This window comes from Bradyrhizobium sp. Crot121, assembly GCF_059512385.1.
Genome location: NZ_JCAMOR010000003.1, coordinates 1 through 225867 on the forward strand (window position 1 = coordinate 1; position 225867 = coordinate 225867).

The following is a 225867-nucleotide window of genomic DNA, read 5'->3' on the forward strand; positions in this document are numbered from 1 at the left end:
GAGCAGAAGAACGGCGCGGTCGTCCGGCGACTCGTGGGATACGGTCGCTTCGATGGTGTCGAGACGACGCGCGTGCTGGAACGTTTGTATGCTGCATCCCGGCTGCACACCAACTTCTTCCAGCCGTCCTTCAAGCTGAAGGACAAGCGACGCGAGGGCGCGAAGGTGATCAAGCGCTATCATGTTCCAGCCACGCCCTATGAACGAGCACTGGCGCATCCGAAGTTGAGCAAAGGCGTCAAACGGCGTCTTCGAGAGCTTTATCGCACGCTCGATCCCGTGGCCCTGCTGGCCGAGATGAGGGACGCCCAGACGGAGCTCGGCACGCGCGTCGGCGCCCGCGCGGGCAAGCTCACGGCAGCAACCAGTCCGCCGGCATCGGCAACGAACGCGGCAGCGTTCGCGAAGAGGCTCGGCAATGAGGTGCATCTGGGGGAGCAGCGCATCATCCATCGGCGCATGCGCAAGCCATACAAAAAGCGCATGAGAATGCCATCGATGCTCGATCCGCACCTCGCCGACATCGAGCGCTGGTTCGCGGCCGAACCTCGTCTGACCGCGCTGGCCATCCTCGATCGTCTCGCCGAACACGCCCCCGAAAAGTTCGGGCCGCCGCAGCACACCATCGTGCAGCGCCTGTTGCGATTACTCAGACGCAACGCAACCGAGGTGATCATCCCGCGCACGGCCGGGGGTACGGCACCTGCCACCATTGGTGATCCCGGGACTGGGGCCGGCGCTGCGTGTGATGGGCACTCCGCGACGTCCCCAGTCCCTCCGATCCTGCGAGCAATGACGCAACCTCAGACCGGCCGACAGTCGGCGCTACGTCCGTCAAGCGAAAGTAACATCCTCAGATGAGGCAATACGGGGGGTCAATATTGCAGGCCGAATGACAGGCAAGATCGCCAACTGGATCGCTGACTACAATCTCCGGCGACCTCACTCATCGTTGAAATACCTAACCGCCGCGGCCTATGCCGCCAACCTCACCGCAACGGACGATCGGCTACGCAATCCCGACCAGCTCCGCCGATCGTCCGTTGCTCCACCCGCGCCACTTGGCGTACAAAACTCCGAGACTCTAACCGCCGCTGGATGAAAACGCAGTGGCAGGTCAACGAGACCAATGTTCGGGAAAGGCCTTCGCGCGCACTCAGGCTCGCTTTGTCCGAATTTGCCCGAACGAGACCACCAGAGCCGCCTATCGATAGGTCCGGCTTGGGCCAATGGCAGACGTTGATCCGCCCCTCAGTGAGCCTGCACTCGCCCAGCGAAGCAAGCAAACCGTACTCAGCGTTGCGTCCATCCATTTACGCAGCGGGGGCACTTGCCCATCATTGTTCAGGCAGAACCGTGAGCTTCCGAGACGCATCGATGCGCCAGAACGGATATGCAGCCATTTCTTTCGCATGCTGCCCGAACATCTCGATCCGTCTGCTTGTGAATTCCATAATGACGGCGAAAAAATCAATTGGCGACCTGATCGCCGTAAGCCTCAGGCCGAATTCAAAAGCAAATTGCCCGTTGGCCTGAGCTATCTCAAGAAGCTTCGCTTGATAAGCCTGCATGTTTGCCGTCGCTAAAGCGGAGCCTTTCGCTGGATCGCTATCCCTCATCCTCTGACTGAGGTCACCTGGTAACGCATCCACCCGGGTCTCAATGGTGGGAGCATCGTGTTTTGGATCGTCATGCAGTTTTAAAGGTGGTTCCATCGAGACCGTCGCAACAGAGCGCAGAAAATCGTCTTTCGGGCTTCTAACAATTGCCTGCTTGTTCCGTTGGGCTCGCGCGGCTACCTTTTTGGGATTGCGGACGCGCGTTGACGCTGTTCCCAACTTGCGCTTGCTCATCTGGCGCTCCAAGGAAATGGGGTCCGACCACAACGGTCATTTCTGAAAAGACAACAGGCTTTGCGATGTGGCGTTCCAAAGCCTCGGATTATGAATTGAGACCAATCGCACGGTCTGGAAGTCGATGATGATAGGTAGCAACTTCCAACCAACGAACGCCTAGCTGGAGATCCGACAGACCCATGTCCAACGGCAGCTGATTTTGCTGGAGCCAACGACTGCTCTGGGTCAAAATGCGAAAAACTCAGCGCGAGCAAATCTGGTCCGCTAATGCCTGCTAAATGGACCTCAACTAGAGGTCCCACCACTTCGCAGATGGGCCAATAGCGACATGACGTTCCGGCGTCGCGAGAAAGTAAATCGAGTTCGGTGCTGCGAACCGACTACCAGCATTCGCGAGCCCGAGCACGCCAAGTCGTATTAATGCAGCCCAAAGCACAGGCGTTTTCGATGGAATTGCAGGTATCGCGCTGGGCATGATGCTTGCTGACTTCTCCCGTGATTATGTTTTGAAGTCGATACTGCGCAAGATAATGCCTGGAGAAGTGCCTTCGAACTCCATAGCTAGGACTTTGCGAGCGGCACGCTCTTCAAACCGATCGCGGAGTTTCATGATTTGCGCCTCGCGCTGGTTGGACCCGGACCGCGCTACACCTTCCAGATCATCCATCGCGGAAGTCGAGATGGCGCACGGTATCTCCCTTTGGCCGTCAACCATCGAAAACAGCATGACCATCCTGTCGAACTCGTAGCCGAGAAATCGACCACGCGTGAGCGCCATTGGACCTACTCCTTTCCATCAGGTCGAAATCAACCGCCCGACGCTTGAAACCGCCCGATCGTTTACGCGACTTGCCATTGGAGCTTTGAAGGCCGGACGAGATCCGCGGCTATGTGTCCTATGACGTGGAGCGGCCAATCTCGCTCTCGTGCAGCACTGAGCACGTGCAACCGCTGGACGGACGCGGATCTATGGACAACGCGTTGGATGCCGCTAGCCATTTCTACTTCTTTTTGCCCTCAGCGAAGGTCGGCTGCCATCCCGCACCCTTTTGGCTTGGTGCTGCGGCGATGACTTTGATCTTCTTCTTTTTGGGTTTCTTAGCTTCCCGATTGCTTCTTTGTTGACCTTTGGCCATGTCGATCTCCTTGGGTTTGAGGATGACGCAAATTGAAATCCAGAATTGGCCAAATTCGTAGTCAGAAATTATCATCCGGTTCAGACAGGCGACCGTGTCATCGCGTCTGAGCAAAAATCGGGGGTCAGGCCCTCGCGCCGGAATCGCCATTCCGGTGCACCGGAGAGGGGAAACTCTTGCCGTGGATCAGGTTTTGCGCTTCCGGGCCGCCGCTTCGGCCTCGCGAGCCAGTCGTTCAGCCCTTAACCGCTCGCGGTTTGCATGAAACGCCGCCTGCGTGCGTTCATACTCGGACATCGCTACTTTGGCATCGGCTTCCTTGAAGGCCCTTCGCGCCTCACGTTGGGCGGCAGTGGGGGGCCTGCGTTCGTAATTATAAGCGGTCATTCCTCCTCCTTCGGCGATAGCCGTAATCGGACAGGTTTCTCGCTTCCAACCGGGGCTTGTTGGGGTGCTGCATGGTTATCCGACTCCCGGCTGCCGGACTTTGTTCCGCTCTCGGGCGAGACGTGGTGACGCGGCCGACCGGCCCGGACCCATATTGGTCTGATAGCGGGCCCCCCTGGGTATACTTTTAGACCTTGCGCATGCGCTCTTTGGGTATACGCTGCTAGCCATCACCGCTCTTCCTGGGCATCCATCGGTGACTGAGAGTGTTGCGCTCCCGCCACAAAGGGAGTGCCGCATGCCCGACGCGCAACTCACTAACAAGCTGCCGTCACGCCAACTCGTGCGGCCCAGGTGTCCCATGTGCCAAGCCCACATGGAAGTCCTGCATGTGGCGCCGGGGAGACCCGGTTTTGAGTACTGGACCTTAAGATGCAAGAAATGCGGGCTTATCCATGAAGCTCAGGCCGCTGCGGATCCGATCAACTCCGAAGCACTGGGCTGGTTCGACGGCGAACTGAAGCCGCCCCGATAAAGCTGTTGCCGGGCGAATGAGCGCCTGCCGGCGAGGCTCTCGACAAAAGGAAGCTCCCTCGTGAAATACGACCTATACAACAGTAAGGGGAGACTACGTCGACCTGGTCATCGGTCCCGCCATTTTCGACCTTACCGGCAAGTTGCTCTATGAGCTCAAAGGCACCAAAATTTACCGAGAATCCGGTGAATTGATTGGCCATCTGTATCGCGCGGGCGCGTCGGAAACGCTGCGCCTCGACAGAGCAGCCGACCGATTGTTCTCATCGCGCGAACGAGAGCGCCGCAGATAGAGGCTGTCACGGCGCATGGTCTTTACTCCTCCCAGGTACGCTCGCCGCCCTCGCATTCAAACATCATCGTTCGGACCAGAGTCGGACTACCTCCGCACTTGCACCGCGCGATGACCGCTACGGTCAAAATCCGTCGCCCGATCGGTCGAATTGGACCCAAGTACGTCTTCAATCGTCTGAAAGCCGACGTCATTTCAGAGGTCACCGGCTTGAGAATGGTCGACCTCATTAATTGAGGAGGTCACCATGATCGAAGTCTTAAGCACCATCGAGAAGGTCGCAAAGCACGTCCCGTGGAACAAGGGTAAGATCGTCGGTGCGAAGCCACCACTCCGTCCGAAGCACCTCTGGTCCATCCGGACAAAGCTCCAGGTCGAGGGCCGGCTCCGCGATCTGGTGCTGTTCAACGTGGCCATCGACAGTAAACTTCGTGGCTGCGATGTCGTGGCGCTGAAGGTGGATGACATCGCGCCAAGCGGCAACGCGGCTGATCGTGCAATCATCCGGCAGAAGAAGACGGGACGACCGGTCAAATTTGAACTCACCGAGTCGACGCGCCAAGCCGTCGACGACTATCTGAGAGCGACGGGCAAGAAGCCGGGAGAATACCTATTCACCGGCCGGCGGCGACCTAGTTGTCTAACCACTCGGCAGTACGCGCGGCTTCTGTCTGATTGGCTTACCCAGCGTCGGGCTTGATCCACACCTGTTCGGAACACTTTCACTTCGGCGAACAAAGGCGACTCTGATCTACCGGCGGACGTGCAACTTGCGAGCCGTGTAGCTTTTGTTGGGCCACACGAAAATCGAGAGCACCGTCCGATATCTGGGCATTGAGGGCGACGACGCGCTCGCCATAGCAGAACAGGTTGACGTCTGAACTACCGGGGCAGAGCGGACATGCTCTGCCCGTGCTTTATCAGCGGCTTCGCGCCAACAGCGGACACCAACGTGCGGCCCAGCGGGCCATCAGCCGAGGCCCTCCACGCCGACCAAACGCGCTGAGCTGCAAGAGTCTCTTATGCTTTTGAGTCCTTGGTACGTTGCGCCATTGTAAAAGGCCTCAAATGCCGCGATTGACGGGAATTCCAGCAAGACAATCCTGCGAGGTTCCCAATCTCCTTCGTAGACCTTGTGAGCTCCGCCTCGAGCCAGATATTTGCCTCCGGCCATCTCCAGCGCAGGCTTCACACCCGACATGAATTCCTGGTATTGCTTTGGGTCACGAATATCGACGTCAAAAATCATGTAAGCCGCCATTTGCGGTCTCCCGATCCAGTTGTATCGAACGCCGCTCCCCAGTGAGGCAGCATCGGGGGCTGCATCCACTCGCGTCAAATCAAATGTCCGCAAGGGGTCAACAGCCCCGATTAGCTGATCGGTCGGTCACTTCCGCTTTACCCCGATAAAGCGGACCATTTCGAAGCCAAGCCGAACTTCGCTCTTGGGCCATAAGCGGAAGTGCCTTCGAGGCAGCCCGCCGACGCTAGAAGCCCATCCTTTCACGTCTTCGATTTGCAGGTTCAAGACGCCGACTGACGCAACGCAGTTCACTCGCGGCGTCCTCCCTGGTCGCTGGTTGATCGCCGCAGCCGAATCTCTTCCCTTTCAAAGATCTGCTCAAAGATAGCTCAGCCACCAGTCGGAACGGCGTTGTTTGAGATCGGCGAACCAGCGGCAGAGTGGATAAAGAGCTGCGACCACCAAGAGCCAGATGACGTAGACGCCCGCAAGGCTTAGGCCATAAGTCGAGGGCCGCGCACCCTGGGCCATGCTGGATAAGGAAGGAGGCTGTGCCGCATTGAACCCACGCGAGGACGACCGCGGCTGCATGGATCAGGAAAATATGGACGACGTAATAGATGAAAGGCACGCGTCCATAAGTGATGATGAAGCCCGCGACTGTGCCGCGTGCGCGTTCGAACAGCGCGGGGACCAGGAAAGCGGGGCCTAGCGTCATCGCGCGATAAAGTAGCGACGGCGGATATTTTTCGCAATCCAGGAACGACAGCAAGGTCGGGAGCCACGAGCTCTGCATCAACCATGGCCGCGGATCGCCATGTAGATTGGAGGCCCGCAACGCGATGAAGCCCGCAAGCGTCACTATGCCGAGCGTCGCAAACCAGCGTCGCCGCGCGTCCTGTTCAAGCTCGAACAGGGGCCAGAGCGCATAACCGGCCGCCATCACGCCGATCCAGGGTACGAGCGGATAAAGCACGAACAGCCTCGCGGACGGCCCAACCTGCACAAATCCCGGTCGATGCAAAACGTGCCATATCCACTCCACCGCTCCCAACTGATCCCCGCTAATCGTCAGGGCTCACCCTGTTCCTCAACCTGCCACGGTAGTGCTAGCGGCCCAACGCGAGCTCCGCATCAGGCTGCAAAAGTTGCGGCGGTGAAAATGGGGGTCCTTGTCGGCCATGATATCGGCGAGGCCGGTGTCTTGGGTCATTTCCGGCCGGTGCTTGAGGCCGTCGTAAAACACCTGGAGAAGGTCCTCCGCGAATTGCGGCGGACGGGGATAGGCCGTCGCCACCGCCTCCCGCTGCGCGTCGGTGAATTCGTCATAGCCAAGGCTTACCAGATCCATCATCACGCCCTCCGCAGTAAGTGCGGCGACGGGATGCAGGTGCGCGGAGATTCCCGGCGTGGTGTGCAGCGCGATCGCAAGCCAGACCTTCTCGATATCACTTTCCGAGATGCCGTGGCTTCGCAGGAAGTCGCGCGCCGCATTCGCGCCGTCCACCTCGAAGCGCAGCCGACTTTCCCGGAAGCCGGAGGTCAGGCCGACATCATGGAACATGGTCGCCGTGTACAACAGCTCCGGATCGAAGGTCAGCCCCTTCCGCTTCCCGGCCAGGGCACCCCAGAAATAGACGCGCGTGGAGTGCTGAAACAGAAGGTCGCTCTCGGTGTCGCGAATGAACTGCGTTGCTTCGCGCGCCAATTGGCTGTCGGGAATCTTTACGCCGGAAATCTCGTTGACCATCATGATCCATCCTCCATCAGTATCAGGTAAGGCCCGAACTCACGCCTTTCAGGTCAGGGCCGTGGTGACCGGCATTACCGCTGGTTTCTGAACTGCCGTTAGTAAGCCCGCTTTAACCTGACGATGCCCCTTCAAGGAATGGAAGAACAACTCCACATTCAGCAACCCGCGAAGGGGAGTAGCCAGAAGGTGCCGATCGCCTCAGCGACGCATTTGTGGATGGTGCTTCTGTTCATGGGCTCCTCCCTTGGTTGATGTAACCGATCGGTTCAGGAGCGACGTCGACAAAGCGGTCGATCAAAAGCGGCTCGTCGGGAGCCTAGGTTCAACGCAGGACCTTTAACTTACGTCAATAGTATACGCCCCACTGCCCCGGCTGGAAAGCGGCGCTGGGCCGGCCCCCGCCAAAAACCGAGCCGAAGGTCCGGAAGGGGTCAAAAGCGCCGATTGGAAGGTCGACCAGTCACTTCCGATCTACCCCGATAAGCAGACGATTTCCGATCCCGTCCCGGACTTCGCATTCGGGCCAACAGCGGCCATCGGCGATGAGGCAAGCCCGCGATTTTGCGATCCGAGAAAGATCGAGATGGGGAGTTATCGGACGCCAGACATATCGAGGAAGGGCCGAAGCGCCTTCATCGCTTCGTCTGCCACGACTGCTCTAGCCCGGTAAGCTGGACCACAAATTCCGCGCGGATGGCCGGCATAAAAACCAGCGATTTGCTTTCGGGGGCGTCCTTCTCAAACGACCATTCTCAGCCGAACGGATTGGCGGTTTGACCTATTGTGTACTCTATACCTTTGATATTTCCTCAGGCGGCCTTCATGTCGTTTTCGGCGGGCGTAATTTGCTCTTGGTCTATGCTTGAAAATCCGGGACCTGCATTGGACCGATGTAAACGCACTTGATACACCGAAACTTACGATCGCCTGTGACGATCACGAAGTGCATCGGTCATTCCTGCCCTTGTTAGCCCAGCGAGGGCAGGCGGATCACAGGACTTGCGAGATGCCAAAAGCTGAATGACATAATCGCTACGACCGATCAGCGGCTATTTCTTCCTCCCTGGCGTCAAGCTCGGCTGCTGCCAGGTCGCAGCTTTCTGGCTAGGCGCTGCGGCGATGACCTTGATCTTTTCTTTCTTGGGCTTCTTGGCTTCGCGGTTGCCTCGTTGCTGGCCTTTGGCCATGGCGGTCTACTCCTGCTTTTCGAGATGGTTGAAGCGTCTGACAACAGGACCTGCCCGCGCGGGGTACAGATCCTCACGTCGATGCAGCCTTCTTGCACGAGCTGCCTCGCCTTCCTCAGCGCGGCCGCCACCGTGACGCGCCGAGATGTTCGCTGATACCTTCATGGTGGCCGCTGACCAGGTATTTCAGTTTAGGCATGGAAGACGGCCACCGCGATCACAATGATCCCGAGCAACCGCTGGACGATGGCCGGCGGTACGATCCACTCGGTCAGACGAAATTGCCGCAGGGGTACACGCCTGCGCTTTGCGGCGGGAGCGTGCGCGGCCCTCAGTCACCGATGGATGCCACGGTAAATGCGGTGATAGCCGACCCTACGCCTATGTTTTGGGAATAGCGAGCGCTAAAGCAATTTGCGTCAGCTGCGACAAGAGCACGCGCGAAGCGATGGAATACCTCTATTGGCCGCGCGGGCCAAGAAAGCGATGGCTATTGCAGCACAAGGAGCGCATGCTGCTCTCGGGGCCAGCGCAGACGCCGGCGTTTTGCGAAAGGCAGGCGCGCATGACCATCCGTTCCCGACGAGAAGTCGTCACCTTCAAGCACCCGTTCCGAATCAGGGGTATCGATCGCCTGTTGCCCGCCGGCGCCTATGAGGTCGTCACCGACGAGGAGACGATCGAAGGGCTATCGTTCGAGGCGTTCCGCCGCGTCGCCACCATGATCAAGGTGCCGGTGGAAGGCTCTCGCGGGTTGGCGATGGAGGTGGTCTCGATCGGCTCTGTCGATCTGGCCGACGCGCAACGCATTGACGCGAGCGCATCCGATGCCTGACGAACCGCTCGATCTCGACCGTCACCGCGGCATGGCGGCGCAAAAGGCAACCGACATCCGCCGTGCGCTCGCGGAGGTCGAGACCCGTGCACGGGAACTGCGCGAGCGCCGGGCCGAGGTGGAAGACCATCTGTTGTCGATTCCCGCCGCGTCGTGGCCGGAGGCGGCCGCCAAGGCGCGCTATGTGCTCAAGCTGTACGCCGCGGGCCTACCGCCGGAAGACACAAGGCATCGCGATCTCGTCGCGGCCATCCTCGTGGACTTTGCTCGGCTTAGCGAGCGGGGCTGAGGCATCAGTGGCTGCGCCGCTGTCAAGGAGTGGGTCATATGACGCTCATGCCAGGCCGCTTCATCGGCTATGAATACGACAGGATGGTCGTCCTGTTCTCGATGCTCGACGGCCAGAGGGAGGTCCCCTGCGCCATTTCAACTTCAGCCATGGATGAGTTGGAGGGTGTGGTGCGCGCGAGAGCGGGCCAGCGCGAGGCGCAATTCATGCGGTTGCGCGAGCGCATCGAGACCTGCGCCGCCGGCAAATATCAGGCGAGTGAGTTCGAAGGCACGCCGCCCAGCATTATTCTGCGCAGCATCGACTTCCGAAAAGACCGCACTTCGGCAAGTGAGTAAGCCAAACGCGCATAAGGAAAGTTATCTGACGAGATCGCGTTAGTGCTGAACTTCTTTCAGGCGGACGACAAGGCCCGTAGGCTCGGGCTGATGTGTCGTCAACTTCGTAAAGTCAGCGTCGGCCCAATCCGCCAGACTTATTACCTCTCCTTCCTCAGCCTCCATCCCAAAAACTTCGAGCAGTTCCAGCACGTGCAGCCCCTTGGGATCGAGAAAGAACGTATGCTGCCCAAACAGCTCGCGGAATTGTGCGGCTGCCGGATGATCCTCGGCAAGCACTTGTGCCTGAAACTGTGACAGCGTTTTCGTTATCTGGGCTTCATTCAACTTCATGACCTGTTCCTGATCTTCAGCCCCTGAGCCCTTCGTCTATTGCTCCGTCGTCGTAGCTCAGAGCTCGTTGTGGATGGCTGCGTTACGGAGCAGTTGCAAATACCAAGTCGGCGGGCGACTGGCCGATCCGTCTCACACGCCCATTAGATTTAGCGTATGCCGCTAGTGGTGACGGGCAGCGTTAGCATACGCTTGCTCACGACTCGTTCCCTTTTTTGTGGCGCGGCGATGAGCCCCTCGCGGATGGCCTGTTTCCGAGCAAGCTTACGGGCGCGGCGGATAGCGTCTGATTTCTCTCTGGTCTTTTTGCCGCTTTTCGTAGCAGCGACGGCGTTTCATTCCCTGAACACGCGCTCGCGCTGTATTTTCGTCTTGAGAACTCGAAGCGCCTGGTCGACGTTGTTGTCGCGAACAATTACCTGCAAAGTTGCTGCTCCCTCCGAGTTGCGGCGCCAGATCGGTTATAGTCGTGGCAACCTAAGCGTGGCGACCGACCCGGCCAATGATCCCAGATTGAAGGAACAGATTGCCCTTCACGTGCAAGAGCCCGCTCAATCCTGAGATCGAGCGGACCGCACCGTCATTCCAGTACATCCGTGAAATGACGAAAACTTTTATGCGAGGGAGGGTTCTCTGCGCTGTCTTTACCGCTCTTCCGGTCGGTCCTGACCTCGTAGTTCACCCGTTGGCCCTCGGCGAGGCCACAGAGGTCCGCACGCTCGACCGCGCTGATATGAACGAACACGTCCTTGTCGCCATCGTTGGGTTGAATAAACCCCAAGCCCTTCTGCCCCTTAAACCACTTCAATGTACCTGCAGCCACACCACTTCTCCAAAGCGCAACGCGCATCCTCTCGCGTGGACTCACGCGATTCCAAAATCCAATCCGACGATGTCTCTGGAAAAGGGCCGCTTGGACCACTCAACATGGCGCGACGGCTAATCGAACAATCAGTAAGGTAGTCACTTTCTTCGAGAATACAAGGCTGGTTTCCTGCGCTGCCCGAAGTCGCGGCGGCGAGCGAGAACCCGCCATCCCTCACAAACGTCCAGCGCGGAGCGGTGTGTCTGGAAGGGTCAGTATTACTCCCCCTGATCCACACAAAGGGTGGCTTGGACCGCTTAGGGTCACAAGCCGATGTCGGCGGTCTACTCTGCCTCCGGCCGCTCTCCCCCAAAGAAACGGCACATAACGAGCTGACGGGCCCAGGTGCTAGCACATACGATCGTAAACCCGCTAACTCCGCAGCGTTCGCGTATTGACAATTATGGAAGAAGTGGGCCGGGGGCATAGTGGCTGTTCGTCCTCATCGGCACTCCTTAAGCCTACGGAATACCCCATCGCTCTATCACTAGGTTTTCGAACCCTAAGTTCGCTCGACAAACCCGTCGGGAGGCCGCGCGCAGGCGAGAGCTGCTCTTCAGCCGAGTGGACTAATTTCGGAATGAAGCTGTCAACGTGGTCATTTTCAAAGTCGCCGTAGCCGAGTCGACAATCAGTAACGACCACCATCGCGCTTCTGTTGCGTGAGCCATTCCGATAAGGTCTTTGGTGTTGATGCTGGAGTCCTGCGATTTAATTGGCTCGGCGTTGCTTGGAGATTGTTCCGGATGCCTTTCGCCGGGCCTTTTCGCAGAAGCTCCGCTGAGCCCGCCTCGATGACAGCCTTTGGAGCAAGAGCTAGTTGCTCGGCAGCCTCCTTTTCGAGGCGCAACTTTTTTAAGCGCGCCATCTTGTCGCGCTCCGCTTCTGCCTCAGCGCTATGGGGTAAAAGCGTCTTTTGGTGAGCAATCTCGGCCGAGCCCAAGAGCCCGATGATGGTTTTTTCGCCAAGAGCCTTGCAGGCCTCCAACCTGTGCAGTCCCTCAACGAGGACGAAGCGGTCTTCATCGGGTCGAACGACAATGGGCGCTTGTTGCCCGATTTCCAGAATACTTTCCGCGATTTCTTGAACGAGCTCAGGCTTAAGAGCTTTCTTTCTCTTCACAGGAACATAAATCTTGTCGATGGGGAAGCGTTCCGGTGTAAGCATAGCCTGTACTCCGTAGTGACTGAGCCCATCCAAAACCACCCAGGGCCGGCGGCAGGATCTTAGGGATAAAGCCCTCTAGCGCCAAGGCCAAGGCAATCTCATCGAGCCTGCCAGCAAGGTGATGGGTCGGCGGCGATCTGGCGCGTGACGGGCGAGCAGCAGAGCAGAGGAGCCTGCGGCCGTGAATCCGCTGCTATCTCAGTGCATGAGGCCACCTATCGGCTGCGTCGGCTTTGCGCAAAAATAGCCGTTCGCAAATCCGATGTTATGGAAAAAGTCGGTCGATGGCCCATTTGCTAGCCGCAGTCGCGCACCTATGAAATAAGCGGCAGACCGCATTTTGAGAGGAAAGCTGCTGTTCCGTCGTAGTACGAAGGCGGACGAGTGGCGTCGATGACATCGCCAGCCGGGACGTAGATGACCATGCCCTGGCGGGCGCGCGTCAGCAGCACACGGTAGGCATTGACCAGGTAGATCTTGCGGTTCTCATCATTGACGTTCAGCCAGCGCGTCCCCGAAAACCGATAGCACTGCCATTTGCCATCGATCGAGCGAAGATCGGCGTCCCAGCAGACTCCCACCCAGTCGAGCTCAAGGCCCTGTATATCGAACTCGGTCGCAGGGTCTTCCATATAGTAGGACGAGCGAACGTCGTCTCTTCCGTTCAGGAACCAGGTTGGAGCATCAATCTTTTCGTGGACGTTGATCCCCTCCGGCTTTAGGCGGGATGCGCCTGATGACGCCACCAGGCCAACTCGTTCAGAACCTCGCGCGCGATCGCGAAGCCACTGCTTTGCCTGCGCTAGACTTCGCGTTATCGCGATCGGATATGACGCCTTGACCGCCTGATAGATTTTCTTGGCCTCATCAGCTTCACCCGCGACCAGTGCACCAACAAACTCCGACAGCTTTTCGGCACGAAACGACCGAACCGAGACAGCAAGGTGGAGCGCCGACAAGGATTGCCTGTCGAGCCCCTCGAGCTCGGCCAATGGTAGTCGCGGTGCGCCAACTTCGTAGACGTGTAGACTTTCCAGCCACGGAAACTCCGCTTGAGCGCCGAAAACCACTCGCTCAAGCCAGCTCACCGGCGTTGATCTCCTGCCCTCCGCCAACCAGGCAAATGATGACGCACCAGCCGTCATGCCGATCCATCACGCTGATAAGGAATTCGGGCTCCGACATCTGAAAATTCGGCTGACCTCTCTTCTGGCCCATAAACTTCGCTAAGTGGTTCATGTCCCAAGCGCGCTGCGCCTCGTCGAACACAGCAACACGCTCGATCGGCGGCTCGGAAGTCACGACATTACTGTCGCGAAAGTGCATGATGTTTTGAACAAAGCTGTTCACCTTCCGAGCAGCGTCCGATTTCTTGGTCTTTTGACCCTGCTCCTTCAGTCGACCGTACTCGTCCCGCGCGAGGGCCTCGCGTAGAACCTCCACCAAAGGGCCGTTTCCAGAAAGGAATACCGCATGCTCTTCTTTGTGCGCCTGGGTGCGCAGCGTCACCAAATTGAGTCCCGCCAATGTCTTTCCGGCACCGGGCACTCCAGTTACGAAGCAGATTGCCTTGCGTTGATGCGCCTTGGCGTCTTCGATGATGTCCGCAAGACGTGCCGCCGTCTCGCTGAGGTTCTTTGCGCCGGCGTCGGACCTCGTGATGTCTTCGACGCGGTGTCCTTGGTATAGCGCCTGCGCCGCCTCAATGATCGTTGGGGTCGGCTTGTACCCAGTCCGCGACCACTTTCCACCGTCAAGGAAAGCTTGTCCCGGCGTCTGTTTGACCATCTCGTCGACAATCCTACCGAGATTGCTGCCATTTGAGCCGATTGGGCTGGCCACCCCGTCTGATCCCCACGTCAACTCGAACGGAGATTCATCAGCCATCGTCGCAACAACGATCGGAACTATTCGGCGATCGTGGCTACCGGCATGAAAGTTCTTGAGGTCGAGGGCGTAATCCATCACCTGATCGAATGCCGCCGCATCGAATTGATGCGAACCCACCTTGAACTCGATAACAAAGACGAACCCCGCAGTGACCAACACCACGTCAGCCCGCTTGCCCATACGAGGGATGGCAAATTCAAAGGCGATCCAACCGTTGAGGCCCCGGAGTTGGCGTCGAACGATATCGATCTGGCCTAGCCACGCATTGCGCTGCAGCGCGTCCAATGCAAACGGGTTTCGCTTGGCGAGATGTCCCAGGATCGCTTCGGAGGGCTGATCGAAAACGTCCGCGATCGGGCTAGAATAATACGCGGTAACTAGAGCGGTCGGAGCCCGTGCTTCAACGGTTGATCCTATGTATTTAGAGAATATCAATCTCGCAAACTGGCCGAGATACTAGCCAAATCTTCCGATTATCGCGTTCCTCGCAGGCTTATCCCAAGAGATGAGTTTGCAATATGCAATGGGCAAGCTACGAGAACTGGCATTCTGCTCGACCTCGAGACTACTGGACTGAACACGGCGCAGGACGAAATCATCGAACTTGCCATGGTCAAGTTCACCTATCTGCCGGACGATAGAATAGCGGCCATTACGGAGGTCTTTTCTGCCTTCAACGAGCCGTCAATTCCGATACCGGAAGAGATTACCGAGCTCACGGGCATTACGGATGAGATGGTATCGGGCCATCGTATCGATCCCGATGTCGTTGCGTCCTTCGCATCCGACGCAGTTCTGCGTCATAGCCCACAATGCGAACTTCGACCGAAAGTTTGCGGAGCGATATTGGCCTCAGTTCGAGAGGAAGCCCTGGGCTTGTTCAGCGACGGAAGTCGAGTGGCGAAAGCACGGATTCCACGGGTCTCACCTAGGTTATCTATTGGCCAGCGTTGGTCTCTTCCATCAGGCGCATCGAGCCATCGACGACTGTAGAGCATTGATAGAGATCCTATCGTCGGACGTCCCGAAACTGAATCGATCCGCCTTCGCACTCCTGCTTGAGCGAGCTCGCCGCAAGACTATTCGTATTTGAGCAGAACAATCTCCGTTTGAGCTGAAGGACACGCTCAAGAAGCGGGGCTATCGCTGGCGCGACGGCTCCGACGGAAGGCCGCGGTCTTGGCATATTGACGTGGACGAGGCCAGTCAAACAGCTGAGATCGAGTTCTTACGAAAGACAATTTATCTGCGAGATGTGGATCCGCGAATCCAGATGAGCGCGATGAATAGGTTTTCGAACAGGGTTTGATCTCGCTGTGCTGTCGTGGAAACTCGGCTAGGCGCTGACCGCCAGTGGCTTTTGTATTTAATTCCGATTCCTTGCGTGCGAAGTAGGGTGGGATGCGCGAGTTCCCCCCACTGACAATTGGGGACTTCCGAATACCTAGCCCGCTGACACGCACCGGAAAATTTGATTGAATCGGGGCGCTCACCGCCCGCAGAGCGCCAATCTATACACGTTTGTTTCGCTGCGCGGTCCGGCGTAACAAGCTCGAATCTGGGATCGTGCGGAACGGAGATCGAGTTGCAGATTCTGTAGGCGAAGGAGAAATAATCGCAGCTAAACGCGGGTCAGGCGCGACTACGAAAATGGAAGGTAGCTAGTGACCTCCGCTGATCGCATAGCATCATTTGGTCCATTTCGCCTCTTTCCGGGGCAGATGCTGTTAATGGAGGATGAAACCCCGGTTCGTCTCGGCAGCCGGGCCTTGGAAATATTGATCGCGCTTACCGAGCGCTCCGGTGAACTGGTTAGCAAGAATGAATTGATGGACCGGGTCTGGCCTGACACGACGGTCGACGAAAATAGCCTTAAGTTTCATATCTGCTCCCTCAGAAGAGCGCTTGGTGACGGACAGCCAGGACGGCGCTATTTGGCCACTGTTCAGGGGCGCGGCTATACCTTCGTAGCACCAGTCGAATTTTCCTCTGCAGTAAAGCCGATAACACCACCGAGCGCCGCGGTTGATCGCAAGCACAATCTGCCAAGTCTACATACGCGAGCGCTGGGCCGAGGCGATACCATCAGTGCGCTGCTGGATCGGTTTCCGCGACAACGGTTAATCACCATTGTAGGGGAAGGCGGCGTTGGCAAAACAACGGTTGCCCTCGCCGTCGCAGAGGCAGTCATCGGGACGTATGAACACGGAATTTGGTTTGTTGATCTCGCACCGCTTAACGATGAGCATTTTGTTGCAGGTGCACTCGCTTCCGCACTGGGGCTTGAGACGCATTCAGAGAACCCGATCCCAGAGCTTGTCGCGCACCTGCGGATTAGACGGATGCTGATCGTGCTCGATACATGTGATCACGTGGTCGGAGCAGTAGCTGCATTGGCGGAGCAGATCTTGGCTGCCGCGCCGCAGGTGCATATCTTGGCGACCAGCCGGGAACCGCTGCGTGCGCAAGGCGAGCAATTGCACCGCTTACCGCCTCTCTGGGTTCCGCCCAATCCATCGAGGATAACAGCTTCGGACGCTCTTTCATTTCCTTCGATCCAATTGTTCGTCGAGCGAGCGGCAGCGATGCTTGAAGGTTTCGAGCTGGAAGAGGCTGAGGCGCCTGCCGTTGCCGAAATCTGTCGAAAGCTCGGAGGGCTGCCGCTCGCTATCGAGCTGGCTGCGAGTCGTGTTGAGGCCTTTGGTGTTCGACAATTGTCGTTGCTGCTAAGCAGTCAACTTAACCTCCTGAACTACGGTAAGCGTTCCGCGCGGCCACGACATCGAACGCTAACTTCTGCGCTTGACTGGAGTTACGAGTTTCTGCCCGAAGTCGAACGTGCACTGTTGCGCCGCCTGTCGGTCTTTCGCGGCGCCTTCACGTTGGAGTCTGCAAGCGCAGTGGCTTCGGTTGCAAATTCCGACGTGTCGAATGATCTGGCCAATTTGGTCGCGAAGTCGCTCGTGGCGGCAGACGTTGGTGGCGCTGTTGTGCAATATCGATTGTCGGACACGCTGCGCGTATACGCGGCGCAGAAGCTCGCCGAAAGTGGCGAGCTCGAGCAATATGTACGCCGTCATGCCGAGCATCAGAGGGATTTATTCGAGCAAGCGGGGGCAGAATGGACATCGCAGCGGACTGACGAGTGGCTGGCCACGCATGCTCGTCACATCGACGATCTACGTGCGGCCCTGGACTGGGCTTTTTCGCCGAAAGGCGACGCGGCGGTCGGCGTGGCTCTTACCGTCTCCGCAGTGCCTATGTGGTTTCGATTGTCGCTGATAAGCGAGTGTCGCGGACGCGTCGAACAGGCGCTCGCCGCTTTCCAGCCTGGATCGACCGAAGACGAACGCCGCAAGATGCAGCTATACGCCGCGCTGGATTGGTCGAGATTTTTTTTAACAGCATCTGTGCAGGATACTGGCTTCGCGTGGACCATTGCCCTCGAACTCGCCGAAAGGTTCGGTGATACCGACTACTCACTGCGCTCGCTCTGGGGTCTGTGGGCCGGACGCTTAAACAGCGGCGATTTCCCCGCGGCGCTCGAGCTTGCAACCAAGTTTCGTAACCTTGCCGCGACGGAGGCCGATCGCGCTGACCTGCCTGTCGGCGATCGAATGGTAGGCGCATCGTTACATTTCCTGGGGGACCAGATAGGTGCGCGGCAGCACATCGAGCCCATGCTCTCTCACTACATCACCCGTGATCACCACTCAGATGTGGTCCGCTTTCAGTTCGAGCAAAGCACAACGGCAAATATCACGATGGCCCGAGTTCTCTGGCTGCAGGGATTCGCCGATCAAGCGATGCGTACGGTCAAGGATAGCATCGAACACGCATTGTCCATCGATCACACGCTTTCCCTATGCAACGCTCTCGCCCAATCCGCGTGCCCGGTCGCCTTTTTGGCCGGCGATTTGCCGGCTGCGGAAAGGTACACGACAATGCTCATCGACCGCGCCGATCGGCACGCAGTGGAGGTTTGGCTTATCTACGGCAAGTGTTTTAGAGGCCAGCTGCTCATCCAGCGCGCCGATGTAGACGCTGGATTGCGGCTTCTCGGCGCCGCTGTTGATGACCTTCGCAAGGCGGGCTTTGCCCAGTACCTCACTGCATTTCTCGTGGCCTTCGCGGAAGGCTTAGCTCGTAGCGGGCAAGTCGCACAAGGACTTGCTGCAATCGAAGAGGCTCTCACGCGATCCCAGCGGAATCAGGAGCGATGGTGCTTTGCCGAAATTCTGCGCGTCAAGGGCGAGCTCATTCTTCGGACCCGCCACCCTGCGGCTGCCACAGAGGCTGAGGGGCACTTCTTGCAGTCAATCGATTCAGCGCGCCGGCAGCAAACGCCGTCTTGGCAATTGCGCACGGCGATGAGTTTAGCTGAGTTGTGGCGTGGTCGGGACAAGCCTGCCGCGGCGGAACAGCTTCTATCATCGGTCTACAACAAATTCAGTGAAGGTTTCGCGACCAATGATCTAAAGAGAGCACGCGCACTGATCGATCAGTTACGCAACACTTAGCCTCGGACGGGAGAGCTAAGGTCGGCATCGGGTAAGAAGCCAACACTAGGTCTATCCAGAGCTCGATCGCTTTGCATCTGACCGCGGACCTTGGTACTTCCAGTGTCGGTCGAACACCGGTCAAAGTGATCAGCTGTTGAGCGAGCACCAACCCGAAGCCACTCGTGCTCATTTCTGCCTCAGTGGAGAGAAACTACTGCAGTCCCATCCATGCCAAGCACACGGGCCGCTCCATTCGATAGGATCTATCCACCGTCCCTTCACAAATGGGCCTCGGTCATTTATTCGAACTGTAACACTTCGGCGGGTCGAACGTGAGGTGACCGTCACTTGAGAGCCGAACAGTCTGGAACGGTGCGCTGCGGTCATGTCGCTTGGATTCACGGCCGAACTAAAACGGTTTTTCCAACGATTTTTTTGGATCCTGCCGGACGTCCACTCCCGACAATGTGATCGGCAGGACAAGGCGGTTCGACAAGCGGCTTCTTTTTGACCGGGACGGCCGCTGAGTCACCACGCGTCGACCGAATGTACCGCCAGTTCGAATCCCTCTTCCTCCGCCACTTCAGTCCTGACATTTCGTACTTCGAAATGGAGAGGGGTCTCAAACGGTTTACGACGGTAAGTCCTTGAAGAACTTGGTGGGCGCACCAGGGCTCGACCTGGGACCCGCTGATTAAGAGTCCGCAAAATCGAGAACTAGCTTACAACCGGAACTAGGGCGGAATGCCTCGGCCAATAGCGCTCAGCCTCTCTGCGACCGCGACTGCGGTCAACGCATCCCTTTCGTACGATCTTCTACGTTCTCGCGCGATCTCGCTGCTGTCGCGGTTTCAAGCGTTGGGGCGGTCTGCATGATGCCCCGGCACACCACACGGCTGAAGCCGCCTCCACCAGCTCGCGCTTAGACCGATCGCAATGCCACGTTCTGCCATTATTCCTGCAGGCTCTTGGCCTCGTCGTATGCCAGCCGCAATCGCAGCCGGGTATTGCGGCGAAACAACTGTAGAAGCCTTTCTCAAACGAGTCGGTAAGGAGTATCCTCGACCACGTGTGAAAGAAGGGAGGCGTCAGCTGTGGTTGAGAGACGATTTGGACCGAGCTATTGCGCCGGACATCGTGCCGGGCGACCTCGCCGAGGATTTGTGACGTTGGAGCGCCCACTTCCACGCTTCGTGGAGGTACGGCGGCTTACCCGCGGGTCGACCGCATTCTACTTCCGCATCCCCACACATTACAGGAAACTCGGCTGCGAGATGGCGAATGAGCCACTTGGGACGAGCTACGCAACTGCATGCGGCGACGACGGAAAAGGCGGACGCGCCGCCACACTCAATGCTTTGTTCGATGAATGGAACAACCAGCGCAGAGGGCAGCCGGGCGAGCAGGGAAAGATCGCGCGCTATGGCACGATCGATTGGCTGTTCCGACAATACAAGACGGAGAAGGCGTATACTGAGAAGGTCTCAGCTCGGTCGCGCCCCGACTACGAACGGATCATGCAAATGATCTGCGACACCGTCGGTAAGAGCGGACGGCGGATCGGCGAGCGGCAGATCATGGAAGTTACGCCACGAGCCGCCGATAAGATCTACGACAAAATCATCAACGGCCCGAACGGCATCAGACTGCGGCAGGGAGAAAAGGTGGTCGGGCTCTGCCGAAAAGTATGGCGGATCATGCGTCGGCTGCACCCGGAGCTGTTCGATAAGAAGCACCCGAACCCCTGGGACGATTTCACCCTCAAGAGCCGCACCAAGACCAAGAAGCACGCGGTCACTCGAGAAGAGGTCTATAAATTTGCATGGGGCTGCATCAAAGAAGGGCGGCCTGAACCCGCGGCGGTCGCGGTGATCTGTTTTGAATGGCTGCAACGGCCGGAGAACGTGGTGGCCGGGTTTTTGACTTGGCCCGACTATCGCAGCAAAAACTGGCCACACGCTGTGCGCATTGAGCACCACAAGAACAAGGCGTTGGTCTGGCATCCGCTCGAAGAGACTCTCGACGGAGACACCGTCAAGTTTTACGCCGAAGCGGAAGACGTTTTGAGCCATCTGCCCAAGCTCGGCGTCCCGATGATCATGCGTCGGATCCAAAAGGGTGAACGCAAGGGCGATGCCAAAGTGTGGTCCTACCCCGGCATGGAAAAAGTGGTGCAGCAGATGCGCAAGAAGATCGACGGCGTGTCAAAGCTGTTCACGCTTGATGCCTGTCGACACGGCGGCATGACCGAACTCGAGGAAGCGGAGCTGACGGACGGCCAGGGTCGTGCGCTCTCGGGCCACAAGACCGCACAGGCCTATCGCGGCTATGCCAAGGAAACGATGATGCGAGCGTTGGCTGCGACCCGTAAGCGGCATGCACATCTCTTGGCGCAGAAGGAGTTGGATCAGCAGAACGCTGATGGAGCAGCATCACCTCGAGACGAAATGCAGACCTCCCCAATTTCGAAGACTAGCGTCCGATCTCAAAGATAGACTTCGCGTTTCGTTGAACGCTGCAATAGGCTGCGGGGTTCTGCAACTGTCGATCCCGCACGCGACGGCAGGGGTCGGAAGCTTGCAACGCGCAGACAGCATCATCCGCTCAATTCGCATTTCGATAAGTCTAGCGACGTTCAACGCGCGACGACTTTCATCAGCCTTCGACACAAAAACGAAGCCAGCACAGAATTTCCAAATGCGAGGGAAACGGAATTTCCAAATGCGCTGGAAATTCTGTCTTGAGCGAGGCCGTTTTCATAACAAAATCAGCGCGTTGGCATTGGCTGGGGCGGGAGGGATCGAACCTCCGAATGGCGGAATCAAAATCCGCTGCCTTACCGCTTGGCTACGCCCCAATGTCAGGTCCGGAAGGCGCGGAACATAGCCGCAGCCCCCTCGGTCTGGCAACGCCGGTCTACAGAGGGAGTCGGACCATTTCAACTGTTTCTCCCCCTCAATTCGGTTATCCGGACGGTTGAGGGAAGCATGGTTTCGTGGGAAGACGACGCCAATGTTCCCTCGGGGAGTAACGCCATGACCTACCGCGCGCCGATCGACGACATCCTGCTCGCCCTTAACCATGGTGCTGGACTGAAGGCCGCCCTCGCCGCCGGCCATTACGGCGATTTCGACGGCGACATCGCCCAGCCGGTGCTGGAGGAAGCCGGCAGGTTCGCAAGCGACGTGCTGGCGCCGCTCAACCGCATTGGCGACCAGAACGGCGTCAAGCTCGCGGACGGCAAGGTGACGACCGCGCCGGGCTGGCCCGACGCCTATCAGCGCTGGGCGGCCGCGGGCTGGAACGCGGTGTCGGGCCCGGAAGCCTTCGGCGGCCAAGGCTTGCCGCTCGTGATCAATGCCGCCTGCACCGAGATCTGGAGCGCGTCAAATTCGGCGTTCGGCCTTTGCCCGCTGCTCACGCTCTCCGCGATCGAGGCGCTGGACGCCCATGGCAGCGAAGAGTTGAAGGCTATATACCTTGCCAAGCTCGTCTCCGGCGAGTGGACCGGCACGATGCAGCTCACCGAGCCGCAGGCCGGCTCCGATGTCGGCGCCCTGCGCACCCGCGCCGAGCGCGCCGGTGACGGCACCTACCGCATCAAGGGCACCAAGATCTTCATTACCTATGGCGATCACGACATGACCGACAACATCGTGCATTTCGTGCTGGCCCGCCTGCCTGATGCGCCCGCGGGCACCAAGGGCATCTCGCTGTTCCTGATCCCGAAATTCCTGGTCAATCCCGACGGCTCGCTCGGCGCACGCAACGACATCTATCCCTCCGGCGTCGAGCACAAGCTCGGCATGCACGCCTCCCCGACCTGCACCATGACCATGGGCGACCATGGCGGCGCCATCGGCTATCTGATCGGCGAAGAGAACCAGGGCATGCGATGCATGTTCACGATGATGAATCAGGCCCGGCTCGCGGTCGGCCTCGAAGGCGTCGGCCTTGCCGACCGTGCCTACCAGCAGGCGCTCGCCTATGCCCAGGAACGCCGCCAGGGCCGCGCCGTCGGCAGCAAGAGCGAGAGCTCGGATCCGATCATCGCGCATCCCGATGTCAAGCGCATGCTGATGCAGATGCGCGCCATGACGGCCGCCGCCCGCGCGATCTGCTATGCGACTGCGGTCGCACTCGACATTTCCACGCGCGCGAAGGATCCGAAGGTGCGCAGCGATGCGGCCGCGCGCGGCGCGCTGCTGACGCCGATCGCGAAAGCCTTCTCCACCGACGTCGGCAACGAGGTCGCCTATCTCGGCGTGCAGGTGCATGGCGGCATGGGCTTCATCGAGGAGACCGGTGCGGCCCAGCATTATCGCGACGCGCGCATCACCGCGATCTATGAGGGCACCAACGGCATCCAGTCGATCGACCTCGTCACCCGCAAGCTCGCGGCCAATGGCGGCGCCTCGGTCTGGGCGCTGCTCGAAGAGCTCTCCGCGATCGTCAAGCAGGTGGAAGCTTCCAACGATCCCGCGTTCGGCACCACCGCCGCCAAATTGCGCGATGCGCTCGGCGCCCTCGAACGCAGCAGCCGCTGGTTGCTCGAGCGCCTCGCCTCGGCGCCAAACGATGCGCTTGCCGGCGCCACGCCTTACCTGCGCCTGTTCGGCGCGACGGTCGGCGGCTGCATGCTGGCCGGCGAAGCGCTCGCCGTGAAAAGCGGCGACGAGGCCGGCGATCCGCAGCGCTATATCGCGCTGGCCCGCTTCTTCGCCGAGAACGTCACGGTCCAGGCACCATCGCTCGAGAAGACGGTGACCGACAGCGCCGATGCCATCAACGGCGCAGACGCGGTGTTGCTGGGGTAAGCGGCGCATCCGCATTTCTGTCATTCCGGGGCGCGCGAAGCGTGAACCCGGAATCCATTTCTCCGCCTGTGCCTGTGGCCCGATGGATTCCGGGCCTGGGTGCTGCGCACCCATCCCGGAATGACGGGCGTGAGCACGGACGTCGCTTCCAATTGACCTGCTGGGGGGCGGACGCAGAACGCAGTATAATCGCGCTCGCATACGAGTCCTGCCAAGCGATGCCATCAAGTGAGGGAACAAACGTGCCCACCGGATTTGTTCAGACCTATCGCGCTTTCGCCTACAACAACGCGTGGGCCAATTATCGGCTGCTCACGGCCTGCAAAAATCTCAGCCAGGAGGATTTTGCGGCCGAGCGGACGGGTTTCTTTCCCAGCCTGCAGCGGACCTTGAACCACGTCTACGTCCTCGATCTGTTGTACGTTGACGCGCTCGAAGGCGGATGGCTCGGACCGCGGGCCTGGGAAAACGAAGTGCCATGTCGAACCGTTGCGGAGCTGAAGCGCGCTCAAGCGATCGTCGACAAGCGCTTGATTGCGATCTGTGACGGCCTGACGCCCGAGCTGCTCAACGAGATCGTGCGGGTCAATCGCGACACGTCCGTACAGACCGAACAGTGTGACCGCCTCCTCATGCATCTCTTCCAGCACCAGATCCACCATCGCGGCCAGGCGCACGCGATGCTGTCTGGAACGGCGATCAAGCCACCTCAGCTCGACGAGTTCTTTTCAGCCGGAGAAGCCCCCCTCAGGGCCGCCGAGTTTGCGAGCCTTGGTTGGACCGAGGATACCGTGTGGCGATCGTGATCGTCGGCTCCGGCCGCCCGATACATTCCGCGCCTGCGTGATCCTGACGCACCCCGGAATGACAAGGGCGTGGGAAAGCCGTGAGGGACATTGGGAGCCGGGCGGAGATCATGTAGGATAGCGAGGTGTTCGCCGGCGGCAATGGCGCCGCCTCCGCAAGGGACCGCTTGATGACCGGGCACCTCATCGTATCAGACGAAGCCGCAACGCGCGTGATCACGATGCGTCGGCCCGAGAAGAAGAACGCGATCACCGAGGAGATGTATCGCGCGATGAGCGATGCGATCGACACCGCGCAGAACAATCCGAATATCCGTTGCCTCATCATCACCGGCGGCTCCGGCGTGTTCACCGGGGGCCACGATGTCGAGGATTTCCTGAAGCAGGCCACTGCCAATCCCGACGCGGTGCGCACCGCCGCCGCGGTCAAGTTCCTCTACTCGCTGGCGCACAACGTGAAGCCGATCATCGCCGCCGTCGACGGAGTCGCGATCGGCATCGGCACCACCATGCTGTTCCACTGCGACTACGTGCTCGCCAGCAGCACGGCGACCTTCTCGACGCCGTTCATCCATCTGGGGCTGGTGCCCGAGGGCGCCTCGAGCCTGTTGATGCCGCGCACGATGGGACACCAGCGCGCCTTCGAGATGCTGGTGATGGGCCGCACCATGGACGCCCACGACGCCCGAATCGCCGGCTTCGTCAACGCGGTAGTGGCTCCGGGCCATACCGAAACGGAAGCGCGGAAAGTGGCGCGCGAGATCTGCGCGCTGCCGGCCGACGCGGTCGCAATCGCCCGCAAACTGATCAAACTCCCGCCGGAGGACATGACCCGGCGCATCGACCAGGAGGCTCATCTGTTCAGCGAGCGGATGCGCTCCAAGGAAGCAGTCTCTGCCTTCAAGGCATTCTTTGCGCGCAAGCAAAATTGAACCGGAACGTCGCAAAATCGTTGCCGCGCCTCTCCATATTCACCCCATGAGAACCCATCACATCCTTGCAGCGCTGGCGCTGATGGCTGGATTTGCCCTCGCACCTTGCCAGGCCCAAACCGCCTCGCCCGTCGATCTGCGCATCCTCGCGATCAACGATTTCCACGGCTATTTGCGGCCGCCGCCGGGCGGCATCCGGATCAGCGATCCCGACGACAAAGCGAAGAAGATCGTCGTGCCCGCCGGCGGCGCCGAGCACATGGCGACGTTGGTGCGGCAGCTCCGCGAGGGACACAAGAACACGATCTTCATCGCCGCCGGCGACCTGATCGGCGCGAGCCCGTTTTTGTCGGCGATGTTCCATGACGAGCCGACCATCGAGTCGCTGTCGATGATGGGGCTCGAGGTCGCCTCCGTCGGCAACCACGAATTCGACGAGGGCATGGACGAACTGCGGCGGATGCAGAACGGCGGCTGCCATCCGACCGAGAAGTGCCGCGGTCCTCATCCCTTCCCCGGCGCCAAATTCCACTATCTCGCCGCGAGCACCTTCGAGAAGGCCTCCGGCAAGACCGTGTTTCCGCCCTACGAGATCAGGCAATTCGAGGGCATCCCGGTCGCGTTCATCGGGCTGACGCTGAGGGGCACGCCGAACATCATCTCGCCGGCGAGCGCCGCCGGCCTCGAATTCCGCGATGAAGCCGAGACGGTGAATGCGCTCGTTCCGGAACTGAAGGCGCGCGGCGTCGAGGCGATCGTGGTCCTGATCCATGAAGGCGGCCTGCCGACCGGCGACTACAACGAATGCCCCTCCATCTCCGGCCCGATCGTCGACATCGTGAAGAGGTTTGATCGCGCGGTCGACGTCGTGATCTCCGGCCACACCCACCAGGCCTATGTCTGCGACATCGACGGCCGGCTCGTCACTTCCGGCGACAAATACGGCACGCTCGTCACCGCGATCGATCTCAAACTCGATCCCAAGACCCGCGACGTGATCAGCGCCAAGGCCGAGAACACCATCGTCCGCAGCCAGACGCTGGCCAAGGACGCGAGCCAGACCGCGCTGATCGAGGCCTATGACCGGCTGGCCGCACCGATTGCCAACCGTCCGGCAGGCTCGGTCACGGAAACGCTGTCGCGCGTGCCGAACCAGGCAGGCGAAAGCGCGCTCGGTGACATCATTGCTGACGCCCAGCTCGCCGCGACGACGGCGCCGGAAAAAGGCGGCGCCGTGATCGCCTTCACCAATCCGGGCGGCGTCCGCACCGATATTGCGCGGAGAGAGGACGGCGCCGTCACCTATGCCGACCTCTTCTCGAGCCAGCCGTTCCGCAACCAGCTCATCACGCTGACGCTCACCGGCAAGCAGATCAAGGACACGCTCGAGCAACAATGGCTTGACCCGAAGCGTCCGCGGATCCTGCAGGTGTCGAAGGGGTTCGCTTACGCCTGGGATGCGAACAAGAGTGACGGCGAGCGCATCATCGCCGAGAAGATGACGCTGAACGGCGTCCCGATCGACCCCGCCGCGACCTATCGGGTGACGGTCAACAATTTCCTGTCGCTCGGCGGCGATGGCTTCACGGTCCTGAAAGAAGGTCAGGCGCCGCTGACCGGCCCCTATGATGTCGATGCGCTCCAGGCCTATTTCCAGGCGAACAGCCCGGTTGGGCCCGCGCCCGGCAACCGGATCCAGCGGATCAACTGACCCACAGGCCCGTAGCCCGGGTGGAGCGAAGCGCAACCCGGGATCTTCGATCAGCACACGGCAAATCGCACGGGTTTCCCGGGTTGCGCTGCGCTCCACCCGGGCTACGAAAGCCACAGAGGGCTTTCGCGGTGGGCGCCAAGCGCCTAAATAGAGGCTTACTCGCAAGAACGCGCAGCGAATGCGCTGGAAACCTGCATGACCCTTCTTCTGACGCATTCCGCCTGCCTCGACCACCTGACACCATCAGGCCACCCCGAACGCCCCGACCGGTTGCGTGCGGTCGCCGAGGTGCTCGGTGAAGAGCGGTTCGCACCGCTCGCACGCGGTGAAGCGCCGGAAGGCGGCCTCGATTCCGTCATGCTCTGCCATGGCGAGCTTTATGTCGGCGAGCTCCGCCACATCGCTCCGACCTCCGGCCTGGTTTACATCGATGGCGACACCTCGATGTCGCCGGGCACCTGGGAAGCGGTGATGCGCGGCGTCGGCGGCGCCGTTGCGGCTACCGATGCGGTGATGTCGGGCGAGCATCCGAATGCTTTCGTCGCGGTTCGGCCGCCCGGCCACCACGCCGAAGCCAGCCGTCCCATGGGCTTCTGCTTCTTCGACAATGCCGCGATTGCCGCGCGCCACGCCCAGCGCAAGTTCGGCATCGGCCGCGTCGCCGTGGTTGATTTCGATGTTCATCATGGCAACGGCACCCAGGATATCTTCTGGGCCGATCCGACCGTGATGTATTGCTCGACGCACCAGATGCCGCTGTTTCCGGGCACCGGCGGTCGCGGCGAGCGGGGCGAGCACGACACCATCGTCAACGCACCGCTCGCGCCCGAAGATGGCGGTGCGCAATTCCGCTCGGCGTTCGACAATTTGATCCTGCCGCAATTGGAAAAATTCGGCCCCGAGCTCGTCATCATCTCCGCCGGCTTCGATGCGCATTACCGCGATCCGCTCGCCTCGCTCAACCTGAGGGCCGACGACTTCGGCTGGGTGACGCACAAGCTTCTGGATCTCGCCGATCGGCACGCCGGCGGACGGGTGGTTTCCGTGCTCGAAGGCGGCTATGATCTGCAGGGATTGAAAGAGTCGGTGGCCGCGCATGTCACCGCATTGATGGGCGTGTAAATCGGCGCCACATTACTTCCGCAGAGAATTGCTTTGATTCTGCACTGGGAACGGCGCAGCCGAAAAACGCGAATGGGAACGCGAGTAAATGGCAGAAAACACCACTCAAGTCGAAAACAACAAGGTCGACGTCAAGAAGCTCTCCTTCGAACGTGCGATGGAGGAACTTGAATCGATCGTCAAACGGCTTGAGGACGGCAAGGTGCCACTTGAGGAATCGGTCGCGATTTATGAACGCGGCGAGGCGCTGAAGCGCCGCTGCGAGGAACTGCTGCGGCAGGCCGAAGCGCGCGTCGACAAGATCACGACCGACGCCAGCGGCCAAGCCACGGCAACCGAGCCGCTCGACGTGCAATAGAGCATGATCCGAGAAACGGATCGATGCCGTCTGATCGGATCATGATCTAACCGCGACGTGGCGTCGCAACCGTGCAGCAGGTTCAGGCGAATCTGCCGGTCTTCCCCAGAGTCGGCCGAAATAGCTCTTGGCGCATCGCGCTGGCTGCTATAGTCCCGATCTCATCTGGGGACAGTAAGTGCGCGTTCGGCACCGCCATATCATTTATATCCAGGGATACGATCCGCGCGGCCTTGCGCAATACTACCGCATGTTCAGGACCGAACTGCGGAAATTCAGCCGTCTCTACCAGTTATCGGCCACCATGAGCCGGCCGAAGGTTGCCGACGACGACGAGATCGCGTCCTGGACCATCGAGACCAAGGCGGCCGACTGGCAGACCCGCACGTCCTACGATTTCCTGCGGTTCGAGGATTTCATCCAGCGCGACCTCGCCGCGCCGATCTGGCGTACCGTGTTTCATGCCCTCTGGATCTATTGGGGGCTGGTCTTCACCGGCACGATCGCCCGGTTCACGCGGGCGAACTGGCGTTTCACGGCGTTCATCACCTATCCGCACGTCGTGCTGCTGCTGGAAGCGTTGTGCGCTGCGGCAGTCGCGTTCGTGTTCGAAAAGGGGCTTAGTGCGATCCGCGTCCCCGATCTCTTCAGTGTTGCCGCGGCAACCGCGATCTTCGTGGCCGTGCTCGGCACCATGCTGAAATACACTGAGAACAACACTTACGTGCTCTATCTCCTGTCGGACACGATCTGGACCTGGGAGTTCTCGCATCGACGGCGTCCGGAGTGGGACGAGCGCATCGACCGTTTTGCACGGCACCTCGTCAACATCGCGCGCAGCAGCGATGCCGACGAGATCGTGCTGGTCGGCCACAGCTCGGGATCGTTCTTAGGGACCGAGATCCTGGCGCGGGCGCTGAGGCTCGACCCGTCATTGGGCCGCCACGGCCCTCGCGTGGTGCTGTTCACCATTGGCGGCAATCTTCCGATTGTCGGCTTTCACAAGGTATCGCAGGATTTTCGCGACCATTTGCGGCAATTGGCCCTGGAACCCTCGATTGAATGGATCGACTGCCAGGCCCGCAAGGACGTGATGAACTTCTACCAGTTCGATCCGATCTCGAGCCACGGCATCGAACTCGGCGAGACCAGGCGCAATCCGACCATTGTGCCGGTCCGCTTCCGCGACATCGTGAAGCCGGAGCACTATAATACCTTCCGCTGGCAGTTCTTCCGGGTGCATTTTCAGTTCGTGATGGCCAATCAACGCCCGCATCCTTACGATTTTTTCATGATCGTGTGCGGTCCGGTGCCGCTGAAGGAGCGGATGGCGTTTCCGGAGGCTGCCCTGGAGGTTGCGACCGGCAATCCGGCTGCCCGCGAGCAGGCCTGGCGCCAGATCGAGATGTGCGGCGCGGAGGCAACGCCTGGCGGGAATTTGCTTGCGCGGGAACCTTCCGCCCGCCGGCACGGTTAAAAACCCTAGACTTTTCAATTCCCCCGCTTGGGCTCCCCCGGGAACCCAGCCGCTGGGCGGCTTGGCTTTGCCGTCGGCTTTGGTGTAAAGCTTGCCGTTCTATGGCTGTTTGGGGGCAGCTTGCCGCAGATTTGGCGGCAGCGGATACCTCTTAAAGGGCTGAAAAAAATGACCGGGACGGGTGCAGTTACCAGCGTGATGCATATCACGTGGTTCGATCCGGAGTGCATCTAGGCTTTCAAATCAGGCGCCGGCCTGCCAAGGCGGCAACTGGCGTCTGGACTCTCACGGCGCAATCGATGCGCCCCCATCTCCGGTCGGGCCGCTGGCCCTGACCTCAAGAACTGGAATATCGCTGTGACCACATACAGTAAGACGCCGCTTCTCGACACAATCCGCACGCCCGACGACCTGCGCCGGCTCAAGGTGGAGCAGGTACGGCAGGTCGCCGATGAGCTTCGGCAGGAAACCATCGACGCGGTTTCCGTGACGGGCGGCCACTTCGGCGCCGGGCTCGGCGTGGTCGAGCTGACCACCGCGATCCACTATGTCTTCGACACCCCGCGCGACCGGCTGATCTGGGACGTGGGCCACCAGGCCTATCCGCACAAGATCCTGACCGGCCGGCGCGACCGCATCCGCACGCTCCGGACCGGCGGCGGCCTGTCCGGATTCACCAAGCGCAGCGAGAGCGACTACGATCCGTTCGGCGCCGCCCATTCCTCGACCTCGATCTCCGCGGGGCTCGGCATGGCGGTGGCGCGCGATCTCTCCGGCGGCACCAACAACGTGATCGCCGTGATCGGCGACGGCGCGATGTCGGCAGGCATGGCCTATGAGGCGATGAACAATGCCGGCGCCATGAATTCGCGCCTGATCGTGATCCTGAATGACAACGACATGTCGATCGCCCCGCCGGTCGGTGCGATGAGCGCCTATCTGTCGCGGCTCTATTCGGGCAAGACCTACCGCTCGCTGCGCGAGGCGGCAAAGCAGATCAACAAGCATCTGCCGAAGGTGCTGGCCAACCGCGCCAACCGCGTCGAAGAATATTCCCGCGGCTTCATGATGGACGGTGGCACGCTGTTCGAGGAACTCGGCTTCTATTATGTCGGTCCGATCGACGGCCATAACCTCGACCACCTGCTGCCGGTCCTGAAGAACGTCCGCGACATGGATACCGGCCCGATCCTGGTCCACGTCGTGACGCAGAAGGGTAAGGGCTACGGCCCGGCAGAAGCCTCCGCCGACAAGTATCATGCCGTGGTCAAGTTCGACGTCGCCACCGGCACCCAGACCAAGGCCAAGCCGAATGCGCCGGCCTACCAGAACGTGTTCGGTCAGAGCCTCGTCAAGGAAGCCCAGAAGGACGACAAGATCGTTGGCATCACCGCCGCGATGCCGTCCGGCACCGGCATCGACATCTTCAACAAGGCGTTCCCGAACCGCACGTTTGACGTCGGCATCGCCGAGCAGCATGCCGTGACCTTCGCGGCCGGCCTTGCCGCCGAGGGCTACAAGCCGTTCTGCGCGATCTACTCGACCTTCCTGCAGCGCGGCTATGACCAGGTGGTCCATGACGTCGCGATCCAGAGCCTGCCGGTCCGCTTCGCGATCGACCGCGCCGGCCTGGTCGGCGCCGACGGCGCCACCCATGCCGGCTCGTTCGACAACGCCTATCTCGGCTGCCTGCCGAACTTCGTCATCATGGCGGCCTCTGACGAAGCGGAGCTCGTGCACATGGTCGCAACGCAGGTGGCGATCAACGACCGCCCGAGCGCGGTGCGCTATCCGCGCGGCGAAGGCCGCGGCGTCGAGATGCCCGAAGTCGGCATCCCCCTTGAGATCGGCAAGGGCCGCATCATCCGCCAAGGCAAGAAGGTCGCCCTGCTCTCCTTCGGCACCCGCCTCGCCGAATGCGAGAAGGCCGCCGACGAGCTGGCGGCGCATGGCCTCTCCGCCACGATCGCAGATGCGCGCTTCATGAAGCCGCTCGACGAAGAGATGATCCTGAAGCTCGCGCGCGACCACGAAATCCTGATCGCCATCGAGGAAGGCTCGATCGGCGGTTTCGGCTCGCATGTGATGCAGCTCCTCGCCGAGCACGGCATGCTCGACGGCGGTCTGCGCATGCGTTCGATGGTGCTGCCCGACGTGTTCCTCGATCACGACACGCCGGCGGCGATGTATGCGCAGGCAGGCCTCGACGCCAAGAGCATCGTCGCCAAGGTGTTCGAGACCCTCGGCAAGGATTTCAAGACCGAGACCGTCAAGCTCGCCTGACCTCAGGCTTGCCTGCGGATTCCGCGATGAAGATCTATCTGGCAGGTCCCGACGTGTTCCTGCCGGATGCAATCGAGATCGGACGGCGCAAGGCCGAGCTTTGCGCGCGTCACGGCTTAAGTGGCCTCTATCCGCTCGACAACGCGGTCGATCTGTCGGCGCTAGACGCTTCCCTCATCATCTTCAAGGGCAACGAGGCGATGATGGAGGCAGCCGATGCCGTCATCGCCAATTTGACGGCGTTTCGTGGCCCCAGTGCCGACGCAGGCACCGTCTATGAGCTCGGCTACATGGCGGGGCGCGGCAAATTGTGCTTGGGCTATTCGAACGACCCCGCGTCATATGCAACTCGCGTTGCGCGCCTATATGAAGTGACGACGTTGCCCGACGGCCGCCTTGCCGATGGACACGGCCTCACTGTGGAAGAGTTTGGCTTGCCCGACAATCTGATGATGATGCACGCCCTCGACCTGCACGGCTGCCCGCTCGTGACGCCGAAGGCTGCACCTGCGGATATCTGGCACGACCTCGCCTGCTTCGAGGCCTGCGTCCGCCTTGCCGCAGACCACGGGCGAAAGACGGGTCGAAGCCGATGAAGAAAAGCGAAAGCGCGCATGCCCCGCGCAAGCGCGCGGATGTGCTGCTGGTTGAGCGCGGCCTGTTCGAGAGCCGGGCGCGGGCGCGCGCCGCGATCGAAGCCGGGCTCGTGATCGCCGATGGCAAACAGGTCGGTAAACCCTCCGATATGCTTGCGCCTGACGCGACGCTGTCGGCGGAACCCGCGCACCCCTATGTCTCGCGCGGCGGCGTGAAGCTGGCCGGCGCACTGGAACAATATCCTGTAGACATCGAAGGTCACGTCTGCCTCGACGTCGGCGCCTCGACCGGCGGCTTCACCGAGGTGCTGCTCGCCAATGGCGCCAGCCTGGTGTTTGCCATCGACGTCGGGCACGGCCAATTGCATCCTTCGCTGCAGGGCCATCCCAGGGTCGTGTCGATGGAAGAGACCGATATCCGCTCGTTCGAGGGCAAGCGCCTGCCGGCGCGGCCGGACGTCGTCGTCATCGACGTCAGCTTCATCTCGCTGAAGTTGGTGTTGCCGGTCGCGCTGTCGCTCGCGGCAGCGCCGATGCACCTGCTCGCGCTGATCAAGCCGCAATTCGAGGCGCAGCGAAAGCATTTGAAGCATGGCATCATCCGCAACGCGATGGTGCATCAGGAAATCTGCGACGACATCGCGGCCTTTGCCGCTGCCCAGGGCTGCACCGATATCCAGGTCTTTCCGTCCCCGATCACCGGCGGCGACGGCAACATCGAATTCTTCCTCGGCGCGCGCCGTGGCTGAACGGCTGATGATCGACCATGTCGGCCATCGCGGCGACGGCGTCGCGATGGAGAACGGCCAGACGATCTATGTGCCTTATGCGCTCGCCGGCGAGACGATCGAGGCGGCTAGCGTTCCCGGCCATCCCGACCGGCGCCGGCTGCTTCAGGTCGAGCGTGCCAGTCCCGAACGCATCGCGCCGTTCTGCCCGCATTTCGGCGTCTGCGGCGGCTGCGCGATCCAGCATTGGGATCATGAAAGCTACCAGGCCTGGAAGCGCGAGCTCGTCGTCGAGGCGCTGGCGCAGGCCAAGGTTGCGGCCGAGGTCGCCCCGCTGATCGACGCCCACGGCCTCGGGCGCCGCCGCATCACGCTTCACGCGCGGATGGGCACGCATGAGGTGCTCAAGGTCGGCTTCGCCGCAGCAAGTTCCCACGACATCATCCCCGTCGATCGTTGTCCGATCCTCGATCCGGGTCTCAGCGGCGCGCTCGACGCCGCGTGGGCGATCGCCGAGCCGTTGATAGCGATGGGCAAGCCGCTCGACATCCAGGTGACTGCAACCCTCAATGGCCTCGACGTCGACGTCCGCGGCTCGGGCGCCCTGCCCTCGGCGATGATTGCGGCCCTGTCGCGCATCGCCGAACAGCATCGCCTGGCGCGGCTGACGCGGCATGGCGAGTTGGTACTGGTGCGCGCGCCTCCCGCGGTGATGATCGGGACGGCCCAGGTGATCCTGCCGCCGGGCTCGTTCCTGCAAGCGACCATCGCCGGCGAAGAGACGCTGGCGCGGCTCGTCAGCGATCACTGCCAGCGCGCCAAGCACGTCGCCGATCTCTTCTGCGGCGTCGGCCCGTTCGCCCTGCGCCTCGCCATGAAATCGCGGGTCGCCGCCTTCGATAGCGACGCCGGCGCTGTCACGAGCCTGCAGAAGGCCGCGACCTCGACGGCGGGCTTGAAGCCGGTCAAAGCCGAGCCACGCGACCTGTTCCGCCGCCCGCTGGTGCCGCAGGAATTGCGCGACTACGACGCAGTCGTGTTCGATCCGCCACGCCAGGGCGCGCAGGCGCAGGCAACCCAGCTTGCCGCAAGCAAGGTGCCCACCGTCGTGGCGGTGTCCTGCAACGCAGCGACCTTCGCCCGCGATGCCAAGATCCTGATCGACGGTGGCTACAGGATCGAAGGCGTCACACCTGTCGACCAGTTCCGCCACACACCGCACGTCGAGCTGGTGGCGCGATTTACGCGCAAGCGCTGACCGCCGTAGCCAAATAGCATCACGCTTGGCGGTGCCAGTTGATGTGCCCTCGCCCCTTGTGGGAGAGGGCTGCTCAGTCGCCAGCAGCGAACTCACTAGGGTGAGGGGTTCTCTCCACGAGCACAGGAGTCCGTGGAGAGAACCCCTCATCCGTCGCGGACTTCGTCCGCGCCACCTTCTCCCACAAGGGGAGAAGGGAAGGATGCCGCGGCGTCTTCGAGCGCGTAGTAAGACGACAGGCTTTGACCTTGATCAACGGCTCCGGCTCCCGCTTGCGCTAACTGCTTCCGTGCAAAACTTGGTTGGAAGCGGTCGATGCTCATCGATAGACGACAGATGTTCGGAACCGCGCTTGGGCTTGGCGCGGCGGCGATCATAGGCTTGTCGTCGCAGGCAGGAGCAGCAGCAATGACGTATGAGGAGGCGGCCGGCATCGTCAGAGCGCCGTTGCGGTCCACGCCGCGAAACCGAGAACTGGTGCGCTTTGCCAGCCTCGCGGCCAACAGCCACAACACTCAGCCCTGGACCTTCACCGCGAGCGCCGACAGGATCGTCATCACGCCGGACTACACGCGCAGATGTCCCGCGGTCGATCCGGACGACCACCATCTCTTCGTCAGTCTGGGATGTGCCGCGGAAAACCTCGTGCTGGCAGCGTCGATGCTCGGGCTGAAGGCGAATGCGGTTGTCGAGGGCGACCGGATCGTGATTGATCTGGAAGCAGCCCGCTCCTTGAGCTCGCCGCTCGCCGAGGCGATCGCGGTTCGCCAGAGCACCCGCACGATCTATGACGGCAAGCCCGCTTCACCCGAGACGCTGCGCTTGCTGGAGAGCGCATGTCGGGAGCCTGGCGTCTCGGCCATCATGATAAGCGACCGGGCCGGGATCCTGGACGTCGCCGACTACGTTGTTCAGGCTAACTCGGCACAGATGCGCGACAAGGCGTTCATCGACGAACTGCGACGCTGGCTGCGCTTCAGCGAAGCCGACGCCATGGCGAAGATGGACGGATTGTTCTCGCGCTGCTCTGGAAATCCCGCGCTGCCCGCCTGGATTGCCCGGCCGCTTCTCAGCTTCTTCCTCACCGAAGAGGCAGAGAACAAGAAGTATCGCGAGCAGATCGCAAGCTCGGCGGGTGTCGTCGTCCTTGCATCTGATGCCGGCGACAAGGCCCACTGGATCGCAGTCGGCCGCGCCTGCCAGCGTTTCGGACTGCAGGCGACCGCGCTTGGACTGAAATATGCGTTCGTCAACCAACCGGTCGAGGTGCCCGCGATCCGCTCGCAATTCGCCTCGTTCCTGGATCTTGGCGGTCGGCGCCCGGACATCATCATGCGCTTCGGCACAGGGCCCGCTCTGCCGAACTCGCTGCGCCGGGCACCGGAACAGGTGATGCGCGAGGTGTCGTAGCGGACGCCTGCCGGTTTGGAGGTGCCGGTTGATGTGCCCTCGCCCCTTGTGGGAGAGGGCTCCTCCACTGCTGGCGACGAAATCGCTTGGGTGAGGGGTTGCCTCCACGAGGACGGTCGCTCGTGGAGAGAACCCCTCGGCGCGCATTGCATGCGCGCCACCTTCTCCCACAAGGGGAGAAGGAAAGGACGCTACCTTCCCCACCTGTCCTGCCAGATCTTTTCCCCGATCATGCAGCTCACGCGCGGCTCCTTTTCGGCCACCGGCACGATCTTGCGCTCCGGCGTGTGGCCCGCGACCTCCATCAGGAGCTTGGTGCGGATCGCTTCCTTGAACTTCTCGCGCTCCTTGATCGTCACCACGAAGGAGCCTGGACCGCCGATCACGCAGTCCTCGTAATACTGATCGAGATTGTCGATATCCATGGTGGAATAAGACGGCTCCTTCACCATGATCGGCAGGCCGTTGATGACGATGCCCTTCTCCAGCGCCGCGTCGCGCGCGGTCGAGACCGGTGCGCCGTTATTGTTGGGACCGTCGCCGGAAATGTCGATCACACGCCTGAGGCCGCGATAGGGATCTTCGTCGAACAGCGGCACCGCAAAATTGATCGCACCCGAGATCGAGGTCCGCGACGCCCGGCGGATCGGCGTCTTCATGATCTCGGCGGCAACAGCGTCGGCCGTTTCCGGGCCGTCGATCAGCCGCCAGGGAATGATGATCTTCTGATCAGAGGAAGCGGCCCATTCGAAATAGGTCACCGAGATCTTGCCGTTCGGACCGGCCTTGAGTGCCTGCAGGAACTCCTTCGATACGATTGCCTGCGCGTAGCCCTCGCGCTGGATCGCGAGTTCGTCCATGTCCATGGAATAGGAGACGTCGACGGCAAGTATCAGTTCGACATCGACGGTGGGGTTCGCGTCCTTCTCCACCACCTGGCGGGTGCCCTGGTTGCCCGGCCCCGGCGCGGCGATGCCGGCCCCGTCGCCGCCGACGAGCCAGCCGGCGACAAGCACAACCCCGATCGAGACATACCAGCGCATGAGCTGCCCTCCCGTCGAACGTCAACAATGGTGACACGCAAACTGCGCGGCGCAAAGGGCGAACATCATTTGTCCTTCACATTCAGGTTAGCCTTCCGTCCAGCTCTGCTAGTCTCGCCTTGTACTCGCCGCGATTTTGGCGAGGTTTTGTCGCTTGCCCGCGATTATCCCGCTCCTGCAAGGAGCCCGTGCAAAAACCCCCGGTTCCGGGATCGCCGGGAAGGCGATATTATTTCGGGTTCGCAGAGCAGCAGGAAGTGCCGCACCATGAGCGACACCGTCACCACCCCCAAAACCAAGGTCAAGACCAAGGTAGAACGGCCGCGCCTGCACAAGGTCATCCTGATCAACGACGATTACACGCCGCGCGAATTCGTCGTCACCGTGCTGAAGGCGGAATTCCGCATGACCGAGGACCAAGCCTATAAGGTGATGCTCACCGCACACCAGCGCGGCGTCTGCGTGGTTGCGGTCTTCACCAAGGACGTCGCCGAGACAAAGGCGACCCGCGCCACCGACGCCGGCCGCGCCAAGGGCTATCCGCTGCTGTTTACGACCGAGCCAGAGGAATAGGCCGCGACGATACCCGAAAGGTTCTGGTAACCGGATTTCCTGCCAATTTTAGCTGCCGGTGCGACCGACGGTTCAGTTTTTGCCGGCATGATCGCGTTCATGACGGCCGCATTCCGCAAGCAACGGCAGGCCTCCCTTCCGGACATCTCGTTCGGGCCGTATCGATTTGTTATTCTCGCGCTGCCATGGCTGATACTGGCCGCGGCGATGCGGGTCATTGCCTTCGGCGGCGGCGGAGTTGCTCTGCCTGCAATCATCATCGCCAACCTTGCCGTCATTCACGCCGTTCTCGTAGCAGCTCAACGCTGCATCGAGATGACCGGTGGCCAAAGCAGCCTCGGCGAGCTTGGGATCGCGGAGCAATTCAAATTGTCGCTCGCGATCGCGTGTCGGATCGCGCTGTTGATGATCGCGGCAGCAGCCGCGCTTGCGGCGGCCGGCTACGGATCCCTGGCGCCCCATATGCTGGCGGGAATCGACGGCATGGCCTTCGATCAGTTCACCGTCATAGGAAAATTCTGGAGCGCCGCAGTCGGCGCCGTGACACTTCTGATGGTTGTCGGTGCCGAGCAAAACGGCGGTCGGGTGGCATTCTTCGAAGCCGCTGGCGAGCTTGCAAGGCGGTGGTTCTGGCTGGGGGCCGCCGTGATAGCTCTTGGGGTGGTCAATCTAGGTCTGAGCTTTGGCCAGGGCTTGGTCCGCAGTGCGATTGTGGTTTTCTGGCAGACCTCCACGTCCAGTCAGTTCGTCAAGAATCTCGTCTATTTCGTATTCATCTTCAGCTTCGCAATGCTGCAGTTGTGGGTGACACTGTTGATCCTGACCTACGGCCTGAAGCAGTCCTATGTCCACGACTAGGGGTCGCCGCGGAATTCAGCTCGCAGACGCCTCGCCCATCAGGCCATAGACGCGCTGGGCCTTTGAAAAACCTGCGATCGGAAATTCGCCGAGATCATCCCAGCCGCCGCGGCAGATGCCGGCAAAGCCTTCGGAGGCCACGACCGTGCGGCCAAGTCGGCCGGCGATCTTCTCCAGTCGCGCGGCAAGATTCACCGCTCGGCCAATGCAGGTGAAGTCGAGCCGGTTGCCGCCGCCGATATTGCCATAGAGAATTGTTCCGACGTGCAGCGCAACGCCGAAACGGAAACGCTCGACGACGTCGCCGACCGGATACCGCAGCGCCTCGACGCTGGCCCGCATGTCCTGCGCGGCTTCCAACACGCGCGAACAGACCTGTTGCGCATCCCCGACATACTCATCGATCGGAAAAACCGCGAGCAGTCCATCGCCCATGTATTTCAGCACCTCGCCATCATGGGCACGGATCGAGGCGACCTGGCAGTCGAAATAGCGGTTGAGCATGTCGACGACGGTTTCGGCCGGAAGTCGATCCGATAGTGCGGTGAAGCCACGCAAGTCCGACAGCCAGATCGCCGCGTGCATGGTCTCGCCGTGCCCGCGCCGGATCTGACCATCGAGGATGCGCGTGCCCGCGCGATTGCCGACATAAGTGTCGAGCAAGGTCGCAGCGACGCGGCGAAGGCCGATCACCTCGATGAGACGCGTCAACGCCGGCAGCACCGATCGCAGTGCGGCGAGCTGCTCGTCGGTGAAACCGCCCGCCTGCTTGGTGGTCCAACTGGAGGCATGCGTGAAGCCATCGATGAAGCGTAGCGGTATGGCCACATAGTCGGTCACGCCTTCCGCGCGCATGTCGTCGAGGAAGGGAAATCGCCGGCTTTCGGGATCGTCGGTGCGGCACCGCACCTCCCTGACCTCGCCAAAAACGATCGCAAGCGGGCTTGCGATGAACTCCGGCGTTTGCTTGATGTCGTAGTCAACCGAGCCGACGACGACAGGCTCGCCGGGCTTCCAGATGAAATTGCGCCCATAGATTTCTGGGTGCAGCGTCCGGATGAAGAATCCGACCCGCCACAGCGGGATGCCGGCCGCAACCAGGCGCCCGCACAGTTCGGAGACCATGTCGGTGACAACAGGGGTCGACCTTGCGCCGTCGATCAGCCAGTCCGCGATCCCCCTGATGTCGATCTGCATCACGGCCTCTGTGCTGTCAGATTCTATCCAACCTGTCCCCGGTGCCGCAGGAAATGATCGGCGAGCACGCAGGCCATCATCGCCTCGCCCACCGGCACGGCGCGGATGCCGACGCAGGGGTCGTGGCGCCCCTTGGTCATGATATCGGTCTCGGCGCCGCTGCGGTCCACGGTCAGCCGCGGCGACAGGATCGAGGAGGTCGGCTTCACGGCGAAGCGCACCACCACCGGCTGGCCGGTGGAGATGCCGCCGAGGATGCCGCCGGCATTGTTGGACAGGAAACGCACGCCGTTATTGCCGGTGCGCATCTCGTCGGCGTTCTCCTCGCCCGACAATTCGGCCGCGCCGAACCCGGCGCCGATCTCGACGCCCTTCACCGCATTGATGGTCATCATCGCAGCCGCCAACTCGCTATCGAGCTTGGCGTAGATCGGCGCGCCGAGCCCGGGCGGCACGCCCTCGGCCACGACCTCGATCACCGCGCCGATCGAGGAGCCCTTCTTCCTGATGCCATCGAGATAATCTTCGAAGAACGCCGCCTTGTCCTGGTCCGGGCAGAAGAACGGATTGCGGCCAATCTCGTCCCAATCCCACTTATCGCGATCGATCTTGTGCGGGCCCATCTGCACCAGCGCGCCGCGGATCTTGATGTCCGGCAGGATTTTTCGCGCAATCGCGCCGGCGGCAACCCGGGTCGCGGTCTCACGCGCCGAGGAGCGGCCGCCACCGCGGTAATCGCGCAGGCCGTATTTGGCCTCATAGGTGAAGTCGGCATGGCCGGGGCGGAACTTGTCCTTGATCTCGGAATAGTCCTTCGAGCGCTGGTCGGTGTTCTCGATCAGGAGGCCGATCGGCGTGCCCGTCGTCACCTGCACGCCGGTCTCCGGATGCGCCATCACGCCGGACAGGATCTTCACCGCATCCGGTTCCTGGCGCTGGGTGGTGAAGCGGGACTGGCCCGGCCGGCGTCGGTCGAGATCGTGCTGGATCTCCTCGACCGTCAGCGGGATCAGCGGCGGACAGCCATCGACCACGCAGCCGATCGCCACCCCATGGCTCTCGCCGAAGGTCGTGACGCGGAACAAATGGCCGAAGGTGTTGTGAGACATCCGGTGATCGCCGCCTTGTGCGTTGTAATGCAATGTTGACTGTCAGCATGTCGTAACGCGCGCAGTCGACAGCGTCAAACTTCGGTCGTCATGCCCGGGCTTGTCCCGGGCATCCACGCGCTTCGTTCCGCGCCGCCAAGACGTGGATGGCCGGGACAAGCCCGGCCATGACGGCGGAGCGCGGTTCTTAACTATACTTCACCAGCCCGCCATCGCGAAACACATAGACGGCGCCCTGCTCGATGTAGAGGTCCGCGGCGCTATCAGGGGTTTCGATGCCGAGCGACACCATCAGGGCGCGGCAGGTGCCGCCATGGGCCACGGTGACGGTGTCGCCCAGGAGCGAGTCGTACCAGTCGCGCACCCGCAGCTGCACCGCGGCGTAGGTCTCGCCGCCCTCCGGCGCCATCGTCCATTTCGCGGTCTGGCGCTTGGCGTAGAGCTCGGGATCGGCGAGTTGCATCTGCGCCAGCGTCGAGCCTTCCCAGACGCCGTAGCCGATCTCGCGCAACCGGTCGTCGAGCGAATAGTCGCCAGGCGGCAATTCCAGCGCGCGACGCGCCAGCTCCATAGTCTGGCGCGCCCGTCCGAGCGGGCTCGAGACGTAGGGCAGCGTTGCCCTGTCATATCCGTCGCGCGTGAGAAGGTCGGCTAGCACATGGCCGGCATGGGACGCTTGGGCGCGCCCACGATCGTTCAGCGGAATATCCAGGGTGCCCTGCAGCCGGCCTTCCGCGTTCCATGCCGTCTCGCCATGGCGGATGTAGTAGATTGTTGGCATTGCTATCGATGCAGCAGCTATTCCTTGGCGAGCGAAATGTCGGGCGCATCGGGACGCTTCATGCCGACAATGTGATAGCCGGAATCGACGTGATGCACCTCGCCGGTGACACCGCGGGAAAGATCGGACAACAGATAAAGCGCGCTGTCGCCGACCTCCTCGATCGTGACCGTGCGCCGCATTGGAGCGTTGTACTCGTTCCACTTCAGAATGTAGCGGAAATCGCCGATGCCGGAGGCCGCGAGCGTCTTGATCGGACCTGCCGAGATCGCGTTGACGCGGATGTTCTTCTCGCCAAGATCGGCGGCCAGATAGCGCACGCTCGCTTCCAGCGCCGCTTTCGCGACCCCCATCACGTTGTAATGCGGCATCCACTTCTCGGCGCCATAATAGGTCAGCGTGATGATCGAGCCGCCGTCGGTCATCAGCTTCTCGGCCCGCTGCGCGATCGCGGTCAGCGAGTAGCAGCTGATCAGCATCGACTTGGAAAAATTCTCCGCTGTGGTCTCGATGTAGCGGCCGTCGAGCTGGTCCTTGTCGGAGAAGGCGATCGCATGCACGACGAAGTCGATCTTGCCCCACTTCTCCCTGATGACGTCGAACGCCGCGTCGATGGTCGCAGCGTCGGTGACGTCGCAATGGCCGAGCAGGAGCGCGTTCAATTCCTTCGCCAAGGGCTCGACCCGCTTCTTCAGGGCATCGCCCTGCCAGGTGAGCGCGATCTCGGCGCCGGCATCGTGGCAGGCTTTGGCGATCCCCCAGGCGATCGAGCGGTTATTGGCGACGCCAAGGATCACGCCGCGCTTGCCCTGCATCAGACCCGATTTCTGTGCCATCCGCTGTCCATTCTCGCGTTGCATTTGGTATTCGCAGGTACACCAGCGCTCCACCGCGGTACAGTCCAAATCCGCCTCCTGTTAACGCTGATTTGGCCCCGTCGCGATCGACGGAATAGCCACGTCATTCGGGTGTTATGTTAGGCAAGGCGTCCGAGCTGAAGCAGGATGAAGATCCGGTGTCATGACCGCGTTCCGGCAGAGTGTTGAAGCCATGATCCCGGCGCTGCGCCGTTACGCGCGGGCGCTGGCGCGCGATGCCGATATCGCCGACGATTTGGTGCAGGACACCTTGGTGCGGGCGCTGCGTTCCGAGCGGCTGTTCCTCGGCGGCGACGTGCGGAGCTGGCTCTATACGATCCTGACCAACCTCAACAAGAACCGCCGCCGCTCGCTGGCGCGGCGGCCGCAATTCATGCCGCTGCTGGACAACAATCCGGACGCCAGCGGCACCGAGGCCGAAGGCCGCGACATTGCGCGCGCGCTGGCGACGCTGGTGGAAGAGCAGCGCGCGGCGCTGCTTCTGGTGATGCTGGAAGGATTGAGTTACCGCGAAGTCGCCGACATCCAGGGCGTGCCGATCGGCACCGTGATGTCCCGGCTTGCGCGCGCTCGCGCCCACGTTAAAGCCTTCCTCGAAGGCGAACGGGCGACGACGCTGAGGCGGGTGAAATGATGGCAGGCGTTGTGCATAGCCATGACATCAGGTTGAGGCGATTTGGATTGTTGAGAATTAGACAGAGACGACTGCGATGACCAACCCCAGGATTCCCGTCACCGAGGACGAGCTGCACGCCTATGTCGACAACGAATTGCCGGCGGAGCGCCGCGGCGACGTCGCGGCGTGGCTGGCAGCGCACCCCGATGACGCCGAACGGGTGCGGTCGTGGCTCGCCATGGCCGACGTGCTGCACGCGCGCTACGATTCGGTCGCAGACGAGGCGGTGCCGAAGCGGCTCGAGATCGAGCAATTGGTGCGCCAGCCGCGCAAGTTGGTCTATGGCGCCATTGCGGCGGCGCTGGTGGCATTCATCGCCGGCGGCGGCGTCGGCTGGATCGCGCATGGCGCGGCGGCCAAGCCCTCGCCGCTGCAGAGCTTCACGCTCGATGCGATGGACGCGCACCGGCTCTATGTGGTCGAGGTCCGCCATCCGGTCGAGGTGCCCGGCGATGAGCGCGCCCATCTGCAGGCCTGGCTGACCAAGCGCTGCGGCTGGGACGTGCGCGCGCCGGAGCTGTCGGCGGCGGGATTGAAGCTGGTTGGCGGCCGGCTGCTGCCTGGCCCGACCGGGCGGCCGGCTTCTTTCCTGATGTATGAAAGCGCCTCCGGCGAGCGCTTCACGGTCTACGCCTCCAAGGCGCAGGCGGAGACCACGCAAATGCGGTACGCCACGCACGGCAATGAGGGCGCGCTGTTCTGGGCCGACCGCGGCGTCGGCTACGTCGTCTCAGGCGGCAGCGATCGCAACCGCCTGACCCAGATCGCGCAAGCCGTCTACGACCAGATGGAAAAGACCGGCGGTTGAGTCGGCACGATCATCCCCGGCCACCGCTGAGAAAAAAGGGCCACCTGCGACAGCAAGCGGCCCAAGTCTAGGGAGGAAACGCCCAAGGAGGGCTACGACAGCGCGAGGCGCCGTCGCACGAGGTTATGTAGTTCGCGCACAGCGATTCGAAAGACCGGGCAATACCGGGTTTTGCGAAAACGCCCGCATTTCGCGGACGTTCGTGACGCAATGGCCACACTTGCCCGATGTCCCAATTCCGTCATCGAAAATCTGGAATAAGGACATCGGCGCGTCTCAGAATCGCACCGGATGTGCCCGCGTTATCGCGCAGCGCTCGATCCGCCGATCAGCGCTCGCGGCCTCGATTGGGGTTTGGTATTGCGCTGGTCCCCCTCTCGAGGCCGCACCCTCAGCCAAGATCGCTGCGGGGATTGTAAGGATGCTGGTCGCGCCACTTCTGCATCAATGCTTCCAGCTCAGCATCGTTCCCATCAGGCAGGATGATGCGAGTGGTGACGTAGAGGTCGCCCGCGCCGCCCGACTTCGGCAGTCCCTTGCCCTTCAGCCGAAACGTCCGCCCGCTCGAGGTGTTCTTGGGGATCGACAATTCGACCGCGCCGCCAAGCGTCGGCACGCGGACCTTGCCGCCCAGCACCGCCTCGTACAGCGTGATCGGCAGCTCGACCCTGAGATCGTTGCCGTCGACCTTGAAGAAGGAATGCGGCGCGATCGTCACTGTGATCAGGAGATCGCCCGGACGATGGCCGGGCGCCGTCTCGCCCTGCCCCTTCAGCCGGATCTGCTGGCCGGAGCTGACGCCGGCAGGAATCTTGACATTGAGTTCCTTGCCGGTCGGCAGGCGGACGCGCTTCTCGGCGCCGTTCACCGCCTCCTCCAGCGACACCGTCATGGCGACGCTCTGGTCGAGGTCGAGCCCGACGCCGCCGGTATCGAATTCAAACTGGGTGCCGCCGCCCCTGCGCGCACGCGCACCGGCGCCGAACATGCTGTTGAGGATGTCCTCGAAGCCGCCTGCACCGCCGCCTTCCATGCCGCCGCCAGAGCCGCTGCGGAACGTATAGGTTTCGAACCCGCCCGGACCGGCACGGCCGCGCGCATCGCCGCCGCCAAAGCCTCCGCCGGGGAAGCCCTGGAAACGCGGCTTGCCCTCGGCGTCGATCTCGCCGCGGTCAAACTGCTTGCGCTTCTCCTCGTCGCCAACGATCTCGTTGGCCGAGTTGATCTCGGCGAAACGCTCGGCAGCCTTCGGATCGTTCTTGTTGCTGTCGGGATGATGCTTCTTGGCGAGCTTGCGATAGGCGCTTTTGATCGCGGCAGCGCTGGCGCCCCGCGGCACCCCCAAGACCTCATAGGGGTCGCGCATCCGTCACGTCTCCTTCACGGAAAATCAGACCTGAAATTTTCGGGCTTGTCGCCCCACTTTGGTGTCACTTGGGGACGCCGTGGCATTTTTGCAACTGCTTTGGCGTTCAGGATTTCCAAGGTTTCAGGCTATGGATCTCCCACCTCCCGCGTCCGGCCTTGCAGCCGGCACCCTGCAGCCAGCTCTCGGTCCGGCCGTTGACATAGCTTGCCAGGAAATCCCGGCAAGTCCGACCGTCCTCGGCGGCGTAAGCCTGCGACAACGGCGTCACCGAGCCGCGCGCACCGGTCTCGGGATTTTCCCAGGCCTGGCTGGAATCCTTGTCGCCCTTGGTCAGCACGTCGGAGGCGGCGTTGCGGGCAAAGGCAAGGTCGCTGTCGGTCGGCGCCGATGACCTTACGTGGGGCGCGCCGAGCGACCCCGTCAAGTCCCTGTCGTCCAGCCGGGCAAAACTGTCGCCGCGCGACAGGGCGCAGCCGCCCGCCCCTAGGCCGATTAGAACCAATGTCATCACCGTCCCCGCCGGTCGGATCGCCGATAGGCCAACGCGTCCCCATGCCCTATATAAGGACGTCCTATATAGGGCGAGTAACGCGCGCTCTGAGGCCGACGGACGCAACGCTGGACTCCTGACATGACAGACACGACCTCCATCAAACACCCTACACCGTTAACATCGGGTGATTTTACCGCTGCGGAAGAACCATTTGCGCTGTTCGCCGAATGGTTTGCCGAAGCAACCAAGTCCGAGCCGAACGATCCCAACGCGATGGCGCTCGCAACCGTCGATCCCGACGGGCTGCCGGACGTGCGGATGGTGCTGATGAAAGGCTATGACGCTGATGGCTTCGTGTTCTACAGCCACGTCGCCAGCGCCAAAGGCCGCGAACTCGCCGCAAATCCTAAGGCCGCTTTACTATTCCACTGGAAATCCTTGCGCCGGCAGGTGCGCATCCGCGGCAACGTGTCGCCGGTGAGCGACGCCGAGGCCGACGACTATTTCGCGACGCGCCCGAAGCAGGCGCAGCTTGGCGCCTGGGCCAGCAAGCAGTCGCAGCCGTTGGAGAGCCGTTTCGCCTTCGAGCAGGCGATCGCGAAGGTCGCCGCGAAATATGTGATCGGCGAGGTGCCGCGCCCTCAGGGGTGGAGCGGCTGGCGCATCAGCCCTGTCAGCATCGAGTTCTGGCACGACCGCCCCTACCGCCTGCACGACCGCATCGAATTCCGGCGCGAGGGCCCAGGCCAAGCCTGGACCAAAGTAAGGCTTTATCCGTAAGACTCAGACCGTCATGGCCGGGCTTGTCCCGGCCGTCCACGTCTCAGTTTCGAGCCAGTCCGAACACGTGGATGCCCGGCACGAGGCCGGCATGACGAAGAACGAGAGAACCGTCCAATGCCGAACCATTCCAACGCGCCGCGACGCACGCTGCTCCTGACCGGCGCCAGCCGCGGCATCGGCCATGCTACCGCGATCCGGTTTTCCTCGGCCGGCTGGCGCGTCATCACCTGCTCGCGGCACGCCTTTCCGGAAGTTTGCCCCTGGGGCGCCGGACCCGAGGATCACATCGAGGTCGATTTCGGCGACCATGACGACACCGTGCGCGCAATCTCGGAAATCCGCAGACGGCTGGAGAACGACGAGCTGCACGCGCTCGTCAACAATGCGGCGATCTCGCCCAAGGGGCCGGGCGGCACGCGGCTCGGTACCATGGACACCGATATCGACACCTGGCTGCATGTCTTCCGCGTCAACTTCTTCGCGCCGATCATGCTGGCGCGCGGGCTGATCAACGAATTGAAGACCGCCAAGGGTGCGGTGGTGAACGTCACTTCGATCGCGGGCTCCCGCGTGCATCCGTTCGCGGGCGCGGCCTATGCCACCTCGAAAGCGGCGCTCGCGGCGCTGACGCGCGAGATGGCGTCCGATTTCGGCCGCGTCGGCGTCCGCGTCAACTCGATCGCGCCGGGCGAGATCGACACCTCGATCCTGTCGCCGGGCACCGAGAAGATCGTCGAGCAGCAGATCCCGATGCATCGCCTGGGCACTCCAGACGAAGTTGCCAAGATCATCTACGTCCTGTGCACGGAAACCAGTTCCTACGTGAACGGCGCCGAGATCCACATCAATGGTGGCCAGCACGTGTAGGACAGATTGCTGAGTTGACGGCTCTCTCCAGAGACACTGTCGCCCGTGGAGACAACCCCTCATCCGGCGCTTCGCGCCACCTTCTCCCACAAGGGGAGAAGGGAAGAACGCCTTGCCGACGCCAGTTGATGTGCCCTCGCCCCTTGTGGGAGAGGGCAGCTCCGCCATCACCACAGGCTCATTCGGGTGAGGGGTTCTCTCCACGTATACCGTCGCCTGTTCGCGGGCGAGCGACCACGGCTGCGATTTCCAATTTATCGGATCGTGCGTAACAAACGAGGAGCACGAAGCAATCCAGACCGTTTCCGCCGTCGACCTCTGGATTGCTTTGCTTGCACTCGTTAAGCGGCCGTCCTGGCCGTCAATCCGCGTAGAACTTCCGCGGCTTCTCAACCACTCGCTGCGCGCTGGTGTTGTAGGCGCTCGAGCACTCGTCTTCGTTTTCGCCATCGAGCAGGGCTGCGCCGCAGTGACGGCAGGTGCGCGGCGATATCGCCTGCATCCTTCCAACCATGCGGTCCTGCTGATAGCGCGCGAAGTCGATGATGTTACGCCGTGGCGTTATGATCTTCTCAACCATTGCTGTCCCTCCGGCTTGAGGCGGGGGTTATCGCAGCAAAGTTTCGCTCAAACGTTCAGTGCAACACTCAAATTTTAGCGGAGGATTCGCGGAGGAATTGCGGCAGCCTTATTGCCGCGATCGCGACTGCAATGGAACTCGCGATCGTGCGCAGCAATGGAACTAGAGCCACTTCTTCAATTTGAAAAGGTAGTACGGCACGATCGCTGCAATCAGCATCATCACGAGCGCGATCGGATAGCCATGCGGCCAGTCGAGTTCCGGCATCGCCTTGAAGTTCATGCCGTAGATCGAGGCGATCAGCGTCGGCGGCATGAGCACCACGGCCATCACCGAGAACAGCTTGATGATGTTGTTCTGCTCGAGATTGACGACGCCGAGCATGGCGTCCAGCGTGAAGGTGATCTTGTTGGAGAGATAGGAGGCGTGGTCGGTCAGGGAGGCGACGTCGCGCTGCATGGTCTTGAGCTGCTCGCGCATGTCCTTGGACCATTTGACGCCTTCGATCACCGCCGACATGAAGGTGACGACGCGACCGATGGAGACCAGGCTTTCACGCACTTTCGAGGTCAGGTCGCCCTTGCGCCCGATCTCGATCAGGATCCGCGAATATTGCTTGGCATGGCCGTGCCGCTCGGCCTCCGGTTCGAAGATGTCGTGGGAGACCTGGTCGATATCGGCGCCGCACCGCTCCAGAATGTCGGCGCAGCGGTCGATCACTGCATCGAGCAACTCCATCAGCACCATCTCGCCGTTGATAGTGGGCGCGCAGGACCGCCCAAGCTTGGCCTCGACCAGCGCGAACGGTTTCGGCTGGTCGTAGCGCACGGTCACCAGTCGGTGGCCAGCCAGGATAAAGGTGACCGCCGTGGTGTGGGGCATGTCGGTGTCCGAATGGCACATCAGCGTCGCGGTCATGTAGCGCGCGCCGTTCTCGATATAGAGCCGGCTGGAAATCTCGATTTCCTGCATGTCCTCCCGGGTCGGCACCGCGATCCCGGCCAGCCGCTCCACGGCGCGGTCCTCCTCCGGCGTCGGCCTGACCATGTCGATCCAGACCGCATTCTCCGGCAAGGCCGCAACCTCGTCGGAAACGACCTTTTTCAGCGTGAAATCGGCAGGAACGAACACTGACAGCATCAGCAACTCCGGAACAGGGCACCGGCGCACCCAACAGGACTAAACGCGATTCTGGCAAGGGCTTCATGACCGGCGCATTAACCGCCTGTCCATATTTGTGGCGGCGAAATGGCGGCGGCGCGGCCCGGACTCGGCAACCGTTGCTGATCTGCACAGAAATCGGCCGCCGGATCGCAGGATTTGCGGCAAAAAAGCCACAGAAGGGGTCCCGCGACGCGGGATAGGTCTCTAAGCGCTGGGAATAGCGGCAGGTTTCGGCAATAATACGATCAAAGAGATGATGGAATCGTGGCGATTGGGGCGCATTTTCGCGCTGCGAGCGCAGATTTGCAACGGAAGTGTACCATGTCGTCGCTGAAAGTTACGCTGGGGATTGTGGCCGCCGGCCTGATGTTGTCGGGTTGCATGCAGGCTACAACTTACGAGGCCACCAACGCCGCCAATTTCAAGCAGCGCGATAAAGACCTGCTGGCGAAGACCACCTACGCGAAAGTTCCGGTCGCCGAGCCGTTCCGCCGCGCCATTGTGGATTACCACCGCAAGGAGGCGCCGGGTTCCATCGTGGTCGATTCCGATAACCACTATCTTTACCTGGTGCAGAAGGACGGCAAGGCGATCCGCTACGGCATCACCGTCGGCGAAGAAGCCATGGCATGGTCCGGCATTGCCAAGGTCGGCAGCAAGACCGAGTGGCCGGCCTGGCACCCGACCCCCGGCGAAATCTCCAGGCTCGGCGTTCCGACCTATGTCGCGCCGGGACCCGACAACCCGATGGGCTCGCGGGCGCTCTATCTGTACTCCGGCGGCAAGGACACGCTGTTCCGCATCCACGGCACCAACCAGCCGGAATATATCGGCGCCTCGATCTCCTCGGGCTGCATCCGCATGACCAATGAGGACGTGATCGACCTTTATGACCGCGTCGGCGTCGGCACCGTCGTGGTCGTGCTGGAGCCGAAGCACGGCGACTCGCCATTCAATTCGAAGATGGCGCTGCAGGGCGGCGGCAACGCCATGATGCAATAGTTCGCTTGCGGAAGACGCGATCAATGGCGCCGGCTTTGCCGGCGCTTTTTTGTTGGCTGCGGGTTGGTCGCCGCAGGCTTTGACTCCGTAGCGTCGGAATCGCCGGCATCCGGCTTCGCATTTTTTGACTTCGTATTCTCCGACTTGGTGTCAGTCTTGGCGCCGCTCTTTGGGTCCTCCTTGGCGGCGACCTCGCGCGGCGGCGCTTCCTCGGGGCGCTCGGCCGGCAACAGCGGGGCGACGGCCGGCAGCGGGTCCCAGACATCCCACTGGCAGATCCGGTAATTGTTTCGCCGCTCCATCCGGTCGAGATGGATGTGGTCCTCATGGTAGCCATCGGAGCCGGGCCCGAGCACGGTCGTGAAGCGGGTGCAGGCCGAGTGCAGCACGGTCTCGCGCAGATCGCGCGGCACGCTACGGTCGGTAAGCGAGATCGAGCGGCCGTTCGCGAGCTTGAAGGCGCGGACGTCGATCGCATTGGCGCGGCCATGCTCGGAAAGCTGCGCGCCAGGGACGCGATTGCGGCCGCGGCACTCGAAGGAATCGAAATTGTCGAGTTCGCTGATCGTGCCGCCAAGCGGGCCAGACAGGGGGGCGATGTCGGAGCGCACCCAGTCGGCGATCGCGGTAGCCATGGTGCAGCGGAGGATCGCCGCCGGCTTCACCGCAACCTTTCGCTTGTCGGGCAGCACGATCGCCTCCAGCCGCACCAGATCGTCGCCGCCGCAGCCGCCGTTGCCATGAATGGCGGGGATGCTTGGCGCAATGGCAATCTCTTCCGTCAGCGCCTGCCGGCAGGCTGAGGGCTGCGGCGGAGCAGCCTGCTCGGCAGCCTTGTCGTCGGACGCCTTATCAGCGGCTTTGCCGTGGTCAGCCGGCGGCGCCTTGTCGGCGGCTTTGCCATGATCGGCCGGACGGGCCTTTTCGGCGGCTGCGGGCGGCTCGGGCGGTCGCGCAGCAGGCGCCTCGGCCGGACGCGGCTTTGGCAATGGCACCATCACTGCCCGATGAACGGCCCGATGCGGCCTTGGCCGAGGAGGACTGAACAAGTCGGCGAAGGGAAACGGGACCGATCTGCGGGCCGCCAGGGCGGGTTCGGCCAGCATTCCGAGCAATATGGCTACGGCGGTAACCAGTGCCATTCCAGTGCGGCCAAACGCACCATAATTGGATTTTCGGCTTGCTTTCTCCGCGCTACAGTTCATGTCAATTTCATGATTGGACGGCTGGCTATACTGTCTGGCTGGCCGGTCATGCGAGAGAAAAACACTGAGGAGGGACGTGCGTATGCTTGGTTTGATGCAGGACTGGCCTTTGCTGTGTCACCGGATTATCGAACACGCAGCAAAATATCACGGCACACAGGAGGTCGTGACGCGGTCGGTCGAAGGCCCGATCCATCGCACCACCTATGCCGAAATCCATGCGCGCGCGCTGAAGGTCTCGCAGAGCCTGGAGCGCGACGGCATCAAGCTCGGCGATCGTGTCGCCACCATCGCCTGGAATACTTGGCGCCATCTCGAAGTCTGGTATGGCATCATGGGTATCGGCGCGATCTGCCATACCGTCAACCCGCGCCTGTTTCCCGAACAGATCGCCTGGATCATCAACCACGCCCAGGACCGCGTGGTGATGACCGACCTCACCTTCGTGCCGGTGCTGGAGAAGATCGCCGACAAGCTTCCGAGCGTCGAGCGCTTTATCGTGCTGACCGACAAGGCGCACATGCCAGAGACCACGCTGAAGAACGCGGTCGCCTATGAGGACTGGATCGCGGCGTCCGACGGCAAGTTCCAGTGGAAGACGTTCGACGAGAACACCGCAGCGGCGATGTGCTACACGTCGGGCACCACGGGCGACCCCAAAGGCGTATTGTATTCGCACCGTTCCAACGTGCTGCATGCGCTCATGGCCAACAACAAGGATGCGCTGGGCACATCCGCGACCGATACAATGCTGCCGGTGGTGCCACTGTTCCATGCCAATAGCTGGGGCATCGCTTTTTCCGCGCCCTCGATGGGCACCAAGCTGGTGATGCCCGGGCCGAAGCTCGACGGCGCCTCGGTCTACGAATTGCTCGACACCGAGAAGGTGACGCACACCGCCGGCGTGCCGACAGTGTGGCTGATGCTGCTGCAGCACATGGCCGCCAACGACCTGAAGCTGCCGCACCTGGAGATGGTGATATGCGGCGGCTCGGCGATGCCGCGCTCGATGATCGAGGCTTTCCTCAACATGGGCGTGGAGCCGCGCCACGCCTGGGGCATGACCGAGATGAGCCCGATCGGCACGGTCGCGGCGCTGAAACCGCCCTTCGGAGAGCGCACCGGCGAAGAACGGCTCGACGTCCTGCAGACGCAGGGCTACCCGCCGTTCGGCGTCCAGATGAAGATCACCGACGATGCCGGCAAGGAGCTGCCGTGGGATGGCAAGACCTTCGGCCGGCTCAAGGTCTCGGGCCCGTCGATCGCCAAGGCCTATTTCCGCGTCGACAGCAGCATTCTCGACGAGGAAGGCTATTTCGACACCGGCGACGTCTCGACGATCGATGCGCACGGCTACATGCGGATCACCGATCGCTCCAAGGACGTGATCAAGTCGGGCGGCGAATGGATCTCGTCGATCGACCTGGAGAACCTCGCGGTCGGCCATCCGGCCGTGGCCGAGGCCGCCGTGATCGGCGTGTTCCATCCGAAGTGGGACGAGCGTCCGCTGCTGATCGTGCAGCTCAAGCAGGGCCAGCAGGCGACGCGCGAGGAGATCCTGAAGTTCATGGACGGCAAGATCGCGAAATGGTGGATGCCCGACGATGTCGTCTTCGTCGACGGCATCCCGCACACCGCGACCGGCAAGATCCTGAAGACCGCGCTGCGCGATCAGTTCAAGAGCTACAGCCTCCCGACCGCGGCGGCGTAACGAACAGGTTCTCCGTCATGCCCGGGCTTGGCGACAGCCCGTAGGGTGGGCAAAGCGAAGCGTGCCCACCATCTCTTGCACCGACCGTGAATGGTAGGCACGCGGAGCCTGTCATCGGGCGCGCGTTCGCGCGACCCGTTGGCTTTGCCCACCCTACGGCCGGCGCAAGTTGATGCGCCCTCTCCTGACATCGCCAAAGATTCACGGGCACGTGCGACGCGCGATGCTGGGATCAGCGGATCGGCGCGAGGCCATCAAGCTGGCGCTGAGCTTCGGGTTCGCCCCATTCTTTCGCTTTTTGATACCAGTTGCGGGCCTGCGCGAGGTCCGCGAGCGGGCCACTGGCGCCCAATTGCTTGAGCACGATCGGGTCGTAAGTCCGGGCAAGGAGCAGCGCGGCGCGCGCGTCTCGTGCTTCGGCGGCGCGCAGCAGCAGTAGCCTCGCCGCCGCGATGTCGCCGCTGGCCAGCAAATCCTGTCCGCGCTTGACGACAACGGAAATTTCCTTCGGATCCAGATTGCGCACGGTGTCCATCTGCGGCGGCGGGGAAGCGGCCGCAGGCCGAGCCGGCACCGCAGCCACGACAGCCGCCGGTGGCCGCGCCGCAACGCTGGCAGCGGCTTTCCAGGAAAGCCGGATCGAACTACCCACGAGCGCGGCACCGTCGCCGTCACGCAATTCTACCGTCACCACCATCTGGCCGACGAAGCCGTCCGGCGGAATGACCGACACGGCGGAAATCTCCGACGCGGACACGCGCCACTCGTTGGCGGCGACGCGCTTGCCAGCCGTCAGCCGCGCGCCGGCTGGCAATCCGTTGATGGCAATGACGGCACCAGGAGGGGGAGCACCCACGCGCAGCCCGAGCGGCAGCGCGTCGTCGGCAAGCCCGCTGCTGTCCTCGACGGCGAGGGTCGCAGCCCGCTTGCGTTGCGGCGCCGGAAACAGCGAGGTCTTAAGCGACTGCCAGGAAGACGAGATCGATGCGATGGCGTTCGACTGAACCCCAGGACTTTGCGACGCCGGAATCGCCATGACGACGATCATCGCGATGGCTGCCGCAACCGCTGCCGCGATCGCGAACCTCGCTCCCACGCGGAGCAGCGCGCGCCTTCCCGAATTGCGGAGAACGGATGGCGCCTCCATGGGCTCCATCGCTTCCTGCATGGCTTGGGCGACGGCCTTGGTGAACATTTCCGAATGGTCGCGACGTCGAGGCTTGCGCAGCGATTGCAAGGGCGGATCGTCGACAGTCAACGATGCAGGCTCCGCGGACCGTCTGAGCGGCGCCGCCGGCTGCCCGCTTATCGCCCGCTCCCACGGCTCGCGCGGGGCGTAGTAGGTCGGATCGTTCGGATCAACGTAGCCTTCGTCCCTGCCGCCATTCATACTGAACGCTCGCCCTGAGGCGGCTGCCCACCAGCCCCGCTGATGTACGCCGGCTACGCTGTTCGCGATCCTTACGGCCCATGAGGATGCAACCGCGCACCTCCGGTCCGCCTGCGGCGACGACCGTGAGCTTAGGTCCTCTTGCAACGCTTCCGGCTGACGCCCGCCGTTATCTTTTTTTGATTGCCGTTGGCCGATGTCCTTCGCCAGGCCGGTCCCTTTGCTTCAGCGGTTCCGACAACCTAGAGTGGAGCCTTTAGCCCAAAGTTCCGCCGAGTCAATCGACAACTAGAGATCACTTTGATTGAATGGTTAATCGGTGAGGTTGCCAAATTTTCCCGTACCTTGTCCCATATCGCCGCAAACCTTGAAATTGCCGGGCCGCCGTGGTCTCAAGCTGAGAGTTTTTAACCGGCCCCTGGCAGTGGGCCAAGCCACAACACGGCAGTTCTCACCGATGGCCCGCAGGTTTTCTGTTCCCTATCAGTCGGAGCCGGTGTCCAGCCTCGCCACCTGGGCACGCAACCTCGCGATCTTCTCCGCAGTCGCGGTGATCGTCTCGATCCTCATCGTCCGCTTCGGCTTCCTGGAGATGAAGCCGGCGCTGGCGACCTTCTTCGGTGCGCTGGCCTGTGCCGGACTTTCGATCCTGCTTGGCTTCGCCGCCTTCGCCGCGATCTGGCAGAATGGTTCGCGCGGCATGGGCCGCATCCTTCTGGCCTTCCTGATCAACGCGCTGGTGCTCGCCTATCCCGCCTATCTCGCCGTACAATATCGCCGGCTGCCGCCGATCCACGACATCACCACCGACCCGATCGATCCGCCGCGGTTCGAGGCGCTGTCGCGCCTGCGCACCAGCGACGACACCAATTCGGCCGTCTATGCCGGGCTCTACTCAGCCGATCAGCAGCGCCGCGCCTATCCCGATATCGAGACCGTCGAGCTCGAGGTGCCGGTGGACCGCGCTTACGCGGTGACGCTGCAACTGGTGAACCGGCGCAAATGGCTCGTGATCGATGAGCGCCCACCGACGCCACCGCGCCGCATCGGCCGCATCGAGGCGGTGGCGCGCACGCCGATCATGGGCTTCCGCGAGGATGTCGCGATCCGCATCATGCCCGACGGCGAGGATTCGCGGGTCGATATCCGCTCAGCCTCTCGCTATTTCGAGGCTGACCTCGGCAGCAATGCTGCGCGCGTGTCGAAGCTGATTGAGGACATCAACACCGCCGTCGACAACGCGAAAGCCGCGCCGAAGAAGGCGCCGGCACCGCCGAAGGTGCAGGCAAAGACGGTGAAGAAGTGAGGCGGTGGGTCGGACACCGGTAACGAGCAGGCAGCTCGTCGCGAAGCGCGGTTGACCTTGGCAATCAATTGGAAAACGTCGTTGGCTGCTATATGGTCATCAACCGCAAGCAGGAGACGTTCTTCGTGCTGCTGGAGCAGACCCCTTCGGAGCGCGAGCGCATCCAGCGGCCCCCCTTGAGCTGCCCGTCTATGAAGCAATGGCAAACCAAAAACACCACACTGCGCTGCGTTGCCGCGGCAGCGTTTGCGTTTTGCCTGGTCATCGGCCTGGCGTTCGAGCTGCGCGCCGAATCCGAAACGCCGGCTGTAGCAACTCTTTCACCCGCGGCCCTGAAGCAGCTTGACGACACCATTCGCAATGAGATCACGAGCGGCAAGATTCCTGGCGGCATCCTGCTGATCCAACAACATGGCAAGCCAGTCCATTTCGAATGCTTCGGCGTGCGGGACCCCGACACGGGGCTGCCGATGACGCCGGACACGATCTTCCAGATCTATTCGATGTCGAAGGCCGTTACGTCGGTTGCGGCGATGATGCTGGTCGACGAAGGCAAGCTGGCTCTCGACGATCCAGTATCGAAATACATTCATTCCTTTGCAGACGCCAAAGTCGGCGTCGATATGTCCGACGAAGCAGGAAAGTATCCGCTCAAGCTCGAGCCGTTGAAGCGCCCGATTACGATCAGGGATCTATTGCGGCACACCTCAGGTATCACCTACGGCTTCTACGGCGAGACCCAGGTGCAGAAACTCTATGCGAATCCTCTATTGTATGCGGGGGATTTCAACAACGCCGACTTCGCCGATCGGATCGCAGTACTGCCGCTTGCCGATCAGCCCGCAACGCGTTGGAATTACAGCCATTCGACGGACGTGCTCGGCCGTGTCATCGAGGTGGCCTCGGGGCAGACGCTGTACCAATTCGAAAAGCAGCGGTTGTTCGATCCGCTCGGCATGTCCGACACTGCGTATTATGTCACGGATAAAGCAAAGTGGCCGCTGATCGCTAGGGGATTTCCTGTCGATCGCTCGCGAGTCGCCGGAATCACCGATCCTACATTGCCGAGGCGCTGGGAGTCCGGTGGAGCGGGCTTGGCCTCGACCACAGGGGACTACGCCCGCTTCCTGCAAATGCTGCTGAATGGAGGTGAGCTCGACGGCAAGCGGTACCTCAAGCGTGAGACAGTCGCACTGATGACGTCGGATCAGATTGGACCGGAAACCGGGATCATTCATGATCCCTTCTATTTTCCGGGCCCCACCAGTGGCTTCGGTCTTGGCTTTGCCGTGCGCACCTCGCCACCTCCGAATACGGACTGGCCACTCGGTGAATACCGTTGGGACGGCGCCGGCGGCAGTTTCTATTTCGTCGACCCCGTGGACGACATGTTGGGAGTCTTCATGGTGATGTCGCCCACACAGGGGGGACGGATCCAACTGAACTTGAAGTCGATGATCTACGAGGCGATGGGAAGGGGCCTGCGCAACTGACCAACCGCAAACTCGTTTTATTTCGCATTTCTCGGATCTTTCGCACCTGCGCCAGGCCAGCGCCTGGCAAGATCGAGTCCGTATTGGACCTTCTCGGACCTACACGCCCTGATGCAAGAACGCGCCCGGCAGAACCGGGCGCGTTTTTGCTCGGAAAAGGCGAGAACCTTAATCAGTCGAGTATTTGAACTCCGGCATCGCCTTCAGCTCTTCCTTGCTCGCGTTGTAGACCGCGTGATCCGGGTACCAGGGGTTCGACTTGGAGCTCGAGGTCGAGCTTGTGGCAGCGCCCGTGGTCGTCGAAGAGCCAGCGCCGCTCGCCGGCTTTGCGCCGGTGTTCGACGCGCCGGTATATGCGACCGGCTCGTTGACGAACTTGACCTTCTCGAAGGGCACGGCGACCAGATGCTCGCCGACGCCGAGGAAGCCGCCGACGCCGATCACGACCGCTTTGATATTGCCGCTCTTGTCCAGCAACATGTCGTTGATCGAGCCAATGCTCTCATTGTTGTCGTTATAGACATTCAGGCCGGCCATTTTCGACGCGCGCCAGTTGCCGTGGAACGAGGACGGAGCGGTGGTTGACGTGGTCGCCGCGGTGCTCGGGCGATCGCCAGTCGCCGTATTCGGCGTTTGCGCGAACGCGACGCTTGCAAGCAAGGCCGAAGCCGCGAGACCAGTGATGGTATACTTCGCTAACATGATCGGATCCTCCAGTTCGAAATCGATGCTGAGAGAACCCGGCACGTCAGCAAGCGTTCCGTATCAAGTGACACGGAACTTGTGGCGCCGAACAAATAGAGCGCCAGGTCGAAAAGTTCAGAGTTAAGCGATGAGCATGCGCTTTCAGAAACCGCCCCAATAGGGCGGTATACCGTAGTAGCGACGCAGTTCGGCTTCCTGCGACCGATCGCCCCAATATCCTTGTCGGCGCGAAACGACGGCGCGCGTTTCAACTCTTCATCTGATATGTCGAGCTCATAGGCCTCGAAACGCGTGTTGTAGCGCAACCGCACCCAGGGCAAGGGAATCAGATTGGTTCCGAGGCCGAAGAATCCGCCGAAGCTGAGCACGGCATAAGACACTTGACCGGTGACCTTGTCGATCATCAGCCGTTCGATGTGGCCGATCATCTCGCCGTTCGGCCGCCGCACCGCGGTCCCCTCGACACGGTCGCTGGCGATGAGCCGATGCGGTTTGGTGCTGGCGTCGGCTGCCATCTGGCCCTCCCCGCAAATGATCGAGAGAGACAACGCCACATTCGACGACTGGTTCCTACGCCATCGACGAGACAACCACACTTCCCTTTTGGAAGGGCGCGTAGCCCGGGCGGAGCGAAGCAAACCCGGGACACCTGCGTCAACGTTGACGAGCGGCCCCGGGTTACGCTTGCGCTCCACCCGGGCTACGCGCTGTTCGTAGGGAAGGAGCCGTGCCTTTAGCTCTGGTAGTCGACCAGCAGCGGGGAGAACGAACTGCCGTTAGCCGATGTGCTCGCGCTGCCGGCCGAATTGTACGAACTCGACGCCGACGCCGACAGCGACTCCTGCAGCGACTGCAGGAACTGCTGCAGGATGTCGCTGACGGAATTGCTCGTGGCGCCGGCTTCATCGGTCGAGGTTGAACCATCCGACGGCGGTGGCCCACCGGCGCCGCCATGGGGGCCATGGCTACCACCGGGACCCTGCGCGAAGGCGGCCTTGAACACGCCCTGCAATTCGGTCGCCTGATCGCTGGTCAGTTTGCCGCTCGAGACTTCCTGGTTGATGAGATCATCCAGCTTGGACTTCATCTCGTCCGGCGACGGCCACGTGCCGCTGGTCTGATCGCCGGTGCGGCTCGCCTGCATCGAGGCATCGATATCCGTCAGCGCCGACGACAGCGCGTCCTGATCCGACGAGCTGATGGCACCGGAATTGATTTCGGACTGCAGTTCGTCCTGCAGCCGCTGCAAGGGCGACTGATAGGTGCTGCCGGAGGCAGCCGAGATCGCGGTCATGGAATGCTCCAAATGATTCTGATAGGTACGCGTGAAACTCGCCGCGACGGTAGGGTTAACGGTCTTAACAGTGCCTTTTGGCCTGTTGCCCGCTGTTACCGCGCAGCCGTCAGAAACATTTGGAAACAAGAATCTTCGCCGCTTACCCCGAATCATCGACAAAAAGGTCAGCATGGCCCAGCCGCAGCCGAACATCCTTGTCGTCGAGGACGACCGCGAGACGCGCAGCTTGATCGCGAAATATCTGCGTAACAACGCCTGCAACGTCACCACCGCCGGCGACGGTCGCGAGATGGTCCGCGCGATGACCGATCACCGCGTCGATCTTCTGATCCTCGACGTCATGCTGCCGGGCGAGGATGGCCTCAGCCTGTGCCGCAAGGTGCGCGCGACCTCGCAGACGGCGATCATCATGCTGACCGCGCGCGGCGAGGACGTCGACCGCATCCTCGGCCTGGAGATGGGCGCCGACGATTATCTGCCGAAGCCGTTCAATCCGCGCGAGCTGTTGGCGCGGATCAACGCAGTGCTGCGGCGGCAGGCGGCGGCGCGCAACGCCAGCGCCATCGAAGGCGCGACCGTGCTGACGTTCCAGGGCTGGCGCATCGATTTCCGCCTGCGCGAGTTGCGCAACCCCGAAGGCGCCAAGGTCGCCATGACCAGCGCCGAGTTCGACCTGCTCAGGACATTGTGCGAGCGGCCCGGCCGCGTGCTGTCGCGCGACAGCCTGCTCGACCTGACGGGCGCGCGCGACGCCGGCTCGTTGGAGCGCTCGATCGACGTCCTGGTCAGCCGCATCCGCCGCAAGATCGAGCCCGATCCGCAGGAGGCCACCATGATCAAGACGGTGCGTGCCGGCGGCTACATGTTCACGCCAAGAGTGGAAGCAGCAACAGTCGAAGCGGTGACCGCGGCGGGCAATTGACGATGAAGCTCTCCGGCTTCCTCAATCTCAGGGGCATCAGCGGGCAGATCGCGGCGCTGGTGGTCGCCTCGATCATCGCCATCCACGTCATCATCGCCACGATCTTCCTCATCTCACGGCCGGACCAGTCGGAGCCGCTTGGCGACCGCGGACATGCCCAGCTCGCCAGCGCGATCCAACTTCTCGGCGCCGCCGCAGCGTCGGAACGACCGCGGCTGTCGGCTGACATCAACAACGCCTTTCCGCAGTTCGGCGTCGAAAGCCTGCCGCCCGGCACCACGCCTGCTGCCGGCGAACTGAATGAGCGCGAATTGCACCTGCTCTACCGCCGGCTCGGCGCCACCTATCGGCTGTTTCCGCTGGCGGGCAACGGTGCGCGGATCGGCGTCGTGCTGCCCGACGGCGCGATGATCTCGGCAAGACTGCTTGCGGATCGGCACCGGCCGCCATTCCTCGGCGGTCCGTGGATGATGACGCTGCTGTTCATGGTCATCAGCGTTGCGCTGCTCGGGCTGTGGGCGGCACGCGCGCTGACCGCGCCGCTCTCCTCGTTCGCGCGCGCCGCCGAAAACTTCAGCCTCGACGGCGCCGCCCCGCCGCTGCCCGAACGTGGACCGGAAGAGATCCGTTCGGTCGCGAAAGCATTGAACCGCATGCGCGAGCGCATCACTAGCCTGATCGAGGACCGCACCAAGATGCTGGCCGCGATCAGCCACGATTTGCGCACGCCGATCACGCGGATGCGGCTGCGCTCGGAATTCATCGAGGATGAGACTCATCGCAATCGCATGCTTGCCGATCTCGACCACATGCGCGCAATGCTGGAATCGGTGCTGTCGTTCCTGCGCAACGACCGCAGGCTGGAATCGATGACGCTGACCGATATCGCCAGCACGCTGCAGCTCGTCACCGACCAGTTTTCCGACATGGGCCACAAGGTGGGCTACGACGGCCCCGCACACGCGATGGCAACCGTGCGGCCGGACGACCTGCACCGCAGCGTCACCAATCTCGTCGAGAACGCGGTGCGGTTCGGCGGTGAGGCGACGATCCGGCTCCGCACCGCGCCTGATAGCATCACAATCGAAGTCGAGGACGATGGCCCCGGCATTTCGGATGCGCGCAAGCGCGATGTGCTGGAGCCGTTCGTGCGCGGCGACGATGCGCGCAACATGGACGAGTCCGGAGGCTTCGGCCTCGGGCTTTCCATCACCAACGCGATCGTGCTCGCGCATGGCGGGACATTGTCGCTGCACGACAAGCAGCCGCACGGACTCGTCGCGCGGATCGAGTTGCCGATGCGCGCGGAGAGCCGACGCTCAGCCGCCTGACGTCAGGCCGCGAGCGGCGCGTGTTCGCTGCCGTGCTCCGGATAGATCGCAATGGCCTCGAAGCGGTAATCGCAGGCGCGGCAATGCCAGAGATAGAATATCCGGCCACCATCCTGCTCGACCCAGTCCGGCTTCGCGATCGGCTTGCCGCATTGTGCGCAAGGATTTCCACGCGGCAGATCAGCGGAATCAAAGTGGGTCATGATGCGTCTCCCGTTATCGACTTTTCTTGGTCGGTTTTCTTGATTGGCGTTTCTTGATTTATCGGCAGAACGCACTGAACCCCGCGCCTGCCATGCGAAATCCTAAGGCGGCTTTGAGTCATTTGCGCGACAAGAAGCTTGCGGCCGTGCAGCAAATCGTCGTCTAAGACTTTACTAAAGTCCGTCGCATAACGCCCCGCTTTCGCCACATATCTGCCCGGCGGCCGCAACAATTCGCTTGCGTAAGTGGAACAGACCATTCCGTCGCCGAGATCTCGCCCGATGAAACTCCCTTTCACCCTCACCTTGCTTGCGGCTGTTGCCGCAGTGCTTCTGGGCTCGCCTGCGCAGGCACAGCAGCGCTCGCAATATGAGGCGCTGGTCGCCGCCCATGCGCAGGCCAATCTGGTGCCTGATACGTTGGTGCACCGCGTGATCGTGCGCGAGAGCAAGTATCAGCCGAACCTGGTCGGACGCGGCGGCGCGATCGGGCTGATGCAGATCAAGCTCGCGACCGCCCGCGGCCTTGGCTACAAAGGCGATGCGGCGGGCCTGCGTGATCCCGAAACCAACCTCACCTATGGCATCAAATATCTCGCCGGCGCCTATCGCGCCGCCGGCGGCAACCATGACCGCGCCGTGCGCTACTACGCCGCCGGGTATTATTACGCCGCCAAGCAGCAGCGGCTGCAGCACCTGAAGGAATCCAGGAGAGAATCCCGCCCGACGCTTGCCGCCGCAGCGCAAAAAGAGCAGACCGAGGCCGAGGCGCCGGAAAGCGCGGCCGACGCCGACGCACAGCAGGTCCCCGGCAACTGAGGGGCACGGCCGCGAAGCGCGGCGTTGACAGGTCGGCATATCCGCTTACATTAGACGCGTTCCGAGGGGTGCTCCGAGGAGGAGCTGAGATACCGCACGCTTGGCGTTGGCCATTCTGGCCGATATCCGGGACCGCGGTGACCCTTTGAACCTGATCCGGGTCATACCGGCGAAGGGACAGGGATGTACCAGAGCAAGTCTTCGCGGGGGGATTCCCCCGTATCTATCATCGGCGCAGGCATCGCAGGCGCATGGCAAGCGTTATTGTTCGCGCAGGCCGGTCATGCCGTCACTCTGCACGAGCGCAGTGACGCCGCGATGACGGAATCCACAAGCCATTGGGCCGGCGGCATGCTGGCGCCCTATTGCGAGGCCGAGGTCGCCGAACCCATCATCAGCCGGCTCGGCCTGCGCTCGCTCGATATCTGGCGGCGCGAATTGCCGGATACGCCGTTCAACGGCTCGCTGGTGGTGGCGCATGCGCGCGAGCGCAACGATTTCGAGCGCTTTGCCCGGATGACCGAAGGCCACGAGCGGCTCGATGCGTCAGGCGTCGCGCAGCTCGAGCCCTCGCTCGACGGCCGTTTCCGCGACGCGCTGTTCTTCCCGGCCGAGGGCCATGTCGAGCCGCGCCGCGTGCTGCCCAGGCTGCATGAGCGCATCCTCGCCGCCGGCGGCATCATCAAGTTCAACAGCGACATCAGCGCGGAGGATCTCGAGGGCATCGTGATCGATTGCCGCGGCCTGTCGGCGCGCGACGGAGAGCCTGAGCTGCGCGGCGTCAAGGGCGAGATGATCCTGATCGAGACCGCAGAGGTGGAGCTGTCGCGCCCGGTGCGGCTGATCCATCCGCGCTGGCCGCTTTACGTGATCCCGCGCGAGGATCATCTGTTCATGCTGGGCGCGACCTCCATCGAGGCCGAGGACACCGGCGTCAGCGTCCGCTCGGCGCTGGAGCTTCTGGGCGCGGCCTATGCGGTGCACCCGGCCTTCGCCGAGGCGCGCATCCTCGAATTCGGCTCCGGCCTGCGCCCGGCCTTTCCCGACAATCTGCCGCGGATCACGATCGACCGGACGAAGATCTCGGTGAACGGCCTTTACCGTCACGGCTTCCTGCTGGCGCCCGCGCTGGCGGAACTGACGCTCGCCTATGTCGCACGCGGCCAGATCGACAATGAGGTGATGCGATGCGTGTGATCGTCAACGGCGAGCCGCGGGAGATCACTTCGGCGAGCATCGACGCGCTGCTCGCCGAGCTCGACTACGAAGGCACCCATTTCGCGATCGCGCTGAATTACGACGTGCTGCCGAAGAGCCGCTGGGCCGAGACCGCGCTGAAAGCCGGCGACGAGATCGAAATCATCACGCCCCGGCAGGGAGGGTGATGGTGTTGGAAACGCAGCTGCGTGCCGCACTTCACCTCGCCCCGCTTGCGCGGAGAGGTCGGATCGCATCGCAAGATGCGATCCGGGTGAGGGGGACTCTCCGCGAGTCTCACTTCCACCGTTTTTGCGGAGGGAGCCCCTCACCCTACCCCTCTCCCCGTGAAGGACGGGGAGAGGGAGTTAACCGAGATCGAGGAGACGCATGGTGCTGAACTTCTACGGCAAGACCTTCGCCTCACGCCTCTTGATCGGCACGGCGCTCTACCCCTCGCCCGCGATCATGCAAGGCGCGATCCGTGCGTCCGGCGCCAACATCGTCACCGTGTCGCTGCGGCGCGAAGCCGCCGGCGGTAAAACCGGAGATGCGTTCTGGTCGCTGATCCGCGAACTTGATGTGACGGTTCTGCCGAACACCGCCGGCTGCCGCAGCGCGCGCGAGGCGGTGACCACGGCCAAGCTCGCGCGCGAATTGTTCGGAACGAGCTGGATCAAGCTGGAAGTGATCGCCGACAACGACACGCTGCAGCCTGACGTCGTCGGCCTGGTCGAAGCAGCCTCGATCCTGATCAAGGATGGTTTCGAGGTGTTCCCCTATTGCACCGAAGATCTTTCGGTGGCGATGCGGCTGGTCGATGCCGGCTGCAAGGTGGTGATGCCCTGGGCCGCGCCGATCGGCAGCGCCAGGGGGATCACCAACCGCGATGCGCTAAAACTGCTGCGCGACCGCCTGCCCGACATCACGCTGGTAGTCGACGCCGGCATCGGCGCGCCCTCGCATGCGGCCCACGCCCTCGAGCTCGGCTACGATGCGGTGCTGCTCAACACGGCGGTCGCGAAAGCCGCCGATCCCGTCGCGATGGCCAATGCGTTCCGCCTCGGCATCGAGGCCGGCCGCGCCGCCTATGAGGCCGGACTGATGGACGCGCGCGATTTCGCCTCCCCCTCCACCCCTGTCATCGGGACTCCGTTCTGGCATGCCGTATCCTGATCCATTTTACCCCGTCGTCGACAGCGTCGCCTGGGTCGAGCGGCTGACGAAACTCGGCGTCGGCACGATCCAGCTCCGCGCCAAGGATCTGAACGACGCCGAAGCGCTGCAGATCGTCACCGATGCGCTCGCGGTGACCAGGGGCACGCCGACAAAGCTGGTCGTCAATGACTACTGGCGCGCGGCGATCGTCGCCGGCGCCGAGCATCTGCATCTCGGCCAGGAAGATCTCGAGGGCGCCGATCTCGCCGAGATCCGCAACGCCAGGCTGACGCTCGGCATCTCCACCCATGACGACGAGGAGCTGGCGACCGCGCTGAAAGCCGAGCCTGATTATATCGCGCTCGGCCCGATCTTCCCGACCACGCTGAAATCGATGCGCTTCGCCCCGCAGGGGATTCCGAAGATCACCGAATGGAAGAAGCGCATCGGTGACATCCCGCTGGTTGCGATCGGCGGCATCAAGTTCGAGCAGGCCGCGGAGATCTTCGCCGCCGGCGCCGACTCGATTGCTGTCGTCTCCGACATCACCCAGAACGCCGACCCCGATGCGCGGGTCAGACAATGGCTTGGCAAAAGCGCAAAGGCCGCGTGATGCAAAGCCTCACCCACCGTCATTGCGAGCGAAGCGAAGCAATCCATTGCCACCCGGATTTGCGGCGCCAATGGATTGCTTCGTCGCTATCGCTCCTCGCAATGACGGAATAACAACGCTCTTTAAGGAGGAACTCCATGAACATCCGTTCCAACCCCGACACCACCATTCCCGCCGTCACCACGGGGCCACTACCGTCCTCGCGCAAGATTTTCTCCACCCCCGACACGGCGCCTGATGTGCGGGTGCCGCTGCGCGAGATCATCCTGAGCGAAGGCGCCGGCGAGCCCAATCTTCCCGTCTATGACACCTCGGGCCCGTACACCGATCCGTCCATCGTGATCGACGTCAATGCCGGCCTGCCGCGCAATCGTCTCGCCTGGGTCAAGGAGCGCGGCGGCGTCGAGCAATATGAGGGGCGCACGATCAAGCCGGAAGACAACGGCAACCTCTCCGCCGACAAGGCGGCGCGCGCCTTCACCGCGCACCACCAGCCGCTGCGCGGCCTCGACGGCCACAAGATCACCCAGCTCGAATTCGCCCGCGCCGGCATCATCACCAAGGAGATGATCTACGTCGCCGAGCGCGAGAATCTCGGCCGCAAGCAACAGCTCGAGCGCGCGGAAGCCGCGCTCGCCGATGGCGAGAGCTTTGGCGCCTCGGTGCCGGCCTTCATCACGCCGGAATTCGTACGCTCAGAGATCGCGCGCGGCCGCGCCATCATCCCCTCCAACATCAACCATGCCGAGCTCGAGCCGATGATCATCGGCCGCAACTTCCTGACCAAGATCAACGCCAATATCGGCAACTCCGCCGTGACGTCGTCGGTCGAGGAAGAAGTCGAGAAGATGGTGTGGGCGATCCGCTGGGGCGCCGACACCGTGATGGACCTCTCGACGGGGCGCAACATCCACACCACCCGCGAATGGATTTTGCGCAACTCGCCGGTGCCGATCGGCACCGTGCCGATCTACCAGGCGCTGGAGAAGTGCAACGGCGATCCGGTCCAGCTGACCTGGGAACTCTACAAGGACACGCTGATCGAGCAGTGCGAACAGGGCGTCGACTATTTCACGATCCACGCCGGCGTGCGCCTGCCCTACATCCATCTCACCGCCAACCGCGTCACCGGCATCGTCTCGCGCGGCGGCTCGATCATGGCGAAGTGGTGCCTGGCGCATCACAAGGAGAGCTTCCTCTATACGCATTTCGACGAGATCTGCGACCTCATGCGCAAGTATGACGTCTCGTTCTCGCTCGGCGACGGCCTGCGTCCCGGCTCGATCGCCGACGCCAATGACCGCGCGCAGTTCGCCGAACTCGAGACGCTCGGCGAGCTGACGAAGATCGCCTGGGACAAGGGCTGCCAGGTCATGATCGAGGGCCCCGGCCACGTGCCGATGCACAAGATCAAGATCAACATGGACAAGCAGCTCAAGGAATGCGGCGAAGCCCCGTTCTACACGCTTGGGCCGCTGACCACGGACATCGCGCCGGGCTACGACCACATCACGTCAGGCATCGGCGCCGCCATGATCGGCTGGTTCGGCTGCGCCATGCTCTGCTACGTCACGCCGAAGGAGCATCTCGGCCTGCCTGACCGCAACGACGTCAAGACCGGCGTCATCACCTACAAGATCGCCGCCCATGCCGCCGACCTCGCCAAGGGTCACCCCGCCGCCCAGCTCCGCGACGACGCGCTGTCGCGCGCGAGATTCGACTTCCGCTGGACCGACCAGTTCAACCTCGGCCTCGACCCCGAGACCGCGAAGAACTTCCACGACGAGACCCTGCCGAAGGAAGCCCACAAGGTCGCCCATTTCTGCTCGATGTGCGGCCCAAAGTTCTGCTCGATGAAGATCACCCAGGACGTCCGGGATTACGCCGCGACGCTGAACGATCCGGCGAGCGTCGGGATGTCGATGCAGGGGACTATCGAAGACGGCATGGCCGCGATGAGTGCCAAGTTCAAGGAGATGGGCGGGGATGTGTATCTTGACGCGGAGAAGGTGAAGGAGAGCAATCAGGCGCTCTGACAGTAACCGATGCGCAAGGGTTTGACCCGCGGACTATTGCCTCTGTTCGTCACTGTTTGGCTTCCCGTCAGCGTAACCGTTTCATGGGCGCAGGGACTGCCACACGTGGCGAGCAGCGGGCTCACTGCACCTAGCGAGGTCATTCTTTATATCCATTCGGATTTGAAGAGCGTCGATTTCGTTCAGCCGCTGGTTTGCGCTCTCCAACGAGTGCTATCTGCACCCGTTTCAACGCAAACATTGGACCTTCAACTCGGCCCTGAATTGCTCGCAACCCCGACCCAGTTCGACGTGGACAAGGTTGGAGATCAGTTCATCCGGGCAACTGCTACGGATGGGGGACCGCGGTCATTCAAATACTTGCTCGTTCCGTTCGATCTCAAGGCATCCCCTTGGCGCTATGTTTTCTCGACGAGTTTCGGCAATGAGACTACTCCTTATCACATCGGCGTGGTTTTAACAGCTCGGCTCGACGTCGCGGACCCAAAGCAGCAGCACCGCGGAGGTGCCGAGATCACCGCGAGGCGCGCATACAAGCTAATCCTCAAGTCAATTGCACGGGTCGCTGGCCTACGAAGCCCCGATGCCTGTATTCTTTCATTTCCGAGAAGCCTCGAAGAGTTGGATCGTAAGTCATCAGAGTTTTGTTCTGATGACCGTGCCATGTTAGTTGCCGCCCACATCCTTCAACCTGTGGAAGGACAAGGACACACCGATTGCTCGGTCATTTCCCAGCAGCAGGGCGTCAACGACGTGCGCGTGGCCCGAGCGGCAGAATAGCCAAGCCGCATTCAAAGGTGAGGGCGGGCCTCCGAATCCAGGACCTAGTATGAACATTCGCAGCCGCGAGAACCGCCGGGCACTTGCCCGGTCGTTCTGTTGCAGCCGTGGCGCGTCCGAGAAATGTTCGAACCTGAAGGGGTCCCCTAACGACAAACTTTCGGATGCCGTTGCCAGCCATTTTGGTAGCTAGTCAGATTCTCCAGACATCCTAGAAACACGCGCAGGTCTCAATTGGCGGACATGGGGACAACGACATGCGATCGAATAGCGCCTTCCGCGCCAAAGCAAGAGCTGCATTTCGCCGTCGGATTGAGGATCGAGCCGAGAGCGACGGCGCGCACCTCGCGAACAGAGCAGCCGGAACGCAACCTCGCCTTGACTGCGATGAGTCCAGGAAGTCATCTGCCGTTAACGATCTGCCGGACCACATCCGCAGGTTCTGCGAGCGATTTTTCTCCGACAACAGAAGCCTCCTCTAGTTCTTCTCACCATCGCAGACTGGCACCATCAACGCTGCTTGATCTGGGCTGTGTCGTCGGTCGGGACGATCTTTGCCGTTCTGCCCTGAGGAGCTGGCTGCCTGGATCGGGCGGGCACGTCCCGCATATTGAGAAGCCTATTCATCAACGTGCATTCGCGCGATCCGTTGGCTCATACCCGCCACTGGTCTATCCTTCATCTCATCTGTCCAACGACCTCGCGAGGATGCCCCCATGTCCATAAAGCACTTCCCTCCCCCGCCCGGCGTCAAGGCGCCGCCGCTTTCGTTCGGCGCCCGCGTCGGCGATCTCCTCTTCATCTCCGGCATCCCCGGCTTCGACGCCAATGGCGGGCTGCCTGATACGTTCGAGGCACAGTTCGCCAACGTCATCACCAACTTCAAGCGCGTGCTGGATGAGGCCGGCGCGACGGTGCGCGATCTCGTCAAGGTCAACGTACTGCTGACGCGCGCCTCCGACGTCGCCACGATGAACAGGCTCTATGCCGAGGCGTTCGGCCCGGCGCCCTATCCTGCGCGCACCACCTGCGTGGTGGTGGCGCTGCCCGATCCGAAGATGCTGATCGAGATCGAGGGCGTCGCACACCTGCGCGCGGCGTGAGCGGCGCGCCCGCTCCGCGCGAGCGGCTGCCCGACCAGCTTGCCGCCGATCTTCGCCTGGTCTTCGTCGGCACCGCCGCCAGCCAGCGGTCAGCCGACCTCGGCCATTACTACGCGCATCCCGGCAATCGCTTCTGGCGCACGCTGCATGATGTCGGCATCACGCCGCGCCGCTTCGAGCCGCATGAATTTCCGGCGCTGCTCGAGCTCGGCATCGGCTTCACCGACATGTGCAAGACCGGCGCGGGCATGGACCATCAGGCGCTCGCCTTCCCTATCGAGGTGCCGGCGTTCCGGGACAAGATGCTGCGCTATCGGCCGAAGACGATCGCGTTCACCAGCAAGAAGGCGGCATCCCTGTTCTTCGGACGACCGACGCCGGCGATCGCGCTCGGCCGGCAAGCTGCGCTTCCCGATTTTCCAGATATCTTCGTGCTGGCGTCGCCATCGGGCGCGGCTTCGGGAAGCTGGTCATTGCAGCCGTGGCAGGAACTGGCGGATTGGCTGCGGGCTGGCGAACGAGTGGAGGATCAACATACCGTCGCTCGAAGCCGCCGGTGAACTGCTGTTGATGAAATCATTGCAGCCTCCCGATTTCGAGGGAGCAGGCTCTTGCCGTACCAATACCGCCACAAACGATCACAAAAGATCGGCGGCGCCTCGGCCAATCGCGGAGGCAGCCAAAGAACAATTCGACAGGAGATACGTCATGCGTCGCGCTACCGCCCTCTGCCTCGCCACCTGCTCCGCTGTCGCGGCCTTCGCCGCCAGGCCCGCAGAGGCCGGCTATTACGTGATCCGCTGGGAGAACACCGGCATCTGCCAGATCTGGAACGAGGACCTGCAGCAGAAACCGATGCAGTGGCCCTCGACCTACCAGGTCGTCAGCAAGCCGGTCCCGACCTTCACCGCCGCGATGGCCGAGCAGCAACAGATGCGGACGCAGCGCCGCTGCACATTGTGAGTTGTGGAATCGCAATACGCGTAGGGTGGGCAAAGGCGCGTCTATCGCGCCGTGCCCACCTTTCTTGCACCAACCGTGGATGGTGGGCACGCTTCGCTTTGCCCACCCTACGCGGGCACTTCGCACCTCAGGAGAAAGACTTCAACACCGGCTGATACTGCTTCAAGGCGGCGTCATGTCCGGTCTGCCAGGGGAAGTATCCCTCGCGATCTGGCCACACGATCTGCAGGCATGGAAACGGGCGCCGGCATTTGCGATAGAACCAAATCGCCGTTCCCAGATACGCGTCATACGCCTGCAGCGGCACCTCTGCGAATGCGACTTGGCGGTCCGTCAGGATATCATCGCAGATATCCCCGGCGGCGTAGTTCCGTCCTGCAGCCGCCCGGTCGCGAATATCATTGATGATCGAGGCAGAGTCGGAGGCCCGCAGGCCGAAGATCACCACCTCGGCGTGGCCATAGTTGAGGAACAGGCCAACCGAGAACGCATATTCCGGATTACCGTCCCGGATGCCCACGATATGGCATCCGTGCTTGCGAATATTGCGAATGATCGCCTTGTCCGCCTCGCCTTCGATGTCAGGCCATTTGAAGTCATCAAGCATCGGCATCTCTCGTTGAGAGGAGCTGTAAGGTGAAGGCGCATCTATCGCGCCGTGCCACCATCAAAGACTCCGCTCGCAATGGTGGGCTCACTGCGCTTTGCCTACGCTACATCGGACACGACCAGCGCGATGCGCTGCGCGCCGGATTCTTCTCGAAGTCGGGGCGCGCTTTTGCCCGCTACGGCACGTTGATCTGCTTCGCGTGTGCGGCACCGACAACCTCGATTCCCTTGGTGCCGAGCGTGTGCGTAATGTCCAGCGCAATCTCGTAGGGCGCCTTGGTGGGAAGCCCGATGCCGCTCTGGCATCCGATCACCTCAATGCCCCAATAAACCGGCTGCTTGATATAAATCAGGGGATACAAATCCACCTTCATCGTCACCCAGGGCTTGGTGCCCCTGACGATGAGAATGAATGTCTTCGGGACAATGCCGGGAACAACCTGCGCCTCATCAAAATCTATCAAGCGGCAAGATGACGAGCGAGGCAGGCCTTCAAATTCTTTCAATTGAGGCTCTTGCATGGGAAACTCCTCTTCGTACAAACAAACAATGATCAATTGAATGCAGCACCATAATACAATTTATAATTGTTAACAAGCTCCGTAACACGCGAGCCATTGCAGAAGCCGGACGAGCCTTGAAGGCGGAGGAACCGTAGGGTGAGTTAGCGCAGCGTAACCCACCATCTTTCTTCCCGCAGGCTCGGTGGGTTACGCTGCGCTAACCCACCCTACGAGAGCGCGGCGAAGTCCTTCATTCCTTGAACATCGTCTCGAAGAGCTGCTTTGCCCGATCACGTCCTTCCTGAGTGAACACGACGGACTTGGTCTTGCCCACGGGATCATGGATCATGCCTTTCTCGTGGAGCCGGCCGAGCACATCCCAATCGAAACCCTTCCATGCCCGATAGTCGTCGTGCAGGGTCAGATAGAGCAGCGCCAGCGCTGCATCGTCGATCTTCTCGGTGTTGAGCGGCATCGCAAACCTCCTGCAACCAACCTTGTCTTGTTGTCGTGAACCGGCTTCACCGGCTGCAATTGACTGCGACAAGATAACCCGACGGGCAAATCACCAAAAGTCTGTCCAGACTATCAGCGAAAAATATTCCGCTTTCGCCGTCGGGCAAATCAGTGATTTAACTCCGCGCGTCTCACGGCGGATGAGGGGCGGCTCGCGATCGTCACGAACGTTGCGGTGAGATGCGGTGGACGCGGGTGCTGTGAACGACGAGCGCAGCTATCCGCGGACGGCGAAGTCGTGTGGTCCTGGCGCCCCGACGCTGGCGCTAAGTTCTGTGGATCAAGCATCCGCAGAGTGACGGTGGCAAAAGAGCCCGGTCACCGGGGAGAGCACGAAGTAAGCCGTAAACCATCGCGCAGGGAAAGCCGGAATGCTTCGGTTGAACCTGTGGTCCTACCCCCGTGCTTTTTGTTGCACGGGACCCATGGGTGCAACCGGCACCCGGCTTTCCCTGCGCCCTCTGATGATTGAGAGGGTGAAACGAGATGCAAAGCTCGGACGCAAAGCGCCGCGAGAACGCGGACTCACATCTCCTCCGCTGTTTGAAATTTGAATCAGAACTCACAATGACAAAGGAGAGCGACGCGCTCCAATCCATCCCCGCACCCTGAGGAGGTCGCGGAGCGACCGTCTCGAAGGGCGAGGCCACCGCCGGGGCCTCATCCTTCGAGACGCGGCGAAGACGCCGCTCCTCAGGATGAGGGGCAAACGGCTCTCCGCGCCTCGCTACTTCATCGTGATCGCAAGCCCGCTCAAATCGGCATTCGCCATCAATCCGACCTGGTGGCCGGCGAGTTCGAGCACGGCGCCCTTCTGGTTGGTGAGCACGATGGCGCGGGCGCCGCCGCCGATCGCAAGGCCGGCGCCGGCTGCGCCGTAGACACCGGCGACATCGGAGGGACGATTGATGTTGCTGATGCGGCCGCGCAGCACCGTCTTCGAGCCGCCGAACACCAGGCCGTAGTCGAGGCCGCCGACCGACAGCGGATATCTGCGCCCGTGAAAATTCAACACGCCGCCACCGCCGGAGCCGCCGATGATCCAGCCTGCCTTGTAGATCGTGAGCGAGACAGTGCCGCTGTCGGCATGGGCAGCCGAGGAGAGAATGGCGCCGGCGAAAGCGGACAGCGCGAGGAGCGCGGCGCGAAAGGCGGATGGCAGTTTCATATCAAGGTCTCCGGGATTTTCTTGGAAAGCATCAATGGCGACAGATCGATTCGCACGTTGCGAAGTGTAGCGCGGATGCAGGATGGAGCGAGAATCTGTAAGGTGGACAAAGCCAACGGGGCGCGCGTTCGCGCAACCCGTTGGCTTTGCCCTCCCTACAAAATGGACTAGCCTCTCCGCGGCGTCCAACAACAAGCAAGAGGAAACATCCATGGCCCTTCTCGAAAATCATATCGCCGTCGTCACTGGCGCGGGCTCCGGCATCGGCCGCGCGATCGCAGCCGGCTATGCGCGCGAGGGCGCGCGCGTCGTGCTGCTCGATGTCAACGCGAGCGCGGCGGCGGAGGCGGCGAGGGAGATCCGCGACGCCGGCGGGAAGGCCGACAGCTTTGCGCTCGACGTCACCAGGCGCGAGGATTGCATCGCGCTTGCAAAAGAGATTTCCGGCAAGATCGGACAGGTCACGATCCTCGTCAACAATGCCGGGATTACGCGACGCAACGGCATGCTCGGCGCGGACGAGGCTGTCATCAAGGATTGGGAAGACATCATCGCGATCAACCTCACCGGCGTCTTCAACGTGACGCATGCGTTCCTGCCGCAGATCCGCTCCGCGCAGGGACGCATCGTCAACATCGCATCGATCCAGTCTTTCGTGCATGTGCGCACGCCGAGCTCGCCCGCCTACACGGCTTCCAAGCACGGCGTGCTCGGCTTCACCCGCGCGCTCGCCGCCGAGCTCGGCAAGGAAGGCGTGCGCGTCAACGCGATCGGCCCCGGCTTCATCGAGACGCCGCTGAACGCCCAGACGCGTGCGAGCAATCCGGAGCTCGTGAAGAGCTTCATCGCGCACACGCCGCTCGGCCGCGCCGGCAAGGCGGAGGATATCGTGGGACCGGCGATCTTCCTCGCCTCCGACCTCTCGGCCTATGTCACGGGATCGATCGTGATGGTGGATGGCGGCTACCGGACGGTGTGAGCATGGCGCATGCGAGAACCCACGCGCAAATGTGGATGGTGGCGATCGCGTTAATCGTTTGTTAACCATCTGCGGCCACCGTCTCGCGCGGGCAAGGGGTTTGTTCGTTCTCGATGTTTCCGATTCGCGATGTTGCGAACGGGCGTTGCTCGGGAGGTGTCATGTCCTATGTGTCCACGCAGCCCCTGCCGGAGATTCCGGCGTCCTCACTGGCCCCCAACGAAATCGTGCCGCTCCTGATCGGCGCCACCGTCGGCGAGGTCGAGCGCGAGCTGGTGCTGCAAACCCTGATCCGCTGCAATGGCAACCGCACACGCGCCGCGCGCGTGCTCGGCGTTTCCGTGCGCACGTTGCGCAACAAGATCAGGAGCTATTCGGCCGACGGCATCGAGGTGCCCGCGCCGAACGATTAGTCGGAATTGCCTCAAGCGTGCGATCGCGTGCTTCTCACCCAGGCGCCGAGCGTGATGACGAACGAGATCACCGCTACGCTTCCCGCGATCAGCACGATCGCGCGCAGCACGAAAGCGGTCTCCACCAGCAACAGCGGCTGCGGCTCCTCGGCGTACGCGATCGGCACGATGTCGGGCACGAGCAGCCGCTCGGCGCCGAACGCAATCGCGAACAGGACCAGCGAGAGCAAGAAGATCTTCCAGCCTGCGTTCATGGCTTCGCTCCCGTCTGGCCAGCCACACTCCCGAGGATGCCATGCCGCGCGATCGCATCATTGATGTTGATCAATGCGGCAATGGCGGCTCGCGGAATTGAAGCGGTCGTCAAACGCCGCTAAAAAACGCGCGGGCGCAGTTTTATTTCGGAGTGCAGCAGTGGCCGATGATGCTTCCAGCCGGCGCGGAGCAGCGGGCGCGCCGGGCCCACGCGGCCGGCCCGGCGAACAAGGGCGGCCGGGACCGCAGGGACATCCCGGCCGGCGCGGCCCCGATGGCGCGCGCGGCAAGCCCGGCCCGCAAGGCAAGCCGGGAGCGCAGGGCAAACCTGGTGCGCAAGGCAAGCGCGGTGAACCGGGTCCGCAGGGAGCGCCCGGCCTGCAAGGTCCCGCCGGACCGCAGGGACCTGCCGGTCCGCGCGGCGAGCCGGGCCCGCCCGGGCAATTGCCGTCGATCGAACAGGTGATGCCGTGGCTTCACATGATCTTCGACGCCTGGGAGGACTACCGCCGCCAGCGCGAGCAGGAGGCGGCCGAGCGCGAAGCATTGGCTGCGGCCGTTGCCGAACAGCCCGACGGCCTCGAGGATCCCGAGGATCGCAAGGACAAGAAAAAGAAGAAGCACAAGGACAAGAAATAGGCCGCGCACCGATCGCGCAGGTCACGGCCGCCGCAGCTCACCCGAACCGCAGGCGCGAGCGCTCCTTGGCCTTCTCCGCCTCGATCTCGCGGTCGCGCGCCGGTGCCGTGGTGTGTAGCGAGACGAGAAGCCGGCGTGCGGCGTCTGAGACCTCGGCGACCGCGCGATCAAAGGCGGCTTCATTGGCCTGCGACGGCTTGTTGAAGCCGGACAGTTTGCGCACGAATTGCAGTGCGGAAGCGTGGATCTCGTCCTCGGTCGCCGGCGGCTCGAAATTGAACAGCGTCTTGATATTACGGCACATGCTTTGCTCCTGTCACCGGCGGCCCGGGCCCGTTGCCTGCCCCAAAGGACGATTGGTCCATGGAAATTCCGACATCATCGCCTATTCTGTCATGAAAGCGCCGGTGGCTTCACCCTTCCAGTGTCAACCATGAAGCGAGTTCCCGATGAGCCATGTGATCTACAAGATCGTCGAGCATGACGGCGGCTGGGCCTACACCGTAGACGGTGTGTTTTCCGAACCGTTCGCGACCCATGCCGCTGCGCTGGCCGCCGCCCGGCGTGTGGCGGCAGAGCAGCGCGTGCCCGGCCGCACCGAGGCGATCGAGTATGAAACCCCTGACGGGCAATGGCACACCGAGACCGCCGCCGGCAGCGACCGCCCCGAGACTGATGTCGAGGACCACGGCTGAGACTGAGCATGCCTCTTTCAGCGAGGGATGACGGCGGAATTTCGCGATGATACGCTTGTCAAAAATACGACATCTGGAGATCGCCCGTGACCGACCTTGCCGCTGCCGACCTCGCCTCGATCTATCAAAAACCGACTGCGCGCGTGATCGCGAAGGCGCGGCCGGAGATCGATGTGCATGCGAGGAAGTTCATCGGCATGTCGCCGTTCTGCGTGCTGGCGACCTCCGGCTCCGACGGCAGCGTCGATGCCTCGCCGCGCGGCGGCAATCCGGGCTTCGTCAGCGTCACCTCGCCAAACCTGTTGTTGATGCCGGACCGCTCCGGCAACAACCGCATCGACAGCTTCCGGAACATCGTCGCGGGCTCAGGCTTCGTGCAGCTTATCTTCTTCGTGCCGGGGATCGACGAGACGCTGCGTGTCGGCGGCAAGGGACGCCTCTCGGCTGATCCGGAGCTATTGGCCTCGATGGTAGAATTCGGCAAGCCGCCACGCGCGGTGCTGCGCATCGACGTGACGGAAGCCTATTTCCACTGCGGCAAGGCTTTGATGCGCTCGAAACTGTGGTCGGCGGACACGCGCGTCGAGCGCAAGGTATTTCCGAGCATCAGCCAAGTGATCCACGACCAGACCACGCTCGGCGAGCCCGAAAGCCAGGCGGTGGTGGAAGAGCGCTACAAGACGCAGCTCTAGCGAATTCGATGGGCTGCATTCCCAACCGTCATGCCCGGGCTTGTCCCGGGCATCCACGCGTTGGAGACCGTAAGAAAGGGCGTGGATGGCCGGGTCGAGCCCGGCCATGCGAGAGAAATCGATGCTCTCTCGCCCGGCTCAGTGCTCGCTCTCGAGGTGGCCGACGTGCTTCTGGGTGTAGAGCTCAAGGCCGATACGCTTGATCAGATCGAGCTGGGTCTCGAGGAAATCGATGTGGTGCTCCTCGTCCTTCATCAGGTCCTCGAACAGGTCGCGGCTCACATAGTCCTTGACGCCGTGGCAATAGGTGGCGGCCTCCTGGTAGAGCAAGCGAGCACCGACCTCGGCGGCGAGATCGCACTCGATGATCTCCTGGACGTTCTGACCGATCCGCAAGGGATCGAGCACCTGCATGTTGGGGAAGCCGTCGAGGAACAAAATGCGGTCCGTGAAGCGGTCGGCGTGGTGCATCTCCTCGATCGATTCCTTGCGCCAGACCTTGGCCATCTCCAGGAGGCCCCAGTTGTTCAGGATGCGATAGTGCAGCCAGTACTGGTTGATCGCCGTGAGTTCGCTGCGCAGGCCCTTGTTGAGATATTCGATGACCTTAGGGTCGCCCTGCATAGTCCACTCCAAATGTTTAAAGGCCCAAAGCGGGCCCGATTCCAACTTTAGAACGCTTCTAAATCAGATTATGAACAAGAGCAACCCTCCTCTGGGAGGGCATCTGCGAAGAGATCTGGGGAAATCCCGGCGGCTCAGCAGGCGGCCAACGCGAACTCTGTCTTGGCGACGTCGTCGACGGCCTCATGGCTGTGCGGGCAGCCGGCACAGCAGGCCTTGGCACATGGGCCAAGCGCCTCGTCGATGATGGTCTTGATGGTACGGGCGCAGCGCCCGCATTCGGCACTGCAGCCGAGGCAGCCATAAAGCTGCTTGGCATTCCGCGGCAACGACCCGCTGACGCTCACCGCATTGCGGACGTCGTGGTCGCTGAGGACGTTGCAGGAACAAACGATCATCGAAAAGGCGGGTCCGGTCGGTGATGCTGACCTAAGAGATATTGAAGGCGAGCAAGCGACGCAAAAGGAAAAACGGGAATTTGAAGCAATTCCAAACTGATGACGGAGGTAAATTGGAATGAATCTAAGTGTGATCCGCGTCATCCGCACGGCACGCCGGCCATCACTTCTCGGGCGATCCGCTGCGGCGTTCATTGATCGTTACGGGGAAATGTGGAACTCTGGTCAGGACCAATGCCCCAAAGTGGATGACTTGAAGAAAGGTGAGGCCATGAGGAAGACATTGCTCGGATTTGCCGCCATTGCATTGGCAGGCGCGCTCGTGGCGGCACCTCCTCCCGCGCATGCGCAGCGCGGCGTTGCCGCGGGGGTTGCGGCCGGACTGATCGGTGGAGCCCTGATCGGCGGTGCGATCGCTTCGCAGAACGGGTACTACGGTCCCGGTTACTCCTACGGTCCCGGGTATTCCTACGCTCCTGGCCCCGGCTATTACGTCGCCGACCCCTACGAGTACGGGCCGCCCTGCGCCTGGCAGCGCCAGCGCTTCTGGGACGGCTATGGCTGGCGGGTGCGCAACGTGCGCGTCTGCTATTAACGCGCATTCACCTTCATTAAATCTCGCACAGGATGCCGGAAAACCACCGCTTTTCCGGAAGCTGAACGGCGAATGGCCAGAAAAAACCGTTTTTTTCAGGCCATTAGCGCGCTGACGTTTACTTTCGATTGACTGTTGTGCGCTCTTTTTGCGAGACGGGATTTCGAAACCAGCGTGCGAGTCATCGTTAAACCCGGCGTCGGCTGAAGGCGCCATCCAGGAGAGCCCAAGACATGAAGAAGACATTAGCTGCCTTCGTCGCGGTCGCAACGATTGCCGGTTCGCTGGCTGTCGCGCCGGCCGCCAAGGCCGGAGACGGCCAGATCGCAGCCGGCGTGGCCGGTGGCCTGATTGGCGGCGCCCTGCTCGGTGGCGCGATTGCTGCGAGCCGTCCGGCTCCGGTCTATGTCGCACCGGCGCCGGTCTACGTTGAAGAAGCTCCGTGCCGCATGATTCGCGAGCGCTTCTGGGACGGCTACGGCTGGCGTTTCCGTCGCGTTCAGGTTTGCGACTAAGCTGACCCGGCGGGTAAAGACCCACCAAATTCAAAACCCGGCCCTTTGCGGCCGGGTTTTTGTTTGTCGAGCGTAGGGCCTATCTCGCCGCCGTCATCGCGCGCAGCACCGCTTCGCTCGGCCAGCAATCGACCTTCAGGCCTGCCGATTTCTGGTAGGTGCCGAGCGCGGCACGGGTCTGCATCCCGGCCTTGCCGTCGAGCTTGTCCTTGTAGAGACCGATCCGCGTGAGATGGCGCTGCATCGCCTCGACATCGGCGGTGCGCAATTGCGTCGTCGCCGACCAGGGCGTGGCGAACGGCTGCGGGCTCGTCATGCGGTCAGCGAGATGGCCGACGAACAGCACGTAGAGATCGGAGAAATTGTATTCCTTGATGACGAAGTAGTTCTTCGTGGTCAGGAATGCGGGGCCATAGATGCCCTCGGGCTGCAACAGCGAGGCGGGCTGCGCCTGCTCGGTCGCATTGAGCTTCTGTCCGCGCACCGGCTCAAAGCCCGCGCGCAGCCAATCACCGATCGGCTTCGTCACTTCCGGCACGCCCATCGTGCAATCGACATTGGGCGGCGCCTTCACCTCGTAGGCCCAGCGCACGCCCTTCTGCCAGCCCTTGTTGACGAGTTGCTGGGCGGCGGACGCGAGCGCATCAGGCACCGAGTGCCAGATGTCGATGCGGCCGTCGCCGTCGAGATCGACGCCGTGCTTGTAATATTCGGACGGCAGGAACTGCGTGAACCCGGTGGCACCAGCCCAGGATGAGCGCATTTCCTGGCGTGTCACCGCACCCTCGCCGAGGATCTTCAGCGCAAGAATGAACTCCGTGCGGTACTGGTCCTTGCGGCGGCCGACATAGGCCTGTGTCGCCACCACGCGCAGCGTGTCGTAGGGCAGCTTATAGCGGCCATAATCGGTCTCGCGGCCCCAGATCGCGAGCACCACGGTTGCCGGCACGCCGAAGCGATTTTCGATCTCGTTGAGGTCAGCACGATATTTCTGCATCAGCCGCTGCCCTTCGGCCGCAAGCCGCGCGATGGAAGCCTCCTTGACGTAGTCCGCCGGCACCTGGACGAATTCAGCCTGCGACGGCGCGCCGGTCGCGGGGCGGCCCGGCAAGATCAGATCCGGCAGCTTGTAGTCAGGCTCGAGCCCGCGCGTCTCACGATCGAACGTCGCGCGCGACACGCCGGCGGCCTGCGCCTCCGGCCAGAGTGAGGCGATGAATTGGCTGAAGGCGGCATCGGCGGCGTGGGCCGGCGAGGCCGTTGGTAACACCAAGAACAGAAAGCCGAAGGCGAGCGTGCGGAGGAATGGCAAGTCGAGCGGCTTGTTCACTCAGCGGTCCAATCGAAGTGCTGTCCCGTTTTCGAGGCGGACATCAGCCGCGCCCCGTCCATGAACCTAGCACGACCTCGCAAGCGCCGCACCCTTAATGATGTCCGGCCGACTGCTTGGCGCCTTCGATCGACGCATTCGACAGCTTGTCGACGAGGGCTATGCCGATCGCGGACAGGATGAAGACGGTGTGGATGATAGTCTGCCACATCACGCCAGTCTCGGTGTAGTTGGTCTTGCCCGAGGAGAGTGCGCCGGCTTCGATGAAGGTCCGCAGCAGGTGGATCGAGGAGATGCCGATGATCGCCATCGCCAGCTTGATCTTGAGCACGCTGGCGTTGACGTGGCTCAGCCATTCCGGCTCGTCGGGATGTCCCCGCAGGTTGAGGCGCGAGACGAAGGTCTCGTAACCGCCGACGATCACCATCACCAAAAGGTTCGAGATCATGACGACGTCGATCAGGCCGAGCACCGCCAGCATGATCTGCTGCTCGCTGAAATCGAAGGCGTGGGCGAACAGGTGCCACAGTTCCTTGATGAACAGCACCACATAGACGCCCTGGGCGATGATCAGCCCGACATAAAGCGGCAATTGCAGCCAGCGCGATCCGAAGATCAACATGGGAACCGGGCGCAGCGAAGCGATCTTCGGCGGCGCGGGGTCGTCGGAGGTGGCAGACATTATGAATTGCTCGCAGCAGTATCGGGGATTGCGGAGCGCTATATCTACGCAATCTCGTCGTGGTGGAAAGCGACAACTGGCCGCAGCAGATCGTCGCTAAAGTGCCGTCACCGCGTCAGCTTCTTGTACTTCACGCGATGCGGGATGATCGAATCCTGGCCAAGGCGCCGCATCTTGTCCTTTTCGTAATCCTGGAAATTGCCTTCGAACCATTCGACATGGCTGTCGCCTTCGAAGGCGAGGATGTGGGTGGCGATGCGGTCGAGGAACCAGCGGTCGTGGCTGATGATCACGGCGCAGCCGGCGAAATCCTCCAGCGCCTCTTCGAGCGCGCGCAGCGTGTCGACGTCAAGGTCGTTGGTGGGCTCGTCGAGCAGCAGCACGTTGGCGCCCGACTTCAGCATCTTGGCGAGATGCACGCGGTTGCGTTCGCCGCCTGAGAGCGCACCGACCTTCTTCTGCTGGTCAGCGCCCTTGAAGTTGAAGGCCGAGCAATAGCCGCGCGAATTCACCTCGCGCTTGCCGAGCAGGATCAGTTCGTTGTTGCCGGAAATCTCCTCCCACACGGTCTTGCTGCCGTCGAGCGCGTCGCGCGACTGGTCGACATAGCCGAGATGGACGGACTCCCCGACCGTGATCGTGCCCTGGTCCGGCTTCTCCTGCCCAGTGATCATGCGGAACAGCGTGGTCTTGCCGGCGCCGTTCGGACCGATCACGCCGACGATGCCGCCGGGCGGCAGCTTGAAGGTGAGATTGTCGATCAGCATGCGGTCGCCGAACGATTTCGTCAGGCCCTCGAAGTCGACGACGTTCTGGCCGAGCCGCTCGGCCACGGGGATGACGATCTGCGCGGTCTGGGTCTGCTTCTCGCTCGCCTTCTTGAGCAGTTCCTCGTAGCGCTGGTAGCGCGCCTTGGACTTGGCCTGGCGCGCCTTCGGCGAGGACGCGATCCACTCCTGCTCGCGCGCCAGTGTCTTCTGATGCGCCGCGTCCTCGCGGCCCTCCTGCTCGAGCCGCTTCTGCTTTTGCACCAGCCAAGAGGAATAGTTGCCCTCATAGGGAATGCCGCGGCCGCGATCGAGCTCGAGAATCCAGCCCGTGACGTTGTCGAGGAAGTAGCGGTCGTGGGTGACGATCAGGATCGCGCCGGGATATTGCCGCAGATGGCCTTCGAGCCAGGATACGGACTCGGCGTCGAGATGGTTGGTCGGTTCGTCCAGCAGCAGCAGTTCGGGCTGGTCGAGCAAGAGCCGGCACAGCGCGACGCGGCGGCGCTCGCCGCCGGAGAGCTTTGTGACGTCGGCGTCGTCGGGCGGGCAGCGCAGCGCGTCCATCGCCTGGTCGACCTTGCTGTCGAGATCCCAGAGGCCCTGGGCCTCGATCTCGTCCTGCAGCTTGGTCATCTCGTCGGCGGTCTCGTCCGAGTAGTTCACCGCCAGTTCGTTGTAGCGGTCGAGGATCGCCTTCTGCTTGGCGACGCCCTGCATCACGTTCTCGCGGACGCTCAGCTTGGGATCGAGCTGCGGTTCCTGCTCGAGATAACCGACGCGGGCGCCCTCGGCGACCCAGGCCTCGCCGGTATAGTCCTTGTCGATGCCGGCCATGATCTTGAGCAGCGTCGATTTACCGGCGCCGTTGACGCCGAGCACGCCGATCTTGGCGTCCGGATAGAAGCTCAGGTGGACGTTATCGAGCACCTTGCGGGTCGGGTAGCTCTTGGTCAGACCTTGCATGAAATAGACGAACTGGCGGGCCATTGAGTCCCCTGGAATCGGCAGGATTTATGGAAATTTTGCTGCCGCCGATGTAGCCGCCGGGCCCTCAAAGCGCAACCGCACACCGCGCGTTTTCCATCCGTTCACCCCGATGAATACGGGATCGAAACCATGTGTGCGCAAGATGACGACAATTGAAACCATCTTTTAATGAATCGGGCGAAATCTCGTTTTCAGCATCGAAAACGGCATTTTGCGCAGGCTGAGCCGCGCATGACCAACATGAGGGCTGTGTCATGGCAACAAGCACGTCCTTGCCCGCCCCGGCGGCCAGCCGCACTGGCCTTACGAAGATTGTCGCCGAATTCCGCACCTTCTGGCGCCAGTTCTTCGCCAGGGCATTCAACCCCTACCGGCCGGAACTGCACTATATGCGCGGACCCGGGCCGGCCTGGCGCGCCAAGCACAGAAGCCGGTTGCGATCATGATCCGATGAGGCGATCGGATCATGATCTCATCTCTTTGTTTGAGCATGATCTTTTCGGAAAACCGGTTTCCACTTTTCCGGATCATGCTCTGAGCCTGTCGGATATTTGAAGCCGGCGTTCCCTGAACTCCGCTTGCGCGACCCAACGATTGCGCGCAACCATCACGAGCTCCCCCGACGGTATTCTCGCCGTCCTTTCGCCATGAACGGGTTCATCGATGACGCGGCTGCGCTGTGCAATCCTCGACGACTATTTCGACCTGTCACTTTCGATCGCCGACTGGTCAGAGATCAAGGACCGCGTCGACGTCACCGTGTTCAGGGAGCCGTTTGCGAGCGAGGCGGCTGCCGCGAGCGCGCTTGCCGATTTCGAGATCATCTGCGCGATGCGCGAGCGCACCGCATTTGCGCGCACGCTGTTCGCGGCGCTGCCCAAGCTGAAACTCCTGCTGACATCAGGCATGCGCAATGCCGCGATCGATGTGGACGCCGCCAAGGACCACAAAGTGGTGCTGTGCGGCACGCAATACAGCCGCGACCCGACCGCGGCGCTGACGCTCGGCCTGATCCTGGAACTCACCCGCGGCATCGGCCGGGAAAACGCGCGGATGCATGCAGGCGAGCCCTGGCAGACCTTTGCCGGCGTCGAGATCGAGGGCCGCACGCTTGGCGTGGTGGGGCTCGGCAAGCTCGGCAGTCGGGTGGCGAAGCTCGCGCAGGCGTTCGGCATGAATGTCATCGCCTGGAGCCCCAACCTGACGGCCGAGAAATGCAAGGAGGCCGGCGTCGGCTATGCCAGCAAGGAGGAATTGTTTGCGACCGCCGACATCGTCACCATCCATGTGGTGCTGAGCGAGCGCTCGCGCGGCCTAGTGGGTGCCGCCGATCTCGCGCGGATGAAGCCGACGGCCTATCTCGTCAACACCGCGCGCGGGCCGATCGTTGACGAGAACGCGCTGCAGGAGGTTCTCACGCAAAAGAAGATTGCGGGCGCCGGCATCGACGTGTTCTCGGTCGAGCCGCTGCCGGTCGACCATCCGTTCCGCAGGCTCGACAACCTCGTGCTCACCCCGCATCTCGGCTACGCGACCCAGGAGAGCCTCGGCATCCACTACGGCCAGATGGTCGAGTGTATCGATGCCTGGACCAAGGGCAGCGAACCTCCGCGCCGACTGGCTTGATCACCGTTCTTCGCAAAGGGCGGTCGCAACCCGTTCATCCGTGATCAGAATGTCGGCCAGCCCGGCGCGGATCGCCGCGCTGATGATCGGAAGCTTTTGAAGGCCACCGGCGGCAAGGATGCGCTCGCGTACCGCCTTCAGATCGCTCATCGGCGGATGGATCACGCGCCGCGTCAGGGGATGCGTCACCGCGTTGCCGTCCTTGTCGAGATAGTGGCCGCAGATATCGCCGACCGCGCCGGCGTCGCGCAGCGATTGCCACGTCTGGCGCGATATCACGCCATATTCCAGCGCTTTCGATTGTTCGGACAGATCAATGGCGCTGAACAGGGCGATGTCCAGCCCTGCTACCATTGCGAGAACGGAGCGCACCGGCTCGCTAGAGGCCAGCGCATCGCGAAGCTGTGCCGTTGCCGCGAACATCGGCGCGGTCACATAGTAGCATGTCGCCCCCAACGCGCGCGCCATCATCGCCGCGTTGTCGTAAGGATTGATCGCCGTACTTTCGGCAAGCCCGCCGCACAACAGGACGACACGGCAGCCGTCGCCGGAACGGCGCCGCAGATTTTGCGCGGCCATGTTGATGGTGCCACCCCAGGTGATGCCAAGCGTCCCGGCAGGCGGCAGGTGCTCGGAGATATAGTGACCGGCGGCGGCGCCGACGAGGTTGCGGACGTCAGTGTCGCCAATCGGCGCGGGCACGACGATGGCGCCTCGCAGCTTGAAACGTGCAGCGAGGCGGGCCTCAAGTTCGCTGCAAGGACCGAAGGGACTGGCAATTGAGATCTGGACGACGCCGCGCTCCCGCGCCTCTCCGAGGATCTGGTTGACCCGCTTCCGCGTGATTTTCAGGTGCTGCGCGATGACGTCCTGGGTCTGCCCCTCCTTGTAGTAGTGCCAGCAGATGCGGGCGACCAACGCGTCCCCGTTCTCCACTTCCGGCCCGAACGTTTCGATTTCCGTCGCCTGTCTGGTCACGCTGTTCCTCATCGAATCTTCGTCACTAGCTAATAATCACATATGTACCAACATTGTCACATATGTGTAGCAGCGGGTTGTTAGGCTCCGCCGCACCTCACGCGGAGCAGCGAAATGTACCGGAAAATCCTGATTTCAATTGCACTTAGCTCAATACTCACGTCGCCGGCCTTCTCTCAGTTCTCGGACAACAAGGTCGTCGTCGGGGTCATGGGCGATCAAAGCGGCGTAGTCTCCGATGTCGGCGGGCCAGGCTCGATCAAGGCCGCGCGAATGGCCGTTGCCGATGTTGGCGGCTCGATCGACGGGGTCCCGATCGAGATCATCACCGCGGATCATCAGAACAAGCCGGATGTCGCCTCAGCCATCGCACGCGAGTGGTTTGACCGGCAAGGCGTCGACGCCGTTGTCGACCTGCCCCATTCGGGCGCGGTGTTCGCGCTGATGACGATCGCGACCGAGAAGAAGCGGTCGCTCCTGGTATCGGGTGCCGCTAGCGTCGAGATCACCGGCGGACGCTGCTCGCCCTACGTGACCCATTGGACCGACGATACTTACGCACTGGCGCGCGGCACGGCTGCGGCGCTGACCGAGCAGGGGCAGAAGTCCTGGTTCTTCCTCACCGCCGACTACGCGTTCGGCCACGACCTGGAGAAAGACGCCAGTGCCGTGGTGCAGGAGCGCGGCGGCAAGGTGCTCGGCAGCGCGCGCCATCCGCTCAACACCGCCGATTTCGCCTCGCTGTTGCTGCGTGCCCAAAGCTCGAACGCGCAGGTCGTCGCGCTCGCGAGCGCCGGCGCCGACACCGTCAATGCGATCAAGCAGGCCGGCCAGTTCGACATCATGCGCACGCAGAAAATCGCAGCGCTCCACGCTTTCGTCACCGATGTCCACAGCCTCGGCCTCGAAGCGGCGCAGGGGCTGATCATCACCACGGGGTTCTATTGGGATGACAGCGACGGCACCCGCGACTTCGCGCAGCGCTTCTTCAAGGAACACGGCCGAATGCCGACTCGCGAACAAGCCGGCGTCTATTCCGGCGTGCTGCATTTCCTGAAGGCCGCGAGAAGCGCCAAAAGCGACGATGCCGCGATTGTCAATGCCGAGATGCGCCAGCTTCCGGTCGATCGGTTCGGGCGGCAGGCTGTCGTGCAGCAGAACGGCCGCCTCGCCTATGATCTCGGCGTCTATCGCGTGAAATCGCCGGCGGCGAGCCGGCAGCCCTGGGATTATTACGAGCGGATCGCCACCGTTCCCGCCGCGACCGCGTTCCGCCCGGCCGCCGAATCGGGCTGCAGCATCACAGCCTCGGTTCGATGATGACCGGCTCTGTGCTTCCAAACCACCTGCCGGCCAGCATGCTGGCCGACAGGATCAAGCGGGGCGAGACAAGCGCACTCGATCTGATGAACGCCTGCCTGGACCGGATCGCCGCGCGTGAGCCCGACGTCAGGGCGTGGGCTTTCCTCGATGCGGAGCGGGCGCGCGAAGAGGCGCGGCGTGCCGACGAGCACCGCGCATCAGGTGGGCCGCTCGGCGCACTGCACGGCCTGCCGATCGGGGTGAAAGACGTATTCGACACCGCCGACATGCCGTCCGAATATGGCAGCGAGACGCTTCGCGGCCGGCGGCCAAACGCCGATGCGGATGCGGTGGCGGCGCTGCGCCGCGCCGGTGCAATCATTGTCGGCAAGACCGCGACATCCGAATTCGGGATGTACCATCCGAGCCCGACCCGCAATCCTCAGGACCTGTCGCGCTCGCCGGGCGTGTCGTCGGCGGGTTCTGCCGCCGCCGTCGTCGACCACATGGTGCCGCTGGCGCTTGGCACGCAACACACCGCTTCGACCACCCTCCCCGCCTCGTTTTGCGGCGCGTTCGCGTTCAAACCCTCTTTGGGTTTCACCTCAATGGCGGGATCGAACGTGCTGGTGCCGCGCATGGCGCATCTCGGCCTGTTGGCCCGCTCGATCGGAGACTTGTGCCTTTTCGCCGGCGCGTTCGATCCCGCGTTAGCGGCTGTCCAGCCTGCGGCCTCCGCGCCCCGTCTTGGCGTGGTCAAGGGGCCAGGCTGGAAGCTGATCGACGACAACGCGGGGAAAGCATTCGAGACATTCATCCAGTCACTGCCGACCGCGACCGTCGAGGTCGAACTCCCACTTGAATTCGATCACGCGCTCGATGTCACCTTCGGGCTGCTCAACGCGCATCTCGCCTATCGTTTCGGCTCTGAGCCCGCTGAGACCATCCGCCGCTATTGCACGCCGCTGCAGCGGGGCATCGAAGCCGGCCACACCATCAGCGCGGCAAGCTACCTTAGGTTCGATGCGCGGGCCGACCGTCTCGTTGAACTGGCCTCGCGTATGTTCATCCAACATGATGCGTTGATCACCCTGTCGGCGCCGGGCGAGGCGACCCGGCTGGAGGATGGGCCGGGCTCCGGCGTGATGTCGATGCCATGGAGCCTCTGCGGTCTGCCGACCATCTCGCTGCCACTGCTCAGAGGCGACGAGGGACTTCCAATCGGCGTCCAGCTCATCGGCGCTCGCGGGCGCGATCGTGACTTGTTGCGCATCGCCGGTTGGCTCGAGAATGCAACCCGCGAAAGCGCTGATGGGGCGGACGTCTGAGCGTCGCATCACCAGCTCAAGCGGCAGCGCTGTGGCCACTGGAGTGCCCGACGATTTCGGCACAGCCGGTGCGCCAGGACGGATGCGCCGGGTGCCAGCCGAGTTCGCGCCTGGCTTTGACGTTCGAGCCCGCCCGCACCTCGGTCATCATCGCCACCACATGTTCGCCGGCGAGCAATCGGCCGAGCCAGATGGGCACATGGAATGGCGGCTTAGCGCCGACGATCGCCGCAAGCGCCGGCAGCCATTCGCTGACTTCCGCGGGCTCATCGTCAACGATGTTGTAGATATTGCCGGCCTCGCCGCGCTCGATGGCGGCAACGGTGGCGGATGCAGCGTCGGCGACATGAATGAAAGACCACCAGCCGCCACCATCGCCGATCATCGGCACGCGGCGGCGCCGCAATTGATCGATCATCGCCCGCGACAGTATGCCGGTGTCGGGACCGTAGAACGATCCGTATCGGAGCACGATTCCTTCCGGCTGATCCGAGCCGGTGACGGCGCGCTCCAGATGCTGGATCGCTTCCAGCGTGCGTCGAAGTTCCTGCGGCGGATCGGGATCGAGCGGATCGGCCTCGGTTTTGACAGGTGCACCGGTTCGGCCATAGGTCCAGCCACAGAAGCTTTGCGCGACGAAACGCCTGACACCGGCTTCGCGCGCGGCCGCCAGCAGGCAATCGGTGCCGAGCGTGCGCAGCCGGTTGGTGACAGCGAAGGCGCGATCGAAATGGCGGAGATCGGTAACATCGGCGAGGTCGGTCATCTCGTGGACGATCACCTCGGGCTGCTTCGCAATGACCGCCGCGCGGACAGCCTCTGCATCGAGGCCATCGACGATGACGGGCTCGACGCCCATCTGCCCGATCGCCTCGGCTTTCGCTGCTGTTCGCGTCGTGCCGATCACCGAATGGCCGGCCCGGATCAGGGCGGGAACGAGTTGTCGGCCAATAGCGCCGGTGGCGCCTGCAACAAGGATGCGCATGGCATTGTCCCACGTCGGTTGCAGCCCTCTGGCACGTAATCCAGCCGAACACGAATTCAAGCGCGGGAATTTGACAGAAGCGCAAAACAAAAAAGGCGCGCTGTTCGCGCGCCTTTTGATGTTGGACTGTAATCGCCCTAGCGGATCGTGACCGGGGCTGGCAGCGGCGGCACCGTGGTCGGCTGGGTGCCCGGCAGCGGTGCGGCGGCCTGCGCCTGGGTTGGCGCTGGGGCGGCCGCAACGGGCCCGCCGGGCGACGGCGCAGCGGAGGCGGTGGCGGTTCCAGGCGGCGGACCACCCGGCAGCACCACGACGCGGGTGCCGACCTTCACGCGCTCGAAGAGGTCGGAGACGTCCTCATTCAGCATGCCGATGCAGCCGGAAGAGACGAACTTGCCGATCGTCGAGGGCTGGTTGGTGCCGTGGATGCGGTACACGGTCGAGCCGAGATACATCGCGCGCGCGCCGAGCGGATTGCCGGGGCCGCCGGCCATGAAGCGCGGCAGATAGGGTTGACGCTCGATCATCTCGGTGGGTGGATACCAGTCCGGCCACTCCGCCTTGCGGCTGATCTTCTGCACGCCGGTCCAGGTGAAGCCATCGCGGCCGACGCGAACGCCGTAGCGCATCGCGCGGCCGCCGCCCAGGATGTAATAGAGGTAGGTGTTCGACGTATCGACCACGATGGTGCCTGGCGGCTCCTTGGTCGCGAACGAGACCTCCTGGCGGCGCAGGTTCGGCGGCAATTGCACGGGAGCGGCCTCCGGCTGCTCCTCCGGCGGCAGCGCCGCGACCGTCATCGGCCTGCCGTCGCTGCCGACCTGGGGCTGCTGCGACACGGCGCCGGTGACGGTGGGCGCACCACCCGCGGCGCCCACCGACTCCGGCGGACGCATGGCGCGATCATCGGGATAGTTGTAACTCTGCGCCGGCCCTTGGGGACGATCGGCATAGATCACCGCCGGCGGGCCTGCCGGCCGGCCATAGCGCGGATCATCCGGCGACATGACCGGGCCGGTCGGCATGGTCCGATCCGAATAGACCGGCGGGGGCGCGCCCATCGGGCGGCCATACCGAGGATCGTTGGGCGAAAGCACTGGTCCGGGCGGCGACAGCGACGCCGAACTCTGGCCGTTCGGCGCCTCGTCGTCCTCCTCAAAGACATCGAAATCCGACGGCCGGCGGTCGTCGCGCACGTAGCCGGGGGGTGGCGGCGGATACGAGCCCTGAGGAGCGGAATAGACCGGACCAGGCCCTGCGGGGTAGCCCTGCTGCGCCTGCGCAACCGAAGTTCCTGCCGCGCCGAGCGCTGCGGCAGCACAAATCGTCAGAATGCGGTTGATCATCATCGCTCTTGTATAGTCCCCAAGCCACACCGGACCGTTAACGGCACTTGAAGGAAGATAGCGGCGCATTCAAGACAATTCCGCGAAATCCGGGCCGAATCGGTCATTTTGTGATTGGGCAGTGATCGCTGCGGCAAAGATGCCTCACCGTCAGGGAAAAGTTATTCCGGGGGACTACGGGCGTCATTGCTTTGACATTGGTTGCGATATCCTCGAATCGGCCTGATTCGCTGCCCGCGAGCGGCTTCCCTGTGATCACCGCGTTTCCTCTGGCTCAACAGAACACTTCGGCAAAGACGGAACCGCGCCATGCTTCCCGGCCTTCGTTTCCTGTTCGCGGCAATCGTGCTGTCGACGTCGGTCCTGATCTTCGGACTTAGCGCTGCCGCGCTGCTCCGGGCCGCCCATGAGGAAGTCGCGAGCATCCCGGCGCGACGCAGCCCGCCGGAGCCCGTCTTCGCGCAAGCCCAAACACAAGTTCAAGCGAAGCCGCCGACGCTCGCCATGCTGCGCGTCGAGGCGCCCGCAGCAGAGACAACAGAGAAGGCGCCGGACAGCGCCGAGACGTCCCCTGCTCCGACCGTACCAACCGCCGATGCTCCCGCGCCGGCCGAGCTCGAGCAGATGGCCGCCGTGAAGCCCGAGGAGGCTGCCTCAACCGAGACGCCGCCGGTCGAACCGCCTCTAGCAGATGCTCCGGAACCCCAGGCGCCGACGACGGCAGCCCAGCCGGAAACTCCTGCGCCCGCCGAAGAGGCCAAGCCTGCGGCGGTCGCAGTGGTCCCGCCCGCGAACGACGCCACGCCGGCCGCACCCGAGGCGCCGACCTCAGCGGAAGCGAGTCCGGCGGCGGCCAAGATCGCCACGCTGGGCGGCCCCGCGGTCACCGTCGAGCAAACGACATCAGCAAAGAGCGCGGATGCGAAGCCGGATCAAACCGCGGCCAAGAAGCGTGCACGGGCGGAGCGTGCCAGGGAGCGCCGGCGCCTCGCGGCGCAGCAGCAACGCCTGGCGCCGCAGGTCATCCCGCAGCAGCAGACTTTCGATCCGTTCGGCCAGCCGGTGTTCGTGCGCCCCACGCGCTGATCGTCTGCAATCACGCAGGTCCCGTCGCGATCGGCGGCCCGTCCTGCAATCCCCATTCGGCCCAGGAACCGTCATAGAGCGCACCGCCGCGCACGCCGAGGCGATAGAGCGCGAGCGTCAGCACCAGCGCCGACACGCCAGAGCCGCAACTGGTGACGATCGCCTTTGCCGTATCGACGCCGGCGGACGCAAATGCCTTGCGCAACTCATCGAGCGGCTTCATCGCCCCAGTCTTGGCATCGAATAGATCGGCGTAGGGAACATTGCGGCTGCCAGGGATGTGGCCGGAGCGGCGGCCGGGCCAGGGTTCGACGACGGTGCCCTCGAACCGCGGGCGCGGCCTCGCGTCGATCACCTGCTCCTTCCTGGTCTCGATATTACCGAGCAATTGCTCCTTGCTGCGCACGAAGCTCGGATCGAACCTGGCCTGGAATTTTCCAGGCTTCGGCGTGACGGGCCCGGTTTCCGTCGGCCGCCCCTCGGCCTTCCACTTCTGCAAGCCGCCGTCGAGCACCTTCACGTTCGGATGACCGAACGACAGGAACATCCACCACGCCCGCGGCGCGGCAACCCAGCCGCCAGCATCATAGGCAACCACCGTGTCGCCCGAGGAGATGCCGAGCGCGGAGACGTCCTGCGCGAACTGCTCGGCGGCCGGATACATATGCGGGCGCGGGTCGTTCTTGTCGGCGATCGCATTGACATCGAAGAACACTGCACCGGGAATGTGGGCGGCGATGAAATCGTCGGCCGGCAACGGCACCACACCCGGCATCTTGTAGGAGGCGTCGATCACCTTGACCTTGGGATCGCCGAGGTGGGCGGCAAGCCAGTCGGTGGAGACGAGCGGGTCTTCGGTGGTGGTCATGGAAGGATCTCCGGCACTTCGCAAATCGTCATTGCTGGGCTTGACCCGGCAATCCATCCTCTTCGGGAGGATGGCCCTTTTGTCAGGATGGACACGCGGGTCAAGCCCGCGTGTGACGAGCTTATGTCTTCTTCGGCTCCCACTTCTCGATCGGGCCGCCGGCGTCGCGCCAGGCGGCGAAACCGCCGCCCATATGGGCGACCGGCTTCAGCCCCATGTCCTGCGCGGTCTTCGCAGCCAGGGCCGAGCGCATGCCGCCGGCGCAATGGAAGATGAACTTCTTGTCCTCTTGGAAGATCGGCTTGGCGTAGGGGCTCGCCGGATCGATCCAGAACTCGAGCATGCCGCGGGTGCACGAGAAGGCGCCCGGGATCTTGCCGTCGCGCTCAATCTCGCGGGGATCGCGGATGTCGACGATCACGACATCGTCGTTCGGGAGGATCTTGATCGCATCGGCGGCGCTGACGGTCTCGATCTCGGCATTGGCTTCGTCCATCATCTGCTTGATGCCGCGGTGAATGGTCTGGGGCATGGGGCTCTCCCTTGGTTGTTGTTTGTCATTCCGGGGCGATGCGTAAGCATCGAACCCGGAATCTATTCCTCCGCCGGCGCAAGTGGCTAAATGGATTCCGGGCTCGTCCTTCGGACGCCCCGGAATGACGGGAGCTATCGTACCAGTTCCTTCATCGCATTCTCCAGACCTTCGATCGTGATCGGGTACATGCGCTCGGAGAAGATGCGGCGGATGATGGTGGTCGATTCCGAATAGTCCCAGTGCTTCTGCGCCACCGGGTTGAGCCACACCGCGTGCGGATAGGTGCGGATGATGCGATCGAGCCAGATCGAACCGGCCTCCTCGTTCACGTGCTCGACCGAGCCGCCGGGGACCATGATCTCGTAAGGCGACATGGAGGCGTCGCCGACGAACACCACCTTGTAGTCGTGCGGGTACTTGTGCAGCACGTCCCAGGTTGGGGTGCGATCGGTGAAGCGCCGCTTGTTCTGCTTCCAGACGCCCTCATAGAGGCAGTTGTGGAAGTAGAAATATTCCATGTGCTTGAATTCGCTTTTCGCGGCCGAGAACAATTCCTCGACCTGCTCGATATGCGAATCCATCGAGCCGCCGATATCGAAGAACACCAGCACCTTCACCGCGTTGCGCCGCTCGGGGCGCATGTGCACGTCGAGATAGCCGTGGTTGGCGGTTTCCTTGATCGTGGTGTCGAGATCGAGTTCGTCGGGGGCGCCGGTGCGGGCGAACTTGCGCAAGCGTCGCAGCGCGACCTTGATGTTGCGGATGCCGAGCTCGACATTGCCGTCGAGATCCTTGAACTCGCGCTTGTCCCACACCTTCACGGCGCGGTTGTTGCGGTTCTTCTCCTGGCCGATGCGGATGCCTTCGGGATTGTAACCATGAGCGCCGAACGGCGACGTACCGGCGGTGCCGATCCATTTGTTGCCGCCCTGGTGCCGGCCCTTCTGTTCCTCAAGCCGCTTGCGCAGCGTCTCCATGAGCTTGTCCCAGCCCATGGCTTCGATCTGCTTCTTCTCTTCCTCGGTGAGGTATTTTTCCGCGAGCTTCTTCAGCCATTCCTCGGGGATCTCAGCCTTGTCCATGGCATCGAGCAGGCTCTCGAGGCCCTTGAACACGGTACCGAAGACGCGGTCGAACTTGTCGAGGTTGCGCTCGTCCTTCACGAGCGCCGAGCGCGACAAATAATAGAAATTCTCGACGCTCTGCTCGGCGAGGTCGGCGTCGAGCGCCTCCATCAGCGTCAGATATTCACGCAAGGTCACAGGGACCTGGGCATCGCGCAGCGATGTGAAGAATTGCAGGAACATGTTCCATAGATTGCCTGCCGGGGTCGCGCCGTCAAGGGCACACGGGGTCTTTAGGACAGCATTACGGGTTCGCCACGAAGGTGTGAGCGTCATTCCGCAAGGCGGAAACGGCCCGCCTAAATTCGAGGCGGTAGCGATGACCTCAGTTGCGTTCAGACGCTGGAATCCACGCTAGACCTGCTTGGTTTTTCCATTAGTATCAAATTGAAACTCATTCTGACGGGGTAGTATGAAATTCACCGGTACCAAGGATTATGTCGCCACCGATGACCTCAAAGTCGCTGTCAACGCCGCCATCGTGCTGGAGCGCCCGCTTCTGGTGAAGGGCGAGCCCGGCACCGGCAAGACGGTGCTGGCCGAGGAAGTCGCCAAGGCGCTCGATGCACCGCTTCTGACCTGGCATATCAAGTCCACCACCAAGGCGCAGCAGGGCCTCTACGAATATGATGCGGTGTCGCGATTGCGCGACAGCCAACTCGGCGACGCGCGCGTCTCGGATATCAAGAACTACATCAAGCGCGGCAAATTGTGGGAAGCCTTCACCAACGAGAAGCGCCCGGTGCTCTTGATCGACGAGATCGATAAGGCCGATATCGAATTCCCCAACGATCTGCTGCTCGAGCTCGATCGCATGGAGTTTTTCGTCTACGAGACCGGCGAGAGCATCAAGGCCAAGCTCCGCCCGATCGTGATGATCACTTCCAACAACGAGAAGGAGTTGCCGGACGCGTTCCTGCGCCGCTGCTTCTTCCACTACATCAAGTTCCCCGATGCGGACACGATGGAAAAGATCGTCGGCGTGCATTTCCCCGGCATCAAGAGGCGCCTGGTGGAAGAGGCGTTGCGCATCTTCTTCGAGGTGCGGGAAGTGCCGGGCCTGAAGAAGAAGCCTTCGACCTCCGAATTGCTCGACTGGCTGAAGCTGCTGCTGAACGAGGACATCACGCCGGAAATGCTGCGGGAGCGCGATCCGCGCAAGCTGATCCCGCCGCTACATGGCGCACTGCTCAAGAACGAACAGGACGTGCACCTGTTCGAGCGGCTGGCGTTCCTGAGCCGCCGCGAAGTCTGACGTGACGATTTCCGAAGCGCCGGGAGCCCCCGGCGCTTCGTGCCTATACCAACAAAACAACAAAGAGCAGGGAAGATGAACGTCCAAACGCAGATTCGCGCTGCCGAGCCCGTCACGTCTGAGCATTTCGACGTCCTGATCGTGGGCGCCGGAATTTCCGGAGTCGGAGCCGCCTACCACCTGACCACGCAATGCCCCGGGACCAGCTTCGTCGTGCTGGAGACGCAGAAGACTTTTGGCGGCACCTGGAGCACGCATCGTTATCCCGGCATCCGCTCCGACAGCGACCTGCACACCTTCGGCTATCGCTTCAAGCCGTGGACCAGCGCGCCGATCGCAACCGCCGCCGAGATCCTGAAATATATGGGCGAGGTGATCGAGGAGAACGACCTCGCCCCCCACATCCGCTATCGTCACACCATCACATCGGCGAAATGGTCGAGCGAGGCCAATCTCTGGACCATCGACGCCACGCGGACCGACACCGGCGAGCACTTCCGCTTCACCACCAATTTCTTCTGGATGTGCCAGGGTTACTACCGCCATGCCGAGGGCTATACGCCGGAGTGGAAGGACATGGCCAAATTCAAGGGCCCGATCGTGCATCCGCAGAAATGGCCCGAGGATCTCGACTACAAGGGCAAGCGCGTCGTCGTGATCGGCTCCGGCGCCACCGCCGCGACTCTGATCCCCGCGATGGCCAAGGACGCCAGCCATGTGACCATGCTGCAGCGCTCGCCGACCTATTTCCGAACCGGCCGCAACGCGATCGAGATCGCCGAGCAATTGCGGCAGTTGCAGGTCGACGAGAAATGGATTCACGAGATCACCCGCCGCAAGATCCTGTTCGACCAGGACGCCTTCACCCGCAAGACGTTCGAGAAGCCCGAAGAGGCCAAGAAGGACTTGCTGTCGGCGGTGGAAGCCTATCTCGGCAAGGATTATGACATCGCCACCCATTTCACGCCGCGCTATCGCCCGTGGCGGCAGCGCATCGCCTTCATCCCCGACGGCGACCTGTTCCAGGGCATCAGGGCCGGCAAGGCGTCCGTCGTAACCGACGAGATCGAACGCTTCACCGACAAGGGCATCCTGCTGAAGTCCGGCAAGGAGTTAGAGGCTGACATCATCGTCACCGCGACAGGCTTCAATCTGTGCGCCACCGGCGATATCGAGTTCGAGCTCGACGGCAAGCCGCTCGATTTCGCCGATACCGTGACCTATCGCGGCATGATGTTCACGGGCGTGCCCAACCTCGTCTGGGTGTTCGGCTATTTCCGCGCGAGCTGGACCCTGCGCGTCGACCTCGTCGCCGACTTCGTCTGCCGCCTGCTCACGCACATGAAGGAAACCGGCGCGAAGAAGGTCACGCCGGCGCTGCGGCCGGAGGACCACAACATGCCGATCCTGCCGTGGATCGACGAAGAAAACTTCAACCCCGGCTACATGCTGCGCGGCATGCACCTGTTGCCCAAGCGCGGCGAAAAGCCGGAATGGCAGCACAACCAGGACTACTGGGCCGAGAAGGACGAGTTTCCGACGATCGATCTGACGGACAAGGCGTTCGTGTACGAGTGAAGGACTTTCCCCTCATGGTGAGGAGGCGCGCAAGCGCCGTCTCGAACCATGAGGCCCCGCCTGTTGCCTCATCCTTCGAGACGCGCTGCGCGCTCCTCAGGATGAGGAGAAACAGCGTCAGGCGTATTCCGCCAGGGCCACGGCGGCCGCCGCCTGCTTGCCGCGGATCATGTCGGAGGCCTTGTCGGCAATCATCATCGTCGAGGCGTTGAGATTGGCGGAGATCATGCGCGGCATGATGGAGGCGTCGACCACGCGCAGGCCCTGCAGTCCGTGGACGCGGAGCTGGTCGTCGACCACGGCCCATCTGGCATCCGCCGGACCCATCCGGCAAGTGCAGCCGGGATGGAAGGTCGTCGTGCCGCGCTCGGTCGCAGCCGCGAGGAATTCGTCGTCGGTCTGCACGTTCGGTCCGGGGAAATCCTCGTAGTCGTAGTAAGGCGCAAGCGGCGCCGACTTCAACAGGCGGCGCGCCAGCTTCATGCCGGCGACCACGACGCGGCGATCAAGCTCTTCGACGAGATAGTTGGTCTGGATGATCGGCGGCGCGAACGGATCAGACGAGCGGATGCGGACAAAGCCGCGGCTCTCCGGCCGCTGCTGCCACGAGGCGACCGTCATGCCGGGCTGATCCTCGAGCTGGCCCTGCACACCTTCCTTGTAGCTCGCCGGCGTGAAGGTGAGCTGGAGGTCCGAACTCTCCGTAGTCTCGCCCGAATGCCAGAAGCAATAGACCATGGTCGGCGACAGCGACAGCAGGCCGCGCCGTGTCGTCGCCCATTTCAACGCCTCGACCCACAGGCTGAGGCCCCGCCGAAGCTCGTTGATGGTCCGGATGTTCTTCACGCGCGCGACGGAACGCGGCGCGTAATGGTCCTGCAATCCCTCGCCGACACCGGGCAATGCGTGGCGCACCTCGATGCCGTGCGACTGCAACAGCTCCGGCGAGCCGACGCCGGACAATTGCAGGACCTGCGGCGAGTTGTAGGCGCCGCCGGAGAGGATCACTTCCTTGCTGGCTCGCACCTCGACCGGCTCGCCGCCCCGCCCTCCCCGCAAGTAACGCACGCCGACCGCGCGCTTGCCCTCGAAGATGATGTTGGTGACATGCGCATGCGTGCGCACGTTGACGTTCGGCCGCTTCCGCGCCGGATGCAGGAACGCTTTCGCCGCGCTCATGCGCAGGCCGTTCTGGATGGTGCGCTGACAGTAGGACACGCCTTCCTGGATCGCGCCGTTGTAGTCAGGATTGCGCGGAATGCCGAGGCTGACCGCCCCCTCCATGAAGGCCTCGCAGAGCGGGTCCTGCCAGTCCATGGTGGTGACCGTGAGGCTGCCGTCGCGGCCGCGATAGGTCTCGTCGCACTCGCCGACACGACGTTCCATCCGCTTGAAATAGGGCAACACGTCCGGATAGCCCCAGCCGCGGTTCCCGAGCTGCGCCCAGGTGTCGAAGTCCTGGCGCTGGCCGCGGTTGTAGATATGGCCGTTGATCGAGGACGAGCCGCCGAGCGTCTTGCCGCGCGGCGCATAGATGCTGCGGCCGCCGGTCCAAGGGCCCGGCTCCTGCTGGTAGGCCCAGTTGACGCTCTTCATGTGGAACGTCTTGATGAAGCCGGCCGGCAGATGGATATAGGGGTGCCAATCCTTCGGGCCTGCTTCGAGCACGCACACCGTAGTGCCGGCATCCTCGCTCAAGCGGTTGGTAAGAACGCTACCGGCGGAGCCCGCGCCGATGATCACATAATCGAACGTTTCCATCGTCTCGTTTCTGGCGCGGCAGAGCGGCTACCGCGGCTTTTCGTTGAGTTGATAGGTGAGGTGCGCCTTCACCGTCGGCCATTCACTGGCGATAATGCTGTAGACCACGGTGTCGCGCAACGTGCCGTTTGGTGCAATCTGGTGGCTGCGCAGGACGCCGTCCAGCTTGGCGCCGAGCCGCTCGATGCCGCGGCGGCTCTGGTGGTTGAAGAAATGCGTGCGGAACTCTACCGCAATGCAATCGAGCGCCTCAAAAGCATGCGTCAGTAACAGCAATTTGCACTGCGTATTGACCGCGCTGCGCTGCACACGCTTCGCGTACCAGGTCGAACCGATCTCGACGCGCCGGTTGAGCGCATCGACATTCATGTAGGTGGTCATGCCCGAGATGGTGCCGGAGGCATCGAACACCGTGAACGGCAGCATCGATCCAGCCGCCTGCAGGCCAAGCCTGCGGTCGATCTCTTTGCGCATGTCTTCAGGCCGAGGGATGAAAGTGTACCAGAGCTTCCAGAGCTCGCCGTCCTTCACGGCCTCAACGAGACCATCGGCGTGATCCGGCGACAGTGGCTCCAGCCGCGCATGCGCGCCGCGAAGGGTGATAGGTTCAAGCCAGGGCATCCGGTATCCTTTCCGTCATTGCGAGGAGCGACAGCGACGAAGCAATCCATCTGTCCGTACGCGGCGCCATGGATTGCTTCGCTTCGCTCGCAATGACGCCTTAGCACTATTTATTCAAAAAATTCAGCGGCAGGCCAGGCCGCGCCCAATCCATCGCGATCAGCTCGCCCTTGCCTGACAGCGTGATGTAGGCGGTCTTCAGCTCGGGTCCGCCGAAGGCAATGTTGGTGGTGACGCGGTCGCCGGTCGGCACCTGCTCGACCAGGGTACCATCAGGCGCGATCACGGAGATGCAGCCCGAGACCAGCGTCGCCACGCAGACATTTCCGCTCGCTTCCACCGCAAGCGAGTCGAACATCTGGTAGCCGCCGAGCCCCGCAATCGGCTTGCCGCGTTCGCCGCGATAGATCACGTCGCGCGGCTTGACGGTGCCCGGCTCGGAGAGATCGTAGGCCCACAGCCGTGCCGTGGGGGTCTCGGCGATGTAGACCGTGTTCTCGTCCGGCGACAGGCCGATGCCGTTGGCCGGCAGCAGACCATGCACGCCCTCGACGATCTCCTTCATGCCGGGCTTGATGTAGTAGAACGCGCCGACGTCCATCTCGCGGGCGCGGCGCTTGCCGAGATCGGAGAACCAGAGTCCGCCGTGCTTGTCGAAGACAAGGTCGTTCGGTCCCCTTAAGGCATGCTCGCCGCATTTATCGACGACGGTCTCGACCTTGCCCGACTGCAGATCGACGCGCTGGATCGAGCCACCGATATAGTCTTCCGGCTGCGGCCCCGGCATGATCATGTTGCGCGTCGGGATCCAGCTGAAGCCGCCATTATTGCAGATGTACATCTTGCCGTCGGGGCCGAGCGCCGCGCCATTGGGGCCGCCGGGAATCTGCGCCACCACTTCCTTGCGCCCGTCCGGATAGACCCGCGTCAACCGTTTCCCGCGGATTTCGACCAGCACCACCGATCCGTCCGGCATCACCACCGGCCCTTCCGGAAATTCAAGATCGGTGGCGAGAACGCGGATATTGGCCATGAAATCCTCCCGGCTACTTGTGGCTGCAAGGGGATTTTTGGACCGCCCCACGCAACGTATTGTTTGCGCAAAGTTATGGCAAAGACGCTCCTGCTTGCCAAGCAAGCGCGGAGCAGGGCAGCCTTGCGAGCTGCCGTAGGATGGGTAGAGCGAAAGCGAAACCCATCATCTTGCCCCATCGCATCTGGCGCATTGATGGGTTTCGCTTCGCTCTACCCATCCTACAAGTCCATCACTCCTTCACAGGTACCCAGATCTCGAGGCCGCCATTGCCGGTCATAGGATCGAAGTTCTCGTCATAGCGCTCGAAGTTCGGCGCATCGGCCGCCTTCATACCGGACTGCGGCAGCCAGTGATTCCAGATCGTGTTCACGGTTCGCCGGATCGTGGAGATGTGCTCGCCATGGGTGAAGACCGCATATCTCTGCTCGGGGATGCGCACCCGGCTGAACTCGCGCGGCAAGTCGGAGAACTCGGCGACCTCGACGCCGGCGATATAATCGAAATTGCCGGCGTCATCGCCGTTGCAGCAGACGCCATAGGCGACGTTGCCAATGCGGCCGGGAATATTGCCGACCGTCTGGTGAAATCGCTGCCACTGGTTCGGAATGCCGGCGCCGTCGCAATTGGCGTGATTGTAGCGTTCGCCGACGCCGGCGACGAGGAACGCCTTTCCGGTTGCAATGCGTGGCGGGCTGAGATGATCGAGCGCGGTTGAATCCATCATGATCGGCTCCTGTAGCTTCAGCTTGCTGAGGCACGTCGTGGCGCGAACCGTTTCAGGCGTGACGCCGAAATGGTCGCGAAACGCGCGAGTGAACGCTTCGTGGGAGCCGTAGTCCGCATCCAGCGCAAGGCTGAGAATGTCCGGCGCGCCGCCCGCAAGCGCGCGAGCCGCCTCGCTGAGACGGCGGGCGCGCACGTAACGCATCACCGGAAACCCCGTCGCCGCCGCAAACGCGCGCACCAAATGGAAGCGCGAGACACCGGCGATGCCGGCGATCTCGTCGAGCGTCAGCGGCTGACCAAGATGGCTCTCGATGTACCAGAGCGCCTTCTGGGCTGGATTCATGGCTGTCGGGCCTTCCCTCGAAACGCGTCCATCATGCGTGATCGCGCCGTGCACCGTTTGACAGTCCTTGCTGTCCCGCAGCAATCAAAGCGTCGTTCCGTCCCACGGAAATTGCAACCCTCCCCGTCGCTGGCAAGGCATAGCCAATCGTGCATACTCGCTGACGCATCGATCCGACGGCTCACATCAAGCTGCCCATAATCAAGACTGCAATAGCCGCGGCGAACTGTCAGGGAGGACAAAGATGCACTACCGGCTCTTGAACTATGCCCAATCCATGCTGCTTGCGACACTTCTGGCTGTCGCGCTCGCGGGAACCGCCAGCGCACAAAAGAAATACGACCCCGGTGCCACCGACACCGAAATCAAGATCGGCAACATCATGCCATATTCTGGCCCGGCCTCGGCTTACGCCACAATCGGCAAGACCGAAGCGGCCTATTTCAAGAAGCTCAATGCGGAAGGCGGCATCAACGGCCGCAAGATCAACTTCATCAGCTATGACGACGCCTATAGCCCACCGAAGACGGTCGAGCAGGCCCGCAAGCTCGTCGAGAACGACGAGGTGCTGCTGATCTTCAACCCACTGGGTACGCCGGGCAATACCGCAATCCAGAAATACATGAACTCGAAGAAGGTGCCGCAGCTCTTCGTCTCCACCGGCGCCGCCAAGTGGAACGACCCGAAGAATTTCCCGTGGACCATGGGCTGGCAGCCCAGCTACCAGGTCGAAGCGCGGATCTACGGCAAGTACATCCTGCAGAACTATCCGGGCAAAACGATCGGCGTGCTCTACCAGAACGACGATTTCGGAAAGGATTACGTGATCGGGTTGCGCGAGGGCCTCGGCGATCAGGCTGGCAAGCTGATCATCGTGGAGGCCTCCTATGAGACCAGTTCGCCCACGGTGGATTCCCAGGTGGTCCAGCTCAAGGGCGCCAATCCCGACATCTTCGTCAACATCGCGACGCCGAAATTCGCGGCGCAGGCGATCAAGAAGATCGCAGAGCTGGACTGGCACCCGGTGCAGTTCCTGACCAACGTCTCCGTTTCGATCGGCGGCGTCATGAAACCGGCCGGCTATGAGGCCAGCCAGGGCGTGCTGTCCACCAACTATCTGAAGGATCCCAAGGACGCCGAATGGAAGAACGATCCCGCGATGAACGAGTGGCGGGCGTTCATGGGTAAATGGTATCCTGAAGGCGATCTCGACGATGCCGCGACCGTGTTTGGCTATGGCGTCGCCAAGGGGCTCGAGCAGGTGCTGCGCCAATGCGGCGACAACCTCACCCGCGAGAATGTCATGAAGCAGGCGGCCAATCTCGATTTCCAGATCGGCATCTACCTGCCGGGCACCCGCATCAAGACCGGACCGAACGACTTCGCGCCAATCGAGCAACTCCAGATGACGCGCTTCAAGGGCGAGAGCTGGGAGCGGTTCGGCCCCGTCATGAGCGGCGAGAAGGGCTCTTAACGCTCAACCTAAGACACCATCGAACCCGTCATGCCCGGGCTTGTCCCCGGCATCCACGTTGGGCACTTAACGGCGAAGGGCGTGGATGGCCGGGATGAGCCCGGCCATGACGGAGCACTCGGCATCCACCTTTGGAGGCACCTTATGAAAATCACTGATATCCGCGCACACCACATCCGCATCCCCTATGACGCCGGCCCCGCGAGCTTCCGGCAGGGCGCGTCGGCGATCGCAGCGCTTGACATGGTGCTGGTCGAAGTCTCGACCGATAGCGGCCTCACGGGCTGGGGCGACGCCTTCGCCTATGTCTGTCCACAGACGACCCGCACCGCAATCGAGGAGATGATCGCGCCGCAGGCGCGTGGCCTCGACGTGCCTGATGCATCCGGCATTCCCGCCGTGATGGAGCAGATCCAGCGCAACCTGCATCTGTTCGGCCGCTACGGCATCACGATGTTCGCGATCTCGGGGTTCGACATCGCGCTGTGGGACCTTGCCGGCAAGATCAAGGGCGTGCCGCTGCATCGGCTGATCGGCGAGGCCACACGCGCGAGGATCCCGGCCTATGCGAGCCTGATGCGTATCGGCACGCCGGAACATATCGCCGGCGAATGCGAGGCCGCGCTCCGTCGCGGCTACGGCGCGATCAAGCTGCACGAGACCACGACGCCCGCGGTGTTCGCGGCACGCAACGCGATCGGCAGCAACGTCCCGCTGATGGTCGACATGAATTGCCCGCTGGACGGCCCGAGCGCGATTGCTTTCGCGCGAGACTGCCAGGCGGCAAGTCCGATGTTCCTCGAGGAGCCGGTCTGGCCGCCGGAGGATTTTGCCACGCTCGCCGACGTGCGCGCCAAGGGCGGCCTCGACATCGCGGCCGGGGAGAATGCCTGCACCGTGCACCAGTTCCGCCAGATGATGACGGCGGGCGCCGTTAGCCATGCGCAACCCTCGGTAACCAAGGTCGGCGGCATCACCGAGTTCCTGAGAGTTGCGACGCTCGCCGACGAACTCGCCATCAAGATCGTTCCACACTCGCCCTATTTCGGACCGGGCTTCCTGGCGACGCTGCACCTGATGTCGATACGCCACGACGGCTTCATCGAAGCCTTTTACATGAAACGGCCGGCCTGCCTCTGGCGCGGCCGCGCCGATGTCGATGCAAGCGGCAGCGTGGAGGTGCCGCAAGGGCCCGGCCTCGGCTATGAGCCCGACAGAGACGTGATGGAGCAGTACCGCGTGTCGTAGGGGGCTTCTCACCCCAGGCGTCATTGCGAGGAGCGCAGCGACGAAGCAATCCATGTCTCCGCGAGCGGTGAGATGGATTGCTTCGCTCGCGCTCGCAATGACGGACACACATCACTTGCCGCCTTCTTTCGCCGCCGGCGCAGCGTCCTTTGCCGGCGGCACGTCGGCCTTCTTCTTCAAGTCCTCGTCCATCTTCTTCTGCGCGGCCAGCAGATCATCCACGCGCTTCTGCAAGGTCGCGGATGCACCCTTGAGGTATTCAATCTGGCGATTGGCCGCATCGAGCTTCTGCTGGTGATCGGTCACAAGCTTCGTGATCGTCTTCTGGAGGAAGTCGACATTGCTCTGCAGGCAGCTCGTGCGCCGCTCCCAGGTCTTCTCGACGGTACAGATCTCGATGCCTGGAACGTCCTGAGCATTAACTTTGTTAAATGCCAACGCGCTGGATACGAGCATCATGAGCGAGGCGATCATCATCTTAACGTTCATTAAGTCCTCCACGCGCTCACGGCAATGTGCGCAAAGCACGACGACATCGTCAGAGATACCACACTGTAACCGCATTCCGGCGCTGTCCTCCACTTATTGCGGGGTGCGGGGGGCTTTTGGGAACTCAAACGTTTCCACGCATCGGAAGTGGAGAATAATCAGATGGCAACGCGCGAAAAGCGACTGGCACAATTCGATGGCAACGGCGAACCTCCGCCGAACGAGATCGTCGAAGTGCTTTGCGAAGATCAGAGCGGCACATATCAGTTGCCGTTCGCCTGTCGCTTTACCGACGGTCATTGGCTCAATGACGAATCCGGCGGAACGGTCGAGGCGACCGTGATTGCCTGGCGCTTTCCTCGCGTCAAGCAAAGAGGTGTGGCTTAGGAGATCACAGAAGAGTCGCTATCGGCTTCCGCTTCGCGAGCGACGCGAAGCTCACGCTGAAGCAAAACCTGCGAGTGGGATGAAGCATCATCCCTCTCGCATTTGCTTGTATCAAAATGCGACGGGAAAATTCGCCGCCTTAAGGTTCGGAACACCCGTGGAACGAAGCGCGTCCGAATCAGTGATGGAGTGCCGTACGCTGTTGTTCACGGCTAGATGTCGGTGCCAGTCCGAGCAGGCGCACGACATGCAGGAGAACAACCAGCGGCCGCAGCCAACGGCCAACCACAAGAGTTAATTCCTCCGGAGACGACATGATCGGTGACTCCCAATCAGTTACTTCCAAGGCGTCACCGGCGGCACCTTGTCGGTGGCCGGCGGCATGTCGACGGTCTTGAAGTCCGCCGGGCTCACGATCTCCAGATATTCCATGTCCGGTGAGTAGTCGAAGAGGTAGTGCACGATACCGGGCCGCTGGTGCACGACGTCTCCGGCCTGCACCAGCGTCGGCTTGTCCTCGTACATGAAGCGCGCCCAGCCCTTCATCATGATCACGATCTGGAAATCGCAATCATGGCGATGCCAGCCGGTGCCATCCTCGGGCGGGCAATCGGGATTCGCCTTGACCAGATGGCAGATCACCTGGCCGCCGGTGGCATCGGCTATGCCGAGATCGCGGTAGAGGAAGAAATCGCGCAGGCCCCCGCCCTTGAATTCGGTATCGCCTGGCGTGACGTGAGAGAACTTGCTGACAACGGCATGCTGGTTCATTTGAAGCCTCCAACGTTCTCGATCGCGAGACTCGCGGCTACGCAAGGCGTCCAAATTTTCGGCAGCGTCGCATCGTCGCGTTCACAGCTTGGTTCGTGCTATGCGAAATCCGCGCCAGTCGCGCTGCGGCGCAGCGATTCCTGCAGATCGCTGTCGCCAAGCGGACGAAGCGCTTGGAACCAAGCCTGAATTTGAGTCGAGCGATTTTTCGCGGCGCAACCACCGCTCGCCTGCCGCTACTCGCGCGCGGCTGCCGTGGCACGAGCTTTAGGCAGTACTTGCACCGTGCTTGAGCCCGCTGAACGCGCAGCCGGCAGGCAGCACTGCCTAATATTCGACCTCCAGCTCCTCGACGTCGGCGGGCTCAGCCTTGGCTGCCTCGACCCACTCCCGCATCTCCGGCATCGACATGATGGTCGCGGCATAGGCTGCGAGCATCGGCTCGAGCTTGACGTCATAGGTGATGAAGCGGGTGACGACCGGCGCATACATCGCGTCCGCCATGGTGCGGCGCTCACCGAACAGGAACGGTCCGCCTGACTCCGCGAGGCAGTCGCGCCAGATGCTGCAGATCCGGTCGATATCGGCCTGCGCGCGCGACCAGATCTTGAAGCCCGGGAAATGGCCTTTCAGATTGACCGGCAGCGATGCCCGCAGCGTCGTGAAGCCGGAGTGGATTTCACCGCAGATCGAGCGGCAATGTGCCCGCTTTATGCGGTCTTCCGGCAACAGACCGGCATTCGGCATGACCTCGTTGAGATACTCGGCGATCGCCAGCGTGTCCCAGACGGTCGCGCCCTCGTGGCGCAGGCAGGGCACTAGGATCGACGACGAGAGCAGCAGGAGTTCCGCGCGGGCCGAGGCGTCGTCCGGAGCTGTGATCACCTCCTCGAATTCCAGCCTCGCGAATTTCGCCAGCAGCCAGCCACGCAGCGACCATGATGAATAGTTCTTGCTGCTGATGGTCAGTGTCGTTGCCATAGAGCCTTCCTTCACGCCTCAACCTCGACCGCAGGGACCCAAAGCCTCCAGCCTATCCTTGCGGATATCGCCCCTGCTCATCGCCTGGGCGCCGAATATCCCAAGCAGCAAGCCACGTGCCAATTTCGAGGGCGGTTCGACTCCGCTTTGGCTTCGATATTGCATGGCAACGCGGGGCAAGGGGCGGTCGCGTACGATGTCAATGTCAATGATGTACCAAGCCTACCAGAATCACATGGACCTGACGGCACCATGGCGCACGGGGGCGGCGGCGGCACTTAGATATCTTAATCTGGTGCCGCAGGGGGCCTCGGACCGGCTGTTTGGCCGGCTTGCCGCCGCACTCGAACTGATCTCGCGCTCCACCCTGACCTACACCCGCCCCGACTATGGCATCGGCAGCGTGAGGGTGGGCAATCGCGAATTGGAGGTGCGGGAGGAAGTTGCCTACGCCACGCCGTTCGGATCGCTCCTGCACTTCAAGAAGGTCGATGGACCCGAGCACCCGCGCCTGCTCTTGGTAGCGCCGATGTCCGGTCACTTCGCGACGCTATTGCGCAGCACGGTCATGACGCTGCTGCAGGATCACGACGTCTACATCACCGACTGGCACAATCCGCGCGACATTCCGCTCGACCAAGGTCGTTTCGGGCTCGAGGATTACACGGACCATCTCATCACCTTCCTCGATAAGCTCGGCCCGCGCGCGCACATGGTCGCCATCTGCCAGCCTTCAGTGTCGGCGCTGGCGGCGGCGGCGATTATGTCGGAGGACAATCACCCCGCGCGCCCTGCATCGCTGACCTTGATGGCCGGGCCGATCGACACGCGCATCCAGCCGACCAAGGTCAACGAATTTGCCAAGAGCAAGCCGATCAAGTGGTTCGAGGACAACCTCATCAACTATGTCCCGATCCAGTGCCGGGGCGCGTTCCGAAAGGTCTATCCGGGCTTCGTGCAGCTCACCGCCTTCGTCTCCATGAACCTCGAGCGCCATATCAAGCAGCACATGGACCTCGCCAATCATCTTGCCAAGGGCGAGAAGGACAAGGCAAACGTCATCAAGACTTTCTACGATGAATATTTCGCGGTGATGGATCTGCCGGCGGAATTCTACATCGAGACCGTGCGCGACGTGTTCCAGGAGCACCTGCTACCTCAGGGCAAGCTGATGCACCGGGGCCGGCCGGTGAATCCCGCTGCGATCAGACGCATGGGCCTGATGACGGTCGAAGGCGAGCGCGACGACATCTGCTCGATCGGCCAGACGCTCGCCGCGCAGGACCTCTGCACCGGCGTGCGCGGCTATCGCAAGGTGCACCACATGCAGGCCGGCGTCGGCCATTACGGTGTGTTCAGCGGCAAGCGCTGGAACAACGAGATCTATCCGCTGTTGCGCGACTTCGTGCACGTGAATTCGTGACAAGGCGAGCGCTTCTCTTTCCGTCATTGCGAGGAGCATAGCGACAAAGCAATCCATGCTTCCGCAAGCGGCGACATGGATTGCTTCGCTCGGCTCGCAATGACGGGTGGAGGCCCTAGCCACTCGCCCCCGCACGCAATAGTCTGCCCAACGCGACGAGCACCTAGAAAATTGTCCCGGGAGAAAAACGACCATGCGGCCCTTCGCGACTTTTCGCGCGCTCGCACTTGCCCTCGCCGCCACCCTCTTCCTCACCGCCTCCGCATCCGCCGCCGAAATCCACGTAATGATCTCGGGCGGGCTAACTGCCGCCTACAAAGCCCTGGTGCCGGAATTCGAGCGCAGGACCGGCCACAAGGTGTCGACCGCCTATGGACCGTCGATGGGAACCACCGTCAACGCAATTCCGGTGCGGCTCGAGCGCGGCGAGCCCGCCGATGTGCTCATCATGGTCGGCTACGCCCTCAATGACCTCGCCGCGCAAGGCAAGGTGATAGCCGACAGCCGCGTCGAACTCGTCAAATCGCCGATCGGAATCGCGGTGAAATCAGGCGCGCCAAAGCCGGACATCAGCTCGGCGGATGCCGTGAAGCGCGCGCTGCTCGCGGCAAAGTCGATCGCCTATTCCGACAGCGCCAGCGGCGTCTACGTATCGACCGACATGTTCCAGAAGCTCGGCATTGCCGAAGCGATGAAGGACAAAGCAAGAAAGATTCCGGCCACGCCCGTCGGCGAGATCGTGGCCAAGGGCGAAGCCGAGATCGGCTTGCAGCAGATCAGCGAGCTGAAGCCCGTTGCCGGCATCGATATCGTCGGGCCGCTGCCGGATGAGCTGCAGAAGATCACGGTGTTTGCCGCCGGGATCGCCAGCGCCTCCAAGGAGCCCGACGCAGGACGCGCGTTGATCCACTTCCTCGCATCGCCCGACGCCCGCGCTGAGCTGATCAAGAGCGGACTGGACCCGATCCCCTCCGGCACCACACACTAATGAAAGCGATGCGCCCCGTAGGCCAAGAGGAGAACCAGGGCGAGCGCCAGCACGAGCGTCGTACATTTCCAGAACAATAGTGGGTTGCGCTCAATCAGCGGGGTTGATGACGTCGTGAGATATTTTGCGTTGGGATTGCGGAGGTCGAACAAGAACTCCGACAGACTGTCATATCGCTTATATGGATTGGGATGCACGGCCCGCTCCATTGCTCGATCGACCCAGATCGGGATGTCCGGACGGATGTGCGTGGCCGGGCCGTAGATGAGCTTGTTGAAGTCCGATCGGGTCCTCGCGCGGGCGACCCGGGCGCCATAAGGCAGCCGTCCCGTCAGCATGTGATAGGTGATGACCCCGAGCGAGTACAGATCCGAGCGCGGCGTGCCAGGCTCGCCCAGGAAATATTCCGGGGCAGTGTATTGCTGGGTGCCGAGAATCTCGTTGCGGCCGTCCAAGGGCGCCGCCTCGACTACGCCGGTGATCCTGGTCGATCCGAAATCGATGATCTTCACCGTGCCGGTCTTGTCGATCATGATGTTGTCGGGCCTGATGTCCTGGTGCAGCATCTCCTTGCGGTGGAAGGCGCGGATGCCCTTGGCGATTTGCTCGACAATGCCGCGGACCGTCTCAAGCTGCGGGCTCGGATTGTCGATCATCCATTGCCGAAGCGTCTGCCCGTCGATGAATTCGGTCACGACGTAGAGATAATTGCGCGTGCGCGGTGGCGTCCAGGGCTTCAGCACATGCGGGCTGTCGATGCGCTTGGCGACCCATTCCTCCATCATGAACCGCTTCAGATAGGCGGGATCGTCGCGCAGATCGATCGACGGAATCTTGATTGTCACCGTGGTGCCGGTGTCGTCATCAACGGCGAGGTAGATGTGGCTGCGGCTGCTGCCATGCAGCTCGCGCACGATGGTGTAGCCGTCGAACGCCATCCTGGCTTCCAAGAGCGGCGGCAACGGCAACTCGCTCGATTGGCCGAACGCCTCGCTGGCGCTGCTCTCCGGCAGTTCGTCGATACGCACGATCTGGACGGTGAGATTGTCCTGGCTACCGCGCTCATAGGCCTGCTCGACGATGGCCTTCGCCGCCTTGTCGAGGTCATCGGCGCCGTCGACGATCATCTTTGCCAACTGGCGCGGTGCGACATGCTCATAGATGCCGTCGGTCGCCAACAGGAACATGTCGCCCGGCTCGACCCTGAACGACTGGTAGTCGATCTCGACCTGTGGATTAACGCCCAAGGCACGGCCGAGATAGCTCTGCACCGAGGACAAGACCACGCGGTGGTCGGTGGTCAGTTGCTCAAGGCTGTTGCCGGCGAGACGATAGATCCGGCAGTCGCCGACGTGGAAGATATGCGCGGTGGTCGACTTGATCACCATGGCGCTCAGCGTGCAGACATAGCCCTTGTCCTTTTCGTAAGGGTTCTGGCTGCGCCGGGTCTGCGCATGCAACCATGAATTAGTGGCTTCCAGCACGCGCTGCGCCGAGGTCTTCACCGACCAGGATTCGGAGGTGCAGTAATAGTCGGTCAAGAACCCCTTGACGGCCGACTCGCTTGCGATGCGGCTGACGCTGCTCGAGCTGATCCCATCGGCGAGCACGATCGCGATGCCCTTCAGGCCGAGCAGCGGCTCGCTCGGAATCAGGATGCCATGGAAATCCTGATTGGTTTCCTTGCGGCCTTTATCGGAACATTGCCCGACCGATATTTTCAAATGGCGCGACATCGCGAGGTGAAGAGGCAATGGGTCTCTCCGCAAAGGAGAGACCCATATGCGCGATCAGATCAAGCCGCGAGGCGCTGGCGCTCGCGCTTCGGCGCTGTCTTCACATGGGTGGCGTAGAGCGTCAGCCCGGTGAAGGCGAGACCGCCGACGAGGTTGCCGAGCACGGTCGGAATCTCATTCCAGATCAGATAATCCATGATCGTGAACTTGCCGCCGAGCAGCAGCCCCGAAGGGAACAGGAACATGTTCACGACCGAATGCTCGAAGGTCATGAAGAAGAACAGCATGATCGGCATCCACATCGCGATCACTTTGCCGCTGACGGTGGTCGAGATCATTGCGCCGACGACGCCGGCAGAGACCATCCAGTTGCAGAGCATGCCGCGGACGAACAGCGTCAGCATGCCCGCCGCGCCGTGCGCGGCATAACCGACCGTGCGGCTTTCGCCGATGGTGCCGATGATCTGGCCAACCTTGTCGGGCGGCGAAGAGAAGCCGAAGGTCGAGACGATCGCCATCATCACAGCCACGGTGAAGGCGCCGGCAAAATTCCCGATGAACACCAGGCCCCAGTTGCGCAGCACGCCGCCGAGCGTCACGCCCGGCCGCCTGTCGATCCAGGCCAGCGGCGACAGCACGAACACGCCGGTCAGAAGATCGAAGCCGAACAGATAGAGCATGCAGAAACCGACCGGAAACAGCGCCGCGCCGACGATCGGCACACCGGTCGATACGTTGACGCTCACCGCAAAGGCCGCGGCGAGCGCCAGGATCGCGCCTGCCATATAGGCACGGATCACCGTGTCGCGCGTCGACATGAAGATCTTCGACTCACCCGCGTCCACCATCTTGGTGACAAATTCCGAAGGCACGAGATAGGCCATTCCAGTTCCCCTTGTTCGCAAAACCAACAACACCACGGCTCGGCCGCAGCGCGGATATGAAGGATGAGTGGCCGTCATGGACGCGCGCCGGATCTACGGCGCGACAGGAATGAGATAATTCCTGCTGCGACGCTGCGGTTGGCGGAGCCCGGTTGGAACAGGGATATGGGGTGGCGTCTTTAACGACTGCTCGGCACGTCCGAATAAGGTCGCTTTGATCCCTGCACCTTCAGCCAACGCTGGCCTAGGCAATCCGAAGGACGGCAGTCGTCATTGACTGGTACATCGAAAAGCAATCGATGTGCCAACAGTGGTGCTCGCCGATCGGTGGAGAACGGCCGGGAATTGCAGGGGCTTTAGGCAGTTGTCGCTGCGCCGCCTGGTGAAGCCATGCCGCTGATTTGGGCACGCTGCCTATACGGCACGCACACTGAGGACTGGGCGCCTATTTGGCCTGCGTCCGGATCGGCGCGTCCTTCAGCCCGTTATTGTCATAGGCGTTGCGGAGCGTGCCGTTGGCAGTCGCTTCCGTCATGAACTTGGTCGCAAAAGTCGCCGACAGCGGATGATTCAGCGGGACCGCGACCGCAGTCACCGTCTGCTTGAAGGTTTCGTCCAGCACCCGAGTGCCGGGAATGTTCTTCGCCATCGCATTGAGCTGGTCGCGCGAGAGTGCGAACGCGTCGACCTCGCCGCTCTTCAGGAGATTGAAGATCTCGTCATAGGTCTGATAGCCCGTCACCTTGGCGTTCTTCAGGTGCGCGATCGCACCCCGCATGGTGGTGGTGTTGTTGACGGCGGCGACCTTGACGCCCGGCTGGTCGAGGCTGGCGAAATTCGTCACCGCCGAGCCCGGCCTGACGATGTAGGTGGCGTCCGCGACCTCATAAATCGGGCCGAACGTCATCTTGGTTTCGCGCTCTGGATCCTTGGGCAGGAAGGTGACGTCCCAGGTGCCCTTCGATGCCGCATCGGTGATCTGTCCAGAATTCTGGTGCACGACATATTCAACGGGTACGCCGAGCTGCGTGGCCATTGCCTTGCCGAGATCGACCGGCACGCCGGCATAGCCGGTTTCGGCCTTGGTGCACCAGAACGCACCGCCCGCCGGACTGATCGCAATCGCGACGCGGAGCTTGCCGGTCGGCGCGATCTCGTCCTTCAGCGCGTCGGCACTGGCGGGTACGGCCATCATGGCAACCGCGACAACAAGGCCTGTGATAAGGGGCAATTGACTGGCCATCGGCTTCCTCCACGCCGAGGCTGTTGCCCGGCTGTTGCAGCAACAAACCGCATGATGGGGAAACAGGCAACCGCCAGTTTTCGGAAGCCGGCCGACACTATAAATTCATCTGACGCGGATCGTGATCTTCTCCGACACGACCGGCGGCTTGAACGGATAGTGCTTGGCGTCGCCGAGCACGAGCTGCAAGGTATGTTTACCGGGGGGCAGCTCGATACGCGCCTCGGTCTGGCCGGCACCGAAATGCAGGTGGGACTTGTCCGATGGGATCGGTTCGTTCGGATTGAGCGGCTCGTTGACGTCGATCAGCAGATGGTGATGACCGGCGTTCGCATAGTCGTCGCCGGCATGGGTCACGCCCATGTTGCGGAGGCCGAAGCGGGCCCAGAATGCGCCCTTGATGGTCGCGCCATTCTGCGGCCAGACAAAATACAGGACCGCATCCTTCGGTGCAGGTTTATCCTGCGCGTGCGCAACGTTCGTAAGCGACGACAGGACCGCAGAAATCAGAAGTGTACGCGCAACTCTCATTGCCCCCCTCCCCGATCCAAATACTTTAAGGCGACAGCGCGACCCGGAAGCCATGGGTCGGATATCGAACGTTGGTGTCGTAGTTATCCCGATTGGCCGGTCGCACATAACGCGTGTCATTCTTCCAGGAGCCGGAGCGGAGCACATGGGATGTGCAGTCTCCGCCAAGCCAGGGAGAACCATCGGCCGGGGCACCCTGATAATTCTTGTGCCAGCAATCCTCGACCCACTGGTCGACCCCGCCGCCCATGTCATGCAGGCCGAACGGATTGGACTTGAAGTTACCGACCTTGGTCGGCTGCTCGGCGGCGGCGCTGTCGCCGCAATCCTTGCAACTGGCCATGCCCGGCTGCATCTGCTCGCCCCACCAATATCTGGTCTGCGTTCCGCCGCGGGCAGCAAACTCCCATTCGGCTTCGCTCGGAAGCCGATAGGCCTTCTTCGTGACGTCCGCGAGCCAGGTGACGTATTGCTTAGCATCGCTCCAGCTCACATTCGTGACCGGCGCCTCGTCCTTTCCGGTCGCCGTGAAGCCGCACACCTTGGCGGCGGCGCACGCGTTCCATTCGCGGACCGTGACCGGATATTTGGCGATGGCGAATGGCTTGACCGTCACCCTTCGGATCGGCCGCTCCGACGCGTCGTCATTGCTGCCCATCGAGAAGCTGCCGCCCTGAAGCGCGACCATCTCGGGCTCCCGCACGGACGGCGTGGGCGGCGTCGGGGGCGCGACCGCCGTCACCGCCGGGCTCGCGGAGGGCTGCGGCGGCTGCGGTTGCGCCGTGGGACTGGCAGCGGGAGCTGCCGCCTGTTTCGTGGCGGGCGCCGGCTCGGCCTTCGGCGATGCCGCGGGCGACGGTGATGCCGCTGGCGCCGGGGTTCGCACCGCCAGCTTTTCGCTCCGCGGTATCAGCAAGGACCAGAGGATGCCGCCGGCGATGATCGCGAGCGTGATGCTGAGCAGGAAGATCAGGACGTTCTCGCGCCGCCGGCGCGTCCGCTGGAAGGCCGCGGCATCCGGCAGCACGCGATAGACCCGCACCGGGTCGGTGATGTTCTTGACCTTGCGGTCGCCGAGCGACTCGTAACCGCACACCAGCTTGTGCTTGATCTGCTCGTAGATGCCACCGGAGATGAAGACCTGCCCCGGCTCGGCGATCCCTTCAAGGCGCGAGGCAACGTTGACGCCGTCCCCATAGATGTCGTCGGGCTCGATGATGACGTCGCCGAGATTGACGCCAATCCGGTACTCGATCCAGTAGTCCCTCGGTACCGCCGCGTTGCGGCCGACCAGGTTCTGCTGGATCACGATGCTGCACCTGACGGCTTCGACCGGACTGTCGAACATCGCAATGAAGCCGTCGCCGGTCGTCTTCACCAGCTTGCCGTGATGCTCGACGATGGTCGGCTCGATCAGGTCGCGCTCGATCCGCTTGACGCGGTTGTGCGTGCCCTCCTCATCGAGCTGCATCAGGCGGCTGTAGCCGGCGATGTCGCCTGCGACGATCGCGGCAAGGCGCCGCGGCGTCGGATCACCCGGCGGCCGCTCGTGCCTGCCCGACTTGAAGTCGCGAATCTCACCCATGGATCGGTTGGGCTCCAAAAACCGCAAATACAGCGTTGAGGCGCAATTAGCCTCAGCCCCCGAAACCTAAAGGTCTACCCATAAAGAGCCTATCACACTCCTTACCCCAAACAAGTTTGCCAGATATTGTGCGACGCATGAAGTGATGCAGTTCACATAACGATCAACCTTGCGTGTCCGCGACGAAATATCCCCGGCCTCAGTTCGCCTGCGGCGCCGGCGTCCTGATCTCATTGGGCAGGATAATAGCCGCTGCGATCGCCAATAGACAGAGCGCGGCGAACGCGCGCAACATGGTGACGAACCCGCCCTGCTCATAAAGCCAGGCGACCAGTCCGACCGAGGCGCCGGCCGCGGTAAAGCCGACGAAATAGCGCACCGCATAGGCGCGCGACCGCCATTCCTCGCTGGTGTATTTGCCGACCATGGCATCGTTGACCGTGACCTGGCCGAACGCGCCCATCACGATGCCGATCGACACCAGGATCAGCGGCAGGTCCGACAGCGTCGCTGCCAGATAGAGGAACGGCGCCAGCATGAAGGACAGCGGCAGCGCCACCGTCTTGAGCGAATGGTGGTCGAGCAATTTGCCGATCGTGTACTGCGTCATCGCGCCGAACACATAGACGCAGGCTGCGATCACGCCGAGCAGCGCCGGGCTCCTGGTCAGGTCGGCGAGCCGTTCGGCGAACAGTTTCGGCAGCGCCACCGTCACCGCGTTGAAGGTGGTGGAGATCGCGATCACCACGATCAGGAGCGACAGGATCACGCGCCACATGTCCTTCTTCGCGACGCGCGCCTGGGCTGCGGCCTGCTTGCTGCCCTTGCGATCCTCATGCACCACGGTCAGCGCGAAGGCGATGCCGAGCAGCACGGTGACGATGCCGGGAATGATGAAGGCAAAGCGCCAACCGAGATACTGGCCGATCACGCCGGTGACCAGCGCCGAGGAGGCGACGCCGAGATTACCCCAGACCCCGTTCAGCCCCATCTCGCGGCCGAGCTTGTCGGCATAGGACACGATCATGGCAGTGCCGACCGGATGGTAGATCGAGGCGAACACGCCGATCGCCAGCAGCGCCGCACCAAGCTGCAGCGGGGTCTGCACGAAGCCGACCGAAATCATGGACAGCCCGATGCCGATGAAGAAGATCACCATCATATGGCGGCGGCTCCAGCGGTCGCCGAGCCAGCCTGTCAGCAGCGAGCCGGCGCCGAAGGCGATGAAGCCCGGGGTGGCGTATGGCAGCAATTCCGAATAGGCCATGCCGAGCGCCGGACCCATCACGATGACGGCGGCGGCGAAGATCAGCATCGAATAATGGTCAATGAAATGGGCGGCGTTGACGTAGGTGATCACCCGGCTGGGGCTGTTCATGCGTTGATCCTGTTTCGATCCCTTTAGAAGTCCTCTTGAGATGTCCCCTTAGATGTCCCTTTGGGGAATCCTCTTGCTTCCGGAACTAGGTTATAGGGAGTTGTCCTGACGGGATGTCGCCAATGACTGTCGCCGAAACGCCAATTGCCGCGATCTTGCGGGGCCAACGCGCCACCGGCGACGGCGTGCATCTGGTCGCGCGCCACTACCGGCGCGGCGTGCGGCTCGACACCCACATCCACCGCGAGTCGCAACTGGTCTACGCCGCCGCGGGCACGATGCAGGTGACGACGCCGAAGGGCCGCTGGCTGGTGCCGCCGGACCGCGCGGTGTGGGTGCCGGCCTTGATGGAGCATTCGATCGACGTGCTCGCCGACATCCAGATGCGGACGCTGTATTTCGAATTGCCGTGGCTGAAGCGCAACGCGCGCGGCAACAGCCTCGGTGCCGAATTCGTCGTGCGGATATCGCCGCTCTTGCATCAGACCATCCTGGCGCTGTTCGACAGACGGGACGATCACGAGCGGACTGCGCTTCTGCTGCAACTGGTCATGCTGGAACTGGACCAGGCCGAGGATTCCGCGACCTTCATTCCGCTGCCGCAGGAACCGCGCTGCCGGCGCGCCGCTAGCATCGTCCTCGCCAATCCAACCGCCCAATATGAAATCGAGACGTTGGCACGCGAGGTCGGCACGTCGGCGCGAACCTTGTCGCGTCTGTTCTCGTCGGAGACGCAGCTCAGTTTCAAGAGCTGGTGCCAGCGCGCCCGCATCGCGGCCGCAATTGAACGACTGTCGACAGAATCTAATGTGTCGATCAAGCAGATCGCCTCAGACCTCGGCTATGCCAGCGTTCCGGCGTTCTCCCATGCGTTCCGCCAGGTGACCGGCAAGACGCCGACGGAATTTGCGGGCAAGGAATGAACGCGAGACTTCATTGGCAAGTCATGACAAAATGGTGTTCTTGAGTATAGTCGGCAGGAACCTAAATCCTATGTAAGGTTCGGTGTAATCGGATTCGATCCCTCCCATGGCCAATGCCTTTTTCTCCGACCTGCTGGCAACGATTTCCGAGCGCGGCCGTACGCTGCTCCGGCGAGGCAATTCGTTGGAAACGAAGCAGGACGCCTCCGAGCTTCTTGAATTGTGCGAGGCGCTGCTCTCGGGCCGCGGCGAAGCCTCCGGCACTGCCATGGCGCGCGAGGTGCTCGACCGCTATCACCATCTCGACGCCGCGGGGCGGCTGGCGTTCTTCCAGACGCTGTCCCGGGATTTCGGCCCTGACCGCGCCAAGCTGATGCAGGCGATCGAGGCCTGGCGCAAGGGTTCCGACGACGGCGAAGCCAGCGATTTGCATTTCGCCTCCGAGCCGCGCCGGCAGGAACTGATCCGCCGGCTCAACCGCGCGCCGGGCGGCACCAGCGAACTGGTGGCGATGCGTGCGGATCTGCTCAACCTGATGAAAGGCAACAAGGACCTCGAGTCGCTCGATCGCGACGTCACCCATCTGCTCTCTTCTTGGTTCAACAGGGGATTTCTCGTGCTGCGCAGGATAGACTGGTCGACACCGGCCAATATTCTGGAGAAGATCATTCGCTACGAGGCGGTGCATGAGATCCGCGACTGGAACGACTTGCGCCGCCGCATCGATCCCATCGACCGCCGTTGCTACGCGTTCTTCCATCCGGCGCTGAACGACGAGCCGCTGATCTTCGTCGAGGTGGCTCTGACCGAGACGATCCCCGGCGCGATCGCACCTCTGCTCGCCGAGCAGCGCGAGCCGGTGCCGATCGAGCGCGCCCGCACCGCCGTGTTCTATTCGATCTCCAACACCCAGCGCGGGCTCGGCGGCATCTCCTTCGGCAGTTTCCTGATCAAGCAGGTGGTCGAGGAATTGCGCCGCGAATTGCCGAAGCTCGACACCTTCGTGACGCTGTCGCCGGTGCCGGGCTTCGTGCAATGGCTGAGGCAGGCGAGCGACGCCCCGCTCTCCGACGAGGATCGGCTGCTGCTCGAAGGGCTCGGCAAGCCCGACTGGTTCGACATTGCCGAACTGGCCGCGCAGCTCCGGACCGTGCTGGAGCCGCTCGCCGCCTATTATTTCCTGAAAGCGCGAACGCCGAAGGGACGGCTGATCGATTCGGTGGCGCGCTTCCACCTCGGCAACGGCGCGCGGCTGGAGCGCATCAATTGGCTCGGCGACCTCTCGCCGAAAGGCTTGCGCGAATCCGCCGGCATCATGGTCAATTATCTCTATCGCCTCGACGATATCGAGAAGAACCACGAAGCCTACGCCAACAACGGCGAGGTGATCGCTTCCAGCGCCGTGAAGAAGCTGCTCAAGGGCGAAGGCCGCCGGCTGCTCGAGATGCGGCTGTCGTGACGGGCGAAGCATTAGCACCGTAGGATGGGTAGAGCGCGGCGAAACCCATCGCGATCGAGCAAGCCGCGCGAATGATGGGTTTCGCTTCGCTCTACCCATCCTACGATTCTCTCACACCTCGCACCGTTGTCGTCCCCGCCTAGGGCGCAATTGCGCCCGGGAGCGGGGACCCATAACCACAGGGAGGTGTTGTGGCGCGAGCAAGCGGTGGTAGCGGAGCACATCACGTCTCCCTGTGGTTACGGGTCCCGGGTCCCGGCTACGCCAAGGGCCTTCGCCGCGGCGCGCAAGCCCGGGACGACGTGAGGAGAGTCCTGATTCAAATTTCAAACAGCGATGAGGATGTGCGCTCGCATTCTCGCGGCGCATTGCGCCCGAGCTTTGCGTCTCGTTCCACCCTCTCATTGAACAGAGGGCGCAGGGAAAGCCGGGTGCTGGTTGCACCCGTGGGTCCCGTGCAACAAAAAGCACGGGGGTAGGACCACAGGTTCAACCGAAGCATTCCGGCTTTCCCTGCGCGATGGTGTTACGGCTTCCTTCGCGCTCTCCCCGGTGACCGGGCTTTCTTGCCACCGTCACCCGCGGCAGCTCTTGCTGCTCGCGAGCTTAGCGCCAGCGTCGGGGCGCCAGAACCACACGACTTCGCCGTCCACGGATAGCTGCGCTCGTCGTTCACAGCACCCGCGTCCACCGCATCTCACCGCAACGTTCGTGACGATCGCGAGCCGCCCCTCATTCGGGTGAGACGCGCGGAGTTAAATCACTGATTTGCCCGACGACGGAAGCGGAATGTTTTTTGCGCGAGGGCTGGACAGAGCAAATCACGTTGATCGGCTTAAGGAAAATCGCGCGAATGATACGACGCCGTCATGCCCGGGCTTGACCCGGCCATCCACGTCCTTCCACGCGCCCGCGACAACGTGGATGGCCGGGTCAAGCCCGGCCATGACGGAGGAAAGGATTGCGCGATGCGTCCCCCCGTCATTCCGGGGCGATGCGAAGCATCGAGCCCGGAATCCATTTCACTGCTTGCGCATGCGGCCCAATGGATTCCGGGTTCGTCCTTCGGACGCCCCGGAATGACGGCGGAGATTCAATGGCGCGAGCGTGGCTTACTCCGCGAGCGCTTTCATCTCCTTGTAGAGATCGCTCTTGCCCTCGAATCCGATGCCGGGAAGATCGGGCATGGTGATGTGGCCATTCTCGACGCGCACGCCGTCGGGGAAGCCGCCATAGGGCTGGAACAGATCGGGGTAGCTCTCATTGCCGCCGAGGCCGAGGCCGGCGGCGATGTTCAGCGACATCTGGTGACCGCCATGCGGGATGCAGCGGCTTGGCGACCAGCCGTGGGTCTTCAGCACCTGCAGCGTGCGCTGATATTCGCAGAGGCCGTAGGACAGCGCGCAGTCGAACTGCAGCCAGTCGCGGTCCGGCCGCATGCCGCCATAACGAACGAGATTGCGCGCATCCTGATGGCTGAACAGGTTCTCGCCGGTCGCCATCGGCGCCGGATAGAATTCCGCGAGCGCGGCCTGCAGCGCGAAGTCGAGGGGATCGCCCGCTTCCTCGTACCAGAACAGCGGATAGTCCCGCAGCATTTTTGCATACGCGATCGCGGTCTCCAGATCGAAACGGCCGTTGGCATCGACCGCGAGCTGCGCGTCCTTGCCGATCTCCTTCAGCACGGCCTCGATCCGCTCGCTGTCTTCGGTTAAAGGCGCGCCGCCGATCTTCATCTTCACGACATTGTAGCCGCGGTCGAGATAGCCACGCATCTCCGCACGCAGCGCGGAGAGATCCTTGCCGGGATAATAGTAGCCGCCGGCGGCATAGACGAAGACGCGCGGATTGGCCTTGAGGCCATGCCGCTCGGCGAGCAGGCGGAACAGCGGCTCGTTCGCTATCTTCGCAACCGCGTCCCACACCGCCATGTCGATGGTGCCGACCGCCACCGAGCGCTCGCCGTGGCCGCCGGGCTTCTCGTTCGACATCATGGTCGACCAGACCTTGTCCGGATCGAGATTGTCGCCGCTCGCATCAAGCAGCGTCTTCGGATCGGCCTCGAGCAGCCGCGGCGCAAAGCGCTCGCGGATCAGGCCGCCCTGCCCGTAGCGACCGTTGGAGTTGAAGCCGTAGCCGACCACGCGCTTGCCGTCGCGCACGACGTCGGTGACGACGGCAACCAGGCTCGTCGTCATCTTGCTGAAATCGATATAGGCGTTGCGGATCGGCGAGGCGATCGGCTTTGTCACTTCGCGGACGTCGATGATGCGGACGGACATGTGTGTTTGGCCTCTCAATTGCTCGTCATGGCCGGGCTTGTCCCGGCCATCCACGTTCTTTGCTCGCGATGAAGGAAGGGCGTGGATGCCCGGGACATCTGCGCGAAGACGCGCTTCGCGCTTTTGCCCGGGCATGACGAAGTCAAATACTTGCGCTTCAGATGTTACGACTTCGGCTTATCGCGGAAATACGGCTCGACCGGGCCGTGGACCTTGATGGTCAGCGGATTTCCATAGCGGTCCTTGGCGTTGCCGGCGGTGACGCGCACCCAGCCTTCGCTGACGCAATACTCCTCGACATTGGTCTTTTCGACGCCCTTGAAGCGGATGCCGACGTCGCGCGCCAGGATATCCGCGTTGTAGTATGGGCTGTTCGGATCGACCGACAGGCGGTCCGGCAGCTCGTCGTGGGTGGTTTCGTTGTTCTCGCTCATAGCAGGGCCTCGATTGCAGTCTTCAGTCCTTCAGGCCGCGCAGTGGGCGCATGGCGCGCCACCACCCCGCCCGATCGGTCGACCAGGAATTTGGTGAAATTCCATTTGATCGACGGGCCGAGCAGGCCCGATTTCTCGTTCTTCAAGTAGTTGTACAACGGATGCGCATTCGCGCCATTCACCTCGATCTTGGCGAACATCGGGAACGTCACCGCGTAGTTGGTTTCGCAGAACTCCGCGATCTGTTTTTCATCGCCCGGTTCCTGCGCGCCGAACTGGTTACAGGGAAAGCCCAGCACGGAAAAGCCGCGCGGCGAGAGCCCCAGATAGAGCTCCTGCAGACCCTTGTATTGCGGCGTGAAGCCGCACGCGCTGGCGGTGTTGACGATGAGCAGCACCTGCCCCTCGAACCGCTTCAGGGGCACTTCATCTCCAACCAGCGAGCGGGCCGTGAAATCATAGACGCTTGGCATTGGCTTTACCTCGCCCCGCTTGCGGGGAGAGGTCGAAATTCAAGCAGCGCTTGAATTTCGGGTGAGGGGGAGCCTCCACGAGTACAACTGTCACCGTGATCGCGGAGAAAGCCCCTCACCCCCACCCTCTCCCCGTAAGAACGGGGAGAGGGAGAAGCGCCGTCGTCACTTCGACCTAAGATCGTCATGTTCGATTCTTCGCTCAGCCTGCAGGATCAATGACCGCGGACGGCGTGCCGCCGGCTTCGATTGCCTCGCCCGCGGCAAGGCAGAGATCTTCGCGATAGCGGCCAGAGACCAGTTGCACGCCGACGGGAATGCGGCCGACCAATCCTGTGCTCACAACCAGCCCCGGCAGGCCCATGAAGGGAATGGCGATCTGCGGCAGTTGCGCGTGCCAGACCTGGGCAAAGGAGGCATCGTCCTTGCAGTCGAGTTGATCGGGGAACGGCAATTCGCCGGAGACCGGCATCAGCAGCACCGCGTATTGCTCGAAGAACGCCAGCCATTCGCGCGTCAATGTCGCCCGGCGCGTCAGCGCCTTCGAAAGATCGAATGGATGCACCTTGGCGCGGTTGCCGCGCAGGCAGGCCAGCGCGCCGGGATCGCCCTCGCGCTCGGCAGCGGCGAGCTGCGCCTCATAGCCATCGCCGAGCCAGAGTTTTGTCTGAAGGTCGGCGGCTTCGCGCAGCGGCGGCGTTGCCGTGATCTCCTCGACGGTCCAGCCGGCACGCTCCAGCCGCTTGCCGGCGTCCGCCACCGCAGCCTTCACCTCGGCGACCGGATTGAGACCGTCGGGATCGAGGCACATCGCGACGCGCTTCGGCACGGAAGGTCCCTCCAGCGGCACCGGCATCCACCAGGGATCTCTGATATCACGGGCCGACATCGCCGCGAGCGCGATGCGCAGATCGCCAACGGTGCGCGCCAGCGGTCCCGAGACCGCGCTGATCTGCGGGCCGATCGGCCGCTCCGGCAGCGCCGCGTTAAAGGCGGGGATGCGACCCATGGTCGGCCGCAGTCCATGCACGCCGCAGGCATAGGCCGGATAGCGGATCGAGCCCGCGATATCGGTGCCATGCGCGATATGCCCGATGCCGGCCGCCACCGCCGACCCCGCGCCGCCGGACGAGCCGCCTGGCGTAAGGTTCGGATCGCGGGGATTCTTGGTATCGCCATGGATCAGGTTGGTGGTGAACCAGCGATAGGAGAAGGCCGGGCAGTTGGTGCGGCCGAGCAGGACGGCGCCCGCCTTGCGCAAATTCTCCACCACGGGATTGTCGGCCTTCGCGATCACGTCGCGCTGCAGCGTCAATCCGTTGGTGGTGGCAAACCCTTCCTGGTCGACATTGACCTTGATCGTGACAGGGACGCCGCCGAGCGCGCCGACCTCCTCGCCGCGGCCGATCGCGGCATCGATGGCGTCCGCCTGCGCCAGCACGTCCGCAGGTCTGTGGTCGACCACGGCATTGAGCCTGGGATTGACTGCGTTCAGCCGCGCCAGGGCGGCGGTCGCCGCCTCCCTCGCCGAAACCTTCTTCGATTTGATCAGGCCGGCCAGATCCGCGGCCGACAGGCGCCAAAGTTCTTCCATTGCCGACTCCGTTGCGACGGGCGTGTTTTAGCGTCACCGAGCTGACGTGGCCAGCGCAAGGATGAGGGGGGTCTCCGCGAAAACGGTGACGCCGTCATTCCGGGGCGCGCGGAGCGCGAGCCCGGAATCCATCGGGCCGCAGTTGCGGGCGGAGAAATAGATTCCGGGCTCGATGCTATCGCATCGCCCCGGAATGACGATCGCGGACGTAATCTCGGACCCCACTCACCCGAACAGCGCGTTTTAGCGGTAGTGGGCGATGTAGTAGGCCAGTTCGGCGATCTGCTCTTTCGTCACAGGCTGCATCACGTCGGCCATGGTGCCGTCATAGCCGTGGCGGGTGTTGTCCTTGTATTCGCTGAGCGTCTTATTGAGATAGTCTTCACGCTGGTTGGCGATGCGCGGGACGTTGTCGTTGCCGGAAAAATCCGGCCTGTGGCAGTTGTTGCAGAGATATTGATGCGCGAGCGCCTGGCCGCGCGCCACGCGGGCGGAATCGCCGGCCTCGGCGGGCGATGCCGGCTTCGGCAGGGTGGCGATAAAGTCGGAAAAGGTGCGGAGGTCGTCGTCGGACAGATCCTTCGCCATCTCGTTCATGGTGTCGAACGCGCGCAGCTTCTCGCGGAACATGAAGAGCTGGATCAGCACGTAAGCCGCTTGCTGCGCGCCGAGCGAAGGCGTGTTCTCGGTCTCGGACGTGCCCCGCTCGCCGTGGCAGGCAAGACAGGGCGCGGCGCGCTCCTGAATGGTCTCAGCGCTGGCGGCGAAGGTGATGGATGCGAGGGCGAGCGCGGCGACTATTTTTTTGTACATCGATCTTTCCTGGCGCTCGTCATTGCGAGGAGCGAAGCGACGAAGCAATCCACTTCGCCACTTGCGGAGGCATGGATTGCTTCCGCCTTCGCTCTTTGAGCTACGGCGGACAAGTCGCTTCGCTTGCAACGACGGAGAGTACGACCTACTGCCCCGCGACCTTCTGCTTGCCGTAGCTGATGCGGTAGACGGCGCCGTTCCAGTCGTCGGAGACGAGCAGCGAACCGTCCTTCAACTGCATCACGTCGACGGGACGGCCGACATATTTGTTATCCTCGAGGAAGCCGGTGAGGAACGGCTCGACCGACTTCACCTTGCCGTCCTTGTCGAGCTTGACCACGACGACGTCGCCGCCCTCCTTCTTCGACTTGTTCCAGGAGCCGTGACGCGCGACGAAGATCGCGTTCTTGTAGGTCTTCGGGAACATGTTGCCGGTGTAGAAGCGCATGCCGAGCGCCGCGGTGTGCGGGCCCATCAGGCCGACCGGCGGGGTATAGTCGCTGCAGGATTTGCCCCAGCCGAGCTCCTGGTCGATGATGTTGCCCTGGTAGCAGAACGGCGCGCCGAAATCCTCGCCGGCCTTGGTCACGCGGTTGAGCTCATCCTCCGGCACCGTCTCGGACAGCCAGTCGCGGCCGTTGTCGGTGAAGTAGAGGTGCTTGGTCTCCGGATTCCAGTCGAAGCCGACCGTGTTGCGCACGCCGACCGCATAGACTTCCGCACCCGAGCCATCGAGATTGATGCGCCGGATCTGGCCATGCGCATCGTCGTGCAGCACGTTGTTGCCGGGCTGGCCGACCGGAACATAGAGCTTGTTGTCGGGCCCGATGGCGATGAACTTCCAGCCATGGGCCTCGTCCTTCGGCAGATTGTCATAGATCACCGTCGGCTTCGGCGGACTGTCGATGACATCGTCGATCTTCTCGATCTTGGAGACCTTCGAGAGCTCCGCGATGTAGAGCGTGCCGTCCTTGAAGGCGACGCCGTTCGGGCGATAGAGGCCAGAGGCGATCACCTTCACCTGGCGTTTGCCGTCCTTGTTGACGATGGCATAGACCTTGTCGACCAGGCGGCTGCCGACGAACACCGTACCCTTGTCGCTCTGCGCCAACGACCGTGCATTTGCCATGCCGGCGGCATAGACCTCGACGTTGAAGCCGGCCGGCACCTTGAGCTTGGCGAGCGGCAATTTGTCGGGCGCGGCCGCCAGCGGCGGCGGCGCGACCGGGGCAAGCTTGGCGGCCGCCTCGTTCTCCGGACGGCCGATCAGGGGCGAGCCCGGCGGCAGCGGCTGCGCTGCGGCAGGCGCCGCACCGGCGGCGGGCGGACTGGCGGGCTGCTGGGCATGGGCGGCAAGCGTGAATGCGCCGAAGAAAGCGCCGGCCAAGAAAAAGCCGCGAACAAGGCTGCGCGGCGTGGTCAGATTGTTCATCGCTGTGGTTCTCCCCAGATGCGAAAGCCTGTTGGTCCTCGCATGTGCAGCATCCTGCGCATGCCGGCGTGGCTTCCTGAGTGGCAGTTTCCGACATTCGTCCACGGATGCAATCCGGAACATGGTCGGAATCGAGGCGGGGGAGCGATCTAGCGCAGAACGACCGCGCAGACCTTCAATGTTTCGTGACCGAGCCCGTATCCGGCGGACCGATGATCGCCTCCGAGAATGGAAATTCGAGCACGATATCGCCCTCGTCGTCGGTCACTTCGATGACGGCATTCAACAGTGTGGCGTCGGCGCCTTCGGTCCGCAGCAGTTCCCGAATCATGGCGCGCGCCATCTCCCAGGCGCGATCGGGATCCCGCAGGATTTCGCCCTCGGGGTCGGAGATCAGCTCATCGCCGATACGGGTGTTGAAGAAATAGCGCGGCATCGGCGGCAGACACTCCGGTTGAGACCCCCTGCGATGGGACCTCCGTGAAACTCAGAATCGCCATTGATCGCAATGCGAACAACAACGAAACGTATGATTTGACTTGCGGCTCTCGCACAACTGCGTGAATTCCTAGAACATGATCCGGAAAAGTGGAAACCGGTCTTCCCTCGCGACAAACGCGAAGCGTTTGCGCGGAGATTATGATCAAACAAAAAAGAGATGAGATCATGATCTGATTCCGTCTAATCTGGTCATGATCCAGTGCGATGCAGCATGACTGATGCAGCGCAGCACGTCAAAATTTAACTGGCGAACTTTTTCGCCCGCATTACTTTATCGCCCGGGACGAAATACGCCCGGATCATAAACAGGAGAACCTGATGGCCTGGAAAGCACCAAAGATCGTCGAAGTGTCCGTCGGCATGGAAATCAACATGTATATGTGCGCAACCCGCAAGTAAGCGGGCGCGACGACCTTAGCCTTAATACGTTGCTGGACTTGCGGGCGTCCGACCTTCCCAAAGGGAATGTGTGTTGACGCCCGGGTCTGCTTTGTTGTGTCCCTGGCTCGTTTGTTCCTACGTGTCAGGTTTTCGCCAGGAGACGGATCATGCTTCGCGTCGTCGTCCTGGGCGCGGCGGCCGGCGGTGGTGTTCCGCAGTGGAACTGCGGCTGCCCGGTTTGCACCACGGCAAGAAGCGAGGCGGCGGACCTGCAGAGCAGCCAGGCTTCGATCGCGGTCAGCGCCGACGGCGCGCACTGGTTCCTGATCAACGCCTCGCCCGACCTGCGCCAGCAAGTGACCGCAACGCCGCAATTGCACCCCAAGCGCGGCGAGCTTCGCCATAGTCCGATCGCCGGCGTCATCCTCACCAATGGCGAGATCGACGCCATTGCCGGACTATTGTCGATGCGCGAGGGCTCGCCCTTTACCATCTACGCGCACCAGCGGGTGCTGGCGATCCTGAAGTCCAACAGCGTGTTCGACGTGCTGAGCGAGAAGAACGTGAAGCGCCGGCCGATCACGGTGGACCACGCATTCGAGCCGACCTTGCCCGACGGCTCGGCTTCCGGGCTCGAAGTGCTGCCGTTCGAGGTTCCCGGCAAGGGCGCGTGGTATCTCGAGGGCAAGGCACATCCGGCCGGCAATGACGGCGCAGGCGACACGCTGGGCCTGCGCATTGCGGAAAAGGCCAGCGGCAAATATTTCTACTTTCTCGCCGCCTGCGCGCGCGTGACCGATGATCTGAAATCTCGGCTTGCAGGAGCGCCGCTGGTGTTCTTCGATGGCACGGTGTGGCGCGACGACGAATTGATCGCGGCGGGACTCGGCAACAAGACCGGTCAGGGGATGGGACATATTTCGATGTCAGGCAGTCACGGCGCGATCGAGAGCCTCGCAGGGCTTGCCATCGGCCGAAAACTGTTCCTGCATATCAACAACTCCAACCCGGCCCTGTTGAAGGACTCTCCCGAGCGGAAGATGGCCGAGCGGGCCGGCTGGCAGATCCCCGCCGATGGAACGGAGATAGAGCTTTGAATGCACCTTTACCCCAAGGACCTTCACTCCAAGCGACGACCGCCTATTCGATCGGCAAGGGCGTGTCGCTCGATAGCGCCGCGGAGCTGGAAGCCGTGCTGCGCCATATCGGCGCGACGCGCTATCACAACCTGCATCCATTCCATAAACTGTTGCACGGCGGCAAATTGAACAAGGGCCAGGTGCAGGCCTGGGCGCTGAACCGCTACTATTACCAGAGCACGATCCCGATCAAGGACGCGGTCGTGATCTCGCGCTTCCGCGACCGCATGACCCGCATCGAGTGGCGCCATCGCATCGAGGATCATGACGGTGATGTCGACAGCGAAGGCGGGATCGAGCGCTGGCTGAAGCTGACCGAAGGCCTCGGCCTCGACAGTGCCTATGTCGAATCGACCGAAGGCATCCTGCCGGCGACGCGCTTTGCGGTGGAAGCCTATGTGCATTTCTGCCGCGACCGCACGCCGCTGGAGGCGATCGCCTCCTCGCTGACGGAGTTGTTCGCGCCGAACCTGCACGAAGAGCGCATCTCGGGGATGCTGCAGCACTACAACTTCGTCAATCCTGATATCATGAGCTACTTCAAACGCCGCCTGCAGCAGGCGCCGCGCGATGCCGGCTTTGCGCTCGACTATGTCAAGAAGCACGCCACGACACAGGCGGAGCGCGAGGCGGTCTGCAATGCGCTGATCTTCAAGACCAACGTGCTGTGGGTGCAGCTCGATGCGCTCTATCATGCCTATGTCGACGGCCACATCCCGCCCGGCGCTTTCGTGCCGACGGCGAGCTAGAGGAATTCTTCGATGGCGGGCCGCAACATCAACGTCAGCGAGACAAGCCGGCCGAAATTGCCGCGGCATGCCAAGCTGAAGTTCGACGAGACACGACAGGTCTGGGTGATCCTGGCGCCGGAACGCGTGCTGGCGCCGGATGAGATCGCGGTCGAAGTGCTGCAGCTCTGCGACGGCGAGCGCAGCGTCGCCGACATGGTCGATCAGCTCGCGGCGAAATACGCCGCACCGCGCGAGGCGATCGCGACCGACGTGATCGCGATGCTGCAGGATCTGGCGGACAAGGGTTTTCTGAGCGAAGCACGGGAGAAGACGCCATGAGCGACATTCTCACCGACGGCAAGACAACGGCCGCGCCGAATGACGGGCTGGCGGTCCTGGAGCAGCACCGCTCGACGGCGACGAGCTATGGCATTCCGCTGGCGGTGCTCGCAGAGCTGACGCACCGCTGCCCGCTGCAATGCCCCTATTGCTCCAACCCGGTCGAGCTCGACCGTGCCGGCAGCGAGCTCACCACGGAGGAATGGAAGAAGGTGATGACCGAGCTCGTCGAGCTCGGCGTGCTGCAGATCCATTTCTCCGGCGGCGAGCCGACCGCGCGCAAGGATCTCGTCGAGCTGGTGCAGCATGCTAATGACGTCGGGCTCTACACTAACCTGATTACGTCGGCGGTGCTGCTGACGAAAGAAAAGCTGGCGGCGCTCGCCGATGCCGGCCTCTGCCACGTGCAGATCAGCTTCCAGGGCAACGAGCCTGTTGTCGCCGACCGCGTTGCGGGCCTGAAAAATTCGCACGAGAAGAAGATCCAGGCCGCCAATTGGACGCGCGAGCTCGACCTGCCGCTCACCGTCAATGCGGTGATGCACCGCCAGAACCTGCACCAGCTTTCCGATATCATCCAGATGGCGGTCGATCTCGACGCCGACCGACTCGAGGTCGCCAACGTGCAGTATTACGGCTGGGCGCTGAAGAACCGCGCCGCCTTGATGCCGACGATCGCGCAAATCGAGGAGACCAGCCGCATCGTCGAGGAGGCGCAGGCGCGGCTGAAGGGCGTGCTCGCAATCGACTATGTGGTGCCGGACTATTACGCGCTGCGACCGAAGAAGTGCATGGGCGGCTGGGGCCGGCAGTTCTTCAACATCTCGCCGGCCGGCAAGGTGCTGCCGTGCCATGCCGCCGAAAGCATCACCGGGCTCCAGTTCGAATCCGTGCGCTCGAACCATTCGATCGCCTGGATCTGGCAGAACTCGGAAGCCTTCAACCGCTATCGCGGCACCGGTTGGATGCCCGAGCCGTGCAAATCCTGCGAATTCCGCGAGATCGACTACGGCGGCTGCCGCTGCCAGGCCTTTGCGCTGACCGGCGATGCCGGCAACACCGATCCGGCCTGCACGCTGTCGCCGATGCACGAGAAGATCTTCAAGCTCGCGGAGACCGAGGCGGCCGGTGGCAACAACCGCTTCCTCTATCGCAATTTCGCCGGCGGCACGCTGGAGACGGAAGGCGACCATGGCGCCTGACGCCGAGGCGGGCAAAGCATCGCGCCGCACGGATCCCTTCGCGCCACTGACCTCCGAATTCTTAGGCGTCGGCGACGACCACGAGATCTATGTCGAGAGCGTCGGCCGCGAGGGCGGCGTGCCTGCGGTCTATCTGCATGGCGGCCCCGGCAGCGGCTGCCAGCCGGATCACCGTCGCCTGTTCGATCCCGAGCGTTTTCACGCGGTGCTGTTCGACCAGCGCGGCGCCGGACGCAGCCGCCCCAAAGGAAAGCGCGAGGCCAACACGCTGCCGCTTTTGATCGCGGACATGGAGGCGATCCGGCAGAAATTCGGTTTCGAGCGCTGGCTGGTGGTCGGCGGCTCCTGGGGCGCGACGCTCGCGCTGGCCTATGCGCAGGCGCATCCCGATCGCGTCACCGGCTTGGTGCTGCGCGCGACATTCCTTGGCACGCGCACTGAGCTGGAAGGCGCCTTCCTCGACACGCTGCCGCGCTTCTATCCCGCGCTGGCAGCGGACTTCCTGAGCGTTCTGCCGGCCGAAGAACGCGAGCAACCACTCGAGGCCTATTGGCGCCGCATCCTCGATGCCGACGCGGCGGTGCACGGCCCGGCCGCGCGCGCCTGGCATGACACCGAGCACATCCTCTCCGTCCACGCGCCCAGCCGGACACGGCTCGATCTCGCCTCGCTGAACTCGTCGCGCGCCTTGCCCGCGACGCCGATCATGGAGGCGCATTACTTCGCCAATGACTGCTTCATGGCACCCGACCAGTTGATGAACGAAGCTGGCAAGCTTGCAGGAATTCCCGGCATCCTGGTGCAGGGCCGCTATGATCTGCTGTGTCCGCCGGCCACCTCGTTCGCGCTGGCCGCGCGCTGGCGAGAGGCCGAAGTCCGCATCGTCGAAGGCGCCGGGCACATCCTGTACGACCCCGGCGTCCGCGATGCCGTGATGAGGGCAATCTCCGACCTCGCCTCGCGCAAGCGGGATTGATATCGCCGAGGCCCGCGCTTCACATCGGTCAATGCTGAGGGCACCTGCCAGGCGGGCAGGCAGCTCCGCCGCGCCCCGCCGGAGCAGCGGGCCGCGCCGCTGGCGCCGCGCGCTGCACCTGATGCATCTGCGGCGGCGGTGATGCGACCCGCGGCGGTGGCGGCGCGGCTGCCCGCGGCGGTGGCGCCGCAACGCGCGGAGCAGGAGCTGGCGGCGGTGCGACCGCCGCACGCGCGGGCGGCGGTGTCCGCGCCGCAGCCGGCGGCGGTGACGGGCGATGCGCGGCAGCCGGCGGAGCGACGGAAGGCGTCGGCCTTGCCAATGCGGTTGCCGCAGGCGCGTGGCGCGACGGCGGCGCGCCAGCGGCCCTCGGAACATCCGCTGGCCGTGCGGCCGATGGGCGCTGTGCGGGCGCTGCCCGGTTGAGTTTCGTGTCGGTCGGCGCAGCGGCCGCGCTCGGCGAAGCTCCCGGCCTGGTCGCGTTCGGCTGCGCGGCCGTGGCAGGTGCCGTCGCGGTCTGCGGCGAAGGCCGCCCCTTGGTCCCAGCCGGCGCATTGGCGCCAGCCGCGTTGGGAGCTGTGCCGGGCGGCGACGTCAGTCTCGACGCCTTGGTGCCCGCATCAGGTTGCGCGGCGGTCGCGGGCGGCGGCGCCTGCGGCAATGGCTGCCTTCCGGCGCCTGGCAATGCATTCGCGCCGGGAGTGTTGGGTGCCGCGCCCGGCGTGGCTTGTGTCGGCGCACGCGGCGCAAACTTGGTGCCCAGCGCCGACTGACCGGCGCCCTGCGGCGATGGCTGGACTAGATTGGCCCGCTGCGCCGCGGCCGGCGGCAGCGATGGCGCAATCGCCGGTCGAGCTGCGCCACCACTGAACTTCGTTCCGAGCGCGCCGAGCTGCGCCGGAGTTGGGTTCGGATTGTTGATGACGTTGTTGATGATCGTCGTGTTGTGGATGTTGGCGAACACGATGTTGTTCGGCGGCGGCGCAACATAGATCGGCGGCCGGACAAAGACCGGGATCGGCACGAACAGCGGAACAGGCAGCACGAACACATCCACCGGAGGCGGCGGTGGCGCCAGCACCACGAAATCCGGCGGCGGTGGCGGCAGGAAGAACACCGGCGGCGGCGGTGGCGGCGCAAAGGCGTACACCGGATCATCGAAGTAGAGCACCGGCCGGTCGTCCACATACGTCAGCTCGTCGGGCGGCGGCGGCCCAACGTCGTAGTCGATCGGCGCAAAGGACGGCGGCGGCTCCAACGCCGCCGAAAGGATTGTAAGACGCCGCCGCGCATCGGCCGCATGAGGGCCGCGCGGATAGCGATGGAGATAGGACCAATAGGCATCAGGCGAATCGCTGCGATAGCTCCGACCCCAGGTGATCGCCTCGCGCCGCGCGGCAACGATCGCCCTCACCCGCTTGGCGAGCGGATCATTCGGAAACGCCTGCAGGAAGTCTTCGTAGCCCTGCAGCGTGTCGCGCTCCAGCGCGGCCGCAAAGGCGTCCTTGGCGTCGAAGTCGCGGATCGGCTTGTCGCGGGCGCTGGCATCGACCTGGGTCGGCGGCGCGTCCTGCTGCCGTTCGAAGAACATGAAGGGCGTGTCGATCTTCTGCGCGTTCCACGGAATCTGAGCGCCCTTGGTCATCTCGCTGACGCGCAGGCGGACGCGGTCGAACAGTTCAGGCAGCGGCAGGCCGCCAGCGCGGATCATCTCCGCGAGCGCCTGCGCGTAGGCGCCGTAAGGCGGCTGTCCCTCGGGCGCGATCGTGCCGGGTGCGGCATTGAACGCCACCAGCATCTTCGCGTCGGGCTCGACCAGCGCGAGGCCGCCGGCGAGCGGCTGCCCCTCCTTGGCGAAGGAATTCGCACGCGCGCCATCGAGCACGATGATGTTGGCCTTCACCGGCAGCGCCGAGAGCTGGCGCATGTAGTCCGACAGCCGCAGGCCTTCGACCGGCACGTCGATGTCGCGGGCGATCTTCGCATCGACCGGAATGAAATAGTTCTCACCCGTAAGCTGCACGCCATAGCCGGCGAGATAGACAAAGGCGACCGTGTTCGGTCCCGCCTCCTGCACCTTCTGCACGAACTCACGGAACGACTTCCGCAGCGTCTCGCCGTCGAGGTCGCGCGCACCGACGACGTCAAAGCCCGCGGCCTGCAGCGTCTGCGCCACGAGACCCGCATCGTTGGCCGCCGTCGGCAGCGCGCCGGACGCGTAGGCGCCATTGCCGATCACCAGCGCGAGCCGCTTCTCCTGCTCTTGCGCCTGTGCGGGCAGCGCAATCGATGACACCAGGCCGATGAATAATGCGAGCAGAATGCGCGTCATGATCGTATCCCCTATCGGATGCCAATCGATTGGATTCCTCGACGGGTGAACCACCGCTGAACAGGAATTACGCCAATTATGGCAATCCTTGGCCTCCCCTGTACGTTCCACTGGCTTTTCGTCGCGGCCCTTTCGGCGCGATCAGCGAATGGAACCGTGGCTAGGGTCGCCTGCACTTGAAGCTGTCAGCGCTCAGCATGATTCCGCTGCTCAGGTTAGGATTCGGAGCCGGCGCATTTTCATGCGGACAAAGACCGCGTTGATCTAACTCAAGCGTTCTTGCGCGTGATCAGGATTGTCTCTCGTTTCAAGCTCGGAGTCCGACCTCAGCTCGTTCAAAACACGGGGACCAGGTCTTATGCGCGACCTTCGCAGTGCAATTGCATCCAGCCTGATGGCATTCGCCGCGTGGACGGTAACGACCAGTCCGTCACTGGCGGACACCGGTAGTGTGCATGTCCTCTTCTCCAAGGCCGGAATCATCGCCGCCGTCGGCAATGGTACAGGCGTGCTGACATTCCACGGCAAAAAATATCCCTTCGACGTTTCGGGCGCGAGTTTTGGCGCGACGCTTGCGCTGTCAATTGATGAGTTCGTCGGGCAGGCCCAGAACCTGCACAATCCCGCCGATCTGGCAGGCACCTACACTGCGGTCGGAGCCGGAGGTGCTCTCGTGGCCGGAGCCGGCGCTGTGCGCCTGCAGAATGCGAATGGCGTCGTCCTGGTGCTTAGCGGACCGAGGTTGGGCGTGGAGCTCTCGGCCAGCCTGGCCCGCATCACCATTACGATGAAGTGACCGGGACCTACCGTCTGTGAAGCGTCTTCCGCTGGTCGCGTTCAGTGGGCGGTAAACCCGCCATCCACCACGAGCGCATGCCCGATCACGAAACTTGCGCCGGGGCTGCACAGCCAGAGAACGGCAGACGCGATCTCATCGGGGCGACCAAGCCGACCGATCGGTTGATCCCGCAGGATTTCCTTCATCGCTTCCGGCTCTTTGGAGAGCATCTCGGAAACCATGGGTGTGTCGATGGTGCCTGGGCACACCGCGTTGATGCGAATGCCGCGCGCTGCATATTCGAGCGCAGCGCTCCTGGTCAGCCCAATCACTCCATGTTTGGTGGCGTGGTAAGCCGCACGCCCTGGCAGACCTATCAGGCCGCCAATGGACGAGCAATTGACGATGGCGCCGCTGCCCTGCTCTCGCATGTGGTTGAGCTCATGCTTCATACAGGTCCAGACGCCGCGTAAATTGATGGCATTGACCCGATCGAATTCTTCGCCCGAGACGTCGGCAGTCTCGATCGCAGGCGACTGCACGCCGGCATTGTTGAACGCAGCATCCACCCGCCCGAATTCCGATACGGTCCGTTCGACCGCTGCGGCGACGTCACCTTCATCTGCAACGTTGCATTGAATCCCGATCGCCTTATGGCCGGCCGCCGCCAACGCATCGGCGGCTCGGCGGACGGCATCTTCCCGGACATCGACGAGCGCGACAGCCGCGCCGGCGTCCGCGAAAGCTCTGGCGGTGGCCAAACCCATGCCGGATGCAGCGCCCGTGACCAGCGCGACCTGGTTCTTGAAAGGCAGATACATTGAATTCGCTCCTATTAGTGCTTGTGTAGAGGACGGGCGACCCGTTCAGGCCGATTGAGATGCGGGTCCTTGGATCATTCATTCTGCAGCTTGTAACGCAGCCAGATAACGCCGCCCTCGAGCACCTGATGGCTCTCGAGAGTCATCGATCGGACGGGCGCCGATCGTCCCTGCTCCTTCTCTAGCGAGTCGAACACGGCCGGCGCGCCCTTCGCGCCGTCTACCGTCGGAAACAGGATCAGGCTCACCTCGTCGACGAGCCCTCCTCGCAGGAAGGCACCGTTGGTGATGCCGCCGCCTTCCAGCAACAGACGTTTCACGCCGAGTTCGCGGTTCAGGACGTCCAACGTCAGCGGCAGATCGAGTTGTTGCTTTCCGCCGAAGACGTAGGAGATCCCCTCGCTGCGAAGTCCCGCCAAATGTGCATCCGAGACCTCCTCCGTCAGCACGACGACGATGGGATCATTGCCGATGTCCGAGCGGCCCCACACGATCTTCCCATGCGCGTCCAGCACGATGCCGTAGGCCTTTGCGTCGCGATGCGCGAGCCAGGGCTCGCGCGGGAAGACATCCTTTGTGGACGAGGGATACTTGCTGCCCTTGGCATATTCCTGACCGGTTGTGCGTCCGACCAGCCAGGCGTCGCCTCCGAGCTCTTCGTGCAATCGGTCGAACAGCCCTGGCGACACGCTGGCCTCAGGACTCCAGCGGCTGAGAAGTGTACGGCCATCAATACTCGCCGCCATGTGGCAGATGACGTAGGGCTTCATTCGATCTCTCCATCCAATCGCGGCTCGATCACTTGCGGTACTGCTCGTCGCTGACCTTCTCCATCCAGTCGACGTTCTTGCCCTCGAGCGATTCCTGGATGGCGATGTGGGTCATTGCAGTGGTCGGCGTCGCTCCGTGCCAGTGCCTGAGGCCTGGCGGGAACCACACCACGTCGCCTGGCCGCACCTCCTCGATCGGTCCGCCGGCGCGCTGCACCCACCCCAATCCCGATGTGATGATCAATGTCTGGCCGAGCGGATGCGTATGCCAGGCGGTCCGGGCACCGGGCTCAAAGGTGACCTGCCCGGCGCCGACCCGCGCCGGATCAGGCGCCTGAAACAACGGCTCGACGCGGACCGAACCGGTGAACCATTCCGGCGAGCCCTTGGCGGCGGGCCGCGAGCCATTTCGCTTGATCTCGATATCCATGTCTCCACTCCTTCGCTCGGTGGTCGACTTTTGCGCTGCGGCCCTGCCGATCACGGTCAGGGCGAACCCGGCCGCGCTGCCAGCGATCAATCGTCGACGCGAGTACGTCCGGATCATGCTAGCGGGGCCGCTTCTCGATCACCTCCTTGACCACCGGCGCCGCGGAAAACGCGTTGGGCCAGCCGGCATAGAAGGCGAGATGGCCGAGCACCTCTCCGGCCTCTTCCCGCGTCAATCCGTTATCCATCGCCCGGTTCAGGTGATAGGTGATTTGAGCGACCTGTCCGGTCGCGACGAGTGCGCTTACGGTGACGAGGCTGCGGTCCCGAGGGGCAAGGCCGGGTCTCAGCCAGAGATCGCGGAACAGCACGTCGGTCGTGTACTGAACAAGACTGGGCGTGATCTCGCCGAACTGCTGCCGGACGCGCGTCGCCCGCTGCGCCTCCGCAGCCTCGTCGAGGGGGAGCTGCGGTCCGGACGCTGGCGGGAGCTGATCGGCTCCGATGTTGCGGCTCCTGAAAACCTCGCGCGCGGCCGGAATCGCGTTCATTGCATTCGCCCAGCCGGTGTAGAACGCCAGATGCGTGATGATTTCCGACAGCTCCGACGGCTTCACGCCATTGTCGATGGCGAGATCGAGATAGTATGGCAGCTCGACCGTCTGGGCGCGGGCGATCAGGGCTGCGACGGTCACGATGCTGCGATCCCGCGCCGAGAGGCCGGGCCTCTTCCAGAGATCGCCAAGCACAACGCCTTGCGCGTAATTTTCGAGGGCGGGCGCGACCGCCCGAATATCTTGGGGCGTGGGCATCGTTCTTGCTCCATTGGTTGCGGACGTCTGGGCCGAAGCCTGCGCCATCAGACAGAGTGAGACGGCGGCGGCTGCGAGCACTCTCATGGAGAACTCTCCTCGGTAGCAGATGGCTGGGTCAGCGATCGCGGGCGAACGTAGCGCGTTGGGCATCCGAGGATTAGATGATAAAATCCGATCAGATTTATCGGAGTGGCCTATAAATGGACCGCGAGAACGCGAGCGATCTACTTGCCTTTCTGGCAGTGGCGCGGGAGCGAAGTTTCACCCGGGCGGCGGCAAAGCTCGGAATCTCGCAACCGACCCTCAGCGAGATCGTCCGCGGCCTGGAAGAGCGGTTGGGTGTCAGGTTGCTGAACCGCACGACCCGGAGCGTCACACCAACTCAGGCCGGCGAACGGCTGTTCCTGAAGATCGGGCCCAAGTTCGACGAGATGGATGTCGAGCTGGCGGCCTTGGGCGAACTGCGCGAGAAGCAGGCAGGCACGATCCGGATCACCGCCACGGAACATGCCGCGGACGCGATCCTGATGCCTGCCCTGGCGAACATCCTGCCGCACTACCCGGATATCAAGGTCGAGGTGCTGATCGACTACGGTCTCACCAACATCGTCGCGGCCCAGTACGACGCCGGGATTCGGCCGGGCGAATTGGTGGCAAAGGACATGATCGCTGTCCGGGTGGGGCCGGACCTGCGCATGGCGGTCGTGGGCGCGCCCTCCTACTTCTCCAACCGGAAGCGGCCGCGGACGCCGCAGGATCTGACCCATCACAACTGCATCAACCTTCGCCTGCCCACGCATGGCGGGAGCCTCTATGCCTGGGAATTCGAGAAGAACGGGCGTGAAGTGAATGTGCGCGTCGAGGGCCAGCTTGTCTTCAATGGCGCCGGCGCGCTGCTTAGCGCCGCCTTGAAAGGCTTCGGGCTCGCCTACCTGACCGAGGGGCATGTGCAGCCGTATTTGTCGAGCGGCCAGCTTGTGCGCGTCCTGTCGGACTGGTGCCCGCCGTTCTCCGGCTATCACCTCTATTATCCGAGCCGCAGGCAGCCATCACCGGCGTTCTCGCTGCTGGTCGATGCGCTTCGGTACCGCCGCAAATGATCGCTGCTGGAGTTTTGTCGAGGCGCGCCAAAGCCGCAGCGTTTCAGCCACGGCCTTGGACTGGATCACGTGCACGCTCAGCAGCACCTTCTGACATGTCCACCTTCACACCTTCAGCGTTCACGAGACGAGAGGATGTCGTTCAAGGAAGTCCTTGATGGCTGCGTTCACGGGTCCCGGGTTCGTCATGTTGACGGAGTGACCGCCCGCAATCAGGATCAGTTCCGCATTGGGGATTGCTGCCTTCATGGCTTGCGCCCTCGAAAGTGGAATGGCGGCATCAGCATCGCCATGGATGACCAGTGCGGGGACGCGGATCGAGGAGATCTTGTCGCTGATGTCGTCTCGGCGAGCGAGCGTGTCGAGACAGCTCAAGAGATTTGGCGCGGTCATGGCACGCCACTTTTCCCTCCATGCGGAGGCGCCAGGCCAGTTGGGACCGAAAATGATGTGCTCGACCGTGGTGGCGATTTCGTCCGGCAGCTTGCCCGCGATCCATGCACCGAGCAGCGCGCGATAGCTCGCGAGTGTTTTCGGATCATCTACGCCCGCCTGCGTTGCGATCAAGACCAAGGCACGGACGCGTTCGGGATTCATCAAGGCGCATCTCATACCAAGGAAGGAGCCCTGAGACACGCCGACGAGAATCGCGCTGTCGATGCCGAGAAACGAAAGGAGCGCGGAGAGATCGTTTGCAGAATCGTAGTACGAAAAGGCGGGCAACGTTTCCGTGGCAGTCTTCCCATGCCCACGCTCGTCCCACACGATGCAGCGGTATCTGTCCCGGAACGCCATCACCTGCGGCGAGAACATGGTGCCGTCAAGCAACAGTCCGTGCGAGAAGACAATCGCCGGGCCAGCGCCGCCCGTATCCTCGTAATAGAGCCGCTGACCGTTAACGTCCGCGTAGGGCACTTCTTGCTCCTGCTTACCATCTCCGTCATTGAAGCATGCGACATCGGCCCGACAAAGGCGACGGAATTTGAGCTACGGCGGTAACAGAGCGGCTCGCCAGCGGCGCGCCGGACGATTCCTCACAATGAGTTCAGCCGAGCGCGCAACTGGACGTCGGTCTCGGAAGCGAGTTCGAGCAAGCCGCGATAGGGATCGCCGTCTATCCCAAGAACGGCTGCGAAGGCGGGCTCGGTCTTGATCCCGAGCGACCTTTGCTGAAGGACGGCCTTGCGGAGGCGTCCGTCGTCGAGCGCCAGCAATCTTCTTTCGATCTCGAAATGCAACCAGCCGTCCTGCTGATCCACCGGCCGAGTGTCGCCGAACACCTCGAAGGGCCACCCGCTCCATTCGAAGCGAGCGACCACCGGTCGTCCCGCGGAGGTCCACTGATAAAGACGGAAGCCATCGCAGGATTGGTATTGTTTCCAGATCGCCTCGGCAAAGACCGCCGGGCCAAATGCGTGACAGACGATGTCGATATCGCTGCCCGGCACGGAAATCGCCAAGGGAAGAGTGCCGACGACATGGGGATCGAACGCACGGAGCGTATCCAACACACCTGAGCTACTGATCGCGGCTTCGTATTCCATCGTTGCTCGCCGAGGCACGAACCGCCGCCACGCCGGCTCTCAGCCTTTCAGCATTCGCAGTACCACATTTCATGCGATCCTCCATCATCGCTCCCAAGAGTTGCTGGACTTAGCGGCTCGTGAGATATTTGCGCACCTGTTGGCGAGCCGTCCCAGTCGTCAATCCGGAACTACTCGCCTTCGTCAAACGCTGAGGGAGAGTGTCATGAAGATCATCGTCATCGGCGGCACCGGGCTGATCGGATCGAAGCTGGTCGCAAAGCTCAGCCAACAGGGACACGAGGCCGTGCCGGCCTCTCCGCGGTCGGGCGTGAACGCGGTGACCGGAGAAGGGCTCGCGGCCGCGCTCACCGGCGCGCAAGTCGTGGTGGACGTTTCCAATTCGCCATCCTGGGAACCTGCCGCAGTGCTCGACTTTTTCGAGCGTTCCACCCGCAATCTCGTTGCTGCGGAAACCGCAGCCGGCGTGACGCATCACGTCGCGCTATCGATTGTCGGGACCGACCGCTCGCCGGATATCGCCTATTTTCGTGCCAAGATCGCGCAGGAGACACTGATCAAATCGTCCGGCGTTCCCTACTCCATCGTCCGTGCGACCCAGTTCTTCGAATTCCTGAGCGCCATCGCCGAAACCGGAGCGATCGGGAACAGGATTGTCGTTCCGTCGGCCCTGTTCCAGCCGATCGCGGCCGACGATGTCGTTGACTGCCTGGCAGAGGTCGCGGTCGGGCAGCCGCTGAACGCGACGATCGATATTGCAGGCCCGGAGAAGGCGCCCTTCAATGAATTCGTTGCGCGCCGCCTGAAGGCATCAGGCGACAGCCGGCTCGTTTTCGGCGATCCAACCGCAGAGTATTATGGCGCGCCGATCGACGATGCCTCGCTGACGCCCAGCGGTACAGCCAGGCTTGGACCAACCCGCCTGGAGGCTTGGCTCGCGAGACTCTAACGTCGGTCGAGGCTCGGCTGACCCAGACTCGGAGTTTCCGCACCGACCTCAGTTCGTGATCTTGTCGAATTGAATCAGGCTGAACGAGCCGGCGCTGGAGAGCCCTGCAAAGGTGAAGCCGGCCGCCTCGGCAAGGGTGCGGTACTGGGCTTCGGTGCGCTCCAAGCCACCCGGTTCCCGCAGCATGTTGAGGTCGCTCATGGCGCGCTCGCGATGTTGAGCGGCCGTTGTGGGAAGCTCCGGCATGATCCGCTCGACGATGATCAGCTTGCCGCCCACTGGAAGCGCATCCCGGCACTTGCGCAGTATGATCTGGCTCCGATCGTCCCTCCAATTATGGAGGATGCTCTTCATCAGGATTGTATCGGCGCCGCTCGGGACCGCCTCGAAGAAATCGCCGGCAACGAACCGGCAGCGGTCGGCGATGCCAACCCGATTGAAATGCGCTCGCGCCTCCTTCTCGCAGCGTGCAAGATCGCACGCTATTCCCGTGAGATACGGATTATGCAGCAGCACGCCGGCGATCAGCTCGCCTGAGCCGCCGCCGAGATCCATGACGACGCGCGCGGTCGAGAAATCGTATGCCTGCACGATTTTTGGAACGAGGCTTCGCGTCAGACTGACCATCGCAGCATTGAAACGGGCCACAAGTTCCGGCGAGCTGCCCATCACGGCATAGCGATCATGTCCCTCTCCCCGCATCTCGGTCGCGGTCTTCCCGGAGCGAACGGAATCGACAAGGCCGGACCAGGATCGCACGAGGACTTCGCCTTCGAAGAGAACCCAGTCCTTGAAAGAGGGATTGGCATTGCGATCAAGCTGTCGGCCGAGGTCGGTGATCGTAAACCTGTCCCCGCCTGCCCGGTTGCAGACCCCAATCGTTGTCAGCGCAACGAGCAGCCTGCGCAGCGCGCTTTCGTCGGCGGACACCAACCGGGCAAGCTCGGCCATCGATTTTGCATCGTCTCCGATCGCCTCCGCGAGGTCGAGCTTGGCGGCAGCATAGATCGCCGCCGTTACGCGGTGGGATTGCACGAGATCGAATATCGATTCTGATCCGTTCATGTGTTCCTCCAACAGGATGAGAGCCCGGGACTGCAGTCGATCGGAGTCTTCAATTGGTCGGAGTGAATCCCGTTGCTTGCACGATCGCTTTCCAGCGTTCGGATTCGGATGCGATCAGCCGGGCGAAGTCGCCCATCGCGATCGCGTCGGGCTCTACTGCCAGCTTTACCATGCCGGACCTTACCTCGTCGATGCGGAGGGCAGCCTGGATGGAATCATTGAGGCGCTCGACAATATCCGCCGGCGTCTGCGCGGGAACGAAAAACCCGTACCATGTGAGGTCCTCAAGCGAGGGATAGCCGAGTTCTCGCACCGTCGGCACATCAGGAAGAAACGGACTGTGGCGCGGTCCGGTGGTCGCCAGCGCACGAAGATCTCCGGATCGGACGAGGCCCAGTGAACTTCCGACCGGCATAATGGCCGATGCGATCTCTCCTTTGACCAAATCCTGGATCGCGCCATTGCCTTGATAGGGCACATGAAGAAAATCAAAGCCCGCGGTGCGGCCCAGCATCGCGCCGAGGAAATGCAGCGTGGTGCCGGCACCTGCCGTGCCGTAGGTGGCCTGCTTTGGGTTGGCGCGGCACCAGGCGACGAAATCTGCAAGGGTCCTTACGTCACCCGGCACCTTCGGACCTACCGTGAGCAAGGTCGGAGTCGAGGCGACGGTCGACACCGCCGTGAAATCGCGCGGCTCATATCTGAGCGTCTTGTAAACGTGCGGAAAGAGCATCATGAATCCAAGCGGCGCGAACAGCAGGACGGTTCCGTCGGCGTCAGCCGTCTTCACCGCCTCGACCGCGACACGGCCGGCGGCGCCTGGTCGGGTCTCGACCACGATCGTCTCCGCATAATCCTTCATCTGGCCGGCAACGAGCCTTGCCAGGGCGTCCTGCAACCCCGGCGTAAAGCCCGTCAGTATATGCACGGTTCTTGCCGATGGTTGCGCGATGGCATGCTGCACGAGACCCGCGGCGGAGAACGCGACACCGGCCGCCGACACGGTCAACAAGTCACGACGTGTGATCATCAACTGTCTCCCAACCTGATCTCATTCCGCGCTTACTCTACCTTTGGATGTAGCACGGCGAGGATGGACAGGCTTGGTCTCCGGCTTACTTTTTCCTTATCGTCGGCTTACTCTTGCGCTCGGGCATAAACTTCCATGATTGGCCGCCGTGCGGGGAAGTCGCTTGCGTTATTTTTTTGAAGATTTTTCATTTGATACCGCACGGCGCGAGCTGCGTCGCGGCGCGGATATCATCGCAGTCGCGCCGAAAGTATTCGACTTGCTTGGCTATCTGATCGGCAACCGGGACCGCGTTGTCAGCAAAGACGATCTCATCAAAGCCATCTGGCAAGGCCGCATCGTTTCGGATGTGGCCCTGACCACGCGCCTGAATGCTGCGCGCAGGGCGATTGGCGACTCCGGGGACGAACAGCGCCTCATCAGAACGTTTCCGCGCAAGGGTGTCCGTTTCATCGGCACGGTGCACGAAACGGCTGTGCCAGCGGGCGCAACGGTGTCGGACGGCTCGCCGAAACCGGGCTTTGCCATTCCTGATAAACCTTCGCTGGTCGTCCTGCCGTTCACCAATCTCAGCTCCGATCCCGAGCAGGAATATTTCGTCGACGGCGTGACCGAGAGCCTGACCACGGATCTGTCGCGCATGGTCGGGATCTTCGTGATAGGCCGCAACACCGCTTTCACCTACAAGGGCAAGCATGTCGATCTGAAGCAGATCGGTCGAGAACTCGGCGTTCGCTATGTCCTCGAGGGTTCCGTGCAGCGTAATGGAAGCCGCATGCGTATCAACGTTCAGCTCATTGATGCCGAGACCGGCAATCACCTGTGGGCCGAACGGTTCGACAAGCCGATCGCCGATCTCTTCGACATGCAGGATGAAATCGGCGCGCGTCTTGCCAATCAGCTTGGAACGGAATTGGTCACGGCTGAGGCGCGGCGGGCGGCGCGGGCGCCGCTTCCGGATTCGATGGACCTGTATTTCCAGGGCATGGCGTGTGTGAACCGGGGATCGGACCCGGCCAACCTGTCGCATGCGCGCAGGTTCTTCGAACAGGCCTTATGCCTGGATGCCGGCAACGCTGAGGCAATGGTTGGCATGGCGTTCGTCGATGCCATGCGGGGAACGTCCATGCAGACCGGCGACCGGACCGCACGCCTTCTGGCGGCCGAGACGTCTTTGACCAAGGTCCTGGCGTACGTGCCCAACCACGCGATGGCGCATTGCCTTCTTGGCGTCGTCCAGATTTTTACCAAGCGTGCCGCTCAGGGCATCGCCGAATGTGAGCGGGCCTTGGCGCTGGATCGAAATCTGGCCACAGCTTACGCATGGATTGGGCTTGGCAAATGTTATCTCGGTCGAGCCGAAGAAACTGAAGCCTACGTCATGGAAGCATTTCGGCTTTCGCCACGTGACAACCGAGCGTTCAGTTGGATGAATACAGCGGGTGTCGCGCAGTCCTATCTTGCAGCCGATGAAGCGGCCGCCTACTGGTTTAGGCGCTCCATCGAGACCAACCGGAATGTCGCCGCGTTCGTTCACTTCTACCTTGCCGCGGCCTTGGCACATCTCGAGCGGATCGAGGAAGCACAGGCTTCGGTACAGGCGGGGCTGGCCCTCGATCCCGATTTCACGCTCTCCCACTTCCTCGCCATCGCGCCAATGGACAACCCGACCTGCCTCGCGCAGCGCGCACGGATCGCCGAAGGTATGCGCAAAGCAGGGCTACCGAACGGCTGAATAGCCGGACAGTAATTCCGCAGTTGGAAACTTCTGGAGAACACTAATGCCCTTGGCCGGAAAAGGCATGCTGCTGACGTCGATGGATATCGATCCCGCTGATGAGGCCGATTTCAATCGCTGGTACGACCGCGAGCATCTCGAGGAGCGCGTCGCCATTAATGGTTTCCTGGAGGCGCGTCGCTACGTCGCACATGAGGGAAAACCGAAATATCTCAGCCTCTACTCGACTGAGACCTTCGAGGTGTTGGATAGTCCGGCCTACCGCACCGCACTCGCCAACCAGACCGAATGGTCCAAGGCCAACATCGCGCGCTTCAAGAACATGATCCGCGGCGTCGCGCGCATCACCATCAGCCGGGGCACCGGCCGCGGCGCTGCGCTCGGCATCGTCCGGCTTCGTCCGCCCGGCGAAGGCAAAGACAGACTGCGCGAAGCGCTGCGCGACCAGCTCGATCCCGCCAAGCTCGATGGGATCATCTCCATCCATTTGATCGAAAACGACCCTGCCCTTTCGAAACCGCTGACATCAGATACATCGAATGCCGCCCCGGGCGCCGGAGACTGGTTCGTGCTGATTGACGCGACCGATGTAAGGGCCGTCCCGACCGCCTTGGCGCTGGTGACTGACAACGCCGCCTGCAAGCCGCTGGTGATCTCCAGCGGCACTTACCGGCTGATGTGGGACCTCGCCAAGAGCGACCTGCCCCGCGCGTAATCCGCGGCGGCGGTGTCACGAATTGTTGCACCGCCGCATAAAGCCTTCATGGAGCTGAGCGGCAGGCGCGTGCTGCACCGCGCGAATGCCTGATGTCGCGCAGAATTGGCTTGTGTGCCTGATCTGGAATGGCTCTAATAAGAGCCGTCTATGATGCAATTGGAAAACCAGAAGAACGCCCGTCCGTTGGGCGTTCGCAGGCAAAGATAAGGCCGCGCATCTGACTTTGGGCTCCGACTTGGGTCCCGCGCGGATAAGGTAGGAATGAAACCGACTGATATCTCGGCGCCGGACTACTTTCACAAAGTAGTCGACTGCCAATGGGCCTGCCCCGCACATACACCGGTTCCCGAATATATCCGTTTGATTGCCGAGGGGCGTTACAGCGACGCCTACATGATCAACTGGAAGTCCAACGTGTTCCCCGGGATTCTGGGCCGCACGTGCGACCGTCCATGCGAGCCGGCCTGCCGCCGCGGCCGCGTCGAGGAAAATCCGGTCGCGATCTGCCGCCTGAAGCGCGTGGCAGCCGACTTCAAGGACGATATCAAGCACCGCCTGCCACGGCCCGGGCCGAAGAACGGCAAGCGCATTGCGCTGATCGGCGGCGGCCCCGCTTCGCTCACGGTGGCGCGCGACCTTGCCCCGCTTGGCTATCACTGCACCGTGTTCGACCAGGATCCCAAGGCCGGCGGCATGATGCGGACGCAGATCCCGAAATTCCGCCTGCCGGATTCGGTGATCGACGAGGAAACCGACTACATCCTGGGCCTCGGCATCGAGTTCAAGGGCGCCCACCGCATCGACAGCCTGAAGCAACTGCTGTCCGAGAACTATGACGCGATCTTCGTCGGCTCCGGTGCGCCGCGCGGCCGCGAGCTCGACATTCCCGGCCGCAAGGAGGCAGCCGCCAACATCCACATCGGCATCGAGTGGCTGTCGTCAGTGTCGTTCGGCCATGTCGAGAAAATCGGCCGCCGCGTGATCGTGCTCGGCGGTGGCAACACGGCGATGGATTGCTGCCGCACCGCGCGCCGCCTCGGCGGGGCGGACGTGAAAGTGATCGTCCGCTCCGGCTTCGACGAGATGAAGGCCTCGCCCTGGGAGAAGGAAGACGCGCTCCATGAGGACATCCCGATCCTCAATTACATGGTGCCGGTCGCCTTCATCCACGACAACGGCAAGCTCACCGGCGTCACCTTCCAGAAGGTGAAGGCCGAATACGACGCCAAGGGCCGGCGCAATCTGGTGCCGTCGGGCGATCCCGACGAGACCGTGGCCTGCGACGACGTGTTGGTCGCGGTCGGCCAGGAGAACGCCTTCCCCTGGATCGAGGCCGATTGCGGCATCGAATTCGACAAATGGCACATGCCGAAGGTCGATCCGACGACCTTCGCCTCGACCAATCCAAAAGTGTTCTTCGGCGGCGATGCCGCATTCGGCCCGAAGAACATCATCTGGGCGGTGGCGCATGGCCATGATGCCGCGTTGTCGATCCACAAGATGCTGTCCGGCGAGGACATTAACGAGCGCCCGCTGCCCGAGGTGCACGTTTCCTCGCAGAAGATGGGCATCCATGAGTGGAGCTACGACAACGACATCTCCACCGACAAGCGCTTCAAGGTGCCGCATCGCGACAAGGTGATCGCGCTGAAGGACATCCGCGCCGAGGTCGAGCTCGGCTACGACCTCAAGCTCGCACTCGGCGAGGCCGAGCGCTGCCTGAACTGCGACGTGCAGACCGTGTTCACCGCGCCGCTCTGCATCGAATGCGACGCCTGCGTCGACATCTGCCCGATGGATTGCATCACCTTCACAGAGAACGGCGAGGAGGACGATCTGCGGCAGCGGCTGAAGGCGCCCTCGCCGCATCACGACCAGGCGCTCTATGTCGCCGACGGGCTGAAGACCGGCCGCATCATGGCGAAGGACGAAGACGTCTGCCTGCATTGCGGGCTGTGCGCCGAGCGCTGCCCGACCGGCGCCTGGGACATGCAGAAATACCTCATCGATATGGTTCACGCGGGATCAACATGTCAGTCCAAAGCCCGATCAGCAGCGTAAACGACTTCGTCGTCCGCTTCGCCAACGTCAACGGCTCGGGTTCGGCGAGCGCCAACGAATTGTTCGCGCGTGCGATCCTGCGCCACGGCGTGCCGGTGTCACCGCGCAACATCTTCCCCTCCAACATCCAGGGCCTGCCGACGTGGTATGAAGTGCGGGTGACAGAAGCCGGCCATCTCGGCGCCCGCGGCGGCGTCGACATGATGGTGGCGATGAACCCGCAGACATGGGACAAGGACGTCGCCTCGATCGAGCCCGGCGGCTATCTGTTCTACGATTCAACCAAGCCGATGCCGTCGTCGAAATTCCGCGCCGACATCACCGTGATCGGGGTGCCGCTGACCGCGATCACCAACTCGACCTATACCGATCCGCGCCAGCGCCAACTGTTCAAGAACATCATCTATCTCGGCGCGCTGTCCGCGCTGCTCGAGATGGATCCGAAGCTGATCGAGCAACTGATCGGCGAGCAGTACAAGGGCAAGGAGAAGCTGCTCTCCTCCAACGTCCATGCGCTGCATCTCGGCCGCGACTGGGCGCTGCAAAACCTGAAATGCCCGATCGGGCTCAGGGTCAAGAAGGCCGACAAGGTCGGCGACCGCATCTTTCTGGAAGGCAACAGCGCCGCCGCGCTCGGCGCAGTCTATGGCGGCGCCACGGTCTGCGCGTGGTATCCGATCACGCCGTCATCTTCGCTCGCCGAGGCCTTCACCAACCACTGCAAGAAGCTGCGGCACGATCCGGAGACCGGTCAGGCGAAATATGCGATCGTGCAGGCCGAGGACGAGCTTGCTTCGATCGGCATCGTGATCGGCGCCTCATGGAACGGCGCGCGCGCCTTCACCACGACCTCCGGCCCCGGCATCTCCTTGATGACGGAGTTCATTGGCCTCTCCTACTTCGCCGAGATTCCGGCCGTGATCATGAACGTGCAGCGCGCCGGTCCTTCGACCGGCATGCCGACGCGCACCCAGCAATGCGACATCATCGCCTGCGCCTATGCTTCGCATGGCGACACCAAGCATGTGCTGCTGTTCCCGGAAGATCCGGCGGAGGCGTTCGAGTTTGCCGCGACCGCCTTCGATCTCGCCGAGCGGCTGCAGACCGTGATCTTCGTGATGCTCGATCTCGATATCGGCATGAACCACCGGCTGTGCCGGCCGCTGCGCTGGGACGACGCGCGGCAATATGACCGCGGCAAGGTGATGACCAGGGAGATGCTGGAAGAAGGCCGCGATTTCGGCCGCTATCTCGATGTCGACGGCGACGGCATTCCCTTCCGCACCTATCCCGGCACGCACCCGACCAAGGGCTCGTACTTCACCCGCGGCACCTCGCGCGACCGCTATGCGCGCTATTCGGAGGAAGGCCCGGTTTACGCCGACAACATGCAGCGCCTGGTGCGCAAGTTCGAGACCGCGCAGGACCTGGTGCCGCGGCCTCTGCAGGCCAATGCGGCCAAGCCGACCAAATATGGCGTGATCTATTTCGGCTCGACCGCGCCGGCGATGGACGAGGCGATCGAGATTCTGGACTCGCGCGGCCATCATCTGGACCGGCTGCGCATCCGCGCCTTCCCGTTCCACTCCAGCGTGGCGAGCTTCATCGCCGACCACGATTTCGTTTACGTGGTCGAGCAGAACCGCGACGCGCAGCTCCGGCAATTGATCGTCAACGAGAACGGCATCGATCCCGTGCGGCTGGTGCCGATCCTGCATTATGACGGCACGCCGATCACCGCGCGCTTCATTGCCAACGCGATCGGCGACCACCAGGACCATCTCAAGGTGACCCCTCTGCGCAAGGCCGTGTCATGACCGATGTTTTGATTTCTCCGGCGTCATGCCCGGGCTTGACCCGGGCATCCACGCCTTTCTTTCTCCTGACCAGTACGTGGATGGCCGGGTCAAGCCCGGCCATGACGCGGCGGGGACCGCAGGTGTTGTTATGACCCACATTGCAAAGCCGAAATTCCATCATCCCGGCCTCAAGAAGAACGAGCTCGGCTATACCCACCGCGACTACGAGGGCAAGATCTCGACGCTGTGCGCCGGCTGCGGCCATGACTCGATCACAGCCTCGATCATCGAGGCTTGCTACGAGCTCTCGATCGAGCCGCACCGGGTGGCGAAGATCTCGGGCATCGGCTGCTCCTCGAAGACGCCGGACTATTTCCTCGGCAATTCACACGGCTTTAACTCCGTGCATGGCCGCATGCCGTCGGTGCTGACAGGCGCCAACCTCGCCAACCGCGACCTGATCTATCTCGGCGTCTCCGGCGACGGCGACAGCGCCTCGATCGGCTTCGGCCAGTTCGCGCATTCGATCCGCCGCGGCGTCAACATGACCTATATCGTCGAGAACAACGGCGTCTACGGCCTGACCAAGGGCCAGTTCTCGGCGACCGCCGACCGCGGCTCGAAGTCCAAGAAGGGCGTGGTCAATACCGACAACGCAATCGACCTGGTCGCGATCGCGCTGCAGCTCGGGGCCACCTTCGTGGCGCGCAGCTTCTCCGGCGACAAGACCCAGCTCGTGCCGTTGATCGCGGCCGCGATCCAGCACAAGGGCGCGTCCTTCATCGACGTCATCAGCCCCTGCATCGCCTTCAACAATCACGCCGGCTCGACCAAGAGTTTCGATTATGTCCGCGAGCACAACGACGCCGTGAACCGGCTCGACGTGCTGGTCGGCCGCGAGCCGATCCATGTCGACTATGCGCCCGGCACCGTGCAGGTGGTCGAGCAGCACGACGGCTCGCGGATCGCGCTGCGCAAACTCGATGCCGATTACGATCCGCATGACCGGGTGGGCGCGATGACCTTCCTGCAGAAGCACGCCGCCAAGGGCCAGATCGTCACCGGGCTGTTGTACGTCGATCCGGAAGCCGAGGATCTGCACGCCCATCTCAACACGGTGGACACCCCGCTCAATACGCTGGATGCGAAGGCGCTCTGCCCCGGCTCCGCCGCGCTGGATAAGATCAACACCAGCCTGCGCTGAAGCTGGCGAAATCAGATCAGAACGATTGACGGTGCTCCTCCCTCTCCCCGTTCTTACGGGGAGAGGGTTGGGGTGAGGGGCTCTCTCCGCGAAGACGGTGAGAGACGTGCTCGCGGAGGCTCCCCTCACCCGGAATTCAAGCTGCGCTTGAATTCCGACCTCTCCCCGCGTGCGGGGAGAGGTGAAGGCAGAGCGCACGCCCTCACTTGTCGCCGAGCACGTCGCCGAACAGGACCCATGACTTGCCGTCGAAGCGCGCCATCTGGATTTGCCTGATCGGCGTGACATTGGTCGGCTCGGTCGTCACCTTGATGCCCGGCAGCAGCATCGGCAATTCGAGCCCGTTGAGATTGCTGGCCTGCTTAATAATGTTATCGCGGCTGAGATCGTCCTTGCAGTTCTTCAGCACCGCAGCCATCACGCCAGCAACCGTATAGCCCTGCACATTGAAGAGATCGCCGGGGCTGGCATTCGGCTGATACTTCTTCATCCAGGCCGAGAATTCCTGCTGCGCGGGATCGTCGGCCCAGCGCGGATCAGTCGGGTCCTTCAGATACAGGCCAGTAACAACACCGACGGCGTTCTCAAGACCAGCAGGTTCGAGCACGGCGGATACGGAATTGGAGACGGTCGGCAGGATGATCAGCGGTTTCCAGCCCATGCCGGCGGCCTTGCGCAGCGCTTGCGCCGCGAACTTCGGTGTCGCCTCGGCAAAGAACACGTCTGCGCCGGACTCGCGCATCGACACCATCTGTGAATCGATGGTCGGATCGCTGGTCAGATAGGTCGTCTCGGATACGATCTGGCCGACATGCTCGCCGAGCCCTTCCTTGAAACCCCTCAGATAATCCTTGCCGGCGTCCTCGTTCGGCGTGATCACGGCGATCTTGGCGTCCGGCTTGGTCCGCAGAATGTACTTGGCGTAGAGCCTGCCTTCGAGTTCGTAGGTCGGGTTGAAGCCGACGGTCCAGGGGAACTGTTTCGGGTCGTTCCACCGCGTCGCGCCCGATGAGACGAAGAGCTGCGGCACGCGCTTGATGTTCAGGTATTTCTGAACGGCGATGTTGGGCGCGGTGCCGACGGAACTGAACAGCGCAAGCACCTCATCCTGTTCGACGAGCTTGCGTGTCTGCTCCACCGTCTTCGACGGCGAATAGGCATCGTCCAGGCTGTCGAATTCGATCTTGCGGCCGTTGATGCCGCCCTGGTCGTTCAACATCTGAAAATACGCGGCTTCCGCGCGCGCGATGGTGCTGTAGGCCGATGCGGGCCCGCTGTAGGGCGCGGTGTTTCCAAGCTTGATGGTGGTTTCGGCACTGAGCGAAGCTGACATCGTCAGCATCGAGAGCGCGGCGGAGGCGAGAGCGCCCGCCAGACATTTGCGAGTTGTCACGGTCTATTTCCTTTTTGGTTTTTTCGACCGCGCGCACCATACCAATCGCGCCAGATGAGGCAATCGCGCAAGAATTCCGCGTGCCGGCAATTCGTGAGACACACGATCGCTGCGTAGCCCGGGTGGAGCGGAGCGTAACCCGGGGACGTCTGCATCTGTATTTACGAGAGGTCCCGGGTTACGCTGACGCTTCACCCGGGCTACGGCTTCGACCGCTACGCCACTGCGGGCAGGATGCGCGGGCTCACGACATATTCCTTCAGCACCTTGTCGTGAGTGTCGACCTCGGTGAGAACCACGTCGTAGCTCCAGAGGTCGGCGAGGTGCTGCAGCACGCGACGCGCATCGGTTTCGACCAGTTGCGATCCCTTGACGACGGTATGGCGCAGCATCAGCCGGCGATCGCCTTCAAGGTCGACATCGACGACCTCGATGTTGGGATCGATGAAGCCGACATCGTATTGCCGCGCCAGTTCGCGGCGCACCCGGCGATAGCCGCGCTCGTCATGGATGGCATCGACGCGGATGCCGGCGGTCTCCGCGGGATCGTCATGCAGGTGGAACAGGCGCAGGCGCCGTACCAGCCGCGGGCTCAGGAATTGGCCGATGAAGCTCTCATCGCGATAGTTGGCCCAGACCTCGCGCAACACGCCCATGACATCGCCCCTGCCCGCGATGTCAGGAAACCATTCGCGGTCCTCTTCCTCCGGCTCGGTCACGATCCGCTCGATGTCCTGCATCATCGCAAATCCGAGCGCATAGGGGTTGAAGCCGGAGAAGCGGGGATCGTCGAATTCCGGCTGGAACACGACGTTGGTGTGCGACTGCAGGAATTCGAGGAAATTGCCGTCGGAAATGCGGTCCTGCTCGTGCAGCCGGTTCATGATGCGGTAATGGGTGTAGGTGGCGGTGCCCTCGTTCATCACCTTGGTCTGGCTCTGCGGATAGAAATACTGCGCGATGTGGCGAACGATGCGCAGCACTTCGCGCTGCCAGGGTTGCAGCCGCGGCGCGGTCTTCTCCAGGAAGTACAGGATGTTTTCCTGCGGCAGCCCGAGCAGGATGCGGCGGCGCTCCGCAGTCAGCGCGGCCCTGGTCTTCGCAGGTCCCGTCGGCACCGTGCGCCAGAGATCGTTGAAGGCGCTCTCCTCATGCGCGCGGCGCTCGCCGGCGCGTTTCTCCTCGGTGCGCAGGTCGAGCTTCTTCTTGCCGGGATAGCGATCGATGCCGTGCGACATCAAGGCATGGGCGGCGTCGAGCGTATGCTCGACCGCCCGCCGGCCGTGGCGATCCTCGCAGTGCGAGATATAGCCCTTGGCGAATTCGAGATAGTCCAGGATGCCGTCGGCATCGGTCCACTGCTTGAACAGGTAGTTGTTCTTGAAGAAATGGTTGTGGCCGAAGGCTGCGTGCGCGATCACCAACGTCTGCATGGTCGCGGTGTTTTCCTCCATCAGGTAGGAAATGCACGGCGAGGAGTTGATCACGATCTCGTACGCCAGTCCCATATATCCTTTGCGGTAGGACGCTTCCTGAAAGGCGAAGTGTTTGCCGAACGACCAGTGTTTGTAGAACAGGGGCATGCCGACCGACGAATAGGCGTCCAGCATCTGCTCGGCGGTGATGACCTCGATCTGGTTGGGATAGACGTCGAGACCGAGCTCCGATTTTGCGATCTCCTCGCACGCATCGTGGACCCGCTGCAGCGTGCGGAAATCCCAGTCGGCGCCGTCGAACAGCCGCTCACCTGTCTTCGTCATGGCGTGGCCTTCTCCTGCTTGCCGCGACGCTTGAACAGGTCCTGGAACACCGGGAAGATCTCGCTGCGCTCGCTCACCTTGCGCATCGCGAGCGGCGCGCCCTCGTTGCGCAGGCGCTCGTAAAGGGTCCAGAGCGAGGAGTCCGGCATGTCGAAGGTGTAGTTTGCGGCCTCGCCGACCTCGAGATAGGCAAAGAACTGGGTGACCGGGAGGATCTGCTCGGTGAGCAGCCGTCCGGTCAGGAGGCTGTCGGAGGTCATGTTGTCGCCGTCGGAAGCTTGCGCGGCGTAGATGTTCCAGTCAGCCGGTCGAAAGCGGGTGCGTACGATATCGTGCATGGCCTGCAGCGCGCTCGAGACCAGCGTGCCGCCGGAAGCGGGGCCATGGAAGAACGTATCCTCGTCCACCTCTTCGGCGCGATCGGTGTGGCGGATGAACACGATCTCGACGTGGCGATAACGCCGCTTCAGGAACACGTAGAGCAGCATGTAGAACCGCTTCGCCAGGTCCTTCATGTGCTCCGACATCGAGCCTGACACGTCCATCAGGCAGAACATCACGGCTTGCGCCACCGGCTTCGGCACAGTCTCGAAACGGCGGTAGCGGATATCGATGGGATCGATGAACGGGATCCGTTTGGCCTTGGCCTTCAGCGCCGCGATCTGCGCCAACAGTTCGGAGCGTCGCGGCTCCTCGGCCTCCGCCGCCTCCGCCTCGAGCTCGGCGATCTGTTCGGGCCGCGGCCGGCGCAGCGCGACACGACGCGCCAGCGCGAGCTTGACGGTGCGGCTCACGGAGATGTTTGCGGGCGAGCCCGAGGTGGTGTAGCCGGCGCGATGCAGGCCTTCGCTCTCCGCCTCCGCCAGCTTGCGCTTGGCGAGGTCGGGCAATTCCAGGTCGTCGAGGAACAAATTGACGAACTCGTCGCGGCTCAGGACGAAGCGGAACGCGTCCTCGCTGTCGCCCTCGCCCGGCCCCGTTCCGCGGCCACCGCCCTGGTTCGGACGCGGCAGGATATCGCCTTCGATGAACTTCTTGTTGCCGGGCAGCACCATGTCGCGGGTGCCGCCCTCGCGGCGGAAGCGCGGCTCATCCATGCCGTCGAGCGGTATGGAGATCTCACCGCCTTCCAGCACATCCTTGATGTCCCGGTCCTGCGACGTCTTCTTGACTGCTCCCTGAACCAGGGCCTTTGCGCGCCTCAAGAACCGCTGTCGGTTCTCAAGGCTCTTGCCGCCCGGATTCAGGCGCCGATCGACAATGTGCATCGTCACTTCGCATCCCGCCTCAGCCAGCCTGCTTCACCCGCATATACCATTCGACGAGACGGCGGACCTGCCGCTCGGTGTAGCCACGCTCCACCATCCGCGCGACGAAGTCGTCGTGCTTCTTCTCGGTCTCGCCGTCCTTCTTCGAACCGAACGAGATCACCGGCAGCAGATCCTCGACTTGCGAGAAGATCCGCTTCTCGATGACGTCGCGAACCTTCTCGTAGGAGGTCCAGTTCGGGTTCTTGCCGCCATTATGCGCCCGCGACCGCAGCGAGAATTTGACGACCTCGTTGCGGAAGTCCTTCGGGTTGGCGATGCCGGCGGGCTTCTCGATCTTGGTCAGCTCCTGGTTCAGAAGCTCGCGGTTGAGCAACTGGCCGGTGTCGGGATCCTTGAAGTCCTGATCCTCAATCCAGGCGTCGGCGTAATCGACGTAGCGATCGAACAGGTTCTGGCCGTAATCCGAATAGGATTCGAGATAGGCCTTCTGGATCTCGTTGCCGATGAACTCCGCGTAACGCGGGGCGAGATCGGCCTTGATGAATTCGAGATAGCGCTTCTCGACCTCCTCGGGCAGCTGCTCGCGGCGGATCGAATGCTCGAGCACATACATCAGGTGCACGGCATCGGCCCCGACCTCTGTCGTGTCGTGGTTGAAGGTGGCGGCGAGCACCTTGAACGCGAAGCGCGTCGAGACGCCGTCCATGCCTTCGTCAACACCGGCGGCATCGCGATATTCCAGGACGCTGCGCGCCTTTGGATCGGATTCCTTCAGGCTCTCGCCGTCATAGACCCGCATCTTGGCGAACAGCGTCGAGTTCTCGTGCTTGCGCAGGCGCGACATCACCGAGAAGCGTGCCAAGGTCTCCAGCGTCGCCGGCGCGCAAGGTGCGCTGGCAAGCTCGGAGCCCTGGATCAACTTCTCGTAGATCTTCTGCTCCTCGGTGACCCGCAGGCAGTAAGGCACCTTGATGACGCAGATGCGGTCGATGAAGGCCTCATTGTTCTTGTTGGCCTTGAAGCTCTGCCATTCCGCCTCGTTGGAGTGCGCGAGGATGATGCCGCCGAACGGGATCGCGCCGATATTCTCGGTGCCGATATAGTTGCCTTCCTGCGTCGCCGTTAGCAACGGGTGCAGCATCTTGATCGGCGCCTTGAACATCTCGACGAATTCGAGGATGCCCTGGTTGGCGCGATTGAGTCCGCCCGAATAGCTGTACGCGTCGGGATCGTTCTGCGCGTAGGTCTCGAGCTTGCGGATATCGACCTTGCCGACCAGCGAGGAGATGTCCTGGTTGTTCTCGTCGCCGGGTTCGGTCTTGGCGACCGCGATCTGCCGCAGCCGCGACGGCTGGATCTTGGCGACGCGGAATTGCGAGATATCACCGCCGAAGGCCTCGAGCCGCTTGTAGCACCACGGGCTCATCAGCCCGGTGAGGCGCCGCTGCGGAATGCCGTATTTCTCCTCGAGCATCGGCCCGAGCTGATCCGGATCGAACAGGCTGAGCGGACTTTCGAACACCGGGCTCAGTTCGTCGCCGGCCTTCAGCACGTAGATCGGATGCACTTCCATCAACGCCTTGAGCCGCTCGGCGAGGGATGACTTGCCGCCGCCGACCGGCCCGAGCAGATAGAGGATCTGCTTGCGCTCTTCCAAGCCTTGCGCGGCGTGACGGAAGAAGCCGACGAGCCGCTCGATCGTGTCTTCCATGCCGTAGAAGCCAGCGAACGCCGGATAGGTGCGCATCGTGCGGTTCATAAAGATACGGCCAAGGCGAGGGTCCTTGGCCGTGTCGATCATCTGCGGCTCGCCGATCGCGGCCAATAGTCGTTCTGCTGCATTCGCATATCGCATCGGATCAGTTCGACACGACTCGAGATATTCCGCCATCGACATATCGCTCTGGCTTCGAGCCTCGAACGACCTAGCGAAAGCGTTGAACAGAGAATCGTTGTACATGATCCCTCTCCACGATATGTTGCGCCGCCTTACGAGAACGAGCCGGTTTGCCGAAACGTTCCTCGAATCATGCTCGACATGCTGGTCCTATTGGACACTCGCCAGCCTCTCTTCCGCAATGCGCGGCGCAAGCAGCTGCTGCCTTATCAACAAGCAGCCAGCCTAATAGTTCATCAAAAACGCGATTTGTCATTTACTTTCTTGGCCATGTAGCTGGTCCGCCACATCCGTGATTCTACCGGAATGCATGCCGGAGGACCGACAAAGACCAGGCTTCCCTGCCATCCGCAAATGCCATTCTGACCGCCTTTTGGCCGCCATCGCGCTGCTCCTTCACGCCTACGAACTGCCACAGGTTTGAACGCATCGGCTTCTGCCGCGACTAAGCCAAACCTGCCGGCACATCGTGACGCTGCGTCGTTGCCGCGCCGATCGAGGTGGCGTGTATCATTTCATATAGATCGCTTGCGTTCGCTGAACAGATCATGAAGCGTATTTTATTCTCCGTTCACCTTGTTGTAGCAGCCGCAATGCTCGCGGGAATTGGCCACACTCGCGCCGAAGATGGCGTCGACAGCGCCAAGACCGCAGCTTTCGACAAGAGGATATTCGCAGGCCCCCCTCGCCGAAAGAGCTACGCCTGCTTCGTGCGCGGTTATGACGCCAATCATCTGACGCAACGTCCGAAGCAGAAAGTGAGCGCGATGAAATTATTGGTGACGGCGGAGAACGCGCGGGAGGAAAAAACCACCAGCCACTCCTTCCGCCTTGGAATTAAGTACCGTCACCGCACCGGCAATTTCGACTCCAGCGGCTTTTGCGGCCATGTTGTCACAGAGGACGCGAGCAATGAAATCCGTTTCGATTGCGGCGTCGATTGTGAAGGTGGCGGTATCAATGTGGCATTGTCGAAAGACGACAAGTCCACCATCATCCGTCTTGAGCGGATCAGGACTTGGAATCGCAACAAGCCGGACCAAGAGGCCGAAGACGCGCTCGTCGCCGGCGCGGACGACAGGCTCTTTCGCGTCGATCGCGCAGGCGCGGAAGAATGTGCCGAGCTTGTGACCGACCGCCGGGAACTCGCCGCCATCAGGCACAAATGATACGCTCGCGAAGTGGATAATACGCTCGTCGGCCAGCCAACTCAATTGAGGGAGGGTGCCATGCATCGCCGCAGCATCTTAGCCGGCGCGCTTACGACTTTAGGCGCCCTAGCCGGCTCACGCGCCCGCGCCGCCACCGAGGCATCTCCTCCCGCCAACCTCAAGGTAGTCTATCACCTGAGCGACCTCGAAAAGGTCGACTTTGTGCTCGGCAACATCCAGAACCATTTCGACGGCGTCGTCGGACCCGAGAATGTGACCATTGCCCTCGTGGTCCACGGGCCGGCGCTGCGCGCGTTCCACGCAGCCTCCGCCAATCCCGACCTGTCGCGGCGCGTTCAGCAATTTTCCGGGGATGGCGTGGAGCTTGCCGCCTGCGGCAACGCCATGAAATCGCAGAATGTCAGCCTGAAGGAGCTCCTCCCCGGCTTCGCGGTCGCCGACAAGGGCGGCGTCGTCCGCCTCGCCGAACTGCAGTCGCAGGGCTACCTGTATCTCAGGCCGTGAACAGTGCACCGCACCGTCATAAAATTGTTCAGAGTTCGCGGTTGCATCGGATCAAATCCGAGGGATCGAACCTGTCAGGGTGGAGTTGTCTCTTTTTGATGCGCATATTCATTTTTGGCAGCCCTTTCCGCCCCGTGTTGACAATCCGGTCTCGCCCCAGAAAGCTGCTGGGGAACCCGTCCACCGACCCGATCGAGCAGAAACAGGCATCATGAACCCCGTCAAAACACTCGAAAACCACGGCCAATCGGTTTGGCTGGACTTCCTGGCCCGCGGCTTCGTCGCCAAAGGCGACCTCAAGCAGCTGATCGACGAGGACGGCGTCAAAGGCGTCACCTCCAACCCCTCGATCTTCGAGAAGGCGATCGGCAGCTCGGACGAATATGACGGGGCGATCGGCCATGCGCTGAAGAAGGGCGATCGCCCGGTCGCCGAACTGTTCGAGCATCTCGCGATCACGGACATCCAGCACGCCGCCGACGTGCTGCGTCCGGTCTATGACCAGCTCGACGGCAAGGACGGCTTCGTCAGCCTCGAAGTGTCGCCCTATCTGGCGATGGACACCAGGGGCACCATCGCCGAAGCGCAGCGGCTCTGGAAGGAGGTTCGGCGCAAGAACCTGATGGTGAAGGTGCCGGCGACGCCGGAAGGCCTACCCGCGATCGAGCACCTGATCGGCGAAGGCATCAGCATCAACATCACGCTCCTGTTCTCGCAAAAGGTCTATCTCGAGGTCGCCGAGGCCTATCTGAAAGGCCTGGAGAAGTACGTCGCCGGCGGCGGCGACCCCTCGCATATTGCGAGCGTGGCGAGCTTCTTCGTCAGCCGTATCGACACCGCGGTCGACAAGCAGCTCGACCACAAGATCGCGAAGGCCAACGATCCCACCGAGAAGGAGCGGCTGGCGTCGCTGAAGGGCAAGGTCGCGATCGCCAACGCCAAGCTGGCGTACCAGGATTACAAGCGGATCTTCGCCGGTCCGCGCTGGGAAAAACTGATGGCAAAGGGTGCCAAGCCACAGCGGCTCTTGTGGGCCTCGACCGGCACCAAGAACAAGGACTACAGCGACGTTCTTTATGTTGAGGAGCTGATCGGCCCCGACACGGTCAACACCGTGCCGCCGGCAACGCTCGACGCCTTCCGCGACCACGGCAAGGTGCGCGACAGCCTCGAGGAGAACATCGAGGACGCGCGGAGCGTGCTCGATGAACTGGAAAAATCCGGGATCTCGCTGGATGCGATCACCGCCGAACTGGTCAAGGACGGCGTCAGGCTGTTCGCCGATGCCGCCGACAAGCTCTATGGCGCCGTCGCGTTCAAGCGCGCCACCTCGCTCGGCACCGGCATCGACGGCCAGAAGCTCAAGGTCGGCGGCGAGCTTGCCAAGGCCATCGAAGAGAATACCGAGGAATGGCGTGCCTCGGCCAAGGTCCGCCGGCTCTGGCAAAAGGACAAATCGGTCTGGACCGGCGAGGATGAGGACAAATGGCTGGGCTGGCTGACCAGCCCGGCGAAGGCCGACATCGCCGACTACGAGGATTTCGCCGAGCGCGTGAAGGGCCAGAAATTCACCGACGCGGTCGTGCTCGGCATGGGCGGCTCCAGCCTGGGGCCGGAGGTGCTGGCGGAGACCTTCGCCAAGAAGGCAGGCTTCCCCAAGCTGCACGTGCTCGATTCCACCGACCCGGCGCAGGTGCGGGCGATGGAAGCGGCGGTCGATATCTCGAAGACGCTGTTCATCGTCTCCAGCAAATCCGGCGGCACCACCGAGCCGAACGTGATGAAGGACTATTTCTTCGACCGCGTCTCCAAGACGATCGGCGCCGCCAAGGCCGGCCACCGCTTCATCGCAGTGACCGATCCCGGCTCGTCGCTGGAGAAGACGGCGAAGCGGCAGGGTTTTGCCCGCATCTTCTACGGCGAGCCCACGATCGGCGGCCGCTACTCGGTGCTCTCCCCCTTCGGCCTGGTGCCGGCCGCTGCCGCCGGAATCAATGTCCGCAGCCTGATCAAGCATACGCTGTCGATGGTGCGCTCCTGCGGCGCCGACGTGCCGCCGCACGAGAACCCGGGCGTGCAGCTCGGGCTCGCGATGGGGCTCGCCGGCCTCGAAGGCCGCGACAAGGTGACGATCACCTCGTCCAGGAAGATTGCCGATTTCGGCGCCTGGGCCGAGCAGTTGATCGCCGAATCCACCGGCAAGGACGGCAAGGGCCTGATCCCAATTGACGGCGAGACGCTGGCCGAGCCGGCTGCCTATGGCGACGACCGCTTCTTCATCGATCTCCGCACCGAGGGCGAGGACGACGCCGAGCATGACGCCCGGCTGGACGCGCTGGAGCAGGCCGGCCATCCCGTGGCCCGCATCGTGCTGCCGTCGACCGACCATATCGGCCAGGAGTTCTTCCGCTTCGAGATCGCGACGGCGGTCGCAGGCTCGGTGCTCGGCATCAACCCGTTCAACCAGCCGGATGTCGAGGCGGCCAAGATCAAGACGCGCGAATTGACCGCAGCCTTCGAGAAGTCCGGATCGCTGCCAGCCGAACAGCCGGTGGTCTCCACCGCCGAGGCCGACCTCTACACTGACGCCCACAACGCCGCCGAGCTGCGCAAGGCCGGCGCCGACGGCACTCTCGGCTCATGGCTCAAGGCGCATTTGTCGCGCTCGCACCGCGGCGACTATGTCGCCCTGCTCGCCTATATCGAACGCGACAAAGCGTTCATCGACGCGCTGCAAAAAATGCGGCTTGCCGTGCGTGACAGCAGGCATCTTGCCACCTGCGCCGAGTTCGGTCCGCGCTTCCTGCACTCGACCGGCCAAGCCTACAAGGGCGGCCCCGACAGCGGCGTGTTCCTGCAGATCACCGCCGATGATGCTGCGGACCTGCCGGTGCCAGGCCAGAAGGCGAGCTTCGGCGTCATCAAGGCAGCGCAGGCGCGCGGCGATTTCGACGTCTTGACCGAACGCGGCCGGCGCGCGCTGCGCGTCCATCTCAAGGGCGGACTCGGCCCGGCGCTAGCCACGCTGGACGCCGCACTTAACGAAGCCCTCAACTAGAGCATGGTCCCGAAAAACCGGACACTGGTTCTCGGATCACGCTCAACAGTCAAGGACATGACAACATGCAGCTCGGCATGATCGGCTTGGGGCGGATGGGTGGCAACATCGTCCGCCGGCTGATGGCCCACGGCCATACCGCCGTGGTCTACGACAAGGATCCGAAGGCGGTCGCCGCGCTTGCCGCCGACGATGCCTTAGGCTCCGCCTCGCTGGAGGAATTCGTGCTCAAGCTGGAGCAGCCACGCACCGCCTGGGTGATGCTGCCGGCCGGCAAGATCACCGAGGCGACGATCGAGGCGCTGTCCAAGCTGATGCAGCCGGGCGACACCATCATCGACGGCGGCAACACGTTCTGGCAGGACGACGTCCGCCGCGGCAAGGCGCTGAAGGAACGCGGCCTGCACTATGTCGACGTCGGCACCTCCGGCGGCATCTGGGGCATCGAGCGCGGCTACTGCATGATGATCGGCGGCGAGAAATCCGTCGTCGACCGGCTCGACCCGATCTTCAGCGCGCTCGCGCCCGGCCTCGGCGACATTCCGCGCACCCCGCACCGCGAGGGCCGCGATCCCCGTATCGAGCAGGGCTACATCCATGCCGGCCCGGTCGGCGCCGGGCATTTCGTCAAGATGATCCATAACGGCATCGAATACGGTCTGATGCAGGCCTATGCCGAGGGCTTCGACATCCTCAAGAATGCGAGCAGCGAGGCGCTCCCGGCGGATCATCGCTTCGATCTCGAGATCGCCGATATCGCCGAGGTCTGGCGCCGCGGCAGCGTGATCCCGTCCTGGCTGCTCGACCTCACCGCGATCGCGCTCGCCGAGAACGCCACCCTCGATAATTATTCCGGCTTCGTCGAGGATTCCGGCGAGGGCCGCTGGACCGTCAATGCCGCGATCGACGAGGCGGTGCCTGCGGAAGTGCTGACGGCGGCGCTGTTTGCCCGCTTCCGCTCGCGCAAGGACCACACCTTCGCCGAGAAGATCCTCTCCGCCATGCGCGCCGGTTTCGGCGGCCACCGGGAGCCGCCACAAAGCGCCAAGAAGAGCTAGGGAAGGCCTAATGATGACGAACGGTCACGCGCAAAAGAAACCCGACCCTTGCTCCTTCATCATCTTCGGCGTCACAGGCGACCTCGCGCACCGACTGGTGATCCCTGCCCTCTATAATCTCGCCGCGACCAATTTGTTGCCCGACAGATTCTGCATCGTCGGCGTCGCCCGCGGCGGCATGTCGAACGAGGAATTGAACGCGAGCCTGATGAAGGGATTGCGCCAGTTCGCGACCCGTCCGGTCGATGAGACCGTCGCCAAACGCCTGTTCGAATGCGTCACCGCAGTGGAAGCCGACCCGAAGGATCCCGACTCCTTCGACAAGATGGCGAGCGAACTCAAGGAAAGGGAAGCGGCGCGCGGGACCGGCGGTAACAGGCTGTTCTATTTGGCCACTCCGCCGGGCGCCTTCCTGCCGATCACCAAGCAATTAGCCCGCACGGGCATGCTGGCCGAAAACGGCTATTGGCGGCGGATCGTGATCGAGAAACCGTTCGGTACAGACCTCGACTCGGCGAGGCACCTCAATGCCGAGTTGCTGAAGCTCGTCGACGAGCACCAGATCTACCGGATTGATCATTACCTCGGCAAGGAAACCGTCCAGAACATCCTGGTGCTGCGCTTTGCCAACGGCATGTTCGAGCCGATCTGGAATCGGAATCATATCGACCACATCCAGATCACCGTCGACGAGAAGCTCGGCGTCGGCCATCGCGGCAGCTTCTATGACTCGACCGGCGCGCTGCGCGACATGGTGCCGAACCATCTGTTCCAGCTGATGTCGCTGGTGGCAATGGAGCCGCCGATCCGCTTTGACGCGCATTCGGTGCGCACCGAGAAGGCCAATGTGCTGGCCGCGATCCAGCTCCAGAGCGAACAGGAAGCGCTGCACAATTCGGTGCGGGGGCAGTATCGCGGCGGCAACATCGGCGACACCGTGATCGAGGACTATTGCAAGACCACGGACGTCAAGCCCGGCAGCGCCACCGAGACCTACGCCGCGCTCAAGCTGATCATCGACAATTGGCGCTGGGCCGGTGTGCCGTTCTACCTGCGCACCGGCAAGGCCTTGGCCGCCAAGCGCACCGAGATCGCCATCAAGTTCAAGCAGGCGCCGTTCGCGATGTTCCGCGACACGCCGATCGACCAGCTCTCGCAGAACTACCTCGTGATCTCGACCGAGCCGACCGAGGGCATCGAGCTGCAGTTCAACACCAAGGTTCCCGGCCCGACCATCGACATCGACGGCGTCGAGATGAAGTTCCGCTACAAGGACTACTTCAAGGCCGAGCCGTCCACCGGCTATGAGACGCTGATCTATGACTGCATGATCGGCGACAATATCCTGTTCCAGCGCGCCGACAGCGTCGAGGCTGGCTGGCAGGCCGTGCAACCCTTCCTCGATGCCTGGAAGAAGGCTGGCGGCGCCGGCCTGCAGCCCTACAAGGCCGGCTGCGAGGGGCCTGAGGCGGCCAACGCGCTTCTGACGCGCGACGGCCGTAGCTGGCGAAAGCTGAGCTGACCATGACCGCCGTCGGTCGCCGCCAGATCATCACCGTCGCCGATCCCGCGGCGCTGGCGAAGGCCGCCGCTGAGCGGGTGCTGGCGCGGATTGCCGCGAACAGCGGCCGGATCGCGATCTGCCTGACCGGCGGATCGAGCCCGAAAGCGCTTTACCAATTGCTCGCGACCGAGCCCTACCGCGCCAGGATCCCGTGGGACCGCGTGCACTGGTTCATCGGCGACGAGCGCTTCGTGCCGGCTGGCGATCCCAGGAACAACATGGCGATGGCGCGCGCGACATTCCTGGATCGCTACGCGCCCGCCCCCCACATCCATCCGATCCCGACCTATGCCGCCAGCCCCGATGAAGCGGCGGAGCGCTATGCGCGCGAGCTGCAATCGTTCTACGGCGCGGAAGATCTGGACGCCGCCCGTCCGCTGTTCGATCTGGTACTGATGGGTGTCGGGCCGGATGGACACGCCGCCTCGCTGTTTCCGAACTACCCCGCGATCGAGGTGATCGACCGTTGGGCGGTCGGCGTGCCCAAGGCCAATGTCGAACCGTTCGTGCCGCGCGTCAGCCTGACCCTGCCGACGCTGGCTTGCTGCCGCGAAATGCTGTTCGAGGCCGCAGGCAAGGAGAAGCGCGCAATCCTGACCCGCGTCTTCGCCGGCGAGAACCTGCCGGCGAACCGCGCGCAATCGATCGGCGAGACGGTCTGGTTGATCGACGAGGCGGCGCGGCCGGAGAATTTTAGTGGCTGATCCGGCAACCCTCTGCGCCCTCGTCGTGATGGGCGTCTCCGGCTCAGGCAAGAGCACGATCGGCGAGACGCTCGCGGGGCGGCTCGGCTGGCGTTTCGAGGACGGTGATCGCTTTCACCCCGCAAGCAATGTCGCGAAAATGAGCGCAGGCCAGCCGCTCACCGATGACGATCGCCGCCCCTGGCTGCAGGCAATCGCCGATGAGATCGACCGTGTCTGCAAGGCTGGCGAGCGCCTGGTGGTCGCCTGCTCGGCGCTGAAGCGCGCCTACCGCGACATCCTGCTGCATGGACGCAGTGACGTCGGCATCGTCTTCCTCGACGGCACCGAGGCGCTAATCGCGAGCCGGCTCGCCCATCGCAAGGGCCATTTCATGCCGCCGGGCCTCCTCGCCAGCCAGTTCCAGACCCTGGAGCCGCCGGCCCTGAGCGAACACCCGATCACCGTCTCGATCGACGCGACGATCGAGACCATCGTCGACGCCATCATCCGCCAAATGAAGTAGCCCCATGACCCGCATCGCCCTGCTCGTTTCCGACGTCGACGGTACGCTGCTGACCAAGGACAAGGTTTTGACGGCCGCCGCCCGCGCAGCCGCGCAAAAACTGCATGCGGCCGGCATCGGCTTCACCATCGTCTCCAGCCGCCCCTCGATCGGCATGGGATTTTTGATCGAGCCGCTGGCGATCACGCTGCCGGTCGGCGCCTTCAACGGCAGCTCGATCATCGATCCAGAGCTCAAGCCGATCGAACAGCACCTGATCCCGCCCGCGACCGCGCGGCGGGCCATCGATCTGCTCCGCGAATTCGGCGTCGACATCTGGCTGTTCACCAACGACCGCTGGCTGACGGCCAATCCCGACGGCGAATATGTCGCGCACGAGCGGCACACCATCAGGCACGAGGCGACCATCGTCACGGATTTCACGCCCTATCTCGACCAGGCCTGCAAGATCGTCGGCGCCTCCTCCGACGCCCCGCTGCTCGCGCGCTGCGAAACCGCGATGCAAGAGGCCGTCGGCACCGAGGCGACCGCCGTCCGCTCGCAAACCTATTATCTCGACGTCACCCCGCCCGGCCACGACAAGGGCACCTTTATCGAGGCGATGGCAAAACGATTGGGCATTCCGACCGAGGCGGTCGCGACCATCGGCGACATGCGCAACGACTTGCCGATGTTTGCGAGGAGCGGCGTTTCGTTTGCGATGGGCAACGCTACCGATGAGGTCAAGAGCCAGGCCAAGTTCGTGACCGACAGCAACGAGCACGACGGCTTCGCCAAAGCGATCGAGATGGTGCTGAACTATAACGAAACCGCGTGACCGCGAATGCCGTCGTCCCGTCAGCTCTCCTTGCTCCCCGCGCCCTCGACAAAATCCACCGGCGTCTCTTTCTTGACGCTCGTGCCAAGCAGCGTCGCGTCCCAATTGGTCAGGCGGACGCAGCCGTGGGATTCCGATTTGCTGATTTTCGAGGGCTCGGGCGAACCGTGGATTCCGTAACCCTCCCCCGAAAGCCCGATCCAGTATGACCCGACCGGATTGTTCGGACCGGGCTTGATGACGAACGGCCGCTTCGCGTGCACGCCCTTGAACTTGTAGGCCGGGTTGTAGCGGTAGAAGGGATTGGCGTCGGACGAGATCACCTTGAGCGTGCCGCTCGGGGTCGGCTTGTCCTCGCTGCCGACGGTTGCCGGAAAGAAGGCGACCAGCGCACCGCCGCCGTCGAAGGCCTTGACGGTCTGCCGGGACTTGTCGACTTCGATCCGCGCCACGTTCAGCTTCAGCTGGGGATCGCGACCGTTGACGACAAGAATGGTCTCGCCGGCGCGGTCGAACTTCTTGCCGGGGTTGAGCTGGGCCAGCAGCCCCTCGCTCATGTGGAATTTCTCCGCAAGCGCCTCGCGCGCGCTCTTGTAGCCGAGCGCCGGCAGCGATTTCATCGCCTCCAACTTGGCGGGAATCCTCCTGATAAACGGTCCTTTCACATCCTTTTCGGAGATCGTGTAGCTCGTGATGATGTCGCCTTGGGCAGTCTCGTTCAGCTTTGCCCAGATCTCCGGCGTGAGCGTCTTCTGAAAGGACAGGCCCTTGGCTTCCGCGAACGCCTGTAGCGCCTTGCGCGTATTCTCGGCAAACTTGCCGTCGATCTCTCCGGGCGAGAACAACGCGCGCTCGAGCAGCACCTGGGCCTTAATGATTGTCGCGTCGGCCTTTTCCTCGGACGCGGGGCGAGCCCGGTACCCGGCCTTGTTGATCGCCGCGGCATCAAGGCCGGCAGCGAATGCCGGCCCCGAGATCAGACATGCAAGCAGCGCTGCGGCGAACAGGCGAGCCATTGCCGATCCTCCAACCAGATATCTGCAGACAATGATCGTTGCCCCCGCGGGTTCCTTCGCGCGGGTCCGGGCGGTAGTCTATTTCGACCGCTGCACGGCCGGCTTCTCGGCCGCCCGCTTGGCGTCGCTGAGATTGTGCGCGGTGTTGATCAGCGCGATATGAGTCAGCGCCTGCGGGAAATTGCCGGTCTGGCGGCCGGCGATGGCGTCGTACTCTTCGGCGAGCAGGCCGAGGTCATTGGCAAGCGCGATCACGCGATCGAACAGCGTTTGCGCCTTCCCGACCTCGCCCGCGAGCACATAGGCATCGGCAAGCCAAAGCGTGCAGGCGAGGAAGGCGCCTTCGATCGGCTGCTTCTCTTCGGAGACTTCGCGCGGATCGTGCCGCATCACGAAGCCATTGCGCATCAGGTATTGCTCGGTCGCGGCCAGCGTACCGCGGATCCGTGAATCGGTCGGCGGCAGGAATCCCACCGCCGGCAGCAGCAGGATGCTGGCATCAAGCAGCTTGGAGCCGTAGGATTCGACGAACGAGTTGAGCTTGCGATCAAACCCCTTGGCGCAAACATCGCGGTGGATGGTCTCGCGCAGCACCAGCCATTTGTTGAGCGGCGCCTTGAGGCCAAATTTCTGCGCGCTCTTGATGCCGCGGTCGAAAGCGACCCAGGTCATCACCTTCGAAAAGACATAGTGCTTGCCCGCGCCACGACGCTCCCAGATTCCGTGGTCCGGCCGGTCCCATTCTTCCGCAAGGTGTTCGAGCACAGCGCATTCCAGCGACCAGCTCGCATCGTCGAGCTGCAACTTCGCGACGCGCGCTTGGTGGAAGGCGTCGATCAATTCGCCGTAGACGTCGAGCTGCAGTTGCGCATGCGCGGCGTTGCCGATGCGCACCGGCTGCGCGCCCTCATAGCCGGGCAGCCAGACCGCTTCCCACTCCAGAAGCCGCCGCTGGCCCATGATGCCGTACATGATCTGCATGTTGGCCGGCGCCCCCGCGGCCGCGCGCAACAACCAATTGTGCCAGGCCAGCGCTTCCTCGGTGTAGCCCGAGTTCATCAGCGCCAGCAGCGTGAAGGTCGCATCCCGCAGCCAGCAGTAGCGGTAGTCCCAGTTACGCTGGCCGCCGAGTTTTTCCGGCAGCGAGGTCGTAGGCGCCGCGACGATGCCGCCGGTCGGCGCGAAGGTCAGCGCCTTCAGCGTGATCAGCGAGCGCAGCACGAGGTTGCGACCAAACCCCTCATAGGTGCAGCGGCTCGACCATTCGGTCCAGAACGCTTCGGTGTCCTGCAAGGCTTGGGCGGGATCGATCGGCCCGGGAACCGGCAGATGCGAGGGTCCATAGGTCATCACGAAAGGCAAGCTCTCGCCTTCGCCGACCGTGAATTCGGCCACCGTGGTCATGTTATGGCCGCGGGTCTCGACCGGCGAGCGGAGCACGATCATGTCCTGCCCGGCGATCGCCAGCAGCGCCGACCCGTCCTCGCTCTTCTTGACCCAGGGAATATCAGCACCCAAGCCGAATCGGATGATCAGCTCCATCCGCAAGGCGACGGTGCCCTTCACGCCGCGCACCAGCCGCACGATGTCGGAAGCATTGCCGCGCGGCGGCATGAAATCGATCAGCTCGACGACGCCGCTTTCGGTCTCGAACCGCGTCTCCAGGATCAGCGTGTTGTCGCGGTAACGGCGGGAGGTCTTGATGATGGTCCCAGCTGGCGCGATCAACCAGCGGCCATGCCTGTTGTTGCCGAGCAGCGCCGCGAAACAGGCATCGCAATCGAAGGCGGGCCAGCACAGCCAGTCGATCGATCCGTCGCGGCCGACAAGCGCCGCCGTCTCGCAATCGCCGATCAGTCCGTAATCCTCGATCCTGCAAGACACGGTGGCGACTGCTCCTCTTTAAGCTGGTGCGGACGACCGCTCGCGAGTGGCGTTCCTCAGTGCTTCGACATCGATGGCGGAGGCGATGTGCTCGATCGACACCGGCAGCCGCCGCCGCCAGTTCGGATGTTCGTCGACGGTGCCGGGGATGTTCGGCTGATCGACCAGGCCGAGCAGGTCCTCCAGCGAGATCGTCAGCAGGCGGGACCTGGTCCGGGAGAGGAAAGTAGCGACCGAATAAAGATCATGGCGGTCGATGTCATTCTGGCGCAGCACCTCGTCCAGCATGCCCAGCGCATGCCAGCGCGCCTGGTCGCTTTCGCCCGGATCGATGCCGAGCGAACGCTTCAGCTTCAAATCGCTGAACGAGCGCCAACCGGCATAGGTCGCAAGATCATGGGTGTTGAAGGTGACGAGCGCATTGGCGGCGTAACGGTCGATGCCGCGAAAGGCCCCGCGGTCGTCGCGCTCGAACATCATCACGAGATAGGACCAGATGCCCCAGTCGTTCATCTGCTCACGAAAACCGTCCGGCACGGTGCCGAGATCCTCGCCGATCACGACGCAACGATGCGCCACGCTCTCCTGCGCGGTTGCGGCCAGCATCGCCTCGAACGGCATCTGCACATAGGCGCCATTCTCCGGACCGAAGCCGTGCGGCACCAGGTAAAGCCGCTTCAAGCCGAGCACATGATCCAGCCTGATCGCGCCGGCGTGGCGCATCGAGGCACGCAGCATTTCCCGATACGGCTCGAAGAAACGCATTTCGAGGCCGGCGGCGTTGAAGCCGGCAAGACCCCAATCCTGCCCGGCAGTGTTGAGCGGGTCCGGCGGCGCGCCGACGCCGAGCAGGCGCGAGATCGCGCCCTGCTCGTTCCAGGCATCGAAGCCGTCGGACTGCACGCCGACGGCGACATCGAGATAAAGCCCAACCTTCATGCCGAGCTGGTGCGCCAGCGCCTTGCATGCCGCAAGCTGCCGGTCAGCGTTCCATTGCACGAACTCGACGAATTCGATCTCGCCGAAATCGGCGCCCTTGCGCAGACGGCTGCACTTGCCGTCGTCCGGCCGCCGCCATTCTTCGGGCCATTCCCACCAGGGCTGGTTGAACTTTTTCCGCAACACCTCGAAACACGCGAAGCGCGACAAGAGCGGCCCGCGCTCGCTCCTGAAGCGTTCGAAGTCCTGACGGCGCTCGAGCGTCGGGCTCGCCTTGAAGCTCGCAAACGCGGAGCGCAGCGCCTGCCATTTTGACGCCGCAACCGCACGATAGTCGACGATGTCCCCGGCGCGCAGTTGCGCGAGCTTGTCCTTCGCGCTGGGATCGACGCGGAATTCCGGCAGCTTCTCGACGTCGATATAGAGCGCGTTGAGGAACAGTCGGCTGTTCGGCGAATAGGGGCTACAATCACCGGGGCGGTCATCGAACAGCGCATGCAGCGGGTTAAGTCCGACACCACCGGCACCCAATTGATGGGCGAGTTCGATCAAGCCCCGCAGATCGGTGAAATCGCCCATGCCCCAATTGCGCGCGGAACGCACGCTGTAGAGCTGAGCCGCAAGCAGCCAGCAGCGGTCAAAATCGCCGCCAAAGGCACGTTCCGGTGCGACAATCAGCGGCAGCTCTTCGGTCGATCCGGCAGCATCGTTCAGGCGGAGCTGGTACACCCCGACCGGCAAATCCTGCGGCCAGGATATTGCCCGGTCGCCCGCTTCACCCTTCGCCATCATTTTGCCACCAGCCGAAATCGTCCATCCGACCGGCAACTTGGCGTCGATCGAAAGCTCCGAGGGCGCCGGGCGGCCGCGCCGCACGACAACCGGCTGATCGATCCACCGGCGTGGCTCGCGCGGCGGCAAGGCGTCGAGGATCGTTTTCAACGCAGCCGCGTCTGTCACACGGCGGTGGCCCTGACCGTCGATATATTCGGTCGTAATTCCAAGGTCTCTGGCTTTGGCGTAGGGGTCCATTCGGCACGCGCTTTGCACATGACCCGGGAGAGTGGGTCACGAAATTATGTAGATGCGGGAAGGGGATAGATGACGTTTAACTCGCTGTCCTTCGAGGCGTTCCATGGGAACCAATGTCCCATGAGCGGCTTTCTATATCAGTCCGGAGCGTATCCTTCACGCAACGGGGGCGTCATTTCCTTGTCAATGGCGGCATCACCGTGAACAAAACCGCTCAAACTGTCGAGAGTGCCGCCGGCACTTTCCATATCGAAGACGTCTATCCGCTGATCGATGGCGGCCGCTACCCCGTGAAACGCATCGTGGGGGAGCCCGTTGAGGTCTGGGCCGACGTCTATCGCGACGGGCATGACATCGTCGCTGCAGAACTGATCTGGCGCGGCGAGCTCGACCACGAATGGCGGCGCGAGCCGATGACCATGCACGGGAACGATCGCTGGTTTGGCTCCTTCGTCCCCGACACGCCCGGCCGTTATTTCTATGCGATCGAGGCCTGGACCGACGAATTCGCCACCTGGCGGCACGGCTTTGAGCTGAAGCAGAAGGCCGGCACCGATGTGACGCTCGATGCCATCGAAGGCGCGGGCATGCTGACCAAGGCGCAGGCCGGCGGACGGGCGGCGGCGGCCATCATCCTCAAGCAGTGCGAGACCTATCTCCAGACCGGCGATCCGGCTGCCCTGCTCACACCTGAATTGCAGGACGCGATGGCCGAAAGCCAGTCGCGACCCGACCTGACGCGCTCACAGCTCTTCCCGTTCGTCGCCGATCGGCCGCGGGCGCGCTTCGGCTCCTGGTATGAGATGATCCCGCGCAGCCAGGGCAAAGTCGAGGGACAGCACGGCACCTTCCGCGACTGCATCGACCGGTTGCCTGACGTCGCGGCGATGGGGTTCGACGTGGTCTACTTCACGCCGATCCACCCGATCGGCAAGATCAACCGCAAGGGACGCAACAATGCGGTCACCGCCAAGGAAGGCGATCCCGGCAGCCCCTACGCGATCGGCTCCGCCGAAGGCGGCCACGACGCCATCCATCCGGAATTGGGCACGTTGCACGACTTCCGCGCCTTCGTCGCGGCATGCAGAGAGCACAACATGGAAGTCGCGCTCGACTTCGCGGTGCAATGTTCGCCGGACCATCCCTGGCTGAAGGAACATCCGCAATGGTTCAAGAAGCGCCCCGACGGTTCGATGCGCTATGCGGAGAATCCGCCGAAGAAATATGAGGACATCGTCAACCCGGATTTCGGCTGCGAGGATTCAGGCTCGCTGTGGAATGCGCTGCGGGACGTGATCCTGTTCTGGGTCGACCAGGGCGTGAAGATCTTCCGCGTCGACAATCCCCACACCAAACCGTTCCCGTTCTGGGAATGGCTGATCCACCAGGTGCAGTTGCACCATCCCGACGTGATCTTCCTCGCCGAAGCCTTCACCCGGCCGAAGCTGATGAAGGGATTGGCAAAACTCGGCTTCACCCAGTCCTATACTTATTTCACCTGGCGCACCCAGCGTTGGGAGCTGGAGCAATACCTGATCGAGCTCACCCGCTATCCGGAGCGCGACTTCTACCGACCGAATTTCTTCGTCAACACGCCCGACATCCTGCCCTTCCATCTGCAGGGCGGCGAACCCTGGATGTTCAAGTCGCGCGTGGCGCTGGCGGCGACGCTGTCCGGCACCTACGGCATCTACAACGGTTTCGAGCTGCTGGAGCACGAGCCGATCCCCGGGCGGGAGGAATATCTCGATTCCGAGAAATACGAGATCAAGGTGCGTGACTGGGACAAGCCGGGCAACATCAAGCCCTATATCCGTGACCTCAACCTGGCGCGCCGCGCCAACGCAGCGTTGCAGCAGACCAGCAATCTGCGTTTCCTGCCCATCGAGGACGGCAACGTAATCGGGTTCGTCAAGGAATCCGTCGACGGGAGCAACACGGTTGCGGTCGCAATTGCATTGTCGCGCGACGCCCACGAAGTCTGGCTGCCGCTCGGCGATGTCCAGACGGGCACCGGCGATGAGCGCCGCCACGTCGCTGCGGTCGAGAACCTGATCACGGGCGAACGCCATGCACTCGACTGGGGCGGCATCCGGGTGCGGATCGATCCAATGCGCGATCCGGCGGTGCTGTTCCGCTGCCTGGCCTGAAGGGGGCGGTGCCATGAACGTGCTTTCAGCGGTCGAGACAAAGGAACTGGTGGCCACCGAGACGGCGGACGAGCTCTGGTACAAGGACGCCATCATCTACCAGCTCCACGTCAAGGCCTTCGCCGACAGCAACAATGACGGCATCGGCGATTTCGCGGGGCTGACCGAGAAGCTTGGCTATCTGCAGGATCTCGGCGTCACCACGCTGTGGTTGTTGCCATTCTATCCGTCCCCGGGGCGTGATGACGGCTACGACATCGCCGACTATGGCGACATCAATCCCGATTTCGGAACGATGAAGGACTTCAAGCGCTTCATCCATGAAGCCAAGAAGCGCGGCCTTCGTGTCATCACCGAGCTCGTCGTCAACCACACCTCCGACCAGCACGCCTGGTTCAAGCGCGCGCGCCGCAGCCATCCCGGCTCGAGCGCACGCAACTGGTATGTCTGGAGCGACACCGACCAGAAATACCAGGGCACGCGGATCATCTTCACCGATACCGAGAAGTCGAACTGGACCTGGGATCCCGAAGCGGGCCAGTTCTACTGGCACCGCTTCTTCTCGCACCAACCGGACCTGAACTTCGACAACCCGCGCGTGGTGCGCGCCATCGTGCAGGTGATGAAGCGCTGGCTCGACACCGGCGTCGACGGTTTCCGGCTGGACGCCATTCCCTATCTCTGCGAGCGCGAAGGCACCAACAATGAGAACCTGCCCGAGACGCACGCCATCATCAAACTGCTGCGGCGCGAGCTCGACACCTACGCCAGGGGCAAGATCCTGCTCGCCGAAGCCAATCAATGGCCGGAGGACGTGCAGGAATATTTCGGCCGGGAAGACGAATGCCACATGGCGTATCATTTCCCGCTGATGCCGCGCATCTATATGGCGATCGCGCAGGAGGACCGCTTTCCGATCACCGACATCCTGCGGCAGACGCCCGACATCCCGGCCAGTTGCCAATGGGCGCTGTTCCTCCGCAACCATGACGAGCTGACGCTGGAAATGGTCACCGATGTCGAGCGCGACTATCTGTGGTCGACCTATGCCAACGATCCCCGCGCCCGCATCAATGTCGGCATTCGCCGCCGCCTCGCGCCATTGATGGACAATGACCGGCGCAAGATCGAATTGATGAACTCGCTCCTGCTCTCGTTCCCGGGCACGCCGATTATCTATTACGGCGACGAGATCGGGATGGGCGACAACATCTATCTCGGCGACCGCAACGGCGTCCGCACGCCGATGCAATGGAGCCCGGACCGCAATGGCGGCTTCTCCCGCGCCGATCCGGCGCGGCTCTACGCACCCATGATCATGGACCCCGTCTACGGCTACGAGGCCGTGAACGTGGAAGCGCAGTCGCGCAGCCTGTCGTCGCTGCTCAGCGCCACCAAACGCCTGATCGCGGTGCGCAAGTCGACGCTGGCCTTCGGCCGCGGCTCCATGACCTTCATCCGCCCCGAGAACCGTTCGGTGCTCGCCTATGTCAGGCAGTATCAGGACGAGGTTATTCTCTGCGTCGCCAATTTGTCGCGCTCGGCGCAGGCGACCGAGCTCGACCTTTCCGCCTTCAAGGGACGCATTCCCCTGGAGATGCTCGGCCGAACGCGTTTCCCGACGATCGGCGAACTGCCCTACATGGTCACGCTCGCGCCGTATGGCTTCTACTGGTTCCAGCTCCAGGAGCCGGACAAGTCCATCGCCATCCCGCGGCGCGCGGTGCCGGAATTCGAGACGCTGGTCGTGCCGCTGAACTCGACCTGGGTGTCGCTGGCGCGTGCCCGCGGTGTGTTCGAGCGCGACGTGCTGCCGGGCCACCTGTCGCGGGCGCGCTGGTATCCGGAGAGTTTGTCGAAGGCGATCCAGCCGCAGCTCGTCTCCGCGATTCCCTTCTGCGATATCGGCGACAACCGCCCCTGGCTCGCTTTCTTCGAGACGACTCAGCGCGGCGCCACCTCACGCTACGTGCTGCCGATCCGGATCGAATGGGTGCGCTTCGACCGCGAGCGCTACAATCCGCGCGCCCTAGCCGCGGTACGGCAAGGCGCGCGCGAGGGCACGCTGCTCGATGTCGCGACCGACGAGATCTTCATCGCGCTGTTGCTCCGCAATCTGGCGCAGTCGCTGACGGTCGAGGACGAGGAGCTCGGCATCGCGCTGCGCCTCGAATTCCGCCCGACCAGCCGCTTCACGGACAAGCCGATCAAACAGCCCCAGCGCATCCGCGCGGTGGAGACCGAGCAGTCCAATAGCACGGCGCTGGTCGACGAGGATTACGTCGTCAAAATCTACCGCAAGCTCGAGCCCGGCATCAATCCGGAGATCGAGATGGGACGCTTCCTCACCGACGTCGCGGGCTTCGCCAACACGCCGGCGCTGCTCGGCACGGTCGAGCTCGTCGAGGGTGAGAAGCGCAGTGCGATCGGCATCGTTCACGCCTTTGTCACCAACCAGGGCGAGGCATGGACCGTCACATCAGCCTATCTCGACCGCTTCGTCGAGGAGCAGCGGCTGCTCGCGACCAATCATGAGACGAAGCAAAGCGAACAGCAGATCTCCTATCTGCGCTACATGGCGCAGACGGGAAAGCGGGTCGCCGAACTGCACATTGCGCTGGCGAGCAACCGCGACCTGCCCGAGTTCGTGCCGGAGCCGACCAGGCCGGAAGACGTGCAGCGCTGGATCGACGACATCCTGGCCCGTGCCGATCGCGTTTTCGAGACACTGACGCAGCGACGGGATACGCTGAAAGAGGCCGATCGCCCGCTGGTGGCTCAGTTTCTGGCGCAGCAGGATAGCTTGCCGGCCCGGCTGAAGGCGCTGCTGCCCGGAGACATCGACGGCCTCAACATCCGCCATCACGGCGACTTCCATCTCGGCCAGATGCTGATCGTCAAGGACGACATCTTCATCATCGATTTCGAGGGCGAGCCGCGGCGGAGCATCGCTGAGCGGCGGCGCAAGGCGCCGGCGGCGCGCGATGTCGCCGGGCTAGTCCGCTCGATCGACTACTCCGTCACCGCTGCGCTCGATCGGGCGCTCAAGGTCGCACCCGACGAACAAAGCAAGCTCGCGCTGGCGCTCGCCGACTGGCGGGATCGGGCTACCGCGACGTTCCTGGCCGTCTATCGCGAGACCATGGCGGGCCAGCCCTTGTGGCCGGCCGATCCGGAAGCCGCGGAGCGGATGCTCAACTTCTTCCTGCTTGAGAAAGCATTCTACGAGATCGAATATGAGCTGGCGCACCGGCCCGACTGGCTGCGCGTCCCGCTGACGGGGATGCTCCGCATCCTGGCGCAACAACCGCATGAGCCGCAATGACCAGATTGCCTGCTGAAGCCTACGCGATCATCGAGGGCCGCCATTCCGACCCCTTCCGCTATCTCGGGCTCCACTCCGAGGGCGACCAGAGCGTGGTGCGCGCCTTCCTGCCGGAAGCCTCCAATGTCGAGGCGATCGGCGAGCATGGCGAAACCGCGCCGCTCGCGCGCATTCATGATGCTGGCCTGTTCGCCGGCGCGCTGCCGAACGGCTCGCGCCGTTACCAGCTCCGCGCCCGCTTCGGCGACCATGTCGTCGATCTCGACGACCCCTATCGCTTCCCGCCGGTGTTGAGCGACTTCGATCTCTATTTGCTCGGCGAAGGCACCCACCAGCGCATCTACGACAAGCTCGGTGCGCATCCGATGACGCTCGACGGCGTGGAGGGCGTCGCCTTCGTGGTGCTGGCGCCGAACGCGCGGCGGGTCAGCGTGGTCGGCGATTTCAACTTCTGGGATGCGCGGCGGCATCCGATGCGGGTCCGCGGCCCTGGCTATTGGGAATTGTTCATCCCGCATGCCCGCGCCGGCGACCACTACAAATTCGACATCATCGGCCCCAATGGCCAACATCTGCCGCTGAAGTCCGATCCGGTGGCATTCGGCGCCGAGCTGCGCCCGAAGACCGCCTCGATTGTGGTCGACCTCGACCACATTCCGCATCCGCAGGCAGCGCCACCAGGCATCAACGGCATTGGCGCGCCGATCTCGATCTACGAGGTCCATCTCGGCTCATGGCGCCGCAAAGGCAACAATGAGTGGCTGACCTATCGCGAGCTCGCCGAGCAGCTTCCGGCCTATGCGCGTGACATGGGCTTCACCCATCTCGAATTCCTTCCCGTCAGCGAGCATCCGTTCGACGGCTCCTGGGGCTATCAGCCGACCGGCCTGTTCGCGCCGACCAGCCGGTTCGGCTCGCCGGCCGACTTCGCTGCGCTCGTCGATGCCTGTCATCGCGAAGGGTTAGGGGTGCTGCTCGACTGGGTGCCCGGACACTTCCCGGACGATCCGCACGGCCTCGGCCATTTCGACGGCACCGCGCTCTATGAGCACGCCAACCCGCTGCAGGGTCGCCATCTCGACTGGGGCACGCTGATCTACAATTACGGGCGCACCGAGGTGACCAATTTCCTGGTCTCGAACGCGCTGTTCTGGCTCGACCGCTATGGCATCGACGGACTGCGCGTCGATGCGGTCGCCTCCATGCTCTATCTCGATTACAGCCGTCCGCCGGGCGGCTGGATCCCGAACAAATATGGTGGCCGCGAGAATTTGGAGGCGATCGACTTTCTGCGCCGCTTCAACACCGAACTGTTCGGGCGCTTTCCGCAGGCAACGACCGCGGCGGAAGAATCGACCGCCTGGCCGCAGGTGTCGCGCCCGGTCGAATTCGGCGGGCTCGGCTTCGGCTACAAGTGGAACATGGGCTGGATGCACGACACCTTGCGCTACATCGGCAAGGAGCCTATCCACCGCAAGTACCACCACGGCGACATCCTGTTCGGCCTGCACTACGCCTTCTCCGAGAACTTCATCCTGCCGCTCTCGCATGACGAGGTCGTGCACGGCAAACGCTCGATCCTGGGCCGCATGCCCGGCGACGACTGGCAGCGCTTCGCGAATTTGCGCGCCTATTACAGCTTCATGTTCGGCCATCCCGGCAAGAAGCTGTTGTTCATGGGCTGCGAGTTCGGCCAGGAGCGCGAGTGGGCTCACGAACATTCGCTCGACTGGCATCTGCTCGCGCAACCGAAATATGCCGGCGTGCAGGCGCTGATCCGCGATCTCAACCGGCTCTATCGCGCGCTCCCCGCGCTGCATGAACTGGATTGCGATCCGGCCGGCTTCGAATGGGTCATCACCGATGACGCCGACCACAACGTGTTCGCCTGGATCCGCAAGGGCAACAGCGCGCGTTCGCGCTGCCTGGTGGTGGTCAACTTCTCGCCCAACGTCTATCACGACTATCGCATTCGTGTTCCCTTTGCCGGGAAATGGCGCGAGGTGCTGAATTCGGATTCCTCCCACTATGGCGGCAGCAATGTCGGCAATATCGGTGAGGTGGTCACGCATGAAGGCATTGTGCCCGAGCTCAGCCTGACCATTCCGCCGCTGGCTGCGATCTTCCTCGTACCTGAAAGCTGACGTATGCGACTGACTGGGGGAACGTCGTCCCGGCTGGGCGCCAGTTGGGACGGAAGGGGTACCAATTTTGCGTTGTTCTCTGCGAATGCGGAGAAGGTCGAGCTGTGCCTGTTCGACAGCCAGGGCCGGCGCGAGCTCGAACGCATCGAACTCCCGGAGCGCACCGAGGACGTCTGGCACGGCTATCTCAACGACGTCTCACCGGGCCAGCTCTACGGCTATCGCGTCTACGGCCCCTACGCGCCGGAGCGCGGCCACCGGTTCAATGCCAACAAGCTCCTGCTCGATCCCTATGCCAAGCGGCTCGCGGGGCGGCTGGTGTGGAGCGATGCGCATTTCGCCTACCGCACCGGCAGCGCGCGCGAGGACCTATCCTTTGATCGGCGCGACAATGCCCGCGGCATGCCGAAGGCGGTCGTGGTCGATGAGACCTTCAACTGGGGCCGCCGCGAAATCCGTCCCCACATCCCCTGGGAAGACACGATCATCTACGAGGCCCATGTCAAGGGACTGACGCAGAAGCGCGAGGACGTCGCGCCGAACCTGCGCGGCACCTATGGCGGACTGTCCTCGCCCGCGATGATCAATCATCTGAGGCGGCTCGGCGTCACCACAATCGAACTGTTGCCGATCCACGGCCTGATCGACGACCGCATCCTGGTCGAGAAGAAGCTCGCCAACTATTGGGGCTACAACACGCTCGCCTTCTTCGCGCCGGAGCCGCGCTACGCGCAGGACAATGCGCTCGATTCCTTCCGCACCACTGTGGCGCGACTGCACGATGCCGGCATCGAGGTGATGCTCGACGTCGTCTACAACCACACCGCCGAGGGCAACCATATGGGCCCGACGCTGTCGTTCCGCGGCATCGACAACGCCTCCTATTACTGGCTGAAGCCGGACAATCCGCGCTACTATGACGACTTCACCGGCTGCGGCAATTCGGTCAGACTCACCCATCCGCGCGTGCTGCAGATGGTGATGGACTCGCTGCGCTACTGGGTCGAGGTGTGCCACGTCGACGGCTTCCGCTTCGATCTCGCGACCACGCTGGCGCGCGTACCGAACGGCTATGACCGCGCCGCGTCCTTCCTCACCGCGGTCAGGCAGGATCCGGTGCTCTCCACCGTCAAGCTCGTCGCCGAACCCTGGGACCTCGGCCTTGGCGGCTACCAGGTCGGCGCGTTCCCCTCGCAATGGTCGGAATGGAACGACCGCTATCGCAGCGCGATGCGGCGCTATTGGAGCGGCGAAGGCAGCCTGATCGGCGAAGTCTCGCGCCGCATGACGGCCTCATCGGACCTGTTCAATCACGACAATCGCGCGACGCGCGCTAGCGTCAATCACATCACCGTGCATGACGGCTTCACGCTGATGGACCTCTTCAGCTACAACCAGAAGCACAATGAAGCCAATGGCGAGGACAATCGCGACGGCTCCAACGACAATCACAGCAATAATTGCGGCGTCGAGGGCCCGACCGACGATCCTGACATCATCGCGCTGCGCCGCCAGTTGCGGAAGAACCAGCTCGCCTGCCTGCTATTGGCGCAGGGCACGCCGCTCTTGCTCGCCGGCGACGAGGTCGGCAATTCGCAGGATGGCAACAACAATGCGTACTGCCAGGACAACGAGGTCGGCTGGGTCAATTGGGACAATTTCGGCGACGAGGTCGAGGACTTCACCGATTTCGTCGGCCATTTGACCGAGCTGCGCCGCAAGTTCGCCCAGCTTCGCTCGCAGCGCTGGCTGGATGGCCGCCGCGCCGACGGCTCCTACGGCGTGCTGTGGCTGACGCCGGCGGCGGAAGAGATGAAGGAGTCCGACTGGAATTTCCCGGAAGGGCGTTTTCTCTCTTATGTGCTCGGACCGATGGAACCAGGGCAGGCGCCGATCTTTATTGTGCTGAATGCCGCACCGGAAGAGATCGCGTTCAAGATGCCCGTGATGCCCGAGTACAGGAACTGGCGGCAGGTGCTCAACACCACCGAGAACAAGCAGATGCCCGTTGATTTCGCGTCGGGCGCCGACACCAAGGCGCCTTCCCGCTCGGTGCTCGCCTTTGCGGGCTCGGCATGAATGAGCGGCATTTCGGTCCCCTGCTGACGAAGGACGGCGCGCTGTTCCGCCTGTGGGCGCCGGCGGCCAAGCGCGTCGACGTGCTGCTCGACAAGCCGCATGCGCTGAGCCGCGGCGACGATGGCTGGTTCAAGGTCGAAATCCCTGGCGTCGCCGCTGGCGCGCGCTACAAGTTTCGCATCGATGATGAGATCGACGTCCCCGACCCGGCTTCCGCGTTCCAGCCCGACGACGTCCTCGGCCCGAGCGAGGTGATCGATCACGACGCTTTCCCGTGGCGCGCCACCGACTGGCGCGGGCGGCCGTGGCATGAGGCGGTTGTCCTCGAAGCGCATGTCGGCACCTTCACACCCGAAGGCACCTATCGCGCGATCATCGACAGGCTCGACCATCTCGTGGAGAGCGGCATCACCGCGCTCGAATTGATGCCGCTCGCCGATTTCGCAGGAACACGCAACTGGGGCTATGACGGCGTCCTGTGGTACGCGCCCGACAGCGCCTACGGCCGGCCGGAGGATTTGAAGGCGCTGATCGACGCCGCCCATCAGCGCGGGTTGATGGTGATGCTCGATGTCGTCTACAACCATTTCGGCCCCGAAGGAAATTATCTCGGCCGCTACGCGCCCAGCTTCTTCACCGACGCGCACACGCCCTGGGGCAGCGCCATCGATTATCGCGTCAAGCAAGTGCGCGACTTCGCGATCGGGAACGCGGTGCATTGGCTGCGTGACTACCGCTTCGACGGCCTGCGGCTCGACGCCGTCAACACCATCGTGGAAACAGGCGAAATCCCGATCCTGCATGATCTCAGCATCGCTGTCGGCAGGCTTGCGGCGGAGGCCGGCCGGCACATCAACATGGTGCTCGAGAACAGCGACAATCGTGCGAGCCTGCTCGATGCTACCGAAGACCCGCCGCGCGGCAAATATCGCGGGCAGTGGAACGACGACTATCATCACGTCTGGCACGTGATGCTGACCGGCGAGGCGCAAGGCTATTACGGCGACTACCAGCGCTCGCCGCGTGGCGATCTCGCCCGCGCGCTCTCGTCCGGCTACGTCTACCAGGGAGAGGTCTCGACGTTCTGGGGCGGCATTCCCCGCGGCGAGCCGAGCGGCGCGCTGTCGCCGACCTCTTTCGTCAACTTCCTGCAGAACCACGACCAGATCGGCAATCGCCCCTTCGGCGACCGTCTCGAGAGCTTCGCCGATCCAAAAGCCATCGAGGCCGCGCTGGCGATCACGCTGCTCGCGCCGATGACGCCGATGCTGTTCATGGGCGAGGAATGGGGCTCGAAGGCGCCGTTTCCGTTCTTCTGCGATTTCCATGGCGATCTCGCCAACGCAGTCCGCAAGGGCCGGCGCGAGGAATATGCCTGGGCCTATGCCAAATATGGCGATGAGGTTCCCGATCCGCTGCAGCAATCGACCTCTCAGTCGGCCGTGCTGGATTGGACGGAGCGCGACCGCGAGCCGGGACGGACACGGCTGGCGCTGGTCAGGAGCCTGCTTGCGATGCGCCGCCGCGAAATCATGCCACGGCTTGCCGGCGCCAGCTTCGGCGACGCGCAGGCGGAGGCCGAGTTGCTGACGGCACATTGGCGCATGGGCGACGGCAGGCAACTGTCGCTGACCGCCAATCTCGGCGACCGAGAGATTGCAGCGCCGAAAGACCGGCCTGCGGGAACTTTGATCTGGGGCAGTGCGTTGGGCGATAACGTCCCTCCTTGGTCGGTGTGCTGGCACATCGGATAGAAGAATGCCCCCCGCGATTCCGATCGCGACCTATCGGTTGCAGCTCACCGCCGATTTCGACTTCGATGCCGCCGCCGAAGTCGTGCCTTATCTGAAGGCGCTCGGCATCACACATCTTTATGCCTCGCCCTTCATGAAGGCGCGCAAGGGTTCGACCCACGGCTATGACATCGTCGATCACACCAAGTTCAATCCGGAACTCGGCGGCGAAGCCGGTTTCGAGCGCTTAAATGCGGCGCTCAAGCAGCACGATATCGGGCTGATCCTGGACTTCGTGCCCAATCATGTGGGCGTGCATTTCGACGACAATCCCTGGTGGCTCGACGTGCTCGAGTGGGGCCCCACCTCGCCGCACGCCGCCTCCTTCGACATCGACTGGGAGCAATTGCCCTACCGCGCCCGCGGCGGCGTGCTGCTGCCGATCCTAGGTTCGTCCTATGGGCAGGCGCTGGAGCGCGGCGAGATCGAGCTGCGCTACGATGCCGGCGAGGGCAGCTTCTCCGCCTGGTATTTCGAGCACCGCCTGCCGATCGCACCCGAGCGCTATGGCGAGGTGCTGCGAACGATCGTGCGCGAGGCTGACGCCGCCGAGAGCGATGCCGGCAAGGGCATCCTCGCGCTGGCGTCGCGCTACACGGGACTGCGGCATCCCAATCGGAAGGAAGCCCCGGGGTTCAAGGCGGAACTGAAGGCAATCGCAGATGCCGCCGAGATCATCGCGCGCGGGCTATCGGCCTACCGCGCCGGCGAGGGCCGCCCGGCGCAAACGCTCGCGCTGCATCATCTGCTCGAACGCCAGCACTACAAGCTCGGCCATTGGCGGCTCGCCTCCAGCGACATCAACTATCGCCGTTTCTTCGACATCAACAATCTCGCCGGCATCCGCGTCGAGGATGCCGGCACATTCGAGGCGATCCACCTGCTCGTGCAGCGATTGATCGCAGAAGGCAAGCTGCAGGGATTGCGGCTCGATCATATCGACGGCTTGTGCGATCCCGCGCAATATTGCCAGCGGCTGCGCCGCCTGATCCGCCATGCGCAAGGCGGCGGCAGGCCGTTCTATCTTGTGATCGAAAAGATCCTCGGCGAGCATGAGAAGCTGCCCGCGCTTGCCGGCGTTCACGGCACCACAGGTTATGAATGGATGAACGCGATCGCCCAAGTCCTGGTCGAGGGCAAGGGCCTGGAGCCGCTCGACGAGATCTGGCGGCAGATCAGCAACCGCTCGCCGAGGCTCGCGCCGGTGCTGAAAGAAGCTAAGCGCCGCGTGCTCGAGACGCTGCTCACCAGCGAGTTCACGGTGCTGTGGCGGCTGCTCGCGCGGATCGCGAACGGCCACTACTCGACGCGCGATTTTTCCGCCGACAGCCTGCGGCAGGCGCTCGAGCTCAATGTGCTGCACTTCCCGGTCTATCGCACTTATCTCACTGCCTCCGGCCCGACGCCGCATGATCGAGCCTTGATCGCCCACACGATCGAGCGGGCGCGCGGCGACTGGTTCGCCGCCGACGAAGGCATTTTCGATTTCCTCCAGGACGCGCTGACCATGGACCTGATCGAGCCCGGCCGCGCCACTCATAGCGCGCCGCGCGTTCGGCGCTTTGCGCAGAAGGTGCAGCAATTCACCGGTCCGATGATGGCAAAGTCATTGGAGGACACCACCTTCTACCGCTATCATCGCCTGCTCGCGCTGAACGAAGTCGGCGGCGATCCGGCCGCGAAAGCGCTGTCGGTCGACGCATTTCACCAGATGATGCAGAGGCGCGCCAATGAAGGGCCACACGGCATAACCGCGACCGCGACCCACGACACCAAGCGCGGCGAGGATGCTCGTGCCCGCATCCTGGCGCTGGCTGAAATTCCCGGTGAGTGGACCAGCGCGGTATCGCGCTGGAAAGTCCTCAACGCGCCGCACCTTGTGGTCGAAGGCGAATTTCGCGCACCATCGGCGACATCGGAATACATGCTCTACCAAGCGATGCTCGGCGCCTGGCAACCTGATGATCCCCGCTTCCTCGAGCGCATGCAGGCCTATGCGCTGAAAGCGTCGCGCGAAGGCAAGCAGGAGACGAGCTGGCTCAATCCGCATGAGGTCTATGAAGCTGGCGTCAAGACGTTCCTCGAGCGCATCCTGGACCGTTCCCGCTCGGCCGACTTCCTGAACGCGCTGGAAGCCCTGGCACGGCGGCTGTCGCTATTGGGCGCGCTGAATTCGCTGAGCCAGCTCACGCTGAAGGCGACGCTTCCCGGCGTGCCGGACTTCTACCAGGGCACCGAGTTCTGGGATTTTTCCCTCGTCGATCCTGACAATCGCCGTCCGGTCGACTTCGCCGCGCGCACATCCGCGCTTGCCGTGTTGGAAGAGCCGGACTGGGCGCAGCTTGTCCAGCAATGGCCCGACGGTCGGTTGAAGCTCGCCTGGACCCGGCACCTGCTGCGGCTTCGCAGCGAATTCCCCGACGTGTTCACGCAAGGCAACTATCTGCCGCTGGAGACGAGTGGAGCACACCGCGATCACATCATCGCCTTTGCGCGACAATGGGAACGGGATGCAGTCATCGTCGCCGTTGCAAAGTCCTTCGCGCCTTTCACCGAAGTCGGCCGTGTCTGGCCGAAAGCAGAGGCTTTCGACGGCGCGGTCACGATTAAAGGTTATGTCACCGACGCCGGCGAGAACGAGCTGCAGCTCTCCACGCTCTTCAGGCATATGCCTGTTGCCGTCCTCAAGGCGAAAGTCGCCGCCGTCTTAAAGCCAACCCGAAAGCGCGTCCGCGCCTGAATGAGGGACGCCACCTCTCCCGCTTGCGGGAGAGGTCGGCGCGCAGCGCCGGGTGAGGGCTCTCTCCGCGCAAAGATAATCTCTGCTCTTTTCGCGGAGACACCCTCACCCCAACCCTCTCCCGCAAGCGGGAGCGGAGCGCAGCGTTCACTGCGGATACGCCGCGCTTCAATTGCGTTTCGTCAGCAGCAGACGGCCCCGATTGCGGATCGCGGTTTGCGCGACTTCGGCAAAGCGTTGCAGCAGCCAGGGTAATGTCACTTCCACATTGACATTATCTTCGTTGACATCGACGTGACCGGTTGCGGCCTGTCCGAGCGCGCGCACGCGAAAGATCATGCGATTGTCCTCCCAGCGCTCCTCATCGACCTTGAGCACCGGCACGCTGTTCGCAGCGCGCGAGAGTCCCGTCTTCAGGCGACGCATGGCTTCCTCGCGGCCAAGGCTATGCGGAATCGAAACGACCAATGGAGCAGACATTGCAAAATTCCTCCTCTGATCAACTGCATGTAGTGCCACGTCAGCTAAACAGAAGGCCGATACGTGCGGCCCGAGAGCCGGAACCTTCATGAATTAGGTTCGTTTTCCTCACGAAGGGCAGAAGCGGCAACCAGGCCCTCCGGGCTGAGGAGAGACTTATATGTCAATTGGAACGATCATACTCATCATTCTGATCATCCTGCTGCTGGGCGGCTTCAGCGGCGTAGGCGGCGGGCCGTTCTATGGCACCGGCTACTACGGCGGCGGCGGGCTCGGACTCGTGATCGTCATCCTGCTGATCCTGCTATTGCTCGGGAGGATCTGACGCTCACACGAAGCCGCTGACTTTTTCCCTGTCATTGCGAGCGCAAGCGAAGCAATCCATCTCTCCGCACGTGGAGCTGTGGATTGCTTCGTCGCTTCGCTCCTCGCAATGACGACTCGCAGAATCGTAGGGTAGGCAAAGCGCAGCGTGCCCACCATCCACACTCCGCAAGAAATGGTGGGCACGCTGCGCTTTGCCCACCTACCTCATCGCTACTTCTTCGCTGCCAGCTTCTTCATCGCCGCCTTGATCGACGTGGCGGCATCGTCATAGCCATCCCAGGCCTTGCTCCGCGCGAGCAGCGACGGCACGGTGCGCACCGTGTACTTCTTCGGATCGAGATCGCCGCGCACCTGCGCCCAAGTCAGCGGCATCGAGACGGTGGCACCTTCGCGTGCGCGGGGCGACAGCGGGGCGACCGCAGTCGACATCCGGTCGTTGCGCAGATAGTCGAGGAAGATCTTTCCCTTGCGCAGCTTCTTCGACATGTTGAGCAGATATTGCTCGGGGTCGTCATCGGCCATCCACTGGCAGATCGCCTGCGCGAACGCTTTGGCCTCCTTCCAGGTCACGCGGTCCTTTGCGCCATACAGCAATGGCGCCACGACATGCAGGCCCTTGCCGCCGGTGGTTTTGCAGAAGCTCTCGAGGCCGACGGCTGAGAGTCGCTGGCGCATGTCCTTGGCGGCCTCGATGACGTCTGAGAATTCGACGTTCGGCGCGGGATCGAGATCGAACACCAGTCGCCCCGGCGTATCGTAGATATCGGGCGCGCAATTCCAGGGATGCAGTTCGAGCCCGCCGATCTGCGCAACCGCCGCCAATCCCTCGACGCGATCGATCTGCACATAGGGCTTGCGGTCGCCGGAGACCTTTGCGAGCTCCAAGAGGTTCGACATGCCCTGCATCGCATGGCGCTGGAAGAACTTTTCGCCATTGATGCCATCAGGCGCGCGCACGATCGAGCACGGCCTGCCCTTGAGATGGACGATCATCCATTCGCCGACCGCCTCGAAATAGCGCGCCAGATCGAGCTTGGTCACGCCCTCGCCGTCGAAGGCGTCGGGCCACAGCTCCTTGTCGGGCTTGGAGATCACGACGCCCATGACAACAGAGGATTTATCCGCAGCCGATTTCGCAGCCTTCGCCGCGGCCCTGCCCGGCTTCGGCTCGGCGATCTCAGTCTTGGCCGGCTCTTCGGCCTCCACCTCCTTGGCCGGCTTGTCCTGCCGCAGTCCCTTGAACGCGGCCTGCCGGATATTGCCGCCCTCGGTCCAGCCGGCGAATTCGATCTCGGCGACGAGGTCGGGCTTCAGCCAATGGATATCGCGCGCCTTGCGCGGCGCATTCTCGCCGCCGAACGGACTCTCGTCGGATTCATGCGCCTTCAGCACCGGCAACAGCCGGCGGACCTTGTCCTGGCCGAAGCCGGTACCGACAACTCCCACAAAGGCGAGATGATCGCCGCGATAGACGCCGGCCATCAGCGAGCGGAATTTTCCGCTGGTGGTCTTCCAGCCGCCCAGCACGACCTCGTGACCGGCACGGCATTTCGCCTTGGTCCACAGCTCGGAGCGGCCGGAGCGATAGGGCGCATCCAGCTTCTTGGAGACGATGCCCTCAAGCTCCAATTTGCAGGCCGACTCCAGCACCGCGTCGCCACCGCTCTCGAAATGCTCGACATAGTGGATCAACTTGCCCTTGCCTTTTCGTGCTTCCAGGAGCCGCTTCAGCCGCGCCTTGCGCTCGGCCAGCGGCAGCGCGCGCAGATCCTCATTCTCGGCGAACAGCAGGTCGAAGGCATAGAAGATCAGATCATCGGTCTTGCCGTCCGAGATCGCCGCCTGCAGCGTCGAGAAATTCGGTATGGCGTTCTTGTCCAACCCGACGATCTCGCCGTCAACAATCACATCAGGCAGCTTGCCGCCTTCTTTCGCGATCGCACCGAACTTGTCGGTCCAGTCCAGACCCTTGCGGGTCTTGAGCGTGGCCTCGCCGTCCTCGACCCGCAATTGCACGCGGTAGCCATCGAGCTTGATCTCGTGGCACCAGCCGGCACCGCCGGGTGGACGATCGACGGACGTGCAGAGCTCCGGTGCAACGAAGTCCGGCATCGCCTCGACCTTCTTTGGCTCGATCTTCTTTGCTTTGGCTTTGGCGGAAGCGCGCGACTTCGACGCCAGCGTTTTGGGCGCCGGCGCTTTCGTCCTCGGACGCGCCGCGCCGGTCTCCTCCCGATTGGACTGCCAGACCGCATCGGCCTTCGCCTTCGCGCGGCCGTTCTTCGACAGCATGAACGGCTTTGGCGCCCTGCCCTTGCCGGCCGCGATCTGCTCCATGGTGCGGCCGGAGGCGACGGATCGGTCCTCATCGAGAATGCTTTCCCCGTCCTCGCTGGCATATTCGTCACGATGCTTGATCAGCAGCCAATTGGTGCGCTTGCCGCCGAAACGATCGCCGCGCATCCGCACCAGCACCCAGCTTCCATGCAGCTTGTCGCCATCCAGGGTGAACTTCAGATCGCCTTTCTTGAACCCGGCTGCGGGATCGTCCGATTCCCAATAGCCGCGATCCCACAGCATCACCGTGCCGCCGCCATACTGGCCTTCCGGAATGGTGCCTTCGAAATCGCCATAGTCGAGCGGATGGTCCTCGACCTCCACCGCAAGCCGCTTGTCGTGCGGATCAAGCGAGGGCCCCTTGGTCACCGCCCACGACTTGAACACCCCGTCCATTTCGAGTCGGAGGTCGTAATGCAGCCGCGTGGCGTCATGCTTCTGGATCACAAAGCGGCGCTGTTTGGACGGCGCAACCTTGACCTCGCCGGAGGGCTCGTCGGTCTTGGAGAAGTCGCGTTTCTTGCGATAGGTGGACAGGTTTCTCTGCAGCACGGGTGCACCTCACGCAAATGGCCGCCGCCTTGCGGCGGTATATACCAGGAACCAAAACCCCTCGCATCGGTTGAAGTTCCCATACTCCAAGATATCCGGAGAATGAAATGGCCCCTCGCGCCTATTGGAAAGGCACCTTGAAGCTGTCGCTAGTGGCGTGCCCGGTGCTGCTGTATCCGGCCTCGACGTCGGTCGCGAAAACCCGCTTCCACATGATCAACAAGGAGACCGGCAACCGCTTGAAGCAGCAGATGGTGGACGCCGAAACCGGCGACATCGTCGAAGCCGACCAGAAGGCGCGCGGCTATGAGCTACGGAAAGGGAAATATGTCGAGATCGAACCGGAGGAACTCGAATCCGTCCAGATCGAGAGCAACCACACAATCGACATCGAAAGCTTCGTGCCCAGGGACGAGATCGACAAGCGCTATCTCAACCACCCCTATTACATCGCGCCCGACGGCAAGGCCGGCGCTGACGCTTTCGCTGTGATCCGTGACGCGATGAAGGACCAGGACCGCGTCGCGCTGGCGCGGATCGTGCTGACCAACCGCGAGCACGTCATGGCGATCGAGCCGCTCGGCAAGGGCCTGCTCGGCACCACCTTGCGCTACCCTTATGAGCTGCGCGATGAGGCCGATTATTTCGCCGACATCAAGACGCCGAAGATCACCAAGGATATGGTCGAGCTCGCCGGCCACATCCTCGACAGCAAGGCGGCGCATTTCGACCCCTCGAAATTCAAGGACGACTATGAGGATGCACTGAAGGCACTGGTGCGACGCAAGGCGGCCGGCAAGCCGATCGAGGCCCCGGAGCCCGAGGAGCGGCCGAGCAACGTCGTCAGCCTGATGGATGCGCTGAAGCAGAGCCTGAAGGGCCGCTCGGCAGCCAAGAAACGCAGCCATTCCACCGCCCGCCGCCAGCCCTCCCGCCGCCGCGCAGCGCGAAAAGCGCATCGCTCGACCGCGCGTGCACGCAAGGCGGGGTAGACTACAGCGTCATGGCCGGGCTTGTCCCGGCCACCCACGCCTTCCTTCTTGCCCAGAGAACGTGGATGCCCGGGACAAGCCCGGCCATGACGAAGAGAAGCGCGAAGCCGGACTACCGCTTGGTCTTCCGCTTCTTGCTGCTCTTCCGCTTCTTCGTCGTTTTCTTCTTGGACGTTTTCTTCTTCGACGACTTCTTCGGGACTTTCCTGCCTTTGGCGCGCGCTTCCGAAAGTCCGATCGCGATCGCCTGCTTGCGGCTCTTGACCTTGCGGCCTGAGCGGCCGCTCTTCAACGTGCCGGCCTTGCGCTTCTTCATCGCGCGCCTGACGTCGCCGGATGCTTTCCTGGAATATTTTCGTGCCATTGGCATTCCTCCCGGTTGAGGGAGATTAATTTCCTCACTCCGAAAAAGTTCCGCCTCTGCAACTCGCCTCAGTCCGCCGCGCGCAAGCGATAGCCTATCCCAGTCTCTGTCAGCACGAATTGCGGACGCTCGGGATCAGCCTCGATCTTCTGCCGAAGCTGACGCACATAGACGCGAAGATATTGCGCATCGGTGAGTTCGTCCCACAATTCCTTCAGCAGGAAACGATGCGTGAGCACCTTGCCCGCGTGCTGCACCAGCACACGAAGCAGCTCATATTCCTTTGGCGACAATTTCACCTCGCGATCGCCGACCTTGACGATGCGGCGCACGAGGTCGACCGAGAGATCGCCGGTGCGAAACACCGGCCGTTCACCCTGCACCTGCAATTGATGGCGCAGCGCCGCGCGCAGTCGTGCCAAGAGCTCATCCATGCCGAACGGCTTGGTGAGATAATCGTCGGCGCCGAGGTCGAGCGCCTGCACCTTGCCCGCCTCGTCGCCGCGGCTCGATAGCACCACGATCGGCACGCTTTCGTTGCGCGCGCGGATCATGCGTAGGAGGTCGTGGCCCTGTATATCAGGCAGGCCCAGATCGAGGATGATCAGCGCAGGCCCCTGCGCGAGCATCTCCAGTCCGGCCTTGCCGTTGGGGGCCTCGAGAATTTCGTACCCTTGCGTGTTCAGCCCCATCCGCAACAATTTGCGGATCGGCGGCTCGTCATCGATGACCAGGACCTTGATCGGTGTCGCGTTCATGCAGCGGTATCCAGCGCAGCGGTAGCCGCCGGGATCGGCAGCCGGATGGTGAGCACGGCGCCGCTCCGGTCGGTGCGGTTGGCGGCCGAGATCGTGCCATGCATGGCTTCGACGAATCCGCGGGAGATCGCAAGACCGAGGCCAGTGCCGGGGCGGACATGATCGCCCTTCTGCACACGGTAGAACTTGTCGAAGATGCTTTCGAGTTCGGTCGGCGGAATGCCGCTGCCCTCGTCCATGACCTGCAGCACGATCGAATCACGATCCCGCCGGCCGCGGATCGAGATCGTGGTGTCGGCGGGAGCGTATTTGGCCGCGTTGTCGAGCAGGTTGAACAGCACCTGTTCGAACAGCACCGCGTCGAGCTCCAGCATCGGCAGATCGGCGGCGAGATCGAGCGAAACCTTGTGTCGCACCAAGATCTTGCCGGCGCGGCGCAGCGCGCTGCCGATAATTTCGCCGACATCATGCCGCGCCGTGTTCGGCACGATGGCGCCGGATTCGAGCTTGGTCATGTCGAGCAGATTGGCGATGAAGCGGTTCAGCCGTTCGGACTCGTCGATCACGGTCGCGAGCAGATCGTGCTTCTGCGCATCCGTGAGGTTGCCGCCGAGATCGCGCATGGTCGAGGCGGCGCCGAGTACCGAGGCCAATGGGGTCTTCAGGTCGTGCGAGATCGAGGTCAGGAGCGCTGAGCGCAGGCGTTCGGATTCGACGGTACGCTTGACCTTGTCCATGTCCTCGACCAGCAGCACGCGCTCGATCGCGAGCGCGCCCTGGTCGACCAGCGCATCCAGCAGCCGCCGCTGGTCCGGCGTCAGCAGCGGGCCGGTCTTGTCATTGTCGATGCCGATGGCGCCGATCAGGCCGCGGCCGGTCCGCATCGGCAAAAACAGGCGCTTGGCGCCCGGCAACGTGTCCGAGCCGCGGCCGGCCGGCCGATCGTTCGACCAGGCCCAGTTCGCGGCCGCAAGATCGGCGTCGTCGAGCTGGTCTTCCGGCGGATAGCCGGCCTTGACGACGAGCAAGCCCTCTTCCGGCAGCAGCAGCACCACGCGCACCTTCAGCATCAGCGCGATCTGGTAGGCGGTCGCCCATAATACGTCATCCAGCGTCGCGGTGCCCGCGAGCTTGCGGCTGAAGGCGTAAAGCCACTCGGTCATGCGCACGCGGCTGATCGCGGTATCGGCCTGCACCCGCACCCGCGCCGCGACGTTGGAAACGAGCAGCGCGATCAGCATGAAGAAGAAGAACGCCGCGATATTGGTCGGGTCGGTGATCGTGAAGGTGTAGACCGGCGGCAGGAAGAAGAAATTGTAGCACAGCGAGGCCACGACGCTCGCGAGCAGCGACGGCCACAGGCCATAGCGCACAGCCACCGCGACGACGGCGGTGAGGAAGACCAGGTCGACGTTCTCGACGCCGAAGCGAGGATGGACCAGCGCGGCGGCGCCGAGCCCGAGGCCGACGATCAGGAGCGAGTACAAATAAGGCCTGAGGTTGAACGGCTCGGTTCGCGCCGCCGTCTGCACCGCCGGCCCTTTGTCGAGGCCGGCAGGCAGATCCTCGCCGGCGATCACGTGCACGCTGATATTGCCTGCGCGCCGCACCAGATCGTGCACCACCGAGCCGCGCAGGATCTCGAACCACCGCGAGCGCGACGACTTGCCGATCACGACATGCGTGACATTGCTGGACTGCGCGAAACTGATCAGATCATCGGCGATGCGGCGATGCACGGCGGGAATCGTCAGCGCCTCGCCGCCAAGCGATTCGGCAAGCCGCATCGTATCGGCGAGCCGGTCACGCTGCTCGTCAGAGAGCTGCAGGCTGCGCCGGGTTTCGATGCTGATCGCGGTCCAGGGCGCGTGCAGGCGATCGGCAAGCCGCTTGGCGTAGCGCACGAGGCCGGCGGCGCGCGGATCCTCGCTGACGCAGACCAGGATACGCTCGCCCGCGGCCCAGGGACCGGCGATGGCGTTGGCCTGCATATGATTGAGCAGCTGTTCGTCGACCCGCTCGGCCGTCCGCCGCAGCGCCAGCTCGCGCAGCGCGGTCAGGTTGCCGGGCGAGAAATAATGCTGAAGCGCCCGCTCCGCCTGCTTGGGCACATAGACCTTGCCCTCCTTCAATCGCTGGATCAAATCGTCGGGCGGCAGGTCGATCAATTCGATCGCATCCGCGCGGTCGAAGATCGAATCCGGGACGGTCTCGCGCACCCGCACATGCGTGATCTGGGCCACGACGTCGTTGAGGCTTTCGATGTGCTGGACGTTGACGGCGGTGTAGACGTCGATGCCGTGGGAGAGCAGTTCCTCGACGTCGAGATAGCGCTTCGGATGCCGGCTGCCGGGCGCGTTGGTGTGGGCGAGCTCGTCGACGATGGCAAGCTGCGGCCGGCGCATGATCAGCGCATCCAGGTCCATCTCCTCGAGCACCTGGTCCTTGTAATTGATCTGCTTGCGCGGGATCACTTCGAGCCCGTGCAGCAGCGCCTCGGTCTCGGCGCGGCCGTGGGTCTCGACAACACCCACCACCACATCGGTGCCGCCCTTGAGCTTGGCATGCGCGCTCTGCAGCATCTCGTAGGTCTTGCCGACGCCGGGAGCGGCGCCGACGAAGATCTTCAGCCGCCCGGACGCATCGTTCTCTCGCCGGGCGGCTTCCAGGAGGGCGTCCGGCGAGGGTCGCTTCCCAGGGTCGCGATGCTCATTTGCCATAGAGCAAATATAGTCGCGTCACGTCATTCGGCCTAGCCGCCTTTATTTCGAAGCGCCGTCCAAAGCGAGGTTAAGCGCCAGGACATTCACCCGCGGCTCGCCGAGCACGCCGATGAAACGGCCCTTGGTGTTGGCTTCGACGAGCTGGCGGACCTGCGCTTCCTGCAGGTTGCGCGCTTTTGCCACCCGCGGCACCTGGAAGAGCGCCGCCTCCGGCGAAATGTCGGGATCGAGGCCGCTTCCCGAGGTGGTGACGAGGTCGATCGGCACCGGCTGGGACGGGTTTTCCGCCTTCAGCTTCTCGACATCCTCCTTGACGCGGTCGTTCAGCGCCTTGCTGGTCGGACCGAGGTTGGAGCCGCCGGAGTTCGCCGCGTTGTAGGGCGCGGGCACCGTCTTGGAGGAATCGTTTGGATCCGGCGCTAGCGTCGCCGACGGTCGGCCGTGGAAATATTTGTCCTCCTTGAACTCCTGCCCGATCAGGGCGGAGCCGATGATCTTGCCGTCCTTCTCGATCAGGCTGCCCTGCGCCTGGGACGGAAAGATCACGCCGGCTATGGCGGTGATCGCGAGCGGATAGGCGAGGCCCGTGACTGCCGTCAACAACAGCAGAAGGACGATGGCGGGACGAATTTCTCTAAGCATGTTGTCTCTCCTAATTCTCGTCATTGCGAGCGAAGCGAAGCCATCCATCGGGCCGCGGGGCAAGATCGTGGATTGCTTCGTCGCTTCGCTCCTCGCAATGACGGTGTCCATTAAGCCAGGTGCAAGGCTGCGACCGCGAGGTCGATCGCCTTGATGCCGATGAAGGGGATGATGATGCCCCCTAAGCCGTAGATCATCAGGTTGCGGCGGAGCAACGCGCCGGCGCCGATGGCGCGATAGGCCACGCCCTTCAGCGCCAGCGGGATCAACGCGATGATGATCAGCGCGTTGAAGATGATCGCGGACAGGATCGCGCTCTGCGGGCTCGAAAGGCCCATGATGTTGAGCACGCCGAGCTGCGGATAGAACGCCAGGAACATCGCCGGGATGATTGCGAAATATTTCGCGACATCGTTGGCGATCGAGAACGTCGTCAGCGCACCGCGGGTCATCAGGAGCTGCTTGCCGATCTCGACCACCTCGATCAGCTTGGTCGGGTTGGAGTCGAGATCGACCATGTTGCCGGCTTCGCGCGCGGCCTGGGTGCCGGTGTTCATGGCGACGCCGACGTCGGCTTGCGCGAGCGCCGGCGCGTCGTTGGTGCCGTCGCCGCACATCGCCACCAGCTTGCCCTTGGCCTGCTCGTCGCGGATCAGCTTGAGCTTGTCCTCGGGCGTGGCCTGCGCCAGGAAGTCGTCGACGCCGGCTTCGGCCGCGATCGCCGCCGCGGTCATCGGATTGTCGCCGGTGATCATCACGGTGCGGATGCCCATGCGGCGCAGCTCGGCGAAACGCTCGCGGATGCCGCCCTTGACGATATCCTTGAGGTGGATGACGCCGAGCAGCCGGCCGTCCTTGGCCACGGCGAGCGGCGTGCCGCCTTCCTTGGCGATCTCGTCGGCAATGCTCTGCAGTTCGCGCGCGGCGTCGGTGTTGACATTGGCCTGGAGGGCGCGGACAGCATTGCCGCTCGCCAGCGACTGCGCGGTGCCGCCGCCGATATAGTTGAGGATCGCATCCACCGCGCCCTTGCGGACCGCGGACGAGCCGGCATCGATGCCGCTCATGCGGGTCTGCGCGGTGAACGGCACGAAGGTCGCGGCGAGCTCATGCATGTCGCGGCTGCGGATGCCGTATTTCTCCTTGGCCAGCACGACGATGGAACGGCCTTCCGGCGTCTCGTCGGCGAGCGAGGCGAGCTGCGCGGCATCGGCAAGCTCCTGCTCGGTGACGCCACGCACGGGGCGGAACGCGGTCGCCTGGCGGTTGCCGAGCGTGATGGTGCCGGTTTTGTCGAGCAACAGCGTGTCGACGTCGCCGGCGGCTTCCACCGCGCGGCCGGACATTGCCAGCACGTTGAAGCGCACCAGGCGGTCCATGCCGGCGATGCCGATCGCCGAGAGCAGCGCGCCGATCGTGGTCGGGATCAGCGTCACGAACAGCGCCACCAGCACCACGACCGAGATCGAGCCGCCGGCATAGGCCGCGTAGCTCGGGATCGTCACGGTCGCGAACACGAAGATGATGGTGAGGCCGGCCAGCAGGATGTTCAGCGCAATCTCGTTCGGCGTCTTCTGCCGCTCGGCGCCTTCGACCAGCCGGATCATGCGGTCGATGAAGGTCGAGCCCTGCGCCGCTGTGATGCGGACGCGGATCCAGTCCGACAGCACCTGCGTGCCGCCGGTCACCGCCGAACGGTCGCCGCCGGATTCACGGATCACGGGCGCGGACTCGCCAGTGATCGCGGCTTCGTTGACCGAGGCCACGCCTTCGATCACCTCGCCGTCGGACGGGATGATGTCGCCGGCCTCGACCAGAACGATGTCGCCGACCTTGAGCGTGGTGCCGGGGACGAGGCGGTAGTTCCGCCCCGAACCTTCCAGCAGCTTGGCCTGGCTCTCGGTGCGGGTCTTCTTCAGCGAATCCGCCTGCGCCTTGCCGCGTCCCTCGGCGACGGCTTCGCCGAAATTGGCGAACAGCACCGTGAACCAGAGCCACAGGATGATCTGGAAAGTGAAGCCGATGTTCTCCGCGCCGGTGACGAGGTCACGCAAGAAGATCACCGTGGTGAGCGCGGCGACGATCTCGACCACGAACATCACGGGGTTCTTCGCCATCAGCCGCGGATCGAGCTTGATGAAGGACGATTTGATCGCAGGTACCAGGATTTTGGGGTCGAGCATGGTCGACGCCCTCACCTGCTTTTGCAGTTTCATGGTTTCCATGGATGTGACTCCAATTAATTCGATCAGAACAGGGTGTTGGCGTTCATGGCGAGATGCTCGACGATCGGTCCGAGCGCCAGCGCCGGGAAGAAGGTGAGGCCGCCGATGATCAGGATCACGCCGACGACGAGACCGACGAACAGGCCGCCGGTGGTCGGGAACGTGCCGGCCGACGGCGGGACCGACTTCTTCTGCGCCAGCGAACCCGCAATCGCCATTGCCGGCACGATCATGAAGAAGCGGCCGACGAACATCGCGCTGGCGAGCGTCAGGTTGTAGAAGAAGGTGTTGCCGGTCAGCCCTGCAAAGGCCGAGCCGTTATTGCCGGTCGCCGAGGTGAAGGCATAGAGCACCTCGGTGAAGCCGTGCGGGCCGGCATTGGCCATCGAAGCAACCGCGGACGGCAGCACCACGGCGACCGCGGTCCAGCCGAGATACATCAGCGGCAGCACCAGGATCGCGAGCATCGCCATCTTGACCTCGCGCGCCTCGATCTTCTTGCCGACATATTCCGGCGTACGGCCGACCATCAGGCCGGCGACGAAGATCGCCAGCACGACGAACAGCAGCATGCCATAAAGGCCGGCGCCGACGCCGCCGACGATGATTTCGCCGAGTTGCATGTTAACCAGCGGGATCATGCCGCCGAGCGCGGTGAAGCTGTCATGCATGGCATTGACGGCGCCGCAGGACGCCGCGGTGGTGACGACGGCGAACAGCGACGACGCGACGATGCCGAAGCGGACTTCCTTGCCTTCCATGTTGCCGCCGGACAGCCCCAGCGCATGCAGCGCGGTGGTGCCGTTGGCCTCGGCCCAGTAGCAGACCAAAACGCCGGCGACGAACAGCACGCCCATTACCGCGAGGATCGCCCAGCCCTGCCGCTGGTTGCCGACCATGCGGCCGAACACGTTGGTGAACGCGGCGCCGATCACAAAGATCGAGAGCATCTGCACGAAGTTCGACAGCGCCGTCGGATTCTCGAACGGATGCGCAGCGTTGGCGTTGAAGAAGCCGCCACCATTGGTGCCGAGCATCTTGATCGCGACCTGCGAGGCCACCGGGCCGACGGCGACGATCTGCTTGGCGCCTTCGAGCGTGGTTGCATCGACATAGGGCCCGAGCGTCTGCGGCATGCCCTGCGACACCAGGAACAGCGAATAGACGATGCAGATCGGCAGCAGGATGTAGAGCGTGCAGCGGGTGATATCGACCCAGAAATTGCCGATCGTGCGTACAGAGGCGCGGGCGAAGCCCCGGATCAACGCCACCGCGAGCACCATGCCGGTCGCAGCCGAGAGGAAGTTCTGGTGCGTCAGGCCGAGCATCTGGACCAGGTACGACACCGTGCTCTCGCCGCCGTAGTTCTGCCAGTCGGTGTTGGTGAGAAAGGAGACCGCGGTGTTGAACGACAGATCCGGGGCAACGGCGGCCTGGTCCGCCGGATTGAACGGCAACACGGCCTGCAGCCGCATCACGCCGTAGATGATCAGGAAACCGCCGATATGAAACAGAAGCATCGCGACCGTATAGGTCAGCCAGTGCTGTTCGCGCCTTTCGTCGACGCCGCTGATCCAGTAGAACCCGCGCTCCACCGGGCGCAGCACCGGCGACAAGAAAGTCGCCTCGCCGTTGAAGACGCGCGTCATGTACCAGCCGAGCGGCTTCACCAGCGCGACGACGACGGCGCAAAAGAGGATTATTTGGAACCAGCCGATGGCGGTCATGGCATTAAACCTTTCGAATGGGCTTTGAGCGCAGCAGCACGGCAAGCACGCCGACCAACAGGATGGTCAGCGCCGCATCTGCCAGGAGAAGCTGCCCAATCATGAACATGGCGCTGATCAAAACCGCTCAGGGCGCAGCAGCGCATAGGTGAGATAGAAGAGAAGGCCGAGCGAGACGAGGCCGGCGAGCGAATAGTCGAAAATCATGGCGCGCCCCCTCACAGCCGTTCGCAGGCGTAGGCGTAGCCTATGCCGGCCGCGAAAAATGCCGCGATGAGCGCCAGCATGACGAGATCAAGCATTGGAGGCTCCTATGCATAACGGGCCGACAAAGGCCCGTTCTGGTTCCGAGGTGAGGTGCCACCCGCCGCATAGGTTTTCGAGATGTAGGCTGCGGCGTCGTTATAGGAATCTTATAAAGATCCGCTTCTCAGGCTCGCGCGCCGCGGCGAGCCCTTGGCCTAGCCGGGACCCACAACCTCCGGTATCGTCAAAGAGGTGGGGCCGCCACAGCACGCTTCCAAACACAGAATGGTGATCTGGGCCCTGGCGTTTGTCGGGACGACGCGTGAGGTTCGGCATCGCGCGCCCCGTCCATCTTTATGAAATCCCTATATTTCCGGCCGCCGCCCCATCTCGTTTTCAAATGGCGTTTTGACCACTTTTGACCTGCGGCATTTCGTCAAGCCGCATGATTGATAGGTCTCGCCATGTCACTGCTTTCAGAACCCTTGACCGCCGACTTCGGCCTTCGGCCGCGGGACGCCGGTAGAGTGACAGTCGAACTGATGTCCGACCTCATCCGCGACTATTGCCGACGCTTTCCCTCGCAAGGACGGCGCGACAAGACGGCGCGCGTCGAGGCACTGATCAAACTGGGCGCGTGGACCGATGCAGCGCTGGCGCTGCTCGACCTCGAACTGCCACAATGGCAGGTTCGTCGCCTCGCCTATGACGACGGCGAATGGTACTGCGCGCTATCGCGCGAGCGCGAACTGCCCGACTGGCTCGATCAATCGATCGAGACCCATCATGCCGATCTGGCGCTCGCCATCTTGAGCGCGTTCGTCGAGGCACAGCAGATCGCCGCACCATCGAGCCGCCCCAGCGTGCCGAGCGTCGAACGTCATGCCGACGGCTTCTACCAGCCGATGCTGAGCGACAATTTCGCCTGAGCGAGCAGCGCCGTGCAGCCACTGCCAAACCTGCCGCAAAAGCTGAAATCCGCCCAGGTCCTGGTTCGATTTGTGTTTCGGTTGCTGATCCTGAGCGGTTTCGCGCTGTTCGGGAGCATCGGCTTTGGCCGCAGCTTCATCGCGCTGCTCTGGATGTCCACCGTGCTCTGTGCCGTCATCGCCCTGATACGGCGGGAGCAGTTCATGGATGCCGATCTCAACCATTGGGACGAGATGGCAGCCTATGCCGCGCTTTGCGCGCTCGCCTCGGCCACCGGGCGATAACCGACGCGACGGCCCGGCGACCTTATACGTCCCTTATGAGATCGCTCACCCGCCCTCCTCGATTTCATATCCACCCACAAAGATATTGAACGCGTTACCAAGTCTCGTGAAGGAATCACAAAAATGAAACTCGTGAACATAAAACTCGACGAACCTCCATCGTGTAGCTCTGCTTCGCCTATCGTCTTTATCGGAAGGAACCGGCGCGGCGAGTGGGTCGCCCAGGAACAGAACGGTCTCTACGGCGGGCTGTTCGTCAATCGCTCCCAGGCAGTCAAATACGCGCTGTTCGAGAACGGGCATCATCCAGAAACCATCGTCGAACTGTCGCGCGAATTCGAACTTGACATGAACCGCAGTTCCTCCGCCGCGCCGTCACAAGCAACAGCCGCGCGACGCGTCGCCTGATCCGGTTCGCGGCCTACATTCAGGAGGAGTCAGATGATGCAGCCTTGTTTAGTTGCCGACCGCGACCAGGTCCTCGATACGATGATCACACTGACGCACCTGTCCAACCTGCACCGCACGATCATCGCGGGAAGTGGAGCCATGGAGCTCTATCTTTCGCTGCGCAGGCGCGGCTTCGTTCAGGTCGCGACAACCGCAACCTGCCGGGTGCCCAGGAGACAGCACAGCATCGGCCTGCTCACGGGAGACAAATCCCTGGCGGCGACCGAGGCGGCGCTCCTGGAAGTCTCGCAATTCCTCAGCGCGAACGCCACCATTGCGATCCTGATCGACTCTCGTGAAGGCGAATTCTGCCTCAACATCCGAAGGAAGCTGGAGCAAATGGGCTTCCGGATCGAGGCAGGCGTGAGGTGCCAACGCGGCCTCGTGCTTGCCGCTCACCGGCAGGGTTTCGCACAAATGGAAAGAGCGGCGTGAACCGCGAAGCATTTGCGCGGCTGGGAAGGCGTTACCAATGGAATCGCAGGATCCGGTTGAATGGCACAGCAGGCTGCTGCGCGCCTGGCAACTGGCGCTTCTGCGCTTTGCCGTAACGCTCGATAATGCCGATCGGTTGAACGTGATGGCGATAGCCGCCGAGATCGACCGCGGCGGCCGCCGCTATGAGGAGCAGCCGAGTTTCAGCTTCTTCCGCAAGATCAGTGCCGACCTCTGCAGCGCCATTCTGCGGCAGAACGACGGCGCCGACGCCACCTTGCGTCAGTATCTTGAGCGGATCGAGGATCCCCGCGCGAGGCGGGCATTCGCAAGCGCGGTCGAAATCGAAATCGATACGGCGCCGCCGCGCACAAGAAAGCCCAAGGTCAACAACTGGCTGTGGCGCGGATTGGCACCGCGCAGCAATGCTCCACTCCCCGGCACGCGCTCACGCGCCGCCAGATATTGAATGCGGTGCCTATTCCGAAGGACGACACATGAAACAGGACTGGCTCGCGGGCTACATCCCCGATCTTCCAACGCCGTTCGACGAAGACGGCGAGATCGATTTCGATGCCTTTGCGCGGCTCTGCGAGCGTCAGATCGCAGCCGGCGCCAGTGCGATCGTGGTCGGCGAGACCACGGGCGAGGCGCCAACCCTGACGACGGGAGAGAAGGCCGGCCTCGTTCGCCGCGCCGTCGAGGTCGCGCATGGCCGTATCAGCGTCATCGCCGGCGCCGGATCCAACGCAACAGACCGCGCGGTCGAACTGACGCGGCAGGCGGAGGCAGCCGGTGCCGATGCCGTGCTCTCGGTGGTCCCCTATTACAACAAGCCGATGCAGGCGGGCATCTACGCGCATTTCCGCGCCATTGCCGAGGCGACCGCGCTTCCGGTTATCCTGCACGACGTTCCCTCGCGCACCCTTCGCGAACTCTCCGACGCAACGCTCAAGCGCCTAGCTGAATCCGAGCAGTTCATCGGATTGCGCGACAGCAGCGGCGATGTCGGACGCCTGGTCCGCATACGCACGTCGCTGCCGCCGCATTTCCGCTTGCTTTCGGGCGATGACTTGATCGCGCTGCCCTTCATGGGCGGCGGCGGACACGGCTGCATCTCGGCAGTCGCGAACCTCGTACCGGAACTCTGCCAGGCGGTTCTTGCAAGCCATAGGGAAGGACGACCGCAATCGGCCGGGTATCTGTTCAGCCGCCTGTTCCCGATTGCCGGGCTGCTCGCCGCCGAGCATCCAGCGGCGCTGAAGTACGCGCTGTCGCTGCTTGGGCTGATCCAGCCGAATACGCGCCTCCCGATCGTTCAGTTGAACGATGCGGCCAAGGACGAGGTCACGAAGGCGATCGCCGAACTCGGCGACGAAGAATGGTCTGACGTGCAGGATACTTTGCCCGCCGCACCGGTGCGCCACCAGCGAGCGAAGCGGTCGTAGCAAGTTGTGTAGGGAAAGTTTGCAGCACAGGCATCCAGCCAAACGCTAGTTCTTGGCTGAGTCCCGGCACTGGTTGCTTTGGGGACAAACGGACATTACATCGCAGGTAAAGCCGATAGAGTCGGTCGAAAATGACCCGGAGCGGAAGTCGCGCCGGCTCATCCCTGACCGTCAACCTCATCCTGGGGTAGCGATCTGGCTTCTCTTGGCGTAAAGCATCTGAATCAGATCGCCGCGCGTGCGGCTGTGCCGTCTGCCGGGCACGCAGCTTCAAGTCACTCGGCTCGACGTTCTGCGCCTGAGCCAACAAAGGTTTCCATCTCGTGTCATTCCCGACCACAAGTCCGCCGCTCGCCCGAGCTTTAGCCGAGCGCAGCTACGATCGGCCGACCCCTGTCCAGATCGCCGTGCTTGCGGCAGAAGCTGTCGACCGCGACCTTCTCGTTTCGGCCCAAACCGGCTCGGGCAAGACCGTCGCTTACGGGCTGGCAATTGCAAAGGATCTTTTGGGCAGCGTCGAGCGGTTTCAGCGGGCGGCCGCGCCGCTTGCCTTGATCGTCGCGCCAACGCGCGAACTCGCCTTGCAGGTCCATCGCGAACTCGCATGGCTTTATCAATACGCGGATGCGCGCGTCGTCTCCTGCGTCGGCGGCATGGATCCGCGCCGCGAACAGCGCGAGCTTGCCGCGGGCGCTCACATCGTGGTCGGGACGCCCGGCCGATTGTGCGATCACTTGCGGCGCGGCCATCTCGACATCTCGGAATTGAAGGCTGTCGTCCTCGACGAGGCCGATGAAATGCTCAATCTCGGTTTTCGCGAGGATATGGAATTCATCCTCAAGACCACGCCGGACACGCGCCGCACGTTGTTGTTCTCGGCGACTTTTCCGCGCGGCATCGTTGCGCTGGCAAAACAGTACCAGCAACAGGCCTCTCGGATCGAGGTCGCGGGCGACGAAGGCGGTCATGCCGATATCGAGTACCGCGCCATCCGGATTGCTCCTGATGATGTCGAGCACGCGGTCGTCAACGTATTGCGCTTTTTCGAATCGCCGAGCGCACTTGTGTTTTGCAACACGAGAGATGCGGTCAGGCATTTGCAGGCGGCGCTGCTCGAGCGTGGGTTTTCCGTGGTCGCTCTCTCCGGTGAAATGACGCAGAACGAGCGAACCCTGGCGCTGCAGGCGTTGCGCGACGGACGTTCGCGCGTCTGCGTGGCGACTGACGTGGCGGCGCGCGGTATCGACCTGCCGAGCCTCGACCTCGTCATTCATGCGGATCTGCCAAAGGACGCGGAGGTCATGCAGCACCGCTCGGGCCGCACCGGTCGTGCGGGCCGCAAGGGCGCGAGCATCCTACTGGTGCCGCCCGCCCGAAAACGACGCGCGGAACTGCTGCTGAATCTGGCCGGCATTGACGTCGTCTGGGGCACGGCTCCCCAGGCCGATGAAATCCGCAGGCTCGATCATGAACGTATGCTCACGGATGCCGTTTTCACCGAGGAGACGACCGCCGACGATCTGGTGCTGGCGCGGGCATTGCTTGCCGAGCGGTCGGCCGAGGATATCGCCGCGGCGCTCGCGCGGCTTTATCGCGCGCGGCTTCCTTCGCCCGAAGACATTCTCGATCCCGGCCAGGATCGCAGCCGACCTCGTGACGACAGCGGTCGAGAACACATCCGGACATCGCGCGGCGATGAACGCCCCAGCGGGCCCCGATCGAAAACGGGAAGATCATCGTCGCGTCACGGCATGGCGGAGGCCAGCGTATGGTTCCGGGCCGCCATCGGACGAAAAAAGAATGCAGAAGCGCGCTGGCTCTTGCCGATGATTTGCCGTCGTGGCGGCATCGACAAGCGTGACATTGGCGCCATCCGGATTCTGGACACCACCACCGAGTTCGAAATTTCCGAGCGGGTCGCAGGATCCTTCGCCGCCAAGATCCGACGTCCGGATAAGGAAGACAACATCCGCATCGAGCCGCTGGCAGACACTCCCCCAGATCAGGCACCTTTGGAAAAGCAGTCACACTCGCCTTGGCGCGAAGCCGGCGACTTCGATCACAATGCTCGTCGAAGCGACAATTCTCGTGACGCGACAGGACCGAAGCAACGCGGCAAGCCTCACCGCGAAAGCGGGTCGAAATTTGCCAGCGAGCCTGGTTTCGGAAAGAAAAAGAAACACCGGAACAAGTCCGGCCATGCTGGACAGCGGCAGCCGGCAAACGCGTCGCCTGCGAAAGCCGCATTCGGAAAGAAGGCAAGGAAGAATCGTCGCGGCTGATCTGCCGCCATCGGGTGCTGCGGGACGCTCAGTCCTTCAAGTCTGAACGTGTTCCTAATCGCCGCAGCGAGTCTTCTGTGATCAACGCTGGACGGTCGCCCGCAATTTCACGAATCATCCGATGCGCCATCGCCCTTTGTTGATATCGAACTTCACCAGGCCTTCGTCTCGCATTTTCAACAGGAGGGATTGGCAAGCTTCTTCATTCACGACATTGGCGCGTTTCATGACCTCGTACACTTTGAGCGGCTTCTCGCGGAGCGCACGCAGGATATTTTCTCGATCATTCAGCACGACTAGGCTCCTACCGTCATCAAGCGCGCTAAATCACTGAGAATACGAAAGCTGATCTTCCGTAACGACTCGCTCGATATTCTCCGACTTGCTCTTGATGCGGTATCTAAGACGTCCATCTGCCTCGATGGGCATAAGTTGAACGATGGTATAAATCATTGGCGCCTCAGTTGAGGCACGTCCTCGCGGACCTTGGGGCTGGTGGTGAACGTCTTCATTCAGCTTATAGGCATATGACATGTGTTTACCTCTAGAAGTTACGGCTGCTCTAGCGTGGAGCTTGCCGTAATGCAATGCATCCTGTTGCTCCCGGCCCAGGCTGGTGAAAGCAAAAACGAGCGCTGTGGCAGAGCGACTCGCGGTCTAAGAGCGCGTCAGTAACGTTGACCTAATACGTCCCGAACATGCCTTTAGTATCCGTGGTCGCATTGAACGGAGGCGGGACGAGTCAAGCAAGCACTCCGCGAGCCAATCGCCCACGGCCACCAAAAGCTATGCAGCGCAAAGTGTATTTCCCGAGCACGCGTTGTTGCGATTTGGTCTCGGCGGGTGGATGCTGTTGGCGCGGACACAATGGAGGGCAGCATGAGCAAGGCAACTCTCGACAATCGCCACCGCAACAAGGACGGAGAAATCAGCGCCAAACACGGAAACACCCTCATTCGCACGTTGCGCAAGGTGTACGGTCAGAGTTTCGCGGCTGGCTATCCTGACACAGAGAAGCTCCGTGAGGTTCTACTTAAGCTGAACGAGACATCATTGAGCCAGGTCCGTCGTGATCATGAGACCGGCCACTTGGAGCACAAGATCACCAAAGCCTCGAAGTAAGGCCGCGGGGTCCCGCGGCGGTGCGTTCGTGGCCAGAGGCGGCCGCCAAGGCGCCTGCTGCTAGGGGGAGACCGGACGCGGTTGCGGCATCGCCCAATCGACGCGAATGACCCGGAACGGATATACAGGCAGGCCTCTTTGGCGGCCTCTTCCATATCATGCCAAGCCGGCATGTCGCCTTCTGGTCCATCGCGTCATCCGCGGCTGCCCGGCAACCGCGTCGCTTACGGGGCAAAGCGGAATCCAACATCGTTGCGTTAGGCCCAGGTCTATCGGTACGCGGCCCGGAGCATGATCTGGAGAAGTGGAAAAATCGGCTTTCCCCCGCGACAAACGCGCGGCGCTTGCGCAGAGATCGTGCGTAGGCGCTGATCAGCAGTTCCACTTTCTCGGAGAGAATGTGCGGCGGCTGCAGCGCCCCGGCGACTTGTCGCTACTGACAAACCAGTACGGGCGTTTTCGCGTGCGCCAGCACCTTGTTGGTCACACTGCCGATGAGAAGCACGGAAAGCCCGCTGCGTCCATGCGATGACATAACGATGAGATCGCAGCCTTTGTCCTCGGCTGCTGCGATGATGGCTTGATGCGGTTGCCCGTTCTCCGCTTGAATCGTCTCGCAGGAAACACCGGCCTCCTTGGCCGCATTTGCCGCGCGATCCAACGCGCTCGTCGCCTGCTCCTTGCGCAGCTCGGCATATGTTGCGACTGCTTCAAGGAACCGCCCTGACATCTCTGAAAACGGTTCCACAACGAAGATTACAGATACCTTGGCTCCAAGGGATTTCGCCAGCGCCAAGCCATGCGCCACCCCATGCTCCGCCAGCTCCGATCCATCTGTCGGAATGAGAATATGCCGGTACATGCTTCACCTCCCGATTGTCGCCGCCTTGCGAAGGTAAGCTGGGCCCGCGTTTCGGAAAGAGCCTTGAGATAAATCAATCCATCGGCCTATCGTGCTGCGGCCAGATGTCCGCACTTGGCCCATCGTGTCATTTCGCTGCTGCGCAGCCGCCATCCCGCATAGAAGCGGCATAAAGGCGGCAGCGCCTACTCCGCTGCCGAGCGGAGCTCGGCCTTTTCCGCGCGCACGGCGCAGAACTTGAATTCCGGAATCTTGCCGAACGGATCGAGCGCCGGATTGGTCAAGAGGTTGGCCGCAGCTTCCGCGTAGCAGAACGGCATGAACACCATGTTGACAGGCACGTCGCGGTCGGAGCGCACCTTCACCTCGACGGCGCCGCGGCGGGTCTGCAGCCGGATGAAATCGCCCGGCCAGAGCTGCATGCGCCGCATGTCCTTCGGCGACATGAAGGCGACCGCCTCCGGCTCGATCTGGTCGAGCACGGATGCGCGGCGGGTCATCGATCCCGTGTGCCAGTGCTCCAGCACGCGGCCGGTCGAGAGCACCATGGGATATTCGGCGTCGGGCAGTTCATCTGGCGGGATGACATGCGCCGGCACGATCTTGCCGCGGCCGCTTTCGGTCGGGAAACCGGTGGTGAAGATGATCTCGTTGCCGGGCTTATCTGGGTCATCGACCGGATAGGTCACCGCGCCCTCGCGCACCAGGCGTTCCCAGGTGATGTTCTTCAGCGAAGGCATCAGCTCGGTCATCTCGGCAAAGACATCAGCCGGACCGCTGTAGTTCCACGGCAGGCCCATGCGCTTTCCGATCTCCTGGATGATCCAGAGATCCTGCCGCGCGTCGCCCGGCGGCTTGATCACCTCGCGCGCGAGCTGCACGCGGCGGTCGGTGTTGGTGAAGGTGCCGGACTTTTCCGCAAAGGCCGAAGCCGGCAGGATCACGTCGGCGTGGAACGCGGTCTCGGTGACGAAGAGATCCTGCACCACGAGGTGATCGAGCATGGCAAGCGCCTCGCGCGCATGCTGCAGATCGGGATCGGACATCGCGGGATTTTCGCCCTCGATATACATGCCGTTGATCTCGCCGGCATGGATCGCGTTCATGATCTCGACCACGGTCAGCCCGCGCACCGGATCGAGGCTCTTCTGCCAGAGCTCCTCGAACTTGCCGCGCAGATCGACGCGGCCGACAGGCTGGTAGTCCGGCAGGAACATCGGGATCAGGCCGGCGTCGGACGCGCCCTGCACGTTGTTCTGGCCGCGCAGCGGATGCAGGCCGGTGCCGGGACGGCCGACCTGACCCGTGATCAGCGCCAGCGCAATCAGGCAGCGCGCATTGTCGGTGCCATGGACATGCTGGCTGATACCCATGCCCCAGAAGATGATCGAGGATTTCGCGCGGGCGTAGAGCCGCGCCACTTCGCGCAAGGTCTCGGCCGGGATACCGCAGATCGGCGCCATCTTCTCCGGAGTGAAGTCCACGATCTTGGCCTTCAGCTCGTCGAAGCCTTCGGTGTAGCCGGCGATATACTGCTCGTCGGTCAGGCCTTCGGTGATGATCGTGTTGATCATCGCGTTCAGCATCGCGACGTCGCTTCCCGGCTTGAAGGCGAGATGCTTATCGGCGTGACGCGACAGCGTCTGCAGCCGCGGGTCCATCACGATCAGCTTGGCGCCGCGCTTGGCCGCGTTCTTGATATAGGTCGCCGCCACCGGATGGTTCACGGTCGGATTGGCGCCGATCACGATGATCACCTCGGCATCCATTGCCGCCGAGAACGGCGCCGACACCGCGCCGGAATTCAGGCCCTCCGTCAGCGCCGCCACTGATGACGCGTGGCACAGCCGCGTGCAGTGATCGACATTGTTGGAGCCGAAGCCGGTGCGCACCAGCTTCTGAAACAGATAGGCTTCCTCATTGGATCCTTTCGCCGAGCCGAAGCCGGCGAGCGCCTTCACGCCCTTCTCGTCGCGAATCTTGACGAGGCCGCGCGCGGCGATCTCGAGCGCCTCCTCCCAGCTCGCCTCACGAAAATGCGTGAACGGATTGGCCGGATCGACCTGGTCGTTGGCGTCCTTCCTGGCGTTCGGCAACCGCACCAGCGGCTTGGTCAAGCGATGCGGATGATGGATGTAGTCGAAGCCGAAGCGGCCCTTGACGCAGAGCCGGTTGTGATTGGCCGGGCCGTCGCGGCCTTCGGCATAGATCACCTTCTCGTCCTTGACCTGATAGGTCACCTGGCAGCCGACGCCGCAGAACGGACAGAGCGAATCCACCTTGCGGTCGGGATAAGTAACGCGGGTCTGCTTCTCGTCGAGCATCACGGCGGGCATCAGCGCACCGGTCGGGCAGGCCTGCACGCATTCGCCGCAGGCGACGCAGGTCGATTCTCCCATCGGATCGTCGAAGTCGAACACGATCTTGGCGTCGGCATTGCGATAGGCCATGCCGATGACGTCGTTGACCTGCACCTCGCGGCAGGCGCGCACGCACAGGCCGCACTGGATGCAGGCGTCGAGATTGACGCGCATCGCCGGGTGGCTGGCATCGCCCACCCAGCGCTCCGCCGCCGGGAAGCGGCTCTCGGTGACGCCGGTCTTCTCCGCCCAGTGCCAGAACTTTGAATCAGGATCGTGCGAGGTCTCGCGCGCCGGCTGGTCGGCGACCAGAAGCTCCATCACCATCTTCTGCGCGGCAACGGCGCGGCTAGAGGCCGTCTTCACCTTCATGCCGACAGACGGCGTGCGCTTGCAGGAGGCGGCGAGCACGCGCTCGCCTTCGATCTCGACCATGCAGGCGCGGCAATTGCCGTCGGGGCGATAGTCCGGCGCCGGCGAATAGCAGAGATGCGGGATCTCCTGGCCCTGGCGTTTTGCCACCTGCCAGATGGTCTCGCCTGCTTTCGCTTCGACCTGCTTGCCGTCGAGTTCGAACTGGATCGTCGTCATTCCGCAGCTTCCTTGAACTCGTCGGGGAAGTATTTAATCACGGAGGACAGGGGATTCGAGGCGGCCTGGCCGAGACCGCAGATCGACGCATCGCGCATCGCCTGGCCCAGTTCCTCGAGCAGCGCCCGGTTCCACACCGGCCGTTCCATTAGCATCGCCGCCTTCTGCGTGCCGACGCGGCACGGCGTGCACTGCCCGCAGCTCTCGTCCTCAAAGAAGCGCATCAGATTGAGCGCCGCCGCCTTCACGCTATCCGCTTGCGACAGGATCACGATCGCGGCCGAGCCGATGAAGCAGCCGTATTTTTCCAATGTGCCGAAATCGAGCGGGATGTCATCCATCGTCGCCGGCAGGATGCCGCCGGAGGCGCCGCCCGGCAGATAAGCGTGAAGGGTGTGGCCATCGGCCATGCCGCCGCAATATTCGTCGATCAACTCGCGCACGGTGATGCCGGCCGGCGCCAGTTTCACGCCGGGATTTTTCACGCGGCCGGAGACCGAATAGCTGCGCAGGCCCTGACGTTCGTTGCGGCCGTGGCTCTTCCACCAGTCCGCGCCCTTCTCGACGATGTCGCGCACCCACCACAATGTCTCGACATTGTTGATCAGCGTCGGCAGGCCGAACAGGCCGACCTGGAACGGATAAGGTGGCTTGTGCCGCGGCAATCCGCGCTTGCCCTCGATGCTCTCGAGCAGCGAGGATTCCTCGCCGCAGATGTAAGCGCCGGCGCCGCGACGCAGATGCAGGCGCGGACCGCCGGCCGGAAGCTTTGCGATCTCGCGCGCGAGGATTTCGCGCACCGCCGGATATTCGTCGCGGATGTAGACGTAGACATCGGCGGCTTCGACCACGTGGGCGCCGATCAGCATGCCCTCGAGGAAGCGATGCGGATCGGTCTCGAGATAATAGCGATCCTTGATCGTGCCGGGCTCGCCCTCGTCGCCATTGACCGCCATCAGCCGCGGCCCGGGTTCGCCGAGCACCGCGCGCCATTTGCGCCCGGTGGGGAATCCCGCGCCGCCGAGTCCGCGCAGCGAGGCGTTGTCGAGCGCCTTCAGGATCTCGTCGTTCGACACGTCGCCCGCGCGCAGCCGGTTCAGCAATCGGTAGCCACCGCCGGCAACATAGGCGTTGTAGCCGACATAATCAGGCAGATGCGCGTGCGTCTCGCCAGCCTTCGCCGTCGCCAGCACGCTCTCGACCGTCGCCTGATCGACGAAGTTGTGGCCGACTTCCGCGACCGGCGCGGTGTCGCAGCGGCCGACGCAGGGCGCGCGCACCACGCGGATGCCGGGACCCGCCGAGTCCTGCAATTGCTCCAGCAGCTTTTCGCCGCCGAGCATCGCGCAGGTGAGCGAGTCGCAGACGCGGATGGTAAGCGGCGCGACATCCGGCTGACCTTCCTTCACCACGTCGAAATGCGCGTAGAAGGTCGCGGTTTCGAACACTTCCGCGAACGACAATTTCATCTCGTCCGCGAGCGCGGCGAGATGCGCGGCGGAGATCTGGTGATACTTGTCCTGGATCAGGTGCAGGAATTCGATCAACAGATCGCGCCGGCGCGGCCGGTCGCCGAGCAACTGCTCGACGTCATGCGCGGCTGTCGGATCGATCTGGCGTCCCTTCGGCGTCGCCTTGGCCTTGCGCCGCCCGGCACCGGGATGCTCGAAGCTGCGAACCTCGTGCACATCATGGACAGTCATTGAAACATCTCGTTTTTACCGCTCTTTAGATCAACTCTAATCTCTGGCATGCCAGATGCCAAGAGAAAATTATCGCGCCCAAAGAGGCATTTAGGGGCATCCCGCCGCAGCATGCCCCCTGCCCTTTCCCGCGGACAAGCCTGTCCTCACGTCTTACCCATGCAGTCCTCGATGTAGAACCAGCGGTCGTCCCCCGCCAATCCCTTGGCTTTGACCTCCTGGCGACAGGTCTTCAACTTGCCCCTGTTGGCGCTCCATTTGGCCTTCATGTCCTTCAGCTTTTGCGCCGTCAGCTTCGCCCTGGAAGGCTTCGCCTCGCTCGCGGCGGCAGGCGCGGAAGGCGCGGGCGTTTGGGCCGAAGCCGCAGTCAGCAGGCTCGTAATCAACAGCGCGGCGGCGGCACCAGTTCCGATACGAAACATCGCGAAAATTCCCTTGTTCTATTCGTTCAATTGAATGGATGAAAAAAAGCGCCGCGGGCGAACGCATCGCCCGCGGCGCCAAGCTCGATCAGAAGATCTTGACCGCGCTCTCCAGCGTCTTCCAGACGCCCCAGGCCAGGGGAATGCCGACAAAGGCCCAGAACAGCGCGGCCTTGGCATCCAGTCCGCCGAACCCGATGCCGTAGGAACCATGCGGACCGGCCGCATCCGCACTCGCGCTCGCCGCCTGCAGTTTTGCCACTTCCGCCTCGCTCATGTGCCACTTCGCATCGACGGGCTTGACCAGGTAGTTGCAGATCAGGCCCGCGATCAGCATGGCGCAGAGGATGTACATCGTGGTGTTGTAGAGCTGGTCGCGCGGAACGCCGGCAGCGAGTTGGAACTCGCGGATATAGTTCACGACGACCGGGCCGATGATGCCGGCGGTCGACCACGCCGTCAGCAGCCGGCCGTGAATGGCGCCCACGAACTGCGTTCCGAACATGTCGGCGAGATACGCCGGTACGGTCGCAAAGCCGCCGCCATACATCGACAGGATGATGCCGAAGCCGAGCACGAACAGAAGTTTCGAGCCCATCGCCGCGAAGGTCGGCGCCAGCGCATAGAGCGCGATGCCGAGCAGGAAGAACGTGTAGTAAGTGTTCTTGCGCCCGATCTTGTCCGACAGCGACGCCCAGAAGAAGCGGCCGCCGATGTTGAACAGCGACAGCAGCCCGGCGAAGCCTGCCGCGATGCCGGCAATCTGCGCCTTCTGCGACGCATCGAGCTGGTTGAAGCCCATGGCAGGCAGCCCGATCAGCTTGCCGGCGAAGATCTCCTGCAGCATCGGCGAGGCCATGCCGATCACGCCGATGCCTGCGGAGACGTTGAGGCAGAGCACCCACCAGATCAGCCAGAACTGCGGTGTCTTGTGTGCATTGTCGAGATGGACGTTGTTGGTCGAGATCATCGCATTCGCCTTGGCCTTTGGCTTCCAGCCCTCGGGCTGCCAGCCTGTCGGCGGAATGCGATAGCGGAAGGCGCCGATCATCATGAACACGAAATAGATCACGCCCATCGCCAGGAACGTTTCCCAGACGCCGACCGAGGTCGGGGTCTTGAAATAGTTCATCAAGAGGTTCGCAAGCGGCGCGCCGATCATGGCGCCGCCACCGAAGCCCATGATGGCCATGCCGGTCGCCATGCCGCGGCGATCGGGAAACCATTTCACCAATGTCGACACCGGCGAGATATAGCCGAGCCCGAGGCCGACGCCGCCGATCACGCCGGCGCCCAGCCACATCAGCCAGAGCTGATGGATGTAGACACCGAGCGCGCCGATCACGAGACCGCCGGCCCAGCACAGCGCCGCGACGAACCCTGCCTTGCGCGGACCGACACGTTCGAGCCAGCCGCCCCAGATCGCGGCGGACACGCCGAGCAGCACGAAGAACAGCGTGTACATCCACCCGAGACTCGCCACCTTCCAGTCGCAGGTGGTCGTGAACAATTCCTGCCACAGCGAGATATCGGGGCAGGCCTTCGGCGCGTTCAATCCGATCGCGCGCGACAGCGGCAGCCAGAACACCGAGAAGCCGTAGGCCATGCCGATGCACAGATGGATGCAGAGTGCGGCCGGCGGCACCAGCCAACGGTTGAAGCCGGCGGTCGCAATCGTGTGCTCCTTGTCGAGGAAACCAAGCCCCGCGCCGGCCACAGCGCCGGTGCTGCTAATCGTCGTCATCCGATCCTCCCTGCGGCCGCTCTTCAATCGAGCGTGCTCGCTTTCGTTGATCCAACCAAATTGTCGTCGCGGAACCGGCGCTGCCGCTCCACGACTTCTTTCTGTGCGCCAGAGATCATCAAGCGCTTTTCGGAATTCCCAACCCCCGACGCGACACAATATGCTCAGTGACGGCGCCAACCTGATAAATGAAGACGTGCCCCGCCCGGAGTCGCTCGTGTGTAGCCCGAGCGTCATTGATCTCCGCGACACCGCGGAGAGGTTCAATTGGGACAGAAGGGCTAAAATGTGTCGATAGGAAAAAGGTAGGTATCAACCAGAGCGATTATTGCAGCGCACGGCTATTGTTGCGATGCGGACGAGGCATCATTGATTTTCTCTATCGTCCCATTTGTCTTCTCGATCAAAAACACGATGCGGCTCTCGCTCCGCTCGGTGATCTCGACCTTGTCGCCGGTCTCGCGGATCAGGTTCGGGATATCGATCACCGACAATGGATCGGTGCAGAGCACTTCGAGAAAATCACCCGGCTTGACCGCCTTCAGTGCCTTGCGCGTCTTGAGCGCGGGCAGCGGACATTTGAGACCGGTGAGATCGAGTTTTGTCGTCGTCATGTTTCCGACCATGGCGAAGCATTCGCACAGCGTCAATCGCTACGCGACGGCTTCAGATCAGGCTTGCATAGGACAGGAATCCGACGGTCTGGCCGGGCTCGACGTGTGTGATGTGTTCGCCAAGCTCGACCAGGCCATCGGTGTCGACCAGCGACGACAACAGCCCCGCGCCCTCGCGCGGAAACTTGATCGCTTCGAGCATACCATCCGGCGCTTTACGCAGATTGACGCGGACATATTCGCGGCGCCCGACCTTCTTCTTGTAGGTGAAGCCGGCCCGCACCGGCATCGGCACCAGCGGCTCCGGCGCGCCGCCGGACAGCGCCAGGATGGTTGGCCGCACCACGTGAACGAAGGTGACGAAGCTCGCGACGGGATTGCCCGGCAGGCCGATGAACGGCGTGCCGCCGATGATGCCCATCGCGACCGGGCGCCCCGGCTTGATCGCCATCCGCCACAGCACCAGGCGGCCGACGCTCTCGACGCCGGCCTTGACGTGATCCTCCTCGCCAGTCGAGACGCCGCCGGTGGTGAGGATCAGATCGTGGTGGCCTGCGACGTCCTTCAGCGCGCGTGCGAGGCTCGCAGGCTCGTCGCGCAGAATGCCGAGGTCACTGACCTCGCAGCCAAGTCGCCGCAGCATCGCCATCAGCATGAAGCGGTTGGAGTCGAAGAGCTGCGGCGCCGCACGGCGCTCTCCGGGCGAAACCAGCTCATCGCCGGTCGAGAACACCGCGACGCGGATCCGCCTGATCACGTCGAGCCTGACAAGGCCGAACGCTGCGGCCAGCGCGACATCCTGCGGGCGCAAGCGCTTTCCAATCTGCAACGCGGCGTGGCCGAGCGGAATGTCTTCACCCGCCGGCCGCACATTGGCGCCCGGCTGCAGGCCTGCGGGCAGAACGACGTTATCGCCCTCGACGCGGACGTCCTCCTGCATGAACACGGTGTCGGCACCGTCAGGCATCGGCGCGCCCGTGAAGATGCGCACAGCATGACCGCGCTCGATCGGCGCATTCGCCGCGGCGCCCGCCTGTACCCGTCCGCTGATGGGAAACGCCTGTTCCGAACCTGTGGGAAGATCGCGGCTTGCGACCGCATAGCCATCGACGGCGGAATTGGTAAAAGGCGGCAGCGGCAACGGCGCTAAAATCTCATTGGCGAGGATGCGCCCGTCGGCCTCCGCGAGCGCGACGGTCTCGATATCGGCTATCGCCGTCACCCGAGTCGCGATCAGGCGCACGGCCTCACCGACCGACATCATCGGCCCGCTGGAGGCAAAGCAATCGTCGGACAGTTGCGCCATTTCAGGTCTCGCTCTTCGCCAGGATTTCGTCGACCGCAACAGCGGCGCGCTGCATCATGGCGGCAACGGCGGTGACATCATCGAGGTGGGCGGTCGGCAGCCGGGTTTCAATCGTCGCATCCGTCGCGATCCCGACAATGCCGGGATCATCGGGGAACAGCAGCGGCTTGCTGTTGGCGGCACGATGCACCTCGATCTTGCGCAGCGGCTCGCGCTTGAAGCCTTCGACCACGACGAGATCGACCTGCGACATCTTGGCGAGCAGCTCGGCCAGCCGCGGCTCGCCGGCGCCGCGCAGCTCATGCATCAAGGCCCAGCGCCGGCTTGAGGAGACCAGCACCTCGGTCGCGCCCGCCTGGCGGTGCACCCAGGAATCCTTGCCGGGCACGTCGACATCGAATTCGTGATGGGCATGCTTGATCACGGACACGCGCAGACCCTGTGCCAGCAGATGCGGAATCACGCGCGACAGCAAGGTGGTCTTGCCGGCGCCGCTCCAGCCCGCGAGTCCGATCACTTTCATCCGACCTCATCCCAAGAGGAACCCACTCGTTCCACCGTCATTGCACCCGCTCCGCCGTCATTGCGAGGAGCGAAGCGACCAAGCAATCCATACTTTCCGCGGGGATGGATGGATTGCTTCGCTCCGCTCGCAATGACGGGAGGGCCATATTTCCCTAAGCTTCCGACATGCTTATATCGGATGGCAGGGAAAGTCATGCTAACCTGGCCGCCATGATGAGGATCGACAAACCGCCCGTTCCCCTGATCGTCCCCAACCCGGACGACCCGCGCCTGACCGAGCGCGTGACCGGGACAGACCAGACCGGCGCCAGCGTCGAGATCAAGGTGCCGATGGAGCGCCCGCTGACGCTGTACCTGAACGCGCAGGAGATCGTCACCATGATGACGATCGGCGACTACCCCGAATATCTCGCGCTCGGCTATCTCCTCAACCAGAACATGCTCAAATACGACGACGTCGTCACCGAGGTCGAATATGACGACGATCTGCAGGTGGTGGTCGTGCGCACCGAGCACCACACCAATTTCGAGCAGAAGCTGAAGAAGCGCACCCAGACCTCGGGCTGCGCCCAGGGCACGGCTTTCGGCGATCTCCTGGAGGCGGTCGAAAGCGTAGCGCTGCCGAAGGCGGAATTGCGCACCTCCTGGCTCTACCAGATGACGCATGCGATCAACACCATGCCCTCGCTCTATCTCGAAGCCGGCGCAATCCATGGCTGCGTCTTATGCAAGGAGGGAACGCCGATCTGCTACACCGAGGATGTCGGCCGCCACAACGCCGTCGACAAGATCGCCGGTTGGATCTACCGCCACGGCGTCGATCCCGGCGACAAGATCCTCTACACCACGGGACGGCTGACCTCGGAGATGGTGATCAAGACGGTGCGGATGGGCATTCCGATTCTGGTGTCGCGCTCCGGCTTCACCGCCTGGGGCGTCGAACTGGCGCGGCAGGTCGGCCTGACGCTGATCGGACGCACGCGCGGCAAGCGTTTCATCGCGCTGTCAGGCCAGGAGCGCATCGTGTTCGACCAGAACCTCGACTATGTCGACGAAGAATCCGCCAAGCACAAGCGCAAGGGCGAAGCGCGTGACGACTAGCATGATGAGCTCGAACTGCATCCGAGAAGCGGCTGCACTCCCTCTCCCGCTTGCGGGAGAGGGTCGGGGTGAGGGTGTCTCCGCAATGGGACTCCCCGTATGGAGAGAGCCCTCACCCGCTGCGCTCTTCGAGCGCAGCGACCTCCCCCGCAAGCGGGGGAGGTGAAGCAGATGGCCTCACGCGACATAATTCCCGGCGTTCTTTTGGCAGGCGGCCTCGCGCGGCGCATGGGCGGCGGCGACAAGCCCATGCGCACGATCGGCGGCCGCACCATTTTGGAGCGCGTGATCGCGCGTCTCGGGCCGCAATGCGACGGCCTCATCCTCAACGCCAATGGCGATCCCGCCCGCTTCGCCGCGTTCGGATTGCCCGTCGTCGCCGACAGCGTCGCCGATTTCTCAGGGCCCCTCGCCGGCATTCTGGCGGCACTGGACTGGATGGCGGCGAACCGGCCCGACGTGTCGCTGGTGCTGAGCGCAGCCGGCGACTGCCCGTTCCTGCCGCGCGATCTCGTCTCACGGCTCCACGACGCAATGGTAAAGGAAGACGCGCAACTGGCCGTGGCGGCCTCGGGCGATCAGTCGCATCCGGTGATCGGATTGTGGAGCGTGTCGCTGCGCGACGAACTCCGCCACGCCCTCGTCGTCGAAGATGTCAGGAAGATCGACCGCTGGACCGCCCGCTACAGGCTCGCCACTGTGACCTGGCCGACCGAGCCGCTCGACCCCTTCTTCAACGCGAACACGGTCGAGGATATCGCCGAGGCCGAACGGCTCGCGGCAGTCGATGCGGCACACGACTGACACTGCTGTCATTCCGGGGCGCGCCTCTTGGCGCGAGCTATGATGTGCAATTGCACATCAGAGAATCCATCGGGCCGCATGAGCTGGTGGTGAAATAGATTCCGGGCTCGATGCTATCGCATCGCCCCGGAATGACGGAGCCATTTCCGCGACCGCCCTCCACCCGCTCATTCCCGTCTGATCTGCTGCTCGAGCCGCAGCGTGCGTTCGCGCAAGGAATCGTAGATCGGTGGATTGTGCAGCAGCGGGGGCAGCAGCATCGCTACGAAGCAGGCGCCGAGCATCGGCAGCAGCATCGTCACGTTGCCCGTCATCTCGGCGACGAGAACGATGCCGGTCACCGGCGCCCGTACCACGCCCGCGAAGAAGGCGGCCATGCCCACTAGCGCAAATGCATGCGGCTCGATCGCGAGTTCCGGAAATACAAGGCGGGAGGCTGCTCCGAACAGCAGCCCCGACTGGGCTCCCAGCACCAGCAGAGGGGCGAAGAGTCCGCCGGGAGTGCCGGCAGCGTATGATAAAGCACCGAGAGCGAACCGGATCAGGAATGCGGAGGCGACGATCGCAAGACTATCCTGGCCGATCAGCGTGCGCTGCGTGATCTGATCTCCGCCCCCGACCAGCTCGGGCGCAAACCAGGCCAATATGCCGACGCTTGCGCCGATCAATCCGGCTCGGAGCTCGATCGGCAGCCGCGCGAACCGGTCGCTAGCTGCGATGAACGCAAGCAGCGTGTGATTGTAAGCAACGGCGAGCAGGCCCGCGACGGCCCCCAGCGCAAGGAACAGCGGCGCGGATACCGCGCTCGGAGTGTTCAGCGGAACGATCTGGAAATCGGGCGCGTCGCCGATAAACAGCCTTGCAACCGGGATCGCCGTTGCCAGCGTGGCGAGGGCCGCGACAGCGACGCGGCGGTCGAATTTGTGCATCAGCTCCTCAAGTATGAAGGCGAGCCCAGCGATCGGCGCATTGAAGGCCGTCGCCAGGCCAGCGCCGGCACCCGCGGCCAGCAGTACGCGTGCGTCCGCCCAGCAGAGCCGGCAGATGCGCGCGGTGAAGACCGCGATGCCTGCGCCCATCTGCACGGTCGGCCCCTCGCGGCCCAGCGCCAGGCCGGAGCCGATTGCCAGGATACCGCCGATGAATTTCACCGGCACCAAGCCAAACGGAGCCGGCGGGACCTGCCCGTGCAGGACGGCTTCCACATGCGGAATGCCGCTGCCCGACGCGTGCGGCGAGAACCGCCGCACCATCCACGCCGCGAGCAAGGTGGCACCAGCGCATGCGCCCACGACAATCAGGAATCCCAAGACGCCGTGGCCATGCGCCCAGGCGATTACCGCATCGCGCAAGCGATCGGCCTGCTCGAGCAAGAGGCGGAAGTTCGCCCCGACACATCCGGTGACGGCCCCAACGACGAGCGCCGCCGCTACGAGGCCCAGCAGGCTGCGACCTTCGTCTGCGACTAATCGCTCATCGTCGGGCTTATGGTCCACGGTTGCGCCGAACTTTCGATGTGTTTCAGGGAACGAGTTTGGCCGAAATCGCCGGCGAATTGGAATCGGCAAGAGCGAATTTCCGGCCAGGGAAATTTGTTCAACGATTTCAATCTGATTTGCCCTGTCCACTCACGCCGCGAAAAACATTCCGCTTTCGCCGTCGGGCAAATCAGTGATTTAACTCCGCGCGTCTCACGGCGGATGAGGGGCGGGTCGCGATCGTCACGAACGTTGCGGTGAGATGCGGTGGACGAGATGGGTGTGACTGACGAGCACAGGCATCACGGACGGCGAAGTCGTGTGGTCCTGGCGCCCCGACGCTGGCGCTAAGTTCGCAGAGATGATCTGTGAGTGATGGTGGCAAGAAAGCCCGGTCACCAAGGAGAGCACGAAGTAAGCCGTAAACCATCGCGCAGGGAAAGCCGGAATGCTTCGGTTGAACCTGTGGTCCTACCCCCGTGCTTTTTGTTGCACGGGACCCACGGGTGCAACCGGCACCCGGCTTTCCCTGCGCCCTCTGCTATCGAGGAGGGTGGAAAGTGACGCAAAGCTCGGGCGCGTTGCGCCGCGAGAATGCGGAATCACGTCGGCTGTTGAATCACACGTAGGATGGGTAGAGCGAAGCGAAACCCATCATTCGCACCGCTTGCTCCATCGCGATGGGTTTCGCTTCGCTCTACCCATCCTACGGATCCGCTATTTGAAATTTGAATCGTGATCTCTCCTCTTGTCGTCCCGGGCGTGACCCAGGACCCATAACCACAGGCCTTTGTAATGTGCTCCGCTGCAACCGCTTGCTCCCGCCACAACACCTCCCTGTGGTTATGGGTCTCCGCTTTCGCGGAGACGACGGAGAGAGCGTCGTACCTCGCTACGCCGGGCGGAAACCCGCCTGCTCTAACGCCGCGCGGCTTTCGTCCGAGGCGAGCGCTTCGAGAAAAGCTTGCACTGCCGGGCGATGCTTGCGCGCTGTCACCAGCGCGAAGTCGTAATGCTCCTCCGCCAGCGGAATGAACCCGAGTCCGGACGCGTGCGCGACCGGTGCGATGGTCATGCCCCAGTCGGCGCGATGCTGGGCGACAGCGGCGGCGACCGCATTGTGCGAGCGCGGCTGATTCCAGTAGCCGTCGGGCCTGATACCGCCAAGCAGGCGATCGATCAGGATGCGCGTGCCGGCGCCCTGGTTGCGGTTGACCATGATGCAGGCGGAATCGGAGAGCGCGGCGCGCACCGCATCCTGCGCCGACAGGCCTTCGAAACGCTCATCGCCCTTGCGGAACACGATGCCCTGCATCCGCCGCCAGCCCGGCACGAGCTCAAGCCCTTCGGCGAGATAGGGCGTGTTGTAGGTCTCGCTCTTCTCATCGAACAGATGGATCGGCGCGAAATCGCATTCGCCGCGCTTGGCCGCCGCCAGCCCGCCGAGGCTGCCGACCGCGATCGAGCGCACCGACAGCCCGGCGCGCGCCAGCAGCGCGGTGACGAGATCGAGCCCGGTGCAATGGCTGCCGACAATGACCAGGTCAGGCACGCGCACATGCGGCGTGAACAGCGTCACCTCAGCCTCGGTGCCGACAGGCATCTGGTCGGCCAGCGCATCGATCTTCAGGAAGCCGTCGGCCTGCGCAAACGAGGTGATCGCGCCGGAGCCCTTGCCGGAGGGATAGGCGATCAGCCCTTCCGTACCTTCGACCAGCGACACCATGACGAACTCGGTGCGGCCGAGTTCGGAGGCGATCCGCACCGGCACCTTTGCCATCACCTTCGCATCCGAGCGCGGCGGCAGGCCCGCCATCCGCCGCAGCACCGGCACGATCATGTCGTGGAAGGTGAACATCGCCGAGGTCGGAAAGCCCGGCAGGATCACCACCGGCTTGCCGTCGCACACCGCAAGGCACAGCGGCTTGCCCGGCTTCAGCGCCACGCCATGCGCAATGATGCCGGGCTTGCCGAGCCGCGCGATGATGCGATGGGAGACATCGCCCGCGCCTTTCGAGGTGCCGCCGGAGAGCACCAGCATGTCGCTCTCGGCAAGCGCCTTGCGCATCGCGGCTTCAAGCTGCGCCTCGTCGTCGGCGATGGCACCGACGAAAACGGCATCGCCGCCATTCTCGGAGATCGCCGCGGTGACGATGGCGCCATTGGTGTCGTAGATCGCGGCCGGGCGCAGCGGCTGGCCCGGCTGCACCAACTCGTCACCAGTCGACAGGATGGCGACGCGCGGCCGCCGCGCCACATCGACCTTAGCGATGCCGCAGGCAGCGAGCATGCCGATCTCGCGCGAGCCGATGATGGTGCCGGCGCGCAGCAGCGTTTCATCGCGCGCGATGTCGGAGCCCGCGTAGGAGACGAATTGTCCGGGAGACGCGGCGCGGCGGATCTCGATCGCGCGCTGACCCGCGGGCTGCGTGTGCTCGACCATCACGATCGCGTCCGCCCCGCGCGGAACGGGTCCGCCCGTCGCGATCGAGGTCGCGGTATCAGACAGCACCGGCCGCGCCGGCGCTGTGCCGCAGGCGATGATCTCGTCGTTCAGCACCAGCCGCACCGGTGTAGACTCGCTGGCCCGCGCAAGGTCGGCGGAGCGCACCGCAAAGCCGTCGACATTGGAGCGGTCGAACGGCGGCACGTCGATCGGCGCGACGACGTCGTCCGCCAGCGCGCAGCCGAGCGCCTGCGCGAGCGGTCGTGTTTCGCTGGCGACCGGCCGCGGAAACAGCGCCGCTTCGAACCGCGCCAGCGCCTCCTCGCGCGCCAGGATGGTCAGGAACTGGTCCTGCTCGACACTGTCGCGGCCCTTCGCAGAGCTATTGGTCATGTCGGAACTCATTCCCTCAACATATAGGCATCGATCGGCGTGCCCACAGCAAATCCTTCGGAACCGCCGGGCACGACCAGAAACGCCTCCGCGCGCCCGATCGCATCGAGCGAAAGTTCGCCGACCGCAAGCGGCATCCAGGCATCGCGCTGCCGCTCCAGCAGCACGAACTCGGCGATGCCGACGAGCGATGCGATCTTGCGCGACAGCGGCAGCGACAATGCCTTCCGCGGCTGCCGTCCGGTCAGCCGATCGAGCACCGGCAGCGCCAACGCCCACCACGCCGCAAACGCCTGGTCCGGCGCGCCGGGCAGTGCGACGACCGGCGTTGTGCCGATGCGGCCGACGGCGGCAGTGCGGCCAGGCTGGAGGGCAATGCCATGAGCGATGACTTCGCCACGCGCAGCGAGCGCGCTCACCGCCGCATCGGTGCGGCCAACGCCACTGCCGCCGATGGTGACCAGGAGATCGCAGGCCGCATCTTCAAACGCGGCGACGATCGACTCGGCATCACGCGCCCCGGCCTCACGGCTGATAACCTCGGCGCCCGCGGAACGCGCGCTGTCCGCGACCAGGCTCGCGGTCGCCACCGCGCCCGGAATATTGACGATGTGCAATCGCGGCCGCCGCACCTTGAGCCGCTCGATCCCGGCTGTGCGTGCGATCAGCAGATCACGCGGGAGCACGCGCCGGCCCGCCTCGGCAACGAGAGTCCCTTCCGCAATGTCCTCGCCCTTGCGCCTGACGCCCTGCCCCGGGATCGCCTCGCTAAGCACCTGCGCAATCGGCCCGGCCACCTCGACCAGATCGGCATCGAGCACGCAGTCGCAGGCCGCGGGCATGGCGTCACCAGCTTCGACCCAGGCAGGCAGCATGGCTAATGGCAACGGCGAGTAGGAGGAGGCGCCGACCAGATCGTTGGCGCGCAGCGCCCAACCATCGGTGGCGGCAACATCATGCGGCGGATGCGCCGGCAACGGGGGCATCTCGGCCGCAATGCAGCGCAGCGCGTCCGCAAGCGGCAATTCGATCGGCTGCAGCGGCTCGAGCGCGCGGAATAGGGCGCTGAGCGCGGTTTGCAGCGGCGTAAGCGAAGCCGGCAGTCGCTGGGTCGTAACCATGGCCGGCCTGTCTACTGTATCAGGCGCGAAATAAACAGGTGCCGCCGAATGTTCCTGCTCCGAAAGGACGCGTTGACGCCGACCCCGAACCGGTTGCAAAAGAAACCAATTCAGCCGGGCCTACGTCCCGGAACAAGCAATAACGGCCTACGTGCCGGTCCAGGGAGAGAGACAAGAATGTTCGGTAAACCATTTTCCGTGCTCGCCACGCTGGCCGGCGCCATGTTGGCTTCAACGGCGGCACTGGCGCAAATCTCCGACGACGTCGTCAAGATCGGCGTGCTCACCGACATGAACGGGCCGGCGTCGACGCCGACGGGACAGGGCTCGGTCACGGCGGCGCAGATGGCGATCGACGATTTCGGCGGCAACGTGCTGGGCAAGCCTGTTACGGTGATCGTCGGCGACCACCAGCTCAAGGCCGATATCGGCGCCAGCATCGCGCGGCGCTGGTACGACGTCGATCAGGTCGACTTGATCGTCGACGTGCCGGTCTCCGCAGTCGGGCTCGCCGTGCAGAACGTCGCCAATGAGCGGAAGCGGCTGTTCATCACGCACTCGACGGGAGCGACCGATTTTCACGGCAAATTCTGCTCGCCCTATGCCATGCAGTGGGTGTTCGACACCAGGGCGCTCGCAGTCGGCACCGCGCAGGAGGTGGTGAAGCGCGGCGGCGACAGCTGGTTCTTCATCACCGACGACTATGCATTCGGGCACTCGCTCGAAAAGGATGCTGCGAGCGTCGTCACCAAGACCGGCGGCAAGGTGCTGGGGTCGGTGCGGCCGCCGTTTGCGACGCCCGATCTGTCGTCCTTCGTGCTGCAGGCGCAGGCCTCGAAAGCCAAGATCATCGGGATTGCCGGCGGGCCGCCCAACAACATGAACGAGATCAAGACCGCTGGCGAGTTCGGCGTGTTCAAGGGCGGCCAGCAGATGGCGGCGCTGCTGGCGCTGATCACCGACATCCATTCGTTGGGGCTGCCGACCGCGCAAGGCCTGTTGCTGACGACGTCGTTCTACTGGGACATGGACGACAAGACCCGCGAATGGTCAAAGCGCTATTTCGCCAAACTGGGCCGGATGCCGACGATGTGGCAGGCCGGCGTCTATTCCTCCGTGATCCATTACCTGAACGCGATCAACGAGACCGGCACCGACGATCCCCTGAAGGTCGCGGCCAAGATGCGCGAAAAGCCGATCGAGGATTTCTTCGCCCGCAATGGCAAGCTGCGCGAGGACAACCTGATGGTCCACGACCTCTGGCTCGTACAGGTCAAGTCGCCGGAGGAATCGAAATATCCGTGGGACTACTACAAGATCCTCACCAAGATTTCCGGCGAAGACGCGTTCGGCCCCCTGGATCCAGCGTGTGGATTGGTGAAGAAATGAACTCCACCGTCGTCCGCGCGAACGCGGGGACCCATAACCACAGGCAGCTGTCATGTCGCAAACAAGCGGTTGCAGCGGAGCACACCACTACGCCGGTGGTATGGGTCCCGGGTTAGCGCTTCGCTTGCCCGGGACGACAGGCTACTTCGCTACCCCGATTTCGCGCAAAAACCTGAGCACACCCGGATGAATCAGCTCGACATTCGGCGCCGCCGCCACCGTGTTCGCCGCGGTCGTCTCGCAGGCCTGTGCCAGCTTCCTGCAGAACTCGCCTTCGATTCCGTGCAGCGTCTTCGCCAGCCGATAGGCAACATCATCAGGCAGGCTTTCGCGCACCAGGATGAAGCTCCACGAGCCGACGGAGGCGATCGCTTCCGTCTGCTTCGGGTAACTGTTCGGTGGGATCGTCAGCGGCTTCAGAAAAGTGTGCTTGGCGCGGATGCGCGCGATCTCTTCCGCGCTCGGCGCGATGAAGCGCGCGCCGGTGGGACTTTCCGCCATCGCGGCAAAGCCCGGCCAGCCGACACCTGCGCCCCAGAGCGCCGCGGCGCGGCCATCCTGCACCATGGCTGGCCCGTCGCCGGCGCGATCGAGATAGATCGACTTGAAGTCCTCGTCCTGCTTCAGCCCAATGCCGTCGAGGATGTAGCGCGACAGGATCGGCAGACCCGAGCCCTTGGCGCCGAAGGCGACCGGCTGACCAACGAGATCACGGATCGTCCGGTATGGGCGGTCGGCCCGCACCACGAACATGCCGGGGCTCGAATACATCGCGGTCAGGATCTTCAGCTTGGTCGCGGGACGGCCGATGCCCATGAAGGCTTCATAGGCGGGCTCTCCGGCCACGGTCGCGATATCGAGCTGGCCGGCTTCGAGCAGCGGGATGTTCTCGTTCGAGCCCTTGGTATTGCGCGGCTCGATCGAGAGGCTCGGATCTGCCGCATTCATGGCGTCGGCAAAGGCATTGCCATAGAGCGGGAAACCGCCGCCCGGCGTCGCCGTCCCCAGGGTGATCGTGGTCTTGGAAATGGCCTTGCCTCCCTCCTGTGCGGCCGCGCCGCCGGTGAGCAGAATAGCGGCGCAAACCATCAACGCGATTTTCATTTGGCGGCCTCCCAACATCTTCGGCGCGAGATTGATCGATCTTTATGCTGCAGAGGTTGTAGGCAAGCTTGGAATTTTATGAAAGCATGGCCGCAACGGTAACAAGAAAATGACGAGGAAACATAATGCTTCGCTTTTTGCGTGCGACGTCCCTTGGTTTGATTTGCCTCTTGAGCCTTGCCGTCCCCTCCTCCGCCGCCGACTATCCAAACCGCCCGGTGCGCTGGCTGATCGGATTTGCCGCCGGCGGGCCTGTCGACATCGTCGCCCGCATCATGAGCCAGTGGCTGTCCGATCATCTCGGCCAGCAATTCGTGGTCGAGAACCGCACCGGCTCGGGCGGCAACATCGCGGCCGCCGCCGCGATCAATTCGCCCGCGGACGGCTATACGCTGCTGTTCGTCGCGCCCAATAACGCGATCAGCACCTCGCTCT

207 protein-coding genes, 1 tRNA gene, 4 pseudogenes and 1 riboswitch (1 of these 213 only partly in view) are annotated in these 225867 nt (G+C 62.9%); of the genes and pseudogenes, 106 read left to right on the forward strand and 106 right to left on the reverse strand.

What is annotated here, in order from left to right; genetic code table 11:
• A pseudogene (locus tag AC5ZGW_RS04120) lies at positions 1-861 on the forward strand (hypothetical protein); the annotation flags it as partial.
• Between the two features lie 40 nt (positions 862-901).
• Positions 902-1102: pseudogene (locus AC5ZGW_RS04125) on the forward strand (integrase core domain-containing protein); the annotation flags it as partial.
• A 235-nt stretch (positions 1103-1337) separates the two neighbouring features.
• Here AC5ZGW_RS04125 and AC5ZGW_RS04130 read toward each other — a convergent pair.
• The 4 genes from AC5ZGW_RS04130 to AC5ZGW_RS04145 all read right to left on the reverse strand — a co-directional run bounded on the left by AC5ZGW_RS04130 (position 1338) and on the right by AC5ZGW_RS04145 (position 3379).
• Entirely contained in the window at positions 1338-1853 is a 516-nt protein-coding gene (locus AC5ZGW_RS04130; RefSeq protein WP_130227743.1) for a Phasin protein, read from the reverse strand.
• A 502-nt stretch (positions 1854-2355) separates the two neighbouring features.
• Positions 2356-2634, reverse strand: a complete 279-nt coding sequence (locus tag AC5ZGW_RS04135; RefSeq protein ID WP_130227742.1) for a DUF1488 family protein — start codon at positions 2632-2634, stop codon at positions 2356-2358.
• A gap of 223 nt (positions 2635-2857) precedes the next feature.
• Entirely contained in the window at positions 2858-3142 is a 285-nt protein-coding gene (locus tag AC5ZGW_RS04140; RefSeq protein WP_130227741.1) for a hypothetical protein, read from the reverse strand.
• 36 nt (positions 3143-3178) lie between these two features.
• Positions 3179-3379 (reverse strand): hypothetical protein, encoded by a 201-nt coding sequence (locus AC5ZGW_RS04145; protein WP_130227740.1) that lies wholly within the window; start codon positions 3377-3379, stop codon positions 3179-3181.
• Positions 3380-4452: 1073 nt separating this feature from the next.
• Between AC5ZGW_RS04145 and AC5ZGW_RS04150 the strand changes: the two are divergent.
• Positions 4453-5086, forward strand: a pseudogene (locus tag AC5ZGW_RS04150) (tyrosine-type recombinase/integrase).
• An 89-nt stretch (positions 5087-5175) separates the two neighbouring features.
• Here the strand turns inward: AC5ZGW_RS04150 and AC5ZGW_RS04155 are convergent.
• The 4 genes from AC5ZGW_RS04155 to AC5ZGW_RS04170 form a co-directional block, all read right to left on the reverse strand.
• Entirely contained in the window at positions 5176-5466 is a 291-nt protein-coding gene (locus tag AC5ZGW_RS04155) for a DUF1330 domain-containing protein (protein WP_028162812.1), read from the reverse strand.
• A gap of 226 nt (positions 5467-5692) precedes the next feature.
• Positions 5693-6424: an acetyltransferase domain-containing protein gene (locus tag AC5ZGW_RS04160; protein WP_130227738.1), complete on the reverse strand. Its 732-nt coding sequence runs from the start codon at positions 6422-6424 to the stop codon at positions 5693-5695.
• A 114-nt stretch (positions 6425-6538) separates the two neighbouring features.
• On the reverse strand, positions 6539-7198 hold the full coding sequence (locus AC5ZGW_RS04165) for an HD domain-containing protein (RefSeq protein ID WP_130227746.1): 660 nt from the start codon (positions 7196-7198) through the stop codon (positions 6539-6541).
• A 1052-nt stretch (positions 7199-8250) separates the two neighbouring features.
• On the reverse strand, positions 8251-8388 hold the full coding sequence (locus AC5ZGW_RS04170; RefSeq protein ID WP_165420990.1) for a hypothetical protein: 138 nt from the start codon (positions 8386-8388) through the stop codon (positions 8251-8253).
• A 565-nt stretch (positions 8389-8953) separates the two neighbouring features.
• On the opposite strand from AC5ZGW_RS04170, the gene AC5ZGW_RS04175 reads away from it, so the two are divergent.
• The 3 genes from AC5ZGW_RS04175 to AC5ZGW_RS04185 are packed head-to-tail and all read left to right on the forward strand — an operon-like array spanning position 8954 to position 9850.
• Positions 8954-9223, forward strand: coding sequence for a hypothetical protein (locus AC5ZGW_RS04175; protein WP_130227737.1), 270 nt, complete (start codon positions 8954-8956; stop codon positions 9221-9223).
• Positions 9216-9512 (forward strand): hypothetical protein, encoded by a 297-nt coding sequence (locus tag AC5ZGW_RS04180; RefSeq protein ID WP_130227736.1) that lies wholly within the window; start codon positions 9216-9218, stop codon positions 9510-9512. Before AC5ZGW_RS04175 ends, AC5ZGW_RS04180 begins: the two co-directional genes overlap by 8 nt.
• 38 nt (positions 9513-9550) lie before the next feature.
• Positions 9551-9850, forward strand: a complete 300-nt coding sequence (locus tag AC5ZGW_RS04185; protein WP_130227735.1) for a DUF1488 family protein — start codon at positions 9551-9553, stop codon at positions 9848-9850.
• A 39-nt stretch (positions 9851-9889) separates the two neighbouring features.
• On the opposite strand, the gene AC5ZGW_RS04190 is transcribed toward AC5ZGW_RS04185, so the two are convergent.
• From AC5ZGW_RS04190 to AC5ZGW_RS04215, 6 genes and pseudogenes are all read right to left on the reverse strand, one after another.
• The gene (locus AC5ZGW_RS04190) at positions 9890-10183 is read right to left on the reverse strand and encodes a hypothetical protein (protein ID WP_130227734.1); all 294 of its coding nucleotides are present in this window, start codon (positions 10181-10183) and stop codon (positions 9890-9892) included.
• Between the two features lie 149 nt (positions 10184-10332).
• Positions 10333-10608: pseudogene (gene rpsU, locus AC5ZGW_RS04195) on the reverse strand (30S ribosomal protein S21).
• Between the two features lie 155 nt (positions 10609-10763).
• A complete protein-coding gene (locus AC5ZGW_RS04200) occupies positions 10764-11006 on the reverse strand; it encodes a cold-shock protein (protein WP_130227733.1) in 243 nt (80 codons plus the stop codon).
• A gap of 673 nt (positions 11007-11679) precedes the next feature.
• Positions 11680-12216 carry a ParB N-terminal domain-containing protein gene (locus tag AC5ZGW_RS04205; RefSeq protein ID WP_130227732.1) on the reverse strand — a complete coding sequence of 179 codons (537 nt, stop codon included), beginning with the start codon at positions 12214-12216 and terminating at the stop codon, positions 11680-11682.
• Positions 12217-12530: 314 nt separating this feature from the next.
• Positions 12531-13304 carry a DNA/RNA helicase domain-containing protein gene (locus tag AC5ZGW_RS04210; protein ID WP_207231075.1) on the reverse strand — a complete coding sequence of 258 codons (774 nt, stop codon included), beginning with the start codon at positions 13302-13304 and terminating at the stop codon, positions 12531-12533.
• Positions 13291-14391, reverse strand: a complete 1101-nt coding sequence (locus tag AC5ZGW_RS04215; RefSeq protein ID WP_130227730.1) for a DNA/RNA helicase domain-containing protein — start codon at positions 14389-14391, stop codon at positions 13291-13293. Before AC5ZGW_RS04215 ends, AC5ZGW_RS04210 begins: the two co-directional genes overlap by 14 nt.
• A gap of 324 nt (positions 14392-14715) precedes the next feature.
• Here AC5ZGW_RS04215 and AC5ZGW_RS04220 point away from each other — a divergent pair, with 324 nt between their 5' ends.
• Positions 14716-15099: a hypothetical protein gene (locus tag AC5ZGW_RS04220; protein ID WP_349645102.1), complete on the forward strand. Its 384-nt coding sequence runs from the start codon at positions 14716-14718 to the stop codon at positions 15097-15099.
• A gap of 737 nt (positions 15100-15836) precedes the next feature.
• On the forward strand, positions 15837-18626 hold the full coding sequence (locus tag AC5ZGW_RS04225) for an ATP-binding protein (RefSeq protein WP_165435355.1): 2790 nt from the start codon (positions 15837-15839) through the stop codon (positions 18624-18626).
• 168 nt (positions 18627-18794) lie between these two features.
• Here AC5ZGW_RS04225 and AC5ZGW_RS04230 read toward each other — a convergent pair whose 3' ends face one another.
• Entirely contained in the window at positions 18795-18995 is a 201-nt protein-coding gene (locus AC5ZGW_RS04230) for an RlpA-like double-psi beta-barrel domain-containing protein (RefSeq protein WP_496113867.1), read from the reverse strand.
• A gap of 887 nt (positions 18996-19882) precedes the next feature.
• On the opposite strand from AC5ZGW_RS04230, the gene AC5ZGW_RS04235 reads away from it, so the two are divergent.
• Positions 19883-21103, forward strand: a complete 1221-nt coding sequence (locus tag AC5ZGW_RS04235; RefSeq protein WP_130227728.1) for a hypothetical protein — start codon at positions 19883-19885, stop codon at positions 21101-21103.
• Positions 21104-21390: 287 nt separating this feature from the next.
• On the opposite strand, the gene AC5ZGW_RS04240 is transcribed toward AC5ZGW_RS04235, so the two are convergent.
• Positions 21391-21465 (reverse strand) — tRNA-Gln (locus AC5ZGW_RS04240).
• Positions 21466-21643: 178 nt separating this feature from the next.
• Between AC5ZGW_RS04240 and AC5ZGW_RS04245 the strand changes: the two genes are divergently transcribed.
• The 12 genes from AC5ZGW_RS04245 to AC5ZGW_RS04300 all read left to right on the forward strand — a co-directional run bounded on the left by AC5ZGW_RS04245 (position 21644) and on the right by AC5ZGW_RS04300 (position 36109).
• Positions 21644-23425 (forward strand): acyl-CoA dehydrogenase family protein, encoded by a 1782-nt coding sequence (locus AC5ZGW_RS04245; protein ID WP_130227727.1) that lies wholly within the window; start codon positions 21644-21646, stop codon positions 23423-23425.
• Positions 23426-23667: 242 nt separating this feature from the next.
• Positions 23668-24231, forward strand: a complete 564-nt coding sequence (locus AC5ZGW_RS04250) for a DinB family protein (protein WP_130227745.1) — start codon at positions 23668-23670, stop codon at positions 24229-24231.
• A gap of 170 nt (positions 24232-24401) precedes the next feature.
• On the forward strand, positions 24402-25163 hold the full coding sequence (locus AC5ZGW_RS04255; RefSeq protein WP_130227744.1) for an enoyl-CoA hydratase-related protein: 762 nt from the start codon (positions 24402-24404) through the stop codon (positions 25161-25163).
• Between the two features lie 46 nt (positions 25164-25209).
• Positions 25210-26874: a bifunctional metallophosphatase/5'-nucleotidase gene (locus tag AC5ZGW_RS04260; RefSeq protein ID WP_130227726.1), complete on the forward strand. Its 1665-nt coding sequence runs from the start codon at positions 25210-25212 to the stop codon at positions 26872-26874.
• A gap of 198 nt (positions 26875-27072) precedes the next feature.
• A complete protein-coding gene (locus AC5ZGW_RS04265; protein ID WP_130227725.1) occupies positions 27073-27999 on the forward strand; it encodes a histone deacetylase family protein in 927 nt (308 codons plus the stop codon).
• A gap of 88 nt (positions 28000-28087) precedes the next feature.
• A complete protein-coding gene (locus AC5ZGW_RS04270; protein WP_130227724.1) occupies positions 28088-28357 on the forward strand; it encodes an exodeoxyribonuclease VII small subunit in 270 nt (89 codons plus the stop codon).
• Positions 28358-28535: 178 nt separating this feature from the next.
• The gene (locus AC5ZGW_RS04275; protein ID WP_130227723.1) at positions 28536-29834 is read left to right on the forward strand and encodes an SGNH/GDSL hydrolase family protein; all 1299 of its coding nucleotides are present in this window, start codon (positions 28536-28538) and stop codon (positions 29832-29834) included.
• Between the two features lie 357 nt (positions 29835-30191).
• Positions 30192-32117, forward strand: coding sequence for a 1-deoxy-D-xylulose-5-phosphate synthase (gene dxs / locus AC5ZGW_RS04280; RefSeq protein ID WP_130227722.1), 1926 nt, complete (start codon positions 30192-30194; stop codon positions 32115-32117).
• A gap of 26 nt (positions 32118-32143) precedes the next feature.
• Positions 32144-32713 carry a nucleoside 2-deoxyribosyltransferase gene (locus tag AC5ZGW_RS04285; RefSeq protein WP_130227721.1) on the forward strand — a complete coding sequence of 190 codons (570 nt, stop codon included), beginning with the start codon at positions 32144-32146 and terminating at the stop codon, positions 32711-32713.
• The gene (locus tag AC5ZGW_RS04290) at positions 32710-33462 is read left to right on the forward strand and encodes a TlyA family RNA methyltransferase (protein WP_130227720.1); all 753 of its coding nucleotides are present in this window, start codon (positions 32710-32712) and stop codon (positions 33460-33462) included. The genes AC5ZGW_RS04285 and AC5ZGW_RS04290 overlap by 4 nt, the downstream gene beginning before the upstream one ends.
• Positions 33455-34699: a class I SAM-dependent RNA methyltransferase gene (locus AC5ZGW_RS04295; RefSeq protein ID WP_130227719.1), complete on the forward strand. Its 1245-nt coding sequence runs from the start codon at positions 33455-33457 to the stop codon at positions 34697-34699. The genes AC5ZGW_RS04290 and AC5ZGW_RS04295 overlap by 8 nt, the downstream gene beginning before the upstream one ends.
• 315 nt (positions 34700-35014) lie before the next feature.
• Positions 35015-36109 (forward strand): Acg family FMN-binding oxidoreductase, encoded by a 1095-nt coding sequence (locus AC5ZGW_RS04300; RefSeq protein WP_130227357.1) that lies wholly within the window; start codon positions 35015-35017, stop codon positions 36107-36109.
• A 191-nt stretch (positions 36110-36300) separates the two neighbouring features.
• On the opposite strand, the gene AC5ZGW_RS04305 is transcribed toward AC5ZGW_RS04300, so the two are convergent.
• A complete protein-coding gene (locus tag AC5ZGW_RS04305; protein ID WP_130227358.1) occupies positions 36301-37152 on the reverse strand; it encodes a DUF1194 domain-containing protein in 852 nt (283 codons plus the stop codon).
• Positions 37153-37419: 267 nt separating this feature from the next.
• Between AC5ZGW_RS04305 and clpS the strand changes: the two genes are divergently transcribed.
• Both clpS and AC5ZGW_RS04315 read left to right on the forward strand, forming a co-directional pair.
• A complete protein-coding gene (clpS, locus tag AC5ZGW_RS04310; RefSeq protein ID WP_028168298.1) occupies positions 37420-37725 on the forward strand; it encodes an ATP-dependent Clp protease adapter ClpS in 306 nt (101 codons plus the stop codon).
• 99 nt (positions 37726-37824) lie between these two features.
• Positions 37825-38583 (forward strand): hypothetical protein, encoded by a 759-nt coding sequence (locus tag AC5ZGW_RS04315; protein WP_207231064.1) that lies wholly within the window; start codon positions 37825-37827, stop codon positions 38581-38583.
• A gap of 15 nt (positions 38584-38598) precedes the next feature.
• Here AC5ZGW_RS04315 and AC5ZGW_RS04320 read toward each other — a convergent pair whose 3' ends face one another.
• From AC5ZGW_RS04320 to fabI, 4 genes are all read right to left on the reverse strand, one after another.
• Positions 38599-39780 (reverse strand): adenylate/guanylate cyclase domain-containing protein, encoded by a 1182-nt coding sequence (locus AC5ZGW_RS04320; RefSeq protein ID WP_496113868.1) that lies wholly within the window; start codon positions 39778-39780, stop codon positions 38599-38601.
• A 23-nt stretch (positions 39781-39803) separates the two neighbouring features.
• Positions 39804-40889 (reverse strand): chorismate synthase, encoded by a 1086-nt coding sequence (gene aroC, locus AC5ZGW_RS04325; RefSeq protein WP_130227360.1) that lies wholly within the window; start codon positions 40887-40889, stop codon positions 39804-39806.
• Positions 40890-41076: 187 nt separating this feature from the next.
• Entirely contained in the window at positions 41077-41676 is a 600-nt protein-coding gene (locus AC5ZGW_RS04330; RefSeq protein ID WP_130227384.1) for a histidine phosphatase family protein, read from the reverse strand.
• An 11-nt stretch (positions 41677-41687) separates the two neighbouring features.
• Entirely contained in the window at positions 41688-42506 is an 819-nt protein-coding gene (gene fabI / locus AC5ZGW_RS04335; RefSeq protein ID WP_130227361.1) for an enoyl-ACP reductase FabI, read from the reverse strand.
• Between the two features lie 184 nt (positions 42507-42690).
• Here fabI and AC5ZGW_RS04340 point away from each other — a divergent pair, with 184 nt between their 5' ends.
• Both AC5ZGW_RS04340 and AC5ZGW_RS04345 read left to right on the forward strand, forming a co-directional pair.
• Positions 42691-43182 carry a sigma-70 family RNA polymerase sigma factor gene (locus AC5ZGW_RS04340; RefSeq protein ID WP_028168292.1) on the forward strand — a complete coding sequence of 164 codons (492 nt, stop codon included), beginning with the start codon at positions 42691-42693 and terminating at the stop codon, positions 43180-43182.
• Between the two features lie 76 nt (positions 43183-43258).
• Positions 43259-44032: an anti-sigma factor family protein gene (locus AC5ZGW_RS04345; RefSeq protein ID WP_130227362.1), complete on the forward strand. Its 774-nt coding sequence runs from the start codon at positions 43259-43261 to the stop codon at positions 44030-44032.
• Between the two features lie 391 nt (positions 44033-44423).
• On the opposite strand, the gene AC5ZGW_RS04350 is transcribed toward AC5ZGW_RS04345, so the two are convergent.
• Entirely contained in the window at positions 44424-45398 is a 975-nt protein-coding gene (locus AC5ZGW_RS04350) for a DnaJ C-terminal domain-containing protein (protein WP_028168290.1), read from the reverse strand.
• A 106-nt stretch (positions 45399-45504) separates the two neighbouring features.
• Positions 45505-45909 carry an RT0821/Lpp0805 family surface protein gene (locus AC5ZGW_RS04355; RefSeq protein WP_130227363.1) on the reverse strand — a complete coding sequence of 135 codons (405 nt, stop codon included), beginning with the start codon at positions 45907-45909 and terminating at the stop codon, positions 45505-45507.
• A 123-nt stretch (positions 45910-46032) separates the two neighbouring features.
• Between AC5ZGW_RS04355 and pdxH the strand changes: the two genes are divergently transcribed.
• Together pdxH and AC5ZGW_RS04365 are read left to right on the forward strand one after the other, a co-directional pair.
• On the forward strand, positions 46033-46674 hold the full coding sequence (gene pdxH, locus AC5ZGW_RS04360; protein WP_130227364.1) for a pyridoxamine 5'-phosphate oxidase: 642 nt from the start codon (positions 46033-46035) through the stop codon (positions 46672-46674).
• Positions 46675-46791: 117 nt separating this feature from the next.
• Complete coding sequence (locus AC5ZGW_RS04365; protein WP_028168287.1) at positions 46792-47544, forward strand: SDR family NAD(P)-dependent oxidoreductase; 753 nt, start codon at positions 46792-46794, stop codon at positions 47542-47544.
• 361 nt (positions 47545-47905) lie between these two features.
• Here the strand turns inward: AC5ZGW_RS04365 and AC5ZGW_RS04370 are convergent, their stop codons facing one another.
• Together AC5ZGW_RS04370 and AC5ZGW_RS04375 are read right to left on the reverse strand one after the other, a co-directional pair.
• Positions 47906-48124, reverse strand: coding sequence for a hypothetical protein (locus AC5ZGW_RS04370; RefSeq protein WP_130227365.1), 219 nt, complete (start codon positions 48122-48124; stop codon positions 47906-47908).
• A gap of 162 nt (positions 48125-48286) precedes the next feature.
• Positions 48287-49264: a magnesium transporter CorA family protein gene (locus tag AC5ZGW_RS04375; RefSeq protein ID WP_028168285.1), complete on the reverse strand. Its 978-nt coding sequence runs from the start codon at positions 49262-49264 to the stop codon at positions 48287-48289.
• A 345-nt stretch (positions 49265-49609) separates the two neighbouring features.
• Here AC5ZGW_RS04375 and AC5ZGW_RS04380 point away from each other — a divergent pair, with 345 nt between their 5' ends.
• Entirely contained in the window at positions 49610-50290 is a 681-nt protein-coding gene (locus AC5ZGW_RS04380; protein WP_130227366.1) for a L,D-transpeptidase, read from the forward strand.
• A 20-nt stretch (positions 50291-50310) separates the two neighbouring features.
• On the opposite strand, the gene AC5ZGW_RS04385 is transcribed toward AC5ZGW_RS04380, so the two are convergent.
• Positions 50311-51495 carry an extensin family protein gene (locus tag AC5ZGW_RS04385; RefSeq protein WP_496113869.1) on the reverse strand — a complete coding sequence of 395 codons (1185 nt, stop codon included), beginning with the start codon at positions 51493-51495 and terminating at the stop codon, positions 50311-50313.
• A gap of 82 nt (positions 51496-51577) precedes the next feature.
• Here AC5ZGW_RS04385 and AC5ZGW_RS04390 point away from each other — a divergent pair, with 82 nt between their 5' ends.
• Positions 51578-53206 (forward strand): fatty-acid--CoA ligase, encoded by a 1629-nt coding sequence (locus AC5ZGW_RS04390; protein WP_130227367.1) that lies wholly within the window; start codon positions 51578-51580, stop codon positions 53204-53206.
• A gap of 232 nt (positions 53207-53438) precedes the next feature.
• Here AC5ZGW_RS04390 and AC5ZGW_RS04395 read toward each other — a convergent pair whose 3' ends face one another.
• Entirely contained in the window at positions 53439-54254 is an 816-nt protein-coding gene (locus AC5ZGW_RS04395) for a hypothetical protein (RefSeq protein ID WP_245474825.1), read from the reverse strand.
• A gap of 799 nt (positions 54255-55053) precedes the next feature.
• Here AC5ZGW_RS04395 and AC5ZGW_RS04400 point away from each other — a divergent pair.
• Positions 55054-55902: a DUF1499 domain-containing protein gene (locus tag AC5ZGW_RS04400; RefSeq protein ID WP_130227368.1), complete on the forward strand. Its 849-nt coding sequence runs from the start codon at positions 55054-55056 to the stop codon at positions 55900-55902.
• A 191-nt stretch (positions 55903-56093) separates the two neighbouring features.
• Positions 56094-57395, forward strand: a complete 1302-nt coding sequence (locus AC5ZGW_RS04405) for a serine hydrolase domain-containing protein (RefSeq protein WP_130227387.1) — start codon at positions 56094-56096, stop codon at positions 57393-57395.
• A 168-nt stretch (positions 57396-57563) separates the two neighbouring features.
• Here AC5ZGW_RS04405 and AC5ZGW_RS04410 read toward each other — a convergent pair whose 3' ends face one another.
• The 3 genes from AC5ZGW_RS04410 to AC5ZGW_RS04420 form a co-directional block, all read right to left on the reverse strand.
• Entirely contained in the window at positions 57564-58097 is a 534-nt protein-coding gene (locus AC5ZGW_RS04410; RefSeq protein WP_130227369.1) for a PRC-barrel domain-containing protein, read from the reverse strand.
• Complete coding sequence (locus tag AC5ZGW_RS04415; protein ID WP_245474827.1) at positions 58091-58615, reverse strand: PRC-barrel domain-containing protein; 525 nt, start codon at positions 58613-58615, stop codon at positions 58091-58093. Before AC5ZGW_RS04415 ends, AC5ZGW_RS04410 begins: the two co-directional genes overlap by 7 nt.
• A gap of 218 nt (positions 58616-58833) precedes the next feature.
• Positions 58834-59394: a hypothetical protein gene (locus AC5ZGW_RS04420; protein ID WP_130227370.1), complete on the reverse strand. Its 561-nt coding sequence runs from the start codon at positions 59392-59394 to the stop codon at positions 58834-58836.
• 172 nt (positions 59395-59566) lie between these two features.
• Between AC5ZGW_RS04420 and AC5ZGW_RS04425 the strand changes: the two genes are divergently transcribed.
• A complete protein-coding gene (locus AC5ZGW_RS04425) occupies positions 59567-60319 on the forward strand; it encodes a response regulator (RefSeq protein WP_130227371.1) in 753 nt (250 codons plus the stop codon).
• 2 nt (positions 60320-60321) lie between these two features.
• Complete coding sequence (locus AC5ZGW_RS04430; protein ID WP_130227372.1) at positions 60322-61650, forward strand: ATP-binding protein; 1329 nt, start codon at positions 60322-60324, stop codon at positions 61648-61650.
• Between the two features lie 2 nt (positions 61651-61652).
• On the opposite strand, the gene AC5ZGW_RS04435 is transcribed toward AC5ZGW_RS04430, so the two are convergent.
• Positions 61653-61853 carry a hypothetical protein gene (locus tag AC5ZGW_RS04435; protein WP_028168891.1) on the reverse strand — a complete coding sequence of 67 codons (201 nt, stop codon included), beginning with the start codon at positions 61851-61853 and terminating at the stop codon, positions 61653-61655.
• A 282-nt stretch (positions 61854-62135) separates the two neighbouring features.
• Here AC5ZGW_RS04435 and AC5ZGW_RS04440 point away from each other — a divergent pair, with 282 nt between their 5' ends.
• From AC5ZGW_RS04440 to AC5ZGW_RS04485, 10 genes are all read left to right on the forward strand, one after another.
• A complete protein-coding gene (locus AC5ZGW_RS04440) occupies positions 62136-62672 on the forward strand; it encodes a lytic transglycosylase domain-containing protein (protein ID WP_130227373.1) in 537 nt (178 codons plus the stop codon).
• Positions 62673-62726: 54 nt separating this feature from the next.
• Positions 62727-62868: riboswitch (TPP riboswitch) on the forward strand.
• Positions 62856-63869, forward strand: a complete 1014-nt coding sequence (locus tag AC5ZGW_RS04445; protein WP_130227374.1) for an FAD-dependent oxidoreductase — start codon at positions 62856-62858, stop codon at positions 63867-63869. It overlaps the preceding riboswitch by 13 nt.
• Positions 63860-64057: a sulfur carrier protein ThiS gene (gene thiS, locus AC5ZGW_RS04450; RefSeq protein ID WP_028168893.1), complete on the forward strand. Its 198-nt coding sequence runs from the start codon at positions 63860-63862 to the stop codon at positions 64055-64057. Before AC5ZGW_RS04445 ends, thiS begins: the two co-directional genes overlap by 10 nt.
• 205 nt (positions 64058-64262) lie before the next feature.
• Positions 64263-65045, forward strand: coding sequence for a thiazole synthase (locus AC5ZGW_RS04455; protein WP_130227388.1), 783 nt, complete (start codon positions 64263-64265; stop codon positions 65043-65045).
• Complete coding sequence (locus tag AC5ZGW_RS04460; protein ID WP_130227375.1) at positions 65032-65640, forward strand: thiamine phosphate synthase; 609 nt, start codon at positions 65032-65034, stop codon at positions 65638-65640. Before AC5ZGW_RS04455 ends, AC5ZGW_RS04460 begins: the two co-directional genes overlap by 14 nt.
• A 137-nt stretch (positions 65641-65777) precedes the next feature.
• Entirely contained in the window at positions 65778-67676 is a 1899-nt protein-coding gene (gene thiC / locus AC5ZGW_RS04465) for a phosphomethylpyrimidine synthase ThiC (RefSeq protein ID WP_130227376.1), read from the forward strand.
• Positions 67677-67685: 9 nt separating this feature from the next.
• Positions 67686-68456: a zinc metalloprotease gene (locus tag AC5ZGW_RS04470; protein ID WP_130227377.1), complete on the forward strand. Its 771-nt coding sequence runs from the start codon at positions 67686-67688 to the stop codon at positions 68454-68456.
• Positions 68457-69172: 716 nt separating this feature from the next.
• A complete protein-coding gene (locus tag AC5ZGW_RS04475) occupies positions 69173-69559 on the forward strand; it encodes a RidA family protein (RefSeq protein ID WP_130227378.1) in 387 nt (128 codons plus the stop codon).
• Positions 69556-70119 carry a mismatch-specific DNA-glycosylase gene (locus tag AC5ZGW_RS04480; protein ID WP_130227379.1) on the forward strand — a complete coding sequence of 188 codons (564 nt, stop codon included), beginning with the start codon at positions 69556-69558 and terminating at the stop codon, positions 70117-70119. Before AC5ZGW_RS04475 ends, AC5ZGW_RS04480 begins: the two co-directional genes overlap by 4 nt.
• A 148-nt stretch (positions 70120-70267) precedes the next feature.
• On the forward strand, positions 70268-70522 hold the full coding sequence (locus AC5ZGW_RS04485) for a hypothetical protein (protein ID WP_028168899.1): 255 nt from the start codon (positions 70268-70270) through the stop codon (positions 70520-70522).
• Positions 70523-70649: 127 nt separating this feature from the next.
• Here AC5ZGW_RS04485 and AC5ZGW_RS04490 read toward each other — a convergent pair whose 3' ends face one another.
• The 4 genes from AC5ZGW_RS04490 to AC5ZGW_RS04505 all read right to left on the reverse strand — a co-directional run bounded on the left by AC5ZGW_RS04490 (position 70650) and on the right by AC5ZGW_RS04505 (position 73318).
• Positions 70650-71129, reverse strand: a complete 480-nt coding sequence (locus AC5ZGW_RS04490) for a DUF4262 domain-containing protein (protein WP_165435320.1) — start codon at positions 71127-71129, stop codon at positions 70650-70652.
• A gap of 178 nt (positions 71130-71307) precedes the next feature.
• Positions 71308-71652, reverse strand: a complete 345-nt coding sequence (locus AC5ZGW_RS04495; RefSeq protein ID WP_130227381.1) for a hypothetical protein — start codon at positions 71650-71652, stop codon at positions 71308-71310.
• A gap of 232 nt (positions 71653-71884) precedes the next feature.
• Complete coding sequence (locus AC5ZGW_RS04500) at positions 71885-72109, reverse strand: DUF6429 family protein (protein ID WP_130227382.1); 225 nt, start codon at positions 72107-72109, stop codon at positions 71885-71887.
• Between the two features lie 768 nt (positions 72110-72877).
• A complete protein-coding gene (locus tag AC5ZGW_RS04505; protein ID WP_130231790.1) occupies positions 72878-73318 on the reverse strand; it encodes a hypothetical protein in 441 nt (146 codons plus the stop codon).
• 211 nt (positions 73319-73529) lie between these two features.
• On the opposite strand from AC5ZGW_RS04505, the gene AC5ZGW_RS04510 reads away from it, so the two are divergent.
• Complete coding sequence (locus tag AC5ZGW_RS04510) at positions 73530-74297, forward strand: SDR family NAD(P)-dependent oxidoreductase (protein WP_130231792.1); 768 nt, start codon at positions 73530-73532, stop codon at positions 74295-74297.
• 161 nt (positions 74298-74458) lie between these two features.
• Entirely contained in the window at positions 74459-74710 is a 252-nt protein-coding gene (locus tag AC5ZGW_RS04515) for a helix-turn-helix domain-containing protein (protein ID WP_028166132.1), read from the forward strand.
• A gap of 11 nt (positions 74711-74721) precedes the next feature.
• On the opposite strand, the gene AC5ZGW_RS04520 is transcribed toward AC5ZGW_RS04515, so the two are convergent.
• Positions 74722-74964: a hypothetical protein gene (locus AC5ZGW_RS04520; protein ID WP_130231794.1), complete on the reverse strand. Its 243-nt coding sequence runs from the start codon at positions 74962-74964 to the stop codon at positions 74722-74724.
• Positions 74965-75124: 160 nt separating this feature from the next.
• Here AC5ZGW_RS04520 and AC5ZGW_RS04525 point away from each other — a divergent pair, with 160 nt between their 5' ends.
• Positions 75125-75604: a collagen-like protein gene (locus tag AC5ZGW_RS04525; RefSeq protein WP_496113870.1), complete on the forward strand. Its 480-nt coding sequence runs from the start codon at positions 75125-75127 to the stop codon at positions 75602-75604.
• Between the two features lie 37 nt (positions 75605-75641).
• Here the strand turns inward: AC5ZGW_RS04525 and AC5ZGW_RS04530 are convergent, their stop codons facing one another.
• Positions 75642-75908 (reverse strand): DUF2277 domain-containing protein, encoded by a 267-nt coding sequence (locus AC5ZGW_RS04530; protein WP_028166130.1) that lies wholly within the window; start codon positions 75906-75908, stop codon positions 75642-75644.
• A 145-nt stretch (positions 75909-76053) separates the two neighbouring features.
• Between AC5ZGW_RS04530 and AC5ZGW_RS04535 the strand changes: the two genes are divergently transcribed.
• Both AC5ZGW_RS04535 and AC5ZGW_RS04540 read left to right on the forward strand, forming a co-directional pair.
• Positions 76054-76299: a DUF2188 domain-containing protein gene (locus AC5ZGW_RS04535; protein WP_130229893.1), complete on the forward strand. Its 246-nt coding sequence runs from the start codon at positions 76054-76056 to the stop codon at positions 76297-76299.
• Between the two features lie 86 nt (positions 76300-76385).
• A complete protein-coding gene (locus AC5ZGW_RS04540) occupies positions 76386-76991 on the forward strand; it encodes a pyridoxamine 5'-phosphate oxidase family protein (RefSeq protein ID WP_130229894.1) in 606 nt (201 codons plus the stop codon).
• A 138-nt stretch (positions 76992-77129) separates the two neighbouring features.
• Here the strand turns inward: AC5ZGW_RS04540 and bfr are convergent, their stop codons facing one another.
• Both bfr and AC5ZGW_RS04550 read right to left on the reverse strand, forming a co-directional pair.
• Complete coding sequence (bfr, locus tag AC5ZGW_RS04545) at positions 77130-77615, reverse strand: bacterioferritin (RefSeq protein ID WP_130229895.1); 486 nt, start codon at positions 77613-77615, stop codon at positions 77130-77132.
• 134 nt (positions 77616-77749) lie between these two features.
• Positions 77750-78013: a (2Fe-2S)-binding protein gene (locus AC5ZGW_RS04550; protein WP_130229896.1), complete on the reverse strand. Its 264-nt coding sequence runs from the start codon at positions 78011-78013 to the stop codon at positions 77750-77752.
• Positions 78014-78284: 271 nt separating this feature from the next.
• On the opposite strand from AC5ZGW_RS04550, the gene AC5ZGW_RS04555 reads away from it, so the two are divergent.
• Both AC5ZGW_RS04555 and AC5ZGW_RS04560 read left to right on the forward strand, forming a co-directional pair.
• Positions 78285-78608, forward strand: coding sequence for a hypothetical protein (locus AC5ZGW_RS04555; protein WP_028166125.1), 324 nt, complete (start codon positions 78285-78287; stop codon positions 78606-78608).
• A gap of 233 nt (positions 78609-78841) precedes the next feature.
• A complete protein-coding gene (locus AC5ZGW_RS04560) occupies positions 78842-79123 on the forward strand; it encodes a hypothetical protein (RefSeq protein ID WP_130229897.1) in 282 nt (93 codons plus the stop codon).
• A 79-nt stretch (positions 79124-79202) separates the two neighbouring features.
• On the opposite strand, the gene AC5ZGW_RS04565 is transcribed toward AC5ZGW_RS04560, so the two are convergent.
• The 3 genes from AC5ZGW_RS04565 to ettA form a co-directional block, all read right to left on the reverse strand.
• A complete protein-coding gene (locus tag AC5ZGW_RS04565; protein ID WP_130229904.1) occupies positions 79203-80402 on the reverse strand; it encodes a lytic murein transglycosylase in 1200 nt (399 codons plus the stop codon).
• 145 nt (positions 80403-80547) lie between these two features.
• Positions 80548-81135, reverse strand: a complete 588-nt coding sequence (locus tag AC5ZGW_RS04570) for a TIGR00645 family protein (RefSeq protein WP_130229898.1) — start codon at positions 81133-81135, stop codon at positions 80548-80550.
• Between the two features lie 107 nt (positions 81136-81242).
• Complete coding sequence (gene ettA / locus AC5ZGW_RS04575) at positions 81243-82892, reverse strand: energy-dependent translational throttle protein EttA (RefSeq protein ID WP_130229899.1); 1650 nt, start codon at positions 82890-82892, stop codon at positions 81243-81245.
• A gap of 254 nt (positions 82893-83146) precedes the next feature.
• Here ettA and AC5ZGW_RS04580 point away from each other — a divergent pair, with 254 nt between their 5' ends.
• Both AC5ZGW_RS04580 and AC5ZGW_RS04585 read left to right on the forward strand, forming a co-directional pair.
• On the forward strand, positions 83147-83338 hold the full coding sequence (locus AC5ZGW_RS04580) for a hypothetical protein (protein ID WP_028166120.1): 192 nt from the start codon (positions 83147-83149) through the stop codon (positions 83336-83338).
• A gap of 217 nt (positions 83339-83555) precedes the next feature.
• Positions 83556-84518, forward strand: coding sequence for a D-2-hydroxyacid dehydrogenase family protein (locus AC5ZGW_RS04585; protein WP_496113871.1), 963 nt, complete (start codon positions 83556-83558; stop codon positions 84516-84518).
• Here the strand turns inward: AC5ZGW_RS04585 and AC5ZGW_RS04590 are convergent, their stop codons facing one another.
• On the reverse strand, positions 84519-85496 hold the full coding sequence (locus tag AC5ZGW_RS04590) for a sugar-binding transcriptional regulator (protein ID WP_245475075.1): 978 nt from the start codon (positions 85494-85496) through the stop codon (positions 84519-84521). It lies immediately after the preceding gene.
• A gap of 114 nt (positions 85497-85610) precedes the next feature.
• Between AC5ZGW_RS04590 and AC5ZGW_RS04595 the strand changes: the two genes are divergently transcribed.
• Together AC5ZGW_RS04595 and AC5ZGW_RS04600 are read left to right on the forward strand one after the other, a co-directional pair.
• A complete protein-coding gene (locus AC5ZGW_RS04595) occupies positions 85611-86816 on the forward strand; it encodes an ABC transporter substrate-binding protein (protein ID WP_130229901.1) in 1206 nt (401 codons plus the stop codon).
• Positions 86816-88126, forward strand: a complete 1311-nt coding sequence (locus tag AC5ZGW_RS04600) for an amidase (protein WP_245475076.1) — start codon at positions 86816-86818, stop codon at positions 88124-88126. Before AC5ZGW_RS04595 ends, AC5ZGW_RS04600 begins: the two co-directional genes overlap by 1 nt.
• A gap of 16 nt (positions 88127-88142) precedes the next feature.
• On the opposite strand, the gene AC5ZGW_RS04605 is transcribed toward AC5ZGW_RS04600, so the two are convergent.
• Together AC5ZGW_RS04605 and AC5ZGW_RS04610 are read right to left on the reverse strand one after the other, a co-directional pair.
• Complete coding sequence (locus AC5ZGW_RS04605; protein ID WP_130229903.1) at positions 88143-89111, reverse strand: NAD-dependent epimerase/dehydratase family protein; 969 nt, start codon at positions 89109-89111, stop codon at positions 88143-88145.
• A 137-nt stretch (positions 89112-89248) separates the two neighbouring features.
• The gene (locus tag AC5ZGW_RS04610) at positions 89249-90460 is read right to left on the reverse strand and encodes a L,D-transpeptidase (RefSeq protein ID WP_496113885.1); all 1212 of its coding nucleotides are present in this window, start codon (positions 90458-90460) and stop codon (positions 89249-89251) included.
• A 306-nt stretch (positions 90461-90766) separates the two neighbouring features.
• On the opposite strand from AC5ZGW_RS04610, the gene AC5ZGW_RS04615 reads away from it, so the two are divergent.
• Positions 90767-91543: a hypothetical protein gene (locus tag AC5ZGW_RS04615; RefSeq protein WP_130228155.1), complete on the forward strand. Its 777-nt coding sequence runs from the start codon at positions 90767-90769 to the stop codon at positions 91541-91543.
• 10 nt (positions 91544-91553) lie between these two features.
• Here AC5ZGW_RS04615 and sseA read toward each other — a convergent pair whose 3' ends face one another.
• The 3 genes from sseA to AC5ZGW_RS04630 form a co-directional block, all read right to left on the reverse strand.
• A complete protein-coding gene (gene sseA / locus AC5ZGW_RS04620) occupies positions 91554-92411 on the reverse strand; it encodes a 3-mercaptopyruvate sulfurtransferase (RefSeq protein ID WP_130228156.1) in 858 nt (285 codons plus the stop codon).
• 121 nt (positions 92412-92532) lie between these two features.
• Positions 92533-92943, reverse strand: coding sequence for a rhodanese-like domain-containing protein (locus tag AC5ZGW_RS04625; RefSeq protein WP_130228157.1), 411 nt, complete (start codon positions 92941-92943; stop codon positions 92533-92535).
• 134 nt (positions 92944-93077) lie between these two features.
• Complete coding sequence (locus AC5ZGW_RS04630) at positions 93078-94253, reverse strand: vWA domain-containing protein (protein WP_028166113.1); 1176 nt, start codon at positions 94251-94253, stop codon at positions 93078-93080.
• 229 nt (positions 94254-94482) lie between these two features.
• Here AC5ZGW_RS04630 and AC5ZGW_RS04635 point away from each other — a divergent pair, with 229 nt between their 5' ends.
• Positions 94483-95325 carry an AAA family ATPase gene (locus AC5ZGW_RS04635; protein ID WP_130228158.1) on the forward strand — a complete coding sequence of 281 codons (843 nt, stop codon included), beginning with the start codon at positions 94483-94485 and terminating at the stop codon, positions 95323-95325.
• A 75-nt stretch (positions 95326-95400) separates the two neighbouring features.
• Positions 95401-96903 (forward strand): flavin-containing monooxygenase, encoded by a 1503-nt coding sequence (locus AC5ZGW_RS04640; protein WP_130228159.1) that lies wholly within the window; start codon positions 95401-95403, stop codon positions 96901-96903.
• Positions 96904-97020: 117 nt separating this feature from the next.
• Here the strand turns inward: AC5ZGW_RS04640 and AC5ZGW_RS04645 are convergent, their stop codons facing one another.
• The 4 genes from AC5ZGW_RS04645 to AC5ZGW_RS04660 form a co-directional block, all read right to left on the reverse strand.
• Positions 97021-98664, reverse strand: a complete 1644-nt coding sequence (locus AC5ZGW_RS04645) for a GMC family oxidoreductase (RefSeq protein ID WP_130228160.1) — start codon at positions 98662-98664, stop codon at positions 97021-97023.
• A gap of 27 nt (positions 98665-98691) precedes the next feature.
• On the reverse strand, positions 98692-99285 hold the full coding sequence (locus AC5ZGW_RS04650) for a GNAT family N-acetyltransferase (RefSeq protein ID WP_130228161.1): 594 nt from the start codon (positions 99283-99285) through the stop codon (positions 98692-98694).
• Between the two features lie 106 nt (positions 99286-99391).
• Entirely contained in the window at positions 99392-100318 is a 927-nt protein-coding gene (locus AC5ZGW_RS04655; RefSeq protein WP_130228162.1) for an SMP-30/gluconolactonase/LRE family protein, read from the reverse strand.
• A gap of 232 nt (positions 100319-100550) precedes the next feature.
• Positions 100551-101390 carry an AraC family transcriptional regulator gene (locus tag AC5ZGW_RS04660; protein WP_130228163.1) on the reverse strand — a complete coding sequence of 280 codons (840 nt, stop codon included), beginning with the start codon at positions 101388-101390 and terminating at the stop codon, positions 100551-100553.
• Positions 101391-101634: 244 nt separating this feature from the next.
• On the opposite strand from AC5ZGW_RS04660, the gene AC5ZGW_RS04665 reads away from it, so the two are divergent.
• Both AC5ZGW_RS04665 and AC5ZGW_RS04670 read left to right on the forward strand, forming a co-directional pair.
• Positions 101635-102864 (forward strand): ABC transporter substrate-binding protein, encoded by a 1230-nt coding sequence (locus tag AC5ZGW_RS04665; protein WP_496113872.1) that lies wholly within the window; start codon positions 101635-101637, stop codon positions 102862-102864.
• 144 nt (positions 102865-103008) lie between these two features.
• Entirely contained in the window at positions 103009-104112 is a 1104-nt protein-coding gene (locus AC5ZGW_RS04670) for a mandelate racemase/muconate lactonizing enzyme family protein (RefSeq protein ID WP_130228164.1), read from the forward strand.
• Between the two features lie 111 nt (positions 104113-104223).
• Here AC5ZGW_RS04670 and AC5ZGW_RS04675 read toward each other — a convergent pair whose 3' ends face one another.
• The gene (locus AC5ZGW_RS04675) at positions 104224-104589 is read right to left on the reverse strand and encodes a hypothetical protein (protein WP_130228165.1); all 366 of its coding nucleotides are present in this window, start codon (positions 104587-104589) and stop codon (positions 104224-104226) included.
• A gap of 174 nt (positions 104590-104763) precedes the next feature.
• On the opposite strand from AC5ZGW_RS04675, the gene AC5ZGW_RS04680 reads away from it, so the two are divergent.
• Complete coding sequence (locus AC5ZGW_RS04680) at positions 104764-104988, forward strand: hypothetical protein (RefSeq protein WP_130228166.1); 225 nt, start codon at positions 104764-104766, stop codon at positions 104986-104988.
• Positions 104989-105324: 336 nt separating this feature from the next.
• On the opposite strand, the gene AC5ZGW_RS04685 is transcribed toward AC5ZGW_RS04680, so the two are convergent.
• Together AC5ZGW_RS04685 and AC5ZGW_RS04690 are read right to left on the reverse strand one after the other, a co-directional pair.
• Positions 105325-105759, reverse strand: coding sequence for a cupin domain-containing protein (locus AC5ZGW_RS04685; protein ID WP_130228167.1), 435 nt, complete (start codon positions 105757-105759; stop codon positions 105325-105327).
• Between the two features lie 327 nt (positions 105760-106086).
• Positions 106087-106740, reverse strand: coding sequence for a glutathione S-transferase (locus tag AC5ZGW_RS04690; protein WP_130228168.1), 654 nt, complete (start codon positions 106738-106740; stop codon positions 106087-106089).
• 202 nt (positions 106741-106942) lie between these two features.
• Between AC5ZGW_RS04690 and AC5ZGW_RS04695 the strand changes: the two genes are divergently transcribed.
• Both AC5ZGW_RS04695 and AC5ZGW_RS04700 read left to right on the forward strand, forming a co-directional pair.
• Complete coding sequence (locus AC5ZGW_RS04695) at positions 106943-108163, forward strand: polyhydroxyalkanoate depolymerase (RefSeq protein ID WP_130228177.1); 1221 nt, start codon at positions 106943-106945, stop codon at positions 108161-108163.
• A 193-nt stretch (positions 108164-108356) separates the two neighbouring features.
• Positions 108357-109151: a substrate-binding domain-containing protein gene (locus tag AC5ZGW_RS04700; RefSeq protein ID WP_130228169.1), complete on the forward strand. Its 795-nt coding sequence runs from the start codon at positions 108357-108359 to the stop codon at positions 109149-109151.
• Here the strand turns inward: AC5ZGW_RS04700 and AC5ZGW_RS04705 are convergent.
• The 6 genes from AC5ZGW_RS04705 to AC5ZGW_RS04730 all read right to left on the reverse strand — a co-directional run bounded on the left by AC5ZGW_RS04705 (position 109148) and on the right by AC5ZGW_RS04730 (position 116508).
• Positions 109148-110887: a bifunctional protein-serine/threonine kinase/phosphatase gene (locus tag AC5ZGW_RS04705; RefSeq protein WP_130228178.1), complete on the reverse strand. Its 1740-nt coding sequence runs from the start codon at positions 110885-110887 to the stop codon at positions 109148-109150. The two genes, AC5ZGW_RS04700 and AC5ZGW_RS04705, sit on opposite strands and share 4 nt — an antisense overlap.
• Before the next feature lie 59 nt (positions 110888-110946).
• Positions 110947-111771, reverse strand: coding sequence for a formate/nitrite transporter family protein (locus AC5ZGW_RS04710; RefSeq protein ID WP_130228170.1), 825 nt, complete (start codon positions 111769-111771; stop codon positions 110947-110949).
• 445 nt (positions 111772-112216) lie between these two features.
• Positions 112217-113014, reverse strand: coding sequence for a transporter substrate-binding domain-containing protein (locus tag AC5ZGW_RS04715; protein ID WP_245474908.1), 798 nt, complete (start codon positions 113012-113014; stop codon positions 112217-112219).
• 105 nt (positions 113015-113119) lie between these two features.
• Complete coding sequence (locus tag AC5ZGW_RS04720; RefSeq protein ID WP_130228171.1) at positions 113120-113545, reverse strand: DUF4399 domain-containing protein; 426 nt, start codon at positions 113543-113545, stop codon at positions 113120-113122.
• Positions 113546-113570: 25 nt separating this feature from the next.
• Positions 113571-115130: an SUMF1/EgtB/PvdO family nonheme iron enzyme gene (locus AC5ZGW_RS04725; RefSeq protein ID WP_496113873.1), complete on the reverse strand. Its 1560-nt coding sequence runs from the start codon at positions 115128-115130 to the stop codon at positions 113571-113573.
• A gap of 199 nt (positions 115131-115329) precedes the next feature.
• Positions 115330-116508, reverse strand: coding sequence for an MFS transporter (locus AC5ZGW_RS04730; protein WP_130228172.1), 1179 nt, complete (start codon positions 116506-116508; stop codon positions 115330-115332).
• Positions 116509-116630: 122 nt separating this feature from the next.
• On the opposite strand from AC5ZGW_RS04730, the gene AC5ZGW_RS04735 reads away from it, so the two are divergent.
• On the forward strand, positions 116631-117431 hold the full coding sequence (locus tag AC5ZGW_RS04735) for an AraC family transcriptional regulator (RefSeq protein ID WP_165435400.1): 801 nt from the start codon (positions 116631-116633) through the stop codon (positions 117429-117431).
• A gap of 106 nt (positions 117432-117537) precedes the next feature.
• On the forward strand, positions 117538-118890 hold the full coding sequence (locus AC5ZGW_RS04740) for a malonyl-CoA decarboxylase (protein ID WP_130228174.1): 1353 nt from the start codon (positions 117538-117540) through the stop codon (positions 118888-118890).
• Positions 118891-120002: 1112 nt separating this feature from the next.
• Here the strand turns inward: AC5ZGW_RS04740 and AC5ZGW_RS04745 are convergent.
• The 7 genes from AC5ZGW_RS04745 to AC5ZGW_RS04775 form a co-directional block, all read right to left on the reverse strand.
• Positions 120003-121172 (reverse strand): mandelate racemase/muconate lactonizing enzyme family protein, encoded by a 1170-nt coding sequence (locus tag AC5ZGW_RS04745; RefSeq protein ID WP_130231382.1) that lies wholly within the window; start codon positions 121170-121172, stop codon positions 120003-120005.
• Between the two features lie 164 nt (positions 121173-121336).
• Positions 121337-121606 (reverse strand): DUF3297 family protein, encoded by a 270-nt coding sequence (locus AC5ZGW_RS04750; protein WP_028166086.1) that lies wholly within the window; start codon positions 121604-121606, stop codon positions 121337-121339.
• Positions 121603-122079, reverse strand: a complete 477-nt coding sequence (locus AC5ZGW_RS04755; protein ID WP_130231380.1) for a glutathione peroxidase — start codon at positions 122077-122079, stop codon at positions 121603-121605. Before AC5ZGW_RS04755 ends, AC5ZGW_RS04750 begins: the two co-directional genes overlap by 4 nt.
• A 202-nt stretch (positions 122080-122281) precedes the next feature.
• Positions 122282-123673, reverse strand: coding sequence for an amidase family protein (locus AC5ZGW_RS04760; RefSeq protein WP_130231378.1), 1392 nt, complete (start codon positions 123671-123673; stop codon positions 122282-122284).
• A gap of 243 nt (positions 123674-123916) precedes the next feature.
• Positions 123917-124486, reverse strand: a complete 570-nt coding sequence (locus AC5ZGW_RS04765; protein WP_130231376.1) for a c-type cytochrome — start codon at positions 124484-124486, stop codon at positions 123917-123919.
• Between the two features lie 145 nt (positions 124487-124631).
• The gene (locus AC5ZGW_RS04770; protein ID WP_496113874.1) at positions 124632-125918 is read right to left on the reverse strand and encodes a PQQ-dependent sugar dehydrogenase; all 1287 of its coding nucleotides are present in this window, start codon (positions 125916-125918) and stop codon (positions 124632-124634) included.
• Between the two features lie 175 nt (positions 125919-126093).
• Positions 126094-126354, reverse strand: coding sequence for a DUF6894 family protein (locus AC5ZGW_RS04775; protein ID WP_028166081.1), 261 nt, complete (start codon positions 126352-126354; stop codon positions 126094-126096).
• Between the two features lie 383 nt (positions 126355-126737).
• Here AC5ZGW_RS04775 and pqqA point away from each other — a divergent pair, with 383 nt between their 5' ends.
• From pqqA to pip, 6 genes are all read left to right on the forward strand, one after another.
• The gene (pqqA, locus tag AC5ZGW_RS04780; RefSeq protein ID WP_035635412.1) at positions 126738-126818 is read left to right on the forward strand and encodes a pyrroloquinoline quinone precursor peptide PqqA; all 81 of its coding nucleotides are present in this window, start codon (positions 126738-126740) and stop codon (positions 126816-126818) included.
• Positions 126819-126967: 149 nt separating this feature from the next.
• A complete protein-coding gene (gene pqqB, locus AC5ZGW_RS04785; protein ID WP_130231457.1) occupies positions 126968-127897 on the forward strand; it encodes a pyrroloquinoline quinone biosynthesis protein PqqB in 930 nt (309 codons plus the stop codon).
• A complete protein-coding gene (pqqC, locus tag AC5ZGW_RS04790; protein WP_130231455.1) occupies positions 127894-128688 on the forward strand; it encodes a pyrroloquinoline-quinone synthase PqqC in 795 nt (264 codons plus the stop codon). The genes pqqB and pqqC overlap by 4 nt, the downstream gene beginning before the upstream one ends.
• 12 nt (positions 128689-128700) lie before the next feature.
• Positions 128701-129009 carry a pyrroloquinoline quinone biosynthesis peptide chaperone PqqD gene (pqqD, locus tag AC5ZGW_RS04795; protein ID WP_130231453.1) on the forward strand — a complete coding sequence of 103 codons (309 nt, stop codon included), beginning with the start codon at positions 128701-128703 and terminating at the stop codon, positions 129007-129009.
• Complete coding sequence (gene pqqE, locus AC5ZGW_RS04800; protein ID WP_130231451.1) at positions 129006-130211, forward strand: pyrroloquinoline quinone biosynthesis protein PqqE; 1206 nt, start codon at positions 129006-129008, stop codon at positions 130209-130211. The genes pqqD and pqqE overlap by 4 nt, the downstream gene beginning before the upstream one ends.
• Positions 130201-131187, forward strand: coding sequence for a prolyl aminopeptidase (gene pip / locus AC5ZGW_RS04805; RefSeq protein ID WP_130231449.1), 987 nt, complete (start codon positions 130201-130203; stop codon positions 131185-131187). Before pqqE ends, pip begins: the two co-directional genes overlap by 11 nt.
• 28 nt (positions 131188-131215) lie before the next feature.
• Here pip and AC5ZGW_RS04810 read toward each other — a convergent pair whose 3' ends face one another.
• Entirely contained in the window at positions 131216-133519 is a 2304-nt protein-coding gene (locus AC5ZGW_RS04810) for a caspase family protein (protein ID WP_496113875.1), read from the reverse strand.
• Positions 133520-133877: 358 nt separating this feature from the next.
• On the opposite strand from AC5ZGW_RS04810, the gene AC5ZGW_RS04815 reads away from it, so the two are divergent.
• A complete protein-coding gene (locus tag AC5ZGW_RS04815) occupies positions 133878-134315 on the forward strand; it encodes a hypothetical protein (RefSeq protein WP_130224413.1) in 438 nt (145 codons plus the stop codon).
• Between the two features lie 41 nt (positions 134316-134356).
• On the opposite strand, the gene AC5ZGW_RS04820 is transcribed toward AC5ZGW_RS04815, so the two are convergent.
• The 4 genes from AC5ZGW_RS04820 to AC5ZGW_RS04835 form a co-directional block, all read right to left on the reverse strand.
• A complete protein-coding gene (locus AC5ZGW_RS04820) occupies positions 134357-135118 on the reverse strand; it encodes a glucose 1-dehydrogenase (protein ID WP_130224415.1) in 762 nt (253 codons plus the stop codon).
• Positions 135119-135192: 74 nt separating this feature from the next.
• Complete coding sequence (locus AC5ZGW_RS04825; RefSeq protein WP_130224417.1) at positions 135193-135888, reverse strand: RibD family protein; 696 nt, start codon at positions 135886-135888, stop codon at positions 135193-135195.
• Positions 135889-135916: 28 nt separating this feature from the next.
• Complete coding sequence (locus tag AC5ZGW_RS04830) at positions 135917-136312, reverse strand: (R)-mandelonitrile lyase (RefSeq protein WP_207230964.1); 396 nt, start codon at positions 136310-136312, stop codon at positions 135917-135919.
• A gap of 124 nt (positions 136313-136436) precedes the next feature.
• Entirely contained in the window at positions 136437-137216 is a 780-nt protein-coding gene (locus AC5ZGW_RS04835; RefSeq protein ID WP_130224421.1) for a carboxymuconolactone decarboxylase family protein, read from the reverse strand.
• A 116-nt stretch (positions 137217-137332) separates the two neighbouring features.
• Between AC5ZGW_RS04835 and AC5ZGW_RS04840 the strand changes: the two genes are divergently transcribed.
• On the forward strand, positions 137333-138232 hold the full coding sequence (locus AC5ZGW_RS04840) for a LysR family transcriptional regulator (protein WP_130224423.1): 900 nt from the start codon (positions 137333-137335) through the stop codon (positions 138230-138232).
• A 120-nt stretch (positions 138233-138352) separates the two neighbouring features.
• Here the strand turns inward: AC5ZGW_RS04840 and AC5ZGW_RS04845 are convergent, their stop codons facing one another.
• Positions 138353-139147 carry an alpha/beta fold hydrolase gene (locus tag AC5ZGW_RS04845; protein WP_130224425.1) on the reverse strand — a complete coding sequence of 265 codons (795 nt, stop codon included), beginning with the start codon at positions 139145-139147 and terminating at the stop codon, positions 138353-138355.
• Positions 139148-139266: 119 nt separating this feature from the next.
• On the reverse strand, positions 139267-139776 hold the full coding sequence (locus tag AC5ZGW_RS04850) for a DUF4269 domain-containing protein (protein ID WP_130224427.1): 510 nt from the start codon (positions 139774-139776) through the stop codon (positions 139267-139269).
• Between the two features lie 205 nt (positions 139777-139981).
• On the opposite strand from AC5ZGW_RS04850, the gene AC5ZGW_RS04855 reads away from it, so the two are divergent.
• Positions 139982-140725: an SDR family oxidoreductase gene (locus tag AC5ZGW_RS04855; protein ID WP_130224429.1), complete on the forward strand. Its 744-nt coding sequence runs from the start codon at positions 139982-139984 to the stop codon at positions 140723-140725.
• Positions 140726-140773: 48 nt separating this feature from the next.
• Here the strand turns inward: AC5ZGW_RS04855 and AC5ZGW_RS04860 are convergent, their stop codons facing one another.
• Together AC5ZGW_RS04860 and AC5ZGW_RS04865 are read right to left on the reverse strand one after the other, a co-directional pair.
• Complete coding sequence (locus tag AC5ZGW_RS04860; protein ID WP_130224431.1) at positions 140774-141790, reverse strand: methyltransferase; 1017 nt, start codon at positions 141788-141790, stop codon at positions 140774-140776.
• A gap of 49 nt (positions 141791-141839) precedes the next feature.
• Positions 141840-142820 (reverse strand): Bug family tripartite tricarboxylate transporter substrate binding protein, encoded by a 981-nt coding sequence (locus AC5ZGW_RS04865; RefSeq protein ID WP_130224433.1) that lies wholly within the window; start codon positions 142818-142820, stop codon positions 141840-141842.
• A 163-nt stretch (positions 142821-142983) separates the two neighbouring features.
• Between AC5ZGW_RS04865 and AC5ZGW_RS04870 the strand changes: the two genes are divergently transcribed.
• The 5 genes from AC5ZGW_RS04870 to AC5ZGW_RS04890 all read left to right on the forward strand — a co-directional run bounded on the left by AC5ZGW_RS04870 (position 142984) and on the right by AC5ZGW_RS04890 (position 150340).
• Positions 142984-144555, forward strand: a complete 1572-nt coding sequence (locus AC5ZGW_RS04870; RefSeq protein ID WP_130224435.1) for a winged helix-turn-helix domain-containing tetratricopeptide repeat protein — start codon at positions 142984-142986, stop codon at positions 144553-144555.
• 46 nt (positions 144556-144601) lie between these two features.
• Positions 144602-145273, forward strand: a complete 672-nt coding sequence (locus AC5ZGW_RS04875) for a DUF4286 family protein (protein ID WP_130224437.1) — start codon at positions 144602-144604, stop codon at positions 145271-145273.
• Positions 145274-145537: 264 nt separating this feature from the next.
• Positions 145538-147337: an FAD-dependent oxidoreductase gene (locus AC5ZGW_RS04880; protein WP_130224439.1), complete on the forward strand. Its 1800-nt coding sequence runs from the start codon at positions 145538-145540 to the stop codon at positions 147335-147337.
• Positions 147307-149154, forward strand: coding sequence for a 2-oxoacid:acceptor oxidoreductase subunit alpha (locus AC5ZGW_RS04885; RefSeq protein ID WP_165435091.1), 1848 nt, complete (start codon positions 147307-147309; stop codon positions 149152-149154). Before AC5ZGW_RS04880 ends, AC5ZGW_RS04885 begins: the two co-directional genes overlap by 31 nt.
• Before the next feature lie 130 nt (positions 149155-149284).
• Positions 149285-150340, forward strand: a complete 1056-nt coding sequence (locus AC5ZGW_RS04890) for a 2-oxoacid:ferredoxin oxidoreductase subunit beta (protein WP_130224443.1) — start codon at positions 149285-149287, stop codon at positions 150338-150340.
• 202 nt (positions 150341-150542) lie between these two features.
• Here AC5ZGW_RS04890 and AC5ZGW_RS04895 read toward each other — a convergent pair whose 3' ends face one another.
• From AC5ZGW_RS04895 to AC5ZGW_RS04910, 4 genes are all read right to left on the reverse strand, one after another.
• Positions 150543-151733, reverse strand: a complete 1191-nt coding sequence (locus tag AC5ZGW_RS04895) for an ABC transporter substrate-binding protein (protein WP_130224445.1) — start codon at positions 151731-151733, stop codon at positions 150543-150545.
• Between the two features lie 215 nt (positions 151734-151948).
• Positions 151949-153493, reverse strand: a complete 1545-nt coding sequence (locus tag AC5ZGW_RS04900) for a SpoVR family protein (RefSeq protein WP_130224447.1) — start codon at positions 153491-153493, stop codon at positions 151949-151951.
• Positions 153490-154761 carry a YeaH/YhbH family protein gene (locus AC5ZGW_RS04905; RefSeq protein ID WP_165435094.1) on the reverse strand — a complete coding sequence of 424 codons (1272 nt, stop codon included), beginning with the start codon at positions 154759-154761 and terminating at the stop codon, positions 153490-153492. The genes AC5ZGW_RS04900 and AC5ZGW_RS04905 overlap by 4 nt, the downstream gene beginning before the upstream one ends.
• Positions 154762-154780: 19 nt before the next feature.
• On the reverse strand, positions 154781-156724 hold the full coding sequence (locus AC5ZGW_RS04910) for a PrkA family serine protein kinase (RefSeq protein WP_028166580.1): 1944 nt from the start codon (positions 156722-156724) through the stop codon (positions 154781-154783).
• Positions 156725-157209: 485 nt separating this feature from the next.
• Here AC5ZGW_RS04910 and AC5ZGW_RS04915 point away from each other — a divergent pair, with 485 nt between their 5' ends.
• The 8 genes from AC5ZGW_RS04915 to AC5ZGW_RS04950 all read left to right on the forward strand — a co-directional run bounded on the left by AC5ZGW_RS04915 (position 157210) and on the right by AC5ZGW_RS04950 (position 166043).
• A complete protein-coding gene (locus AC5ZGW_RS04915) occupies positions 157210-157830 on the forward strand; it encodes a hypothetical protein (RefSeq protein WP_130224451.1) in 621 nt (206 codons plus the stop codon).
• A gap of 60 nt (positions 157831-157890) precedes the next feature.
• Positions 157891-158337: a DsrE family protein gene (locus AC5ZGW_RS04920; RefSeq protein ID WP_130224453.1), complete on the forward strand. Its 447-nt coding sequence runs from the start codon at positions 157891-157893 to the stop codon at positions 158335-158337.
• A 211-nt stretch (positions 158338-158548) separates the two neighbouring features.
• Positions 158549-161395, forward strand: coding sequence for a bifunctional transaldolase/phosoglucose isomerase (locus tag AC5ZGW_RS04925; protein ID WP_130224455.1), 2847 nt, complete (start codon positions 158549-158551; stop codon positions 161393-161395).
• A gap of 65 nt (positions 161396-161460) precedes the next feature.
• Entirely contained in the window at positions 161461-162453 is a 993-nt protein-coding gene (gene gnd / locus AC5ZGW_RS04930) for a phosphogluconate dehydrogenase (NAD(+)-dependent, decarboxylating) (RefSeq protein WP_130224457.1), read from the forward strand.
• Between the two features lie 10 nt (positions 162454-162463).
• Positions 162464-163975: a glucose-6-phosphate dehydrogenase gene (gene zwf, locus AC5ZGW_RS04935; protein ID WP_165435092.1), complete on the forward strand. Its 1512-nt coding sequence runs from the start codon at positions 162464-162466 to the stop codon at positions 163973-163975.
• A gap of 2 nt (positions 163976-163977) precedes the next feature.
• Complete coding sequence (pgl, locus tag AC5ZGW_RS04940; RefSeq protein WP_130224461.1) at positions 163978-164721, forward strand: 6-phosphogluconolactonase; 744 nt, start codon at positions 163978-163980, stop codon at positions 164719-164721.
• Between the two features lie 28 nt (positions 164722-164749).
• A complete protein-coding gene (locus AC5ZGW_RS04945; RefSeq protein WP_051397014.1) occupies positions 164750-165226 on the forward strand; it encodes a gluconokinase in 477 nt (158 codons plus the stop codon).
• A 4-nt stretch (positions 165227-165230) separates the two neighbouring features.
• Positions 165231-166043, forward strand: coding sequence for an HAD family hydrolase (locus AC5ZGW_RS04950; RefSeq protein WP_130224463.1), 813 nt, complete (start codon positions 165231-165233; stop codon positions 166041-166043).
• A gap of 20 nt (positions 166044-166063) precedes the next feature.
• On the opposite strand, the gene AC5ZGW_RS04955 is transcribed toward AC5ZGW_RS04950, so the two are convergent.
• The 3 genes from AC5ZGW_RS04955 to malQ form a co-directional block, all read right to left on the reverse strand.
• Positions 166064-167059, reverse strand: coding sequence for a L,D-transpeptidase (locus AC5ZGW_RS04955; protein ID WP_130224465.1), 996 nt, complete (start codon positions 167057-167059; stop codon positions 166064-166066).
• 78 nt (positions 167060-167137) lie between these two features.
• The gene (locus AC5ZGW_RS04960; protein WP_130224467.1) at positions 167138-168943 is read right to left on the reverse strand and encodes a glycoside hydrolase family 15 protein; all 1806 of its coding nucleotides are present in this window, start codon (positions 168941-168943) and stop codon (positions 167138-167140) included.
• 18 nt (positions 168944-168961) lie between these two features.
• The gene (malQ, locus tag AC5ZGW_RS04965) at positions 168962-170914 is read right to left on the reverse strand and encodes a 4-alpha-glucanotransferase (RefSeq protein WP_130224469.1); all 1953 of its coding nucleotides are present in this window, start codon (positions 170912-170914) and stop codon (positions 168962-168964) included.
• Between the two features lie 200 nt (positions 170915-171114).
• On the opposite strand from malQ, the gene AC5ZGW_RS04970 reads away from it, so the two are divergent.
• From AC5ZGW_RS04970 to treY, 6 genes are read left to right on the forward strand one after another with little or no spacing between them, the layout of a single operon-like run.
• Positions 171115-173064: an alpha-1,4-glucan--maltose-1-phosphate maltosyltransferase gene (locus AC5ZGW_RS04970; protein WP_245474580.1), complete on the forward strand. Its 1950-nt coding sequence runs from the start codon at positions 171115-171117 to the stop codon at positions 173062-173064.
• Positions 173065-173077: 13 nt separating this feature from the next.
• Positions 173078-176389: a maltose alpha-D-glucosyltransferase gene (gene treS / locus AC5ZGW_RS04975; protein WP_130224473.1), complete on the forward strand. Its 3312-nt coding sequence runs from the start codon at positions 173078-173080 to the stop codon at positions 176387-176389.
• Positions 176386-178533 (forward strand): 1,4-alpha-glucan branching protein GlgB, encoded by a 2148-nt coding sequence (gene glgB, locus AC5ZGW_RS04980; RefSeq protein ID WP_130224475.1) that lies wholly within the window; start codon positions 176386-176388, stop codon positions 178531-178533. The genes treS and glgB overlap by 4 nt, the downstream gene beginning before the upstream one ends.
• Positions 178534-178536: 3 nt before the next feature.
• Positions 178537-180612 (forward strand): glycogen debranching protein GlgX, encoded by a 2076-nt coding sequence (gene glgX / locus AC5ZGW_RS04985; RefSeq protein WP_130224477.1) that lies wholly within the window; start codon positions 178537-178539, stop codon positions 180610-180612.
• The gene (gene treZ / locus AC5ZGW_RS04990; protein ID WP_130224479.1) at positions 180609-182366 is read left to right on the forward strand and encodes a malto-oligosyltrehalose trehalohydrolase; all 1758 of its coding nucleotides are present in this window, start codon (positions 180609-180611) and stop codon (positions 182364-182366) included. The genes glgX and treZ overlap by 4 nt, the downstream gene beginning before the upstream one ends.
• A 4-nt stretch (positions 182367-182370) precedes the next feature.
• Entirely contained in the window at positions 182371-185145 is a 2775-nt protein-coding gene (gene treY, locus AC5ZGW_RS04995; protein ID WP_496113876.1) for a malto-oligosyltrehalose synthase, read from the forward strand.
• A gap of 168 nt (positions 185146-185313) precedes the next feature.
• On the opposite strand, the gene AC5ZGW_RS05000 is transcribed toward treY, so the two are convergent.
• Positions 185314-185625, reverse strand: coding sequence for a polyhydroxyalkanoic acid system family protein (locus tag AC5ZGW_RS05000; protein ID WP_130224529.1), 312 nt, complete (start codon positions 185623-185625; stop codon positions 185314-185316).
• A 160-nt stretch (positions 185626-185785) separates the two neighbouring features.
• Here AC5ZGW_RS05000 and AC5ZGW_RS05005 point away from each other — a divergent pair, with 160 nt between their 5' ends.
• A complete protein-coding gene (locus AC5ZGW_RS05005) occupies positions 185786-185950 on the forward strand; it encodes a DUF3309 family protein (protein WP_080663914.1) in 165 nt (54 codons plus the stop codon).
• A gap of 212 nt (positions 185951-186162) precedes the next feature.
• Here the strand turns inward: AC5ZGW_RS05005 and ligD are convergent, their stop codons facing one another.
• The gene (ligD, locus tag AC5ZGW_RS05010) at positions 186163-188838 is read right to left on the reverse strand and encodes a DNA ligase D (protein WP_130224531.1); all 2676 of its coding nucleotides are present in this window, start codon (positions 188836-188838) and stop codon (positions 186163-186165) included.
• 110 nt (positions 188839-188948) lie between these two features.
• Between ligD and ku the strand changes: the two genes are divergently transcribed.
• Positions 188949-189833, forward strand: coding sequence for a non-homologous end joining protein Ku (gene ku / locus AC5ZGW_RS05015; protein WP_130224481.1), 885 nt, complete (start codon positions 188949-188951; stop codon positions 189831-189833).
• A gap of 112 nt (positions 189834-189945) precedes the next feature.
• Here the strand turns inward: ku and AC5ZGW_RS05020 are convergent, their stop codons facing one another.
• From AC5ZGW_RS05020 to AC5ZGW_RS05050, 7 genes are all read right to left on the reverse strand, one after another.
• Positions 189946-190197 carry a DUF6496 domain-containing protein gene (locus AC5ZGW_RS05020; protein ID WP_130224483.1) on the reverse strand — a complete coding sequence of 84 codons (252 nt, stop codon included), beginning with the start codon at positions 190195-190197 and terminating at the stop codon, positions 189946-189948.
• A gap of 68 nt (positions 190198-190265) precedes the next feature.
• The gene (locus AC5ZGW_RS05025) at positions 190266-190955 is read right to left on the reverse strand and encodes a response regulator (RefSeq protein ID WP_028166557.1); all 690 of its coding nucleotides are present in this window, start codon (positions 190953-190955) and stop codon (positions 190266-190268) included.
• Positions 190952-193675 carry a DUF4118 domain-containing protein gene (locus AC5ZGW_RS05030; RefSeq protein ID WP_130224485.1) on the reverse strand — a complete coding sequence of 908 codons (2724 nt, stop codon included), beginning with the start codon at positions 193673-193675 and terminating at the stop codon, positions 190952-190954. The genes AC5ZGW_RS05025 and AC5ZGW_RS05030 overlap by 4 nt, the downstream gene beginning before the upstream one ends.
• Before the next feature lie 42 nt (positions 193676-193717).
• Positions 193718-194320, reverse strand: coding sequence for a K(+)-transporting ATPase subunit C (locus AC5ZGW_RS05035; RefSeq protein WP_130224487.1), 603 nt, complete (start codon positions 194318-194320; stop codon positions 193718-193720).
• 110 nt (positions 194321-194430) lie between these two features.
• Positions 194431-196545 carry a potassium-transporting ATPase subunit KdpB gene (kdpB, locus tag AC5ZGW_RS05040; RefSeq protein WP_130224489.1) on the reverse strand — a complete coding sequence of 705 codons (2115 nt, stop codon included), beginning with the start codon at positions 196543-196545 and terminating at the stop codon, positions 194431-194433.
• A gap of 23 nt (positions 196546-196568) precedes the next feature.
• Entirely contained in the window at positions 196569-198272 is a 1704-nt protein-coding gene (kdpA, locus tag AC5ZGW_RS05045) for a potassium-transporting ATPase subunit KdpA (RefSeq protein ID WP_130224491.1), read from the reverse strand.
• 117 nt (positions 198273-198389) lie between these two features.
• Positions 198390-198479 (reverse strand): K(+)-transporting ATPase subunit F, encoded by a 90-nt coding sequence (locus AC5ZGW_RS05050; RefSeq protein ID WP_016846764.1) that lies wholly within the window; start codon positions 198477-198479, stop codon positions 198390-198392.
• 566 nt (positions 198480-199045) lie between these two features.
• Between AC5ZGW_RS05050 and AC5ZGW_RS05055 the strand changes: the two genes are divergently transcribed.
• The 7 genes from AC5ZGW_RS05055 to AC5ZGW_RS05085 all read left to right on the forward strand — a co-directional run bounded on the left by AC5ZGW_RS05055 (position 199046) and on the right by AC5ZGW_RS05085 (position 204347).
• Positions 199046-199447 carry a hypothetical protein gene (locus AC5ZGW_RS05055; protein WP_245474581.1) on the forward strand — a complete coding sequence of 134 codons (402 nt, stop codon included), beginning with the start codon at positions 199046-199048 and terminating at the stop codon, positions 199445-199447.
• Positions 199448-199459: 12 nt separating this feature from the next.
• The gene (locus AC5ZGW_RS05060; RefSeq protein WP_245287463.1) at positions 199460-199732 is read left to right on the forward strand and encodes a hypothetical protein; all 273 of its coding nucleotides are present in this window, start codon (positions 199460-199462) and stop codon (positions 199730-199732) included.
• A 138-nt stretch (positions 199733-199870) separates the two neighbouring features.
• Positions 199871-200140 (forward strand): hypothetical protein, encoded by a 270-nt coding sequence (locus AC5ZGW_RS05065; RefSeq protein WP_165435095.1) that lies wholly within the window; start codon positions 199871-199873, stop codon positions 200138-200140.
• Between the two features lie 36 nt (positions 200141-200176).
• A complete protein-coding gene (locus AC5ZGW_RS05070) occupies positions 200177-200617 on the forward strand; it encodes a hypothetical protein (RefSeq protein ID WP_245474582.1) in 441 nt (146 codons plus the stop codon).
• 37 nt (positions 200618-200654) lie between these two features.
• Positions 200655-201086: a hypothetical protein gene (locus tag AC5ZGW_RS05075; protein WP_130224499.1), complete on the forward strand. Its 432-nt coding sequence runs from the start codon at positions 200655-200657 to the stop codon at positions 201084-201086.
• Positions 201087-201114: 28 nt separating this feature from the next.
• The gene (gene dapA / locus AC5ZGW_RS05080) at positions 201115-202065 is read left to right on the forward strand and encodes a 4-hydroxy-tetrahydrodipicolinate synthase (protein ID WP_130224501.1); all 951 of its coding nucleotides are present in this window, start codon (positions 201115-201117) and stop codon (positions 202063-202065) included.
• 323 nt (positions 202066-202388) lie between these two features.
• Complete coding sequence (locus AC5ZGW_RS05085) at positions 202389-204347, forward strand: DEAD/DEAH box helicase (protein WP_130224503.1); 1959 nt, start codon at positions 202389-202391, stop codon at positions 204345-204347.
• Positions 204348-204461: 114 nt separating this feature from the next.
• Here AC5ZGW_RS05085 and AC5ZGW_RS05090 read toward each other — a convergent pair whose 3' ends face one another.
• Positions 204462-204641, reverse strand: coding sequence for a hypothetical protein (locus AC5ZGW_RS05090; RefSeq protein WP_035691301.1), 180 nt, complete (start codon positions 204639-204641; stop codon positions 204462-204464).
• 585 nt (positions 204642-205226) lie between these two features.
• Between AC5ZGW_RS05090 and AC5ZGW_RS05095 the strand changes: the two genes are divergently transcribed.
• Complete coding sequence (locus tag AC5ZGW_RS05095; RefSeq protein ID WP_130224505.1) at positions 205227-205469, forward strand: hypothetical protein; 243 nt, start codon at positions 205227-205229, stop codon at positions 205467-205469.
• 433 nt (positions 205470-205902) lie between these two features.
• On the opposite strand, the gene AC5ZGW_RS05100 is transcribed toward AC5ZGW_RS05095, so the two are convergent.
• The 8 genes from AC5ZGW_RS05100 to mobB all read right to left on the reverse strand — a co-directional run bounded on the left by AC5ZGW_RS05100 (position 205903) and on the right by mobB (position 215594).
• Positions 205903-206331 carry a universal stress protein gene (locus tag AC5ZGW_RS05100; protein ID WP_130224507.1) on the reverse strand — a complete coding sequence of 143 codons (429 nt, stop codon included), beginning with the start codon at positions 206329-206331 and terminating at the stop codon, positions 205903-205905.
• A 185-nt stretch (positions 206332-206516) separates the two neighbouring features.
• Complete coding sequence (gene fdhF / locus AC5ZGW_RS05105; RefSeq protein ID WP_130224509.1) at positions 206517-209282, reverse strand: formate dehydrogenase subunit alpha; 2766 nt, start codon at positions 209280-209282, stop codon at positions 206517-206519.
• On the reverse strand, positions 209279-210985 hold the full coding sequence (locus AC5ZGW_RS05110) for an NADH-ubiquinone oxidoreductase-F iron-sulfur binding region domain-containing protein (protein WP_130224511.1): 1707 nt from the start codon (positions 210983-210985) through the stop codon (positions 209279-209281). Before AC5ZGW_RS05110 ends, fdhF begins: the two co-directional genes overlap by 4 nt.
• A gap of 146 nt (positions 210986-211131) precedes the next feature.
• The gene (locus AC5ZGW_RS05115) at positions 211132-211407 is read right to left on the reverse strand and encodes a hypothetical protein (protein ID WP_130224513.1); all 276 of its coding nucleotides are present in this window, start codon (positions 211405-211407) and stop codon (positions 211132-211134) included.
• Positions 211408-211495: 88 nt separating this feature from the next.
• On the reverse strand, positions 211496-213151 hold the full coding sequence (locus tag AC5ZGW_RS05120) for an OFA family MFS transporter (RefSeq protein ID WP_130224515.1): 1656 nt from the start codon (positions 213149-213151) through the stop codon (positions 211496-211498).
• Positions 213152-213492: 341 nt separating this feature from the next.
• Entirely contained in the window at positions 213493-213765 is a 273-nt protein-coding gene (locus tag AC5ZGW_RS05125; RefSeq protein WP_028166541.1) for a sulfurtransferase TusA family protein, read from the reverse strand.
• A gap of 52 nt (positions 213766-213817) precedes the next feature.
• A complete protein-coding gene (locus tag AC5ZGW_RS05130) occupies positions 213818-215071 on the reverse strand; it encodes a molybdopterin molybdotransferase MoeA (protein ID WP_130224519.1) in 1254 nt (417 codons plus the stop codon).
• A gap of 1 nt (position 215072) precedes the next feature.
• Positions 215073-215594 (reverse strand): molybdopterin-guanine dinucleotide biosynthesis protein B, encoded by a 522-nt coding sequence (mobB, locus tag AC5ZGW_RS05135; protein WP_130224521.1) that lies wholly within the window; start codon positions 215592-215594, stop codon positions 215073-215075.
• Between the two features lie 212 nt (positions 215595-215806).
• Between mobB and AC5ZGW_RS05140 the strand changes: the two genes are divergently transcribed.
• Positions 215807-216697: a formate dehydrogenase accessory sulfurtransferase FdhD gene (locus AC5ZGW_RS05140; RefSeq protein ID WP_130224523.1), complete on the forward strand. Its 891-nt coding sequence runs from the start codon at positions 215807-215809 to the stop codon at positions 216695-216697.
• Between the two features lie 171 nt (positions 216698-216868).
• The gene (gene mobA, locus AC5ZGW_RS05145; protein ID WP_130224525.1) at positions 216869-217501 is read left to right on the forward strand and encodes a molybdenum cofactor guanylyltransferase MobA; all 633 of its coding nucleotides are present in this window, start codon (positions 216869-216871) and stop codon (positions 217499-217501) included.
• Positions 217502-217668: 167 nt separating this feature from the next.
• On the opposite strand, the gene clcA is transcribed toward mobA, so the two are convergent.
• The 3 genes from clcA to AC5ZGW_RS05160 all read right to left on the reverse strand — a co-directional run bounded on the left by clcA (position 217669) and on the right by AC5ZGW_RS05160 (position 222939).
• Entirely contained in the window at positions 217669-218997 is a 1329-nt protein-coding gene (gene clcA / locus AC5ZGW_RS05150) for a H(+)/Cl(-) exchange transporter ClcA (RefSeq protein ID WP_130224527.1), read from the reverse strand.
• Positions 218998-219871: 874 nt separating this feature from the next.
• Positions 219872-221818 carry a molybdopterin biosynthesis protein gene (locus AC5ZGW_RS05155; protein WP_165435196.1) on the reverse strand — a complete coding sequence of 649 codons (1947 nt, stop codon included), beginning with the start codon at positions 221816-221818 and terminating at the stop codon, positions 219872-219874.
• Between the two features lie 8 nt (positions 221819-221826).
• Positions 221827-222939: a molybdopterin-binding protein gene (locus AC5ZGW_RS05160; RefSeq protein ID WP_130225774.1), complete on the reverse strand. Its 1113-nt coding sequence runs from the start codon at positions 222937-222939 to the stop codon at positions 221827-221829.
• Positions 222940-223116: 177 nt separating this feature from the next.
• Here AC5ZGW_RS05160 and AC5ZGW_RS05165 point away from each other — a divergent pair, with 177 nt between their 5' ends.
• Positions 223117-224328, forward strand: coding sequence for an ABC transporter substrate-binding protein (locus AC5ZGW_RS05165; RefSeq protein ID WP_130225773.1), 1212 nt, complete (start codon positions 223117-223119; stop codon positions 224326-224328).
• Positions 224329-224469: 141 nt separating this feature from the next.
• Here AC5ZGW_RS05165 and AC5ZGW_RS05170 read toward each other — a convergent pair whose 3' ends face one another.
• Positions 224470-225432, reverse strand: coding sequence for a TAXI family TRAP transporter solute-binding subunit (locus AC5ZGW_RS05170; protein WP_130225772.1), 963 nt, complete (start codon positions 225430-225432; stop codon positions 224470-224472).
• A 125-nt stretch (positions 225433-225557) separates the two neighbouring features.
• On the opposite strand from AC5ZGW_RS05170, the gene AC5ZGW_RS05175 reads away from it, so the two are divergent.
• Positions 225558-225867 carry the 5' portion of a Bug family tripartite tricarboxylate transporter substrate binding protein gene (locus AC5ZGW_RS05175; protein ID WP_130225771.1) on the forward strand. The gene runs 659 nt beyond the window's last position, so the window shows 310 of its 969 coding nt (coding positions 1-310); its start codon is at positions 225558-225560; its stop codon lies beyond the right edge, outside the window.

Excerpts from the sequence above, each read along its gene's own strand:
- AC5ZGW_RS04645 (WP_130228160.1), bottom strand. The coding sequence starts at position 98,664 with ATGGAAACGTTCGATTATGTGATCATCGGCGCGGGCTCCGCCGGTAGC.
- AC5ZGW_RS04640 (WP_130228159.1), top strand. The coding sequence starts at position 95,401 with ATGAACGTCCAAACGCAGATTCGCGCTGCCGAGCCCGTCACGTCTGAG.
- AC5ZGW_RS04395 (WP_245474825.1), bottom strand. The coding sequence starts at position 54,254 with ATGATCGTCGTCATGGCGATTCCGGCGTCGCAAAGTCCTGGGGTTCAG.
- pgl (WP_130224461.1), top strand. The coding sequence starts at position 163,978 with ATGACCGCCGTCGGTCGCCGCCAGATCATCACCGTCGCCGATCCCGCG.
- AC5ZGW_RS04705 (WP_130228178.1), bottom strand. The coding sequence starts at position 110,887 with ATGTCGCGCCATTTGAAAATATCGGTCGGGCAATGTTCCGATAAAGGC.
- AC5ZGW_RS04300 (WP_130227357.1), top strand. The coding sequence starts at position 35,015 with ATGCTCATCGATAGACGACAGATGTTCGGAACCGCGCTTGGGCTTGGC.
- AC5ZGW_RS05165 (WP_130225773.1), top strand. The coding sequence starts at position 223,117 with ATGTTCGGTAAACCATTTTCCGTGCTCGCCACGCTGGCCGGCGCCATG.
- AC5ZGW_RS05130 (WP_130224519.1), bottom strand. The coding sequence starts at position 215,071 with ATGGCGCAACTGTCCGACGATTGCTTTGCCTCCAGCGGGCCGATGATG.
- pdxH (WP_130227364.1), top strand. The coding sequence starts at position 46,033 with ATGACAGACACGACCTCCATCAAACACCCTACACCGTTAACATCGGGT.
- AC5ZGW_RS04225 (WP_165435355.1), top strand. The coding sequence starts at position 15,837 with ATGGAGGATGAAACCCCGGTTCGTCTCGGCAGCCGGGCCTTGGAAATA.
- AC5ZGW_RS04650 (WP_130228161.1), bottom strand. The coding sequence starts at position 99,285 with ATGCCCTGGCTTGAACCTATCACCCTTCGCGGCGCGCATGCGCGGCTG.
- AC5ZGW_RS04320 (WP_496113868.1), bottom strand. The coding sequence starts at position 39,780 with ATGCAGATCGACATCAGGGGGATCGCGGACTGGCTGATCGACGGCGCA.
- AC5ZGW_RS05115 (WP_130224513.1), bottom strand. The coding sequence starts at position 211,407 with ATGTTTCGTATCGGAACTGGTGCCGCCGCCGCGCTGTTGATTACGAGC.
- AC5ZGW_RS05100 (WP_130224507.1), bottom strand. The coding sequence starts at position 206,331 with ATGTACCGGCATATTCTCATTCCGACAGATGGATCGGAGCTGGCGGAG.
- AC5ZGW_RS04180 (WP_130227736.1), top strand. The coding sequence starts at position 9,216 with ATGCCTGACGAACCGCTCGATCTCGACCGTCACCGCGGCATGGCGGCG.
- AC5ZGW_RS04515 (WP_028166132.1), top strand. The coding sequence starts at position 74,459 with ATGTCCTATGTGTCCACGCAGCCCCTGCCGGAGATTCCGGCGTCCTCA.
- AC5ZGW_RS04520 (WP_130231794.1), bottom strand. The coding sequence starts at position 74,964 with ATGAACGCAGGCTGGAAGATCTTCTTGCTCTCGCTGGTCCTGTTCGCG.
- AC5ZGW_RS04635 (WP_130228158.1), top strand. The coding sequence starts at position 94,483 with ATGAAATTCACCGGTACCAAGGATTATGTCGCCACCGATGACCTCAAA.
- AC5ZGW_RS04915 (WP_130224451.1), top strand. The coding sequence starts at position 157,210 with ATGAAGCGTATTTTATTCTCCGTTCACCTTGTTGTAGCAGCCGCAATG.
- AC5ZGW_RS04535 (WP_130229893.1), top strand. The coding sequence starts at position 76,054 with ATGAGCCATGTGATCTACAAGATCGTCGAGCATGACGGCGGCTGGGCC.
- AC5ZGW_RS04715 (WP_245474908.1), bottom strand. The coding sequence starts at position 113,014 with ATGGCCAGTCAATTGCCCCTTATCACAGGCCTTGTTGTCGCGGTTGCC.
- AC5ZGW_RS04625 (WP_130228157.1), bottom strand. The coding sequence starts at position 92,943 with ATGCCCCAGACCATTCACCGCGGCATCAAGCAGATGATGGACGAAGCC.
- kdpB (WP_130224489.1), bottom strand. The coding sequence starts at position 196,545 with ATGGAAACCATGAAACTGCAAAAGCAGGTGAGGGCGTCGACCATGCTC.
- AC5ZGW_RS04835 (WP_130224421.1), bottom strand. The coding sequence starts at position 137,216 with ATGAGAGTGCTCGCAGCCGCCGCCGTCTCACTCTGTCTGATGGCGCAG.
- AC5ZGW_RS04810 (WP_496113875.1), bottom strand. The coding sequence starts at position 133,519 with ATGACGCGCATTCTGCTCGCATTATTCATCGGCCTGGTGTCATCGATT.
- AC5ZGW_RS04875 (WP_130224437.1), top strand. The coding sequence starts at position 144,602 with ATGCCCTTGGCCGGAAAAGGCATGCTGCTGACGTCGATGGATATCGAT.
- AC5ZGW_RS04655 (WP_130228162.1), bottom strand. The coding sequence starts at position 100,318 with ATGGCCAATATCCGCGTTCTCGCCACCGATCTTGAATTTCCGGAAGGG.
- AC5ZGW_RS04285 (WP_130227721.1), top strand. The coding sequence starts at position 32,144 with ATGAAGATCTATCTGGCAGGTCCCGACGTGTTCCTGCCGGATGCAATC.
- fdhF (WP_130224509.1), bottom strand. The coding sequence starts at position 209,282 with ATGACGACGATCCAGTTCGAACTCGACGGCAAGCAGGTCGAAGCGAAA.
- AC5ZGW_RS05005 (WP_080663914.1), top strand. The coding sequence starts at position 185,786 with ATGTCAATTGGAACGATCATACTCATCATTCTGATCATCCTGCTGCTG.
- AC5ZGW_RS04615 (WP_130228155.1), top strand. The coding sequence starts at position 90,767 with ATGCTTCCCGGCCTTCGTTTCCTGTTCGCGGCAATCGTGCTGTCGACG.
- AC5ZGW_RS04825 (WP_130224417.1), bottom strand. The coding sequence starts at position 135,888 with ATGAAGCCCTACGTCATCTGCCACATGGCGGCGAGTATTGATGGCCGT.
- AC5ZGW_RS04880 (WP_130224439.1), top strand. The coding sequence starts at position 145,538 with ATGAAACCGACTGATATCTCGGCGCCGGACTACTTTCACAAAGTAGTC.
- treY (WP_496113876.1), top strand. The coding sequence starts at position 182,371 with ATGCCCCCCGCGATTCCGATCGCGACCTATCGGTTGCAGCTCACCGCC.
- treS (WP_130224473.1), top strand. The coding sequence starts at position 173,078 with ATGAACGTGCTTTCAGCGGTCGAGACAAAGGAACTGGTGGCCACCGAG.
- AC5ZGW_RS05020 (WP_130224483.1), bottom strand. The coding sequence starts at position 190,197 with ATGGCACGAAAATATTCCAGGAAAGCATCCGGCGACGTCAGGCGCGCG.
- AC5ZGW_RS04460 (WP_130227375.1), top strand. The coding sequence starts at position 65,032 with ATGCCGTATCCTGATCCATTTTACCCCGTCGTCGACAGCGTCGCCTGG.
- AC5ZGW_RS04475 (WP_130227378.1), top strand. The coding sequence starts at position 69,173 with ATGTCCATAAAGCACTTCCCTCCCCCGCCCGGCGTCAAGGCGCCGCCG.
- AC5ZGW_RS04260 (WP_130227726.1), top strand. The coding sequence starts at position 25,210 with ATGAGAACCCATCACATCCTTGCAGCGCTGGCGCTGATGGCTGGATTT.
- AC5ZGW_RS04345 (WP_130227362.1), top strand. The coding sequence starts at position 43,259 with ATGACCAACCCCAGGATTCCCGTCACCGAGGACGAGCTGCACGCCTAT.
- AC5ZGW_RS04610 (WP_496113885.1), bottom strand. The coding sequence starts at position 90,460 with ATGATGATCAACCGCATTCTGACGATTTGTGCTGCCGCAGCGCTCGGC.
- AC5ZGW_RS04905 (WP_165435094.1), bottom strand. The coding sequence starts at position 154,761 with ATGCACATTGTCGATCGGCGCCTGAATCCGGGCGGCAAGAGCCTTGAG.
- kdpA (WP_130224491.1), bottom strand. The coding sequence starts at position 198,272 with ATGACCGCCATCGGCTGGTTCCAAATAATCCTCTTTTGCGCCGTCGTC.
- AC5ZGW_RS04820 (WP_130224415.1), bottom strand. The coding sequence starts at position 135,118 with ATGTATCTGCCTTTCAAGAACCAGGTCGCGCTGGTCACGGGCGCTGCA.
- sseA (WP_130228156.1), bottom strand. The coding sequence starts at position 92,411 with ATGACCACCACCGAAGACCCGCTCGTCTCCACCGACTGGCTTGCCGCC.
- malQ (WP_130224469.1), bottom strand. The coding sequence starts at position 170,914 with ATGGACCCCTACGCCAAAGCCAGAGACCTTGGAATTACGACCGAATAT.
- AC5ZGW_RS04950 (WP_130224463.1), top strand. The coding sequence starts at position 165,231 with ATGACCCGCATCGCCCTGCTCGTTTCCGACGTCGACGGTACGCTGCTG.
- AC5ZGW_RS04955 (WP_130224465.1), bottom strand. The coding sequence starts at position 167,059 with ATGGCTCGCCTGTTCGCCGCAGCGCTGCTTGCATGTCTGATCTCGGGG.
- AC5ZGW_RS04690 (WP_130228168.1), bottom strand. The coding sequence starts at position 106,740 with ATGGCAACGACACTGACCATCAGCAGCAAGAACTATTCATCATGGTCG.
- AC5ZGW_RS04245 (WP_130227727.1), top strand. The coding sequence starts at position 21,644 with ATGACCTACCGCGCGCCGATCGACGACATCCTGCTCGCCCTTAACCAT.
- AC5ZGW_RS05030 (WP_130224485.1), bottom strand. The coding sequence starts at position 193,675 with ATGGCAAATGAGCATCGCGACCCTGGGAAGCGACCCTCGCCGGACGCC.
- AC5ZGW_RS04205 (WP_130227732.1), bottom strand. The coding sequence starts at position 12,216 with ATGCTTACACCGGAACGCTTCCCCATCGACAAGATTTATGTTCCTGTG.
- pqqA (WP_035635412.1), top strand. The coding sequence starts at position 126,738 with ATGGCCTGGAAAGCACCAAAGATCGTCGAAGTGTCCGTCGGCATGGAA.
- AC5ZGW_RS04910 (WP_028166580.1), bottom strand. The coding sequence starts at position 156,724 with ATGTACAACGATTCTCTGTTCAACGCTTTCGCTAGGTCGTTCGAGGCT.
- AC5ZGW_RS04560 (WP_130229897.1), top strand. The coding sequence starts at position 78,842 with ATGAAGAAGACATTAGCTGCCTTCGTCGCGGTCGCAACGATTGCCGGT.
- AC5ZGW_RS04505 (WP_130231790.1), bottom strand. The coding sequence starts at position 73,318 with ATGAAACTGCCATCCGCCTTTCGCGCCGCGCTCCTCGCGCTGTCCGCT.
- AC5ZGW_RS04585 (WP_496113871.1), top strand. The coding sequence starts at position 83,556 with ATGACGCGGCTGCGCTGTGCAATCCTCGACGACTATTTCGACCTGTCA.
- AC5ZGW_RS04500 (WP_130227382.1), bottom strand. The coding sequence starts at position 72,109 with ATGCCGCTCAACACCGAGAAGATCGACGATGCAGCGCTGGCGCTGCTC.
- AC5ZGW_RS04485 (WP_028168899.1), top strand. The coding sequence starts at position 70,268 with ATGCGTCGCGCTACCGCCCTCTGCCTCGCCACCTGCTCCGCTGTCGCG.
- AC5ZGW_RS04665 (WP_496113872.1), top strand. The coding sequence starts at position 101,635 with ATGCACTACCGGCTCTTGAACTATGCCCAATCCATGCTGCTTGCGACA.
- mobB (WP_130224521.1), bottom strand. The coding sequence starts at position 215,594 with ATGAAAGTGATCGGACTCGCGGGCTGGAGCGGCGCCGGCAAGACCACC.
- AC5ZGW_RS04685 (WP_130228167.1), bottom strand. The coding sequence starts at position 105,759 with ATGAACCAGCATGCCGTTGTCAGCAAGTTCTCTCACGTCACGCCAGGC.
- thiC (WP_130227376.1), top strand. The coding sequence starts at position 65,778 with ATGAACATCCGTTCCAACCCCGACACCACCATTCCCGCCGTCACCACG.
- AC5ZGW_RS04855 (WP_130224429.1), top strand. The coding sequence starts at position 139,982 with ATGAAGATCATCGTCATCGGCGGCACCGGGCTGATCGGATCGAAGCTG.
- AC5ZGW_RS04735 (WP_165435400.1), top strand. The coding sequence starts at position 116,631 with ATGACTGTCGCCGAAACGCCAATTGCCGCGATCTTGCGGGGCCAACGC.
- AC5ZGW_RS04885 (WP_165435091.1), top strand. The coding sequence starts at position 147,307 with ATGTCAGTCCAAAGCCCGATCAGCAGCGTAAACGACTTCGTCGTCCGC.
- AC5ZGW_RS04440 (WP_130227373.1), top strand. The coding sequence starts at position 62,136 with ATGAAACTCCCTTTCACCCTCACCTTGCTTGCGGCTGTTGCCGCAGTG.
- ku (WP_130224481.1), top strand. The coding sequence starts at position 188,949 with ATGGCCCCTCGCGCCTATTGGAAAGGCACCTTGAAGCTGTCGCTAGTG.
- AC5ZGW_RS04355 (WP_130227363.1), bottom strand. The coding sequence starts at position 45,909 with ATGACATTGGTTCTAATCGGCCTAGGGGCGGGCGGCTGCGCCCTGTCG.
- AC5ZGW_RS05140 (WP_130224523.1), top strand. The coding sequence starts at position 215,807 with ATGATGAGGATCGACAAACCGCCCGTTCCCCTGATCGTCCCCAACCCG.
- AC5ZGW_RS05110 (WP_130224511.1), bottom strand. The coding sequence starts at position 210,985 with ATGACTGTCCATGATGTGCACGAGGTTCGCAGCTTCGAGCATCCCGGT.
- AC5ZGW_RS04695 (WP_130228177.1), top strand. The coding sequence starts at position 106,943 with ATGTCAATGATGTACCAAGCCTACCAGAATCACATGGACCTGACGGCA.
- AC5ZGW_RS04850 (WP_130224427.1), bottom strand. The coding sequence starts at position 139,776 with ATGGAATACGAAGCCGCGATCAGTAGCTCAGGTGTGTTGGATACGCTC.
- AC5ZGW_RS04130 (WP_130227743.1), bottom strand. The coding sequence starts at position 1,853 with ATGAGCAAGCGCAAGTTGGGAACAGCGTCAACGCGCGTCCGCAATCCC.
- AC5ZGW_RS04600 (WP_245475076.1), top strand. The coding sequence starts at position 86,816 with ATGACCGGCTCTGTGCTTCCAAACCACCTGCCGGCCAGCATGCTGGCC.
- AC5ZGW_RS04230 (WP_496113867.1), bottom strand. The coding sequence starts at position 18,995 with ATGACCGCAGCGCACCGTTCCAGACTGTTCGGCTCTCAAGTGACGGTC.
- AC5ZGW_RS04900 (WP_130224447.1), bottom strand. The coding sequence starts at position 153,493 with ATGACGAAGACAGGTGAGCGGCTGTTCGACGGCGCCGACTGGGATTTC.
- AC5ZGW_RS04510 (WP_130231792.1), top strand. The coding sequence starts at position 73,530 with ATGGCCCTTCTCGAAAATCATATCGCCGTCGTCACTGGCGCGGGCTCC.
- pqqB (WP_130231457.1), top strand. The coding sequence starts at position 126,968 with ATGCTTCGCGTCGTCGTCCTGGGCGCGGCGGCCGGCGGTGGTGTTCCG.
- AC5ZGW_RS05125 (WP_028166541.1), bottom strand. The coding sequence starts at position 213,765 with ATGACGACGACAAAACTCGATCTCACCGGTCTCAAATGTCCGCTGCCC.
- AC5ZGW_RS04270 (WP_130227724.1), top strand. The coding sequence starts at position 28,088 with ATGGCAGAAAACACCACTCAAGTCGAAAACAACAAGGTCGACGTCAAG.
- AC5ZGW_RS04925 (WP_130224455.1), top strand. The coding sequence starts at position 158,549 with ATGAACCCCGTCAAAACACTCGAAAACCACGGCCAATCGGTTTGGCTG.
- AC5ZGW_RS04675 (WP_130228165.1), bottom strand. The coding sequence starts at position 104,589 with ATGATGATCGCCTCGCTCATGATGCTCGTATCCAGCGCGTTGGCATTT.
- AC5ZGW_RS04740 (WP_130228174.1), top strand. The coding sequence starts at position 117,538 with ATGGCCAATGCCTTTTTCTCCGACCTGCTGGCAACGATTTCCGAGCGC.
- pip (WP_130231449.1), top strand. The coding sequence starts at position 130,201 with ATGGCGCCTGACGCCGAGGCGGGCAAAGCATCGCGCCGCACGGATCCC.
- AC5ZGW_RS04365 (WP_028168287.1), top strand. The coding sequence starts at position 46,792 with ATGCCGAACCATTCCAACGCGCCGCGACGCACGCTGCTCCTGACCGGC.
- zwf (WP_165435092.1), top strand. The coding sequence starts at position 162,464 with ATGATGACGAACGGTCACGCGCAAAAGAAACCCGACCCTTGCTCCTTC.
- AC5ZGW_RS04340 (WP_028168292.1), top strand. The coding sequence starts at position 42,691 with ATGACCGCGTTCCGGCAGAGTGTTGAAGCCATGATCCCGGCGCTGCGC.
- AC5ZGW_RS04890 (WP_130224443.1), top strand. The coding sequence starts at position 149,285 with ATGACCCACATTGCAAAGCCGAAATTCCATCATCCCGGCCTCAAGAAG.
- AC5ZGW_RS04745 (WP_130231382.1), bottom strand. The coding sequence starts at position 121,172 with ATGTCCGTCCGCATCATCGACGTCCGCGAAGTGACAAAGCCGATCGCC.
- AC5ZGW_RS05095 (WP_130224505.1), top strand. The coding sequence starts at position 205,227 with ATGAGCAAGGCAACTCTCGACAATCGCCACCGCAACAAGGACGGAGAA.
- AC5ZGW_RS04135 (WP_130227742.1), bottom strand. The coding sequence starts at position 2,634 with ATGGCGCTCACGCGTGGTCGATTTCTCGGCTACGAGTTCGACAGGATG.
- AC5ZGW_RS04445 (WP_130227374.1), top strand. The coding sequence starts at position 62,856 with ATGTACCAGAGCAAGTCTTCGCGGGGGGATTCCCCCGTATCTATCATC.
- AC5ZGW_RS04145 (WP_130227740.1), bottom strand. The coding sequence starts at position 3,379 with ATGACCGCTTATAATTACGAACGCAGGCCCCCCACTGCCGCCCAACGT.
- AC5ZGW_RS04945 (WP_051397014.1), top strand. The coding sequence starts at position 164,750 with ATGGGCGTCTCCGGCTCAGGCAAGAGCACGATCGGCGAGACGCTCGCG.
- pqqD (WP_130231453.1), top strand. The coding sequence starts at position 128,701 with ATGGCGGGCCGCAACATCAACGTCAGCGAGACAAGCCGGCCGAAATTG.
- bfr (WP_130229895.1), bottom strand. The coding sequence starts at position 77,615 with ATGCAGGGCGACCCTAAGGTCATCGAATATCTCAACAAGGGCCTGCGC.
- pqqE (WP_130231451.1), top strand. The coding sequence starts at position 129,006 with ATGAGCGACATTCTCACCGACGGCAAGACAACGGCCGCGCCGAATGAC.
- AC5ZGW_RS04815 (WP_130224413.1), top strand. The coding sequence starts at position 133,878 with ATGCGCGACCTTCGCAGTGCAATTGCATCCAGCCTGATGGCATTCGCC.
- AC5ZGW_RS04555 (WP_028166125.1), top strand. The coding sequence starts at position 78,285 with ATGAGGAAGACATTGCTCGGATTTGCCGCCATTGCATTGGCAGGCGCG.
- AC5ZGW_RS04375 (WP_028168285.1), bottom strand. The coding sequence starts at position 49,264 with ATGCTGTCAGTGTTCGTTCCTGCCGATTTCACGCTGAAAAAGGTCGTT.
- AC5ZGW_RS04680 (WP_130228166.1), top strand. The coding sequence starts at position 104,764 with ATGGCAACGCGCGAAAAGCGACTGGCACAATTCGATGGCAACGGCGAA.
- AC5ZGW_RS04710 (WP_130228170.1), bottom strand. The coding sequence starts at position 111,771 with ATGGCCTATCTCGTGCCTTCGGAATTTGTCACCAAGATGGTGGACGCG.
- AC5ZGW_RS04165 (WP_130227746.1), bottom strand. The coding sequence starts at position 7,198 with ATGGTCAACGAGATTTCCGGCGTAAAGATTCCCGACAGCCAATTGGCG.
- AC5ZGW_RS04920 (WP_130224453.1), top strand. The coding sequence starts at position 157,891 with ATGCATCGCCGCAGCATCTTAGCCGGCGCGCTTACGACTTTAGGCGCC.
- AC5ZGW_RS04265 (WP_130227725.1), top strand. The coding sequence starts at position 27,073 with ATGACCCTTCTTCTGACGCATTCCGCCTGCCTCGACCACCTGACACCA.
- AC5ZGW_RS04550 (WP_130229896.1), bottom strand. The coding sequence starts at position 78,013 with ATGATCGTTTGTTCCTGCAACGTCCTCAGCGACCACGACGTCCGCAAT.
- AC5ZGW_RS04670 (WP_130228164.1), top strand. The coding sequence starts at position 103,009 with ATGAAAATCACTGATATCCGCGCACACCACATCCGCATCCCCTATGAC.
- AC5ZGW_RS04315 (WP_207231064.1), top strand. The coding sequence starts at position 37,825 with ATGACGGCCGCATTCCGCAAGCAACGGCAGGCCTCCCTTCCGGACATC.
- AC5ZGW_RS04490 (WP_165435320.1), bottom strand. The coding sequence starts at position 71,129 with ATGCTTGATGACTTCAAATGGCCTGACATCGAAGGCGAGGCGGACAAG.
- AC5ZGW_RS04495 (WP_130227381.1), bottom strand. The coding sequence starts at position 71,652 with ATGCAAGAGCCTCAATTGAAAGAATTTGAAGGCCTGCCTCGCTCGTCA.
- AC5ZGW_RS04760 (WP_130231378.1), bottom strand. The coding sequence starts at position 123,673 with ATGGAAGAACTTTGGCGCCTGTCGGCCGCGGATCTGGCCGGCCTGATC.
- AC5ZGW_RS04305 (WP_130227358.1), bottom strand. The coding sequence starts at position 37,152 with ATGCGCTGGTATGTCTCGATCGGGGTTGTGCTTGTCGCCGGCTGGCTC.
- AC5ZGW_RS04175 (WP_130227737.1), top strand. The coding sequence starts at position 8,954 with ATGACCATCCGTTCCCGACGAGAAGTCGTCACCTTCAAGCACCCGTTC.
- AC5ZGW_RS04775 (WP_028166081.1), bottom strand. The coding sequence starts at position 126,354 with ATGCCGCGCTATTTCTTCAACACCCGTATCGGCGATGAGCTGATCTCC.
- AC5ZGW_RS04860 (WP_130224431.1), bottom strand. The coding sequence starts at position 141,790 with ATGAACGGATCAGAATCGATATTCGATCTCGTGCAATCCCACCGCGTA.
- AC5ZGW_RS04660 (WP_130228163.1), bottom strand. The coding sequence starts at position 101,390 with ATGAATCCAGCCCAGAAGGCGCTCTGGTACATCGAGAGCCATCTTGGT.
- AC5ZGW_RS04605 (WP_130229903.1), bottom strand. The coding sequence starts at position 89,111 with ATGCGCATCCTTGTTGCAGGCGCCACCGGCGCTATTGGCCGACAACTC.
- AC5ZGW_RS04725 (WP_496113873.1), bottom strand. The coding sequence starts at position 115,130 with ATGGGTGAGATTCGCGACTTCAAGTCGGGCAGGCACGAGCGGCCGCCG.
- AC5ZGW_RS04570 (WP_130229898.1), bottom strand. The coding sequence starts at position 81,135 with ATGTCTGCCACCTCCGACGACCCCGCGCCGCCGAAGATCGCTTCGCTG.
- AC5ZGW_RS04580 (WP_028166120.1), top strand. The coding sequence starts at position 83,147 with ATGGCAACAAGCACGTCCTTGCCCGCCCCGGCGGCCAGCCGCACTGGC.
- AC5ZGW_RS04220 (WP_349645102.1), top strand. The coding sequence starts at position 14,716 with ATGGTCAAGTTCACCTATCTGCCGGACGATAGAATAGCGGCCATTACG.
- clpS (WP_028168298.1), top strand. The coding sequence starts at position 37,420 with ATGAGCGACACCGTCACCACCCCCAAAACCAAGGTCAAGACCAAGGTA.
- AC5ZGW_RS04770 (WP_496113874.1), bottom strand. The coding sequence starts at position 125,918 with ATGAACAATCTGACCACGCCGCGCAGCCTTGTTCGCGGCTTTTTCTTG.
- AC5ZGW_RS05155 (WP_165435196.1), bottom strand. The coding sequence starts at position 221,818 with ATGACCAATAGCTCTGCGAAGGGCCGCGACAGTGTCGAGCAGGACCAG.
- AC5ZGW_RS04410 (WP_130227369.1), bottom strand. The coding sequence starts at position 58,097 with ATGTTAGCGAAGTATACCATCACTGGTCTCGCGGCTTCGGCCTTGCTT.
- AC5ZGW_RS04380 (WP_130227366.1), top strand. The coding sequence starts at position 49,610 with ATGTCGTCGCTGAAAGTTACGCTGGGGATTGTGGCCGCCGGCCTGATG.
- AC5ZGW_RS04755 (WP_130231380.1), bottom strand. The coding sequence starts at position 122,079 with ATGCCAAGCGTCTATGATTTCACGGCCCGCTCGCTGGTTGGAGATGAA.
- AC5ZGW_RS05120 (WP_130224515.1), bottom strand. The coding sequence starts at position 213,151 with ATGACGACGATTAGCAGCACCGGCGCTGTGGCCGGCGCGGGGCTTGGT.
- AC5ZGW_RS04155 (WP_028162812.1), bottom strand. The coding sequence starts at position 5,466 with ATGGCGGCTTACATGATTTTTGACGTCGATATTCGTGACCCAAAGCAA.
- AC5ZGW_RS05160 (WP_130225774.1), bottom strand. The coding sequence starts at position 222,939 with ATGGTTACGACCCAGCGACTGCCGGCTTCGCTTACGCCGCTGCAAACC.
- ettA (WP_130229899.1), bottom strand. The coding sequence starts at position 82,892 with ATGGCCCGCCAGTTCGTCTATTTCATGCAAGGTCTGACCAAGAGCTAC.
- AC5ZGW_RS05075 (WP_130224499.1), top strand. The coding sequence starts at position 200,655 with ATGGAATCGCAGGATCCGGTTGAATGGCACAGCAGGCTGCTGCGCGCC.
- AC5ZGW_RS04720 (WP_130228171.1), bottom strand. The coding sequence starts at position 113,545 with ATGAGAGTTGCGCGTACACTTCTGATTTCTGCGGTCCTGTCGTCGCTT.
- AC5ZGW_RS04420 (WP_130227370.1), bottom strand. The coding sequence starts at position 59,394 with ATGACCGCGATCTCGGCTGCCTCCGGCAGCACCTATCAGTCGCCCTTG.
- AC5ZGW_RS04370 (WP_130227365.1), bottom strand. The coding sequence starts at position 48,124 with ATGGTTGAGAAGATCATAACGCCACGGCGTAACATCATCGACTTCGCG.
- AC5ZGW_RS05050 (WP_016846764.1), bottom strand. The coding sequence starts at position 198,479 with ATGATTTTCGACTATTCGCTCGCCGGCCTCGTCTCGCTCGGCCTTCTC.
- AC5ZGW_RS04255 (WP_130227744.1), top strand. The coding sequence starts at position 24,402 with ATGACCGGGCACCTCATCGTATCAGACGAAGCCGCAACGCGCGTGATC.
- mobA (WP_130224525.1), top strand. The coding sequence starts at position 216,869 with ATGGCCTCACGCGACATAATTCCCGGCGTTCTTTTGGCAGGCGGCCTC.
- AC5ZGW_RS04390 (WP_130227367.1), top strand. The coding sequence starts at position 51,578 with ATGCTTGGTTTGATGCAGGACTGGCCTTTGCTGTGTCACCGGATTATC.
- AC5ZGW_RS04350 (WP_028168290.1), bottom strand. The coding sequence starts at position 45,398 with ATGCGCGACCCCTATGAGGTCTTGGGGGTGCCGCGGGGCGCCAGCGCT.
- AC5ZGW_RS04185 (WP_130227735.1), top strand. The coding sequence starts at position 9,551 with ATGACGCTCATGCCAGGCCGCTTCATCGGCTATGAATACGACAGGATG.
- AC5ZGW_RS04750 (WP_028166086.1), bottom strand. The coding sequence starts at position 121,606 with ATGAGCGAGAACAACGAAACCACCCACGACGAGCTGCCGGACCGCCTG.
- AC5ZGW_RS05025 (WP_028166557.1), bottom strand. The coding sequence starts at position 190,955 with ATGAACGCGACACCGATCAAGGTCCTGGTCATCGATGACGAGCCGCCG.
- AC5ZGW_RS04235 (WP_130227728.1), top strand. The coding sequence starts at position 19,883 with ATGGCGAATGAGCCACTTGGGACGAGCTACGCAACTGCATGCGGCGAC.
- AC5ZGW_RS04630 (WP_028166113.1), bottom strand. The coding sequence starts at position 94,253 with ATGTTCCTGCAATTCTTCACATCGCTGCGCGATGCCCAGGTCCCTGTG.
- AC5ZGW_RS04700 (WP_130228169.1), top strand. The coding sequence starts at position 108,357 with ATGCGGCCCTTCGCGACTTTTCGCGCGCTCGCACTTGCCCTCGCCGCC.
- AC5ZGW_RS04170 (WP_165420990.1), bottom strand. The coding sequence starts at position 8,388 with ATGGCCAAAGGCCAGCAACGAGGCAACCGCGAAGCCAAGAAGCCCAAG.
- AC5ZGW_RS04400 (WP_130227368.1), top strand. The coding sequence starts at position 55,054 with ATGGCCCGCAGGTTTTCTGTTCCCTATCAGTCGGAGCCGGTGTCCAGC.
- AC5ZGW_RS04290 (WP_130227720.1), top strand. The coding sequence starts at position 32,710 with ATGAAGAAAAGCGAAAGCGCGCATGCCCCGCGCAAGCGCGCGGATGTG.
- AC5ZGW_RS04405 (WP_130227387.1), top strand. The coding sequence starts at position 56,094 with ATGAAGCAATGGCAAACCAAAAACACCACACTGCGCTGCGTTGCCGCG.
- AC5ZGW_RS04730 (WP_130228172.1), bottom strand. The coding sequence starts at position 116,508 with ATGAACAGCCCCAGCCGGGTGATCACCTACGTCAACGCCGCCCATTTC.
- glgX (WP_130224477.1), top strand. The coding sequence starts at position 178,537 with ATGCGACTGACTGGGGGAACGTCGTCCCGGCTGGGCGCCAGTTGGGAC.
- AC5ZGW_RS04470 (WP_130227377.1), top strand. The coding sequence starts at position 67,686 with ATGCGCAAGGGTTTGACCCGCGGACTATTGCCTCTGTTCGTCACTGTT.
- aroC (WP_130227360.1), bottom strand. The coding sequence starts at position 40,889 with ATGTCTCACAACACCTTCGGCCATTTGTTCCGCGTCACGACCTTCGGC.
- dapA (WP_130224501.1), top strand. The coding sequence starts at position 201,115 with ATGAAACAGGACTGGCTCGCGGGCTACATCCCCGATCTTCCAACGCCG.
- glgB (WP_130224475.1), top strand. The coding sequence starts at position 176,386 with ATGACCAGATTGCCTGCTGAAGCCTACGCGATCATCGAGGGCCGCCAT.
- AC5ZGW_RS04530 (WP_028166130.1), bottom strand. The coding sequence starts at position 75,908 with ATGTGCCGTAATATCAAGACGCTGTTCAATTTCGAGCCGCCGGCGACC.
- AC5ZGW_RS05035 (WP_130224487.1), bottom strand. The coding sequence starts at position 194,320 with ATGCTTAGAGAAATTCGTCCCGCCATCGTCCTTCTGCTGTTGTTGACG.
- AC5ZGW_RS04865 (WP_130224433.1), bottom strand. The coding sequence starts at position 142,820 with ATGATCACACGTCGTGACTTGTTGACCGTGTCGGCGGCCGGTGTCGCG.
- AC5ZGW_RS04425 (WP_130227371.1), top strand. The coding sequence starts at position 59,567 with ATGGCCCAGCCGCAGCCGAACATCCTTGTCGTCGAGGACGACCGCGAG.
- AC5ZGW_RS04385 (WP_496113869.1), bottom strand. The coding sequence starts at position 51,495 with ATGAACTGTAGCGCGGAGAAAGCAAGCCGAAAATCCAATTATGGTGCG.
- AC5ZGW_RS05000 (WP_130224529.1), bottom strand. The coding sequence starts at position 185,625 with ATGTCTGCTCCATTGGTCGTTTCGATTCCGCATAGCCTTGGCCGCGAG.
- AC5ZGW_RS05070 (WP_245474582.1), top strand. The coding sequence starts at position 200,177 with ATGCAGCCTTGTTTAGTTGCCGACCGCGACCAGGTCCTCGATACGATG.
- AC5ZGW_RS04840 (WP_130224423.1), top strand. The coding sequence starts at position 137,333 with ATGGACCGCGAGAACGCGAGCGATCTACTTGCCTTTCTGGCAGTGGCG.
- AC5ZGW_RS04415 (WP_245474827.1), bottom strand. The coding sequence starts at position 58,615 with ATGGCAGCCGACGCCAGCACCAAACCGCATCGGCTCATCGCCAGCGAC.
- AC5ZGW_RS04435 (WP_028168891.1), bottom strand. The coding sequence starts at position 61,853 with ATGACCCACTTTGATTCCGCTGATCTGCCGCGTGGAAATCCTTGCGCA.
- AC5ZGW_RS04140 (WP_130227741.1), bottom strand. The coding sequence starts at position 3,142 with ATGGCGATTCCGGCGCGAGGGCCTGACCCCCGATTTTTGCTCAGACGC.
- AC5ZGW_RS04190 (WP_130227734.1), bottom strand. The coding sequence starts at position 10,183 with ATGAAGTTGAATGAAGCCCAGATAACGAAAACGCTGTCACAGTTTCAG.
- AC5ZGW_RS04765 (WP_130231376.1), bottom strand. The coding sequence starts at position 124,486 with ATGTACAAAAAAATAGTCGCCGCGCTCGCCCTCGCATCCATCACCTTC.
- AC5ZGW_RS05170 (WP_130225772.1), bottom strand. The coding sequence starts at position 225,432 with ATGAAAATCGCGTTGATGGTTTGCGCCGCTATTCTGCTCACCGGCGGC.
- AC5ZGW_RS04595 (WP_130229901.1), top strand. The coding sequence starts at position 85,611 with ATGTACCGGAAAATCCTGATTTCAATTGCACTTAGCTCAATACTCACG.
- fabI (WP_130227361.1), bottom strand. The coding sequence starts at position 42,506 with ATGGCACAGAAATCGGGTCTGATGCAGGGCAAGCGCGGCGTGATCCTT.
- treZ (WP_130224479.1), top strand. The coding sequence starts at position 180,609 with ATGAATGAGCGGCATTTCGGTCCCCTGCTGACGAAGGACGGCGCGCTG.
- gnd (WP_130224457.1), top strand. The coding sequence starts at position 161,461 with ATGCAGCTCGGCATGATCGGCTTGGGGCGGATGGGTGGCAACATCGTC.
- thiS (WP_028168893.1), top strand. The coding sequence starts at position 63,860 with ATGCGTGTGATCGTCAACGGCGAGCCGCGGGAGATCACTTCGGCGAGC.
- AC5ZGW_RS04430 (WP_130227372.1), top strand. The coding sequence starts at position 60,322 with ATGAAGCTCTCCGGCTTCCTCAATCTCAGGGGCATCAGCGGGCAGATC.